This window comes from Chryseobacterium sp. Bi04 (genome assembly GCF_918698085.1).
Lineage (GTDB): Bacteria > Bacteroidota > Bacteroidia > Flavobacteriales > Weeksellaceae > Chryseobacterium.
This window is the reverse complement of record NZ_CAKKLP010000008.1, coordinates 57,672-222,324: the sequence shown is the minus strand read 5'-3', so window position 1 is coordinate 222,324 and position 164,653 is coordinate 57,672. Positions and strand designations below refer to the sequence as shown.

General features: G+C 36.0%; 145 protein-coding genes, 1 tRNA gene and 1 pseudogene (1 of these 147 running past the window's edge). 89 read left to right on the top strand and 58 right to left on the bottom strand.

What is annotated here, in order from left to right; translation table 11 throughout:
* The first annotated feature begins 491 nt into the window (after positions 1-491).
* Both LQV47_RS14355 and LQV47_RS14350 read left to right on the top strand, forming a co-directional pair.
* On the top strand, positions 492-932 hold the full coding sequence (locus tag LQV47_RS14355) for a nuclear transport factor 2 family protein (RefSeq protein ID WP_230037988.1): 441 nt from the start codon (positions 492-494) through the stop codon (positions 930-932).
* Between the two features lie 40 nt (positions 933-972).
* Entirely contained in the window at positions 973-1,350 is a 378-nt protein-coding gene (locus LQV47_RS14350) for a VOC family protein (RefSeq protein ID WP_230038000.1), read from the top strand.
* A 5-nt stretch (positions 1,351-1,355) separates the two neighbouring features.
* Here LQV47_RS14350 and LQV47_RS14345 read toward each other — a convergent pair whose 3' ends face one another.
* The gene (locus LQV47_RS14345; RefSeq protein ID WP_230037986.1) at positions 1,356-1,739 is read right to left on the bottom strand and encodes a DUF1634 domain-containing protein; all 384 of its coding nucleotides are present in this window, start codon (positions 1,737-1,739) and stop codon (positions 1,356-1,358) included.
* Positions 1,739-2,569, bottom strand: coding sequence for a sulfite exporter TauE/SafE family protein (locus LQV47_RS14340; RefSeq protein WP_230037984.1), 831 nt, complete (start codon positions 2,567-2,569; stop codon positions 1,739-1,741). Before LQV47_RS14340 ends, LQV47_RS14345 begins: the two co-directional genes overlap by 1 nt.
* 97 nt (positions 2,570-2,666) lie before the next feature.
* Between LQV47_RS14340 and LQV47_RS14335 the strand changes: the two genes are divergently transcribed.
* Together LQV47_RS14335 and LQV47_RS14330 are read left to right on the top strand one after the other, a co-directional pair.
* Positions 2,667-3,218: a DUF1543 domain-containing protein gene (locus tag LQV47_RS14335; protein ID WP_230037982.1), complete on the top strand. Its 552-nt coding sequence runs from the start codon at positions 2,667-2,669 to the stop codon at positions 3,216-3,218.
* Positions 3,219-3,242: 24 nt separating this feature from the next.
* Positions 3,243-4,355, top strand: coding sequence for a 5-(carboxyamino)imidazole ribonucleotide synthase (locus LQV47_RS14330; RefSeq protein ID WP_230037980.1), 1,113 nt, complete (start codon positions 3,243-3,245; stop codon positions 4,353-4,355).
* 219 nt (positions 4,356-4,574) lie between these two features.
* Here the strand turns inward: LQV47_RS14330 and LQV47_RS14325 are convergent, their stop codons facing one another.
* The 3 genes from LQV47_RS14325 to LQV47_RS14315 form a co-directional block, all read right to left on the bottom strand.
* Positions 4,575-6,698, bottom strand: coding sequence for a cation:proton antiporter (locus LQV47_RS14325; protein ID WP_230037978.1), 2,124 nt, complete (start codon positions 6,696-6,698; stop codon positions 4,575-4,577).
* A 6-nt stretch (positions 6,699-6,704) separates the two neighbouring features.
* On the bottom strand, positions 6,705-7,268 hold the full coding sequence (locus tag LQV47_RS14320) for a hypothetical protein (RefSeq protein WP_230037976.1): 564 nt from the start codon (positions 7,266-7,268) through the stop codon (positions 6,705-6,707).
* A gap of 190 nt (positions 7,269-7,458) precedes the next feature.
* Entirely contained in the window at positions 7,459-8,382 is a 924-nt protein-coding gene (locus LQV47_RS14315) for an EamA family transporter (RefSeq protein WP_230037974.1), read from the bottom strand.
* Positions 8,383-8,627: 245 nt separating this feature from the next.
* Here LQV47_RS14315 and purE point away from each other — a divergent pair, with 245 nt between their 5' ends.
* Positions 8,628-9,131, top strand: coding sequence for a 5-(carboxyamino)imidazole ribonucleotide mutase (gene purE, locus LQV47_RS14310; RefSeq protein WP_230037972.1), 504 nt, complete (start codon positions 8,628-8,630; stop codon positions 9,129-9,131).
* 54 nt (positions 9,132-9,185) lie between these two features.
* On the opposite strand, the gene yiaA is transcribed toward purE, so the two are convergent.
* The 3 genes from yiaA to ahcY form a co-directional block, all read right to left on the bottom strand.
* Entirely contained in the window at positions 9,186-9,578 is a 393-nt protein-coding gene (gene yiaA / locus LQV47_RS14305) for an inner membrane protein YiaA (protein WP_230037970.1), read from the bottom strand.
* Positions 9,579-9,834: 256 nt separating this feature from the next.
* Positions 9,835-10,635, bottom strand: a complete 801-nt coding sequence (locus LQV47_RS14300; RefSeq protein WP_230037968.1) for a hypothetical protein — start codon at positions 10,633-10,635, stop codon at positions 9,835-9,837.
* A gap of 103 nt (positions 10,636-10,738) precedes the next feature.
* Positions 10,739-12,052: an adenosylhomocysteinase gene (gene ahcY / locus LQV47_RS14295; RefSeq protein WP_230037966.1), complete on the bottom strand. Its 1,314-nt coding sequence runs from the start codon at positions 12,050-12,052 to the stop codon at positions 10,739-10,741.
* 165 nt (positions 12,053-12,217) lie between these two features.
* Here ahcY and LQV47_RS14290 point away from each other — a divergent pair, with 165 nt between their 5' ends.
* Entirely contained in the window at positions 12,218-12,748 is a 531-nt protein-coding gene (locus LQV47_RS14290) for a pyridoxamine 5'-phosphate oxidase family protein (protein ID WP_230037964.1), read from the top strand.
* Positions 12,749-12,954: 206 nt separating this feature from the next.
* Complete coding sequence (locus LQV47_RS14285; protein ID WP_230037962.1) at positions 12,955-13,569, top strand: 4'-phosphopantetheinyl transferase family protein; 615 nt, start codon at positions 12,955-12,957, stop codon at positions 13,567-13,569.
* On the opposite strand, the gene LQV47_RS14280 is transcribed toward LQV47_RS14285, so the two are convergent.
* The 3 genes from LQV47_RS14280 to porU form a co-directional block, all read right to left on the bottom strand.
* Entirely contained in the window at positions 13,550-15,814 is a 2,265-nt protein-coding gene (locus tag LQV47_RS14280; RefSeq protein ID WP_230037960.1) for an FUSC family membrane protein, read from the bottom strand. The two genes, LQV47_RS14285 and LQV47_RS14280, sit on opposite strands and share 20 nt — an antisense overlap.
* A 254-nt stretch (positions 15,815-16,068) precedes the next feature.
* Positions 16,069-17,232, bottom strand: a complete 1,164-nt coding sequence (gene porV, locus LQV47_RS14275) for a type IX secretion system outer membrane channel protein PorV (protein WP_230037958.1) — start codon at positions 17,230-17,232, stop codon at positions 16,069-16,071.
* Positions 17,233-17,291: 59 nt separating this feature from the next.
* Entirely contained in the window at positions 17,292-21,188 is a 3,897-nt protein-coding gene (porU, locus tag LQV47_RS14270; RefSeq protein WP_230037956.1) for a type IX secretion system sortase PorU, read from the bottom strand.
* 165 nt (positions 21,189-21,353) lie between these two features.
* On the opposite strand from porU, the gene gldJ reads away from it, so the two are divergent.
* Together gldJ and murF are read left to right on the top strand one after the other, a co-directional pair.
* Positions 21,354-22,955, top strand: a complete 1,602-nt coding sequence (gldJ, locus tag LQV47_RS14265) for a gliding motility lipoprotein GldJ (RefSeq protein ID WP_230037954.1) — start codon at positions 21,354-21,356, stop codon at positions 22,953-22,955.
* A gap of 146 nt (positions 22,956-23,101) precedes the next feature.
* Positions 23,102-24,373 carry a UDP-N-acetylmuramoyl-tripeptide--D-alanyl-D-alanine ligase gene (gene murF, locus LQV47_RS14260; protein WP_230037952.1) on the top strand — a complete coding sequence of 424 codons (1,272 nt, stop codon included), beginning with the start codon at positions 23,102-23,104 and terminating at the stop codon, positions 24,371-24,373.
* Between the two features lie 74 nt (positions 24,374-24,447).
* Here murF and LQV47_RS14255 read toward each other — a convergent pair whose 3' ends face one another.
* Positions 24,448-25,044 carry an NUDIX domain-containing protein gene (locus LQV47_RS14255; RefSeq protein WP_290368659.1) on the bottom strand — a complete coding sequence of 199 codons (597 nt, stop codon included), beginning with the start codon at positions 25,042-25,044 and terminating at the stop codon, positions 24,448-24,450.
* Positions 25,045-25,095: 51 nt separating this feature from the next.
* Here LQV47_RS14255 and LQV47_RS14250 point away from each other — a divergent pair, with 51 nt between their 5' ends.
* Positions 25,096-25,485: an SRPBCC family protein gene (locus tag LQV47_RS14250; RefSeq protein WP_230037950.1), complete on the top strand. Its 390-nt coding sequence runs from the start codon at positions 25,096-25,098 to the stop codon at positions 25,483-25,485.
* Positions 25,486-25,601: 116 nt separating this feature from the next.
* Here the strand turns inward: LQV47_RS14250 and LQV47_RS14245 are convergent, their stop codons facing one another.
* From LQV47_RS14245 to mdlD, 5 genes are all read right to left on the bottom strand, one after another.
* Entirely contained in the window at positions 25,602-26,666 is a 1,065-nt protein-coding gene (locus LQV47_RS14245) for a squalene/phytoene synthase family protein (RefSeq protein ID WP_230037948.1), read from the bottom strand.
* A 117-nt stretch (positions 26,667-26,783) separates the two neighbouring features.
* Complete coding sequence (locus tag LQV47_RS14240) at positions 26,784-27,827, bottom strand: anhydro-N-acetylmuramic acid kinase (RefSeq protein ID WP_230037946.1); 1,044 nt, start codon at positions 27,825-27,827, stop codon at positions 26,784-26,786.
* 11 nt (positions 27,828-27,838) lie between these two features.
* Entirely contained in the window at positions 27,839-28,429 is a 591-nt protein-coding gene (lptC, locus tag LQV47_RS14235; protein ID WP_230037944.1) for an LPS export ABC transporter periplasmic protein LptC, read from the bottom strand.
* Between the two features lies 1 nt (position 28,430).
* Positions 28,431-29,723: a hypothetical protein gene (locus LQV47_RS14230; RefSeq protein ID WP_230037942.1), complete on the bottom strand. Its 1,293-nt coding sequence runs from the start codon at positions 29,721-29,723 to the stop codon at positions 28,431-28,433.
* Positions 29,724-29,920: 197 nt separating this feature from the next.
* Positions 29,921-31,240: an NAD(P)-dependent benzaldehyde dehydrogenase MdlD gene (mdlD, locus tag LQV47_RS14225; RefSeq protein WP_230037941.1), complete on the bottom strand. Its 1,320-nt coding sequence runs from the start codon at positions 31,238-31,240 to the stop codon at positions 29,921-29,923.
* A 247-nt stretch (positions 31,241-31,487) separates the two neighbouring features.
* Between mdlD and LQV47_RS14220 the strand changes: the two genes are divergently transcribed.
* The 6 genes from LQV47_RS14220 to LQV47_RS14195 all read left to right on the top strand — a co-directional run bounded on the left by LQV47_RS14220 (position 31,488) and on the right by LQV47_RS14195 (position 38,684).
* The gene (locus LQV47_RS14220; protein WP_230037939.1) at positions 31,488-32,606 is read left to right on the top strand and encodes a DNA polymerase III subunit delta'; all 1,119 of its coding nucleotides are present in this window, start codon (positions 31,488-31,490) and stop codon (positions 32,604-32,606) included.
* 351 nt (positions 32,607-32,957) lie between these two features.
* Positions 32,958-33,584, top strand: coding sequence for a TetR family transcriptional regulator (locus LQV47_RS14215; RefSeq protein WP_230037937.1), 627 nt, complete (start codon positions 32,958-32,960; stop codon positions 33,582-33,584).
* A complete protein-coding gene (locus LQV47_RS14210; RefSeq protein ID WP_230037935.1) occupies positions 33,568-34,884 on the top strand; it encodes a TolC family protein in 1,317 nt (438 codons plus the stop codon). Before LQV47_RS14215 ends, LQV47_RS14210 begins: the two co-directional genes overlap by 17 nt.
* A 15-nt stretch (positions 34,885-34,899) precedes the next feature.
* Positions 34,900-36,003 carry an HlyD family secretion protein gene (locus LQV47_RS14205; RefSeq protein ID WP_230037933.1) on the top strand — a complete coding sequence of 368 codons (1,104 nt, stop codon included), beginning with the start codon at positions 34,900-34,902 and terminating at the stop codon, positions 36,001-36,003.
* Between the two features lie 97 nt (positions 36,004-36,100).
* The gene (locus tag LQV47_RS14200; RefSeq protein WP_230037932.1) at positions 36,101-37,678 is read left to right on the top strand and encodes a DHA2 family efflux MFS transporter permease subunit; all 1,578 of its coding nucleotides are present in this window, start codon (positions 36,101-36,103) and stop codon (positions 37,676-37,678) included.
* 403 nt (positions 37,679-38,081) lie between these two features.
* Positions 38,082-38,684 (top strand): hypothetical protein, encoded by a 603-nt coding sequence (locus tag LQV47_RS14195; protein ID WP_230037930.1) that lies wholly within the window; start codon positions 38,082-38,084, stop codon positions 38,682-38,684.
* A 395-nt stretch (positions 38,685-39,079) separates the two neighbouring features.
* On the opposite strand, the gene LQV47_RS14190 is transcribed toward LQV47_RS14195, so the two are convergent.
* Together LQV47_RS14190 and LQV47_RS14185 are read right to left on the bottom strand one after the other, a co-directional pair.
* Positions 39,080-40,093: a TQO small subunit DoxD gene (locus tag LQV47_RS14190; protein WP_230037928.1), complete on the bottom strand. Its 1,014-nt coding sequence runs from the start codon at positions 40,091-40,093 to the stop codon at positions 39,080-39,082.
* A 42-nt stretch (positions 40,094-40,135) separates the two neighbouring features.
* Positions 40,136-40,516 carry a hypothetical protein gene (locus LQV47_RS14185; RefSeq protein ID WP_230037926.1) on the bottom strand — a complete coding sequence of 127 codons (381 nt, stop codon included), beginning with the start codon at positions 40,514-40,516 and terminating at the stop codon, positions 40,136-40,138.
* Between the two features lie 269 nt (positions 40,517-40,785).
* Between LQV47_RS14185 and LQV47_RS14180 the strand changes: the two genes are divergently transcribed.
* Complete coding sequence (locus LQV47_RS14180) at positions 40,786-41,349, top strand: DNA-3-methyladenine glycosylase I (protein WP_230037924.1); 564 nt, start codon at positions 40,786-40,788, stop codon at positions 41,347-41,349.
* Between the two features lie 62 nt (positions 41,350-41,411).
* On the opposite strand, the pseudogene LQV47_RS14175 reads toward LQV47_RS14180, so the two are convergent.
* A pseudogene (locus LQV47_RS14175) lies at positions 41,412-41,771 on the bottom strand (helix-turn-helix domain-containing protein).
* A 91-nt stretch (positions 41,772-41,862) separates the two neighbouring features.
* Between LQV47_RS14175 and LQV47_RS14170 the strand changes: the two are divergent.
* A complete protein-coding gene (locus LQV47_RS14170; protein WP_230037922.1) occupies positions 41,863-42,393 on the top strand; it encodes an NAD(P)H-dependent oxidoreductase in 531 nt (176 codons plus the stop codon).
* Between the two features lie 85 nt (positions 42,394-42,478).
* Here the strand turns inward: LQV47_RS14170 and LQV47_RS14165 are convergent, their stop codons facing one another.
* The 3 genes from LQV47_RS14165 to LQV47_RS14155 form a co-directional block, all read right to left on the bottom strand.
* Entirely contained in the window at positions 42,479-42,931 is a 453-nt protein-coding gene (locus tag LQV47_RS14165) for a hypothetical protein (protein WP_230037920.1), read from the bottom strand.
* Between the two features lie 97 nt (positions 42,932-43,028).
* Positions 43,029-44,615, bottom strand: coding sequence for a patatin-like phospholipase family protein (locus LQV47_RS14160; protein ID WP_230037918.1), 1,587 nt, complete (start codon positions 44,613-44,615; stop codon positions 43,029-43,031).
* Between the two features lie 101 nt (positions 44,616-44,716).
* Positions 44,717-45,616: a CorA family divalent cation transporter gene (locus LQV47_RS14155; protein ID WP_230037916.1), complete on the bottom strand. Its 900-nt coding sequence runs from the start codon at positions 45,614-45,616 to the stop codon at positions 44,717-44,719.
* A gap of 73 nt (positions 45,617-45,689) precedes the next feature.
* Between LQV47_RS14155 and LQV47_RS14150 the strand changes: the two genes are divergently transcribed.
* Complete coding sequence (locus LQV47_RS14150) at positions 45,690-46,712, top strand: beta-ketoacyl-ACP synthase III (RefSeq protein ID WP_230037914.1); 1,023 nt, start codon at positions 45,690-45,692, stop codon at positions 46,710-46,712.
* A gap of 155 nt (positions 46,713-46,867) precedes the next feature.
* On the opposite strand, the gene LQV47_RS14145 is transcribed toward LQV47_RS14150, so the two are convergent.
* Positions 46,868-48,028: a thioredoxin family protein gene (locus tag LQV47_RS14145; RefSeq protein WP_230037912.1), complete on the bottom strand. Its 1,161-nt coding sequence runs from the start codon at positions 48,026-48,028 to the stop codon at positions 46,868-46,870.
* A 303-nt stretch (positions 48,029-48,331) separates the two neighbouring features.
* Here LQV47_RS14145 and LQV47_RS14140 point away from each other — a divergent pair, with 303 nt between their 5' ends.
* A complete protein-coding gene (locus LQV47_RS14140; RefSeq protein WP_230037910.1) occupies positions 48,332-49,957 on the top strand; it encodes a tetratricopeptide repeat protein in 1,626 nt (541 codons plus the stop codon).
* Between the two features lie 387 nt (positions 49,958-50,344).
* Here LQV47_RS14140 and LQV47_RS14135 read toward each other — a convergent pair whose 3' ends face one another.
* The 3 genes from LQV47_RS14135 to pruA form a co-directional block, all read right to left on the bottom strand.
* Positions 50,345-50,551, bottom strand: coding sequence for a hypothetical protein (locus LQV47_RS14135; RefSeq protein ID WP_230037908.1), 207 nt, complete (start codon positions 50,549-50,551; stop codon positions 50,345-50,347).
* Between the two features lie 176 nt (positions 50,552-50,727).
* On the bottom strand, positions 50,728-50,946 hold the full coding sequence (locus tag LQV47_RS14130) for a cytochrome C551 (protein ID WP_230037907.1): 219 nt from the start codon (positions 50,944-50,946) through the stop codon (positions 50,728-50,730).
* A gap of 396 nt (positions 50,947-51,342) precedes the next feature.
* Positions 51,343-52,968 (bottom strand): L-glutamate gamma-semialdehyde dehydrogenase, encoded by a 1,626-nt coding sequence (gene pruA / locus LQV47_RS14125; RefSeq protein WP_230037905.1) that lies wholly within the window; start codon positions 52,966-52,968, stop codon positions 51,343-51,345.
* 405 nt (positions 52,969-53,373) lie between these two features.
* Here pruA and LQV47_RS14120 point away from each other — a divergent pair, with 405 nt between their 5' ends.
* From LQV47_RS14120 to LQV47_RS14060, 13 genes are all read left to right on the top strand, one after another.
* Positions 53,374-53,739 (top strand): hypothetical protein, encoded by a 366-nt coding sequence (locus LQV47_RS14120; protein ID WP_230037903.1) that lies wholly within the window; start codon positions 53,374-53,376, stop codon positions 53,737-53,739.
* Between the two features lie 157 nt (positions 53,740-53,896).
* Complete coding sequence (gene ureA, locus LQV47_RS14115; protein ID WP_047487498.1) at positions 53,897-54,199, top strand: urease subunit gamma; 303 nt, start codon at positions 53,897-53,899, stop codon at positions 54,197-54,199.
* A gap of 13 nt (positions 54,200-54,212) precedes the next feature.
* Positions 54,213-54,581, top strand: coding sequence for an urease subunit beta (ureB, locus tag LQV47_RS14110; RefSeq protein WP_230037901.1), 369 nt, complete (start codon positions 54,213-54,215; stop codon positions 54,579-54,581).
* 1 nt (position 54,582) lies between these two features.
* The gene (gene ureC, locus LQV47_RS14105) at positions 54,583-56,304 is read left to right on the top strand and encodes an urease subunit alpha (RefSeq protein WP_230037899.1); all 1,722 of its coding nucleotides are present in this window, start codon (positions 54,583-54,585) and stop codon (positions 56,302-56,304) included.
* Between the two features lie 114 nt (positions 56,305-56,418).
* Positions 56,419-57,069: a hypothetical protein gene (locus tag LQV47_RS14100; protein ID WP_230037898.1), complete on the top strand. Its 651-nt coding sequence runs from the start codon at positions 56,419-56,421 to the stop codon at positions 57,067-57,069.
* Entirely contained in the window at positions 57,059-57,568 is a 510-nt protein-coding gene (ureE, locus tag LQV47_RS14095; RefSeq protein WP_230037896.1) for an urease accessory protein UreE, read from the top strand. The genes LQV47_RS14100 and ureE overlap by 11 nt, the downstream gene beginning before the upstream one ends.
* Position 57,569: 1 nt before the next feature.
* Positions 57,570-58,259, top strand: coding sequence for an urease accessory protein UreF (locus tag LQV47_RS14090; protein WP_230037996.1), 690 nt, complete (start codon positions 57,570-57,572; stop codon positions 58,257-58,259).
* A gap of 155 nt (positions 58,260-58,414) precedes the next feature.
* The gene (ureG, locus tag LQV47_RS14085; protein ID WP_230037894.1) at positions 58,415-59,053 is read left to right on the top strand and encodes an urease accessory protein UreG; all 639 of its coding nucleotides are present in this window, start codon (positions 58,415-58,417) and stop codon (positions 59,051-59,053) included.
* Positions 59,053-59,841, top strand: a complete 789-nt coding sequence (locus LQV47_RS14080) for an urease accessory protein UreD (RefSeq protein ID WP_230037892.1) — start codon at positions 59,053-59,055, stop codon at positions 59,839-59,841. The genes ureG and LQV47_RS14080 overlap by 1 nt, the downstream gene beginning before the upstream one ends.
* A 139-nt stretch (positions 59,842-59,980) precedes the next feature.
* A complete protein-coding gene (locus LQV47_RS14075) occupies positions 59,981-60,682 on the top strand; it encodes a hypothetical protein (RefSeq protein WP_230037890.1) in 702 nt (233 codons plus the stop codon).
* 157 nt (positions 60,683-60,839) lie between these two features.
* Positions 60,840-61,727, top strand: a complete 888-nt coding sequence (locus LQV47_RS14070; protein ID WP_230037889.1) for an urea transporter — start codon at positions 60,840-60,842, stop codon at positions 61,725-61,727.
* Positions 61,728-61,929: 202 nt separating this feature from the next.
* Positions 61,930-64,176, top strand: coding sequence for a TonB-dependent receptor plug domain-containing protein (locus LQV47_RS14065; protein WP_230037887.1), 2,247 nt, complete (start codon positions 61,930-61,932; stop codon positions 64,174-64,176).
* 141 nt (positions 64,177-64,317) lie between these two features.
* Complete coding sequence (locus LQV47_RS14060) at positions 64,318-65,205, top strand: helix-turn-helix domain-containing protein (RefSeq protein ID WP_230037885.1); 888 nt, start codon at positions 64,318-64,320, stop codon at positions 65,203-65,205.
* Positions 65,206-65,374: 169 nt separating this feature from the next.
* Here the strand turns inward: LQV47_RS14060 and LQV47_RS14055 are convergent, their stop codons facing one another.
* Positions 65,375-66,481 (bottom strand): DNA topoisomerase IB, encoded by a 1,107-nt coding sequence (locus LQV47_RS14055; protein WP_230037882.1) that lies wholly within the window; start codon positions 66,479-66,481, stop codon positions 65,375-65,377.
* Positions 66,482-66,676: 195 nt separating this feature from the next.
* A complete protein-coding gene (locus tag LQV47_RS14050) occupies positions 66,677-67,114 on the bottom strand; it encodes a DUF6526 family protein (protein ID WP_230037880.1) in 438 nt (145 codons plus the stop codon).
* 219 nt (positions 67,115-67,333) lie between these two features.
* Here LQV47_RS14050 and lipA point away from each other — a divergent pair, with 219 nt between their 5' ends.
* Positions 67,334-68,200, top strand: a complete 867-nt coding sequence (gene lipA, locus LQV47_RS14045) for a lipoyl synthase (RefSeq protein WP_027374985.1) — start codon at positions 67,334-67,336, stop codon at positions 68,198-68,200.
* 240 nt (positions 68,201-68,440) lie between these two features.
* On the opposite strand, the gene LQV47_RS14040 is transcribed toward lipA, so the two are convergent.
* A complete protein-coding gene (locus tag LQV47_RS14040; protein WP_230037879.1) occupies positions 68,441-69,340 on the bottom strand; it encodes an AraC family transcriptional regulator in 900 nt (299 codons plus the stop codon).
* Positions 69,341-69,519: 179 nt separating this feature from the next.
* On the opposite strand from LQV47_RS14040, the gene LQV47_RS14035 reads away from it, so the two are divergent.
* Complete coding sequence (locus tag LQV47_RS14035; protein ID WP_230037877.1) at positions 69,520-70,716, top strand: MFS transporter; 1,197 nt, start codon at positions 69,520-69,522, stop codon at positions 70,714-70,716.
* 70 nt (positions 70,717-70,786) lie between these two features.
* On the opposite strand, the gene LQV47_RS14030 is transcribed toward LQV47_RS14035, so the two are convergent.
* On the bottom strand, positions 70,787-71,167 hold the full coding sequence (locus LQV47_RS14030; protein ID WP_230037875.1) for an STAS/SEC14 domain-containing protein: 381 nt from the start codon (positions 71,165-71,167) through the stop codon (positions 70,787-70,789).
* A gap of 117 nt (positions 71,168-71,284) precedes the next feature.
* Here LQV47_RS14030 and LQV47_RS14025 point away from each other — a divergent pair, with 117 nt between their 5' ends.
* The gene (locus tag LQV47_RS14025; protein ID WP_230037873.1) at positions 71,285-72,490 is read left to right on the top strand and encodes an FAD-binding oxidoreductase; all 1,206 of its coding nucleotides are present in this window, start codon (positions 71,285-71,287) and stop codon (positions 72,488-72,490) included.
* A gap of 958 nt (positions 72,491-73,448) precedes the next feature.
* Here the strand turns inward: LQV47_RS14025 and LQV47_RS14020 are convergent.
* The 3 genes from LQV47_RS14020 to LQV47_RS14010 all read right to left on the bottom strand — a co-directional run bounded on the left by LQV47_RS14020 (position 73,449) and on the right by LQV47_RS14010 (position 77,843).
* Complete coding sequence (locus LQV47_RS14020; protein ID WP_230037871.1) at positions 73,449-75,050, bottom strand: DUF4139 domain-containing protein; 1,602 nt, start codon at positions 75,048-75,050, stop codon at positions 73,449-73,451.
* A 153-nt stretch (positions 75,051-75,203) separates the two neighbouring features.
* Positions 75,204-75,878 carry an SIMPL domain-containing protein gene (locus LQV47_RS14015; RefSeq protein ID WP_230037869.1) on the bottom strand — a complete coding sequence of 225 codons (675 nt, stop codon included), beginning with the start codon at positions 75,876-75,878 and terminating at the stop codon, positions 75,204-75,206.
* A gap of 213 nt (positions 75,879-76,091) precedes the next feature.
* The gene (locus LQV47_RS14010) at positions 76,092-77,843 is read right to left on the bottom strand and encodes an amidohydrolase family protein (RefSeq protein ID WP_230037867.1); all 1,752 of its coding nucleotides are present in this window, start codon (positions 77,841-77,843) and stop codon (positions 76,092-76,094) included.
* Between the two features lie 192 nt (positions 77,844-78,035).
* Between LQV47_RS14010 and LQV47_RS14005 the strand changes: the two genes are divergently transcribed.
* The 3 genes from LQV47_RS14005 to LQV47_RS13995 all read left to right on the top strand — a co-directional run bounded on the left by LQV47_RS14005 (position 78,036) and on the right by LQV47_RS13995 (position 81,338).
* Positions 78,036-79,820 carry a histidine kinase gene (locus LQV47_RS14005; RefSeq protein ID WP_230037865.1) on the top strand — a complete coding sequence of 595 codons (1,785 nt, stop codon included), beginning with the start codon at positions 78,036-78,038 and terminating at the stop codon, positions 79,818-79,820.
* Between the two features lie 167 nt (positions 79,821-79,987).
* Positions 79,988-80,722 carry a LytTR family DNA-binding domain-containing protein gene (locus LQV47_RS14000; protein WP_230037863.1) on the top strand — a complete coding sequence of 245 codons (735 nt, stop codon included), beginning with the start codon at positions 79,988-79,990 and terminating at the stop codon, positions 80,720-80,722.
* A gap of 73 nt (positions 80,723-80,795) precedes the next feature.
* Positions 80,796-81,338, top strand: coding sequence for a lipocalin family protein (locus LQV47_RS13995; RefSeq protein WP_230037861.1), 543 nt, complete (start codon positions 80,796-80,798; stop codon positions 81,336-81,338).
* 36 nt (positions 81,339-81,374) lie between these two features.
* Here the strand turns inward: LQV47_RS13995 and LQV47_RS13990 are convergent, their stop codons facing one another.
* A complete protein-coding gene (locus LQV47_RS13990; RefSeq protein WP_230037859.1) occupies positions 81,375-81,848 on the bottom strand; it encodes a hypothetical protein in 474 nt (157 codons plus the stop codon).
* 115 nt (positions 81,849-81,963) lie between these two features.
* Between LQV47_RS13990 and LQV47_RS13985 the strand changes: the two genes are divergently transcribed.
* The 5 genes from LQV47_RS13985 to LQV47_RS13965 all read left to right on the top strand — a co-directional run bounded on the left by LQV47_RS13985 (position 81,964) and on the right by LQV47_RS13965 (position 90,041).
* On the top strand, positions 81,964-83,214 hold the full coding sequence (locus tag LQV47_RS13985) for a CinA family nicotinamide mononucleotide deamidase-related protein (RefSeq protein ID WP_230037857.1): 1,251 nt from the start codon (positions 81,964-81,966) through the stop codon (positions 83,212-83,214).
* A gap of 92 nt (positions 83,215-83,306) precedes the next feature.
* On the top strand, positions 83,307-83,630 hold the full coding sequence (locus LQV47_RS13980) for a hypothetical protein (RefSeq protein ID WP_230037855.1): 324 nt from the start codon (positions 83,307-83,309) through the stop codon (positions 83,628-83,630).
* 77 nt (positions 83,631-83,707) lie between these two features.
* Positions 83,708-85,765, top strand: a complete 2,058-nt coding sequence (locus LQV47_RS13975) for a M13-type metalloendopeptidase (RefSeq protein WP_230037853.1) — start codon at positions 83,708-83,710, stop codon at positions 85,763-85,765.
* Between the two features lie 159 nt (positions 85,766-85,924).
* Entirely contained in the window at positions 85,925-87,490 is a 1,566-nt protein-coding gene (locus LQV47_RS13970; RefSeq protein ID WP_230037851.1) for a hypothetical protein, read from the top strand.
* Between the two features lie 454 nt (positions 87,491-87,944).
* The gene (locus LQV47_RS13965) at positions 87,945-90,041 is read left to right on the top strand and encodes a M13 family metallopeptidase (RefSeq protein ID WP_230037849.1); all 2,097 of its coding nucleotides are present in this window, start codon (positions 87,945-87,947) and stop codon (positions 90,039-90,041) included.
* Between the two features lie 63 nt (positions 90,042-90,104).
* Here LQV47_RS13965 and LQV47_RS13960 read toward each other — a convergent pair whose 3' ends face one another.
* The gene (locus LQV47_RS13960; protein ID WP_230037847.1) at positions 90,105-91,151 is read right to left on the bottom strand and encodes a hypothetical protein; all 1,047 of its coding nucleotides are present in this window, start codon (positions 91,149-91,151) and stop codon (positions 90,105-90,107) included.
* Between the two features lie 339 nt (positions 91,152-91,490).
* Here LQV47_RS13960 and LQV47_RS13955 point away from each other — a divergent pair, with 339 nt between their 5' ends.
* From LQV47_RS13955 to LQV47_RS13915, 9 genes are all read left to right on the top strand, one after another.
* Positions 91,491-91,937, top strand: coding sequence for a type VI secretion system contractile sheath small subunit (locus LQV47_RS13955; protein ID WP_047487911.1), 447 nt, complete (start codon positions 91,491-91,493; stop codon positions 91,935-91,937).
* A 20-nt stretch (positions 91,938-91,957) separates the two neighbouring features.
* Complete coding sequence (locus LQV47_RS13950) at positions 91,958-93,319, top strand: DUF5458 family protein (RefSeq protein WP_230037845.1); 1,362 nt, start codon at positions 91,958-91,960, stop codon at positions 93,317-93,319.
* 79 nt (positions 93,320-93,398) lie between these two features.
* Positions 93,399-93,857, top strand: a complete 459-nt coding sequence (locus tag LQV47_RS13945) for a hypothetical protein (protein ID WP_230037843.1) — start codon at positions 93,399-93,401, stop codon at positions 93,855-93,857.
* An 80-nt stretch (positions 93,858-93,937) separates the two neighbouring features.
* Entirely contained in the window at positions 93,938-94,972 is a 1,035-nt protein-coding gene (mutY, locus tag LQV47_RS13940; RefSeq protein ID WP_230037841.1) for an A/G-specific adenine glycosylase, read from the top strand.
* A 44-nt stretch (positions 94,973-95,016) separates the two neighbouring features.
* Positions 95,017-95,574, top strand: a complete 558-nt coding sequence (gene gldD, locus LQV47_RS13935) for a gliding motility lipoprotein GldD (protein ID WP_230037839.1) — start codon at positions 95,017-95,019, stop codon at positions 95,572-95,574.
* A 27-nt stretch (positions 95,575-95,601) separates the two neighbouring features.
* The gene (locus LQV47_RS13930; protein ID WP_230037837.1) at positions 95,602-96,525 is read left to right on the top strand and encodes a PfkB family carbohydrate kinase; all 924 of its coding nucleotides are present in this window, start codon (positions 95,602-95,604) and stop codon (positions 96,523-96,525) included.
* A gap of 87 nt (positions 96,526-96,612) precedes the next feature.
* Positions 96,613-97,980 (top strand): peptidylprolyl isomerase, encoded by a 1,368-nt coding sequence (locus LQV47_RS13925; RefSeq protein WP_230037835.1) that lies wholly within the window; start codon positions 96,613-96,615, stop codon positions 97,978-97,980.
* Between the two features lie 89 nt (positions 97,981-98,069).
* Positions 98,070-99,059 carry a nitronate monooxygenase gene (locus tag LQV47_RS13920; protein ID WP_230037833.1) on the top strand — a complete coding sequence of 330 codons (990 nt, stop codon included), beginning with the start codon at positions 98,070-98,072 and terminating at the stop codon, positions 99,057-99,059.
* Between the two features lie 2 nt (positions 99,060-99,061).
* Complete coding sequence (locus tag LQV47_RS13915; RefSeq protein ID WP_230037831.1) at positions 99,062-99,832, top strand: alpha/beta hydrolase; 771 nt, start codon at positions 99,062-99,064, stop codon at positions 99,830-99,832.
* Between the two features lie 9 nt (positions 99,833-99,841).
* Here LQV47_RS13915 and LQV47_RS13910 read toward each other — a convergent pair whose 3' ends face one another.
* The 3 genes from LQV47_RS13910 to LQV47_RS13900 form a co-directional block, all read right to left on the bottom strand.
* Positions 99,842-100,459: a hypothetical protein gene (locus LQV47_RS13910; RefSeq protein WP_230037829.1), complete on the bottom strand. Its 618-nt coding sequence runs from the start codon at positions 100,457-100,459 to the stop codon at positions 99,842-99,844.
* Between the two features lie 30 nt (positions 100,460-100,489).
* Positions 100,490-100,789 carry a rhodanese-like domain-containing protein gene (locus tag LQV47_RS13905; protein WP_230037827.1) on the bottom strand — a complete coding sequence of 100 codons (300 nt, stop codon included), beginning with the start codon at positions 100,787-100,789 and terminating at the stop codon, positions 100,490-100,492.
* A 74-nt stretch (positions 100,790-100,863) separates the two neighbouring features.
* Entirely contained in the window at positions 100,864-102,069 is a 1,206-nt protein-coding gene (locus LQV47_RS13900; protein ID WP_230037825.1) for a PorT family protein, read from the bottom strand.
* Positions 102,070-102,170: 101 nt separating this feature from the next.
* Here LQV47_RS13900 and queG point away from each other — a divergent pair, with 101 nt between their 5' ends.
* The 8 genes from queG (at position 102,171) to LQV47_RS13860 (ending at position 111,787) form a co-directional block, all read left to right on the top strand.
* Entirely contained in the window at positions 102,171-103,115 is a 945-nt protein-coding gene (queG, locus tag LQV47_RS13895; protein WP_230037823.1) for a tRNA epoxyqueuosine(34) reductase QueG, read from the top strand.
* 349 nt (positions 103,116-103,464) lie between these two features.
* Complete coding sequence (locus tag LQV47_RS13890; protein ID WP_230037821.1) at positions 103,465-104,148, top strand: TIGR02117 family protein; 684 nt, start codon at positions 103,465-103,467, stop codon at positions 104,146-104,148.
* 77 nt (positions 104,149-104,225) lie between these two features.
* Positions 104,226-104,798 carry a murein L,D-transpeptidase catalytic domain-containing protein gene (locus LQV47_RS13885; RefSeq protein WP_230037819.1) on the top strand — a complete coding sequence of 191 codons (573 nt, stop codon included), beginning with the start codon at positions 104,226-104,228 and terminating at the stop codon, positions 104,796-104,798.
* A 10-nt stretch (positions 104,799-104,808) separates the two neighbouring features.
* On the top strand, positions 104,809-105,261 hold the full coding sequence (locus LQV47_RS13880; RefSeq protein WP_230037817.1) for an SRPBCC family protein: 453 nt from the start codon (positions 104,809-104,811) through the stop codon (positions 105,259-105,261).
* A 465-nt stretch (positions 105,262-105,726) separates the two neighbouring features.
* Entirely contained in the window at positions 105,727-106,056 is a 330-nt protein-coding gene (locus tag LQV47_RS13875; RefSeq protein ID WP_230037816.1) for a hypothetical protein, read from the top strand.
* Between the two features lie 59 nt (positions 106,057-106,115).
* Positions 106,116-107,204, top strand: coding sequence for an efflux RND transporter periplasmic adaptor subunit (locus LQV47_RS13870; RefSeq protein ID WP_230037815.1), 1,089 nt, complete (start codon positions 106,116-106,118; stop codon positions 107,202-107,204).
* A 28-nt stretch (positions 107,205-107,232) separates the two neighbouring features.
* On the top strand, positions 107,233-110,355 hold the full coding sequence (locus LQV47_RS13865; RefSeq protein ID WP_230037814.1) for an efflux RND transporter permease subunit: 3,123 nt from the start codon (positions 107,233-107,235) through the stop codon (positions 110,353-110,355).
* Positions 110,336-111,787 carry a TolC family protein gene (locus LQV47_RS13860; RefSeq protein WP_230037813.1) on the top strand — a complete coding sequence of 484 codons (1,452 nt, stop codon included), beginning with the start codon at positions 110,336-110,338 and terminating at the stop codon, positions 111,785-111,787. The genes LQV47_RS13865 and LQV47_RS13860 overlap by 20 nt, the downstream gene beginning before the upstream one ends.
* 194 nt (positions 111,788-111,981) lie before the next feature.
* Here the strand turns inward: LQV47_RS13860 and LQV47_RS13855 are convergent, their stop codons facing one another.
* Complete coding sequence (locus tag LQV47_RS13855; protein ID WP_230037812.1) at positions 111,982-112,410, bottom strand: cold shock domain-containing protein; 429 nt, start codon at positions 112,408-112,410, stop codon at positions 111,982-111,984.
* Between the two features lie 707 nt (positions 112,411-113,117).
* Here LQV47_RS13855 and LQV47_RS13850 point away from each other — a divergent pair.
* Entirely contained in the window at positions 113,118-113,873 is a 756-nt protein-coding gene (locus tag LQV47_RS13850) for an SDR family oxidoreductase (protein ID WP_230037810.1), read from the top strand.
* A gap of 147 nt (positions 113,874-114,020) precedes the next feature.
* On the opposite strand, the gene LQV47_RS13845 is transcribed toward LQV47_RS13850, so the two are convergent.
* Positions 114,021-115,025 carry a LacI family DNA-binding transcriptional regulator gene (locus LQV47_RS13845; RefSeq protein ID WP_230037808.1) on the bottom strand — a complete coding sequence of 335 codons (1,005 nt, stop codon included), beginning with the start codon at positions 115,023-115,025 and terminating at the stop codon, positions 114,021-114,023.
* A gap of 163 nt (positions 115,026-115,188) precedes the next feature.
* On the opposite strand from LQV47_RS13845, the gene LQV47_RS13840 reads away from it, so the two are divergent.
* From LQV47_RS13840 to LQV47_RS13745, 20 genes are all read left to right on the top strand, one after another.
* Positions 115,189-116,625: a mannitol dehydrogenase family protein gene (locus LQV47_RS13840; protein WP_230037806.1), complete on the top strand. Its 1,437-nt coding sequence runs from the start codon at positions 115,189-115,191 to the stop codon at positions 116,623-116,625.
* A 6-nt stretch (positions 116,626-116,631) separates the two neighbouring features.
* Positions 116,632-117,978 carry an MFS transporter gene (locus LQV47_RS13835; RefSeq protein WP_230037804.1) on the top strand — a complete coding sequence of 449 codons (1,347 nt, stop codon included), beginning with the start codon at positions 116,632-116,634 and terminating at the stop codon, positions 117,976-117,978.
* 95 nt (positions 117,979-118,073) lie between these two features.
* Positions 118,074-118,805, top strand: coding sequence for a hypothetical protein (locus tag LQV47_RS13830; RefSeq protein WP_230037802.1), 732 nt, complete (start codon positions 118,074-118,076; stop codon positions 118,803-118,805).
* 55 nt (positions 118,806-118,860) lie between these two features.
* Positions 118,861-119,781, top strand: a complete 921-nt coding sequence (locus tag LQV47_RS13825) for a carbohydrate kinase (RefSeq protein ID WP_230037800.1) — start codon at positions 118,861-118,863, stop codon at positions 119,779-119,781.
* 87 nt (positions 119,782-119,868) lie between these two features.
* A complete protein-coding gene (locus LQV47_RS13820; RefSeq protein WP_230037798.1) occupies positions 119,869-120,564 on the top strand; it encodes a VIT family protein in 696 nt (231 codons plus the stop codon).
* Between the two features lie 211 nt (positions 120,565-120,775).
* Positions 120,776-121,183, top strand: coding sequence for a type VI secretion system tube protein TssD (tssD, locus tag LQV47_RS13815; protein WP_047487665.1), 408 nt, complete (start codon positions 120,776-120,778; stop codon positions 121,181-121,183).
* Between the two features lie 257 nt (positions 121,184-121,440).
* Positions 121,441-123,300 carry a phage baseplate assembly protein V gene (locus LQV47_RS13810; RefSeq protein ID WP_230037796.1) on the top strand — a complete coding sequence of 620 codons (1,860 nt, stop codon included), beginning with the start codon at positions 121,441-121,443 and terminating at the stop codon, positions 123,298-123,300.
* 360 nt (positions 123,301-123,660) lie between these two features.
* The gene (locus LQV47_RS13805) at positions 123,661-124,755 is read left to right on the top strand and encodes a DUF2931 family protein (RefSeq protein ID WP_230037794.1); all 1,095 of its coding nucleotides are present in this window, start codon (positions 123,661-123,663) and stop codon (positions 124,753-124,755) included.
* A 22-nt stretch (positions 124,756-124,777) separates the two neighbouring features.
* Positions 124,778-126,607 carry a DUF2235 domain-containing protein gene (locus tag LQV47_RS13800; RefSeq protein WP_230037792.1) on the top strand — a complete coding sequence of 610 codons (1,830 nt, stop codon included), beginning with the start codon at positions 124,778-124,780 and terminating at the stop codon, positions 126,605-126,607.
* Positions 126,607-127,308 (top strand): hypothetical protein, encoded by a 702-nt coding sequence (locus LQV47_RS13795; protein WP_230037790.1) that lies wholly within the window; start codon positions 126,607-126,609, stop codon positions 127,306-127,308. The genes LQV47_RS13800 and LQV47_RS13795 overlap by 1 nt, the downstream gene beginning before the upstream one ends.
* Complete coding sequence (locus tag LQV47_RS13790) at positions 127,296-129,680, top strand: hypothetical protein (RefSeq protein WP_230037788.1); 2,385 nt, start codon at positions 127,296-127,298, stop codon at positions 129,678-129,680. Before LQV47_RS13795 ends, LQV47_RS13790 begins: the two co-directional genes overlap by 13 nt.
* Before the next feature lie 5 nt (positions 129,681-129,685).
* Positions 129,686-130,240 (top strand): hypothetical protein, encoded by a 555-nt coding sequence (locus tag LQV47_RS13785; protein ID WP_230037786.1) that lies wholly within the window; start codon positions 129,686-129,688, stop codon positions 130,238-130,240.
* A gap of 155 nt (positions 130,241-130,395) precedes the next feature.
* On the top strand, positions 130,396-131,955 hold the full coding sequence (locus tag LQV47_RS13780; protein ID WP_230037784.1) for a hypothetical protein: 1,560 nt from the start codon (positions 130,396-130,398) through the stop codon (positions 131,953-131,955).
* Complete coding sequence (locus LQV47_RS13775; RefSeq protein ID WP_230037782.1) at positions 131,952-132,641, top strand: hypothetical protein; 690 nt, start codon at positions 131,952-131,954, stop codon at positions 132,639-132,641. Before LQV47_RS13780 ends, LQV47_RS13775 begins: the two co-directional genes overlap by 4 nt.
* Before the next feature lie 6 nt (positions 132,642-132,647).
* Positions 132,648-132,878, top strand: coding sequence for a hypothetical protein (locus LQV47_RS13770; RefSeq protein ID WP_230037780.1), 231 nt, complete (start codon positions 132,648-132,650; stop codon positions 132,876-132,878).
* A 229-nt stretch (positions 132,879-133,107) separates the two neighbouring features.
* Entirely contained in the window at positions 133,108-133,278 is a 171-nt protein-coding gene (locus LQV47_RS13765) for a hypothetical protein (RefSeq protein ID WP_230037778.1), read from the top strand.
* Positions 133,279-133,333: 55 nt separating this feature from the next.
* A complete protein-coding gene (locus tag LQV47_RS13760; RefSeq protein ID WP_230037776.1) occupies positions 133,334-134,098 on the top strand; it encodes a hypothetical protein in 765 nt (254 codons plus the stop codon).
* Between the two features lie 126 nt (positions 134,099-134,224).
* Entirely contained in the window at positions 134,225-134,797 is a 573-nt protein-coding gene (locus LQV47_RS13755) for a hypothetical protein (protein WP_230037774.1), read from the top strand.
* Between the two features lie 84 nt (positions 134,798-134,881).
* A complete protein-coding gene (locus LQV47_RS13750) occupies positions 134,882-135,349 on the top strand; it encodes a hypothetical protein (RefSeq protein WP_230037772.1) in 468 nt (155 codons plus the stop codon).
* Positions 135,350-135,591: 242 nt separating this feature from the next.
* A complete protein-coding gene (locus tag LQV47_RS13745) occupies positions 135,592-136,536 on the top strand; it encodes a hypothetical protein (protein ID WP_230037770.1) in 945 nt (314 codons plus the stop codon).
* Positions 136,537-137,159: 623 nt separating this feature from the next.
* Here LQV47_RS13745 and LQV47_RS13740 read toward each other — a convergent pair.
* Together LQV47_RS13740 and LQV47_RS13735 are read right to left on the bottom strand one after the other, a co-directional pair.
* Positions 137,160-137,241 (bottom strand) — tRNA-Leu (locus tag LQV47_RS13740).
* A gap of 67 nt (positions 137,242-137,308) precedes the next feature.
* On the bottom strand, positions 137,309-138,076 hold the full coding sequence (locus LQV47_RS13735; protein ID WP_230037768.1) for an MBL fold metallo-hydrolase: 768 nt from the start codon (positions 138,074-138,076) through the stop codon (positions 137,309-137,311).
* Between the two features lie 54 nt (positions 138,077-138,130).
* On the opposite strand from LQV47_RS13735, the gene LQV47_RS13730 reads away from it, so the two are divergent.
* On the top strand, positions 138,131-139,558 hold the full coding sequence (locus LQV47_RS13730) for a TonB-dependent receptor (RefSeq protein WP_230037765.1): 1,428 nt from the start codon (positions 138,131-138,133) through the stop codon (positions 139,556-139,558).
* An 11-nt stretch (positions 139,559-139,569) separates the two neighbouring features.
* Complete coding sequence (locus tag LQV47_RS13725) at positions 139,570-140,019, top strand: GAF domain-containing protein (RefSeq protein WP_230037763.1); 450 nt, start codon at positions 139,570-139,572, stop codon at positions 140,017-140,019.
* Positions 140,020-141,063: 1,044 nt separating this feature from the next.
* Here the strand turns inward: LQV47_RS13725 and LQV47_RS13720 are convergent.
* From LQV47_RS13720 to LQV47_RS13695, 6 genes are all read right to left on the bottom strand, one after another.
* Positions 141,064-141,801, bottom strand: coding sequence for a helical backbone metal receptor (locus LQV47_RS13720; protein ID WP_230037761.1), 738 nt, complete (start codon positions 141,799-141,801; stop codon positions 141,064-141,066).
* A 26-nt stretch (positions 141,802-141,827) separates the two neighbouring features.
* Positions 141,828-143,150: a magnesium transporter gene (mgtE, locus tag LQV47_RS13715; protein ID WP_230037759.1), complete on the bottom strand. Its 1,323-nt coding sequence runs from the start codon at positions 143,148-143,150 to the stop codon at positions 141,828-141,830.
* 321 nt (positions 143,151-143,471) lie between these two features.
* The gene (locus tag LQV47_RS13710; RefSeq protein WP_230037757.1) at positions 143,472-143,627 is read right to left on the bottom strand and encodes a hypothetical protein; all 156 of its coding nucleotides are present in this window, start codon (positions 143,625-143,627) and stop codon (positions 143,472-143,474) included.
* A 358-nt stretch (positions 143,628-143,985) separates the two neighbouring features.
* Positions 143,986-144,129, bottom strand: coding sequence for a hypothetical protein (locus LQV47_RS13705; protein WP_230037755.1), 144 nt, complete (start codon positions 144,127-144,129; stop codon positions 143,986-143,988).
* A gap of 27 nt (positions 144,130-144,156) precedes the next feature.
* Positions 144,157-144,300, bottom strand: a complete 144-nt coding sequence (locus LQV47_RS13700; RefSeq protein ID WP_230037753.1) for a hypothetical protein — start codon at positions 144,298-144,300, stop codon at positions 144,157-144,159.
* Positions 144,301-144,557: 257 nt separating this feature from the next.
* The gene (locus LQV47_RS13695; RefSeq protein ID WP_230037751.1) at positions 144,558-145,106 is read right to left on the bottom strand and encodes a pyruvate decarboxylase; all 549 of its coding nucleotides are present in this window, start codon (positions 145,104-145,106) and stop codon (positions 144,558-144,560) included.
* 173 nt (positions 145,107-145,279) lie between these two features.
* Between LQV47_RS13695 and rpsO the strand changes: the two genes are divergently transcribed.
* Positions 145,280-145,549: a 30S ribosomal protein S15 gene (gene rpsO / locus LQV47_RS13690; protein ID WP_034704056.1), complete on the top strand. Its 270-nt coding sequence runs from the start codon at positions 145,280-145,282 to the stop codon at positions 145,547-145,549.
* 1,081 nt (positions 145,550-146,630) lie between these two features.
* Here the strand turns inward: rpsO and LQV47_RS13685 are convergent.
* Entirely contained in the window at positions 146,631-148,052 is a 1,422-nt protein-coding gene (locus LQV47_RS13685) for a sugar MFS transporter (protein ID WP_230037749.1), read from the bottom strand.
* Positions 148,053-148,335: 283 nt separating this feature from the next.
* Positions 148,336-149,553 (bottom strand): hypothetical protein, encoded by a 1,218-nt coding sequence (locus LQV47_RS13680; RefSeq protein WP_230037747.1) that lies wholly within the window; start codon positions 149,551-149,553, stop codon positions 148,336-148,338.
* A 215-nt stretch (positions 149,554-149,768) separates the two neighbouring features.
* Here LQV47_RS13680 and LQV47_RS13675 point away from each other — a divergent pair, with 215 nt between their 5' ends.
* Entirely contained in the window at positions 149,769-152,030 is a 2,262-nt protein-coding gene (locus LQV47_RS13675) for a polyribonucleotide nucleotidyltransferase (protein WP_230037745.1), read from the top strand.
* Between the two features lie 733 nt (positions 152,031-152,763).
* Here the strand turns inward: LQV47_RS13675 and LQV47_RS13670 are convergent.
* From LQV47_RS13670 to LQV47_RS13655, 4 genes are all read right to left on the bottom strand, one after another.
* Positions 152,764-155,934, bottom strand: coding sequence for a M1 family aminopeptidase (locus LQV47_RS13670; RefSeq protein ID WP_230037743.1), 3,171 nt, complete (start codon positions 155,932-155,934; stop codon positions 152,764-152,766).
* A 2-nt stretch (positions 155,935-155,936) separates the two neighbouring features.
* The gene (locus LQV47_RS13665; protein ID WP_230037741.1) at positions 155,937-156,809 is read right to left on the bottom strand and encodes an ABC transporter ATP-binding protein; all 873 of its coding nucleotides are present in this window, start codon (positions 156,807-156,809) and stop codon (positions 155,937-155,939) included.
* A 254-nt stretch (positions 156,810-157,063) separates the two neighbouring features.
* Positions 157,064-157,267, bottom strand: a complete 204-nt coding sequence (locus LQV47_RS13660) for a helix-turn-helix transcriptional regulator (RefSeq protein WP_047487719.1) — start codon at positions 157,265-157,267, stop codon at positions 157,064-157,066.
* A 1-nt stretch (position 157,268) separates the two neighbouring features.
* The gene (locus tag LQV47_RS13655) at positions 157,269-157,784 is read right to left on the bottom strand and encodes a DUF2975 domain-containing protein (protein ID WP_230037739.1); all 516 of its coding nucleotides are present in this window, start codon (positions 157,782-157,784) and stop codon (positions 157,269-157,271) included.
* Positions 157,785-157,951: 167 nt separating this feature from the next.
* Between LQV47_RS13655 and LQV47_RS13650 the strand changes: the two genes are divergently transcribed.
* Positions 157,952-158,296, top strand: a complete 345-nt coding sequence (locus LQV47_RS13650) for a TfoX/Sxy family protein (RefSeq protein ID WP_230037737.1) — start codon at positions 157,952-157,954, stop codon at positions 158,294-158,296.
* A 159-nt stretch (positions 158,297-158,455) separates the two neighbouring features.
* Here the strand turns inward: LQV47_RS13650 and LQV47_RS13645 are convergent, their stop codons facing one another.
* The 3 genes from LQV47_RS13645 to LQV47_RS13635 form a co-directional block, all read right to left on the bottom strand.
* Positions 158,456-159,547 (bottom strand): nucleotidyltransferase domain-containing protein, encoded by a 1,092-nt coding sequence (locus LQV47_RS13645; RefSeq protein WP_230037735.1) that lies wholly within the window; start codon positions 159,545-159,547, stop codon positions 158,456-158,458.
* A 115-nt stretch (positions 159,548-159,662) separates the two neighbouring features.
* Complete coding sequence (locus LQV47_RS13640; RefSeq protein ID WP_230037733.1) at positions 159,663-161,984, bottom strand: glucosamine-6-phosphate isomerase; 2,322 nt, start codon at positions 161,982-161,984, stop codon at positions 159,663-159,665.
* 299 nt (positions 161,985-162,283) lie between these two features.
* Positions 162,284-163,030: a nucleotidyltransferase domain-containing protein gene (locus tag LQV47_RS13635; protein WP_230037731.1), complete on the bottom strand. Its 747-nt coding sequence runs from the start codon at positions 163,028-163,030 to the stop codon at positions 162,284-162,286.
* A gap of 281 nt (positions 163,031-163,311) precedes the next feature.
* On the opposite strand from LQV47_RS13635, the gene cobT reads away from it, so the two are divergent.
* A complete protein-coding gene (cobT, locus tag LQV47_RS13630) occupies positions 163,312-164,316 on the top strand; it encodes a nicotinate-nucleotide--dimethylbenzimidazole phosphoribosyltransferase (protein WP_230037729.1) in 1,005 nt (334 codons plus the stop codon).
* A protein-coding gene (locus LQV47_RS13625; protein WP_230037728.1) for an adenosylcobinamide-GDP ribazoletransferase crosses the window boundary here: on the top strand, positions 164,317-164,653 show its start. Its footprint extends 446 nt past the window's final position; the window shows 337 of its 783 coding nt (coding positions 1-337); its start codon is at positions 164,317-164,319; its stop codon lies beyond the right edge, outside the window. It abuts the gene before it with no gap.

The following is a 164,653-nucleotide window of genomic DNA, read 5'->3' as shown; positions in this document are numbered from 1 at the left end:
GTAAAAAGAGTAAAGGGATTAACATTCCGAACGGTCTTGAAGACTAATGACAAATTGTAACCTTATTCTTTACTCTCTTTTCCTTATTCATTCCTAAAATTAATATTTTACAAACATAGGATGACAAACTGAATGCTTTATTTTTATGTAATGATGAAAAAAATAAGTTTCAATCAGATTGTAATTATATATTTATCAGTGCTTTTGTCATTCCGTAGGAATCTAAACAATCTAAATAAACATCGCAGTTAATAAGATACTCTTTTTATACTTTAACATTAAGAATCTGGGATTCCTGCGGAATGACAAACTGAATGCTTTATTTTTATGTAAATGATTAAAAAATAAGTTTTTATCAAATGTTAATTACTGATATTTCTATCAGTGCTTTTGTCATTCCATAGAATCTAAACAATGGAAATAAAGGCAGCGAACAATTTATATTCTTGGATTTTTCTTACTTTTATTCATCCAATTAAATCCATTATCATATGAATAAAATAGTCTTAATTCTTTTGGTAATCAGTATTTTTTGTTTTGGTCAACAGAATCAGGATATTGAAAAACCTATCCGAAATTTGTTTCTTGGCATGAAGAATGCTGATCCGGAGCTGCTGAAATCTGCTTTTTCAGAAAATGCAGTTCTTCAGACTATAACAAAAGACGGAAGTGTAAAAAATGATAGTATTCAGGATTTCATAGCCTCTGTTTCTAAATTTTCAAAAGGAGACTTGGAAGAAAGGATTGTAGTAGATGCCGTGCATACGGATGGGAATCTGGCAAGCGTATTCACTCCTTATTCCTTCTATCTGAAGGGCAAATTCTCTCATTGCGGAGCCAATAGTTTTCAGTTGATAAAGCAAAATAATGACTGGAAAATCCAGTATATCATCGATACAAGAAGAAAAGACAATTGCAGGGAAATAAAATAGTAAAGCCTGGTATACAACGATTAAAAAAATATAAATGAAGATGAAGATCCATCATATTGCCATTATCTGTTCAGATTATGTGGTATCAAAGAAGTTTTATACGGAAATTTTAAACTTACATATAATCAGGGAAGTCTATCGTGAAGAAAGGCAGTCTTACAAACTTGATCTGGCGATTGGAGATCATTATGTTATTGAGCTGTTTTCTTTTCCTGACCCGCCTAAGCGACCTTCACGACCTGAAGCTTGTGGTCTGAGACATCTTGCCTTCTCTGTTGAAAATGTTACAGAAAAGCGTAATGAATTAGTACATAAAGGTTTGAATTGTGAAGAGGTCAGGATTGATGAATTTACAGGAAAAGAATTTTTCTTTACCCAGGATCCCGACCAGCTGCCACTGGAGTTTTATGAAATGTAAAAATATTAGTGTGCGTACCCCGCGAAAAAGCTTACAGCCATTATGGCCAAAACGATAGAGGAAATGACTACATATACGTAGTCTTTTTCTTTTAAGTAGCCTATTAAAGCGAAGACAATCCTCATTAAGGGAGTGAAGATCAGCAGAAGAATTCCCAGCTGAATAATAGCCATTCCTTCACCTTTACATAAAGAATTCCAGAAATGACTCCACACTTTTTCTGAAGAGTTGCCAATATCCAGTGAAGTGTATTTTTTGGGCATTTCAAAACCTTCGGTAAAAAGCTTGATGAAACCTATCATTGAGGTTATCACAGATAGAATAACGCCTAATCTCAAAAGATTTCCTACGGAACGGTTCAGGTCTATATCTGTAAAATTCTTTTTCATTATCTGAAGCTTTTATTGATACCGTTATACATCATATAAATGGAAAGGATCGTGATTACAATGGCAAAAAAGACTTTTAGTTTTTTAGTTTTTGAGACCATCAGTGTTTTTGAACCTATAAAACTTCCTATAACCACACCTATCAATACGGGTGCTACAATAACAGGGATGATTTCTCCTCTTTGAAAATAAATCAGGGCACTGGCTACTGCCGTTACTCCAATCATAAAATTACTGGTTGTTGTAGAAACCTTGAAAGGCAGTTTCATCATATTATCCATGGCCAATACTTTCAACGCTCCGGAACCTATTCCTAAAAGCCCGGACATTGCTCCTGCAAACATCATCATCAGAAATCCCGGAACTGTATTTCTTGCAGAATAGCTTTTTAATATTCCTTTATCAGGAAAAGTACCGTAAAGTTTCAGCTTGTCTTCGAGGCTTCCTTTTACGAGCGGTTCCTGATGGTCAGGTTTTCCTTTAAGATTTAAAACAACCGTCAGAAGTAGAATACTGGCGAAAATAATTCCGATGGTATTGGGGTTAAGCATGCCCGAAACTAAGGCTCCGATAATAGCGCCTGCTGTAGTGGCAATTTCGAGGAACATTCCGATTCTCATGTTGGTAAAACCTTCTTTTACAAAGGCTACTGCTGCACCGGAAGAAGTCCCGATCACCGAAATGAGGGAAGCGCCGATGGCATAATGCATTGGAACGCCAAAACCCAGCGTTAATAAAGGAATGATGATAACTCCCCCTCCTAAACCCGTAAGTGAACCTAAAAGACCAGCGGAAATTGCGCCAAGGAAGAGTATGATGATTTCTGACATACTACAATTAATGTTACAAATATAAAATTATTGTAGTAGTCTGCCAAACATTTGAAAAAGATAAATTTAACGTATTTTTGTATGCATGAAAAATGAAATGAAATTATTTTATGTCATCCTTGGGGCTACTCCTAAAGGAAGGAACATTGAACAGCACGATGTATTTTTCGGGATTGCCGAAAGCCTTAAAGATTTGGTTCCGGATATGAAAGACTTCTGGAAGGAAGCTGAAGGTAAGATACATATTGATTGTTATCAGGAGGTTAAATTTGCAGATGGATATGAAGTGGAGATTGTAGAGAAGGGAGAAAAGATATCTGAAGAACAGCTGTATTTTCTTAATTTGGGAGGATATAAGAGAGGTTTCTTTGAAGAATTTCATGAACAGCATCTTATGGTTGGCCAGTCTATGGGAGAGATTATAAAGAGAGCAAAAGCTACTGAATTTTATCAGACAATGGGATTTGAAGGAGCTGTAAGCCATGTAGATGATAAACACGGGGTAGATATCGATGATATTTTCACTGTGAATGATATTCTTCCTGTAAAAATGAAAGAAAAATATTCTATAGTCCTTAAAAAAACTGAAGCAGAGAATCAGGAAAACCCAATGGGACTTGGGTACTTAAAAATTGATAAACTTCAATAAGAATAAATCTAATAAAAATAAAAAATGAAAATAGGAATTCTGGGAGGCGGACAGCTGGGAAGAATGTTGATACAGAGTGCATTGAAATATGACGATGAGTTTTATACATTGGATCCTGCGTCCGATGCACCTTGTCATAATATCTCATATTTTACACAGGGAAACTTTAATGATTATGAAACAGTTCTGAACTTCGGAAAAGATAAAGATGTTGTTACTATTGAAATAGAGCATGTAAATGCTGATGCGTTGGCAGAGCTCGAAAAGCAGGGAGTAAAAGTAGTTCCTAATGCGAATATTATTAAAACCATCCAGCAAAAAATCCTTCAGAAAGAATTTTATAAAGCTCACGATATTCCAAGTCCTGAATTTCAGATTGTCTGGAACAGTGATGAAAAAATCATTATGCCGTTACCGTTTGTTCAGAAAATGAATACGGGAGGCTATGATGGAAAAGGGGTACAGGTGATTAAAACTGAAGATGATTACCAGCATCTATGGGAGGATGCCTCTGTGATCGAAAGCCTTGTGGATATTGATAAAGAATTATCTGTAATTGTAGCCAGAAATGAAAAAGGGGAAACCAATATTTTCCCTGTAACGGAAATGGTTGCCGATCCGAAGTTGAATCTGTTAGACTTTAATGTATGCCCGGTTCTTCTTACTGAAGATGTTCAGTCTCAGATTGATTCTATTACTGAGAAGTTTTTAAATGCTGTTAATTCTCCGGGATTGTTTGCTATTGAATTATTCTTGGATAAAGAAGGGAAAATATGGGTTAATGAAACGGCTCCAAGATTGCACAACTCAGGACACCAGAGTCAGGAAGGAAATACCAATTCACAGTTTGAGCAAATGTACCGTGTGGTAAAGAACTTACCATTAGCGGATACAGATGCTATTACCTATAGCGGTATGCTGAATTTGGTGGGAGCAGAAGGATATGCCGGAAAAGTAATTTATGAAGGAATGGAAGACGTGCTTCAACTGCCTGAAACTTATATTCATTTATATGGAAAAACAGAAACCAAGCCGGGAAGGAAAATGGGTCATATCAATGTGTTGGCAGATTCCAGAGAAGAGCTGATGGAAAAGCTTGTCATGGTGAAGGGAATGGTGAGAGTGATTGCAGAATAATTAAGCCTTCAAAAATATAAAAAGGAAGCTGTTTCTATCTTTGAAATAGCTTCCTTTTTTTAGTGCTTTATATTTTTCTTGCACAACCTGAGAAATTACCATGTTGTTGTTTGATACATTCAATAGGAGTGGGTTTTAGCAAGGCGGCTGTTAAAAGTAATATTTTCTTTGTTTTCAATGTTGTTTTAAAGGTTAAAATCTTGGCTGAAATAACCGGTATTACTTAAAAATATTCTGAATCACATTTCCGATTTCCACAAAGTCACCATGGTTTCCTACGGAGCGTATTTCCGGACTGTTTTTATCATATTCAGAGAATGGGAAAATCAAAAGATAATTATTGTCACTCAGATTCCTGTTTAAAAGTTCAGGGATTAATCTCATTCTTGGAATATAGGACTTCATGCCCCGTTTTGCCATCAAAATAATCAAAGCTTCATCATCTTTCAGCTGAGCAGCTGTTTTTTCGCCGTCCTGCCATGTACTCATAATAATAAATTCTGCTTCTATGCTGGCTTTCTTCATGATTTTCTGAAGGATATCAATGATATTTTCAGGGGCATAAAAAACCATTGTTGCCCCGGAATTTCGGGCAATATTCCAGACTCTTAAAAGGGCATGGAAAAAACCTGCATCTTTATGGGCATTTTCAGGAATCATTACTGCATATCTTTTGATTGTAGAGAGAGGCTGTGCTGCATGGTATACCAATACATTCACATCATCATTCTGAAGGTAACCATTGTATAGATTATAAACAAAAGACGGGGAGAATCCCTTCTCATCCTCCAATCCGATAATAAGGTCGGTAATTTTCTGCTCTTTAATGACGTTGTTGACCCCATTGATAACATCATTGTCGTATCTTTTCAAAGCCTGTAATTTTACATCTGCTGCGGCAGCTGCATCGGTAGCCTGATGAAGAAGTTTTTCTGCATTTTTTACAGAAGATTCATTCTTATCTTCATTAATTACATTTAAAGCAAACAGGTCTTCCGTATTGGAGTGGGCTTTTATGAGGATTCCAAGATTAACCATCCTTTCAACAGTTTCTTCATGGTTGATGGCTAATAGAATATTTTCATCTTCATGGCTGTTTCCCGAAACGGTATCCTCATTATCAGACTCTGCAATTTTCTGGGCACTTGCCATAGAAATAAAAGAGGAAATGGTACAGGAAATAAGAATCAGTAAAATACTTCCGTTCAGTACATGTTCATTCAGTAATCTTACAGGTTCTCCTGTTTCGGTTTCAGAGAGGATAATGTTATAACCTACCATCACTGATGCCAGTGTGGCGGCCGCTGAAGCAGAACTTAGTCCGAAGATCAGTTTTCCTTCTTCTTTTGTCAGTCTGAAAGTCTTTTGAGTGGCTACAGCAGAAAGGTATTTTCCTCCAATGGAAGCTGCAAGCATAATTCCGGCTACCTCCAGTGTTTCCCAGCTTTTAAAGAAAACCTTAAAGTCGATCAGCATACCAACACTGATCAGGAAGAACGGAATGAAGATCGCATTTCCTACAAATTCCACTCTGTTCATTAAAGAAGATGTATGGGGAATAAGTCTGTTTAACGCCAATCCGGCAAAAAATGCACCGATAATAGCTTCTACACCGGCCAGCTCAGCAAGCATCGCAGCCAGGTAAATCATGACCAGTACAAAAATATATTGCGAGATTTTATCATCCACTCTTTTGAAAAACCACCGTCCGATAATAGGGAATACAATTAATACGATAAGGGCAAAAACTACAAAAGAAACCGATAGTTTTACCCAAAATTCAGTCCCTACATCTCCCTGAGACATTCCAACGATTACCGCAAGAACCAATAAAGCCAGAATATCGGTGATCATTGTTCCTCCAACTGTAATATTGACGGCCTTATTTTTTGCAATTCCCAGTTTACTTACCAATGGGTAGGCGATAAGGGTATGAGAGGAAAAAAGGCTGGCAAATAATATAGAAGTCAGCATCGAGAAATGAAGGAGGTAATATCCGCCTAAATATCCCAGGACAAAAGGAACAGTAAAGGTATAGATCCCAAAAGTGAGGCTTTTCCACTTATTTTTTTTAAAATCACCCATATCGATCTCCAGCCCGGCCAGAAACATGATATAGAGGAGGCCGGTGGTTCCCGTAACGACAATGCTGCTGTCTCTGGACAGTACATTGAAACCATTAGGTCCTATGATGGCCCCCGCAATGATAAGTCCCAACAGATGTGGAACCTTAATTTTATTCAATAATAATGGAGCTGCAAGAATAATGACCAGCACCAACAGGAACTTCAGTACCGGATCTTCTATGGGAAGACTCAGGTTATGTATACTCAGTAACATCATAGGTGTTTATTTTGTGGAACGTACTAACTCAACAGAGAACTTGGCACTGCAGCCATCAGATGTAATGGTTCTGGTTCCCTTGATTTTGTTATCAGAAATATCGTTAAGAAGGACACTCATTTCCACATTCTTTTTGGCCGTAGAATCTGTCTTAAAAGACAATTTAATCTCGTTATTTTCAAACTTACCGGAATAAAGCCTTACCAGGTTATTATTGTTGATGATTTTGGTGATCGGCTGGGTAGAATCATTATCAAATTCCCAGATATCTGTACGCTGATCGCCTACTGCATATTCGCTGCAGCTGGATTCTGTGCATATTACTTTTCCGTTCCATGCTCCCGAAATTTCTGCCGGCCATACTGCTATTTTTACTGAATCTTTTTTTGCAAAAACACTGTCTCTCATTTTAAGAAGTGACTGATATTCGGATTCTTTTGTGGCAAATATTTTCTCTTTTTCGAGTAGCTGTTTTTCTCTGTCTGTCAGGTTTTTTTCTTTTTCTTTAAAGTCACAGCTTATTAAAAGTAAAGAGGCTGCCAGAAGGACAAAAAATGTGTTTTTTAGCATATTGTGTAGGTTGAGTATAACAATATAAGGAAAAAATGAAAAAGAGGCAAATTATCAACAGGTAAACCTTTTGTTCTGGTGTTGAGTGGTCAGAGATAATCCTGTACCAAATCAAAGATGTTCAAGAACTTAAGTATATTTGTAGAATTAAAAATAACTTTATAAAATCTAACCGCTTTTGTGGTAAATATTAAGCCTGTTTTTCCATGATCTCAGACTTTTTCCTTTTAAACATTTCAGGCCTGTAATTGATAATAAATACGCCACAAATAATCAAGGCTGTTGCAATAATAAATTTAAAAGAGATCTTTTCATCCATAATCAGCCATCCTAAGAAAATAGCAATGATTGTATTGATATAGGCAATAATGGAAACCTGTACCGGGGAGATCTTTGTTAATGCATAATGGAATGCAAAAAAGGCAGCTACAGAGCCAAAAATAGAAAGGTATAACATCGCGGAGATACTCTTTAAGGTCCAGTTTTCAAAGTTGTAGTTTTCTGAAAAAATGAAGGCGAAGATAATCTGAACAACGCCAGCGAACAGAAACTGATAAAATAGGTTCAGGGTTATATTTCCGCTTTGGATATTCATTTTTTTAGTAAAGATTGTTCCCGAAGCCCATCCTGAAATAGCACAGAAAAGGAAAATCATTCCTGTTCGGTATTGAGGGTCGGCAAGATCCTTAAGCCCGTCCCAGAACACAAAAAGAATACCGCTGAAACATATCAAAACACCAGCCATAGCCCGGAAGCTGAACTTTTGCAGGCCAATGGCGAGACTTCCCAGAAATACCAGAATAGGAGCACAGGCACTGATCAGAGAAGCCAGACTGCTTGTTACGCTTTCTTCAGCTACTGTAACCATTCCATTGGCTATAATCAGCATTAGGGAAGCAAAAATAATCTGATAACCCAGGTTTTTCCAGCCAATCCACTTAAATTCTTTTCTTGAAAGGAGGATGACAAGCATAATAATAGAAGCAAAAAGCTGACGGATTCCTGCAACAAACCATGCGGGAATAGTTTCTACTGCAACACGAATGGCTAAAAATGTGGTTCCCCAAACAATAGCAACAGTAAAAATGGCAAAAATGAGTTTATAATCTTTCAAGGTAAATGAAGTGTAATCGGCAAATTTACCGGTTTTCAAATAAACGGCATGGACTCAGTTAATGTAATTTTTACTGACACAGATCTGTGTTTAATGAATTTTTGCCTTTATTTTAAATGTTAAATATGGTGATTAGGGAGTGATTAATTCTTTTTGGTTTACATTTTTTTAGTTTTAAGCTTTTTGACTTAAATTTTAACATGAGGTTTTAATTTTTTATCTTTGGGCCTCTAATAAAATTGAAGATGGTAGGAATTATTATGGGCAGTCAGAGCGACCTGCCAATCATGGAACAAGCTGCAAATTTTCTGAAAAGCCTGGATATTCCATACGAGCTGACCGTTGTTTCAGCACACAGAACACCGGAAAGGATGTTTGATTATGCCAAAACAGCCAAAGAAAGAGGCCTGAAAGTAATTGTTGCCGGAGCAGGAGGCGCCGCCCATCTTCCGGGAATGGTGGCAAGCTGTACTACACTTCCGGTAATTGGAGTTCCGATCTTGTCCAGTAATTCTATAGATGGTTGGGATTCTGTACTGTCTATCCTTCAGATGCCTGGCGGAATTCCGGTAGCAACCGTAGCTTTAAACGGAGCCTTAAATGCAGGGATTTTAGCAGCAAAGATTTTAGGAAGTGCGGATGCTCAGGTAGCTGAAAATCTTCAGAAATATCAGGATTCTTTGAAAGATAAAGTATTGGGAACTGTGGATGATATTAAAGCTCAGCATCCTAATCATTTTGATCAATAGTTTTCACTCACTTACAATATGTAAAAGCCTCACTTTTCAGCGAGGCTTTTTATATTATTCCTGAACCATATTGTCTCTTGTATTTTTCTGGACGGAGATAGCTCCAAAAAGCGCCAGTAGAAATGAAAAAGCATAGAAGCCTTTTTCACTCGGAAGTATGGTGGCATTCCAAAGTCCTACAGCTAGTAATACAATAGATGATAGTGTTGCAAACCAACAGATCCCATAATAAATATCTGTTACCTGGATATTCTCTAACCTGTCGCGGACTGCTTTCTGCAGAGAAACAACCGCAAATAGGCCATAGAGTAGGATTGTAAAATAATATCCTTTTTCGTTCAACAGCATTTCAGCTCTTGCAAGGCCTACAATATAACCAACCATTCCTGCTCCCAATGCTACCCATGATGCAGCGATAAATGCATTCGAGACTTTTTGTTTTTTCATAGATTAATGTTTTATTTAATGGGCTAAGATATTCATTTTTTATAAATAGAGCTCTGGCAGAGGGAAAATATGGGCAAAATACGGTGAAATATATTTATCGGTTTATGTTTTGGATAAAGCCAGTTGATTTTATTCTATTGTGAAAACGACTAAAGCCTGTTCCTGTTGAATATTTATAAGGACTATATAACCCCGGATACCACATTCCATAACTCATACCTTATAAAAAAACTCCCCAAATTGGAGAGCTCTTATCTTATTGAGTGATATATTCGTAATTGTACTGAGCGGAAAGACTTCCGTTAGCTTCTTTTGAGATCACCTGAACAGGTAGACCGGCGTTGTTGTATTGTATAGTAGAAGTTCTGGATTGATTTTGTATCCAGGCACCATTACTTTTGTAGCTTATTTTTTCTGTCAGATAATTGTTTTTGCTTACAACATAAGCTCCTCCCATCGTAATTTTGAGATATTTGTTGGTGTTTGTGTATGGGTTCGGTTTATCATCATAAGAGTAAACAACTTTAGTACCGTAACTTGATCCCCCGCCCTCTGAAGTTTCTGATGAAATATTGTCTCCATTATAAACATAAGTATTTATAATCGGATTGGAGCAGTTCGGTGACTGGCAAAGTGAGGAAGAGATCACCTGTCCGTTCGTATTATAATGATAGGTAATCGTTCTGTTGTAATCCGGATGAGTGTAGATTGCTTTAACATTTACCAACTGATCACCATTGTAAGTGTAGGCCGAATAATAGTCTACCGTGCCATCTGGGTTATAATAAGTGGTTTTTGTAGGTTTTCCATTACTGTATTCGAACCTGGAAGTTCCTGATGCTGATAATGTTTTTATAAGTTCACCCTGATTATTGTATTCCAGGGTTTGTATACTGGTCTGTGGCTGAGCCGGATTGTCATAGTAAACTATAGTAATTTTACTCAATAATACCTTTGGTTCAGAAGGTATATTGGTTCCATCATTATCATCATTATTGCTGCAGCTGCTAAAGAATACAACTGAACCTATCAGTCCCAGAAATAAGTAGTTTTTCATGTTATTTTTTTAGTTCGCAAAAATAAGGAATGCTGAGTAGGTATAAATAAAAAAATCCCACTATTTGGAAATAGTGGGATCATATCATATTTTGATGTAAGTCTTAGTATCTGTAGTACTCAGGTTTGAACGGTCCTTTTACGTCCACACCGATGTACTCAGCTTGTTCTGTAGAAAGAGTTTCAAGCTCTACGCTTAATTTTTTAAGGTGTAAAGCAGCTACTTTCTCATCTAAGTGTTTAGGAAGCATGTATACTTCATTGTTGTAAGCCGCAGAGTTAGTCCAAAGCTCAATCTGAGCCAGCGTCTGGTTAGAGAAAGAGTTAGACATTACAAAACTTGGGTGCCCTGTTGCACATCCCAGGTTTACCAGTCTTCCTTCTGCTAAGATAATAACTTCTTTTCCTTCGATAGTATAGATATCAACCTGAGGCTTCACTTCAGATTTAGTCTGACCATAGTTTTTGTTTAACCACGCCATATCGATCTCGTTATCGAAGTGTCCGATGTTACAAACGATAGCTTTATCTTTCATTTTAAGGAAGTGCTCTCCTCTTACAATGTTAAAGTTACCCGTTGTAGTAATGATGATATCTGCGTTATCTACTACAGTATCTAATCTTTTTACTTCATAGCCGTCCATAGCAGCCTGAAGTGCACAGATAGGATCAATTTCAGTAACGGTAACAATAGAGCCGGCTCCTCTGAAAGAAGCAGCAGTACCTTTACCTACATCTCCGTATCCACAAACTACCACTCTTTTTCCAGCTAACATTACATCAGTAGCTCTTCTTACAGCATCTACTGCAGATTCTTTACATCCGTATTTGTTGTCGAATTTAGATTTAGTTACAGAATCGTTTACGTTGATAGCAGGCATTACTAAAGTTCCGTTCTTCATTCTTTCGTACAATCTGTGTACTCCTGTAGTGGTTTCTTCAGAAAGCCCTTTGATATCTTTTGTGAATTCCGGGTATTTATCAAAAACCATATTGGTTAAATCTCCACCATCATCCAGAATCATATTTAACGGTTTTCTGTCTTCTCCAAAGAATAAAGTCTGCTCAATACACCAGTCAAATTCCTCTTCATTTAATCCTTTCCAAGCATATACCGGAATTCCTGCAGCAGCAATAGCCGCAGCAGCGTGATCCTGAGTAGAGAAAATATTACAAGAAGACCAGGTAACTTCAGCTCCTAAAGCTACTAATGTCTCGATAAGCACAGCTGTTTGGATCGTCATGTGAAGACATCCTGCAATTCTTGCTCCTTTAAGCGGCTGAGACGGTCCGTATTCTTCACGGATAGACATCAGGCCCGGCATTTCTGCTTCTGCAAGAGTAATTTCTTTTCTTCCCCATTCTGCTAGGGAAATGTCCTTAACTTTATAAGGAACGTATTGTGTTGTAGTACTCATATGTAATGAATAGTTTTTAAATTCAATTGATAACGAAATGCAAAATTACAATTAATAATTAAGATAAAAAAACGGCAGCCTGAGTTCAGTTTATGAGATTAAACATTGCTTAAAATTATTTAGTCTTAATATAAATAACTATTTTTATCTCATAAATAATACATTATGGATCATACCAATACCCAAGACGAATCTCAAAGAAAAGCAAAACCCGTTGCTCCAAAAGTAAAAGAGCTAATAGAAAGAAGCAAAAGTGTAGTTCTGGCAACTGTAGATGGAGAAGGAAGCCCTAATTCCAGCTATGCCCCTTTTGTACAGGATGGTCATACATTCTATATTCTGGTATCTTTTATGGCGAGACATACCAAAAATCTTGCAGAAGGAAGAAAAGCCTCAGTGATGTTTATTGAAGATGAATCTGCTACCAAACAAATATATGCCAGAGAACGTCTGACTATTGAGGCGGTACCATCTCAGATAGAAAGAGACTCCGAAAAATGGATTCAGGTGATTGCTAACCTTAAAGAAGCTCATGGGAAAGTAGTGGATGTCATTTCCGATATGGGAGATTTTATTTTAATTGCCTTGCAGCCGGTAAAAGGAGCTTATGTTAACGGATTTGGAAGTGCTTATTTTGTGAGCGAAAATCTGGAGATCATAGAGCATAGAAATGATGTGAACCATCAGTCTAAATAAAATTGAAGCAGGAAGAGGGAAGGAGGAGGTTTACAGAGGATAAGTAAACATTAGATCCGTTTTGTATGGATAAGTTCTTTGTCATCTATATTTTGCAGATTACTTTTTGAACAAATTTTAACTTTCATCTTCCTGCTTTCCATTTTCAGTCTTTCATTCATTTTCTCTTTCCACATCTTTTTATTACTTTTATCGAATAAAAAACGATGCCCCTTTACCGAGATTTTTCAGATGATAATGCCACAATCCTTGTTTGGAAGTATGACGAGAGCGAAGAACTTGATATCCGCGAGCTTCTGGAGCCTGAAAATGCCGAAAAAGTAAAGGATTACCACCCCAAAAAACTATTGGAGGTTCTGATGGTACGCAAACTCTTGAAAGGGCTAAAGCCATCTTCCAAAATTTTATATAGAGAAAGAGAGCCTTTTCTTTCCCCTCACGATGCGGAAATTTCCATCACCCATTCTTTCCCTTTTGCAGCTATTGCCATTTCTAAAAATAAAATAGGAATTGACGTTGAGAAATTCAATCCTAAAATTTTAAGGGTGATTGATAAATTCACGTATGAAAATGAAAGAGGATTTATTCCTGAAGATAAAGCAGATACTTTCTATACTATTATATGGAGTGTAAAAGAAAGTATGTATAAAATCCATCATTCAAAATATTGGTCCCTGAAGAAAAACTACGAAGTGAAACCTTTTGAGCTTAAGCATCTTCATAAGATTAGCTGCCGTGTATATGACGAACAGTTTTCAGATGAGTTTAAAGCAAGGGTAGAATTTTTTGACGATTACTGCTTTACGATTGTGGAGGAGTAGCGTGCTTTTCAATTTTGTATTTTTCAATAACCTTTCTTTGTTCCTTGGCTACATCATAGATCAGTTCCAGGATGTCATGGATGTTTTTAAGTTCCGTTAAATGTGAAATTTTATCGGGATCTCTTCTGTCGATAATCTCATTTTCTTCGATTTCCGTTTTCCTTTTCATGAGCAGGTCTTCAATGGAAGAATCTTCCGGCTCAAGACGGCTTTCCATTTTAAGAGCTTCGCTGATATCATCACCGTTGAGCAGGGCAGAGGTCTGCTGCATCTCAGCTTCAATTTTTCTGCTCCAGCTTTCAGCATCTATTTCAGGATACTGCTCATTGCTTTTGGAGTACTGAGAAAGAGAAGCGGTATAGGCTGTAACAAGGTGTGAGGTAGCCACAAACTGATGCACTACTTCCAGTTTTTTCTGTTGGTTTTTAGGATCAGAAATCATTCGCTGGAAATTATCTGAAAGATTAGCCAGCGAAATAATTGCATTTTTTCGCTTTACCTTATAATCTTCAAGATCAAAATTTCCTTCAAGGAATTTAGAAATCACACTCTGGAAATAGATGAGGTTATCTGCAGCAGATTTTTTCATCAGATCCAGGTTCTGGGTATGTTCCCAAACAGGCAATACAATATAAGACACTGCAAAAGCAATAATTCCGGCAATAGCTGTATCCACCACTCTGTCTTTGAAAATAACGTCTACTTTTCCGGGGTTTAAGAAATTAAAACTGAGGAAAACATAGATCGTCATGAATAATACGGCCCAAAAGTACCGTCCTTTCAAAAAGCTGAAACACATGATCATACTTATAAGGAGTATGGCAAATAAAACGCCGTTGATGTGTATAAAGTGCAGAATGATATATGCTATGGTAGCACCGGTAACCGTTCCATAAAGACGGAGAAGGTTTCTTTGCTTTGTAATGGAATAAGCCGGTTTTAAGATTGCTGTAATGGTAATTAATATCCAGTAGGTATGTCCCAGTCCCAGAAAATCAAACATAGAGAAAAGATATCCCACCAGCAAAGCGGTGGTAATTCTTATGGCATGGCGAAAATGCGAGGATGATAATGAAATGTTATTCCTTAAAACTTTGGCATTAAGCTTAGGCTCATTCGGCATAAACTTTTTCAGGTCCAGTCCGGTAGATAAACTTTTCGCCAGTTTCACATCCTGGGAAAATACTTTATAAATCTCGTTGATCTCTTTGGTAATTTCGTTGATACGCATCAGAATCTGACGCAGGATCATGAAATTTTCCAGATTTTCAGAGCTTAATTGTTTATTTCTGAGTTCAAAATAATTGTAATTAAGGTTTTTTAATTCAAGTTCCAGATTAAATATAGATTTTGCCCGTGTTCCACTTTGGAGGGCAATTCCGATATTGGTGATTTCTTCGGCCAAAAGATTAAGATAATCATGAATGTTAACCAGGATCATACTGTCCTCGAAACTCTGCTGCAATTTTTGATAGTCACTCTCGGAAGTCATCAGTTTTTCATGAAGGTCCATAGAGTTCAGGAACATCAACATCAGTAAACGACTGGTCGTTGTAGATTCATTAACAATGGTTCTTGTTTTAAAAACAGTTTCCCGGGTGTCCTCTTGAAGGTTTTTTATTTCAATCTGTTTAGCAATGACCTGAGTAGTCAGTTTATCAAAATCAGGATTTTTCTGGTAATAATTAGCTTTAATCTTTAAAAACTCTGCCAGCTGAAGATAGTTTTCTCCAATCATCTGGCCAGCCAGTTTATAAGGCCGGATGGTAGTTACAACAAGAAAGATGAGTAAAAACCATATACAGCCACAGGCAAAGATCAGTAAGCTTTTTAAGATATTACTTCCTGTAAGATGCCCGTCAATAAAGATGGCGAGTACAACCAGCGATAAAGAACCTACAGCAGCTAATCTCTGACCGTAAACTCCGATCAGGGAGAAAAACATTCCAAATACAATGATTTCGAGGAGCACTAATAGTTTAAGGTCCATCACCATGCTTGCAATAAGTGCCACAAAGACAAAACAGCAAATGGCAAAAGTTAAAGCATTTCTTCTTCGGATAAAAGGTCCTGGCTGGTCTGTAAGAGCTACAAAGCTGGTTCCGAGAGGGAAGAGGAAGTATTCTTTTAATATTCCAAAATGGGCAAGGACTAAACAAGGCAGAACAGTAGCTAATGTAATTCTGATTGCAGAATATACATATTGACTGGTTACAAATTTTTTTAGCTCCGCCGAATAGTTCATACTACAAAAATAGCTATTGAATTTAAGAAAATAGTTATAATGATAAGACTTTTGTAAACTTAAATGTTATATTTCTTTAATAGTAGGCGAGAAGTGTTGCCGATAGTTAATTTTTGCTTCGCCAAGTGAATAGTGAATGGGGTCTGAAGAAATTGACGAGCGAAGCGGATTGACGACTGACAATCAGCCTTTCTCCTGCTTCCAACAAAAAAGCCTCATATTGATGAGGCTTTTGTATGATATTGATGCTGTTGTTAACGGTCGTTATTAGATGTTTCATCTCCAATGTTCCAGGTAAGACCGAAACGAAGAGTGTTATCTAAGGCACTGTTAATTTTAGACATGTTAATCAGATAAGAAAGATCAAGCCCGAAAGAACGGTAATTCAACCCGATACCTGCTGTAGCAAATTGTCTGGCACCCTGTTCTTCACTTTCATGAAAATAACCTCCTCTTACAGAAAAAGCATTGTCATATGAATATTCTACAGCACCACTGTACATGATACTGTTTTTATTTTTGAAAGATTTTCCAATACCGGCCATTGGACCTACATTGGGAATTTCATATCTCGGTTGTCTTGTATTGGGATCAATTCCTACATATTCAGATCCCGGAACCAGAAGTTTTGAACCTTCTACACTAATTCCTACTCTGTTCATATCATCCAGGTACATGTCATATCCAATCCCTAATCTTGCCATAGTAGGAAGATAAGATCTCGATTCTTCATTTCCTGTATAATCCAGTTTGGGACCTAGGTTCTGAACCGCAAAACCGGCATTGATTTTACCGTCATTTCCTCCTAAACCTGTAAATTTTGGAGAACTGTAGTATCCTGAAATATCTACTGCAAAGGAATTAGCAGCCTTAAGTGTTGTATCTGTATTGAATCCACCGGCTAAGTCTGAACGGATAAATCTACCTGTTACAGCCATTGAGTAAGAATCGGATAGTTTCAAAGCATAGGCAACGTCCAGAGAGAATTCATTTGGTTTTGATGTACCCATGGAAGCAATTTCAGTACCTACCAATTGAGTAAGGTCTACCTGACCCATATTGAAATAATAAATACTCGCGGAAATAGTAGATCTTTCATCCTGTCCCAAAAACTTATGGAAAGCTCCGTATAGTAAGAATACATCATTGGTAAGTTTTCCCATATACGGTGTATAGTTAAGACCGATGGAAGAACTTGTTCTGCTAAAAGGATATTTTGCAGCATTCCAGAATTGTGAAAATGCATCCGGAGAGGTTACAACCCCTTGGTCTCCCATACCTCCTGATCTGGCATCTGGTGCAATTCTTAGGAAAGGTGCTCCGGTTAATACAGGACCTACTTTACCTAGATCTTGTGAATATCCTAGAAAACCAGCACTTAACCCAAATCCTAAAAGCAGTTTAGTAGTTAAATTCATATGTTGTCTTTTATATATTATCAGTTTTTTATTAATATTATTATCTATGTATTATTTAATTATTTCAAAAGTACCATTTTTTCTACAGCTGTAGCACTTCCTTTGCATTTTTCCTGATTCTGGCTTTTTGCAAATATCTTAAAAATATACGTACCTTTTGCAACTGTAGCCCCAAAATCATCTCTTCCGTCCCATTCTATTGCCTGGCGAGGTGTTCTAAAGCCCTGTAGGAACGGTTCTGCAACCACCGGCTGAGATAAAGTTCTTACCAATCTTCCTGTTATCGTATAAATCTGCACATTCACATCCAGAATATCGGAACAGTTATGTTCAAACTGAACATACGTCTTATTGGTAAAAGGATTAGGCCAGTTTAATGGGCGGTTGATTACCAAATGCTGGTCAGACTCATCTTTAACCTCAAAATTTAACGTGGCAGTTGTAGAATTATTGTTTATGTCCCAAACTTTAAATAATAATTGATGCTGGCCTATGGCTAAATTCCTGAAAGGATAAGTTACATTTCCTTTTTGGTATTCTGCAAGGCTGGGATTTAAACATCCGTTTCCTTCTCCTGCGGCATAAAAATCATTTAAAATGATAGTGTTGATAATTTGTCCGTCCAGATATACGGTGATATCGTGGCCAACCCCTGAACCTGTAGAGTTGATTCCCGTATCATCAGTAAGGCAAGCAAGAAGGGTAGGGTTTTGATTGGTAATACCGCCATCAGCAAAGTTGGTGTTATTCATATACAGTTTTACTTTCGGAGGCTGGTTATCATTAATTCCGTTAGGATTAATATCTCCCACCTGTACAGCCTGGTTGTTGAAGACATCCATTACCTTATTGTCAGCATAACTTAATATTCTTCCCTGGCCTACAGTATAATTAATATCTTTAGGAACATAGAACTCAGCGGTGAAAACTCCGTTTACGGCTATCCCCGAAGCTTTTACAATAGGGCTTCCTTCTTCTGTATATTCTAATACAGGACTAAGGTGTCCGTCATTATTTAATGTTTTTTTATTGATTCTCTTATCAAAAATATTAATAGTAACCCTTCCGTTAAAGGTATTGTTTAATGTTCCGTTAGAATTATTGATATGTCCTTTTATCTTTACAAAATCCAATCCTCTGATCAGACCGGGAACAGGCGTTTCAATATTATCAATCACCAAAAGTCTTTGAGGTCTGCTCAGTTTCATGGCAGGATCACCCAAAAGATTTACCTTTAAATGGTTAAGGTCAGCTCCTCTTTGTTTCTTCGCCGTTAAATGAGCATTTCCTAATGTTTCGAAATCATCATTAGTCAATTTAAAGATGTTTTTAGTGTAGGTATCTGTAAACTGACGTCCGTAGATTACCCCAATAGCCCGGCTGGAAGTAATCATAGCTGCAGCACCACCTTGTTTTAGTTTAATGAACTGTTCTCCCGCAGAATTAGTGGCAGGTTCATCCCATAATGTAAATTCACAGGTAATGGTAGAAACAAACGGGAACCTGCTGTACACATTGGAGAAGTTATTGGAATTTTGGATTTCTGTACTGGTTAACACTCTTTCCTGTGCCCAACCGTTGATTCCTCCATGTCCGAAATAGAACAGATACATGCTGTTTCCAATAGCATTGGAAATAGCCTGATTGACCTGCGGATATCTTTGTCCTGCTGCTGTACTCTGGGCCGTGAAAGAATCCAGGTATAATTTCTTAACATTATATTCTTTCAGTTCCTGCTGTGCCGGCTGTTCAAATACATTCACCAGCGTAGTGTTCATCACATTGTGGAAAGGTGGCCCATCGTCATTGTCATCATCTACCACAAAATCTAACCTCATACGCCATTCTCCAAACGGACTGGATTGCCCCGGTAGTGCATTATAATAAGCAAGCGTTTTGCTGATCATATCTCCGGCTTCAGAAGCATTGGATGCAGGAATTCTTCCTACAGGTATATCCGGTAGATTGTTTTCAATGATGTTGGCGGTTTGTGGTTTCGTCATTACAATATAATCATCCGTAACAAAGGAGCCTACATAATCTGAAGACTGTTCACTTTGATAGCTGGAAACTACATTGGAATTATTTGAAACTTTATTTTTATAATCATAGGATGTATCCCCCAGAATAAATACATATTTAAGTTTTCCCTGGGTGGTGTTCAGTCTTGTCACGAAATCTCTTATAGCAGTAAGGTCCCTGCTTCCACTTCCAAATTCCTGATATACCTTATTAACATCTACAATTTCTACATTATAATTGTTTTTTGTCTGGTGGTAGCTGGCAAGTCTTTGTGCCTGGCCCATCATTTGAGGAACCGTTAAGATCAGGTAATCTATATTTTGTAAGGCAGAAAGATTTTGATTACCGATTCTCTCCACAAACTGTGGCGAAAAAGCAGCATCCGCTCTAAAAGCTACAAACTCATTATTGAAGTTCTGATCAGCAGCCATATAAGCAAAATTGAAACTTCCGGCACCTGCCTTATTTACTCTTCTGTTGGCATTGGTAATATCCGTAACATCCCATACCTGTTCTATATTGGAAGCATTGGAAATGCTGAAACCATAGTTGGTATTGCTGCCGCTTACCAGAGAGAAATCCCTGAAATTCATTTGTGAACCATTGAAAACAAGATTCTCTTTATATTGTACTTCAGCATAATCTATATAGAATGATCCGTTAGGATTGATAGAAATATTGGGATTATACTTAAAGGTAATCTGATTTCCACTCAGGTTGCTTACTGTTCCGTTATATGGAAGCAGGAAATAAAGATTATACTGGAAGTTGGAGGTATCTTCAGGCACTGACCCTGATGAAGGGTTTACATCATTGATCTTATACTCAATTGTATTTTTTTGTGCCCTGTAGCCAGCCACTCTGGTTCTGTATCTTATAACATCTGATGGCTGTATGGGTGATTTGGTGGTAAAGGTTACTGTTTTTTCGGTAGTGAAAGGGGCATCTTCTAACCAAACCCGGCCTACTTTCATAAGGTTTTTCTGGTCATTGTTGATTACCTGATAGTCATCATATCTTGTGATCAGCTGACTAGGAAGATCTCCATCGATGGTCTGAACCCTTTTACCCGGTCCTTTATCAAAGGTAATATAGTAATATGAAAAGTCTTCATATATATTCTTGACATTATCACTTCTGTCATAGCGGGTATCTGTTCTTTTAAAACCGTTACCGTTACCCCTGTTATAAAGATTATATCCATCCGGTCCCTGAGCATAGAAAAGAGCAAAATCATTGTCGTTCCATACACCGTCATCTTCACCTACCACCTGAACGGCATTTTCCTGCAGTGCACTGTATCTTGGATCCTGGTTAAATTCCGGGAGCATAAGCCCTCCGTTTCCATATATTCTGAAATTCTTAGGATTCACAGATGCCGGATTGATTCCATTATCTTTTAAAAATTGAGCGGTAATTTTAAATATCCCCGATTTATCTACTTTTATCTTATAAAAGCTTCCATTTGAAAGAGGGTTTGCTGTAGATCCTATTCTGTTTACATTATTTGTAGTGTTCAAAGCTGAGGCTTCAGAAACATTAAATGAAGATAACCTCTGAACCCGTCCTTTTACATTTTTAAATAAAGCAACATTAATACTGGCATAGCTTTCTCCCTCTAAGGTATAATATGAAACATCTGCAATATCATAATCGGGTAGGCTGCCTTTGTCTAATTCAAATAAATCCTTGTTGGAAACATTTTCCCAAATAAGGTCAGAAACTCTGAGCTGTTTTTCCCCTATTTTTTGTTTAGTTATGATAAAAACATTATTTTGGCTAAACGAAAAACCATCATTTTTGAAATTTGGAAGAATTAATTTTGTATCACCAAAGTCCTGAATTTTTGAACCCTCCCATTCTATGGTGTTTCTTTGGGCCCAAAGTACTGATACAAAAGAGAATAGAAATAAAATAGTGATTTTTTGTCTCATGTTTATTATTGAAATTGCTAAATTACAAAATAAATGAAAATTTTATAATTAAATTGCGATACAATAAAATTAATTTGTTAACGTTTTTCAAAAAAATCAAATCTTTACTTGATTTATTGAATAATTTATTTTTTCTTTGTACTCTTGAAAATATTTATATCGACTATGAAAAAACTAAAGTTGTTTTCATTAATAGCATTAAGTTCTACACTTGCATTAACCAGTTGTGGCGGGTCAGGAACCAGCAAAGGTGGTGGTACCAAAAAATTTGTCAGTAAAACAGGTTGGAAGCCAAACGAAAAACAGGGTTGGTTTTTTGCAGGAAAGCAACAGAAGCAGAAGGGGTGGCCTGGAATGGTATATGTAGAAGGTGGAACTTTTACAATGGGATTAGTGAAAGATGATGTTATGCACGATTGGAATAATACGCCTCGCAGAATGCAGGTAAGTTCATTCTTTATCGGAGAAACTGAGATTACAAACTATGAATACCGCGAATACCTTACATGGTTGAAGTATGTATTCCCGCCAAGTGACCCTAGTTTTAAGGAAATCTATAACGGTGCTCTACCGGATACCTTATTATGGGACAACAAACTATCTAGAAACGATTATAATGAAACGTATCTGCGTTCTCCGGAATTCGACTACTATCCTGTAGTAGGAGTTTCCTGGACCCAGGCAAACAGATATTGTGAATGGCTGACAGACAGAGCTAATGAAAAAGCTTTGATGAGCGCTGGTATTATTGCTAAAGATTTGTATATCAACGAATCTAATAACCAGGGAGGAACAGCCTTCAATATGGATAAATTCAAAGCAAATGATCCTGAAATGCAAGGATACATCAATGAGCAGAGAATGCAGCAGAAGACCGGTCTTAAAACTACAAACCAAAGACTTCTTTCTGCCAACAGAGCTCCAAATTCTGCTATGGTACAGAAGTTCAGACTTCCTACCGAGGTAGAATGGGAATATGCTGCTCTTGGTATGGCTAAGAATAGAGAATATAACCAATACTTAGGTAAAAAACCTGAAATCGAAAGATTAAGAGGTACCAAAGGAAAAGATAGAGGAATGTTCCTTGAAAATTTCAAAATGGGTAAAGGTGACTATTCCGGTATTGCAGGATGGAAAAACGACGGATCTGCACAAACTTCAGACGTAAGACAATATCCATCCAATGATCTAGGTGTTTATGGTATGTACGGTAACGTTGCTGAATGGACAGCTGATGTTTACAGACCTATTATAGATGAAGACTACAACGACTTCAATTATTACAGAGGTAATATGCCTCAGGCTATTGTAAGAAACGGTGACGGAACTTATAAAATGATTGACGAAGGAACTATCAAATATGATACTTTATCTGATGGTAGACTGGTTTATAAAGGACTTCCCGGACAGTTTGAAAGACAGACCATTGCTGACTACAGAAACTATAGAGACGGTGACAGACAATCTTCTTTAGAATACAGAAGAGAATCAGACTCAGCTTCATCATTCGATATGTATAATGCACCTCGTCAGAGTTTCATTGTAGATGCGGGAGGTAAAGTGAAAATGGTGAAAGACACTAAAGACAGAACTTCAGGGATCTCTAATGACGTAAGAGTTGTAAAAGGAGGATCTTGGCAGGATACTGCATATTGGCTGGACCCGGGTCAGAGAAGATATAAAAATCAGGGCAGGGCTTATGGTTGGATTGGATTCCGTGTTGCACAGGATGCCAGAACAAACGATAAGAATAGAACTAGAAGATAATATAGTTATCAAAAAATACTTAAAAAAAACCTTCCGGATTTCCGGAAGGTTTTTTTATTTTTGAATCATGAAATCGCTTTGGCTAAAAAATCTAAAAGTACTTGTATACATTTGGCGATTGCATGTGACTTCTTAAAAAAAAATAGATGAATATAGAACAATTTTATCCTTTAGTTTTACAGGCAGGTAAAGTAACGATAGATAGTAGAAAAATAGCAGAAAATGATATTTTCTTTGCCTTTTCCGGTGAAAATTTCAATGCCGCAACTTTAGCCGAAAAAGCTATAGATAATGGTGCTTTAGCGGTAATTGTAGAGCTGCCGGAATTCGAAAACAGGGATAAGAATATTTTCTATGTTCCATCTACCCTTGAGTTTTTACAGCAATTAGCAATATACCACAGAAATAAGCTTAGCATCCCTTTTATAGGACTTACAGGAAGCAATGGGAAGACCACCACAAAAGAACTGATCCATGCAGTGCTGTCAGAGAAGTTCAGTGTTCAGTATACCTATGGAAACCTGAATAACCACATTGGTGTTCCCCTGACCATTCTTTCCATCAAACCGGAACATGAAATAGCGGTTATAGAAATGGGAGCTAACCATCAAAAAGAAATAGAACTTCTATGTACGATCGCCCAGCCGGATTTCGGGTATATTACCAATTTTGGAAAGGCCCACCTGGAAGGGTTTGGAGGCTTTGAGGGCGTGATCAAAGGAAAGTCCGAACTTTACGATTATCTTAAAACGAACCAACGGACCATTATCGTTAATGAAAATGATCCTATCCAGATAGAAAAAACTCAAAACTATCCGTCTACCATTACTTTTGGAAATGAAGGATCAGATTATAACTTTGAATCTTTCTCAGAGGAACACTTTGTAGGCTTGTCTTATCAGAATGTAAAAGCGCTTTCAAAGCTCACCGGAGATTATAACTTCACCAATCTCTGTGTAGCAGCAAGCCTTGGGCTTCATTTCGGAATTAGCTTTGAAAAAATAAAACATGCTGTTGAGCAGTATACCCCAACGAACATGCGTTCCCAGGTGGTAAAAAAAGAAAATAAAACATTGGTACTGGATACCTATAATGCTAATCCAAGTTCTATGGCAGTTTCACTGAAAAATTTTATCAGTTTTGAAGGGCGCAAAACCATTGTTATCGGAGATATGCTGGAATTAGGTACCGAAAGTGAAAAGGAACATCAGAACATCTTAAAACTGGCTCAGGATTTGAATTTTGATGAAATCATCACCGTAGGAAAACACTTTAAAGCAGTGAATTCTTCAAACCTTGCTTTTGAAGATACATCCTCATTAATTGATTACCTGAAGCAGACTCCGATTCAGTCTGAAAATATTCTTTTAAAAGGATCCAGAGGAATAGCTTTGGAAAAGGTGATCGACTTTATTTAGGCTAAAAAAAACAGGAAAATATAAAAGGCAGAAAGTTTAAGTTTAATAACTTCCTGCCTTTTTTTATTTCGGACCTACAGGTTTTTTGAGTTCCAGAAATCTTTTATAATCAGTTTAATATTTTTGAAAGTGCTCGGAAACACTTCGTTTTCTATTTGCTGTCTTTTTTTCCATGCCACTTCAGTAATTCCTTCTTCTGCCTGTGGCTTGAATGTAGCTTCTCCATTAAAATTCATCTCAAACCAATGAGTGCATTTTAATATTTTTTCACCGTTTCTTTCCACATAAATATGGTAAGTAGTATTAATGAATTGTACGAGTTCTACATCTTTAAGGCCTGTCTCTTCTTCAATTTCTCTTACTGCAGATTCCTCCTGAGATTCACCCTTCTCCATTTTACCTTTGGGAAGATCCCATTTACCCAGCCTTTTGATGAAAAGAATCTCACCTTCAGGATTGCTCACTATTCCTCCCGCTGCCTCAATGATCCTGAACAGCTTCTGAAATTCCCTCCAGATCTCATCAATATTCTCACCGAAAACATTGAGTTCTTTTACAGAAGTATTCTCTAAAATATCTAATGCAATCTCTAAAGTTGTGAAACTTTCGTACCCAATACTTTTTTCAAGTTCCTCGGGATGCTTAGATACTAATAATTTTTTTTCGTTCACAAAAACTTTATACATTTGTAAGAATTAAGAATTTAAATACAAAAATAAAAAATGAATTTAGAAGGACGAAAGATTATTGTTAATAAATCATCTAAAGAGCTGTCAGAATTACTGAAGTCTCCAGAAAATTATAAAGAATTTATGCCGGATGGTCTTCAGAAATTTGAAACAAGAGACAACGGTTTTAAATTCGGATTACAGGGAATGCCGGAAATTGCATTGAAAATAGATGAAGTTAATGATCAGAAAGCAATCTTGAAATCAGCAAGTTCAAGTTTAGACTTTACATTAACAGCAACTTTAAACCCTATTAATGAAAATCAGACAGAAGTACAGATGCTTTTTGAAGGGAAGTTTAATCCATTCATCAAAATGATGGTAGAAAAGCCGTTACAAAATTTCATTAATACGCTTACAGATAAGATCGAGGCTTATAAATAACAGAGGTTGACGGCTCGTTCAGGATCATAAGTAAAAATACAACCCCTATTTCTCAGAAGTATAAGGGAACTTTATAGAAGAAAAAGCCGTTTTCATGATTTGTAAGACGGTTTTTATTATTTTTTGTCTAAGGGATGATGGAGTAAAGGAAGTTTATGGGAATTTAAATTAAAAATTCCTGTTAAGACTTTATCTTTTACACCAAAGGTTCGGGTTATCATAATCATAGCTAAAACCCAGTTACGAGGTATTTTTATTTCTGCATTTGCAGTAAAATTTGGTCTGTTATGTATTCTGTGGAGAGCAAATACTGAAAGACTGATTGTCCAGTAACAGAAACGGCGTATTCCTGCTTCTGAATCGGGGATTAATAATGTGTACTGCAATGCTTCGCGCAGGTTTTTGTGGGTAATACTTATTAGTTCTTTTTGAGCATTCTTATAACCTTCATTATAATTTTCAGGTTTCAGATCTTTGAGCTCACTTCCATATATATCGCGAGGTAACCAACAGATACCATCTTTACGGTCTTCCCAATGATCGTATAAAATATTTACCGTTTGCAATCCTCTTCCAAATGATATAGCCAGTTTTTTCATGGCGGCATTATGCTTTGCTATCTCATCTGAATAATCACAAAAAAGGTCTGTTAACATTTCTCCTACAACACCTGCGGCATGATAGCAATAATCATTCATTTCATCCAATGTTTCAAGCCCGTTTAAGCTTCTTCGTTTCAGGAATTTTTGCATACCATCCCACATAATACGAATGCACCGTTCTATTGCTTGCTGCTGTACATCATTGAAAGTTTGCTTTATTCCTATCACTAGTGCCAAATTATGCATAAGCTCCCGTTCTGCTTCATGAGTGTGAAGGGATAGCAGCGGCGTTAATTCCATAGCAAACTCTTCTGCATTTTCATTAGTACTAACAATTTCAACAAATCTTTTTCCAAAATCAAATTTTTGTTCCAAGGTTAGAGCGTCGTCGTCTTCAATTGTATCCAATGCACGGGCTAAAAGATAAGCATTCATCACAACACCGCGTAACGGCACAGGAAGTTCAGGAACAGTTAAGGCAAAAGTACGTGAAACACGAGGAAATAAAGCTTTTAAATATGTTTCAGCTTGATCAAATGAAAAATTCTCGTGGGTTTCTGATATGTTTTTTCTTTCCATAATAGTTAATGTAAAATTATCTATTTTTTATGATAATTAATATTAAAAATTCATTATTAATGTATTTATTTAATTTATAATGAATTTTTTTTGAAAAGAATGGTAATGTGTGGTTTGTTATAGAATAATTCCCGAAGAATGATCTTCACGGCTTCCTGTTGCAGAAGCCAAAACATTGATTTCATTTTTAAACCTTAAAACTCCCATAAATGCGAAGATTAAAGCTTCTTTATAGTCTATGATTTCTCTTTCAGGAATAACAATTTCCGCGGTGGTTTTTTCTTTAATTTTTTCAATTAAATAATGATTATAAGTTCCACCACCGGTAAAAAGTACATTTTTTAATTTATTTTTATTAAATATATCTGAAATCTGTTGAGCAGTATGTTCTGTAAAAGTAGCTAAAGCATCAAGAGCTTCAACATTTTTAAATAGCGGGAAAATATTTTCATTACACCATTCGATTCCAAGAGATTTGGGATGCGATTGACGATAAAAGCTTAAGGAATTTAATTTTAATAATAAATTCTCATCAATTTTTCCTGTTCTGGCTAAATCCCCGTTTTCGTCAAAATTTTTCCTGAACTGCTGAACCAGTGTATTCAAAACAATATTCACAGGAGCGATATCAAAGGCAATTCTTTGACCATTAATTTGTAAGGAAATATTGGAAAACCCACCCAAATTAAGACAGGCATCATATTGAGAAAATAGCAATTCGTCACCAATTGGGACCAGAGGAGCTCCATTTCCGCCCATCAAAACATCCTGAGTCCGGAAATCGTAGATGACGGGTAAATTTATTTCTATTTTAACAGCTCTTCCGTCGCCTATTTGCAGGGTAAATCTTTTTTGAGGCTGATGAAAAACAGTGTGGCCATGAGAAGCAACCAGATCAATATGCTGCAATTGATGTTTTTCAATGAAGTTTTTAACTGATTTTCCTAAATAAAAGCCGTATTCCGAATGTAATTCTAATAACTTTTCTGCAGAAATATGAATTGAATTTCTAAGCTTTTCTTCCCATTCTTTAGAATAGGGAATGGTTTCTGCTTTCAGAATCTTAAAGGTCCATTGGTCTTGCTTTTCAAATTCAGCAAAGCAAATATCCAAACCGTCAAGGCTTGTTCCGGACATAAGGCCAATAGCAAGAGTTTTCATGATGATAAGACTTATTTTTTGTTTTCAGAAATCCTTTTAGAACTAAAGTCTCCCGAGTTGTTATAAAAAGTATATTCAGAAAAATCATCTTTAGCAGTCATTCCATTAGCGCCTACTAATGTGGATCCGTCTTCCATAGTTACATATACCGTATCTTTGGTATAAATTCTTTTTTTTCTCTGATCCCAATAAATACTCTGCATGGCAAACCTTTGGCCTTCATTGGTTGTAATCCTCACATCACCTTTTGCCTCGTAGAATTTTTTGTATTCAAAAATACGGGCATATTTAGCGGTGATCTTTCCGGGGATTTTCGGTTTCTTTTTATCGAAGAACTCTATATTGATCCCTTTTTTTGCTACAACATACGGGCTGTCTATCAGTTCATATTTTTCAATGATAGGCGCTTTGGCTTTTAAAGTGACAAAACCGGAATCACGCTGTACAATATTGGCATTATTGATGATCTGTGAAGGGAAGTTTTTACTCTGGTTGCCTTTATTTTTGGTAAGGTCCTCTTCACATGATGTCAATATAAAAAATATAGCACAACTAAAAAGGCATGCTATATTTTTATATGATATTTTTTTTGAAAAATTCATTCTAGTTATAAAGAGTCTTTCTAAACCATTTATCAGCAAAATTAAAGCCGATTCTAAGATTAATGAAGTTCTGATTGATCAGGTTGTCATTAAGGGTTCCTCTCTTACCAACTTCTACTCCTATTTCAAGTCCGCTCATTCTTGTGATACTGCTGGTCTTGAATGGAAGCATTACTCCGGCAGAAATACCAAATTTATTAATGCTGTTACCTTCTAGTTTAAGGTTTCCTCTTTCATAGAAAGCTCCATATCTGTAGATTACTCTTGAGAAATAATTTCTAAAGTTATTGTAGTTAGGCAAGTACCATCCACCGGCAGAAATTCTATAAGTATCCTGGAAATCAAAAGTTTTTCCGAAATAAGAGATGTCTTCACCTTTCTTATAGTCCACCTGTCCTGAGAAGAACCAATGGTTTTCACTTCCATATCCAACCCCTACAGAGGCCTGTAAAGGAAGAAGGTTCTTGGAACGTATACTTTTTTGCTCTATGATTTTTTCATCAGTTTTAGTTCCTGCTGCATCTGCAAACCTGTAAGTACTGTTGATGTACTCAGTAGTCATATTACTGGTATTCCCAAAAGTAGCAGTAGCTCCGATCGTGAATTTTTTATCAGTACGTGTATTTAAAGTCTGATAGCTGGTACCCAGTGTAAAATTAAAGTTTCTTACTTTGTTTTTAGTTTCATACCCATTCACGAAGCCATTGATAGCATTATTGTATGAAGTGCTAAATTCATTCAGATCATACAAATCACCAAAATAAAGATTGGCCCTTGCTCCAACAGAAAACTCCTGGTTTATTTTGTAAGATACAGCCACCTGTGCTGTATTTAAAGTTCCGTTTCCTTTAAATTTATTAATGTAAGTATCTCCGTTTTCTAATTTTTGCTCATTTAAAATATCATAGCTTTTAGAGCTATACGGCTGATAAGAAAGTCCCATCTTTACCTTGGAAGATAAAGGAAATGCCAAAGCAATATTGGAGAGATACGTAGAATGCTTTGTAGATTTCATATCGTTATAATTCGATTTGAAATAATTGTTTTCATTGGTAGCCTCCAGTCTGATACTTGTAAGTTCGAAATTGGTGTTGTTTGCAGGGTTTGCAAAGTTGAAACTACTGGTGAAATCACTTATAAAAGCAGTTGATATACCTCCCATTGAAGCAGTTTCGATCGTATTATCATATTTTACATCTCCAATTCCATACGTTGCATAGGGCGAATTACCTATACTCTGTGCATTCAGGAAGTATCCAGCTGATATGAATGATACTACAAAGATTTTTTTCATTCTTTATTTTTAAAACAATGCGCAAATATCTTAAATATTAATGAATTGTAAAAATTATATGTGGTTAAAGTTTGTTAAGGGCCTTCCTTTAAAAGAAAACTATAAATTTTTATTCGTAAAACTGGTCATTCTATTATACAAAAAAGACTGTTTATAATAGTATAACAGTCTTTTTTTTAGTAAGATAGCCGGTAGAGTTATTTTACCCGAAGCACCGACCGGCTGTGACTAAAACTTTCAAAACTGAATTTTCCGTGGTATTTTCCCATTCCGGAAGTTCCTACACCGCCAAAAGGCAGATAATGGGAACCAACGTGAATAATGGTACTGTTGATTTCTGCATCACCACTTGTTGTACAATTTAGAACATGATCTGAAAATTCTTGGTCTTCCGAAAAAACATATAAGGCCAGTGGTTTAGGGCGGTTATTTATTTCTTCCAGCGCTTCATTAATGTCATGGTAAGTCATAATAGGTAGGATAGGACCGAAAATTTCCTGCTGCATTACCTGATCATCCCAGGTTATATGATCCATTAAAGTAGCCTCAAAATGACGGCTCTCAAGGTCATACTTGCCTCCGTAGATTACTTTTTCAGGAGCGGCTTCCAGATATCCGGCAAGATGTTTAATCTGATTCTGGCTTACAATCTTTCCTATTTCCCCTAAAGATTTGTCGTTATAGGTTGTGTTTAAATGAGCTTTAAATTTTTCAATAAACGCATCCTTTACAGACTCATGAATATAAATATAGTCGGGGGCCACGCAGGTTTGCCCGCAGTTGATCCATTTTCCGTAAGATATTCTTGCCACTGCCTTATCAAGATCTGCATCTTTGTGAACTATGGTAGGAGATTTTCCTCCAAGCTCCAATGCTAAAGGAATTAACTGCTCTGCCGCAGCTTTCATCACAATTTTTCCAACATTTGGACTTCCTGTAAAGAAAATATAATCAAAAGGCAGGCTTAATAATAAGGTGTTTTCTTCAATAGCCCCCTGAAATACGGCTACATAAGATTCATCAAAAGATTTCTTTACGATATCTTCAAGAACTTTAGCAACATGGGGTGTATTTTCTGATGGCTTCAAAATGGCAGTGTTTCCTGCTACCAAAGCTCCGATAAGGGGACTGAATGTCAGTTGAACAGGGTAGTTGAAAGGCCCGATAATATAAGTTACTCCATACGGCTCATACATTATTTTACTTATGACTTCGGCTCCCGTTGGATGTGGTTTGGAGGGAACGGGAGTTGGCTTTGCCCATTCATCAATATTTTCCAGAAAATAATCAAGTTCACTGATGACAATCTGAATTTCTACATATTCAGCTTCCTTCCGGCTTTTCCCCAAATCTGTATGTAAAGCATCGCAAAGAGCATCCGTATGCTGTAAAAATACTTCGCGGAATTTTCTCAGTTGTGCTTTTCTGAATTCAATATCTTTTGTCTGATTGGTTTTGAAAAAAGCTTTCTGCTGTTGAAAGACATTTCTTATTTTCTGTTCTGATTCTTTGTTCATTGTGTATCGATTTTTAAGAATTCAATAAGCTGAAATTCTAATAGTAAATTAAGTTAAATTAGTAATGCAAATATATTGTTGAAAATTATATTGCGCACAATTTAATTTAAAATTAATTCTAATTGAATTATTGATGTTTCCTATAATTACTAGATTTTTGTTTTTAATTAAATATATAGAAAGGTTTTACTGCAGATTAAGCAGACTTAATTTTATAAATTGAGATAAGATTTTTTATCTTTGGAACATGAATTGGGAGAACATAGCCGGTCAGGAAAACCTGAAAAAACTTCTTAGAGAAAGTATTGCTGAAAACAGAGTTAGCCATGCCCAGCTTTTTGTAGGGAAAGAAGGATATGGAACATTACCTATGGTCCTGGCATATGCCCGAGAGATACTGAGTCGGGAAAATGAGCATGCTGCCGTAAAGGTGGAGCATCTGAATCATTTGGATCTGCATTTTAGCTTCCCTGTTTTTACAGATAATAAAAATTCTTTAAGTAAAAATAAGTTTGAAGAATTCCGGGAGATGATCATGGCTTCTCCCTATGCCAGCTATGATGACTGGACTGCCTTTTTAGAATCCGAAAACAAACAGCTTTTTATCTCTGCAGATGAAGTAGATGACCAGAATCAGAAATTTTCCCTGAAAAGTTTTGAAGGAGGAACTAAGATCCTTATTGTCTGGAGGGCTGATAAAATGAATATTGCAGCTTCAAACAAATTTTTAAAATTCCTGGAAGAACCGCCGGCCAAAACTATTATCCTCCTTACCACAGAAAGTACAAATGATATACTTCCTACCATTCTTTCCAGAACCCAGATTGTGGAAATTCCGAGAATTAATGATGAAGATATTAAACACTATCTGGAAAAGAATTTTTCTGTTTCTGAAGAAAAGATCAGAGAGGTTCTCCATGAAGCTCAGGGAGATTTAAACAATGCCATAAAACTTTTAAACTCCGGTGATAAGACTAACGAGTTTGAAAAATTATTTGTACAATGGGTACGGGATGCATTTATGGTAAAAAAGAAACCCGCTTATCTTAAAAGTATTATTTTCTGGGCAAGAGAAATAGCCGGATGGAACAGGGAAAAGCAGAAGAATTTTTTAAACTACTGTTCTGAAATTTTCAGGCTGGCACTCCTTCAAAATTATCAGTCTGAGGATCTTGTTTATAAAAAAATCAATGCTGATGGATTCAACTGGCCTGGATTTTCAAAATTTATCAGTGGTGCCAATATTGAAAATATATTAGAAGAAATCAATACTGCAGATCTCCACCTGACAAGAAACGGGAATCCTAAAATTGTATGGACAGACCTTGGGATAAAGCTATCAAGATATATTCATAAAAACTCATGAAATAAAATTCCGGTCAACAGGCCGGAATTCCTGTTTTAAAATTTTTGTTCTGTTCTTTTCTGCACAAACATCCACCGTTGAACTTTCCCGGAATATCTCTATTACAACAACCAATATCTTTGCTGATTTTAAAGTGTATAAGTAAATGCAGATTTTTCAACAGACTGTTGATTTTTAAGGAGTTTGCAGTAAATATTGCATTAGTCTTTTTTTATTATAGTTTTTTATACTTATTCTTTTAATAGAAGCAATCTTATGTTGCTGATAAATTAAATCTATATTAAAAAATCAATCAATCGTTTGATTTTGTGAAAAACTTATGTAAATTTGCGCCCTGAAAATGGAAGTGATATGATTTCAAAAGAAGAAAATATATTATTTGCTGCTGAAAAACTTTTTGCAGAAAAAGGTTTTGAAGGAACTTCTACCAGGGAAATTTCCAAGGCTGCAAATGTAAACATCTCTATGATCTCTTACTATTTTGGCTCTAAAGAAAAGCTTTATGAAAAACTGGTTGAATACAGAATGAACGAAGGGCAGTTTTTCTCAAAAGATATTGTAGAAAGAACGGACCTTAATGAATGGCAGAAGATAGAAAAGATAATAGACCAGTTTTCCAATAGGATAAGAACGCAAAAGTGTTTTTACAGGATTATGCAAAGGGAACAGCTTCATACTGATAATCCACAGATTGTAGAGTTTCTAAAACAAACTAAAATGGGATTTCTCTCCATGTATTCTCAGATATTGGAACGTGGACTTGAGAAGGGAATTTTCACGAAAAATCCTCCAATTTATCTGTTTCATTCAACCATCAGCGGAACTTTATTTTATGCATTCAATGCTAAAGATATGTATAAAGAATTCCTTAATGATACAGAGGAAGAGAGTGTTTTTGATGAAAAATACTATACTGAACTTAATAAACATATAAAACATTTACTAAAAGACCTTTTAGGTTATGAAGAGAATAAATAACTCAGTGATTGCATTATCACTATTCTTAGGAGTAGCAAATGCAAATGCTCAGGAGAAAAAAACACTTTCTCTTGACGAAGCTGTGCAGCTGGGAATCCAGAACAGCAAGAATCTCAAGATCGATGCAGCCAAGATCGAGGAGGCTACAGCTGACCTTTTGGAAGCTAAAAACAGGCAGCTTCCTGAATTGAAAGTTTCCGGAAGCTATATGTACCTTCCGATAAAACCGAATGTTGATATCAAACTTCCGGGTCTTTCCGGAGGTGCAGGAGGGCCGGAAATACATCAGGTTCTTTACGGTTCGGCTAATCTTAGCGTTCCTATTTACAACGGAGGAAGGATCAAGTACGGGATTCAGTCTGCAAAATATCTGGTGGAAGCCTCTAAATTAAGCACTGAAAACGATAAAATTGCAATTGCTTACAACGTTGCCCAGGCCTACAATAATCTGTTTAAGGCCAACCAGTCTATCAAAGTTTTTGAAGAAAATCTTGCTGCTTCTCAAAAAAGAGATGAAACATTCCTGAAAATGGAAAACAATGGATTGATTGCCAGAAACGACAGATTGAAAGCCAACCTTCAGACTTCAAATATTGAACTTCAGCTATTGGAAGCTAAGAATAATTACAATATTGCCAATATCAATATGGATTTGTTGTTGGGGCTTCCTGAAACTACAGAACTTGAAGTGGATCCAAATTATATAGATGAAGGATCAGAGGTAAAACCTGTTGTTTTTTATGTAAATGAAGCCCGGGAAAACCGTAAAGATTTACAGGCTTTAGCTCAGCAAAGAAAAGCTGCTGAACTAGGATCAAAAGCCGCTAAAGCAGAAAATCTTCCATCATTAGCATTTACCGGAGGTTATGTAGCAGCAGATATTCCCAAATTTCTTACTGTATACAATGCCGTGAATGTAGGAATCGGAATTTCTTACAATTTATCAAACATCTGGAAAGAGAATTCATCTTTAAAGCAGTCACAGGCAAGAGAAAAGCAGTTGGCGGCCACTGATGAGCTATTAAATGACAATATTAAGCTTGATGTCAACAGAGAGTACCAGAACACAGATTATTCAAAAAAGAGAATCGCTGTTTTTGAAAAATCAGCTGAACAGGCTAATGAAAATTATAGAATCACAAAAAACAAATATGACAACGGGCTTGCAACCATGACCGAATTACTGGATGCAGATGCCGCTCAGATTGCCGCAAATGTGGGCGTAATCAATGCAAAAGCAGACGCCGCATTAGCATATAGAAAACTATTACAGACAACAGGAACTTTAACAATTAAATAATCAGATCGAACCCACATGGAAAATAATAATACACAGGCAGTTGAACCTAAAAAGAAAAAAAGTTTAGTCTTTCCTCTCATTTTAGCAGCTGTAGTAATCGGAGGAGGAATCTATGGTTACAGAGCATTTACTTACGGACAGTATCATGAAGAAACGGATGATGCTCAGATTGCTTCTAATATGACTCCGGTGATTTCCAAAATTTCAGGATATATCACTGAAGTGAAAGTAAAAGATAATCAGTTTGTAAAAAAAGGAGATACGCTGGTTATTTTAGATAACAGAGACCAGAAAATGGCCCTTGAGCAAGCTCAGGCTGCTTTATCTACGGCTAAAAGCAATATTTCAAATGCCGAAGCTACTACAACAGCCACTTCAAAAAATATCAGTTCTTCTGAAGCAGCAGTAGTTACTGCCAATGCACAGATAGAAGCAGCAAAAGTAAATGTGTGGAAAACTTCTCAGGATTTAAAGAGATATGCTAATCTTGTAAAAGACCATTCTATTACAGAGCAGCAATATGAGCAGGCTTTGGCAGCAAAACAGTCTGCAGACAGACAGTTACAGGTTTTAGTGGATCAGAGGAATCAGATTGCTCAGCAAACAAATATCGCATCCTCTCAAACGGCTGCCAGCTCTCAGCAAATCAGTGTTGCAGGTTCTGTAGCAAAACAAAGAGAAGTAGATGTTGAAAATGCAAAATTAAACTTGTCATATACCGTAATTCTTGCTGCAGAAGATGGCTATGTAGGAAAAGTACCTACTCAGGCTGGTCAGTATCTTCAGGCAGGAGCACAGCTGTTTGCTTTGGTAAAGAATGATCAGAAATGGGTAGTGGCCAACTTCAAAGAAACGCAGGTAGATAAAATGGTGGAAGGACAAAAAGTGAAAATTGAAATTGATGCTTTTCCTGACAAAGAATTTGAAGGAGTAGTAAGCTCATTTTCTCCGGCAACAGGTGCTACGTTCTCCATTTTGCCTCCGGATAACGCGAGTGGTAACTTCGTGAAAGTAGTTCAGAGACTTCCTGTAAAAATTGATTTTGTAAACCTTGATAAAAATATTGCAAAAAGATTAAGAACAGGAATGAACGTGAAAGCAGAGGTTTCTTTGAAATAATTTATACAATGTACAATATAAGATGTACAAAGTATATTAATGTAGCTTAAAAAGACATTTTACATTGTACTTTTTACATTGTACTTATTAAAAATATATGCAAGATTCATTAGTAGAATATGGAGCCCGAAGAGTAATCATCACGATTACAGCAATTCTTTGTGCTCTGCTTGAAATTGTGGACTCCACGATTGTAAATGTTGCCTTGAATGAGATGAAGGGTAACCTTGGAGCCACACTTTCTGAAGTAGGTTGGGTAATTACGGCTTATGCAATAGGTAACGTAATTGTCGTACCGATGACGAGCTGGCTTTCACAGCAATTTGGACGTAGAAACTATTTTGCGGCTTCCATCATCATATTTACCATATTTTCATTCTTATGTGGAAACGCCACGAATATTTGGGAATTGGTATTTTTCAGATTGATGCAGGGAATTGGTGGGGGAGCGCTATTGGTAACTTCACAAACGATCATCACGGAATCTTATCCGATTGAGAAAAGAAGTATGGCTCAGGCCATTTATGGGCTGGGGGTAATTATAGGCCCTACCTTAGGTCCGCCGTTAGGAGGATATATTGTGGATAATTTCAGCTGGCCTTATATTTTCTATATCAATATTCCTATTGGAATTGCGGCCACTTTGATGACACTTCAGTTTGTAAGAAGCCCGAAATATGCTGAAAAACGTAAGGTATCCGATGTAGACTGGATTGGTATTGGATTACTGGCAGTGACGGTAGGTTCATTACAGTTCATTTTAGAGAGAGGTCATGAAGAGGATTGGTTTGAAAGCGGAATGATTGTAGCATTTACCATAGCTGCTGTTCTAGGATTTATATTGTTTTTATGGCGGGAGCTTACCTTTAAATATCCGATAGTTGAACTTAGAGTGCTTAAAAATAGTAATTTGAGAATCGGAACAATGATGTCATTTGTGTTGGGATTCGGATTATATGGGTCTACATTTATTGTTCCTCTTTATACGCAAAGTATTTTGGGATGGACGGCATTGCAGTCAGGAGCATTGATGATTCCGGCAGCATTAACCACTGCTTTCATGATGCCTATTATCGGTAGGTTATTGGCAAAAGGAGCAAAACAGCAGATCTTAGTGTCTTTGGGACTGTTCATCTTCTTTGTCTATAGTTTCTGGGGATATAAAATTCTGACACCGGATACCAGTAAAGACGCCTTTTTCTGGATGCTTATTGTAAGAGGAGCCGGGCTCGGATTATTATTTATCCCGATCACCTCCTTATCATTAAGTACCCTGAAAGGTCAGGAAATTGGACAAGGAGCTGCCTTTACCGGGATGATGAGACAGCTTGGAGGGTCTTTCGGTATTGCAGCCATTACTACTTTTATTGCCAATGCAGGCCAGAAGTACAGAAATAACCTGATTTCTCACCTTGACGAAAACAGTTTTGATGTCCAGCAAAGACTGGCTGCTCTTAAAGCAAATTTTGTTGCGAAAGGAATGACCCCTGATGCAGCAATGAATGCCGCCTATAAAATGCTCGACATGTCAGTAACCAAGCAAGCAACGGTATTGTCTTACATGGATGTATTTCTTTACCTCGGAATCGTATTCTTGATATGTATTCCGTTTATCTTACTTGTAAAAGAAAGAAAGAGCAAAGAAAAAATAGATTTGAGTGAAGCCATGCACTAAATTTACACAACAAACCTCCGGAAATTTTCCGGAGGTTTGTTTATAGGCTATTTTAAATAAAACCAATCATTGATAGTATTGTATTACGGATGTAAATATTGTATAACTAAATAATTAGTGTATTTAATAAAACAATATCACCTATTGGAGAATTTGTTTATTTTCTTTAACTTTACTGTACAAAATGAAAAAATATGAATAAGTTCCCCTCATCAATATTTTCCCTTTTCAATAGGGGAATTCCGGAGTATTACAAAATACATCTGCCCGAAGAATTGCTGCCGGCAATATCTTAAAACCTCCATTGTGTGGTATTCCTGTGTTTATTTTCATTGAAATAAAAACGCTGTTGCCGTTTTATAAACCAGGTATATAATTATCAGGATATTAAAAACTTTTCACCATGAATAATAACGTACAACTGCCGGAAACATTTGTGGCATTATCCGATTTCAGAAAAAATGATATTTATCTCCCTGAAATGGATATGGAGCAGATTATTTCGGATTATTTTCCAGGAACCTTTACAGAGCTGGTGCAGCGACTTTCAGATATTACAGGATCTTTTTACGGAGGAATGCTTAGGCAAACAGGAAAGCTTTTTGGTGCTGAAGCAGTTGAACTCCTTTCCAGCAGCTTTATGTATGATCTGGGATCGAAAATGGCTTTGAAAAACCTTGCCGTCAAACCCGGTTTGAAACCCGGAATTCCGGCTGTAGCAAAAATACTTATAGGAGCAGTTTTTACATCCAGTCCCGAATATAGTTTTGAATTTAAAGAATTGAATGACCATAAAATTGAAATGTTGATACAAGGAGTGGATCGCTACCATAGAATAACACAAGAGTTTGAAATTGCCCATCTATTAAAATGGCCGGTGATCAAACCTTTCGTACAGGGAGTATGCGATGCCATGGGGCTGGATGTTTTACTTGAAATGAAAGTACTGGAACTGAATCCGGACAGTTCATGTGTGTATAAGGTTTGTATAATGTATAATGTATAATGTATAATGTATAATGTATAATGTATAATGTATAATGTATAATGTATAATGTATAATGTATAATGTATAATGTATAATGTATAATGTATAATGTGATCATTAAACACCTTCTGCATCAATAGAAACGGGCTTTAGCCCGTTTTCTTGAAAGGACCATCCAATTTGGCTTTAGCCAAAACCTAAAAACGGTCTCTCATACTCGCATAATAATGCTGCGCTGATCCATTCATAATCAGGCCTTTTTTATTAATAACATAGTTTTTTAAAAGAAGTCAGATATTGGTAAACGCAATAGTCAAAAAATGGTTCATCACTTGATTTTAAAATAAAATAAACTCAATTGAAAAATATTATACCATTACGTTTACCAAAAATGACAAATTGTAATTAAAAACTTATCGGATTTTTCCTATCCATTCAATGCCACTGATATCAACAAGTTTTAAGCTATACATGTTATCTTTCAGAAGAATATCTCTGATGTCAATCATAATATCAGCTTTTGCTCCCAATGGAAGCACCAGGCTGTGTTTTCCGGGTTTTACTTTAGCTACATAATGGTTGTGAATGTTTTCTTTGGAAAATTTTGAAAGCTCCTGATGATTCAGTTCTTTTAATATATTTCCATTTTTATCCAGAATGTGGATCCCTATGAGGAAAGAGCCATATACATCGGCACCTTCAGTTCTATAGACTTCAAATTTTAAATCTGAATTATTGTGTGAGATATTGGAAATTTCAACCTTTGGTTTTACCGATTTATTGTGTAATGTTCCCCAGACGCCACCATGAAAATATTGGTTGGTGTAAAGGGTAAGTCCAAAAATAATCAAAGAACCTGTCAATACAATAATCTTAGGTTTTGAAATGGGTAAATTGCCGGATCCCAGCCATTTAAACCATTTTTTTTGAGTAAAAGCTCTGTTTTTCTTCATAAAATAGTAGTCCAGAGAATAAGGACCGCTTCCCGTGAGAAAAAGAACAAATCCGCCTGCAATTCCCAAAACGCCGATCTGCCATTCATCAAGGCATGTTGTTCCCAGCCAGCCTGAACCCAGAAGAATTCCTAAGGCAAGACCAAAGATTCCGATACTCATGAACCGGGTGAATAATCCCAGAATGATACATAAACCTACTATAGCTTCAATAATGGTAAAAATCATCATAGACTGCTGTAGGGCATCTGGATGGGTAACTAGATATTCAATAATGGGTTTTATTCCTAAGGCATTCGGTAGAAAGTGATTGAATTTTTCTCCGATATATCCGTTTTCATCGGGGGTAAGTTTGTTTTCCAGGATAAGCCTGCGCCAAAAAGCTGAAAAATAAGTCCATCCGATAACCATTCGGAGAGATAAAGTGTATAAGCCTGCCAAATCTGAAGACTGGCTTTTTATGGTATGTTTCATTAAAGTTTATTTTATGTAAAAGACTGATTGAGTTTGATGTTTTTAAACCTGTATCAAACTTAATTTTAATCTTTTAAACAAAATATACTTTGGAGGACTGTTGCCTGTGGTATGCCCGGAATATTTGTTGAAAGAGAATCTTTCATTTTCCGTTTTTTGTACGGAGAAATTCAGATAAAAGAAACCTTTACCGATTAATTTAATATTGCTTTTTGAAACTGAAAACCTGGATGCTGTAGAAGATACATCACAGCTGGAAGGGTAGGAGGAAGTTGTTTTTACCTTATTTAAGCCATTGATATACTGGATGTCAAAAATGTCAAGAACATCTCTTTTTACAGAACATGGTGATAATGAAAATGCCAGAATAAGCATCGTTATGATGGCTTTATAGGTCTTTATATGGATTCCTGTGTCTGACATTTTTACAAAACTACACTTTATTTTAAATGTAGGCTCAATAAATTCTAAGAATTCATCTATACATAAGCAGGGGAGGAAGGCTGTCTGGCAGCTTAAAAATAATTTAATTTATAATCTGTTTAAAAAATGAGGCTAAAAAAATAAAATGTAAACCTCTCCTGACTAACAGTTGTCATACCCCTGCCTTATCTTTATCATTTCTTACTGACAAAGGGTTTGTGGAAAAAATACTATATTTCAAATTTTAACAAAACAGAAAATATACTTACATGAGTTATTGTTTAGCCATAGAGGGGATGCAGCCTGAAAGCAGAAAAGAGCTGCACAAAAATTATCATGATAATTATTATGGATTTCCTATTCATGATGATAATGAGCTGTTCGGAAGATTACTTCTGGAAATAAATCAGGCCGGCCTTAGCTGGGAAACGGTTTTAAAAAAGGAAGAAAGCTTCAGAAAAGCATACAGCAATTTTGATATTCAGAAAGTGGCAGCCTATACTGAAGAAGACCGTGAAAGGCTCCTGAATGACAGTGGAATCATCCGAAATAGATTAAAAGTGAATGCTGCGATTGAAAATGCCAAAACCATTGTGGAACTTCAGAAAAACTTTGGTTCTTTTGAAAAATGGCTGGAGCACTATCATCCTAAAACATTACAGGAATGGATGAAGCTTTTCAAAAAAACATTCAAATTCACAGGAGGAGAGATTGTAAATGAATTTTTGATGAGTACGGGATATCTGAAAGGATGTCATACAGAAAGCTGTCCCGTTTATGATAAAGTTTTGGAACAAAATCCGCTATGGAAACAAGCTGAAGATAACTTATAAAATCAATATTAATTTGTGCCGGCTGATATTCTGTCGGCACAAGTTTATGCTATCTTAAGTTTCTACTTCATAAGCTGTTTATGTTCATTCCCCCATTTTTCAAACTCCAGAATAATAGGTTTCAGTTTATACCCAATTTCTGTAAGTTCATATTCTACCCGTGGTGGAACTTCAGCAAAAACAGTTCTTGTAATAATTTGGTCTTCCTCAAGTCTCCGAAGCTGTAAGGTAAGCATACGCTCAGTAATATTCTGAAGCTTTTTTTTAAGTTCTCCAAACCTCATTTTGCCGTTGATCAGATAACAGCAGATAGCCAAAGACCACTACCCTCCAATAAGGTTGGAAGCATAGATTTCCGGACATTCATCAGCAAGAGCTTTTTTATTGGCAAAATTAGTGGAGGTTTCTTTTATTTTAGTCATCACTTACATTTTTTATAGTACCATACAATAGGTTGCTAATGTACAAAATGTAAGTTACGTATCGTATTTTTGGCATAGAAATTTAAATTGAATGAAAACCTTAATTATTGTCACTCATCCTGATATTGAAAAGTCTGTAATCAATAAAAGATGGATTGAAGAACTCAAGAAATTTCCTGAAAAATATACTGTTCATCAGCTGTATAAAGCATACCCTGATGGAAAGATTAATGTAGCTAAAGAGCAGGAACTGATGGAATTATATGATAAAATTGTATTTCAGTTTCCTTTTTACTGGTTTAGCAGTCCGCCGCTGTTAAAACAATGGCTGGATGAGGTTGTTTTGTATGGCTGGGCCTATGGAAGCAGCAGCGGTTATAAGCTTGGAGGAAAGAAAATGTCTCTGGCTGTTACTGCAGGAATTGATGAAGATGGGTATAGTGCATCCGGAGAATATAAATATACAATGAATGAACTTTTCCAGCCTTATGAATTGACCTTTGACTATATAAAAGCAGAGTATAAGGACCCTTTTGTATATTACGGAATAGAACGTAATTCTTCTGATGAATGGATTGAAAGAAGTGTTCCGATGTATCTGGAGTTTTTGGATAAATTATAATGCAATAAAAGTAAATTGACTTATTCGGATTTCCTATTGTAAGTTCAACTTACTTTTTCCCCGAATTTGCTATACTCATTGAAGATTATTCCTGATTGTATTCAAAGGGTTCAATATTTCCGTCCTGCACATACTTTTTTATGGTATTGCTGTCTATTTTAAATGGAACATCCTCATACTTCCAACCATCAACAGGGATTTTTAAATCAATAAGATAATTTTCAATAGAGTAGATACCAAGGACCTTTGCATTTTTAGGTTTTAGAGAGTCAAAAATGATAAGAAACTGATCCCCTTTTTGGTAAGAACAATTTGTAGTTGCGAAATATATTTTGTCTTTAACCCGATATTTATAATCTGTTCCTACACCATTGTTATTCTTCTGATGCCAGTCTGTAGTAGCCTCCGCAACTGTATATCTGGGTTTTTTGAGCATCTGTTTTATCCAGAAACTCTCATGAACAAAACTCAACACAATCAATATTATAGTTAAAACTGGAAGAATAATAGAGAATTTTTGTACAATACTTTTTTTCATTCCTGGAAATATTTTATTTACTCAGCATTTTTCTCCGTGGCATTCACAGATATATTTCATAGTCTATTTTATTTTTAACGAAAATATTTAAAAATCCTTATCCCACCGTAGGGGTATCCTCTTCTTTTAGGATTTTTTTCTCTTTCATAGAGAGCATCATTCTTTCATACTTGTATTTTTCCCAGTCAAACTGGTTGAGAAAATCAAGTGCTGCCTGAAAGCCTCTGTTGAAAAGCTCTTCCTTTTCCTCTTTTTTCATGAAGAAGTTAAGCCAGCTGCTGGTTCCGCAATTGACGGTTTGTATACTAAACAGATGATAAAAAGTATGTTTGGTAAGAAAGGTTTTGTCATTAAAACCTTTTAAAGTACTGATGATATTTCCGGCATAGGTGAAGGGTGTTTTAAGAATTTCCTCGCTTGTTTTTCCTTTTTCAGAAAGAATATCGGAATCATTGGTCAATTGTACTCCAAAAAGGGGCATTCTTGGGTAGAAAACTTCATCCGCATGGAAAATATCGATCGGGAAATTGGAGATACTGCCACCATCAATGAATATACCTATAGGATTAATATCCTGCGGTTTGGTATTCATCCAGAATTTCCAGGCATATTTCACAGAATCATCATCCTTATTGATCCTTTTCTGAAAAGGTTCAAAAAAGAAAGGCACAGACATGGAAGCTCTCACAAATTCTGCAGGGCTGATGCGTTTGAGCTCTTCTTCAGACCAATACAAATTGGCCATGGTGGGAAGTTCTACTTTTATTTTGGCATTAATATCTGTGGTGATTACAATATATTCTGACCGTAGCTGATAAAACGGATTGTTTTTGTAATAATCATTATTCACGGCACTTTCGTAGAAAATTCTGTACCGGGTCTGGTCAATATGTTCCAGGTTTTTAGTTTTAATTTTTTCTATACTCTGCAAAGCCCGTGTATAATATTCCTCGCCGTTTCCATAACGGTAATTGAGGTTAAGATTATGTTCTTTGCGGATAAATTTTTCATTGAGGTTGGCAACCGTTTTTATTCCAAAACTATCGAGGGCATTTCTCATGGTATCTGTGAAAACATTTCCGGGGTTAAGTCCGCTGTTTTCTTTTCTGAAATTGTTGTATAGCTTTTTGATACAGAAAAAGAGAATAACTGCCGGAATCAGAGGGATCAGAAACATAAGCTTGGCATTCAGTATTGTTTCTGATGGAACTGCAAAAGGAATACTGATCAGAATAATGAACAGTACTATGGCAATAATGAGATTAATGGTAAAGAAGTTCTTATTGTTCAGCATGGAATGGAGGGTTGTTTTTACATATGTTTTACCATCCATAAAATCAGCAAAATTCCAGCTGAAAAGAATATCTTTAATAAGCTCACTTTTGGCTTCCTCTTTAGTTTTACAGGCTGCAATCAGCATAGTATTAATGGCTCCGGCACTGGTTCCCGCCACCTTTAAAAAACGGACTCCAAAGATCTCCAACCCATAAAGATAGCCTACCAGGGCACTTCCCCAGACTCCGCCTCCTTCCTGTACAAACTCTACATACTGATTTCCATGCTGATCCAGTAGATCAGAGAATTCTTTGGATGAAATATTTTCATGCAGGGCAGCAAGCTTTTCTTTTGATGCTGATGAAAGCGAATTATCTTTCAGAATTTTTTTAAGATCCTCAGTTTTCATAGTTTTTTGTTTTTTGTGGTTGGAAAAGACAGAGGCAGTCTCTCAATGAACTGATGCCACTGCTCTGCTTCATTCTTTGCTGGCTGCTTATTGACTTCAGATTACCATTGTTTGCGCCTTACATAGATAAATGTACTGATCACTACAGTAGCCATGATCCCCATCGTTATAAAATAGCCATATTTATGATGAAGCTCAGGCATATTATCAAAGTTCATCCCATACACACCGGCAATAAAGGTGATTGGTAAAAAATAAACCGAATAGATAGCCAACACTTTCATGACCTGATTGGCTTTTTGATCAGAAAGTGCAAGAAACATAGAAATAAGGTTGGTGATCTGTATATTTAAATGGTCGAAATCGGCAACTACATCCTTATGCTTGTCTTTTAAATCGACAATTTCAGAATCCTGAAGATCCAATAATTTAAATTTGTCTATAGCATCGGTAGAAATAACCAACACCCGTGAATTCAATCCGGACTTCCGTTTCAGTTTATAAAGTCTTCGGATCTGACTGGTATGATTGGTGTTCTTGAGGAAAATCTCATTCTCAATATTGTCCATAGTTTCAAATAAGCTCAGGGATTCATCATCAAAGCTTTTCATGATCAATATAGCAATCATTAAAAGAACTTTCTGAGGAGTAACGTCTTCCTGAATTACCGATATCTGTTTCTTGGTCTCAGAAATACTTCGGGTCTTCATCCTGTGGATTGTGATAATGGTATTATCCAGTAAAAAAACTCCGATCTTGGTACTGATATCGCTGATAGTATTCAGATTTTTTCTTTCCAGCTCTGTGCTCTCACGAAGGAGAAAGAATTTTACATTACCGTCCTCTTCATATTTGGGAAGGTGGTTTGGGTCCATGGTATCTTCCAGAAGAAGGTTGTTAATTTCATATCTTTCATGAAGAAACTTAAGGTCTTCTGCTGTAGGAGCCTCTACATCTACCCATTCACACTGGGAGCTTCTGTATATTATATCAATTGGCATAAAGTAAAAATACTAATATTTTGAAATACTATGTTTTAAATAAGTTTTATCTTTACCAAAATTAAAAAACTATATGATTAAAAGTACCATAAAAGGAGTAGGATTTTATGTTCCGGATAATGTTGTTACCAATGATGATCTGTCGCAGTTAATGACCACCAATGATGAGTGGATTACAGAAAGGACGGGGATCAAAGAAAGAAGACACCGTAAGAATAGAAATGATTCTCAGGAAACTACTGCTTATTTAGCATTTAAAGCCTCAGAAAAAGCACTTGCAAATGCAGGTCTTACAGCTAAAGATATTGATTACATCGTTTTCGCTACCCTTTCACCGGATTATTACTTTCCAGGCTGTGGGGTGTTGCTTCAGGATATGCTGGGATGTGATACTATTGGAGCGCTGGATGTGAGAAACCAATGTTCCGGATTTGTTTATTCTATGAGTGTGGCCAATGCCTTTATTAAATCCGGTACTTATAAAAATATCCTTGTGGTGGGGGCCGAAGTTCATTCTTTCGGATTGGATTTTTCTGATGAAGGAAGAGGAGTTTCTGTTATTTTCGGAGACGGAGCAGGAGCAGTGGTGCTTTGTGCTACAGAAGATGAAACTTCAGGAGATATTTTAGCGGTAAATATGCATTCTGAAGGTAAATATGCAGATGAACTCTGTACACAGTTTCCAGGTTCTAAATTCGGATGGAGCGATAGAATGAGAAAAGAACCGGAAAATGTAACCAATAAAGAAGTTTATCCGATTATGAACGGTAATTTTGTATTCAAGCATGCCGTAACAAGATTTCCGGAAACGATGTTGGAAGCTTTAAATAAAGCTGGAAAAACAGTTGAAGAGCTTGATATGTTCATTCCTCATCAGGCGAACCTTAGAATTGCCCAGTTTGTTCAGCAGAAATTCGGATTGCCGGATGAGAAGATCCATAATAATATTCAGAAATATGGAAATACAACGGCAGCTTCCATTCCAATTGCTTTAAGTGAAGCCATTGAAGAAGGTAAAATAAAAAGGGGAGACTTAGTCCTTCTTTCTGCATTTGGAAGCGGGTTTACGTGGGGAAGTGTTTTGTTTGAATATTAAGATAGAGCTACCATTTTATTTAATCTTCGGATACACCCTTAAAGGAATGATTTCCTTCCGTGAATAGTGGCAGAATCATAGATTCGACAAAAGATTGTTACATAAAAACCCGGCAGATTTTATCTGCCGGGTTTGTTTTTTTTATGCTTTATCTGTTAAAGACTTTTTAGTAACTTTTCTGTATCTGCTGAATCTTCTCCGGAAGTTTTTGCCAGTTCAATAGACTTTTCAGCCCATATTTTTGCATTTTTCTTATCACCTACTTTATTATAGAGGTTAGCTAAAGTATCTGTATTGGCAAAACTTTGATCTTTTTTTACAGATTCCTGTGCCCAGGTGATAGCTTTTTCTAAAGATGCTTTGTTATTTACATTTTCAAAGAAATTCCAGGCAAGAGAGTTTAATTCTCCGGAGCTTGCCGTAGAATAGTCCTGATACAGCTCAAGGATTAATTTTTCATAAACAGGAATATCTTTGTTTTTTAAAGCTCTGTTGGCTTTCATTCTCTTTAATACCTTTTCAGCTTCCTCTTTGCTTAGGAAAGTCTGGGTTCCTGTCATAAAATAATTGTCATTCCATGTTTTTGTATCTGCATTATAAGCCTTTTGCGCTACGGTATTTACTTTGATGTTTTTCTCAAATTTTTCATATTTATCTGCTGGATAAAATTTGATGATTTCAGCTTTCTTTTCCTGGAATATTTTATACAAAGGACTCTCTGTACTTTGTGTTCCTGAAAGAAGAATCTGAACATCTTCCTGATCCAGGGCAGTTTTCTGCTGGAAATAACGGGTCAGTACTTTACCGGCAAATTCAGTATCATTGTAAAGGGTAAGCCCGGCAAGATTTTTTAAAAATTCAGGATCTTTTTCTCCATTTTCAAACTTTTGCTTTAATGCGGTTAGTTTCTTGTTAGGATCCTCAGCATCTTTTGCAAATTGGATGAAGTCTTTTTCTTCTACATAGCCTATCGTTCTGTGTACAGTTTCACCGTTTGGATCAATAAATAGATAAGTAGGAAATACTTTTACATTGTATTTTTTAGCCAATTCAACACCTTCTCCTTTTTCCATATCAATCTTAGCATTGATGAAGTGAGAATTATAATAATCACCTACATTTTTTAAAGGGAAAATATTTTTTACCATCAGTTTGCAGGGACCACACCAGGAAGCATAGGCATCAATGAATATGAGTTTGTTCTCTTTTTTTGCTTTGGCAAGGACAGACGCAAAGTTGCCGTCTTCAAATTTTATACCCTGTGCAAATGCAAAAATCCCTATAAATAAAGCTGAAATTATAGCTAATCTTTTCATGAAATTAATTTTGTTCCATACAAATGTAATAAATATGATGACAATTAAGTCAATCATTTTGGAAATAATTACACATAAATCTTGATTTTAGTATAGGCATAGTTTTGATATGAAAGATGATCATTTATTATTTTGTTCTTATTATTAAAATTAATGTAAATTGACGATTTGGTTTAAATGATTAAATTACAGGAGAATATTTTAATAAAAAGTAAAATATTAGTAGTTTTGTAAAAAACAAAAAGACACCCCGTTGAAAAGATGATGAGTTATTATAAAACAAGAATAATAATTTGTTTTTTTATGCCTAAAAATGTACTCCAGCTTTTGTTTTTTCTTGCAACAGCAATCCCGATATCTGCTCAGGAAAAGAATAGTTTTGACCAGATCTGTGAAAAGACAACTGTTGTCACTTCTCATAAAAATTTGGCGGCAGCTTTTAAAACTGCGGACTCTCTCTATATAGCTGCACAGACACCACAGGAAAAGATAAAAAGCCTTATTCTTTCTTCGGAACTTTATCACTATTCAGGGAATTTTAAAAAAGCTATTGGTTATAGTGAGACTGCACACTCTTTAATTAGCCGGACCAATGATCCGGAACAGATGATTTATATCTGCAGACTGCTGGCCAAACAATACAGACAGGTTGGGCTTTATGAAAGGTCAAAAAAATATATTGTAAAAGGTCTTGAATTTTCTAAGCTGATGACCGATTTTCAGAAAAGTAATGAAACAGCAGGCCTGATGAACCAGGAAATGGCTTTTTATGAAATGGAATTAGGTAATTATTCGAATGCTATAAAGGATATTGAATCTTCCCTTACATTTTTTGAAAAAGCAAAAATTTCCAATGAAAGCAGAACAATCGCTGTTTCTTATCAGGTTTTGGGAGATGTATATTTTAAGCTTAATGATTACCTCGTTTCCGAAAATTATTATAGAAAAGCGGAAGCACTACTTAAGAAAGGAAGCTGTACGTTAGGGTTGATTTATAATGGTCTCGGAGGAATCCGCCTAAAACAAAAAAACTGGAAAGAGGCAGAGATGTATCTTAAAAAAGCGGAAAAAATTGCAGATACCTCCCGAAGCCTTAAACTCCGAAAGGCTGTATATTCTAATATTAATGATTATTATGAGGATATTGGTGATACATTTAAGGCATCTTTGTATGCTGTGAAATATGTAAGAGCTTATGACAGTATTACGGTCCGCAATCAGGAGTTTATCACTAAAAACCCAGAAAATACCATCAATAAAACCGCTAAAAACGGAGAACTGAATATTGTAAAGAATGTTGCCATCATTATATTATTCATATCCATTATTGGATTGATTATATTCTTCAGAACAAAAGAGAAAAAGCAGCGCTCAAAACTGAGAAGTATGATAAGGACCCGCCAGCAATTGGCTTATGGTTCAAAAGAAAGAGTGGAGCAACCCCCTAATGAAACTGAATTTTCAAATATTTCTGTTGAAGAAATAGAAGAAAAAGACAGTGATGCCGGTAAAAAGAGAAATGAATCTCTGATGACTTCTGAAACTGAGGCGAAACTGTTGGAACTGCTGGAAGATTTTGAAAGAGGAAAACTTTATAACAGTAAAAGTATGTCATTATCTTTTCTTTCGGGTGAACTTAATACCAATACAAAATATCTGTCCTATGTGATTAATCAGCACAAAAGTGCTGACTTTAAATCTTATATTAATCGATTAAGGATCAATTATATCGTGGATAAAATTATCAATGACGAGAAATACAGACAGTACAAAATAAGTATTTTAGCTGATGAATGTGGCTTTTCTTCACACAGTAAGTTTGCTGCGGTATTCAAAGCCGTAACTGATTTCTCTCCATCAGCATATATTAAGCATCTGGATTCTGAAAATCAACCAGATAAAGATGTTCGTTTTCAGGAAAATGATTAAAAATCACTGTTTTTTTTAATTCACTGTTGCTATTTTCACGAAAATGAACAACCTATTGTTTTATATCATAGGATTGCTATCCTATCTTTGCTTCAGCTTAACGGGAATGATCACTATTATACTACAGTTAATCTCTATTGTATTTACAGAATATGTTTTCTTTTACAATAGAGAAACTACTTAATTTTAATCAAACCAAAAATTTTAATCCGGAATTCGTGCCTATTTCTTCACCATGAAATAATCACGGTTCCTTGTTTTGTCTTCGTAGGAAATATACCTAATCGAAAAGTTAGGGAATACAATATAATCGGGGTTGATTGCCCGGTTTTTTTCAGTCAAGTTTTTTTAAGTGCAAATCCACAGATATTCTGTGGATTTGTGATTTTATTTAGCCCTTGTACTGTCTGTTTTTGTTGTAGTGTCGGAAGTTACCGGTGCCTGCTCAGAATTGGCGACAGCAGAATCTCCCATTTTGTTTCTTAAAGAGTCTTTATTGTGAGCATCCTTGAATTCTTCTCTTTTTTCTTTGTTTTGAGCACAGCTCCCCAGAAAGAAAAGCCCTAAAATAGCTCCTATCCAGAATTTTTTCATAATGATATTTTTTTTGATTGATCTTATCAAATATAGTGATTTAATTAAAAAGATTAAAAGAACTTTGCTAAATATCAGCCATCAGCCATCAGCCATCAGCCATCAGATAAATGTAAAAAAAATCTGCAGCACTTTCAGCTGCAGATTTTCCATTTTAAATTAAACGTTATAATAACTTATTTGACAGGAGTTGTTACCATTGAATCTTTTTTCATCTTGATACTGTCAGGATTCGCCACTTTCGTACGCATTGTATCAGTAGTAGAGGGTACCGTTTTTTGGGTATTGTCTACTGCTGTTGAATCAGTATTACTCGTTGACATAGTTGATTCCTTGGTTCCACAGCTCACTGCAAATAATCCTACTCCAATGGCTGCTAACAAAAACTTTTTCATACAATTTTATTTAGGGGTGTATTAGTGAAAAATCAACAATTATTCCTAAGTGGTAGTAAGAAATTGTAAAATATAGGTAAAGTTTGTTAAAAAATGTTAGAAAGCAACGGATGGTAGGTAGTTTTAGGGTATTAGAATAAGTATTAGAGTATTAGAGTATTAGAGTGTTAGAGTATTAGAGTGTTAGAGTATTAGAGTGTTAGAGTGTTAGAGTGTTAGAATGGGGAGAATAAAATACTGTTATGATAAAAGAAACCGCGTATCCGATAACATTATACCTTACGCATCCCGAATCTCGTATCCCACACCCAACCACAAAAAAGCCCCGAAACCGAAATTCCGAGGCTGTATGGAAAGAATAGATAACAATAGCTCATTACCTATACTCATTACTTATTATCCTAGGTATGGATATTTGTAGTCTTTTGGAGAAACAAATGTCTCTTTTACGCTTCTTACAGAGGTCCATCTTAGAAGATTCATCTTGGAACCTGCTTTATCGTTGGTTCCTGAAGCTCTACCACCACCGAAAGGCTGTTGTCCTACTACAGCACCTGTAGGTTTGTCATTGATGTAGAAGTTTCCTGATGCATTTTCCAGGGCTTTGTAAGCCTCGTTGATTGCATAACGGTCTTGAGAGAATACAGAACCTGTCAATGAATAAGGAGAAGAAGAATCAACTACTTTTAGCGTTTCTTTCCAGTCCTGATCTTCATATACAAATACAGATAAGATAGGCCCGAAGATTTCTTCCACCATACTTTCGTATTGAGGGTTTGTTGTTTCAATCACTGTAGGGTGCACGAACCATCCTTTAGAATCATCACATGTACCACCAATAGCTACTGTAGCTTCACCTGAAGCATTAGCTCTGTCGATGTATCCTTTACATTTTTCGAAAGAATTTTTGTCGATTACCGCATTCACAAAGTTAGAAGGGTCTACCGGAGAACCAATTTTAATACTACTCATCTGAGCCTCCATTACTTTTTTCACATCAGCCCAAAGAGATTTTGGAACATAAGCTCTGGATGCGGCAGAACATTTCTGTCCCTGGTATTCGAAAGCTCCTCTTACCAAAGCAGTAGCTACCGCTTCTACATTAGCAGAAGGATGAGCAATTACAAAATCCTTACCTCCTGTTTCTCCAACAATTCTTGGATAGGTTCTGTAATTATGGATATTGTCACCAATCATTTTCCACATTCCCTGGAATACTTTTGTAGAACCTGTGAAGTGAAGACCTGCAAAATCACGGTGTGCCAATACTTTTTCAGCTGTTTCTTTACCATCTGTAAAGATCATGTTGATAACCCCTGCAGGAAGACCCGCTTCGATCAATACATCCATGATTACTTTTGCAGAATAAACCTGCTTATCGGAAGGCTTCCATACCACTACGTTTCCTAACATAGCCATACAAGTAGGAAGGTTTCCGGAAATAGCTGTAAAGTTGAAAGGAGTTACTGCGAAACAAAATCCTTCCAACGGTCTGTACTCTACACGGTTCCAGATTCCGTTGTCAGAAACTGGCTGCTCAGAATACATTTCTGTCATGAATTCTACGTTGAATCTCAAGAAATCAATGAACTCACAAGCTGCGTCAATCTCAGCCTGGTGTACATTTTTAGACTGTCCGATCATGGTGGCTGCATTAATCACATCTCTGTAAGGCCCAGCCAAAAGATCAGCTGCCTTTAAGAAAATGGCTGCACGCTGCTCCCATCCCAGTTCATTCCATTCTTTTTTAGCTGCCAATGCCGCGTTGATGGCGTCATCTACATGCTGCATATCACCCTGGTAGTAAAATCCGAAGTCATGAGCATGATCCTGTGGAGACTGAAGCTGTACTTTTTTATCAGTTTTTACTTCTTTTCCGTTGATGATCATGGGAACTTCTACCTTCTCTGCCCACATTTTTTTATAAGTGTCGATAAGGCTTTTAACTTCTGGAGATCCCGGTACATAAGAATTTACCGGCTCATTTACCGCCAATGGTACTTGCGAAATTGCTTTTGACATATTACGTTGTATTATTTTTTAATTAAATAAGTATGTTGGTATACAAATTTACGACAATTATAAGGAAAGAAAAAAATACAGCAAATTTTTATAGAATAAACCTTTTTATTGCGGGATGCCAGGAATATATCTTTTTTAATAATGAAAAAATGATGATTTGTAATGATTTTATTTGATATTTTAAATAGAATAAAACAGAGCTGAATTCTGATTCTGATATGAATTAGAACTATAAAAAGTTTGTCATAGTTGATGAAATGCTTTTAAGTATTGTAAACTAGGTGGTTATCTGTGAATGTGAATTTTATATAAAATTGTATTTGTCGCGATTTTGAACATTTTAAATAATCTTTTTGATAGCCCGGTTTTTAAGATTACTCTAATTTTACACCATTATTAAAAGGTATGAAAAAAAGAGTTGTCTTTTTCTCTTTTCTGTTGTTTTTCGCGGTTTTATGTGCAGGTCTTTTTGCACATAAGGGGAGAACTCAGGCGTACTCTGATGTGCTTTCAAAAATTCATCTTCTTCAGCAAAAATCGGATCAGCAGACGCAGCCTGAAATTTATAGTTTTTCAGACGTACAGGATGTTCAGGATTCCAATGATTGGGAAAAGGTAAAATTTGATTATTCAATACTTGCACAGCAGTGGTTGCACTATTTCTTTGCAGAATATACCTATAATAGTCAGGTTGCGGCCGTTCAAAACCGTATTTATATTACAGCACCAAGGTACATTCTGTACCATTCTCTGCAGATAGCAGGCTGCTAATTCCTTTGTAATTTTAATGGTCCATTGACAGGATTTGCATTGTAAAAGATGCATGTCCGGAGGATTCATTCTTCATGTTAACATTTCTGAGTATTTCTATTTGCCTTTTCTGAAAGGCAGACCAGATACTGTATATCCAATTTTAAAATAAAAAACAATGCACTTAACACCGAGAGAAACGGAGAAGCTTATGCTATTTCTGGCAGGCGAACTTGCTCTAAAAAGAAAGGCAAGAGGCCTTAAATTAAACTATCCAGAATCCATAGCATTAATCAGTCATTTCCTGCTTGAAGGAGCCAGAGATGGGAAAAGAGTGGCAGAACTGATGCAGGAAGGTGGAAACCTTCTTACAAAAGAAGATGTAATGCCGGGCGTTGCGGAGATGATCCACGATGTTCAGATTGAAGCTACTTTCCCTGATGGAACTAAGCTGGTAACCGTACACAACCCAATCCGTTAATACCAATTTCATCATGATACCAGGAGAAATTTTTGTAAAAGAAGGCACAATTGTCTGCAATGAAGGCAGAGAAACTGTGAAAATAAAAGTAACCAATACAGGAGACCGCCCTATTCAGGTAGGTTCCCATTTCCACTTTTTTGAAGTGAACAAAGCCATGAGTTTTGACCGTGAAAAAGCTTTCGGAAAAAGACTCAATATTGTAGCAAGTACTGCAGTTCGTTTTGAGCCGGGAGAAGAAAAAGAAGTGGAGCTGGTAGAAATAGGAGGAACCAAAAAAGCAATGGGCTTCAATAATCTTGTTGACGGACAGGTAGATTCTGAAGAACAGAAAAAAGCAAGCCTTGCAAAAGTTGAAGACTTAAACTTTAAAAATCATTAAGATGAGCTTACACGTAGACAGAAAACAATACGCCAATATATTAGGTCCTACAGCCGGAGACAAAATCAGACTGGGAGACACTGAAATTATCATTGAAATTGAAAAAGACTTCACCCATTACGGAGATGAGGCTGTTTTCGGAGGAGGAAAAACCGTACGCGACGGAATGGGGCAGAATGTTACTGCAAAAAGAGACGAAGGTGTTTTAGACCTTTGTATTACCGGTGCAGTAATTATCGATCACTGGGGAATTGTAAAAGGTGATATCGGAATTAAAGACGGTAAGATTGTAGGGATAGGAAAAGCAGGAAACCCTGATACCATGGATGGCGTATCTCCCAATATGATCATCGGAGCTTCTACAGAAGTTCATGGGGGAAAAGGATATATTGTAACAGCAGGAGGAATTGACACCCATATTCACTATATCTGTCCACAACAGATCGAAACATCTTTGTACAGCGGAATCACCACAATGATTGGTGGTGGGACGGGTCCTAATGACGGAACGAACGCTACTACAGTAACTCCTGGGAAATTCAATATGCAGAAAATGCTTGAAGCGGCTGAAGAGTATCCTATGAACCTTGGATTTTTCGGAAAAGGAAACTGTTCTGCAGAAGAACCTATCGAAGAGCAGGTAGAAGCAGGCGCTTTAGGAGTAAAGATTCATGAAGACTGGGGAGCAACTCCGGCAACAATTGATGCAGCGCTAAAAGTAGCAGATAAATATGATGTTCAGGTAGCTATCCATACGGATACCTTAAATGAAGGAGGTTTCCTTGAAGATACCATGAGAGCAATCAATGGAAGAGTAATCCACACATTCCATACAGAAGGAGCTGGTGGAGGGCATGCACCGGATATCATTAAAGCAGCAATGTACCATAATGTACTTCCCGCTTCTACAAACCCAACCCGTCCTTACACTATTAATACGATCGATGAACATTTAGATATGTTGATGGTATGCCATCACCTGAGCAAGAATATACCTGAAGATGTGGCATTTGCAGATTCACGTATCCGTCCTGAAACCATTGCAGCAGAAGATATCCTTCACGATATGGGAGTTTTCAGTATCATGAGTTCTGACTCTCAGGCGATGGGAAGACCGGGTGAAGTAATTACCAGAACCTGGCAGACCGCCAGTAAAATGAAGGAACAGAGAGGAGATCTGGAAGAAGATAAAGAGACCGGAAATGATAACTACCGTGCCAAAAGATATGTGGCTAAATATACCATTAACCCTGCTATTGCACACGGTATTTCAGAATATGTGGGATCTCTTGAAAAAGGAAAATTGGCAGATTTAGTGATTTGGAAGCCGGCATTATTTGGTGTGAAACCTGAAATGATTGTCAAAGGAGGATTTGTAATTGCCGCTAAGATGGGAGATCCTAATGCTTCTATTCCGACGCCTCAGCCCATTATCTACAGAAATATGTTTGGAGCTCATGGGAAAGCTAAGTTTGGTATTTGTGCCAACTTTGTTTCTCAAATCTCCATAGATAACGGAACCATTGCATCCTATAAACTGGAAAAAATGATCCTTCCGGTGAAAAACTGTAGAAATATTTCCAAAAAAGACCTTATCCATAATGATAAGACTCCACTTATTGAAGTGAATCCTGAGAACTATAAAGTAACAGTAGATGGAGAGTACATCACTTGTGAGCCGGCAGAAAAACTTCCTTTAACACAGTTGTATTACTTGTTCTAAGATAAACATACCAACCACTACAAACCTTATAGGTTTCTAAAACCTATAAGGTTTACTTAAAAATTGAAAAGTTTATCCAATAGAATTTAAAATAATTATAGAACTAAGTTTAGAATGAAATACGTAAATAAAACAGTTTGCTCCCTTGCTGTAGCCGGAATGACAATGCTTTCAGGAAATATAAGCGCTCAGTTTCTGGGGGGACACAGGCTTACAAGTGATGAAGAGGGACCAAAAGGACAATTTATGATGTATGGTTCATTGGATTACTCTAAAGTTACTACACCATCCACCAGCAGCAGTACGGTTTCAAGTGCTCCGCTTGGCGTAGGATACTTTATCAATAATAATGACCTTATCGGAGTGAATTATGCATACTCACAAAACTCTGTTGACCATCATGTAATGTATAAACAAAATGAAGCGGGAATTTGGTACAGTCCGTCATTAATGCTTGGGAAATATTTTGTACTGATCGGGCAGGTTGATGCTCACTATGTCTGGGGACAGCAATTGTCCGGAGCTGCAGATTCTATGCAGAACTTTAATGGATTCCGTCTTCGTGCTTATCCTTTGATCGGGATATTGTTAGGCGGGGGTTGGGCTTTAAAGTTCAAGTTTGCTGAGCTTTCAATGCTTCAGACCAAAACAAAACAGGAAGGCTGGACAAAAAGCTATGTAGCAGGAATCAGTGGTTCAACATTCGGGGTAGGCATTTCCAAAAACTTTGACTTCAGAAAAAAATCCGCTAAAGATGATAATTAATCAAACCATAGGCAATCTAACCGAAAATCCTACAGCAAAAACCATAGATTATCTCGATCTGGAATGGTTTGAAACTACAAAAAGGATCCAGCGTAAAAAGACCAGACAGGGAACCGATGTTGCCATTAAATTTCTTAAGGAAGGTCAACGTTTGCGTGAAGGAGATATTCTCTTTGAAGATGCAGAAAAAGTAATAGCTGTCAATGTGCTGGAAACAGAAGCTATTGTAATGGTACCAGGCTCTTTATTGGAAATGGGAACGGTATGCTATGAAATAGGAAATAAACATATTCCTCTTTTTATCCAGGAAGATAAAGTATTGCTGCCTTTTGAAATGCCCATGTTCAGATGGCTGGAGGCAAGCGGTTTCAACCCGGAAAAGCAATCCGTAAAACTGCTGAATCTCCTTAAATCCAATGTTGAACCTCACGGACATGGAAGTCTGGGCTCAACAATTTTTACCAAAATCTTAAAAATGGCAGCTCCCAAAGATGAATAATATAAATATAAACTTCTTGTCAGGACTGCTTCATCTTGCAGATCCTACACTTCCTATCGGTGGTTATACCCATTCCAACGGGCTTGAAACCTATGTGCAGGAAAGAATAGTACATGATTTACAAACGGCAAAAGAGTTTATACAGAATATGCTTCAGTACAATCTTAAATTCAATGATGGAGCTTTTGTAAAACTGGCATATAAAGCAGCAGAGAATGGGGATTTACAATTGTTGTTACAACTTGATAATGAATGTAATGCCATAAAATGTCCAAAGGAAATCCGTCAGGCCAGTCAAAAATTGGGATTGAGACTGATTAAAATCTTCAAAAGAAGAGAAAATTTTCCTTTCATGGAGGAATTTGAAAAAGCAATTAAAAATAAAGAGGCCAATTCTCACTACTGTATTGTATTTGGAGTATATGCCTGTTTAATGAAAATTCCTTTATACGAAGCCTTATTAGGATTCTATTACACTTCAGTCGCCGGGATGATCACCAATGCTGTGAAGCTGGTACCTCTGGGGCAGCTTGATGGCCAGGATATTCTTTTTTCCTTATATCCGGTTATGGAAAAAACAGTCTGGGAAACCATGGAGCTGGATAGAGATATGGTGGGACTGTGTAATACGGCTTTTGATATCAGATGCATGCAGCATGAGAGACTGTATTCAAGGCTTTATATGTCATAATAAGCTGAAAAGGTAAAGGTAAAAGGTAAAAGATTGGAATGCAGATATTCTTTGCTTAGTGCAGCGCCTCTGCGAACTTAAAATATTCAATCAAAAAAAGCTTGGCGCCCTTAGCGTTAAAAAGTCAGAACAAACAAAGTGAAATTTAGAAAAAAATGGAAAATAGAAAATATATAAAAGTAGGAGTGGCAGGGCCTGTAGGATCAGGAAAAACTGCATTATTGGAACGTTTAAGCAGAAAATTATTCGGGAAATATGATCTTGGAGTCATTACTAATGATATTTATACCAAAGAAGATGCTGAATTTATGGCTAAAAACAGTCTTCTTCCCCATGAAAGAATTATCGGAGTAGAAACAGGAGGATGTCCTCACACTGCCATTCGTGAAGATGCAAGTATGAACCTTGAAGCTGTAGATGAGCTGGCCGCCCGTTTTCCGGATATCGAACTGGTACTTATTGAAAGTGGAGGTGATAACCTTTCCGCTACCTTCAGCCCCGATCTTGCAGATGTTACGATCTTCATTATTGATGTGGCAGAAGGGGAAAAAATTCCCAGAAAAGGAGGCCCCGGTATTACAAGATCAGACTTATTGATCATTAATAAAATTGACCTTGCGCCACATGTAGGAGCAAGCCTCGAAGTCATGGAAAATGATGCCAGAAGAATGAGAAAAGGAAATCCTTTTGTATTCACGAATCTAAAAACGGACGAAGGACTGGATAAAGTAATCGGCTGGATTAAAAAATATGCCCTTTTAGAAGAAATTGAAGAACCGGATTTGGTAAGATAATGGATAGTCGTTTACATATTATTGCAGGATTCAAGGGAGAAGAATCCTATGTGAAGGATCTTTATGTCTCACTTCCTTTCAGAGTGGTTTCTGTAGGGCAGCGAAAAAGTGACAAAAAGCTCTATCAGATGGTGATGAGCTCCTCTCCGGGAATTCTGGATGGTGACCATTACCATTTGGATGTAGCCCTGGAAAAAGGAGCTTCACTTCAACTGCAGTCGCAGTCGTATCAGAGACTTTTCAATATGAAAGATAAGGCTGTTCAGGAGCTTAATGTTACCATGGAGGATGAAACTTCCTTTGCCTATGTTCCTCATCCTATCGTTCCCCATGAAGATTCCAACTTTAAAAGTAAAGCCAATATTCAGATCGGAAAAAATAGCCAGATCATCATCAGTGAGATAATTACCTGTGGGAGAAAGCATTATGGAGAAGTCTTCAAGCTGAAACGTTTTCAAAACCTTATGGAAATCTATCATGACAATAAGCTGGTAGTGAAGGACAATGTTGTCATTCAGCCTGATATGATCCCCATCAGCAGTATCGGAAATCTGGAACAGTATACGCATCAGGGAACTCTGATCTTTTACAGCACAAAGGAGAATGTAGACAAAAACGGTCTTATTGAAGAGATTGTTGAGGCCGCAGAACAGCACCGTGAAGAAATGGAAGCAGGTGTTTCTGCTATGGAGGATAATGGTTTTGTAGTAAGAGTTTTGGGACATGGCGGAGAATTGATATACAATTTTTTCCTTCATATTCAGGAAATTCTCTGGTCACTGGAATAAAAATTAAAATGATTCTTATTGAAGTAGGTAGGCTGATTTTATCGATATAAGTGGGCTTTAGCCCACGCTAATAAAAGAATATTTTTCAACTGGCTTTAGCCAAAACTTAATAAAAAGAACAAACAATAGATAAACAAAAATGGATAGTACAGTTTGGGCACTTCTTTTAAGTGCTGTTTCAATAAGCTTTATACATACAGCCTCAGGACCGGATCATTATCTGCCTTTTATTGTCCTCTCAAAATCTAAAAAATGGAGCGGGATGAAAACAGCAGTACTCACAGTAGTCTGCGGATTGGGACATGTATTAAGCTCCTTGATTTTAGGGTTTATAGGAGTATTTCTGGGTTGGCAGCTGAATAAAATCTCATGGTTCCAGGACCTGAGAGGAAATTTCTCCGGATGGGCACTGTTGATCTTTGGAGGTGTTTACTTAATATATGGATTGATCCAGGCTGTCAGGAACAAGCCTCACAAGCATTTTGATGTGATGGGGGACGATGTGTATGTGTATGAACACAATCACAGTGAAGTGGTCATGCCCCAAACAAGAATAAAAGTAACTCCACTTGTCCTTTTTATGATTTTTGTAATGGGGCCAAGTGAACCGTTGATTCCTTTATTATTCTATTCAGGAGTAAAACATTCCATATCAGAAATTGCTGTTTTGGTGACTTCATTCACTATTACTACGGTATTAACAATGCTTGGAATGGTGCTGCTGGGACGTTATGGCTACTCAACATTGTTCAATACAGATAAGCTGGAAAGATATATGGGAGTTGTGAGCGGTGCGGTGGTAACAGTTTGTGGCATCGGAATGGTCTTTCTTGGATGGTAGAACTTCTAAGGTACATGATTCGAGGTAAACCCATGTTTTTGAATGATCAATCTTCTTGATTTCTCTTCTCAAAGTCTCGTGTCTCCTATCTCCATATCTCGTGTCTCTAATCTGAAATCCATCATCTATTAAAAAAATACATTATACAGAAAAAACTATGGACGAACTTTTCAAAAAACTACCCTTTATAGACTATGTTTTAAAAGGAATCGGGCAGATTATGCTTCAGGAAAACAGATGGACCGGACTTCTGTTTCTTATAGGTATCTTTATGGGAAGCTGGCAGGGAGGTATTGCTGTATTGCTTTCAACAGCAGCTGCCACTTTCACTGCGATGAAGCTTAATTATGACCAATCTGAAATTAATGCCGGATTGTACGGCTTCAGTGCAGCACTTGTAGGAGTAGCATTGTCTTTTGTGTTTCAGACGACAGTACTCATCTGGATGCTTATTATACTGGGAGGAGCTTTGGCAGCCGTTATTCAGCATTTCTTTATCCAAAAGAAAATCCCCGTATTTACTTTTCCTTTTATTATCATTACATGGGTATGCATTTTTGCTTTACACCATTTTACCCAGATTCCTCCTTCAGCAGCCATTTCAGCAACTGCAGGCCCCGTGGATTATGATGATTTCCTTACATGTACCAATGCTTTTGGAGAAGTGATTTTCCAGGGCGGAGTATTTTCAGGTATTATTTTCTTTATTGCTGTTTTTATCAGCTCTCCGGCGGCAGCTTTATATGGATTTGTAGGAGCGGTGTTGGGTTCTTACGTATCTCATATGCATGGGGAACCTATCGACAAAATTCATATGGGGCTTTTTGGGTTCAATGCAGTGCTTTCTGCAATTGTTTTTTCAGGGTTCAAAAAGACAGACGGAATTTGGGTTTTTATTGCTGTCGTTTTAACCGTACTTATCGACGATTATCTTGTAGACAACAATACTCTGGGAGCAGTAGGTGGAGTGCTTACTTTTCCTTTTGTAACAGGAACATGGATTACACTTTTAATTCAGAAGATATTTCTTAAAGCCAAAACATAGTGTTTAGGTTTGAGAGTGGGAGAGTAAAAGCGTTTTAGCGCTAAAGTTCAAAATTGTTATCCCTTCACTGATGATTAACAATTCACCTGAGAGGCAGAATTCACTATTGATAAAGGTTTCACGTCTCTTATCTCTATGTCTCACGTCTCAACTCCCAGCCATTAATATTATACAACATACTTTTTATCAAAAAAAATAAAAAATGAAAATAACTAAAATAGCAGCAGCATTTCTGATCATGGCTTTCACTGGAAAAATGACGGCTCAGGAAGCAGAAAAGCAGTTGCTGATCAAAGATGCTGATGACAAATTTCCCATTGCGGACGTACTTATAAAATATGACCACGGAAACAGCCATACCCATACAGGAACAGACGGTACTTTTGCTATTCCTGTTCCATCTCTTCCAGATACACTGGTGATCAGCCGTCAGGGATATGATGAGGTAAAATGGATGGTTACCAACGATGAAGATAAAAACAAAGTTATTTTTTTACAGCATAAACCTTTTCAGATCTCTGAAGTGGCCATTAATCACAGCTCATTTTTATCGGCGATTACCAAAGTTGATTTGAATAAGTTTCCGGTGAATTCAGCACAGGACCTGCTGAGAAAAGTCCCGGGATTGTTTATAGCACAGCATGCAGGAGGAGGAAAAGCTGAGCAGCTTTTTTTAAGAGGTTTTGATGCCGATCATGGTACCGATGTAAGCGTAAATGTAGACGGAATGCCTGTGAATATTGTATCGCATGCCCATGGGCAGGGATATTCTGATCTTCATTTTGTGATTCCTGAAACGGTTAATAATATTGATTTCGGAAAAGGAGCCTATTATATGGATCGCGGAGATTTCAATACAGCAGGGTATGTTGATTTTCAAACTTATAATGGATTGAAAAACAGCATGATCAAACTGGAAGGAGGTTCGTTTAATTCAAAAAGAGTGTTGGGGATGTTCAATATCCTGCATGATGATCTGGGGCGAAAAAATGCGTATGTAGCAGCAGAATATAACTATACAGACGGTCCTTTTGATGTAAAACAAAACTTTAACAGAGTCAATATTTTCGGAAAATATAACCAATGGCTTACAGATAATGATTATTTCAATATCCAGTTTTCAACATTCAATTCCTCATGGAATGCTTCCGGGCAGATTCCGGAACGGGCTGTAGATGAAGGAATCATTGGAAGATGGGGCAGCATAGACCCTACTGAAGGAGGAAAAACATCCAGAACAAATCTTCAGATGAATTTTAAGCATATTATTTCCCCTTCTGAGCAGATTGATGCCATGGCTTTTTATTCCAGGTATAATTTTAATCTCTATTCTGATTTTACCTTTTATTTGAAAGATAAAGACCATGGTGACGAAATTCAGCAGACAGACGGAAGAAATATATATGGAGCAGAAGTAAAATATACCAAAACCTTTTCTCTTGCCAACAGCTCATTAAACTGGATTTCAGGAATAGGGGTAAGAAACGATGATATTAATACTCTTCAGCTTAATCATGTGTATCACAGAGATTTGTTATTGAACAGAATGTCGGATGTAACGGGTACGGAAACCAACCTTCATGCCTATTCAGGATTACTATGGAAAACAGGAAAGTGGACCATCAATCCGGCTTTGAGAGTAGATCACTTTATCTTCAATATGCATAATCTGCTGGATGCCGGACAATTGCCATCCGGACAGTCAAAAGAAGCCACAAGGCTGAGCCCGAAACTAAATTTCTCCTATGCTCAAAATGATAACATCATGTGGTTCCTGAAAATGGGTATGGGATTCCATTCCAATGATCTGAGAGTTGTTGTTCCGACTAACGGTCAAAAAACACTGCCATATTCAATTGGTGGAGATTTCGGACTTAGATTGCATCCTTTTAAGTCGCTTATCATTACACCGGCTATTTGGTTTATGGATCTGCAGCAGGAATTTGTTTACGTAGGTGATGATGCTGTCGTAGAACCTTCCGGAAAATCAAGACGTTTCGGGGCAGATCTTGGAATCCGTTTTCAGCCATTGGAAAATTTTTACCTGAATGCCGACATCAACTATTCTCATGCCAGGTTTATTGAAGAAGAAAAAGGACAGGATTACATTCCGTTAGCACCTGTGGTTACCAGTACCGGATCTGTAAACTGGGATTTCCTGAACGGCTTTTCTTTGGGACTTCAATATCGTTATCTTGGAGCAAGACCGGCTGTAGAAGACAACAGCATCAGAACAAAAGCCTATTTTGTAAATGATCTGGTATTGGCTTACAACCGCCAGAAATGGGGGGCTAACCTTCAGGTCAGCAATCTTTTCAATGTACAATGGAATGAAGCTCAGTTCGCAACAGAAACCCAGTTAAAAGGAGAAGCAGAACCAATTACAGACCTTACTTATACACCGGGAAGCCCTTTTGGGATAAGAGTGGGAGTGTATTATAAGTTTTAGAGTAGAGCGTTTGAGGGTGAGAGTATTTGAGGATGGTAAAGAATAGTATTATTCATTTTCAAATTAACTCATTCTCAAATTTTCAAATTCTCTGATTCTAACTAATAAATTTTGTATAATTTTAAATAATCATTACATCGGATGGAAGTATTATCCAATTTTCAATACAAAAAGCTCTTTTTACCCCAGATAACGGATAAGATACTGGCTAATAATGCTGATATACAGCTATATAGGATAGAAAATTATCTTAAAGGGATTTTGATGCCGGTGATTCCATACCGTACCACCTTTAATTTCATTATTTTCATTACCAACGGGCATATTAAACAGTATCTTGAAAATAAAGAATACCATGCTGAAAAAGGAGGTGTTATCTTTATCAAGCAGGGAACAATTACGGCTACCGTAGAATTGTCTGACGATATTGAAGGTTTTTTTCTCGCCTATGAAAATAATATTCTTTCTGAACAGGAATTACCCAAACATAAAAGCAGCATTTTCTTTATGACTCCTTTTCTGAATCTGGACAGCCTCACCTACGGTACTATTACACAGCTCCTTCCGATTATGGAACAGGAATTATGGCTGAATAATCTTAATGTAAATGATGTGGTGGTGACTATGCTTCACCTTATCCTGATCAAAATGCTGAGTACAGATTCTGATACCCATCATAAATCAGCCACCCGTCCTATGGAGTTGTCTCTTCAGTTCAGAGATTTACTGTTTAAGTATCATGTCGTAGAAAAAAGAGTGGCTTTCTACGCTGATAAACTGTCGGTGACAGAAAGTTATCTGAACAAATGCGTGAAAGGAGTTACCCAGAAATCTCCGAAACAATGGATTAATGAAATAGATATCAATTACAGCAAGGCACTGCTGCATTCAAGTAAAGACATTGCAGAGATAGCCTATGAGCTGAATTTTCATACAGCATCACATTTTACGCAGCTTTTTAAAAAGATTGCAGGAATTACCCCGAAAGAATACAGGATACAGTTTTTAAATAGCAGAGTTCCTGTTTGATAAGTGAGATTAATTATATACAATAATGTCAATGGTCAATTTTGCTGCGCAATTCAATGAGTGAAGGCAATAAATTCTTCATATCAACGCAAATCCGGAAACTGCAATAATGATAAACAGGAGTTAATTCATCGCGGGGCAAATTCACTATTCACCAGTGATATTTCCTTTACATCTTTTCATTTTCCAGAATTTTAAGAACAAGCTTTTCTTCCTGGGTAAGGCCGGCTTTGCCATCATTCTCTTCAATGACATCTAACTCGTCAAGGTATTTTTTTATGGTATTATTTTCGTAGAGATTAATCACCAGAGGATGTACATAATATTTTCTGCAGACAGCAATGGTGTTCCCCAAATGTTTGGCAACGATATCCAGTGCTTCTTTTACCATCTTCTTATACTGAGTATCATTTTCAGCATACCCTATTTCCTTAAAAGCGATCAGGGCACTTACCGTTCCGGACCATGTTCTGAAGTCTTTTGCTGTAAAATCTTCACCACTTATTTCTTTGATATATTCATTTACCATTCCGGAATCTATAGAGTGGCGCGTGCCTTCACCATCAAAATATTGAAAAAGCTCTTTCCCCGGAATATCTTTACATTTTTGAACAAGTCTTGCCAGTTTTTTGCTCCTAAGGTCAATATGATGCTGAATGCCTTTTTTTCCTTTAAATGAAAAACTGATTTTTTGCCCTTTTACTTCAACATGTTTATCCTTCAGTGTGGTAAGCCCGAAAGATCCATATAGTTTTTCATACACATTATTGCCGATACGGATATTGGTTCTCTGCATCAAGCTGACAATTAACGCCAATACCTTCCGTTTTTCAAAATTCCTTAAAGCCAGATCCTGTTCCAGCTGCAGACGGATATTGGGTAATGCATATCCAAACTGAAGCATCCTGTAAAATTTCGTGTGATTTCTTAAAGCACTCCAAAGAGGGTGGTAGCGGTATTGTTTTCTTCTCTTTACATCAAAACCTGTGGCCTGAAGATGGCCATTGTCCAGCGCACAGATCCAAACGTTTTCCCAGGCCGGCGGAATGACCAGTTTATTAATTCTGGTAATTTCCTCTTTATCCTTAATTTTTTCGCCGTCCTTATAATAGGAATATTTCTTTCCTGTTTTTTTACGCGTAATTCCGGCAGTTTCTGCATCGGTGGTATATATAAGATGTACCGCCTTTGCAGATGCTTCCGGATCCTTCATGATTTTAACAATTTTTGAAGGCTTAAGGTGAGAAATGATTTCTAAATCTGCATTCTTCTCCATAAGACATGGTTAAGAGTTTTTACCCTTCGAAAAAATCAGTAAAAGAATCACTACTATTGCGCCGACTAAGATAATTCCCCACCACATTCCTGCCTTAAAAATTGTTTCTACTGCTTCACAACTTGTGAGTGTTAGCAAACTTAATATCGCTATGCTGTAAATGCTCCATTTTTTCATAAGAATATATTTTAGGTGTTAAACTCTGAGAAGATCAGCCCTCCAGTTTTTTATAGATCTTTTGATTTCATCACCGGAAATATTCTGATCAAGTGCTTTATATAAAAGTTCTTTAAATTCATCATCATAAGTGAATCTCAGGGCAGCAATTTGGTCGAACTTTAATTTTTCAACAATCTCGTCAGACCTTTTATTGAAAATTTCAAAATACCGCTGCTTAAATTCCAGAATAACCATGCGGTTCTGAAGTCCCAAAGCATAATGCTGCCTGGTCATAAATGCAAGGTAAAAAAGCAGAAAAATCACAATTGAAAACAAAACCCAGATCAGTTGGTTTCCCGGATCATCTGTGATTTTATAAATTCCTAAAATTTCCAATACAATTAATATGGGAAGATATATGAAATGATGAGGGGTATAAAATTTCCTGTGATTCCTGTAGCTTTGTTCTTTCATAGGTGGAATACAGCAATAATCTTTCCAAAAAATTATATTATTAATAATAAATATTGTTTTGTGGTATGAAAATAATACTATAAAGAATTTATAATAAATGTTTTAATGTATGATTCCTGTTGAAAATTAGAACTTTATTGTTGAATTATCAGTTTCATCAATTTTTCCGGTAGATGGTTTCCATTAAAAAATCCTTAACTTTGAACTTCAATTTTAGAAATGGAAAATTCAGTTCAAGACACTACCGTTCAAAAACCAAAATGGATCCGCGTAAAACTTCCTACCGGAAAGAACTACCGGGAACTTAGAACTTTGGTTGATAAATATAAACTAAACACAATTTGCCAAAGTGGAAGCTGCCCCAATATGGGAGAATGCTGGGGAGAGGGTACCGCCACTTTCATGATTTTGGGAAATATCTGCACCAGAAGCTGTGGATTTTGTGGAGTAAAAACAGGAAAACCGCTTGATGTAAACTGGGATGAACCTGAAAAAGTTGCCCGTTCCATCAAATTAATGAAAATCAAACATGCCGTTCTTACCTCTGTAGACCGCGACGATTTGAAAGATATGGGATCTATCCTTTGGGGTGAAACGGTAAATGCTGTAAGAAGAATTTCTCCGGGAACCACAATGGAAACATTGATTCCGGACTTCCAGGGAATTACCAAACACCTTGACAGATTAGTGGAAGTTGCTCCTGAAGTAATCTCTCATAATATGGAAACCGTAAAACGGTTAACCAGAGAAGTGAGAATTCAGGCAAAATATGAAAGAAGCCTTGAGGTTTTAAGATATCTGAAAGAAGCAGGACAAAGAAGAACCAAAACCGGTGTAATGCTTGGTCTGGGAGAAACCAGAGATGAGGTTTTTCAAACGATTGAAGACATCAGAAATGCAAATGTAGATGTCATTACTCTTGGGCAATATCTTCAGCCTACTAAGAAACACCTTCCTGTAAAAAAATTCATTACTCCGGAAGAGTTTGATGAGTTTGGAGATTTTGCAAGAAGCTTAGGATTCAGACATGTTGAGAGCTCACCTCTTGTAAGAAGTTCTTACCACGCAGAAAAACATATTCACTAGAAAATATACAGCCGTTCAGAAATGAACGGCTTTTTATATATGAGTAGGTGACGGATAATAGGGTATAGGTTAGGCTACCGGGTGGATAGGATGGACTTTTTTAATAGAATAAAGAATAAAGAATAAAGAATAAAGAATATAAATATTTTACTATTAAAATTCAATAGGAATGGGCTTTAGCCCATTTTATATATAGATCCAATCAATGTGGCTTTAGCCGAAACCTAAAAATCTTCGGGATTATTTATTACATGAAGATTCCTTGGTAATAATTCCGATCCTTCCATTGATCTCAATAGGTTTAAATTGTTTTTTCTTAAACTCAGACGGTGTTTCTCCGGTGTGCTGTTTAAATAATTTATTAAAATAGGACAGGCTTTCAAATCCCACCTGAAAGCAGACTTCCGTTACAGAACAATCTTTCAGCAGAAATATTTTGGCCTGGTTAATTCTGTAATTATTCACAAAATCTGTAAAAGTCATATTCGTTTGCTTTTTAAAATAACGGCAGAAAGCAGGAGTACTCAGGCTGACTATCTTTGCAATTTCATTTACATTAGGTTTCCGGTCATAATTTTCATGGATATAGTCATAGATGGTTCCCATTCTGATCTTGTCATTCAAAAACCATTTTATTCTGGTGTCTTCTTTATTGAGTTCTTTTACATCTGTAGAATTTGCAAGGATCTGCAGAATTTCCATCAGTCCGATGAGGGATGCAAAAGAATTTTTTTCTTTCATAGACTGAAGCCTTTCTACAATTATTTTTTTTGTTTCTCCGGAGAAGGATAATCCAAGATAAGATCTTTCCAACAGATTTTTGATCTCTTCATACTCCGGAACAGGCAGAATAATATCCTGAAGGAAATTTTCATGCATTTGCAATACAAGCTGTTTACATTCTGTCTGAATACCGTAATCAAAATTCAGATGAGGTACATTGGAACCTATCAACAGCAAATCGCTTTCTGTAAAGCCGGAAATATCTTTTCCTACATGTCGGATTCCATTGGTGGCTTCTACATAAACAAGCTCTATTTCAGGATGATAATGCCAGAAAAAACAATTTTTCAAAGAAGGTGAGAAAAGTTTGAAAGATTTCCCTTTATCAAACATTATAATTTCTTTCTGGATTTTCATTTTGTTCTGATTTGATTGTTTCTGAATTTAAAATTAAACAAAAAGGTTAATATGGAGCAAATTTTTATCATTTCAAGAGCAGTGAAATTCAATATTTCTTTCGATTTTTGCACTTTCATAAGTAAAGGTGATTATCATTTTTAATTTATAAAAAATAAAATCAGAAAAAAGAACATATAATGAAGATTGATAAAAGGATAATCCCGCTGGCCATAGGTGGATTAGGAATAGGAACTACAGAGTTTACGGTGATGGGATTGCTGCCGGATATTGCAAAGACATTGGAGATTACGATTCCTCAAACAGGACATTTAATTTCTGCTTATGCAATGGGTGTGGTAATTGGTGCACCTATTCTTATCGGATACTCGGTGAAATTTCCTCCAAAAAAGGTACTGATGGCTTTTATGATCCTGTTTACTTTATTTAACGGGCTTTCTGCTATTGCTCCAAACTATACCTCTATGCTGATCATAAGATTCATGTCCGGACTTCCTCATGGGGCATTCTTCGGAGTGGGAACAGTAGTGGCAGCTAAAATGGCAGGAAAGGGCAAAGAAGCATTTTATATATCCATGATGTTTACAGGGCTTACCGTTGCAAACCTCGTCATGGTTCCTCTGGTGACGTATATTGGGCATACATTCCATTGGAGGCTGTATTTTGCAATTGTAGCCGTGATTGGGCTTTTTGCTATATTGTTTTTAAAACTGTGGCTTCCTGCGATGGAATCCAATCAGAATACCCATTTCCTGGAAGAACTGAAATTCCTGAAGAATAAACAGGCGTGGCTGGTGCTTACCATTACAGCAATTGGATTTGGAGGCCTTTTTACATGGCTTAGTTACATTACTCCTTTAATGACAGTAGTTTCGGGGATCCAAAGCAGTCAGATGGCCTATGTAATGGTTCTTGCCGGAGCCGGAATGGTAGTGGGCAACCTTGTGGGCGGTGTGGTTTCAGATAAGCTTGGTCCGGAGAAAACCTGCGCATTACTGATTTTTCTGATGATGATCTCTCTTACAGGAGTATTTTTCCTTTCTGAACATCAGAATATTGCTCTTATACTTACGTTCATGTGTGGAGCACTGTCAATGTCTATTGCTTCACCTATCAATATCATGATGATGAAAGCAGCACCCAATAGCGAAATGATGGCTGCCGCTTTTATGCAGGCCGGCTTTAATATTGCCAATGCTATGGGAGCTTTTTTTGGAGGAATTCCATTAGAATATGGGCTGCCTTTCAATTATCCAGCTCTGGTAGGGGTCGGAATGACCTTTATAGGTGTTGTGGTAAGCGTAAGATATATGTATTTGTACGGTAAACCATCTACTGAAGAAACTGTTACAGAATGTGTTTCATGTGACAAATAAAAAGAAAAGATTTTATTCTCTATACAAAAAGCTGCTTCCATAGGGAAACAGCTTTTTTTTGTAAATAGGTTTATACCTCTACCTCATTTCCGTTTTTACACCAGTAGAGCGCATTGTATAAGTTTTCTTTTGGGAAAGATTTAAACTCTCCCGGCATAACGACACTGAAAATGTCTGTAAAATTCTGTACACCTTCCTTGTCTGTGACAATAGCTGTACGGTTCCATTTGGTAAGGTTTTTTAATCCTAAAAGAGCATCTTCAAGCCATGCACCTATGGTAAATTTATCCAGATCAGTATCCAGGTACAGTAAATAATTAAGCTCGCCAAATTGATCTACTTTTTCTTTTACATGCGGAATTACCAGTCTTTCAAAATCCTCTCTCGTTACTTCTCCCGTTGCATTGAATGCAGCAACATTTTCCGGAGCTTCTGGAATAATTGTTATCATAGTAAAATATTTTATGGTGGTTTGATTTTAAAGGCAACTACAATAATTAAACCATAAGTTGCCAATAAGTTGTTAAAATTCCTGTAAATATTGTTATTTTTAATGTAAAATATAAATATGGATCTCAAATCTAACGAACCTTTTTGGCTTTTAAAGAATGGACTTGTCGCCTCTTATCTCTCTCTGAAATCAGATGAAAAATGTGATGTACTTATCATTGGTGGCGGAATTACAGGAAGCCTTATTGCCCATCAGATGGTAAGAGATGGATATGATACAATTCTTATTGATAAAAGGGAACTGTGTAACGGAAGTACCTCAGCTACTACCTCCATGCTGCAGTACGAAATAGATATTCCTCTTTTTGAATTACAGGAAAAGATAGGAGAAAAGGCTGCGGTTTTAAGTTACAAAGCCTGCTCTGATGCTATTGATACCATTGAGATGCTTTCAGCATTAATAAAATCTGATGCAGGATTCAAACGGAAAAAATCACTGTATTTTGCGTCCAGAAAAAAAGATACCGAATGGCTTAAAAAAGAGTGTAAAGCCAGAAAGAATGCAGGTTTTGAAGTGAAATGGCTGGACGGAGAACAGGTGTTGAACCAATTTGGATTTGAAAATACTTATGGCGGAATTATATCCAGACAGGGTGCCAGTATCGATGCTTTTCGATTTGCTCATGAATTATTCAGACATAATATAAAGAAAGGATTGAAAATTTTCGATAAGACCGGGATGACAAAAGTAGACTATCATAAAGGGTTTAACCTGGTGACTGTCGATAGTGGATTTCAGATCAAAGCAAAGAAAATTATCTACTGTATTGGTTATGAAAGTAAAAACCTGTTAAAAGAAAATTTTGTAAACCTGAAAAGTACCTACGCTGTTGTTTCAGAAATTGATACAGATAAATTTAAAAATATCAGCAATACACTAGTTTGGAATACTGATAACCCTTATCTGTATATGAGAACTACCGATGATGGAAGGCTCTTAATAGGAGGAGGAGATGAAGACTTTTATAATGCAGAGAAAAGAGATGCCCTATTAGATAAAAAGGAAAAAGAAATACTGAAAACCCTAAAGAAAATAAAGCCGGATTATCATTTTTATCCCGATTTCGTTTGGGCGGGAACTTTTGGGGAAACTAAAGACGGACTTCCTTATATAGGAGAACATAAAAAATTTAAAAATTCATATTTTGTTCTGGGTTTTGGTGGAAATGGAATTACCTTTTCCGTAACAGGAATGGAAATGGCTTCGTTGTTTATGAAAAATAAGAAACATGTCCTATCGCGTTATTTTAAATTTGGAAGGTAATGAGGAGGTAAGTTGTTGTAAGACCACGCCGTCAAAAATTCTTTGAATTTTCGCCACCTTCCGGAAGAGAGGAATATCACGTCTTCCATTATAATATTCATCATGATATCCATGAAAATCACAGATTTTCAAAAACTTAAGTGCACTTCTATACGCAAAGCCTGTCACTTAAAATAAATCTTAAGTGTTCAAAATCTTTTGTGACTTTTAACTACGTTGAATCTTCTATTGTGACTAGAGTGTAATCTTTGTCATTCAGAAGGAATCTAGATGATGTAAAGCAAATACGTTGTGGAGATTCCTGCGGAATGACAAACAGACTGTTTAATAACTCTTTAAATTAATTTTGTGAGTGTAATTTTAACCAGGCCGTCAAAAATTCTTTGAATTTTCGCCACCCTCCGGAGCAGGGAATATCACGTCTCCTATTATTGTAATATTCATCATGATATCCATGAAAATCACAGATTTTCAAAACTTAAGTGCACTTCTATACGCAAAGCTTGTCACTTAAAATAATCTTAAGTGTTTAAAAGCTTTTGTGCCTTTTAACTAAGTTGAATCTTCTATTGTGGCTAGAGTGTAATCTTTGTCATTCAGAAGGAATCTAGATGATGTAAAGCAAATACGTTGTGGAGATTCCTGCGGAATGACAAACAGACTGTTTAATAACTCTTTAAATTAATTTTGTGAGTGTAGTTTTAACCAGGCCGTCAAAAATTCTTTGAATTTTGGTCATCCTTCCGGAAGAGAGGAATATCACGTCTTCCATTATAATATTCATTATGATATCCATGAAAATCACAGATTTTCAAAAACTTAAGTGCACTTCTACACGCAAAGCTTGTCATTTAAAATAAACTTAAGTGTTTAAAAGCTTTTGTGCCTTTTGTGGTTATAGTAAAGTAAACTGTTTATAAAAAAACCGATGACTAAAATTGAGCCATCGGTTTTAAAGTTATCTGCTGTAATATTGGATATGCATATCTTTCGGATACTTTACTTCATACGAGAAGTTGATTTTTTCCGAACCTCCCGAGCTGATGTTTTTGTTCCAGAGAATACTTCCTGTTTTTTCATCAAGACTTCCGCCTCCGGTATCTATTGCCTTAACAGAAATTTTAGAATTCTCACTGATCGGCAGTTGATCGAGAATTTCCAGTTCAATACTTTCTTTGGTGTTGTTTCGGATGCTGATCTGATAAGATTCTGTTTCCCATTTATTAGAATTCATTGCTTTTTGGGATGTTTTATCTTCCAGTTTACTCCTTTTTACCATAATTCTTTCATCTACACCCAGAGAAATTGGGAATTCATCTTTTACATAATTGCTGGTGATGGTTGTTTTTCCAATATAATTATCGTCAAAATAGATGTTTGCCTCTCCCGTAATAAGGTTGAGCTGCTGCCAGTTTTTCACAAAAGCCATCAGGAATACCTGGTTGTTTACTTTCGGAACCGTATGGTATTTGTAAGTGGCATCAATCTGCTTTTTATCAAGGATAACATACTGTTCTTTTTCCTGACTTACAATAGTCTGATTGTAATTAAGTTCATAAATCACATTCATTTGGCTGTCAGAAACAGAAGCTATAGGAACCTGGCTTGGTGTTATCGCTTTATCTGCTCTCATCTGGTAGGCATTTACTGCAGCAGCCTCTTGTTTAATTTGATAACCTGCTACTTCTATCTGAGGATTGTAAGGCGTATATTCAGCAACATACAATGGAGATAAAATAGGTCTGTTTTGGTTATAGGACGGTCTATAGGTGGAGACAAACAGCTTGATGTTTTTCCAGTCCTGGCCGGTCTTCTGATAAATTTTTCCTTTATAGATCATTTCAAGAGGCTTTTTTACAGATTCTGCACGCAGATCATAAGAAGGGATCCAGCCGGCATCTGAAACAATATAGCTTACCCCTAAATTCAGACTGGTGTCATAATCAGCAAGAATTTCAAGCAGAAGCTCTTTTCTGTTGGTATTTTTGTGTGTTTGCTCTTCAGCAGACTGTTTATTAAGCTTGGCAGTACTTTCGTCGAGAACTTCTTTCTGCTCATTCAGTAAAAAGACCTGGTTGTCAATTTCCAGCATTCGCTTTCTGTAAAACTCAGTGAGCTTAACAAGCTGTTCCTGAGGAGTAGATTTATCATTAGCTGATACTTTTAAGTTATCATTGATGATATTCTGTTCTCCCGTCAGATTTTTCACCTGAATATTCAAAAGGTTCACCTGTCGCTGAAGTTTTTTTCTGTCATCTTCCAGCTTCTTTTCACCATCAGACAGCTCATCATCTTTCAAAAAATTATTTTGGGGCGTAATGGAAAGAAGTGTTGTATTTTTTTCAAGATTGATTTTATACGTATTCTCATCCAGATTATTGGGAAGATTGATAATTCTTACCTTATTGATTCCTTTTTGAAGGCTCACATTAGTATTTCCAAAGACTTTTGCCCCTTGTAGAAATACGGTAGCCTGCTTTACATCAATTTCTTTCTTTATTTCCTGTGCTTTTAAAAAGGCAACTGAAAATGTCATTAATAGTAAAAAATAACGTTTCATCGTTTATTATTTTGAATTTCTAGAGTAAAATTATCGCTATTTAAGGCTGAAATTCGGGAGACTTGGTGAAATGCAGGTTTCACTTGGTAAATCTGATAAAGCATAAAAAAGAAAAACAGCCCTTTTGAGGCTGCTTTCTTACATCTGTTATTTTTAAAGGATTTCGTATCTTGTTTTGATACTGTATTTCAGTTTGATGTTTTCAATATTATCAAAAGAATAATCTACCGCAGCATCTGCCATCTCCATTTGTACACTGTTCATTCTCCCTTTATAGGCAACAGGCATTATAGTATCACTGGTATAATCTTCTATTTCTATAATTTCAATAGCATTTCCTGTTTTTTTACCCATACTTTCCAACAGGTAATCTGCCTTTTCTTTGGCTGCTTTTAAGGCATTGATTTTTACTGTTTTTCTGAAATCTGCAATCTTGGTATTCTTTACCTCTGCAATATTCAGGCTGCTTACCCATTTCTGATTGAGGTCTTCAAAAATCTTACTGATGTTTGATTTTGTATTGGCTTTAAACTGATAGCTTTTAGTGAACTTGGCCGTTTTAGAGTATATATTCTGATACATCGATTTAAATTTGATGTCTTCATTCTTTACTCCGGCATTCTTTAAGGTTTCAAACAATTTCTTTTCATTGTCTGCCAGTTCATTTTTGTTGTCTGCCTTTATTCCGATACTGAAAATGATTTCATCGGGTTCTATCTCCATTTCGGCAACACCGGTTACTTCAATTGCGTTTTTCTTTACTTCCTGAGCGTTTACAAAGCTCCCCAAAGTTAAAATTCCGATTAATAAAAAATGTTTCAATTTCATAATTTCCTGTTTTTTAAATTGTAAATAATTTTAAATTCTGAAGTAAAATTAGGGAGATCTGAAACTGAAAACCGGAAGACTTGGTGAAAAGGAACTTTCACTTGGTGAACGGGTACAAAAAAGCAATCTCTACATAAGACTGCTTTAAAAAGACTAAGCTGCTAAATTATTATTTTAGCTCATAATAAGCTTCCTTATTAGAATGAAATTAAATTAATACAGAAAATAAACCTTTGCTATTTTATTATTTTTGATCTCGTAAATAGCGGTAGCTTCTATCTTTTTATTCGGTTTTACCCCGGAAACACTTTCTCTATCAATAATGGTATTTAGGTTGGTGATTCTCTGTCTGACTTCACAATGAAGGTCAGGATGATTGGCAAATAATTTCTCATAGCTCTTTCTCATCGCTTCTTTTCCCTTGCTTAATAGTTTGGAAGGAAATGAATACAGCTCCACATCTTCTGCATAAGGTTCCAGAAAGGCATCTATATTTCTGGCATTATAGCCATTTACCTGTTGCTGAACCAATGTTTCATTTGTTGTTTCCGGTATTGTATTGGGATTCAGGGGCTGTCCGTTTTTGATAACAGTATCAATCTGGGTAAGGTTTTCCAGGTTTTCAATAGGGTTGGCATTCAACAGAATAAGATCTGCAACTTTTCCTTCTTCTATACTGCCATATTGAGCTTCTTTATTAAGAATTTTAGCCGGATTGATGGTTGCCGACTGTAGAAGCTGCCAGCTGTTCATACCACTTTCCTTCATAGCTTTAAGTTCGTTGATAAAAGAAGTGCCATGCTGGGTTCCAATATTTCCGGCATCTGTACCGGCAGCAATCGTTACTCCGCCATCGGTCAGTTTCTTCAGATTAATTCTCCTGATAGAATCTGTTTTTGAAACATAAGCCTTTATCTGAGGAGAATTGAATCTTAGTTTATATTTCTTTATCATTGCAGAATCTGAGGTATCTTTCAGATGCTTTAAATCATACATAGAACCAATACTTTTCGGATTGGAATGCTCAAGTTCATAGGTATTATAATTTTTCTTCTGTGCATAGGTGTCGTAATAATTGTCCATTACGGTGAGGGTAGGGCATAGGATCACTTTTTTAGACTGTAAAAGTTTTACAAAATCATCCGAAACCACTTCATCTTCTATATTATGAACAAGATAATTAGCACCGTTCATCACTGCTGTTTCTGCTGTAAAACGTTCTGTAGCATGTACTGCTACTTTAAGATTGTTTTTGTGGGCTTCTTCAATAGTAGCCTTTATTACAGGTTCCAGTTTTTGGGCTTCCTCTTTCTTTTTTTTGGCATCTCCCAAAACAATATACCATATCTTGATAAAGTCCGGTTTATAAGGAAGCTGTTCCTGTACCCATTTTCTGGCTTCTTCCGCCGTGAGAGCCAGTTTGAAAGGTTCATCTTTACTGAGGTTTTTAAAAACTTCAGGCTCATAGGTGGTAATAAGAGGTCCGGACATATAGACCGTGGGTAATCTTTTATTCTTTTGTAAAGAATCCCTGAGAAGAAGAAAATTGTAGGTAGCCCCGGGATCAATCACAGAAGTTATCCCGGCTTTAAGATAATACTGAAGAAGGTTTTCCATATTATCATGTCCCCAGCTGATCTCTTCCTCATACGGAACATGTTTTCTCAAATCAAGTGCATCAGGTCTTGTATATAAACTTCCGCTTTGAAAAAAATGGATATGGGCATCTGTCATTCCCGGAATCAGATATTTACCTTCACCATTGATGACGTGTGAATTCTGGGGTATTTTAATCTGTTTGCTTGGTTTTATTTTGGTAATCTTTCCATTATTCATAATGATCGTCTGAGCGGGAATCATTTTCTTATGAATTACATCTGCGACGGTTACATTTTGAATATAGATCTGAGCCCGGATACTGTTGAAACACAGAATAACAGCTAATGCTATTTGAAATTTTTTCATGATATTATACAGTGAGGTGAGGATACAAATATAATAAAGCCTTATTGATTTGAAATATAATGTTTTGTGTTTTTTATGAAGATTGAAGTCCTGGAGGTATTGATTTTTCTTAGAGGACTCAACTTGGTGAACGGGCAGCTTCGCTTGGTGAATAGTTTTTGAGCAGACTATATATATGTATATCTTTGTTTTATGAAAATACTTAGACTTTTTACGATCCTTTTACTAATGATTTTGGGAAATAGCACCTATTCTCAAAGCAGTACTAAGGCTGTGGAAGAAGTTCAGGTAGAAACCAGGAAGCTGAAAAAAGCTATTGATACCCAAAATGAACCTGCTCAGGCTGATTCTTACTATAATATTGGGGAAACATTTTTCAATGACGGAAACTTTCCGAAAAGCGAAGAATACTATACAAAAGCTAAAAAGATCTATGAAAAGGTTAACGATAAACCCAATATTGAAAAAGTAACCCGAAGATTAGCCCAGTCTCAGGAAAAGCAGAATAAAATATCACCCGCTATCAGCAATTACAGTATGGCAGCACAAGTGGGGTATTCTGAAAAAAGCAGAGCCGTTAATTCCAATGATGTGGCCAGACTTTCTTCTCCTACACCTGAGCAAAAGACTGAAGCTATCCAGAGTAATATCAATCTCATCAGAAAAGAAAAAGAGCAGACCGGTTTAGCAGAAGGATATAGCCAGTTAGCAGATGTCAATATACAACGGAATGAGGTCTCTAAAGCTGAAGATAACCTGAATGCTGCTTATAAGATTTCAAAAAAAGAGGCTCCACAACAGGCATTGGAAATTAATCAGAAGCTGGCGAATCTGTATGTTGAAAATAAAAATTTTGATAAAGCGATAGCGGCCAAAAAGAAGGTGATGAAAGAAGACTTCGTAAAAGATGATTCTCAGGAGAAAGTTAATCAGATTCAGGAACTGGCAGATATTTATATAAAAAAGAACGATACAGAGGAGGCTGTTGCCTTATTGAAAAATGCCTATGGTATTGCTTTAGATAAAGGACATACACTGGAAGCACAAAAAAGTGTGAAAAAACTGGACAGCCTTTACAATATAGCAGGAAATACAGATGCTTCAGTGTCGTTGTACAGAGACTTTTTAGGAAAACTTCCTGATCTGGTTTCCAAAGACAGAAGTCTGGTAGACAATAAAATTCTGGAAGATACAGAACAGCGGATTTCTCAGCTCGAAAAAGAAAGAGAACTGAAAGATGAGCTGATCCGCAAGAAAAATGTTTTCAATTATGGTCTGATTGGAGCTTTGATCCTGTTGACAGGCCTGATCATTTTTATTTTCAGGACCCTGAAAAAAGTTCAGACCAAAAATAAGAAGATTGCCCTTCAGTCGCTAAGAAGAGAAATGAATCCTCATTTTATTTTTAATAGCCTGAACAGCGTTAATCATTTTATAGCCACCAATAACGAACTGGAAGCCAACCAGTATCTGACAAAATTCTCTAAGCTGATGCGGGGGGTAATGGAAAACTCTACAGAAGATTTTATCCCGTTCCAACAGGAGCTGGATCTTCTTCAGAACTATCTTGCCCTGGAAAAAACACGGTTTGCAGACAAATTTGATTATGAAGTTGATATAGATGAGAATCTGAATGTACAAAGCCAGCTGGTACCCGGAATGCTTGTACAGCCATTTCTTGAAAATGCGATCTGGCACGGATTGCGCTACAGAACTGAAAAAGGATTTTTAAAACTGAATTTTGAAAAAGTAGAGCAATATGTAAAGGTGACTATTGAAGATAATGGAATAGGAATTGAAGAAAGTAAAAAACAGAAAACCGAGCATCAAAAAACAAGAGAAGGCAGAGGAATGAAAAACACACTGGAAAGAATACAGCTGCTGAATGACCTGTATAAAAAAAATATAACCTGTAGTGTAAAAGACAAAGAGAATAGCAGTGGAGTGCTGGTGACTATAAAAATTAACCTCATGTAAATGCATTGACATGAAGTATTTATTAACATTGTTTTCTCTATGCTCCGGAACTGTACAAAAACTACATACTAAACATTAAAATTTAAAAACGAATAAACAATTCCGGTTGTGATCTTCAAATTATTACCTGCCACCTACTAGCTGTTGCCTATTAAAAAACCTATCCTATGAAAATAAAAGCCGTAATCGTAGACGATGAACTCATAGCCAGAGAAGTGCTGAGAAATTATATTACTAAGTATTGTCCGCAGGTGGAAATTCTTGGCGAAGCAGAAAATATAAAACAAGCGGTTCCCCTGATTGCGGAAAAACAACCACAATTGGTGTTTTTAGACGTAGAGATGCCTTTTGGAAATGCTTTCGATGTTCTGGAAGCAACTAAAGAATTTTCCTATGAAACCATTTTCATTACAGCATTCTCACAGTATTCATTACAGGCTTTAAATAAATCGGCAAGTTATTATATTTTAAAACCTATTGATATCCAGGAGCTCATTCTGGCAGTCAACAAAGTTGTGGAGAGCCTTGAGAAAAAAGATGAGCTCAACAGGAATAAAATTCTGCTTGAAAACTTAAAGCTGAAACCCGAAAAACAGCAGCTTATACTTCCCACCTTACAAGGCTTTGATGTGGTGAAAACGGAGGATATTGTCCGGCTTCAGGCAGATGGTAATTTTACTCAGGTATATCTTACTGATGGTTCCAAAAAAATGGTTTGCCGTTTTTTAAAACATTTTGATGATTTGCTGGAAAACCCTTTTGTAAGAGTGCACCGCTCCCATATTATCAATACAGATTTTGTAAAATCTTATCATAAAAGTGGAACAGTAATGCTTTCTGATGATACGGAGATTGAAGTTTCCGGTAGTTTTAAAGATGGTTTTCTGAAAGTTTTTTCATAGAATTTACCAATCTTTAACAGCGTAAAGGCATTATTTTTGAAGTTTTTATAAGAACCACGCAAAATTTTCTGTTATGAAAACTCTTCACAAAATTATACTTCCCGTTTCACTGGGAGCACTCGGATTGATCATTTTTAATTCCTATTCGGTGGGAGTTCCCACAGGAGCTAAAGTGGTAAAGAATTTTGATATCAAAAAATATCTCGGAAGATGGTATGAAATAGCCCGTTTTGATTACCGTTTCGAAAGGGATATGGATAATGTCACCGCAGAATATTCAGAAAATCTGGATGGAACAGTAAGGGTAAACAATAAGGGCTATAATTACGTGAAAAAAGAATGGAAAGAAGCCATTGGTGAAGCCAGATTTGTAAAAGATAAAACAGAGGCCAGGCTGAAAGTGGCATTCTTTAAGCCGTTTTGGGCCGGCTATAATGTGATTGATATTGATGAAGAATATCAGTATGCCCTGGTGGCAGGAAGCAGTTTAAAATACCTCTGGATTTTATCCAGAACGCCTAACATTCCTGAAAGTATGCGCCAAAGATTCATAGAAAAAGCAAAGAAATTAGGATATAATACAGACGAACTTATCTGGGTGAAACATAATCAATAAATAATAAGGACCAATCATCTGACTGGCCCTTTTCTCTTATTTTTTAGAATACTCTTTCCACTCTTCAAAACGATGATCAATAACCAGCCTCATCAGATCGTAGTTTTCGTAAGTATCTTCAATATGATAAAACGTTTCATATTCATAATCATTCTCTTCAGCCTTCGCATCAAAAATATTAACATAGTCATCGGCAAATGAGCTGAATCTGTTCCCAAAATCAGTATCATCTGCATAGTAATCTTTTGCAAAACTATTTCCCAATTCATTCAGGTCATACTCAGAAAATTTACCTTCACAGGAATCCATAATAAACTCAGCACCTGTAATTTCTCTTCGTTTTAGTTTTTCAATTTCTTCTTTACCATCTTCTTTTAAATCATCAGAAATAAGATCATTGTTAATACACCAGTTCAGGAACATTCCCGTATGGGTAGCTCCATTTTTTTCAGGAAGCTCCTCAGGAAAATCACCGCCATAATGCCATGAGGCGTCATCGTATTTAGACATAATTTTAATTATAGTTTTAAATAATCGACATCAAAAATAGAAAAAATCATTTTATGTTGCCGCAGCCATAGATTTTTCCGTCATTTGCAGGAGAATTTTTTCAACAAACTGATCTATGGAAAAAGCTGTTCTGATTACTATTGGGGATGAAATCCTTTCCGGAAATACAATAGATACCAATTCTAATTTTATTGCCTCTGAACTTAAAAATATAGGTATTAAAGTTTCTCAGATATTTACAATTTCGGACGAAATTGAAACCATTAAAAATACACTTGCAATCGCCTTGGAGCTTGGAGACTTAATCATTACAACCGGCGGACTGGGACCCACCAGAGATGATAAAACCAAAAAAGCACTGGCTGAATTTTTTAATGATGAAATTGCCCTGGATGAGGTTACTTTTAACCATCTGAAAGAATATATGGAAAGAAGAGGAAGACAGGATATCCTTGAAAGGAATAAAGAGCAGGCTTTTGTTCCCACAAAATCTGTTGTATTTCAAAATCATTATGGGACAGCACCCTGCATGATGATGGAACAGAACGGAAAACTATGCTACAGCCTTCCGGGGGTTCCTTATGAAGTGAAACCACTCATCAAAGACCAGATTATCCCTTATTTACAGGAAAAATTTAACCTTAATTATATCCATAGCCGCATTGTTTCCGTGGTCGGAATCCCTGAAAGTATCCTGGCTGATACCATTGAAAACTGGGAACTTGCTCTTCCTGAAAATATAGCCCTGTCTTATCTTCCGGTGGGAACACGGGTTAAACTTAGGCTTACAGCATCCGGTGATAACGAAGATTTTCTGAAACAGCAGACTGAAGAGGAAATCCAGAAGCTGCTTCCACTGATAAAAGATCATGTTATTGCAACATCTGAAGATAAAATTGAAAATATCCTGGCGGAAATGCTTACTGATAGAAAACTGACGATTTCTACTGCAGAAAGCTGCACAGGAGGCGGGCTTGCTAAAATGATTACTTCCGTCTCCGGAAGTTCAAAATACTTTCTTGGTGGGGTAGTAGCCTATGCCACAGAGAAAAAAGTGAAGATTTTAAATGTTTCTCAGGAAACGATAGACCAATTTACGGTAGTCAGTGAACAGGTAGCACAGGAAATGGCAGAAGGTGTTCAGAAATTATTTGACAGCCATATCTCTCTTTCTACAACCGGTGTTGCAGGTCCGGGAAAAGGTGAAGACGGTAAAGAAGTAGGAACCGTTTTCTATACCATCAGGATTAATGATCAGGAGGTAACTTCTAAATTATATATGCCACATCTGGAGAGAGTGGATTTTATGGATTTCGTTTCTCAAAAGGTTATCCAGGATTTGGTAAGTCTTTTAGTAAATTCTTAATAGATCGCCTCTTTTTTTACAGCATAAAATATAAGGGTTCAGAAGATTATTTCTGAGCAGAAACAGACCTTTCTTAACCCTAAAATAAAGGATTGGGGCTTTGGGCGATGCCTAATATCTTCTTATTCCAATATATTATCCCGTTTTTTCTCACTGCTGGCTGGCGTCATTGTTTTTTTGGAATTTTATCCGGAAATGGAAGCAAAATATTAGCTATTACTGATATTCCTTTTCCCTTTATGATGCAGCGTGAAAGATTAACGAATCTGCCGTATGTTATTCCGCAGAGATTTGGATACCGATGGCTGATGTATATCGTACTGTTTAAAAGTTTAAGAAAAGCTCTGAAAGGCGAAATACAGGCCTGGAGATTCCTGAAAAGAACAGGAAATGTAAAAGAGATAGCAACTTCTTAATATTTGTTTAAATTTGTTTTTATAAAAAAGTAACAAATAGTAAATAAATCATACATATTGTATAAATTGTTATCATAATGAAAAAACTAACGCTTTCTTTGTTTTTATTAGCAGGAATATGTTCACAAAATACAGTGAATGCCCAGGCTAAAGTAACTAAAACAGTTGTAAACAGCACAGATACAGGCTTGGATATTAGCCTTATGGATACTTCTGTACGTCCGCAGGATGATTTTTATAACTACGTGAGTGGAACCTGGATGAAAACTGCCAAAATTCCTTCTGATAAGCCAACTTGGGGAAGTTTCAACAAATTAGCTGAAGATACGGATAACAACTCTATGACGATCCTGAACTCGCTTTTGAAAGATAAATTTGCTGACGGAAGTGAGGGTAAAAAAATCCAGGACCTGTATGCTACATATATGAACATGCAGAAGAGAAATGCAGACGGAATCAAGCCTATTCAGGGAAACCTGACTAAAATTGATGCCATCAAAAATGTTGCCGATCTTCAGAATTATCTTGCTTCTGTAACTAAAGAAGGCGAGAATAATTTCTACGGATGGGGAGTATATGCAGATTTAAAAGACTCTAAAATGAACGCTGTTTACTTGGGTGAAGCATCTCTTGGTTTAGGAAGAGACTACTATCAGAAAGTAAACGAAAAAAATACAGAAGCTATTGCTGAATATCAGAAATATGTAGCTTCTATGCTTAAAGAATTAGGGTACAAAAATGCTGATGAAGCAGCAAAAGGTATCGTTGATTATGAGAAAAGCATCGCTAAAACTTATCTTACAAACGAGCAGAGCCGTGATAATACCCTTCAGTATAACCCTCAGACAATGGCTGAGCTTTCCACTTTGGTAAAAGGAGTTGACCTTCCTGCTTACCTTAAAAAAGTAGGGGTGAATTCTGATAAAGTAATTATCGGAGAATTAGGGTATTATAAAAACTTTGATCAATTAGTGAATGCTAAAAACCTTCCTATCATCAAAGACTATTTAAAATTTCACCTGATCAACGGAAGTGCTTCTTACTTAAGTGAGAACCTTGGAAATATGAGATTTGCTTTCTATGGTAAATATCTTAGAGGTCAGCAGGAGCAGAGAGCTTTAAACAAAAGAGGATTTGAGCTGATTAATGGTTCTCTGGGAGAAGCTTTCGGTAAATTGTATGTTGAAAAATATTTCCCTGCAGAAGCTAAAGCTCAAATGGTAGAACTGATCGACTATTTAAAGAAAAGCTTTGCTGTTCACATCAATAACTTAGCGTGGATGTCTGCTACTACAAAAGCAAAAGCAATGACGAAACTGAACAAATTTACAGTGAAAGTTGCTTATCCGGACAAATGGAAGGATTATTCAAAATTAGAAATTACTCCTGAATCTAAAGAAGGAACATTATACAAAAATCTTCAGAATATTGCTGAATGGCAGTACAATAAAGATCTAGCTAAAATTGGCAAGCCGGTTGATAAATCAGAATGGGGAATGACTCCACAAACGGTAAATGCTTACTATAACCCGGTAAACAACGAAATCGTGTTCCCTGCTGCAATCCTTCAGCCGCCATTCTTCAACCCTAAAGCTGATGCTGCTGTAAACTTCGGTGGAATTGGTGCCGTTATCGGTCACGAAATGAGCCACGGATTTGATGATTCAGGTGCTCAGTTTGATGCAGACGGTAACTTAGTAGACTGGTGGACTCCGGAAGATAAAGCCAACTTCGAAAAAGCTACAAAAGCTCTTGCTTCTCAATATGATAAATATGAACCCGTAAAAGGAACTTTTGTAAACGGTACTTTCACAAATGGTGAAAATATCGCTGACTTAGGAGGTGTAAATATTGCATATGACGCTCTTCAGATGTACTTAAAAGATAAAGGAAACCCAGGGAAAATCAGTGGATTCTCTCAGGATCAGAGATTCTTCTTAAGCTGGGCAACCGTTTGGAGAACGTTATCAAGTGAGAAATACATGATCAATCAGGTGAAGACGGATCCGCACTCTCCGGGGTACTTCAGAAGTTTCGGCCCGCTGATCAATGTTGATTCATTCTACAAAGCATTCGACGTGAAAAAAGGAGACAAGCTATACAAAGCTCCTGAAGAAAGAATTAAAATCTGGTAATACCTATTATTAACATAAAAAATCACCTAAATTTTAGGTGATTTTTTGTTTTTAAAATTATAACACGACGGGTTTTGTCGCTACCCATAAATATCTTTGATTTCAGAAGTAAATCTTGCAAGATGTATTATTTCGCTACCAAATAATAAAAATAATAAGATGAATACAATTGAAATTAATGATCCGTATATCGGAGAATGGGTAACTTTTATAGAGACAGATAAAACATATGACAATATTCCAATTATTGATAGCTACTGTGATGATATTCTTTTCAAAAAAGTTGGAAATGTTTACTACAGAAGAGTACTGGAAGACAGTCGTGTAGATATCAGGTGGTTTGGTGCATCACCACAGGGTATCATTGATAGTACAGCTGCTATTCAGCAAGCTTTTATTATTGCAGATCAATTTAAATTATCGGTTACTGCGGGTAAAGGAACCTATGTTATTTCTGACACTATTTTAATTCCGCAGCATCCTGATTTTGCCTTTTTATCTAAAACGTACGATTTTAATGAATCTATATTTTTAATAAAAGCTGATGTCACTGTGTTTAAGTCTGGGTATTATAAGAATGGTCAATTAATCAGCTCAATAGAAACAGATAAGGATGATAGCATGTCTCAGGGAATTAAATTTGGAAACTTTTCCCTTCAGACCACTTTTTATGATGTTACCAATCCTGCTTTGATTATTAAAAACTGGCATCAGGGTTGTAAATTATTTAACATTTCTTCAGCCAATTTTTCAACTCTACTGAAGTCAATTAATAATTATTATACAGTTTTTGATGATTTAAGAACCACCCATCAGCATGATACAAGAATAGGTGAGCGTTTTATTTTTTCAGGTGAAATGAATCTGAATATTTTCCGTTCATTGATAGCTGCCAATTCTTTAGTGGGATATAAATTTGATGGTCCTTTAACGGCTTGTCATTTTGATGCTGTATCCATTGAAGGAGTCACAACAGGAATTCAATTTAACTCTTCTGTATATAACTGCTCAATTGTCAATTCATACCTTGAAGGCTTCGACAGAGCTTTTGAATTTAATGATTATATTAATAATTTTACAATAGATAATAATTATATCAGATTTGTACAACCCCAGCACAAACTTATAAAATATAAAGGATTGCCATTGAATAATGTACATCTGTTACCTAATAATACGTTTATTGGAATGACAGACTATCAACAGCTATTTGAAAATATTGAAAATGATTATGGTTACGGAATGGAAATGAGTTTTGATACGATTCATGGAAATTCTATTAATGATCTTTTAATAGACAATTTTGGAGCTAATTTTAATATCAATGCTAAAACAAAGTTCCCTTCTTACTTAGCCAATATCCGAAATGGAAAAGGTATGATTCCAGGAAATTATTCAGGACAATATACACGAGGATATGATGGTCCGTCAGGATTTGAGTTGGACTCTTCACAGCCTGGCTTTTTACATCTTAAAACGAAGATAAAGAATACATGGACGCAGATTATTTACGTGAATCTTGAAGTAAATGTTCAGTCAGGAATCAGATATTATAAAGGTTTTTTTGTAGGAAATATCTTTTATGAATTTAATGCTTCCGGAGTGTCAGCCACAGGAGTTTTGGAATCTCATATTAACAATAATGATGGTACCATCAATATTAAAAGACCGGTGTCTGAAGGCTCAGATATTATAAAAATAACAGGAGAGGTACGTCTAATTTAATTTTTAGAATCCGGAATTAAAATCTGGTAATCATACAAACCGTTCAGCAATGAACGGTTTTTGTTTTTGTAGGGATTAAAGGAGAAGTTAGAAGTTAGAAGTTAGAAGTTAGAAGTTCGGGTGCTTTACCCATATCTGTAAATGAAAGACCTCCATCATTCCCTCCTCCGGAGGGGTGTCAAATCTTTGATTTGACGGGTGGTCTATAACGAATGCAGATACCATCCACATATCACCCATCAATAGAAGCGGACTTTAGTCCGCTTTCTTCATAAACACCCATACATTAGGCTTTAGCCAAAACCTAAAATAAACCCAATCTCCACATTATACCCGAGTCTCATGTCCCAAATCCCTCAACTAATTATACTCCATCATTTTTTAATTATCCCTCAACTATTATCAGTAAAGTTTGTATATTTGATAAGTTTGTGTAAAATCAAAAATATCTTTAATGAAAAAGCTAAATATTGGAATACTTGCCCTTTCAGGTCTTGTATTTCTTAATTCTTGTGGTACAACGAAGACTGCAGGGACAGATACAAAAACTGAAGCTACGGCAGTAATTGCTGAGACGGTGAAAGAAGAAGTAAAAGATGAGGGAATCAATGTATCATATATGGATACCAATGTGCGTCCACAGGATGACTTTTTTAGCTATGTGAACGGAAATTGGGTGAAAAACACTCAGATTCCTTCTGATAAAGCAAATTGGGGATCTTTCAATGCATTGAGGGAAAATGTGGATGATGCTTCACTGGATATCTTAAACAAAATTTTATCCGAAAAATATGCTGAAGGAACTGAAGGGCAGAAAATTCAGAATCTGTATGCTTCTTTTATGGATACCAGCAAAAGAAATGCAGATGGTTTATCACCTATAAAAAGTGATTTAACAAAAATTGATGCCATTAAAAACCTTAATGATCTTCAGAAGTACCTTCTGGAAGCAACAAAATTAGGAGATAATTCTTTCTATGGCTGGCGGGTAAGCGCAGATATGAAGAATTCTAAAATGAATGCTGTATATCTTGGAGGTCCGGATCTTGGTTTGGGAAGAGATTATTATCAGAAAGTAAACGAAGCAAATACTAAAACTTTAGCAGAATATCAGGCATATGTCGGAAAATTATTCGGGGTTTTAGGATATAAAAATTCAGCTCAGGCAGGGCAGAATGTGGTTGATTTCGAGAAACAACTTGCCAATTATTTATTGACTCTTGAGCAGAACAGAGATGCTAACCTGAGATACAATCCTAAAAATGTATCTGAGCTTTCGGGGCTTGTGAAAAATATAGACCTTGCAAAATATTTAAAAGATGCAGGGGTAAATACAGACAGGGTAATCATCGGAGAACTGAAATATTATCAGAATATGGATCAGTTTGTAACGCCAAAAAACCTTCCTCTCTTAAAAGATTATCTGAAGTATCACCTTATTAACGGTAATGCAAGTAATTTAGATGAAAGTTTAGAACAAATCAGATTTGATTTCTATGCAAAATATCTGCAGGGACAGAAAGAGCAGCGTCCAATGAACAAGAGAGGCCTTACAATGGTTAACGGTGTTCTTGGGGAAGCGTTCGGTAAATTATATGTTGAAAAATATTTTACTCCGGAAGCAAAACAGCAGATGGAAACGTATATCGATTACCTTTTAAAATCATTTAAAACGCATATCGCCAATATAGACTGGATGTCTCCTGAAACAAAAGTAAAAGCTCAGGAAAAACTTTCCAAATTTACAGTAAAGATTGCTTATCCTGATAAATGGAAAGATTATTCCCAGTTGAAAGTGGAAGCTACCAATAAGGGAGCAACATTATATTCCAACCTTCAGAATGTAGCGGCATGGCAGTATCAGAGAAGCTTAGACAAAGTAGGAAAACCTGTTGATAAAACAGAATGGGGAATGTCTCCACAAACTGTCAATGCATACTACAGCGGATCAAATAATGAAATTGTATTCCCTGCAGCAATCCTTCAGCCTCCTTTCTATAACCCTAAAGCAGATGCAGCGGTGAATTTCGGTGGTATTGGAGCCGTTATCGGACATGAGATCTCTCACGGATTTGATGACAGTGGTTCCCGTTTTGATGGTGACGGAAATCTTAATAACTGGTGGACAGATGCTGACCGTAAGAACTTTGATGCAAAAGTAGGGCAGCTTGCTGCACAATATAATGCGTATGAACCTGTAAAAGGAAGTTTTGTAAACGGTAAATTTACAAGCGGAGAAAATATCGGTGACCTAGGAGGTGTATCTGTAGCTTATGATGCCCTTCAAATGTATTTAAAAGATAAAGGAAATCCAGGTAAGATCAGTGGATTCACTCAGGATCAGAGATTTTTCTTAAGCTGGGCTACCGTCTGGAGAACAAAAGCTACAGATCAGTATATGATCAATCAGGTAAAAACAGATCCTCACTCTCCGGGAGTGTACAGGGCATTTGGACCATTAGTTAATCAGGATGCATTTATCAAAGCATTTGATATCAAACCTGGTGATAAAATGTATAAAGCTCCTCAGGACAGAATAAAAATCTGGTAGTAATACCAAAAATTGTTAGAAAAGAAAGGATCCGTCTCAATTCAATGTGAGACGGATTCTCTTTTAATACGCTTTCTTATAATTCCTGAGAACAAACTTTATCCCTGTTTCTATAATATCTCCCATCGTTTTACAATACTTGAAATTGATGTCGTACGTGAGTTTTTGCAAAGCTGTTTTTAGCTCTGTAACATTAGCTTCCGGCGCAATATTTTCTTTTTTCATAATAGAAATGAGTTCATCGAATCTGTTTTTGCTGCTGGTCACTCTTTTTACAATTTGTGAACGTACTTCTTTACGGTACTGTTCTATAGAATTAGGCTTCAATTTTTCCAGTACCATATTAACCATCACGTTATTTTCTTTGAAATACTGAGGAAGATAAACTTTTAAATTCCCTTCATAACTTTGCTGGTCAAAATCGATGGGACGAATTCTGTAGATAACCTGATCAAAATCATGTATAGGAATGATAACGTAATTATAAGAGCGCATGTCACCAAGAAGTCCAATAAGGCAGCGTTCATTGAATTTTACAAATTCTTTGGAGATTTGCGCCTTTTCCGGTTCTGTACAATTGTGTAAATGCTTCTGAATAAAAACATCCCCGGGAATTCCTAGGATATGCTCTTCTATTAAAGTGTTTTTATAAATCAGAAAGTTAATCCGGTTGGGAGAAAGAAGGTCTTCAATTTCCAGCCCGTATATGCGTGAAGCATCGGCTTGTTTAATATAAAAATTGGTATAATTGTCGTTCAGGATATTTCTCACCCGAATTCGGAAAGGTTTAGAGTTTCCGAAAGTGCAAAAATCGATCGTATCCACTTTCAGATAGGGTAAAGTAGCCTCATCTCCATCAGAATGAAGGAGGGTATAAATCTTATTTAAATTAGCCTCTATTTCTCTGAACTCATATTCAGAATATAATACACCAAGCCATAAAGTATCTTTGCCATCCTTATCCAGAATATTCACACTGTCACTGAATCTTAGTAGATCTTCATATAAAAACTGGATCTTGGTTGTCCTGTTATGTTTTTCCAAATACTGCTCTAATGCCTCTGAAACAGGATATATTGGTTTTCTAAAAGCAATCTTTACATCTTTCATTATTCTGTTTACTTTATTTAAATATAAAGAATATTTTTTCCTCACGTGGGAGGAATTCTGATTTTAACAAATGTTTGATCAAAGTACATCAAATTTTATTTTATCTTTCTATGGTTTATTTTTATTTATTTTTCATAGCTTAGTGATATCGTAAGATGGTGATTGTATGTTAAGTAATTATAGCTAAATTTAAATAAATCAAGAAAAATCTTGACAAAATTTTGTATGTTACAGTTTTTTTTTAAATTTAAACATTGGATTGGTAATTTATTTGATACGTCCGTAAATTACTCAAACACAGATCCAAACCAAAATAGTAAATCTCAAAATAATAATAATATGGCAATGTTTAATTATGGTGTTGGCGGAAACGAGGTAAAAGTAGACGCTAATGAAGCTATTCAGGAAATACAGGAAAATAAATCACTGATAGTAAGCCAGCTTACAACAGAAGAATCTTATACCCCTGAAATTGTAACAGGATTAAAAACCGTAGAAGATGTTTTCAGACATTTTCAGCCTTCTGTAGCTGTACAGCATGAAACAGAAGATGGAAGCGTAGTAGAAGAAGAATTCCGTTTTCAAAATCTTGGCGACTTTACACCCAAAAGCCTTACTCAGAAATCAGATTATCTGCAGCAGCTGAGCATGGAGCAGGAGCAGTACAACAAGATTGTACGTCAGCTGAAAACAAATAAAATTCTACGAAATATGCTGGAGAACGATCAGACAAGGGCTGCGTTCATCGAAGTACTGAAAGACGTAGCACAGGAACTTGAAAAATAATTAAAGACTTACATTAAATCATGGATAGCAAATTACAGGCGCAGGAAAGCCAGCAGCAAGGGCAGCAGCAACACTCAGGGCAGCCGAAAGGCAACCCACTTGCAGAGCTCAATAAAATGGGAGGTTTTGGCTTTGTTGAATCCGTTGTAGACGGAGTCGCCAATATGAACCCTACAAGAAAGGCAAGAAAAGAAATTTTCCTTACCGACAGCAATAAAGCAGATGAAAGAAAAGAACTTCTTCAGAAAATCAACCTTTGGGTGAGCCTGTTGGAAGGAAATGAATCTGCTGATAAAATGGCTGAAACGTGCAAAAGTAAAGCACAGCAGGCCGATCAGAATTTAAAAACCAACTTAAAAAATACACTTGATGCTGTTCGTCTGTTGGAAACCAACTATAGAACAGTAGCGCAATTCTATAAAAATACAGAATTGGATAAAGTGGATAATGTAAGCATTGTCAATGCCAGTATCGATCAGGTTTCGGATTTAGATAATCCTCTATTTATTGATGCAATTTCTGAAGAATTCAAAAACTATTATGACCGTTTAGACCTTAGAGATAACTATTCAATCCTTGCAATACCAGGGTATTTAGGATCTAATAAAGTCATTGAAAAATGGGCGAAAATCTGTAACGAGAATAAAGTAATGATGGTTACAGACTTTGCAAACCTTGATAAACCGGATGATGTAGTAGATTTATTCCACTCTGCAAACCTTACAGGAGGAGAACTTCACAGAAGTAATGTAATTATGACCTGTAACTGGTTGGTAGGGCGTGGAAAAGCCGAAGAAGTAGGAGAAGAAGATAACGTAGAACTTCCTCCTTCCACTTCATTAGCAGGAAAAATCCACAAAACTTTAATGTCTCAGGTAGCTGCCGGTAAAAAACACGGTAATATCAACGAAGTAGACGCTGTAAAATTCGAATTGAAGAAAAGTGAAATTTCTCAGCTGGAAAAAATGGGTCTTGTACCGATGGTAAACGAATATGGAAAAATCATGGCATTCTCTGCAAAAACATTGTTTACAGGAGATAACATCGGTCTTCAGACCTATTCCGTAGTTCGTGTATTCGACTATGTGACTAAAGTATTACTTGACTTCCTGAACAGAAGAGCTTTCGAAAACTGGAATGCTAAGAATGAAGATGACTTGAGAAGACAGATCGTAACATTCTTAGACAATATCAAAGGACCGGATAAATTAATTGAAAAATTCAAGATTGTTCGTTTCGAGCAAGACAGAGTGAACAAAGACAGAGTATGGCTTGATATCCGTATGACCCCTTATTTCCCAACAAAAAGTTTCGTTATTAAATTAGACGGACACAAAGGAGATGATGGTAACGAATGGGATGCAGAATATACTCAGGAATAAAAAACTTATTTTTAAATAATAAAGAACCGATGCAATTTTTTTCATCGGTTTTTTTCTACCAACACCAATAAATAGTAAGATGAATAAAAAATTGAACCTGGTACTGCCTGTATTATTAATGGCAGTTTTGGTAAGCTGTGAAAAAAAATACCAGAGCCCGGGCAATTACGAGAATGATTTATTTGCAGATGAGCATCAGGAAGGTAAAGCTTATATCATGAACGAAGACGAATGCTTTGATGGTAGTGAGCTGGTAATTGCAAGCTCGGAAGTAAAGCTGGCAGACAGTTCAAAAGACCGTGGAAAACCATTCTTTATCTATAAGGTAAGATCCGGAACAGTATTGAAAACGGTAAGAGATTCTGTCATGAAATATCCGTTTCAGTTCCTATCACCACAAAGGCTCAAGCTGAAGAATAATGATTCTATGTACGTTTATCTGAAAAGCCTTCAGGGATACCGGTTTATTGCAAAAGACAGAAATCTTAAATATCAGTGGCTGAAAGCAGCTCCGGTATATTCTGTGAAGAAAAAATAAAATAAACCTATCTTTGCAGCTTCAAATAATGTTCATCAGGAGAGCTTTTATCTCTTCCGCGATATAAATAGTTAAGATTTTTGGAAAATAGTAGAACAGGCTCAGATTTTCTTCATATAGGAAACAGGCTTTTGGAGTGGTATAAAAATAATGCAAGGGATCTGCCTTTCAGACAGACAAAAGACCCTTATAAGATCTGGATATGTGAAATTGTATTTCAGCAGACAAGGATCAATCAGGGATTAAATCACTACAATAATTTTATCAAAAGATTTCCCGATGTAAAAACATTGGCAGAAGCTGATGAAGATGAGGTCTTATTATACTGGAAAGGATTAGGCTATTACTCCAGGGCTATTAATATTCATAAAGCGGCCAGGCAGATTATGGAGGAGTATCAGGGGGTATTTCCAACTCAGTATCAAAATATTTTAACATTAAAAGGAATTGGTAAATATACTGCAGCTGCGGTGTCAAGTATCTGTTTCGGAGGAAAGATGCCTGCCGTAGACGGAAACTTTTATAGAGTGCTAAGCCGTCTTTTTGCTGATGATTTTGACATTTCAAACTCCAGAGCTTTTACCTATTTTTCGGAATTGGCTGCTTTGGTGATGCCTGACAATGTAGGCGATTTCAATCAAGCGATGATGGATCTGGGTTCAGAGATCTGCAAACCGAAAAATCCTCTTTGCGGAGAATGTCCAATTAATAAAGATTGTCTTGCATTTTCTTTGCAAAAAACAGCCAATTATCCTGTGAAAACAAAGAAAGTAAAGACTGAAGATCTTGCTTTAACCTATTATTTCGTTCAAAGAAATGGGCATTTTCTGATCCGCCAGAGAAAAGATGACTTTATCTGGAAAAAATTATTTGAGTTTCCAACAGCTATTCCTGTGGAAATGGAAACTTTTATTACCCATTCGAAAACCATTACCCATAAGCTGACTCACAAGAATTTAAGTATTGAAATATATAATGTGGAAGTGCCTTCAGAGAAGATATGGAATACTTTTATAGCTGAAAATCAATACCTCATTACAGATATTCAGGGCTCTCATGAAAAATCCTTTCCCAAACCTTTGGAAAATTACATTCAAAACTCTCTGAAAGACTGAAATTTGTCTTCCGAAATCTGAAATCTAATTTGTACTTTTGCAAAATGATTAAAAAAGTCATTTTTATTTTTGTATCACTGCTTTTACTTTCATGTGGAAAAGACACTGCTCCGAAGCCTTATGGAGAATTGCGTCTGGAATATCCAACTCCGAAATATCAAAAGTTTGAAAACAATTGTGCCTATACTTTTGAATATTCTGATTTTGCTTCCATTACGGCAGGAAAGAAACCTTGCTGGTACTATCTTAATTATCCAAAAATGAAAGCCAAAGTTTTTGTTACGTATTATCCGATACAGAATGACTTTGCTGAACATATCAAGGAAGCCGAAAAAATGGTTTATGAACACACCATTAAAGCCAGTTCTATAGACACGAAGTCTTTTGAATACCCTGAAAAAAAGGTCTATGGAAACTTTTATGAGCTGAAAGGTCAGAGTGCCTCCAATCTTCAATTTTACATTACAGACAGTACAAAACATTTTGTAACTGCTTACTTATACTTTAATACGAGACCAAAACCGGACTCTCTGGCTCCTGCTGTGAACTATATCAAAAACGATATGAAGCACCTGCTGGACTCTTTTGAATGGAAAAAATAATTACTTTTAATATACATTGAAAAATATATGAAACTTTTAGTTGTAGGAAGTGTTGCATTTGATGCAATCGAAACACCATTTGGTAAAACGGACAAAATTTTAGGCGGTGCAGCCACTTATATTGGAATCACTTCATCTATTTTAGGCGTTAAATCGGGTATCGTTTCTGTAGTAGGAGGAGATTTTCCACAAGAACACCTTGATATGTTTACAGACAGAGACATAAACATTGAAGGAATTGAAATTGTAAAAGAAGGGAAAACTTTCTTCTGGTCAGGAAAATATCATAATGATTTAAATACCAGAGACACTTTAGCTACAGAAGTGAATGTGTTGGAAAATTTTGATCCTAAAATTCCGGATTCTATGCAGGATTCAGAAATTTTATTACTTGGAAACCTACACCCTGGAGTTCAGTTGTCAGTACTTGAAAAAATGAATAAGCGTCCTAAACTTGTTATCCTGGATACCATGAATTTCTGGATGGACAGTGCTTGGGATATTCTAATGGATATGATTGCTAAAACAGATGTAATCACGATCAATGATGAAGAAGCAAGACAGCTTTCAGGAGAATATTCTTTAGTAAAAGCAGCTAAGAAAATTCATACAATGGGTCCTGAATATGTAATCATCAAAAAAGGAGAGCACGGAGCTTTACTTTTCCACGATAATAAAGTATTTGCTATTCCTGCACTTCCGTTAGAGGATGTTTTCGACCCAACAGGGGCAGGAGATACTTTTGCAGGAGGTTTTGCAGCTTATCTTGCTAAAAAAGGGAAGCTTGATTTCGAAACAATGAAGTCTGCTTTAATTGTAGGCTCTGCAATGGCTTCATTTACCGTAGAAAAATTCGGAACAGAAAGAATTCAGGAAGTTGGAGAAGCTGATATGTTCGAGAGATTGAGACAATTTAAAGAATTAACAACATTTGATGTTGAACTGCAGTAAATAAGTCTTTTTAAGAAATATTTATAATAAAAAATTGAGTGAAATTCGTTAAGAATTCTAAATTTGCAACTTGTTTAAAATAGTAAAATGACAAATAGACTAAAAATCACTTTTCTCCTTGGGATTTTCATAATGATATTCTCTTCAAATATGATGAATGCCCAGCTAAAACAAGGAGATTTAGTGGATGGTATTGCTGCTGTTATCGGTGATGAGATTGTTTTGGAATCTGATGTAGCTGAGCAAATGAATTATGGAAAGCAGCAGGGAGCTTCTAATACAGATAAATGTGAGTTCCTGGAAAACCTTATCAGCAATAAGCTTCTTGTATACGAGGCAAAAAAAGATACATTGATTGAAAACCGTTCTGCAGCGATCAAGGAGCAGGCTAATGGAAAATACCGTCAGTTGCTTTCTCAATTTCCAGATGAAAAAACGATGCTTGCTGCTTATAAGTTCAGAAATGCTTATGAGATGAAGAATGCTATCGAAAAAATTGATACAGACCAGTATTATGGGCAGGCAAAATACCAGAGAGTTACCGAAAAAGCCGATGTAACACCTAATGAGGTTACCGATTTTTATAACCTGTACAAGATGCAGCTGCCACAGATAAAAGATGAAGTAACTTTAGCTCAGATTATGATTTATCCGGCGTTGACGGAAGCTCATAAACAAGATCTGATCAACAGACTGAAAAAAGTTAAGCAGGATATCTTAGGTGGAGAAACTTTTGAAAGCCAGGCCAGAATTTATTCTGAAGATGAAGGATCTGCTTCCAACGGAGGATTATACAAGAATATCAATAAAGGTCAGATGGTAAAGCAGTTTGAAGCTACAGCATTAAACCTTCAGGAAAATGAAATCTCAGATCCTATTGAGTCCGAATTTGGATACCACATTATTCAGTTGATAAAAAAATCCGGAAAAGTATATGATGCAAGACATATTCTTTTAAAAGCTACTCCTACAGATGAAGAATTAAAAACGGCAAAAGCAAAACTAGACAGTATCAGAGGTCTTATTATAGAAGGTAAGATGACGTTTAAAGATGCTGCATTTAAATTTTCCGATGATAAAAGAACCAAATTTAATGCTGGAATCATTCCGGGAGGAGACGGTTCTGATAAAATTGAAAGAGAAAGTATCCCGGGAACAATCAGCTATGAGTTGGCAGGATTAAACAAAGGTGATATTACTACTGCTTTTGAAGATGAAGAAAATAAAAGAAAAGCGGTTAAGATCATTAAATTGGAAGATGCTATACCTGCACACCAGATTACACTGGAAACAGACTTTAGCAGGATAAAACAAATGGCGCTGAATAAGAAGAAGAATGAAATGGTTGAGAAGTTTGTTAGTTCGAAATTACCAAACATCTTTATCTCCATCAACGGACGTTACGATAACTGTAATTTTAAATCCAACTGGAAAAAAGGAACAGTTAAAAAATAAAACAAAGACCTTCAGAATTTCTGAAGGTTTTTTTATGCTAAAAAATGGAGTGGTATTTTTTGTAAACCTTTGTTTTTGTATTTTTACGCATGAGCAATTTTATAGATTTCAATTCTGCAAAAAAAATTCATGAAATGCAGGCTAACCAAAATAGAATTACAGAGCTTTTTAATATAAAATATCCAATTATTCAGGCTGGCATGATCTGGCATTCGGGATGGAGACTGGCTTCTGCCGTTTCCAATTGTGGAGGATTGGGATTAATAGGGGCAGGAAGTATGTATCCTGATATTTTAAGAGAAAATATCAGGAAATGTAAAGAGGCAACCGACAGGCCTTTCGGAGTGAATGTTCCTATGCTATATCCTAATATTGAAGAGATCATTCAGATTATCCTTGAAGAAGGGGTGAAAATTGTTTTTACATCGGCAGGAAATCCAAAAACGTATACGGAAACACTTCAAAAAGAAGGATTAAAGGTTGCTCATGTAGTTTCTTCTACCAAATTTGCCGTAAAATGTGAAGAGGCTGGAGTAGACGCTGTTGTTGCGGAAGGTTTTGAAGCTGGAGGACATAACGGAAGAGATGAAACGACAACGTTCTGCCTGATTCCTAATGTGAAGAAGCATATCTCTAAGCCATTAATTGCTGCCGGAGGAATCGCTTTAGGATCACAAATGAAAGCGGCAATGATTTTGGGAGCAGACGGAGTACAGATAGGATCCCGTTTTGCTGCTACTGCTGAAGCCAGTGCACATGAAAACTGGAAAAAGAAAATTACTGAGTTGCAGGAAGGAGATACACATCTTACTTTAAAAGAACTGGCCCCCGTAAGAATGGTTAAAAATAAATTCTTCGGTGAACTGGAAACTATTTACCAAAGCGGAAGAGATAAGGAAGCTTTAATTGCTTCATTAGGAAGAGCCAGGGCAAAAAAAGGAATGTTTGAAGGAGATATGGAAGATGGAGAATTAGAAATAGGGCAGGTTTCTGCATTAATAAATGATATACTGCCGGTAGAAACTGTTTTCAACCATCTTTTAAAAGAGTTTGAAGAAACAAAAATGCCGGTTTTTTAAGAATGGAAAGAAGGATAATTGATGTAAAAGGACAAAAATTATATACCGAATACCATAATTCAAACAAAAAAAGACCAACCATTGTTTTTTTACATGACTCATTGGGATCAGTAGAGCTTTGGCGAGATTTACCCGCTAAATTATCTGAAGCTACTCAATCTAATGTCCTGGTGTATGACCGTCTGGGTTATGGTAAGTCATATCCGATGCTTAGTCACGAAAGAGCGGTTAATTATATGGAACAGGAAGCAGACCTGCTTAATGAGGTGTTGACGCAGCTCAATATTGATAAAGTGATCCTGTTCGGACATAGTGATGGTGGAACAATTGCTTTAATTACTGCTGCAAAATATCACGAAAGAGTAGAAGCGGTAATTTGTGAAGCAGGACATATTTTTGTAGAAGATGTAACCTTAAAAGGAGTCTATGATGCCTGGGAAGCCTATAAAACCACAAATCTTTCGGAACGTTTGAAGAAATACCATGGCGATAAAGTAGAAATGCTTTTTAAAGCATGGACAGAAACCTGGACCCGTGATGATTACAGAAGCTGGAATATTGAATATCTCTTAAAAGATATAATTTGTCCACTATTATTTATCCAGGGAGAATACGATGAATATGGTACACTGAATCAGGTAGAAAAAACAGTTTCCCAGGTAAGCGGCAGTAGTGAAAAATACATTATTTCCGGTGTTGGACATACTCCACATAAAGAATCTCCTGAGCTGGTTTTTGAAAAATCTGTTGAATTTATCAGTAAGCTTTTTTAATTGTTAAAATTACAATAGCTGAATTTCTGCAGCGATATTATTTTTGGCCTGTATTTCGTACCGGTCTTTAAAATACTCCGTTTTAAAGATGCTTTCAAGCTCCAGGAAATGTTGAAGAACCTTCTTTCGTCCGGGCTTATAAAGGAAATCCGGATAGATAGAATATTCTTTTCGGATCATGTTGGTATATACCAGATAGGTTTCAAGATCTTTTCCAAGGATAGAAAGATCAGCATCCAAAAGATAATTGGTGTCTTCATCTTCAGATCTTTGGTGGGATTTCGTTGCCAGGATCTGCTTTGAAATGGTCAGAATTGTATCATAAGGTAAACCGATTTCTTTAAGCCTTTTTTCAGCTGCAGCAGCACTTTTTTCCTCATTGGAGTTGGAGGTTGCCTCATACATAAAATCGTGATAGAAGACAGAAAAAGAAATTGCGCTAAAGTCAGAGATATTGCTTTTAACCCTTTCAAGTTCCTGAAACATATTTTCAAGATGAGAAAGATTGTGATAATATCTGCCTTTTTCAGAGTGCTTTTTTTCAATTTCTTTCCATAGGCTTTGGATTAAAGCCTGATTATTGGTAAAAAGAAAGCAAAGCTGTAGAAATCGGTCTTGCAGAGTCATGATCAATAAAAGGTATAAAAAAAGGAACTTTTAAAAAGTTCCCTGATTTGCTTCAAGAACAGCTTTAAGCTCTGCCCAGCCTCCGCCGTTATAGCCATCCTTTAATCCTTGAGTGTTAAGATATTCTAGTGCTTTTCCACTTCTGTTTCCACTTCTGCAGAATATAATCACCGGCTTTTCGATAGATAAAATCTCATCCTGTCTATCTTCTACTTCACCCAGGGGAATATTTTTAGCACCTTCTATATTTCCGTCCATTTCAAGCTCCATAGGCTCGCGAACGTCTATTAATTCATAATTTCCGGATTGTATTACTTCTATTAAAGACATAGTTGTTGTTTTAAACATTAAATTATAAACGAAAATACGTAATTTTTTGAAAATACTCACTTCCGGGATTACTTTTAAAACAGAGTATACCCCAAAATTAAAGAAGCAGTTTTATAATCTGAATCTAAATTTTGATAATCACGAAGCAGATTTCTTGACGTTCCCACTCTGAATTCCGCGCTGAATTTGTTGTTATACTTATATCCGGCTCCAATTACAAAATTACTTCCGGATCCTATTTCTATTTCTGAAAATAGTAATTTCATCGAAGATTTCATATTGATATCTGCTACATAAGCTGCATTCACAAATATTTTTGATTGATCATTTAAAAAGAAATAGTGCCTTACCCCGATTGGAATTTCTATGGACTTATAATCAACAGTAGCATTATACTTATGTTCATAATAATATCCCTCATAGCCAATAGACTCTACATTTTTTTTATAATACTGATAAGTAGGTTCAACAAAAAAAGCCCATTTGTTTTTATTGAAAGGGAGAACATATTCAAATTCCAATCCAATTCTAAAAGAAGTCTGACTTCCAAAATCTGCTTTTACGTCTTCATAAACATATTGAGATTTAAGACTGGAAAAATTAATTCCAGGTCTAATGCTTAGATGGAAAAGACCCTTCTTTACGTCAAGCTTTCCATAATCCACTACATGAGCTCCAGAACATTCATTATATTGGGTAAATATGTTGGCAAGATCTTTCTTTGTATAATTGATATTTCGCAATTGTTCATTTTCAATACCACATTTCAGATATTCAGCAATTTGTTTTTTATAATCTTCATTATATGCTATACTATCATCATTTATATAATAAGGCTTATAAATAAGCTGCTGCGGGTTTGATTTTTCTGATGAATAAAAGAATCTTCTTATATTGTCTTCTTCATAATAGAGAAGTGTAGCTTTTCCTTCTATAATATATTTAAGAAATATTGTTTTTTCTTTAAAATTAGGTGCTTTTTTGTCAGACATTAAATCCAGGTTTCCAGAAGAAAGGTCAAGCATTACAGTGGCTCGTATGTATTTTCCACTTCCATCAATACTAAATTCCTGAACATTATTAATGTTTTCTTTCTTAGTATCTGAAGAAATATCTGATTTGTATTCAAAATCTACAGGGTTTTCTTTCCAATCTACATTTCTGATCAAGACTTCCTTTTTATTTCCAAGATTATCAATAAAGTAGCCCTTTTCAAATTTGATTTGTGCGTAATATATAGCTGTAGACAGAAGACATGCTAAAAGATTTATTTTTTTCATAGTTATTTTATTAGTTGTTTTCTAAATTTTAGGTTTATTAAGATCGATATTTTTAAAGACAGCAAATCTATAAAATAATCTTAATTTTGCAAGGTGATAATATGAATACAGCAGCAGAAAAATATTCCCAACTTATAAAAACTAAGGCCAAAAGTTTTGGGTTTCAGAGTTGTGGTATTTCTAAAGCCGATTTTTTGGAGGAAGATGCAGTACATCTTGAGAAATGGCTTAAGAATAACTTCAATGGCGAGATGAAGTATATGGAAAATCATTTTGACAAGAGATTAGATCCGAGACTTTTAGTGGAAGGCTCTAAATCTGTAATTTCACTTTCGTACAATTATTTTCCTGAAGAAAAAATTTCGGTACTGGAGAATTATAAGATTTCAAAATATGCTTATGCAGAAGATTATCATGAAGTCATCAAAGAAATTCTTCGTGAGATGGTGGCAGAATTGCAGGAAGAGATCGGTGAATTCGGATTCAGGGTCTTTGTAGATTCAGCGCCGGTTATGGAAAGAAGCTGGGCGAGGAAATCGGGAATAGGCTGGGTAGGTAAAAATGCTAATCTGATCACCCGGCAAAACGGCTCTTTCTATTTTCTTGCAGAAATTATCTGCGACCTGGAGCTTATTTCCGACCATGAAACAACTGATCATTGCGGAACCTGTCGGAAATGTATTGATGCATGTCCTACAGATGCTATTGTTTCCGAAAAGATCATTGACGGAAGCCGCTGTATTTCCTATGCTACCATAGAGCTGAAAAATGAAATTCCGGACTACTTTCAGGATAAAATGGAAAACTGGATGTTCGGTTGTGATATCTGCCAGGATGTATGCCCATGGAACCGGTTCTCAGCACCCAATAAACAAAGTAGATTTACCCCTAATGAAGCCCTGAAAAATTTTAAAAAAGGAGAGTGGAAAGAACTGACCCAGGAAATTTTCTCTGAGATCTTTAAAAAATCACCGGTGAAAAGAACCAAATTTGCTGGGTTAAAGAGAAATATTGAGTTTTTGGAGAAGTCTTCAGAACCATTTTAGCCGAAACTTTTGGTGACAATTCCTTATTTGGAATTTTTTGAAGTCCAAACTAAAGCTGATAGTCGACCATTCCTTAAAATTTATGCTTTAAGGAGGTTAAGATGTAGTAGAATAAGTTTCTTAAAAACCTTTCCTAAAAAGAAAAATTGACTCTCAGGAGATTAAATCTCACCGAAAATCAACGCTTTTTTTGTACTCTTTTTGGAGCTGTTTTTACTCTTACTTTAAATCTTTTTTGTGACTTGGTATTTTTACGCATATTTGTGAATATTTCGTAACTAAATATAGTCATTTTTCCGATTAAAACAAATACTTTTACCAAAAATTACAGATTAAATTTTATTAAAACATGACTGTGAAAATTGTATTATTATATCTCTTAAAAGTGTTAGGAATAATTTTGGGAATCGTGATCATCTATGTTCTTTTAGGATTATTGATACCATTCATCCCGGTTTCAGCAAAAGATGATGGTGAAAAGAAAGATATTTCAATTTATATTTATACCAACGGAGTGCATACAGATATTGTAATGCCCGTAAAAAACAATCTTCAGGATTGGAGTCTGAAAATTCCTTTTGCCAATCTGAAATCCAAGAAAACAGACTATAATTATATCGGAATAGGATGGGGCGATAAAGGGTTTTACCTGGATACACCTACCTGGGCTGACCTGAAGTTTTCTACCGCTGTGAAAGCAGCATTCTGGTTAAGCGATTCAGCAATGCACTGTACTTATTATACCACAATGAAAGAAGGGGACGACTGTAAAATGATCATGATCAGCAGAAGTCAATATGAAAAGTTGGTGAGATTTGTAGAAGATAAATTCGACAGGAATCAGAACGGAAACTTTATCTTGATTCCCACTAATGCTGTTTATGGAGATAATGATGCTTTCTATGATGCCAAAGGTACATACAGCTTCCTGTATACCTGCAATACCTGGACTAATGATGCTTTAAAGGTTGCAGGACAAAAAGCTGCCCTTTGGACTCCTTCTGATTTTGGAATTTTTCAGCATTATAAATAATCGTGAAAGCGCTTTATCTTTTCTTTTTATTATTTCTGCTTTCTTCTTGTGTCAAAGAGAAGAAAATAAGCTCTTATATGGCAAAAAATGCTGTGGTAACAAGTGAAAAAAGACCAGAAGCTGATCTTTCTAAAATAAAAACAAAAGCTGAGGAAGCTTTACAGTTTTGTGTCTCAGGAAATCTCAGTACAGATTTTTGTATCCTTATAGATATGAGCCTTCATTCAGGAATTAAACGTTTCTTTGTCTGGGACTTTAAAAACAAAACTATTGCAGAGAAATATCTTGTTGGGCATGGTTGTGGCACAAATTCATGGAGTAAAGATGATTCCAAAAACCATCCGGAATTCAGTAATGAAGACGGAAGCCATCTTTCATCTTTAGGAAAATACAAATTAGAGGGAAGAGGATACAGTGAGTGGGGAATTAATATAAAATATCTGATGCACGGCCTCGAGGATACCAATACTAATGTATTGAAGAGGTTTATTGTTTTTCATTCCTGGAATCTGATGAGTGATGACGAAGTCTTTCCCAAAGGATCACCGGAAGGATGGGGCTGTCCCACTATTTCAAATAATGCCATGAGAAAAATTGATCCCATGATTCAGAACTCTGAGAAACCTGTTCTGATGTGGATTTATAATTAAAAGAAGTAAGATGAAGCATAGACTTTTCCGAGAACAACAATTAAGCTGTGATATAGAAACGGCCTGGAAATTCTTTTCCTCCGCCAATAACCTTTCCGAAATCACTCCAAAAGATATGGGATTTATTGTCCTGTCAGAACTGGAAGATGATGAAATTTATGAAGGAATGCTCATAGATTACTACGTTTCTCCATTATTTGGAATTAAAATGAAATGGCAGACAGAGATTATTCGTGTTGATTTTCAAAAAAGCTTCATTGATTTTCAGAAAAAAGGACCTTATAAATTATGGAATCACCATCATGAGTTTATCCCGAATGATGAGGGCGTTTTAATGAAAGATACTATAGATTATGAGCTCCCAATGGGATTTCTTGGCGAAATAGCTCACAATCTTTTTGTCAGAAAGAAGTTGGAATATATTTTCGATTACCGCTTTCGGGTACTGAGCAGGATGTTTTAGTATAAAATCCGTATGATCTTGGTTGGGTATCTGAAAATGGTTTTGTGTCTTCAATTCTAATATCCACAAAAAATCAGAAATTTTCAAAAAATGTAAATGTACTTCACATTGAGTTGTTACTTCAAAATCTTAATACTGTTATGATTTTATAACAGTAATTAAGATTCCTTCGGAATGATGACAAGTAGAAATGTCCGGGATTTATACATACCCTTTGTCATCCGAAGGGATTATTCAATTAGAGTAACAGTATTTCATCCGAAGGGATCCCAACATAGCAGTTAAAAAATCTTAGATCTGAATCATTTAGTCCTCGCTTTTTACTTTAAAATTTTTGCAGCTAAAACTCCTATTTTTTCTTAATAGTTTAAGTTTTTTTAACATTTAAACGGGCTGAAATCCATCTAAAATTCGTACTTTTGCACCACTATCGTTTTTACTAAAAAACAAAGCATTCTCCTTGACATGGCAGGATTGAAGTCATTTTTCATTTTTTATATTATGCTGGTTTTTGCCCTTTTCAATTCGAATTGGGTGGAAAATTCATTGGAAAATATTCCTCATGTAAATGTAAGTAATATCCATCTGCTGGATGTTTTTGAGGATGCTGATATGAATACCCATGCATTAGCTGCTGCCTCGAAAGTTATAAAACATTCAGCACCTAAAAATGACTGCGCAGCAGGGGACTTTTCAGCGATCCTGAAAGTAAGCCCTAAAATTACACTTCCTAACATTGCAGTTTCAATTATCTGCGGGGTTAAGTCTTTTCTCCATCTTCTTCAGTTGTACTAGTTTACGTTATTGAATTCAGTCTATTTTATCGAAAATTTTTATAACTAAAACATTTTAAAATGTATTTTAAAAACGTAATAATTTGCACTTTTGCAACATTATTCGCTGTGTCATGCAGTAAAGACAAGAAAAAAAACAACCAAAACGAAAAAGAAGTTCCTGTTCTTGAAATCAAAGAAAAAGATACTTTGGTAAACAATCAGTTTGTGACCGATATCCAGGCTAAGAAGAATGTAGAAATGCGTTCCAGGATTGGAGGGATCATACAGCACATTTATGTCAATGAAGGGCAGTTTGTGCATCAGGGACAGGCTTTATTTAAAATCAATGATGCGGAACTTCAGATGGAGCTTTTAAAGGCGAATGCAACCTTAAAACAGACCGAAGCCGATGTTCGTATTGCCGAAGTGGAACTGAAACAGATCCAGAGTCTTTATGCCAAGAAATTTGTGGCCAGCAACGAATTGGAGATGGTAAAAGCAAAACTATCTTCTGCTAAAGCCAAGCATGCCTTTGCTGACGCTGAAAAAAGAGCTGTTCTGCAAAAAATAAGCTTTACAAAAATTACAGCACCTTTTGACGGAGTAATTGATGTTATTCCTCTTAAAGATGGAAGTCTGGTAGAAAACGGAACTTTATTGACCACTTTATCCCAGCTTAATGAAGTCTATGCTTACTTCTCAATTCCGGAGAACCTTTACTTTGAGCTTTTAGCCAATGATAAGATAGGAAGCCATCAGAAAATTGAACTGACACTGCCCAATGGCGTTAATTACCAGTTTAACGGAGCTCTAAAAACAGCTGAAGGAGAAATAGACAGAACGACAGGTTCTATCCGGTATAAAGTGTTATTTCCTAACCCTGACCATCTGATCAAACATGGTACTTCCGGAAAGCTGATTATTTCCGAACATCAGGGAAATGCCGTTTTGATTCCTCAAAAATCCACATTCTCCATTCAGGATAAGATGTATGTTTTTGTGGTGGATAAACAAAATAAAGTAAAGATGACCAATATTAAGATCGGAACTACCCTGAGAGATTCTTATTTGGTAGAAAGTGGTCTTAAAAAGGGTGATTTAATTATTTATGAGGGTACACAGTCTTTGAAAGACGGTGATATAATCAAAATTAAAAAGAAATATTAACCTTTCGTAATTTTTAAATCAACTAACAATGGTAGAAATGTTTATAAGACGAAAGGTTCTTTCGTTGGTTATTTCCATATTATTTGTCCTCCTGGGGATTATGGCCCTGATGAAAATGCCTATTACCCAGTTTCCGGATATTGTACCCCCTTCTGTTACCGTAACCGCTAAATATACCGGGGCTAATGCTGAGGTGTCTGCCAATGCTGTTGCTCTTCCCCTGGAACGTGCCATCAACGGAGTTCCGGGAATGACGTATATGTCTACAGTGACATCCAATGACGGTCTTACCCTGATTCAGGTGTTCTTTGAAGTGGGAACAGATCCCGATGTGGCTGCAGTGAATGTTCAGAACAGGGTAACGACAATCCTCGATGAGCTTCCTGAAGAAGTGATCAGAGCTGGTGTAACGACTGAAAAAGAAGTGAACAGTATGCTGATGTACCTCAACATTACAAGTACAGATCCAAGTCAGGACGAGCAGTTTATCTACAACTTTACAGATATCAATGTTCTTCAGGAGTTGAAGCGTATTGATGGAGTAGGGCGTGCAGAGATCATGGGACAGAAAGAATACTCGATGAGAGTATGGCTGGACCCACAAAAGATGGCAGCCTACAGTATTTCGGCAGATGAAGTGATTGGTTCATTACAGAAGCAGAATATTTCTGCAGCTCCCGGAAAAGTGGGGGAAACTTCAGGGAAAACGTCCAGCCAGCTTCAGTATGTCATTAAATATAAAGGTAAGTTTTTTGAGCCCAAGCAATACGAAGAAGTTCCCATCAGATCTGACGTAGACGGAACTATTTTAAAGCTTAAAGATATTGCTAAAGTAGAATTCGGGGCCATGAATTACGGAATGGTTTCCAAAACAGATGGAAGACCTTCCGCTTCTATTATGATGAAGCAGCGTCCCGGTTCCAATGCCTCTGAAGTTATTGAGAGTGTAAAAACCAAAATGGAAGAATTGAAAGTTTCTTCTTTCCCTCCCGGAATGGAATATAATATGGCATATGATGTTTCCAGATTCCTGGATGCTTCTATTAGCGCGGTATTGACAACCCTTATTGAAGCTTTTATTCTGGTAGGAATTGTTGTATTTATTTTCCTTCAGGACTGGCGTTCGACCCTGATTCCGGTATTAGCTGTTCCTGTAGCACTTGTAGGAACTTTTGCTTTCATGAATATGCTGGATTTCTCGGTAAACCTGCTGACTTTATTTGCGTTGGTTCTTGCGATTGGTATTGTGGTGGATAATGCAATCGTCGTCGTAGAAGCCGTCCATGTTAAAATGGAGGAGGGAATGAATGCCATGGATGCCACGGTAAGTGCTACAAAAGAAATTGCAGGAGCAGTAGTAGCCATTACAATTGTGATGTCTGCTGTATTTATTCCTGTTGCATTTCTCGATGGCCCGGTTGGCGTATTCTATCGTCAGTTTTCATTAACACTGGCTATCAGTATTGTTATTTCAGGGGTGAATGCATTAACGCTTACTCCGGCACTTTGTGCTATTATTTTGAAACCGCATGACCATAATAAGAAAAAGACTGTGATGGACAGGTTTTTCCAAAGTTTCAATACAGGTTTTGACCGGTTGACAAACGGTTATGTAGGCATTTTATCAAAATTTGCAACAAGAACTACAGTGACCTTTGGATTGCTGTTCCTGTTCATCGGGCTTACCTTTGTAACCAGTAAGTTTCTTCCCACCGGATTTATCCCTATGGAAGACCAGGGAATGGTGTATGTGAGTGTTACCACCCCCCAGGGTGCAACAGTAGAAAGAACGGAAAAAGTATTGGATGAAGTAACGGTTATTGCAAAGAAAATAAAAGGGGTAGAAAACGTAACAACGCTTGCTGGATACAGTATTGTAACAGAAATTGCAGGTTCATCCTACGGAATGGCGATGATTAACCTTAAAGACTGGAAAGAAAGAGATATTTCAGTGAATGATCTTATCACGGAGCTTTCTGAAAAAACAAAGTCTATTGCAGACGCACAGATTGAAATTTTTGCGCCGCCTACGGTGCCCGGATTCGGGAATACAAGCGGCTTTGAATTGCGGTTACTGGACAGAACCGGCGGAACTATCGAGAATACAGATAAAATTACCAAAGATTTTGTCAAAAAGCTGAACACTGCTCCGGAACTACAAAATAGCTTTACCAGTTTTGATGCTACTTTCCCGCAATATATGATTAATGTAGATTATGATATGGCTGCTAAAAAAGGAATTTCTGTAGATAATGCCATGTCTACTTTACAGACGATGCTTGGCTCTTATTATGCCACCAACTTTATCCGCTTTAGCCAGATGTATAAAGTGATGGTTCAGGCAAGCCCGGAACATAGGGATACTCCTGAAAGTATCCTGAATCTCTATCTGAAGAATGACAAGGGCGAAATGGTTCCTTTTTCAACATTTATTACCATGGAAAAAGTATATGGTCCCGAAGTGTTGACAAGGTATAATATGTATATGTCTGCGATGATTAACGGGGAACCTGCAGATGGCTACAGCTCAGGAGATGCCATTGCAGCAGTAGAAAGGGTGGCTAAAGAAAGCCTTCCAAGAGGGTTTGATATAGAGTGGTCGGGGATGACAAGGGAAGAAATCCTGTCGGGAAACCAAACCGTGTATATCTTCCTGATCTGTCTGTTGTTTGTATATCTTCTGTTGGCCGCGCAATATGAAAGTTTCCTTCTTCCGATGCCGGTGCTGTTAAGCTTGCCTACAGGGATTTTTGGATCCTATTTCGCATTGGTACTGGCTGGGCTGGATAATAATATTTATGCACAGGTAGCCTTGGTCATGCTGATCGGGCTTTTAGCTAAAAATGCAATTCTTATCGTAGAATTTGCGGTAGCAAGAAATAAACAGGGCTTTGATATTATTCCGGCTGCTATTGAAGGAGCAAGACAGCGTTTGAGGCCCATTCTGATGACTTCCTTTGCGTTTGTAGCAGGGCTTATTCCGCTTTGTATTGCTTCCGGAGCGGGGGCAATAGGAAATCGTTCCATTGGTACAGCTGCGGCAGGAGGAATGCTGATAGGAACTGTTTTCGGATTGGTAGTCATTCCGGGACTGTATATATTCTTTGCAAAACTTGAAAATAAGAAGAAAGATGAAAAGATTAAACCATAGAAATATATTTTACGGAATTGCTGTATTGAGTATGGCTTCATGTGCTGTTCCGAAAGTCACCACGTTGAAAAAGGCAAAGACACTGCCTGAAGAAGTGATTAAGACAGAGAAAAAAGGAAATTCGGATGAATTTCAGCAGATTAACCTGAAAGCTTACTTTTCAGATCCTCTGTTGTTGGAACTTTTTGATAAAGTGGTCCAGGCTAATCCGGATTTTCAGATTGCCCAGCAAAGGATAGAAATTGCGAACAGTTTTCTGCAGCGGTCCAAAATGGATCTTTTACCTTCTCTTGATGTAGGTGTTGAAGCTTCCGGGAACCGCTATGGAAAATATACAATGGAAGGAGTAGGAAATTACGATACCAATCTTTCTCCTAATGTTACTGAAGAACAGAAAATTAATAGAAATTTTACTCCTAATTATTGGTTGGGGGCAAGAAGCAGCTGGGAAATTGATGCCTGGGGAAAGCTGAAAAACAGGAAAATTGCCGCCCAAAAGAAATATCTGGCTTCTACAGAAGGGCTTAGGCTGCTGCAGGTAGAGCTTTTTACAGATATTGCCAATCTGTATTATCAGCTGGTGGCTTTAGACAATCGTTTGGCTATCTATCAGAAGAACTATAAGCTTCAGCAAAGGGCCTTTGAAATTGTTTTGGCACAAAGGGAAGTGGGAAAAGCTACGGAACTTGCAGTACAGCAATTTAAAGCCCAGAATAACAACTGGCTGGCAGAAATAGAACATATAAGAGTAGAGATTGTAACTGTTGAACAGGCGATTACGACGCTGACAGGGAGCTATGGAGGCGATGTAAAGCGGGGGAAAATATTGATGCCTACCAATATGGATATTTTAAATAAAACCATTAATGTGGAAGGAGTGGTGCATTCCAGACCGGATGTAGCAGCTAATTATTATGTACTGGAAGCTTCTCAGGCAGATGCCAAGGCGGCAAGAGCTGCTTTTTATCCTAAAATTGATCTCGGAGCAGGTTTCGGACTGAATTCTTTTTCTGTAGAAACCTTATTTAAACCAAGTTCATTAGCCGGGCAATTGTTGGGAGGATTAATGGTTCCTGTTTTTAATAAAGGCCAGCTGAAATATGAATTTAAAATAGCAAATACAGAGCAGGAAATAGCCTTTCTTAACTATCAGAAGAGTATTACCACTGCATTTAACGAACTTCAGTCTATTTTGAAGCAGACAAAAATCTATGAAAGGGTTTTGAAGCTGAAATCAGAAGAAGTCGGATTTCTGGACCGAGGGGTAGAAGTCTCCAATGATCTGTATTTAACAGGATATGCAAACTATTTTGAACTGATCAATTCTCAGAAAAGCAAACTGACGGCAGAGCTCGATCTGCTGCAGTTTCAGCATCAGAATACCAGGAATAATGTATTGCTGTTCAAAGCATTGGGAGGAAAGCTAGACTAGCTTTAATATAACCATTAAGAAGCTATAAGCTGTTTTAACTGTAAGATTTTAATTTTTTAGCAGCTTCTGTTTCTTAGTGGTTTTAAAACAAAAATAATTTTTTGCCGGTCTGAAAAACTGGCCCATTTTTATTTTTTACGAAGAAGAAAGCCACCTTTTTGAGGTGGCTTTTATTTTTATAAGATCGTTTGTAATTACTTGATCACTTGGATATTGACTGCAGAAAAACCTTTTGGAGATTTTTCTTTCTCAAAAGATACCTTGTTTCCTTTCTTTACAAGCTCTGTACAGTTGTTGTTGTGGAAGAAAACATTTTCTTTTGAATTGTCTTCAGTAATGAAGCCATATCCTTTTTCACTGTGGAATGTGATGATTCCTGTTTTACGGATATCTTCTTCAATAATTGGAGCTGCCCCTAACTGAATTTCTTCAAGGTTTACCTCCTGTCTTTCTTCAGGTGGAGTGGAAGTTAATCTTCCGAATTCATCTACATACATGAATACATCCTCCATATCCTTTCCTTTGTTGTTGTTCGTTTTACGCTCTTCACGTCTTAACGCTTTTTCTTTTTGCTTTTGAATTTTTTTCTTGAAATTTTCCTTTTTAGAAAAAGAATCTGCCATAAATTATTTTTAGTATTTAGTTTCTAATATATTGTTAATGATTCAGTGTGTCAGCTTTATATTTTATAGAGCCCACTGATGCTTCCTGTCTTGGATTTCCCCTATCATATAGAGCTTTAAAATTCCGATAAGTTGTTCTTAGTAGAAGAATTAAAGTTAAAAATATGGCTGCTTTACAAGCAAAGGCTTAATAAAATGATATCCAGCCGTGGTAAAAAACAAGTAGTAATCTAGCTATTAATGTGCAAATATACAACAATAAAATGAATAATACGGTTTTAAATAATTGATTATCAGAAATAGATTCTGTGGAAACAGTAATGAACATGGTGAAAAAGACATCTTTCAAGCTTTTCAAGGAACATAATAATAAATCCCCAGCAAGCTGAGGATTGTGAAACTCTATTATAGAAATGAAGTGGTGATAATATGGATGGTTGAATATCAAATGCTATGCCTAAAACTCATTGTGGAAGGGGATCTACAGTGATTGATGAGGTTGGAAACAGAGAGTATAGCTGTATCTGCCTGAGAAATAATAAAGTATTCGTGAAAATATTTTTTTTGACATCATTAATTTTTTTCAGCTCAACATCAGAAGCTATGTGCAATTGATAGGATGAAACATAAATACCGAAAAATTCACCATACTGAGATGAATTTTATTTTTCACCTTTGTTTTATTAACATTTAAATAATTAAGAATAATGTCAGCACAAGATGTAAAAGGAAAAGTAGTTTTAATTGCCGGAGGAGGAAAAAACCTTGGTGGATTATTAAGCAAAGGTTTTGCCGCCAAAGGAGCGAAATTAGCGATACATTACAATAGTGAAAGTTCTAAAGCTGAAAGTGAAAAAACACTTGCTGAAGTTCAAGCTTTAGGAGCAGAAGCATTTTTGTTTCAGGCTGATCTTACTAAAGTGGAAAATGTAACTAAGTTTTTTGACGAAACCATTTCAAAATTCGGAGGTATTGATATTGCAATCAATACGGTAGGAATGGTACTGAAAAAACCATTTGCAGAAACTACAGAAGAAGAATATGATAAAATGTTCAATGTGAATTCAAAATCCGCTTATTTCTTCCTTCAGGAAGCAGGAAAAAAAATTAATGACAACGGAAAAATCTGTACTATTGTCACTTCATTACTTGCTGCCTATACAGGATTGTATTCTACATATGCAGGAGCAAAAGCACCGGTAGAACATTTTACAAGAGCGGCTTCTAAAGAATTCGGTGGAAGAGGAATCTCTGTAACTGCTGTAGCTCCGGGTCCTATGGATACCCCTTTCTTCTATGGGCAGGAAACAGATGATGCGGTGGCTTATCATAAATCGGCTGCTGCTTTAGGAGGGCTTACCGATATCAAAGACATTGCTCCGCTGGTAGAGTTTTTAGTAACAGAAGGTTGGTGGATCACCGGGCAGACTATTTTTGCTAACGGAGGATATACCACGAGATAACCTAAGAAATCTGTTTTACAATAACAAAACCACTGAACTTATTTTCAGTGGTTTTGTTATTTATTTTAAAGCAACTGGGAGAATTAAGACATTTAATTTTGTCCCATCTTTAAGCTCATTCAATACTTTTCTTTGCTCATGATTTTATTAAGTAGAAGCTCGGTATACCAATTCTGCATCCATTAAAACTGACCGGCTTGGAGCTGAATGATCTTTGATTTTTTCCAGTGCCAGTTCTGCCGCCTTTTCACCCATTTCCTCCAGAGGTTGTTGTACACTGGTTAATTGGGGATATACCATTGATGATAATTCGGTTCCGGAAAAGCTTGCCACGGATACATCTTCAGGTATTCTTATCTTTTGTTCAAGAAGATAATTCATGACACCCATTGCCAAGGTATCACTAAATGCAAAAATACTGTCAAATTCTATATTCTTATTTAACAGTTCCTGGATGATATCTCTTCCATGCTGAACAGTCATCCCATTGGCCTGTATAATAAGGTTTTCATCAAAGATGTTGTATTTCATAAGAATACGTTTATAGCCATTCATTCTTTCCGTAACATTCCGGATAGTTGTAGGCCCCATGATATAGACAATTCTTTTTCTCCCTGTTTTAATTAAATATTCTACCATTAATGATGCTTTAATATAATCATTAACAATTACTTTGGAAACATCTAAGGACTCATGAGGGAGCCTGTCAAAGAATATTAAAGGAGTTCCCTGCCTCATAATGTGCTGATATATATCGTTATTGTAGGTTTCATGACAAAGGTTGATAATAATAGCATCTACATTAAACTCTTCGAGTAGCTGTAGATTTTTTCTTTCTATAAGAGGATCTTCATCACACTGAGTGATGATAATCCGGTATCCAAGTGGGTACATTATATTCTGAATTCCTTTAAGAACTTTTGCTGAAAAAGGAGTGATCATTTCAGGTACAACAAACCCTATGGTCTTGGATTGTCCGGATTGCAGATTTAAAGCAGTAAGGTTGGGTTTATAGCCCATTTTATTTGCTGCATCCAATACCCGTTTTCTTGTTTCATCATTTACATTTTTATCATGAAGGAGTGCTCTGGAGATGGTAGAGGTGGATAATGACAAAAATTTAGACAGATCTTTAATCGTAATACGCTTCATTATACCATGCTTTTCGTCAAAAATAACAAAAAAATAGACAATTGGGAACGTTCCCTAAAATTTGGGAACGTTCCCAATTTAAATTTTTAAAAAAAACTAATGAATTAACTATTTGTTAATATAGTTTTAGCGGATTGATTAATCTGTTAATAATTTATTACTTATGGATAAGATTTATTGTAATTATGGTTTGCTTGAGGTTCGTGCCGGGATTTTACATATTGGTGTAGGAAATTTCCACAGGGCTCATCAGCAATTTTATACCAATATGCTGTTACATGATAAAGATCAGCAGAGCTGGGGGATTTGTGGAGTTTGTTTATTGCCTTCAGATGAGAAGATCGTAAACAATTTACGGGCTCAGGATCTTAAGTACTCACTAACAGTTTGCGGAAGAAACGGAACAAATGAAGTGTATAAAATATATTCATTATGTGAATTGATCTGGGGAATTGAAGATCCGGATGCAGTGGTCAGAAAAATTGCCGACCCCTCAATTAAAATAATCACTTTAACCATTACAGAAGGAGGATATAATCTGGATAAGGAAACCGGAGAATTTATTCTGAATGATGAAAAAATAAAGTATGATCTGGAAAACCCTGCCAGTCCTACTACCGTTTTTGGCTTTGTTGCAGAAGGATTACGCAGTAGAAAAGTAAAAAATGCGGGAGGGATTACAATACTTTCGTGTGATAATCTTCAGCATAACGGTGATACAGCGAAAAGAGCTTTTACAGCATTTATAGAAGCACAGGATAAAGACCTTGCAGCATGGGTAAAAGACAATGTGGCTTTCCCCAATAGTATGGTAGACCGTATTACTCCTGCCACCACTCCTGAAGATATTGAAAGACTGAACAAGCTGAATGGTACGAATGACAAAGCTCCTGTTTACTGTGAAGATTTTGCACAATGGGTAATAGAAGATTACTTTATGGCTGGAAGACCTGCCTGGGAAAAAGTAGGAGTAGAATTCACAGATGATGTCAGTTCATTTGAAAATATGAAACTGAGCCTGTTGAATGCTTCACACACACTGTTATCTTATCCGTCTTTCCTGATGGGGTATCGAAAAGTTGACCAGGCGATGGAAAATAAAGATCTGGTACAATTTATCCGAAACTTTATGGATATTGATATTACACCATTAGTTCCTGTCCCTAAAAATACAGATTTAGAAAATTACAAAGACACACTTATTGAAAGATTTGCCAATCATAGTGTCAGTGATCAGGTAAGCCGTTTGTGCTCTGACGGGGTTTCAAAATTTCCGGTATATATCATTCCTAATCTTGATAAAATGAAAAAAGAGGGGAAAGACCTTACAAGACTTGCTTTTCTTATTGCTTCCTATAGACATTATCTGAAATATAAAACAGATGACCATGGAGATACTTTTGAAGTGTCTGAACTCTGGCTGACTACCAGTGACGACTTACTTATTGATAGTGAAAACCCACTTGATTTTTTAGAATTATCAGCTTTTAAAGGAGTTCATCTGAAAGATTCTGAACAGTTCACAAATCTGTATACCCGGTTTGTACAAGATATTAAAGACTCGGGAACCGATTGGGTTTTAAAATCAATTATAAAATAGAAGGTCATGCAAATAAATTCAAATATAAGCCCTTCAGAAAATAAGACAAACAATGCCATACTGCCATTTGCCATTATCACCTTTATTTATTTTATTGTAGGTTTTCTGACAACCGTGAATGAGCAGCTGCAGGCGCCTCTGAAATTCACTTTTCTAAGCCATGCCGGCAGTTTGAAAAATACATTTACCACCTTAATTTCCTTTTTCTTCTTTCTTGGCTATCTTTTGAACGGAACACTGGGAAGTAAATGGGTAAATGCATTTGGATATAAAAATACAATCCTGCGTGGTCTTTTTTTTATGATTTCAGGTCTTTTTATGTATTTATGCTCATCCTGGTTTGGTGATCAGTATCCGGATTTACAGTTCAGTATTAAGGATGCGGTTATTCCTTTCGGATTTACCATTTTCGTTATAGGATCTTATTTAATGGGTACTTCTGCCGCCATCATTCAGGTGGTTGTAAATCCTTATGCCGCATCATATGAATTGAAAGGAACCCAGCCGGTACAGCGGTTGAATATTCTGACAGCCATTAATTCAATAGGGACTACTTCTGCACCATTTTTTGTTACCGTGGTCATGTTCAGTGGGATTTCCATAGAAAATATAGAAATCAGGCAGTTGCTGCTCCCTCTGTTAGCACTTATCATATGCATATTAATGGTAATGGTGATTACCAAAAAGCTTCACCTTCCTGATATTGCCCATACGAGAATAGTAGGAGAAGAAAAGCTGGAAAGAAGCATCTGGTCATTCAGGCATTTTGTATTGGGGGTTCTGGCTATCTTTTTTTATGTTGGAACTGAGGTTGCTATCGGAGCCAATATTAATCTGTATGCCTTTGAATTGATGGATTCGGGACATCCAATCACCTTTTTCGGAAAAACAGATATTATTGTCGGTGGGATAGATTTAGGCATTCATGCATTACTGTCTACATTATATTGGGGTGGATTTCTTGTAGGGAGAGCAATATCAAGTTTCTTGAGTAAAATTTCTGCAAGAACACAATTAATAATCACAACAGTTCTTGCGACGATTCTTGCCCTAACATCTATGATTACACAAAACCTTTGGTTTCTGGTGGCAATCGGTCTTCTGCATTCGTCTATGTGGAGCTGCATCTACACCCTTTCTATAAAAGGATTGAATAAGTATACCTCAAAAGCATCAGGTATTTTTATTTCTGCAGTATTTGGCGGGGCTGTGTTTACCCTTATCCAAGGCGGTTTGGCAGATGTTTTAGGCTCGTGGAGATGGACATGGTGGCTTACCGTAATCTGCGAATTGCTGATGCTGACCTATGCTTTGTTCGGATCGAGGATAAGAGAAAAAGATCTTATTCATTAGTTCACTATCATATATTTTCTTATAGCTATTTTATTATCCTGTAAATAATTACCGGATAGAGGATGCTTAGTGTTTATATTAAAAATACTTATGTCATGTTAAAATGTATTATATTGTTTTTTTCCGCGGTTATAGGAAGTGTATTTTTGAATGCACAGGAGGTACATTCTGCTTTACAATTTCGAAATAGTCATTTATGGCGTGGTATTGAAGTTTCTACAGGCTTGGTTTATACAGGAGATGTACATTTGGATTATAAGAACTTCTATGCAGGATTTTGGGCTGGTGGTAATGTGAATGGCTCCTATAAAGAATTTAATAATTATGTAGGATACAGAAATAAACATCTTACTTTAGAATTAGGGGATATTTATAATTTTTCACCGGATGCCTCGTATAATAACAAAGAATTTTTTAATTATTCAGCAAGGGAAACCGGGCGCTTTTGGGACCTGAGATCTTATTATACCATAAGTGAAAAGTTTCCGTTAGTTCTCAGTTGGAACACTGTGGTTTTCGGGAGAGACAGGAACAGTGATAATACAAAGAACAAATATTCATCATTTGTATCGGGAGAATATCCTGTCTATAAGAAAGAAAATCTGGAAGTAAGAGGAAGACTGGGATATGGCTTTGCACTAAACAACAGCAACGGCGAAAAGAATAATTTTTTTGCTAAAGAAGCAGGATTTAATGAGGTGAGTCTTATTATTTCAAAAAACTTTACCATTGAAGGATATAAAATACCCATCGGAATATGGGGAATGTGGAATCCTGTAAACAATAATGCATTTCTGCAGTTTTCCGTACAGGCCTATTCATTCTGAAAAACAGAGATGAATTTGAGAAGTCTATTAAAAATATATTTATTATTTTAAAATAATGGAAGATAAAAAAAATAAAGCAGTCTGCTTTGGAGAAGTTCTGTGGGATATTTTTCCGGGAGAACAGAAAAGAATGGGGGGAGCCCCTTTTAATGTAGCATATCATCTTTCAAGGATGGGTGTTGGTGTCAATATGATCAGTAGTGTTGGAGATGACCAGCTTGGGCACGATCTGTTACAGAAAATGAAAAACTGGAAAATTCCGACTGAGCACATTCAGATAAGCACAGAATATCCTACCAGTACTGTTGTTGCTTCAATGGATGAGAATAATGATGCGCATTATGATATCGTAGAAAATGTAGCCTGGGATTTTATTGATATGACCCAAGCAGATCAGGAAATCCTTAATGAAGCAGATGCTTTAGTGTTTGGAACACTGGCAGCCCGAAGTGAGAAATCCAAAAACACATTATTCCAGTTACTGGAGATCGGTTCTTACAATGTTTTTGATATTAACCTTAGAGAACCATATTATGAGGTTAGCATGATTAAGGACCTGTTACACAAAGCACATCTTGCAAAATTTAACAAAGCAGAATTACGTATGATGCTGGACTTTTTAGGAAAAACATATACCAATGAAGAAGACAGCATACATTATTTACAGGATCAATTTGACCTCCCGGAAATTATTGTTTCCAAAGGAAGTAAAGGAGCTCTGTATGCTTATAAGGATGATTTCTATCTCTATCCTACCATCCCGGTTACCATAAAAGACACCGTTGGAAGTGGTGACTCTTTTTTAGCAGGGTTTTTATCAAAAAAGCTGGAAAAAGGAAGTTCTGTACATGAAACAATGTTACAGGCCGTTTCACTAGGAGCTTTTATTACATCACAGGAAGGAGCATGCCCTGAATATACCCTTGAGGATTTTAACAGATTTAAAAGTGAACACCCTGTCTCTGTTTTGAGCTGAACCAACAAACTGCATATTAATTTAAAATGATTCTTGAAGAAACATTTTATACCTTTAATGGAAGGATCAACACTGAAATATTGTATTATGCAGCATCAGCTAGAAAAACATTATGTAAACAGGGTAGGCTGGCTTCGGGCAGCTGTTTTGGGAGCTAACGACGGGTTGCTGTCCACCACGAGTATTGTTATTGGGGTTGCCGCAGCAGAACCCGACCGTCATATCATCATTCTGGCTGCTTTAGCGGGAATGATTGCGGGGGCAATGTCTATGGCTGCCGGTGAATATGTGTCTGTAAGTTCACAGGAGGATACAGAAAAAGCAGATTTAATCCGTGAAAAACGTGAGCTTGAAGAAATGCCTGAAATAGAACTTAGAGAATTAGCTAAAGTCTATGAAAGAAGAGGTTGTTCCAAAGAAACAGCAATGCAGGTTGCTACTGAGCTCACAGCACATGATGCATTGGGAGCCCATGCCCGGGATGAATTGGGAATCAATGAAATCACACAGGCAAAACCTCTGCAGGCAGCTATTGCTTCATTTGGATCCTTTGCATTAGGCGCTTTATTACCTTTTATGGTCTCTTTACTGGCTCCTATTAAGCAGATGATCTATTTTCAATATGGTTTTTCCATCATATTCCTCATGCTGCTAGGAGCAATTTCAGCCAAAACAGGTGGTTCCGATATTAAAATTGCCATGCTCAGAATCTGTTTCTGGGGGACGGTAGCAATGGGGATTACAGCTTTGGTAGGAAGTTTTTTCGGAGTAAGTGTAGCATAGTACTTTGTACTTTGGAAGTCGTGTTTTAATACTTTTTGAAAGGTAATCTTTTGATTTACAAACAATAAAAAACCTAACAAGTGTTAGTCGTAGAAATACTACACTTTTTCAGATTTAAGCTTAAATATTCTTTCAGTCTGGTAAATACTTCTAATTTTGGTGATATAACCAACCACAAATCACAAAATATTAACGATTAAAATTTACGATCATGGCAGAAAGAAATTCAAGAGGAATTCTAAAATTCAACAACGGTGAAGGACAAAAGTTATTAAAACTGAATTATACGGTAGCCCGTGCTACAGACGTGTCCGGTAGAGTAGCATCTGATCCTTCCAATGCTCTTATTAAAATTACAGTAGAAGCTACAGAGAAATCTGACATCCTGGAAAGCCTACTTAATGGAAAATACAAGCCTACAGTAGGTGAAGTAACTTTCAACAAATCTCACGAAGAAGGAACATTAACAACATTAAAATGGACTAACGGGTATGTCATCCAGCACGAAGTAGATTTCGATGCCGTAGATGAAAACAGTATGTACATCAGTTTTGTTGTAAGTGCAGAACAAATTGATCTTGGTAATTCGGCTTATAACGGGGCTTGGCCTACAGCATAAGAATCCGATCTCTTACAATTTAACTCAACATAAAACAGAATGGTGCTACAAAGATGCTGTTCTGTTTTTTTGTCTGTAATTATTTCCATCGGGACATCATAAATGGACAAGCAGCTTTAGCTTTTTAAAAACCATAATTTCAAACATAAAGCTGATAATGTGAATTTTATATTGTAAAAAATTCATAACTTTATGAAAAGGTCATTTGTTTTTTAATTTTTTTATTAAATAAATTCCCCGAAAACACTTTACATAATATGAATAAAAATACCTCGAATTCAGATAAGATTTCCGAGAATCATATTCCCGGAATCAACCGTGTGGTTAAACTGGATATTGTGATAGAAGGCAAAATCATCAAGCACTTTAAGCATTTTCGTTTGCAGCAAAGTGTAAAAAAACATCATGATTTTGAACTGACATTGGCTCATGATACCCTGGACGGAAGACAAAACCATGATCTGGAAGAAGCTCAACAGTTTTTAGGAAAACGTTTAACAGTGGTTTTTAAATACAAAGATGTAGAAGGAAGTCCGGAAAGAACCTTTGTAGGAGTGATCACAAGAGTGGGCTTCAGCCAGGAAAATCATAACCTTGGAAATATTGTTTTGAAAGGGCATAGCCCTACCATTCTGTTGGATGCTGCTCCCCACACCCAAAGTTTTGGTGGAGATCAGCCTGTTAATATGGGAATCATTGCAGAGGATGTTATCAAACAAGGGATAGAAAGTACCAAGTTTGATGTAAAAGTAAATGCCAAAGCTTCGTCCCAGATCCTCTACAGCGCCCAATATAACGAAACCCATTATAATTATCTCTGCAGAATGGCTGAAGCCTATGGTGAACAGTTCTACTATGATGGTGAAGTGCTGCACTTCGGAAATATGCCACCTCAGAATAAAGCATTGGAACTGGTATATGGAAGCAATGTTTCTGATGTGAATGTTGAATTGAAAGCGGTGCACATCAAACCCAGTTTCTATGGATATAACAGCAGCTCAAATGCTAAGCTCTCTTCAGGAGAAACCCCTATAAAACATGTAGGAAATTTGGCAAAAACAGCTTACCAAAATAATGACGGTATATTCAAAACTCCGGCATTACAGGTAGCTCCCATAAAAGCGGCAACCGATATGGATGTTGTTATTTCCCAAACCAGTACAGCCGGAAGTAAAGCGGTAGAAGTATTTACGGTTTCCGGTGGGACAACTATTCCCTTTTTATATCCGGGATGTGTTGCCGATATCAATATGCGAAAAACAGATACTAATCAAACCTCATATTTTACAAAGCTGATGATGACGGAGGTGATTCATGAGGTGGATGCTTTGGGCCGTTATACAGGAAGATTTGAAGCGATAGCCTCAGATACAGGATTTATTCCGAAACCGGATTTTATTGTACCTATTGCGCAGCCTCAGATTGCTACTGTAATATCCAATACAGACCCGCTGGAACAAGGAAGGGTAACTGTAAGATTTGACTGGCAGCTTCACGATACGACCAATTTTATCCGGATGATGGCTCCTGATGCAGGAGGAACAGATCAGATCACCCAAAACAGAGGCTATGTGGCTGTACCTGAAGTAGGAGATCAGGTGATGGTTGGTTTTGTACATAATCACCCTGACCGTCCTTTCGTGATGGGAGGAATGTTTCATGGGGGAACAGCTATGGGTGGCGGTGTTAATAATCATTTAAAATCTATACAAACCAGAAGCGGTATTAGAATTTTGATGAATGATGCAGAAGGAAGTGTCAATATTATCGATCCTAGCGGGAATAATTATTTTATGGATGGAAAAGGTAATATTGTGGTAACTGCTCCTAAAAATATGACATTCAATGCAGGGGAAAATCTTAATATTAATGTAGGAAAAGATATGAAGACCAGTGTTGGAAATGATCATACTACTACTATTACTAATGATCACAGATTCACCTCAAAAAACTATAAACAGACGGTGAACGAAAATAAAACCATTAATGTAACGGGTGATTTAAAAGAAACAACATCTACCACCACCCATAAAGCAAAAAATGGCGATATCTTGTTACAGAGCTCAGGAGTGGCGAAAATGCTGGGTAAAATAGATGCTAAGGTGAATAAAGGATAGAAAATGTTGAAAAAAGTACTGATCTCCTTCTTTTCATCGGTCTTATCGGTAGTGGCTCTTGTCATTATTGAATTAGGTTTTATGGATTTGACAACACAGTATAGCCATGGAGATTATGGATGGGTCGCCCTTTGGTTGATCTTCGCTTTTTTTCCGGTATTATTTGCTCTGCCGTTTGTAATGGCTTCTAAACGTAAACAAAACGAAATAAATGATTTTCTTTTATTTTGTTTTTACTCTTTTTGTATATGTTTTCTTGTGATATCGTTAATTTTAGTGATTATCCTTCCGTTGATGTCATAAGAATCATTAAGTAACAACAATTAAGAGTAAATTATTAAAAAAATGTAAGGTGTAATAATGAATAAAGTAATAAAATATCTATTAAGCTTTTTATTTTTTACCCAGATCTCGTGTCAGGAAAAAAAAGACCATAAAAAAACTGAAACTATGACAAAATATGAATGGACTGAAGGAACCTCTGCCCCTTTAGGATATCCGATGGAAGTATACAAAGGAGGAATGGAATGCGAAGGGGGAGAATGGGTAGGATTAAGCTTTGGTATCGTTCCCGGGAGCCATTCCTGGGGATCGATTAATCATGGGATGGGGAATGGCTTTAAAAGTCTTCCTTCGCGTTTGGATTTTATCTGGATGTCTTATCTCGAAAATCAGTTTTACCAGATAGATACGGCAATTGATACCGAAATGGTAAGAAAATATTTTAGCCAGGGGTTTGAAATAAAAGGAGCAAGTGGAAAAGCACAACATTTAAACTACGATGTTATTTCTGTAGGTATGGCACCTGGAGGTGTGGTCGTTGTTTGGGTGGCAGGAATTGGCTGGCAAAAAGAAATAGGGAGATATCAGGGTAAAAAAGTAACCATTCCAGAATCAGAAATTGCTAAGCTCGACAGTCATGAAAACCGATTTTGGCGCAAAGATTATTTGGAAATGGTACATACAAGAGAACAGATTATTCCAAAGAAAATACAGGAAGAAAACAAAGGAAAGCCTATACCATTTGGTTTATGGGATGTTTATAGAACAAGGTTTACTTGGAAAGCTGTTTTTGAACTCCCGGAAAATGCAAAATTAAATCCGCTAAGAGATGTTGGGGTTGATATGATAAATGGTGAAAAAGAACAATTTGATGCTGCAAAAAATCCTTTATCAGATTATGATTTTAGAACAATTCCTAGTTCAATTTCAATGTCAGTATTAGATAAAGATAATAATAGATACGGAGCAGCATGTAATTTGGACGAAAAATCCAGCTTTGACGCTTTTAATAGTGTTTTTGGAGATAATCCCAAAAGTACCAAAGCAGAATTAGTCATAAAAGTGAATGAGGCGTTTAGCTTTTTTACAGTAAAGCTAAAAGGGGAAAATGGGAAAGAAGCTTTTATTAAGACAGATAAATTAGAAATATTTAAGTCGAAAAAGAAAAATTAAAAGAAGCCTCAAATTTAGGATTATGGGAAAAACATTTGTGTACAATACTGGAAATTATGCACCTCCTGTTGACGAACTGCATTTGGAGGTAGGTGTTTTCTTTGACGGAACTTTGAATAATCTTAAAAATACTGAGCTCCGCCAAAAATATAAGGATGGCAAAAACAAAATTGAAAGCACGGATTCTGAAGAGGAAATTTTACGAAAAGAAAAAGCGATAGAAGATACGACTGAAAAACAGGAAGATGAATATGATGATTTAGATGATAAAAAAAAGCCAGATGCCGGTTCCGAATATGACCAGTATCTTAAAGCGATTCACAGGAGCCGCTTAGATAAAATGGGGGTTGATAATAGTTTTAGCAACGATTTTACCAATGTTGCCAGATTGTATAAGTGTTGTGAACAGACTAATTATGCTATTTATATAGAAGGTATTGGGACGCTGGATAACCGCAGAGATGTAGATGATGGCTTCCAATATGGATCTGGTATTACAGGGGTAAGAGGGAAAGTGAGAAAAGGATGTGAAAAACTGGCGGATAGAATTAAAGTAATAATCAGAGATAGTTTAAATGCAGATAAACAATTTACAAAAATATATATAGATACTTTCGGATTCAGCCGTGGGGCTGCAGCCGCAAGGAATTTTGCTTACGAAATCAATGGTAAAAAAAGAACAGCAGATGTTGAGATAAAAAAATCCCGAAAGATAGTAGGATATACTCAAATGGATTCTTCCGAAGGGCCAATTACGATTCCCCAATATGGAGATATGTGGATAGATAAGGATAAAATAGAGGTAGATCCTAATTATCTTGTTGATGGAAAGCTTCCGAAATTTGGATTTCTGGGATATTATCTTTTAAGTAAAGATGTACTGACCAAAGAAGAATTGGAAGATTTAGAATTGGATGTTCGTTTTATCGGGGCCTATGATACTGTTTCTTCTTATGAGGAATTTGGTGATATGGGTGGCATGAGACGTGTCGGATGGGAAGGGATGAAGCATTCTACGCTAGGATCTGCATACAATTTCGGAGATGATGTAGAACAGCTGCAGTTATTGAATCCAGGATCTTATTTCAAAGCCGTTCATTTTACGGCAGGCAATGAGCATCGGGAAAACTTTTCATTAACCAGATTTCCAGGTAGTATCGAAAAAGAATTTCCGGGAGTTCATTGTGATATAGGCGGTGCTTATGAAAACGGAATGGAAAAAGTGGATGAAATAGAAACTTCTAACCATAAACCCGTATGGTTCTTAAATAAGCGCAGACAGCAACTGATTGATGAACATTGGTATGATGAAGAACAGATTGAAATCAATAATAGCTTTCTGAATTTTATTACAGCGGGAAGTGTATACCGTAAAATAACCGGAACCCGTTTTCTGAGAAAAGAATACAGCTATATTCCGCTACATTTTATGGAAGAGCACGGTAAAAACCTGTACGACCATCAATTGGTGATGAAAACAGAAACTTCCTATTCTATAGAACATGATCAGTATCTGCCTCATGCAAAGGATCTTTTACATGGTTATGTATTTGAAAATGGTGGAAAGTGGAATTTCAAAACGGATGAACAGGTTGAAAAAGAAAAGCAGGAAAGAGCATTGCAAAGGCTGTTAGACCCGGAACCGGTACAGGAACAATCACCTGCTGAGATGGTAGATGAAAACGGGAATAAAATTAAAACCAAGACCTTGGAAGGGGTGACTGTTACTGCCTATCATCCGCAGACCTTATTAAGAATTATACGCAATAAATACCTTCATTGGTCAGCGAACAGGGACTGGATGGGAATGGATCCCAATAACGATTATCAAAGAAGAATATATCCGGAATAATGAATAGTATACTGCAAAACCTTCATCAGAAAATATACCGCCTGGAAACGATTGTTACAGAGCAGAAAAACGAATTTTATTCCACAGAAAAACGATATGCCAGACAGGTGGAGGTCTGTTACCTTGGAAAAGAGAAAGAAGAACATCAGTTCCAGATTCTAGTCGTTGATTTTGACTTCTCAGATAAAGATGATGCAATGGGGCAATTTTTTAAAAAGGTCAGCTATCTGTTTGATGAGATAGAATGCAGGGTAGATGAAGAGGGAAATATTACAGCGGTAGATAATCTGTTTTTTCTCCAGATGAGGTGGGTGAAAATTCAAACTGAATTATCACAGACCCATAAAGGAGAAGCGGTAGACAGCTATTTCAGCCGGGTGAGCCACTTGCTGGAAAATGAAAATGAACTGATTGAATTTTTAGGAAGTTACCATATGTTTGGGCTGCTTTTTAATGGCTTATTGCAGTCATTTGATAGCAAAAGAAAAAGAATATCTTCTGAAGGATATACGGAAATTATGACTCCTGTAATGGATGGTGAAAAAATGATGCTGACCATTTCTTCTGAAAACTTAGAAAAAACTGAAACCAGCTATTTCAGAGGTCTCTTTGTTTTCAAGGGCGATCTTTATGAGGAAGGTTTTACAGAAGTTAAAAAACACAATGCCCATTTAAAACATTCATTATTATGGATAGGTTAAATAACGATGGCAAAAATGCCGTCCCGGAAACTCAAAATCAGGCTCCAGAACAGACTCCCGATCAGATGAAAGCTGCCAACAGCCAGAAAATGGCAGGAAAGCGTGCCGAAAATGAGGAGAAAGATAAAAAGCAGGAAGATTTATTGCTGGCTATAGACGGAGCAAAAATAAAATTCAATGCTCATTTGGGAACATTTAAAGTGTTAAATGATGTGCCAACCACACAAGATAAGCTTACCGGAACTATTGTAGAAAAACAGACACCCAATTTTATCTTTGATGATGGTTTCATTTTGACGAAATCTATAGAGTGGCAAAATTTTGGAAATGCTAAAGTACAGGACAATGAAGTGCTGTTGAAGAAATCGTTTTTACCCGGAGTAGGAGCTGTACCCGGAACACCTCCGGAAACGGGGAAAGTTGAATTTGTAGATTCCGGACAGGTGAATATACCTGAAAGCATTGATCCAAAGGGTGCACCGGTTCTGCGAAATACTATTGTGGAACAAACCTTTGTAGCCTGTATAGATTTCTATCGTTCGCAATTAAATGCAGATGGAAAATTTGGAAGAGAAGATACTCAATACAATGGAGAATTTGGCTTTGACCGATTTGATAAACAAGTTTGTGCTGAAGGATTAGCTTCTAAATATGAAAAATTATCCAATATTATTACTAAAGAGAAAACCTATGCTGGTAAAAAAGAATATCTATGTCCATACTTAAGTGTTTGGGGGCCAAATACTGAAAGTAATACCGATAATAAAAAAAGTAAAATTTTTATATATGTAAGGGCCAATGAGGCCTTTGTGAAACGTGAAATAAATGAAGCTGATATTGAATTAATAAGTTCAGATGATAAAATCAAAATATCTCCTAATATTGTAAGATTAAGTATAAAAGGTGCTGCTCAAAAAATTAGTATTGAATGTACAGGAGCATTTAGTAAGGATGTTACCATTATTGCAAAAGCAAAAGAGCAACCTCAGGAATTAGGAAAACTTATTGTAAAAGCTAATACTATTTATAAAACCATTATACAGCCAGTAAAAGTGACCTTTGGAACTACAGCAAGTACCGAATCCAAAGATATTCCTCATGTAAATTTAATGAAGGATATAGTGAAATTATTTAATGAAAACTCTTTTAACCAAGCCTATATTTTTGGAGAATTAGCTGCTACTACAAAGCATGTCACTTTTTTGGAAAGCGAATTTAAAAGTTTTTTCAATGATATTGACGGAAAACGATATTTAGAATATTCTGCCTCAAATAAGCAGAAAGCATTTAAATATGATGAATTAATGGGACGTCGATTTGAAGCAAATAATTCTGGTAAGGCTGATCAGCAAAGAAGAGAAGAATTACTCAATAAAAAGATTGAAAATCTACTGAAGGAAATTGATAAAATGTATGGTTATAAAAGTGATGACTTGAAAAAAGCTAAAAAGATGCATGAAGAGCATAAAGTAACTAATATATGGAATGATCAAAAAATAAAAGCTTTGTATGATGATTTTGTAAAGGAAAAAGCCGAATATAATCAATTATACCCAAATTCATTTAAGCTAGACCAGAATGGAAAAATTTATTTCTTTTATACTGAAGATATACATGGCGCAGGGTCTCCTGAAAAAGAAATACAGGCTTTTTCATTAATAAATTCTGGGACTGCACAAATTTTCAATTCTGCTCTTACTGATAAAGATGCAGCTTCTTTAATAATACATGAATTAGGGCATGCTTTCGGATTAAGACATCCTTTTGAGGCAGAAGTGATGGGGAGGTATCAGATAAAAGAAAATGGACAAAAATATAAACAAGATTATGAAGATGAAATCAAAAATTTAACAGTTGAGATAGATAGCGTAATAAATTCGAATATTGATAATTTAGAAAAATTAGAGGGTATCTCTAAAAGAGATAATATTCCAATAAGTGATTTACAAGGCTTGACTCTGCTTAATGAAAGATATAAATCTTTAGAAGCTCTGGTTACGGACAAATATTCTTTTACAAATTTTGAGGCAAATTTTGTAGATTTTGTAAAAAATGATGTGATCGGTTTAGAGGGAAAAGCACTTTCTCAAATAAGTTCTAATGCTGTAAATCTATTACAGGAAAAAGAAAACTTAAAAATGAAGAAAGAAGAATTAGAGAGATTGAAAAAAGAACGTAAAAAAGCAAAGTCTTATGAAGAATTTCCCAACTCTAAAGCTAATAGTGAGACTCTTGAGAATTATCTGGACTACAGACAAAAAACAGATGGTACTTTCAATAGTAATTTTCAATACAAATCTTTTTATCAATGGCAGTGGAAAAATATGATTAACCTTGGGAAAACAAGAAAATATTTAATTGAAATAAAATAAAAGAGATGAAGAAACTAATCTTTATATTTTCATTATTAACAATAATATCATGTAGTTCTGTAAAATATTATGAATATTATCACAATGATAATATAACTGAAATGAATTCTAAATATGCATACTGCACTTTAGAGGTGCATAAGGATAAAGTTATTTATAGAGCTTTCAATAATAGCTATGTATATAAAGAAAAAGAGCCTATATCTTTTCTCTATATTGAAACCGGAAAAATGAGTGATCTGGACTATATTCCACTGTGGAAAGCCTCAAAATTTTATTATTATATAGATGAAAATCAAAAAAAGGTAATTGACTGTACTCTTTTATCAGATGCAGATATTAAATTATTAGGGGGGTATTTTAAGGAGAATAATTTATACAAAAGAGAAAGCAAACAACCAGAAGATTATCACTTTAATAATTATAATTTAAATCGAATTGCCATATGGTTTCCATCAGAACTGAAAAGAGTACAAAAAATAAATTACTCTAAATTTCCAAAAGAAATACAGAAAATTAATCTTGTAAATCCAGATTCTGAAAAAGGTAACATAAAATAAAAGATAAAAGGATTGCTCTATAGTGCCTCATGTATTATTGTTGACATTGTCAAAAGAAAAAATGGTTACTGAATTATAGACAGGTGTTGTGTGGCAACTAGAACAATCAAAAATAGATGGAATAATGATAGAATACAATTAAAACATTCATTATTATGGATAGGTTAAATAACGATGGCAAAAATGCCGTCCCGGAAACTCAAAATCAGGCTCCAGAACAGACTCCCGATCAGATGAAAGCTGCCAACAGCCAGAAAATGGCAGGAAAGCGTGCCGAAAATGAGGAGAAAGATAAAAAGCAAGAAGATTTATTGCTGGCTATAGACGGAGCAAAAATAAAATTCAATGCTCATTTGGGAACATTTAAAGTGTTGAATGATGTACCCACCACACAAGATAAGCTTACCGGAACCATCGTTGAAAAACAGATTCCAAACTTTATCTTTGATGATGGGTTTCAGATGATTTCTCTCACAGAGTGGCAGGATTTTGGAACTGTGAAAGTTCAGGAGAATTATGTGCTGCTAAAAAAGTCCACTTTACCGGGAACAGGAAAAATGCCGGGAAGTGTTCCCCCTGAAACAGGGAAAGTAGAATTTGTAACCTCCGGACAAGTAAATGTTCCGGAAAGTATTGATGCAAAAGGAGCACCGGTGCCGGAAAATAAAGATGGTAAGTGTCCAAATTGTTCAAAAGAAATAACCGCTGAGTTAATAAGAGAAACAATCGGTGTAAAAAGCTTAAGTGAAAAACAACAACAAATTATAAATTCAATATTACCTTACTTAAATAAATATAGAAAAGATTTTGGTTTAGATACATGCTTAAGAAAAGCTCACTTTGTTGCACAAATTGCTCTTGAGTCAGCTTCGTTTACAACATTTGAAGAAGGAGAAGAATATTCTTCCAGTATAAGTTTAGGAGTTTTTAGTTCTTCTGTAATTCCAATCAATACAACTATTGTTGAATCTTTGAAAGACCATCTAACATCAATTTTTACAATAATTGATGCTAAAGGAAACAAAATTTCAAAAACAAATGATGAACTTAAAACAATATTATTGAATGATAAACCATCTATTATAGACGGGGAATTATATGGGAAATATATAGGAGGGAAAGATCCGAAAAATCCTAAAAAAAGAATAGGAAAAGTACTTAAAGAGGTTTTAAAATCAGATAAGTCATTAGATTATAAAATAGTATTGCAACCTCATACTTATTTTGGGATTCCTTTAATGTCTAGAGCTTATGCCCCTTATCCAGGTGATACAAGAGGACTAGGAAATGGAGATGAGCTAACGAGAGATGGGTGGAAATTTAAAGGGAGAGGTTTAAAGCAGGTGACAGGTAGGGCAAATTATGGAAGTTTTTCAAAATATAGGAATAAAAATCCTTTTACTGATGATACAACGGGATCCATAGATTTTGCAGAAGAAAAGCAAGGAGTTCCTTTAAAAGGAAAGTATTTAAAATTATCCGAAGATCCAATGTATGCAACTCAATCTGCATTATGGTTTTGGAATGAAGGAACGAAATATAATAAAAAAACAGCAAAGCAGCATGCTGACAACGATGATGTTGATTCTGTTTCAAAAGCTATTAATAGATACGATACAAAAGCACTCCCTAAAAGGGCGAAAAATTATGAAAGAGCAAAAATTGCTTTTGAAATTAAAGAACATTATGAATCTATAAAAAAAGAGAAAAAATGATAAAATACCCGCCCAAGATATTATTTGTTTTTTTGTTTAGCATATTTTCATATGCTCAAAATGTTTCTGTTTTAAAAGATTCGGTATGTATTTCCAATGAATGTTTTGAGTTACAGGAATTAAAAATAGAAACTAAGAATACAGTCATTTACAAGAAAATTCAAAAAAGCTATGATCTTTTTAATGGTGTTTTTTTTGATAACTCAGAAAAAAGATTGAATGCAAAAAAAGATACTTTAAAAAACTTAATTTCAACAAATTCTTTACGTGACAACCAATTTGGATTTGAAAAATATAAAATATTTCTCAATAAGAACGGCTTACTAAATGTATCTGTACATATTCAGTCTTATGGCTCTCCATGGGAGTATACGATCTATTATTTCTTTGATGAAATGAATGATACAGAAGTTGGAGAAAAATTATTCACGAACAAAAAAATGCTCCTACAGATATGTAGTAAAAAATTAAAGACAGATAACAACGTATTTGTTCCAATAAAGAATCTCAATCAATACAAAATAGATACAAGTATAGAGGGGAAAATTATAGGTATAAATCTCATTTTTTATGATGAGAAAAGTAGAACAAATAGTGGTTATCCGGAACACTCTGTTTATTTTACATGGAAAGAAATTGAAAAATTTATAGCACCACAGTATAGAAGGCGATTGACACAATATTAAAACATAATGTTTATTAAAAAAATTAAGATAACCTATCCAATGATTTTTATACTAATGGGTTTTGTAGCCCAAGCTCAGGAAATAAAGATTTGGAATAAAGTTTTAAATGCCAATATCATACTTCAACAGAAAGTAAGTGACGATAGTGTTTGTTTATCAATAGATAAAAAAGAAAATAAATGGCTGAATAGAAGTGTAAATATAAAAACTGTTATTATTGGAATAATGCTAAAATAGAGATTACCGCTGGTTGTTGTAAGAAAAATTTATTGATTATTAAACGAACTTTTTTAGGGAATAATATTGTTGGAGACAAACTTTATTTTAAGAAAAATAATGATAAATATTATTTAAAGCCCTTAAAGAATTTGAACAAAAAACAGAGAAGAATTTTGAATGATGTAAATTAATAATTTCCTATATTATAATTAGTTATGATATTTTATCATTAAAAACATTCATTAATATGGATACTTTAAATATTGGATTAAAGAAGGCTCATATATTAGCTAAAAAAGGAGCAACTCATGAAGTTGTGAATTCAATAACAGCAAAAGTAAATTATGCAACAAAATCATATAGTAACAGAAGAGAAGCTTTTGAGAGAACCGTTAAAATATTTAAAGGTGATCAATAAAATTCCTTTACTATTTTTATTTTTAGGTTTGAGCTGTCATTCTCAAACTTCTCAAGTGGAAGCATTGTTAAAATCGAATGAAATTGTAGCTCAGCTGCATAATGATTTTAATAATGATGGAACACGTGATGATTTATATATTATAACAACAGATAATAAAAAACAGATAGAAGACCTTACTAAAAGAAAGCTTATCATCGTTTTCAAGAATAAAAATAATAAAGAGCTTTTAACCTATGAAAATGACAACATTTTCCCTTGCAAAGAATGCAGTGGTAAATCTGATGCTAATATTGATCATTTAAAGTTTGAAAATAACCTGCTTTCATACACAACATCTATCGCACCTCTAGCTTCTGATAAGTATTCTGTTGTAGACTTTACATTACAGTTTTCAAATAATAATTTTATTCTTTATCAATACAGAGAAAGCTACTTTGCTACAGAATCTGATGATAATGCATCAGTTTTGTTAGATACAAGTGATCTTCCCAAGATGAAGTTTAATTATTATGACTGGGTAGCAAACAAAAGCTGGTTGGATTATCTCAGTATTTCCTCCAATAATATTACTAAAATAAATGATTTAGCTTTTAAACTCGAAAATATTAACCCGACAGTATCGATTAATGTGCTTCAGAAAATAATTCAAAAATATCCCGATCGGGTAGTAGCTTATCTCAATATTGCAAATAGCTATTGGAATACCGGACAAAAAGGAAAAGCCATAGAAAATTATAAAATATATCTTTCTTTAATGAAGTCTCAAAAGAAGGATTTGAAGAAAGTTCCAAGGTATGTACTGGACAGAACAAAATGATGAAAAATTTAATACATACATTACTTATTCTGGTGACGTTTCATATAAACGATTTTGCGCAAACACCAAAATCCTATACCGTTACTCATATTGTTAATAAAACTATTGATAAAGGAGAATACGTTGATGATAAAAGAATTGACAAATTATTTTTTAAGTATGATGAACTATGTGTTTCTAAAAAAAAGTAAAATAATTGCTATTATATTGGTGCCTTTATTTACTAGCGCACAATATCAGATTATTGCTAAAAAAGATCTGAATTTAGATAACATCCAGGATGTTACTTATAAAGATTCAGTTACCAATAAACTAATTTTTGAATATGTGAATTCAATTGAGAACAGGAAAAATGATTCAATATTTTTTTTCTCGAATTATAATTCAGAAGCAGGAAGTTTAAATGTCAAAGTAATAAAAAGTATTGTCAGCGTTAAATTCACTTATGCACCTAAATATCTTGATTTTGACTTATTAAACTTTAGCTATGATAAACTAAAAAAAGATTGGATTTTGATAGATATTTTAAGCTCAAGAACTAATCCTTTAAGTGAAAGGTTAATGACTGAAAAGTGTCAGTATAAAATACCAAGAAAAATGAATTTCTCTTTGACAAAAAATAACTTTGATAATGTTCAGGAAAAGCTATTAGATAATAAGAAATATTTAGTGAAGTGTTCTAAAAATAGCCTTGAATGAAAGGGATGAAAAGTAACATGAAATAGGCAGAGTTAAAAATATCAAGTAAGGGTACAAATAATAAAGCTAAAATTAATAAACAGGATGATTAGATCATTTATATTTTTAATTTTTTTCATTTCCCACTTTGCCTATTCTCAAAATATTATTGGTGTGTATTCATCAGTAGAGGCTAAGTGTAAGCTCAATCTAAAAATAGCCATTGATAACAGTTTTATTTTTAATATAGGAAAAATAAAAAAGTATAAAGGAACTGTCAAAGTCTCTAAAGAAGATCGTGTAACCTATCTTGATTTTAGTGATGATATAGCAGCTATGTATTCAAATGACACAATCTCTATTCAAAACTCTGGCAATTCAATGAACCAGTATACACATTTTAAAGAATGCGATGAAGTGTATATCCATTTGGTCAAAAAAAGTTACTTTGAAAGCTTATATTCATTATTATCTTATGAAAAAAAGCTTTCAGGTTTTATAGTTTCTTCTACTTTGTCTGATATTGAGAACATGCTTCGTGAAGTACCATTACAAAATGATAATATTGATTAATATAATAATCTTGCTTATTATTTAGCTCAAACTAAAAACGGAAATCAATTTGCGATCACTATATTAAATGAAATAATTAAAAAATGTCCTCATAGAACAGTGGCATATCTAAATTTAGCTGATAGTTATTGGATAGCAGGTGAAAAAGAAAGTATTAATTATCAGGAATACCTTTCTTTAATGAAGTCTCAAAAGAAGGACTTGAAAAAAGTGCCAGCGTATGTACTGGACAGGACAAAATAATGAAAAATTTAATACATACATTACTTATTCTGGTGGCGTTTCATATAACCGCTCTTGCGCAGACACCAAAATCCTATACCGTTACTCATATTGTTAATAAAACTATTGATAAGGGAGAATACGTAGATGATAAAAGAATTGACAAAAAGGATAAAATAAGTACTGATAACCTTATTTATATCTCCAGCCCTAAAAATGATAGTATTGCTTTCTATGATTTTAATGATTCTTCGGTATCAGAAAAGAAAGTACCCAATATATGTGCTTTGGCAAAAAATCAGAATAGTCTTTTGTTGACTTATAAAAACGGAAGCTACAGTACAAAACTTAAGATTACATTCAATAATAATGAAAAGACAGTTTTAATCGGAGATAAGGATGTCTTTTACTTGAATGATTCTTACTATAAATATGTACAGAAAAGTGTTGGCGATAATTTAAACATCCCCGATCTGATTGACTTCCTGGAAGATTTTTTAGCAGGGTATGCACTGGAAGATTTAAAATATATTTCATCATATGAAAAATACAAGCATAAGGATTTCAAAATAACAAAAGCTTATATGGAATCTTTCAGAACCCAGGCAAGTGATTATCTGGATAAATGGAATGTAAAGTTCTCGTATTGTAATGCAGGAGTACCAAGCTATGTTTTAAAAGAATCTGTAGAAGGAGATCGGGAAATAGAAAAAAAACTGATTTCTTCTAATAAAGGAATTTTTAAATATACAAAACATACCAATTCGGAGAGCAGATTGATTACTGATACTGACATTCGAATGGACGTCAATAATCATAGATACGACGAAAAAGTAACTTCACTTCAGGTAGGATTGGGAAAAGAAACCCGATATGAAATTAAGCAGATTTCCTATAAAAAATTTCATTTCAAAGAACTGATGCTTACCTCTGGCAATATTTCCAACATCATATCATCAAAATAGAAAAGAGAGGACAGGTGTAATCCTTCTGGCACAAAAACGCATTACAATTCATGAGGATGTGACATAAAAGTTGTATAACTGGTTTATAAATGGTTATTTTTGTTTTGGTTTGAAAAAATAACCATCATATGAATAAAAAGCTAATTATTTTAACGGCCGCAATAACAACGGATCAGGTTTATAAACTTGGGGACTAAGCAAATTGGGTTAAATCTAAAACCTCTTGTTTGGATGACATTCAGAAATCTAGGCATAAAATATGTGATTTTTATATTTGACTTGAAAATAGGATGGAAATAACCTTTTATTTCACGCAAAGGAATGATAATTGGGATGTTCTATTTTTAAGAAAGCAAAGAAAGGCGACTTTGTCGCTGAATAAGCGATATAAAAAAGTTAGCTTCATCAAAATCGATTTCTAATCGATTTATTCTTGGCTCACTTAAAATCAAGCATAATAAAAATAGAACTTTGCGTCAAAGAGAAGTTGTATTGATGTAAGTTTATGCTATCCCTCAACTTTTGCACCTGATCCGTAATATCAGTATTGTTGCCGTTTTTACGCTTTGATAAAAACTTATAAAATTAAAACCTCTGAAAATCAAATGATTTCAGAGGTTTTGTACCCAGTACCAGAATCGAACTGGTACATCTTTCGATACTAGAGTTTGAGTCTAGCGCGTCTACCAATTCCGCCAACTGGGCTTGTTTTAAATCGGTGTGCAAATATAAAAACTTTTTTTAATGTTCAAAAGCTTTTTGGAATATTTTTTTAAAAATTAATCTCCAAACCATCGTAGGCAAGGTGGATTCCGGGTGGAAGCTGCTTATCTTCAACATCATGCAGTCCCAGGTGGTGACTGATGTGAGTAAGAAATAATTTTTTAGGTTTGAGCTCTTCAAACAGCCTGATAACATCCGGAAGGATAAAGTGAGCAGGATGAGGATCAAATTTTCTGATACAGTTTAAAATCAAAACATCTAAGTTCTTCAGTTTTTCCTTTTCCGTGTCTGAAATAAAACCGGCATCCGTAATGTACGCAAGGTTTTTAAACTTATACCCAAATACGGTAATTTTATAATGAATGACCTCAACAGGCGTAATTTCCGTATCCAGCACCCGGAACGGCTTATTTTCAATCTCATGAAGCTCAAAAGCAGGAGCACCCGGATACCTTACATCACTGAAGGCATAAGGAAAACGGTTTCTTATTTCATGAGCCACCCTCTGATAGCAATAAAGGGGAACATCTTTTCCACTTTTAAAAATCAACGGACGCATATCATCAAGCCCGATGACATGATCATTATGTTCATGGGTAATCAGTGCTATATCTACGTTATGCTCATGATTAATAAGCATTTGCTGCCTGAAATCCGGGCCGCAATCGATCAGTATTTTTTTATTTTCCTCCGTAGTAACCATTACTGAAGAGCGAAAACGTTGGTCTTTGGGATTTTTGGAAGTACACACTTCACATGTACATCCTATAACGGGCACACCTTGGGAAGTACCGGTTCCTAAAAATTTCAACTTCATTTTGTTTTGAGGTTGGTTTAATTTTGGTAAATTTACAAAAAATTTCACGTCCTAATGTATCAGAAACTAACTCCTAAACAAAAAGCATTAACAATTAATCTAGATCCTACTATTTATGGTACTTTCGCAGAAATTGGAGCAGGGCAGGAGACTGTTCGGCACTTTTTTAGAGCAGGAGGAGCTTCCGGTACGATTGCTAAGGCAATGTCCGCTTATGACAAAGAATTTAGTGATGCGATCTATGGTAAAGAGGTAAAAAACAGGTACGTTACCCAAAACAGACTTCGAAAAATGCTTCGATATGAAGTAGCATTAATTGAAGAAAGAATTTCACGTGATAATAATCCTGATAGAAAATTTTTCTCTTACGCGAATACCGTAACCACCATTAATTTTGACAAAACAGTAAAAGGCCATGGCTGGGTCGGAATTCGTTTTCAAACCAAAGAAAATGAGGATTATAATGAAATTGTTATTCACGTAAAATTTAACGAAAATGATGCTACCTTACAGCAGGAAACTTTAGGGAATCTTGGGGTAAACCTTATTTTCGGGGCTTTTAATTACTTTGACAATCCAAGAACATTGGTAGAGTCTCTATACGACGATGTAGCAAAAGATAACCTGGAAATCGATATGATTGACTTCAGTGGGCCGGCTTTTGCCTATGTAGACAATAGGCTTATGTCATTACAGTTAGTGAAAAACGGAATGACTGATGCTGTAATCTTCAATTCTCAGGGAAACAATATGCTTCCGGCAGATGTATTATACAAGAAAAATATTTTTGCAGTAAGAGGAAGTTTCAGACCGGTTACCAAAGTGAATATAGATATGCTTCAGAATGGGATGGATATGTTTTTCAAAGACGCCATCTGTACCCATGAAGAAACCGAAGTACTTATCGAGATTACCATTTCAAACCTTAGGGCAGACGGAGATATTGATGAAAGGGATTTTCTGGATAGAGTAGATATTCTTGGTAAATTAGGATATACTGTTATCATCTCAAACTTCTCTGAATATTACAGACTTATTGATTATTTTGCATCCTATACGAGTGGAGATATTGGTGTAGCAATGGGAGTAAATAACTTATTAATGGTGTTTGATGAGAAATACTATAAAAATCTTTCAGGAGGAATTCTTGAAGCGTTCGGGAAGTTCTTCCGAAACGGAATGAGAGTGTACCTGTATCCATATAAAGACCCTGAAACCCATCAGCTGCTGGATTCTTCCAACCTTAAAGTTGAAGAAAACCTTAAAGAACTCTATAAATATTTCAAACATAACAACCGTATTGTAGATATTACCAACTATAATCCTGAGTTTTTGGAAATCTATTCGAGAGAAATATTAAGAAAAATAGCATGCTGTGTTAAAGGTTGGGAAACTCAGGTTCCGGAGGGCGTAGCAGAAATGATTAAAGAACGTGGAATGTTTGGTTATAAAGAAGAACTTTCCTTAAAACAATTCTCTTAAAAATAAATAAAATGTCAGAACTAAAGAAAAGACTTTCCTCAATTCTTGAAAGTCCTAAACATAATACAGAAGAAAAGCTTCAGAAAGTTTGTCACCTGTTGGATCAGGAGATCTCTTATTTTAACTGGACAGGGTTCTATTTTAAAAATGGAGATAAAGACGAGCTTATTTTAGGCCCTTATGTGGGAGCTCCTACAGATCATACCATTATTCCTTATGGAAAAGGAATTTGCGGTCAGGTAGCACTTTCCAATGAAACATTTGTAGTTCCTGATGTTCAGGAAGAAAGCAATTATTTAAGCTGTTCAATCGATACCAAAGCAGAAATTGTTGTTCCTATATTTAAAGACGGAAAAAACGTTGGTCAGATTGATATTGATTCCCATACAATTGATCCTTTCACTGCTGAAGACCGCGAATTATTAGAGTGGCTTTGTCATGAAGTTTCCAAGATTTTGTAATTGAAAATCAATTCATACTAAAATACAGACTCCAGCTTTTTATAGTTGGAGTTTTTTTGTGACAGAATGAATTAATTTTAAGGGTTTATAGTGGGAGGACTCACGGAATGACAGACAGGATGTTGAATAACTCTTTTAATTAATTTTATGATTGTAGTTTTAACCACCCCGTCAAAAATTCTTTGAATTTTCGCCACCCTTCCCGGGAAGGGAATGTTATCTCTTCTATTGTAATATACAACGTGATATCGATGAAAATCGCAGATTTTGAAAAACTTAAGTGTACTTATTGTACATAACGATTGTCACTTAAAATAAGCTTAAGTGTTTAAAGCTTTTGTGGTTGAGGCGTAATCTTTGTCATTCCGCAGGAATCTAAATGATGTAAAGAAAAATACGATGTAGAGATTCCTACGGACAAACATGTTGCTGAATAACTTTAGAATACATTTTGATACTTCAATTTCTGATATAAAAATTATAGACTTTGAAAAGCTTAAGTGTACTTCTTGTACATAACGCTTGTCACTTAAAATAAGCTTAAGTGTTTAAAGCTTTTGTGGTTAAGGCGTAATCTTTGTCATTCCGCAGGAATCTAAATGATGTAAAGAAAAATACGATGTAGAGATTCCTACGGACAAACATGCTGCTGAATAACTTTAGGATACATTTTGATACTTCAATTTCTGATATAAAAATTATAGATTTTGAAAAACTTAAGTGTACTTCTTGTACATAACGCTTGTCACTTAAAATAAGCTTAAGTGTTTAAAGCTTTTGTGGTTAAGGCGTAATCTTTGTCATTCCGCAGGAATCTAAATGATGTAAAGAAAAATACGATGTAGAGATTCCTACGGAATGACAAACATGCTGCTGAATAACTTTAGAATACATTTTGATACTTCAATTTCTGATATAAAAATTATAGACTTTGAAAAGCTTAAGTGTACTTCTTGTACATAACGCTTGTCACTTAAAATAAGCTTAAGTGTTTAAAAATTTTGTGCCTTTTGGCGACGAATCTTCGATTTGTGGTAAAAAAAATCAGATTTGCATCAGGTGTATCTCTGCCAGAAGCTCTTTAAAGTAATTTTCGCACTTTGCAATATGAGTACCATACCATGAAAATGCTTCACCATCAACAATCATTATCTTTTTATCCGGATAAATTATTTTTAATTCCTCAATATGCTTTTCTTTAAACGGAAATGGCTCGGAAGAAAGCATGATGACATCAGCTTCAGCAAGATCTTCGGCTGTAATCTCAGGATACCGGGTTTTATCTTTGAAAATATTTTCAAAACCTATTTCTGATAGAATTTTATGAATAAAAGTATCAGAACCAACGGTCATATAAGGATTTTTCCAGATGAGATAAGCTGCTTTTACAGTATTTTCAAGCTTTGACTGATTGAGGATTTCATAGATCTTAAGATTAAAAAGCTGCGCTCTTTCTTCTTTATTCAGGATTTTTCCAAGATTTTTCAGGAGGTAGTAATTGTCTTCAATAGTTTCAACATGGGTTACGATTACTTTGAAATCATTCATTAAAGCTTCCACCTGTTCTTTGATGTTTTCCTCTTTGTTGGCAAGGATAAGATCCGGCTGCAAAGCTTTTATTTTATCAATATTGATGTTTTTGGTGCCACCAATTATCGATACGTTTTTTACTTTATCCTGAGGATGAATGCAGAATTTTGTCCTTCCGATAATTTCATTTTCAGTGAGTCCTAAGTCAAATAAAGCCTCCGTAATAGAGGGTACGAGAGAAACAATTTTCATATGGGCATGTTAGATGATGCCTAAAATTACAAAAGTTTTCCGGTTAAGAAAAGCCCTGCTACAGTAAAATAAATGATAAGCCCCGTAACATCTACCAATGTTGCTACAAAAGGAGCGGAGGAAGTTGCAGGGTCCAGGTTTAACTTTTTTAAGACAAATGGAATCATAGAACCGGATAAAGTTCCCCATAATACAATGGCGATTAGAGAAACAGATACACTTAATCCTACATAGGCCCAATATTCACCATAGTTGAAAAGCCCAAGTTTCTGCCAAAGCATAATCCTTACAAAACCGATACCCCCCAGAATCAGCCCCAGGCAAATCCCGGAAATAATTTCCTTTTTCATGACATACCACCAGTCTTTCAACCCAATTTCCTGAAGTGCCATAGCACGGATAATCAGGGTAGCAGCCTGAGATCCGGAGTTTCCACCACTGGAGATAATCAACGGAACAAATAAGGCAAGAACAACAGCCTTTTCAATTTCTTTATCAAAATATCCCATTGCTGAAGCTGTTAACATTTCTGAAACGAAAAGAATAATCAGCCATGTAGCTCTTTTCTTGATCATTTCTGTCCATGAAGTCTGGATGTAGGGAAGATCTAATGCATCCAATCCCCCAAATTTCTGGATATCCTCTGTATTTTGCTGCTCAATTTGGTCAAGAATATCATCAATCGTTACAATACCAACCAATACGCCGGCTTCCGTAATGATGGGAAGAGTGTCACGGTCATATTTCTCGAAGTAAGTGACTGCGTCTTCCTTCGAAATAGTTGTCATTATGGCTACAAAATGATTATCTGTAATATCAGAAACCAAAGTATCTTCTTCTGCAAGAAGGAGGGTTCCGATAGCAAGGTCATCTATCAGGCGGTTTCTTTCATCCACTACATACAGGTAGTTCATGGTTTCTACCTTTTTTCCCACTTTTTTGATCTGCTGAAGACATCGCTTTACGGTCCATTCCTTACGGATTTGAATGTAGTAAGGGGTCATCAGACGGGCGATAGAATCAGAATTATAACCCAGAAGCTTCAATGCAATTCTCCTTTCCTGCGGATTAAGGTGATTGATAGAATACTTGATAAGCTCATCCGGAAAGTCCTCAAAAAGGGCAGTCCTGTCATCAGGAGTCATCGCATTCAGGATTTCTGAAACTTCATCACTTCCAATACTTCTGATGGTTTCCTCTTGAAAATTAGGGTCTAGATGGGAGAATACCTCTGCTTTGTACTCCTTTGGAACCTTCAAAAACGCGAGTAACCTCTCGTCAGCTGGAAGTTCGCTGAGAGTTTCGGCTATATCGGCGGGATTGAAAATAAGTTGGTATCTAGAGTTCAAAACGTGAATTTTTTTGGATATGCAAAAATAATTCAAATTTTTAAAACTGAGCCATAAACTGGGAAAATTAAGGATTTATTAAAATTTAAGCCATAAGAAAGAACAAAAAGAACATGACAGGAGATATACTTTTACAATAGTTTTTTCGTATCTCGTTTATTATTATTCTAACTGTTCCTGAAATAGTTATCATCAAGATTATTTATTTAAAATAGAGGTGTTGGAATCTTGTTAAAATAGAGCTTTCATAAAAAAACACCTGCCGGGGCAGATGTTCAGAAAATTAAATTTTAAATTCCAATATTGTTGAATCAAATTGGTTCACATTCCGGAGTAGGTGAAAAACAGGCAAATGCCACCCATACAACATTGAAACGGATCACATTGTGAACTCTCGCTGCATTTTTTGATGATTCCACTGCCACTGATCTCTTTTTGTTCCTGTCTGTTTAGTTTTTTGAAAATTGAAGTTTTCATGGTTACTAATTTTAATAATAAGGTGAAAGGTGTTTTTTTAATCTTCAAAACATATATGTTCCATACAAACTCCTTTGCAACACATCCCAAAAATGCATTGTGAGTGTTCTGTACATTTTTTTAGACCTCCACCTTTGATTTGCTTTGTAGCTTCTCTACTGAGTTTCTTTAAATTTTTCATATGATTTAGTTTAATGTATAACTAAAATAATATTTTTTTTCTAATTATTCATTGTTTAGTGAAAATATTTTACTGAAAATCAGCATTTTGTTTTATATTTTACATTTGTAAATAAAAAGGCACCCGTAAACAGGTGCCGAAAAACAGTTTCATTGAATGGGGATTCAAATGATGTTTTTAAAACTCTATACAGATGTGTGGTGAGCAGATACCGTTACAACATGATCCTACAGAACATGGATTGTGTTCGCTGCATCTTTCAATGGATCCGCCGTTAATCTTCTTGGCGGCTTCTCTGCTAATTTTTTTTAGATTTTTCATGCAGGTTAGATTTTAATGTGCTGAATATTATTCGATAGGACACATAATGGGAGTACAAACACCGTCACAACACCATCCCACAGTACAAGGTACCGTATTGCTGCATCTTCTGATAGCTCCGCCGTTAATCTGCTTAGCGGCTTCTCTACTAAGTTTTTTTAAATTTTTCATATGATTTTAGATTTAATGTCAGACTAAAATAGTAAATATTTTTAGATTATTCATTATATGGTGAAAATATTTTACTAAAAACTAATGTATTGCTGGATTTTTTTTATTTTTATGTGAAAAAGATAACTGTAAAATTAGGTGTAAAGATATAGTGTTGCAGTCTCCTTCTGATCTGATAAAGGGAAAATTTTGAGGAGTAAAAATATGGGATGAGTAATAAATGATGGACTTACGGGAACTTTTGTCCTGCTGCTGCACTAAAGTTCTGCTTCATTCGGTTTCAGCTTTCTCAGTTTCTTAAGAATATCTCTTATAGCACCTTCCGTTCCTATTTTTACAGAATTTACACTAGATCCCAACAGACGCATGTTTTTCCGGTAGGTATCATAATCACTCTCCGTTACCAGATTTCCATCAGATGCAAAAAGTTTCATGCTTACCACAACCTGATTAGAGAAAACATATTTTCCAATGCCTACTTTGAAATACCTTACCTTAGAAACAATGGCAAAATCTGCATCATTATTGACGCAATAATCCATGATCGTCTGCCTATCAATACTGTCGAAAGGAACCTGGACCTCTGCTCTGAGCATTTTATTTCTTCTTCCGCTGAAACTGTCAGAAACAACATCGAAAAATGCATTATTGGTAGGCTCTTTTATTTCATCAATATCAGGCTCTACCTCAGGATTGAAGTAAAGAACTTTCTTTATTTTATCATCAGCATTTTTCTGTGCCTGTACTGAAGTAATGCCGATTAATAAGAAAGTAGTAACCGTTGTAAAAAGTATAATTTTTCTCATTTGTAATTCGAATGCAAAATTACTGCCTTTTCGTTGGATTCCATATAATTTATTAAGAAATTTTTAACATTTTTTTCTATCAATTTTGATTTATGAAATCAATAATGTTTGCAGAATCAAAAAATAGTCGTAATTTTGCACCCGTTACATAATAATCATTAAACAATATTGGAATGTACTTAACAACAGAAAAAAAAGCAGAAATTTTCGCAAAACATGGAAAATCTGCACAAGACACAGGAAGCGCTGAAGGACAGGTAGCTCTTTTTACATTCAGAATTAACCACTTATCTCAACATTTGAAGGCTAATCGTCATGACTTCAATACGGAAAGATCTTTGGTGAAATTGGTAGGTAAAAGAAAAAGCTTATTGGATTATCTTAAGAAAAAAGATATTACAAGATACAGAGCTATCATTGCTGAACTAGGTTTAAGAAAGTAATCTGTAAAGATTTACAAATAAAAGCAATCTCGAAAGGGGTTGCTTTTTTGTTGTTTTTATCTCAGAATTACCACAAAAGACACAAAATCTTTTTGAACACTTAGTTTAATTATAATGAAAACTGTTGTTAAGTACACTTAAAATTTTGAAAATCCTTTATTTTTGTAGTAAATATCCTAAAGCGGTTCAGCAGTCTGTTTGTCATTCCGGAGGAATCTTCACAACTTATTTTTTTAGCGTTATTTAGATTCCTCCGGAATGACAAACGTTAAATTATTATTTTGCTAAACTTTTAACCACAAAAGACACAAAATTTTTTTGAACACTTTAGTTTAAGTTATAATGAAAACTGTTGTTAAGTACACTTAAAATTTTGAAAATCCTTTATTTTTGTAGTAAATATCCTAAAGCGGTTCAGCAGTCTGTTTGTCATTCCGGATGAATCTTCACAACTTATTTTTTTTAGAGTTATTTAGATTCCTCCGGATGACAAACGTTAAATTATTATTTTGCTAAACTTTTAACCACACAAAAGTTTTTGAACACTTTAGTTTATTTTAAGTGACAAGCTTTATGTACAGGAGTACACTTAAGTTTTTGAAAATCTGTGATTTTCATGGATATCATGATGAATAGTATAATGGGGGGAGGTGATATTCCCCTTCGGAGGGGCGGCGAAAATTCAAAGAATTTTTGGGGTGGTTAAACTACACTCACAAACTTAATTTAAAGAGTTATCAAAAGCTTGTTTGTCATTCCGCAGGAATCTCCACAACGTATTTTTCTTACTTCATTTAGATTCTTACAGGATGAGCAAAGATTATGTTAATTATTTTGCTAAACTTTAACCACAAAAGACCTAGAAATAATCCTATAAACACCATGAATATTCTGTTCGGGTAAAGCAAGTATTCCTAATACTAAAAATGCCATATTTTCTAGCTTTAACTGTATTTTCATGGAAATAAAATATATAAGGTAGGTGTCCTTTTTCTGAAGAACGTTACATGTTGAAATTAAGCCAAAAATAAAGCGAAATACCCTGAGATATTTCGCTTTTATAGTTGAAAACAATTATTTCTTAGTGACCGGATTTAGCTTCAGCTGTTTCTACATGTCCTAAAAATTTAGTACAATAAGCACCAAAAATGAGGATTACCAGATAACAGAATACAGGAATAATAAATGAATGCTGCACCCCAAACTGATCTGCAAGATATCCCTGGAAAATAGGAACAATAGCACCTCCTAAGATGGCCATTACAACAAGAGATGAACCCTGACTGGTATATTTTCCTAATCCGGAAATAGCCAGTGTATAGATATTGGAGAACATAATTGAGTTGAAAATACCAATTCCTAAGATACTGTACATAGCCATTTCACCATGATTTACCATGGCGGAAATAAGCAATATTACGTTGATGGCCGCAAAAATAGACAGTGTTCTTGCCGGAGCTGATTTACCAATAAAGAAAGCTATAAAATTAAGTACGATAAATACAAGGAAAAAGCTGATCTGAGAAAAACTAAGATCTACAATGCTGAAAATAACAAGGAAAACAGCTCCTGCTGCCCCCAGCATATAAATTGCTTTTTTCCCCTGGCTTAAGGATTGGTTTAAAGAAATAGCTCCAAGAAAACGGCCAATCATGGCACCTCCCCAATAAAGAGAGAGATAATTTTTACTGATGATCTCATTAAAGCCCATAATCTGAGGCTGCTCCAAAAAGCTGATGATAAAACTTCCTACAGCCACTTCACCTCCTACATAGCAGAACATGGCAAAAACTCCAAATTTCAAATGGTTAAACTGAAGAGCCCCCAGTCCTTTTTCAATCTCTTCCTCCTGGGTCTGGAAAGAAGGTAATTTCACTCTAGAAATAAGTAAAGCAACAAGTAAAAGAATACCTGCAAAGATCAGATAAGGAATTCTGGTTGCCACTGCACTGAACGAACCATCCGCTGCAGAGAAAAATTCAAATATCAGGTGTCCTCCCAAAACCGGAGCAATTGTTGTCCCGAAGGCATTGAATGCCTGGGTCATATTCAGACGGCTGGATGCCGACTCTTCACTACCCAGTAAAGAAACATACGCATTGGCCGTGATCTGTAATACCGTAAATCCTAATCCCAGGATGAATAAAGCCCCCAAAAACAAAGGATAATAAGAAAAAGTAGCCGCCGGATAAAATAATATACACCCGAAAGCTGCAAGGAAAATACCGAATAGAATTCCTTTTTTATATCCTGCTTTATTAATGGGATCTCCTTTGTAGATAGAAATCAGAAAATAAATCAGAGATCCGATAAAGTAAGCTCCGAAGAAACAGAACTGTACCAGCATGGATTCGAAAAAGGTAAGTTTGAAAAGTTGTTTCAGATAGGGGATCAGGATGTCATTCATACAGGTAATGAATCCCCACATAAAAAACAGCAGGGTGATGGTAACCAACGGAACCGTATAATTCCTGCTTTGTAGTTGTACTTCTTTATTATTCATAAACATTTATTTAATATAGAAAGAGCTTTGAAGCTCTGTCATTTCGGAAAGGATTGCTCCTTGTTTTTGCCTACAGCATTTTAATTTTTGTGAAGTAGGGCAAATATAGGGATCAGCCTATGTTTCTGCAATGATTTTACTATTTTTTATAATCAGATGTATACTTTTGGAACGATAAAAATACTATTTTCTTTTTTTGGGACAATAAAAAATTAAAAAATACTAAATAAAATAAAAAAACAGCCCCAAAAGAGGCTGTTTACTATGATTGATAAAGGATCAATTAGCTTTCTAAACTTGACTGATGCATATCGTTATTCAGTAAATGGAACTTTGACGGATCTCCCATATATAAAATGTTTTTGGAAGATGCAGATGGAACATAGGTGGCGGAATGACCGAAAGAATTACTTAATGAGCTCATGTGTACCTGGTCATTAGATAAATTATTTACGACCACATCACTTGCTCTACCTATGATGCTTTTATTAAACGTATTGGAAATTAATGATAAAGCGGTCATTGAAGAAGTCTCAAAATAGATATCGTGGTTGGCGTTGCCTTCAAAGTAATTATTAATCAAACTTAGGGCTTCCCGACCATTATAACCAGCAAATGTAAATTGGAGACCTACTCCGAAATTACTTTCAAAACTACAGGAATCAAATTTTACAGCATGTCCAGCAATAATGACAGCTCCAAACTTATTATTAATTAAAAAATTACAATTACGAAAATTAAGCAGGTTAGGATAAGTGAATCCCTCAGGATTTTTCGTTCTCTCATTGTACATACCATAATTACAAAATTTAGAAACTAAAAAAGAAATCTGGGCATTGCAGACATTAACTAATTGAAAACCGATATCAAACAATGAAATTTCAATATTATTAACCTCTGCCCCAATGAATTCCTGAATCAGTAATCCAACTCCAGAGAGAGAAAGCCCTTTTGGTTTAGTGATGGTAAGGTCACTGACAGAAAAATAAGGTGGATCGGAAGGATCGGAAGGCCCTTTGATGAATAATGCAACAGAGGTAGGTCCGTAATTTTTAATAACCGAATTTCCTAATCCTTTCCCAATAATCTGGATGCGGTTCTTAACTGTTCCCTGCCATGAAAAATCTAAAAGAAGCCCCTGTGTTGTTTTCATGATTCCGGCAGGAAGTAGAATATTAAGTCCCAATTTGCACGCCATATTGAAGGCTGCCTGTAATGCAGAGGTATCATCGTTGATATCATCAGCTTTAACTCCAAATATTCTTACATCCAGATCTCCTGCTGTTACATCGGTTCTTACATAATAAAAAGGACTTCCTCCACCATCCATTTTCTTTCTATAGATGATATGGTCTACTTTGGTGTCATCCATTGCAGTCCCATCTATCCATGAGGTGATGCGTTTGAAATTAACATCTTCATTGGTATGGCTGTCCACTAACCTTACTAAGTTGGCAGTATTAGAATCACTTGCCGAGAAAAATTCATCAGTAAAAATCATAATTTTGTTTTTAAAGTTAATATAAATAGACCAAGATTCCCGAAGGAATTTTAAGTCTGAAGCAAATGTAATGAGTCACAACGTCAAGACTTGACGTGTTATTTATTCATTTGAAAATTTAATATTTCATTATTATATAGTACCTTTGCAGACGAAAATTTAAAGAGTTTAAATATTAATTCATACTCAATACGGAGTATTAAGAAGACAAATTTATGAGTATACCTCAAGCGTTTACAGAGCTGATTACTCTTGCTGACGGCAGAGAAATCACTATTGAAACAGGGAAATTAGCTAAGCAGGCTGATGGATCTGTGGTAGTAAAAATGGGCGGAACAATGCTTTTAGCAACTGTTGTAGCCAATAAAGAAGCAAATCCTGGTGTAGATTTTTTACCATTAACAGTAGATTATAGAGAAAAATTCTATGCAGGTGGAAGAATTCCTGGAAATTTCTTCCGTAGAGAAGCAAGACCTTCAGATCAGGAAATTTTAACAATGCGTTTGGTAGACAGAGTGCTACGTCCGCTTTTTCCTGAAGATTTCCATGCTGAAGTTCAGGTAATGATTTCCTTAATTTCTTATGATGGAAAAACTATTCCTGATGATTTAGCTGGTTTAGCAGCTTCTGCAGCTATTGCTATTACTGATATTCCTTTCAACGGGCCTATGTCTGAAGTAAGAGTGGTAAGATTCGACGGAAAACTTTCTATCAACCCAAGTTATGAAGAACTGAAGAGTTCTGAGCTGGATATCATGGTTGGAGCTACTAAAGATTCAATCGTAATGGTAGAAGGGGAGATGAAGGAAATTTCTGAGCAGGAAATGTTAGAAGCTATTAATTTTGGTCATGCTGAAATTAAAAAGCAAATTGAAGCTCAGGAAAGATTAGCAGAAAAAGTAGGAAAAGCTTTTCCAAAAAGAGAATATTCTCACGAAAATCACGATGAAGAAATTCGTGAAAAAGTTTGGAAAGAAACTTACGATAAAGTATATGAGGTGGCTAGAACGCCATCTGGAAAAGAAGAAAGAGGAGAAAAATTCAAAGCGGTTCGTGAAGAATTCCTTGCTCAATATGCAGAGGATGCAGAAGAATTAGAAAGAGTAACTCCTTTCGTAAAAGTATATTACCATGACGTAGAGAAAGAAGCAATGCGTCAGATGATCCTTGAAGACAATATCCGTCTTGACGGTCGTGATCCTCAGACGATCCGTCCGATATGGTCAGAAATTGACTACCTTCCGGGGGCTCACGGTTCTGCAGTGTTTACAAGAGGTGAAACTCAGTCTTTAACAGCAGTAACGTTAGGTTCTGTAAAAGATGCAAACATGGTAGACAGCGTAATCTCGCAACACGACGAAAAATTCTTTTTACATTATAACTTCCCTCCATTCTCTACAGGTGAAGCAAGACCTTTAAGAGGAACTTCAAGAAGAGAGGTAGGACACGGTAACCTTGCTCAAAGAGCATTACAGGCAGTTATTCCTGAAGAAAATCCATATACCATCAGAATTGTTTCTGATATCTTAGAATCAAACGGTTCGTCTTCAATGGCAACAGTTTGTGCAGGAACATTGGCATTAATGGATGCAGGGGTAAAGATTACAAAACCTGTTTCCGGTATCGCAATGGGATTGATCACAGATGCAAAATCAGGTAAATTTACTGTACTTTCTGATATCTTAGGAGATGAAGATCACCTGGGAGATATGGACTTCAAAGTAACAGGTACTGCAGACGGTATCACTGCTTGTCAGATGGATATCAAAATTCAGGGTCTTTCTATGGATATCATGGAAAAAGCTTTGATGCAGGCTAAAGACGGAAGATTACATATCTTAAATAAAATCACTGAAACTATTTCTGAGCCAAGAGCAGATGTGAAACCTCACGCTCCGAAAATGGTGGTAATGGAGATCTCTAAAGACTTCATTGGTGCTGTAATCGGGCCTGGAGGAAAAATCATTCAGCAGATGCAGAAAGATACCGATACTGTTATCGCTATTGAAGAAGTAGGAGAAATCGGACGTATCGAGATTGCAGGAACAGACAGAGAGAAAATCAATGCTGCTGTGGCTAAGATCAACGAAATTACTTTCGTACCGGTTGTAGGTGAAGTATACAACGGTAAAGTAGTAAAAGTAATGGACTTCGGTGCTTTCGTGGCTATTGCTAAAGGTACAGAAGGTCTTCTTCACATTTCTGAAATCGAATGGGCTCGTTTAGATAAAGTTCCATATGCAGAAGGAGATGAAGTGGAAGTGAAATTTATGGGTTATGATGACCGTAAGAAAATGAAACTTTCCCGTAAAGTTCTTTTACCAAGACCTCCAAGACCAGAGGGTAAACCAAGACCGGAAGGACAAGGTAGACCTGAGGGGCAAGGAAGACCGGAAGGAAGACCAAGACCAGAAGGACAAGGAAGACCACAAGGTGATGCACCTGCAGAAAACCAGGCTCCTTCAACAGAAGCTTAAGATATTATTCTTAGATATAAAAAGATTCCTCAATTTGAGGGATCTTTTGTTTTGTATAAGCATTGTTATACTTGTTATGTTTACTGAAATTATGCAAATAATGTATGCTGCAAATTTTTAAGGCGGAAGAACATCAAGGATTACTGCAAATATGCTGTATTGAATGCACAAATAAATAATTTGTAACGGTATTCAATTTTATCGAAGATAAAATCCTTGCGCCTTAAACAGTCTATTATCCTCTACTCCTTGCGTCTTTACGTATCGCAACCCAACCATTAGATTCCTACTCTCTGTTTCAGAGCATCACCAGGGACAAGTTAAAATACATTATAAAAGAAAATTTTGAATACACAAATAATAATTTGTAACGATATTCAATTTTATCAGAGATAAAATCCTTGCGCCTTAAAACAGCCTATTATCCTCTACTCCTTGCGTCTTTACGTATCGCAACCCAACCATTAGATTCCTGTTCTTTGTTTCAGAGCATCACCAGGGACAAGTTAAAATACATTATAAAAGAAATTTTGAATGCACAAATAATAATTTGTAACGATATTCAATTTTATCGGAGATAAAATACTTGCGTCTTAAAACAGTCTATTCTCCTATACTCCTTGCGTCTTTGCGTGTCCCAACCTAACCACTAGATTCCTGTTCTCTGTTTCAGAGCATCACCAGGGACGGGTAAAATATATTATGAAAGAAAATTTAGCGTACTGTTTTTCTTTTATATAGCTTTAAATAATGTATCAATCTGTTTTTTAGAATGTTCATTAGGGGCAACTTTATAAAACTCATTGATAAGATCCAGTGAAGTAGGCTTTTTAGGATAACTGTTATTTTTTAAAAAGTTTCGCAGGGCTGTATTTACTTTTTCTTCACCTATCAGATCACTTAGTTTTACCATGGCAACAGCTCCTTTAGAATAGGAAACATGAGTTGCATCTCCGGTGGCTTTATAGATGGGGATATTCTCAGACAGTCCTTTTTCATTATCATAGATCTGCTGATGGACCTCTATTCTTTTCATCATCTCTGCTTTGCCATGCATTTTTTTGTAGAGCATCATTTCAGTGTACATGGCAAGGGTTTCAGTGAGCATTATAGCACCTTTTCTGTCATCAGGATTAATCTGGCTGTTTCCCCACCATAAATGGGAAAGCTCGTGTCCTGCAAGTTCATTGATGACATCCTGATTCTGATCAGCATGAATATTGGCGTGGAAAACCATATCTTCAGGCATAAAAACAACAGATGGATAGGCTGTAGCAGCAAAACCTCTGGTAAAAGAAGAAATTTCCGCAAAATTGATAGTTTTAAAAGGATATTTTCCAAAATTCTGCTGACAGTAATCCAAAGTGATTTTAGTATTTTCCAGCAGGTGATCTACATTTTCAACATGCTTCGGATGATAAAAAATATTGATTGTAATTCCTTTGCAATGAATACTTTTCACCTTGTATTCTGCAGAAGAAACAGCAAATCTGAAAGGTATATTTTCTGCTTTATACTGAAAATAATGACGGCCTGATTTTGTCCATTTCTTTACCAGATCACCGGTTCCTATAGCGATTTGATGTTTATCAGTAGAAACAGTCATGTCAAGATTGATAAAATCTTTTTTGGAGACTCCGGGAGCTTCAGGATTTTTTAGTGAGGCCAGTTTTCCAAGCTGGTTATCCTGCCGTATTTTCGGATCTTCAATTTCTTTATCTTTCTGATAGCCCACCGACGGGAAATACCTGCTGACCCTCATAAATGAACCGTTTTCTATGATAGCATTAAAGGACTGGTGACCGTTGACTGGAACCCAATGGTAAGATAATTTAAAATCAAGAACCGCCGTTTCATTAGGCTGCATGGGCTGTCTTAATTGTATTTCCGTAGTGTTTTCAGTGATCTTCATGGCTTCAGAGCCTGATTTTAAAACTGCATTTTCCAGTTTTAAATCATGATTAAAATTAATCAAAACTTTGCTGACAGGCTGGTCAGTTTGGTTTTTAAGCTTATACTTCCCAATGATCTGATATGAATTTTCTGAAGGATAGAGCTGGATTTCCGTAGTAATATCTGTAATGTCAGGTTGTGGGAGATTTTCGTATTTCCTGAAACTTTTTTCATACTGTACCGAGTTTGAAATTTCTTTCTCCTCCTCTTTGGGAATATAACCCTTCATAAAAAAAGTCCCGGCATATATTCCCGAGAACAGTACAATAGAAGTGAAAACTGCCTGGCTGAGTATTATTTTTTTCAATGTAATCCACTGATTGAGCATCCACACTGTAACCATCACACCCATTCCGAATAAAAGCCTTTGTGCAAAAGCTAATTGATAAATTCCATAGCCATTGAAATCACTGTAAGTACCTTTAAAGTCTGAAAATATTCTGAAAAGAGGGTAAGACAGTATTTTTCCGGAAACAGGACCTGCCAATATAAAAACCGCAAGAACAGATACTCCCAGCGCTATAAATCTATTCCTGATGCTGTCATTGATCAACAGGATAAGAACGGAAAAAAGAATCAAGGGAACCGTATTGAAAAGAAAGACCGGCAGATAAGCATTCCAGTCGATATGGAAATACTGATAGGCAGCCTGGAAAATGATTCCCTGAATGATCAAAATTCCTGTAAAGAAAACTAACAGTAAACTGATGGAAAGAAAATGCCCCAGCAGCTTATTTTTGGAGTAAAAAGTAGTGTTTTCAATCAAAAAGAACCATGAGGAGCGGCTTCTCCAGTAAAGATCATTAATAAAATAGGCAGAAATAAGCAACCCGAACAGCGGAAAGTTTTCTGAAATGGTAGTGGCCATAAGCCCGGAACCGGCATATTTTTGGGGAAGACGGATCCCTTTCTCTATTTCGGCATACATTTCCATCCCGACAAAAAATAATAAAAGGATGGATACAGCCGGAACGGTGATACTTTTGAACAGATAAATAAGATCAATCCGGGCAAAGAAGAGGGTGGCTTTAATAGAAGCTGTTTTCCCAAAAGTGGGCAGAACGGCAGAATATTGTAAGGCTAATGTCTTATGGGAAGAATCCACTTCTTTGACCGCCTTCTTTGTCTTGTGCTTAAAAATTTTTGAAAAAGAAAATACCCTGAGGCTAAGAAATAGAAAACCGATGGATATGATAAGAAATAAAAGCCTGTTGACGAGTAAATATCCTGTAAAAAATACTACCTGCGTATTTTTCTGATGAACAGTAAAGGTTCGGGCTTCCAGAAAGTAAGAGGAGAGCCCAAACGGATCCAGCCATGCAGAAATCTGCTGCGCTTCCAAAGACTGAGGAATGCTTCCGGCCATAAATGGTGAATTGGAAAACAGCAAAACAATCATATAAAATACGTAGAGAAACAGTCCGCCAATGACAACGATCAATTTTTTCCGGAGGGTAAGAGATATCAAAAACAGAAAACTGCAAACCAGAAGACTGTTGATAAATCCAAAGATAAATAATGGATATAGATAGTAACCTATATTGAACTCGTTGTGCATTTCACTTCCCGTACGCATCATCTGGCCTGCAAGGAAACCGATCATCAAGAAGCAGAAACTTAAAAAAGTCTGTAAAAAGTAGGTTAGAAATTTACCCTTAAGGTAGGTGGATTTTGATATAGGAAAAGAAAAGAGGAGAAGGTCGAATTGGGTATCCCAATCTTTAAAAATCAGCTGTAATGCATAAACAGTAGCAAAGAAAATAATAGAAAGACTGAGCATTCCGGACATGAATCCAATCGTATAAGGCGAATTGAGATAAATACCTTCTCCTACTGAAAGATTAAACCGATTGCCACAGAAAATACCTATAAAGACCAGGATTAAGGCAATAAGGTAGGTAAGCCAGTGCTTGATATTGCGCTTGGCTTCAAATAAAAAAAGGCTGTTCATGACTAAGGTTTTTGGGTTAGCGTATGGAAGTAAACATGCTCAAGTAAAGGAGTTACAGGACTGAAATCTTTGGGTGACTCTTCAGAAAAAACAGTGATCTGAAGTTCTCTTTCTATCAGTTGCCTGCTGATGATCTCATAGCTGGAATCATAAGTTTCAAGATCATTTTTATCAATGGGTTTTGACCAGATTCTGTTTTCCAGTGCTGCCATTAATTTTCCGGGATTTCCTTTTCGCAGGATCTGTCCATGGTTCATCACGGCCATCTCCGAACAGAGATTTCTGACATCTTCCACCAGATGGGTCGACAGAATAACGATGACCTCCTGGCTGATGTCGTTTAGTAAAGCATTGAAACGGTTACGTTCTTCAGGATCTAAACCGGCAGTGGGTTCATCCACGATAATAATTTTAGGATCACCCAATAGAGCCTGAGCAACTCCAAAACGCTGCTTCATCCCTCCGGAAAAGGTATGAACCTCTTTGTTCCTGAAATTTGAAAGATTCACTTTTTCAAGCAGATTTAGAATTTGGTTTTTACGTTTCGTTTTGTCTGTAATACCTTTGAGTACTGCGATATGCTCCAGGAGATCATAAGCGGAGACTTTAGGGTATACTCCAAAATCCTGTGGAAGAAATCCCAGGTTCTGTTTTATATAGGCAGGGTTTTCAGCAATATTCACATCATTAAAAAACAGGGTGCCAGAACTGGGTTTCTGCAATCCTACAATGGTTTTCATTAAGGACGATTTTCCGGCTCCGTTTGGACCCAGTAAACCGAACATCCCGTTTTCGATTTCCAATGAAATGTCTTTAATGGCCTGGAAACCATTCTTGTAGGTGAGGCTAAGGTTGTTGATAGATAAGGTGTTCATAGTGTTGTGTTTGGGTAATAGAATGACAGGCAGTCTTTTTTCAGGCTGCTTTTAATAATGGTAAATAATGATGATTTGTAAACTGTGACTTAAGAGTAATGATAGATTTTGAGACTTGGAGAAGTAGGGACAGGAGACATAGAGACAAGAGACGCGTAGAGATTATCTTATGCTTTGGGCTAGCAGCTCAATAATAGAAGCTCTCACTCTCAAACTCTACCACCCTCAAACCCTCAAACTCTTTCACTCAAAACCTAATCCTTATATTCCAGTATATCTCCAGGCTGGCATTCCAGAATTTTACAGATGGCTTCCAGGGTATCGAAACGCACGCCTTTGGCTTTTCCTGTTTTTAGGATAGAAAGGTTTACGGGAGTGATTCCCAGTTTTTCTGCCAATTCTTTACTCTGCATTTTTCGTTTGGCTAGCATGACATCTAAGTTGACTATAATTGGCATGTTAAATAAATAGGTCTTGTTCGTTTTGCAAATGTAGTCCTTGCTTGAAGATATTCGCAAGAAACAGACAGAAAATTCCAAGCATAAAGTGAATAAACACCAGTCCCCAGATGATACTTTCTACTTCCACAAAGAAACAGGCAACAATAACCAGTGGGAGTGGGATAAAAATATTATACAGGTAAAATCTCTTAAGCTGTTGTATATGATCTTTTGTAAACAGTTTTGGCTGGAAAAAAACTTTGAAAACTTTTGCGGAAAGCCAGAAAAAGATTCCATAAGAAAGTAAAACAGCTAGAAAAGAAAAGATGATATACGGAGAATTGTTTTCAATATTCAGAAACGGTTTTTCGGTGAACGGATAATTGATATGAAGATATTGTCCATCTTTATAAGGCGTAACAGAGAATCCTGTTGCCAGACATAGAACGGAATACACAAAAGTAATTAAATATCCGGCAGAAAGCAGAGCGCAGATATAAAATAAAATTCTTGAAATAATTTTGGTCTGGTTCATGACACGATCATTAATTAGTGTTACAAATATATAATTAATTATCGTAAAACAATAATTAATTTAAATAAAATTTTATTTTATAAAACCTCTACAATGAAATAATAGTGAAAAAAGCTGTGTTGAATACTGTTTTTATGTAATTTTAAATAGTGAAAAAATAAAAGATCATGGCTTACAATATTGAATTGGCAGATAGGGTTCGTGAACGGCTTTCCAAAGTTCATGATATTGAAGTTGAGGAAAAGAAAATGTTCAGCGGATTATCATTTCTTGTCAACGGGAAGATGTGCATCAATATCAGCCATGACAACCTGATGTGCCGCTATAACCCCGAATTGGAAGATGAGGTTTCGGAAAAAAACGGTTTTCTTCCGATGATCATGAGAGGAAAACAGCTCAAAGACTATTGCTATGTAGAGCCCATTGGTTTTCAAAAACCCGATGATTTTGAGTATTGGATAAAAATCTGTCTTGATTATAATACAATCGCTAAAGCCTCGAAGAAGAAGTGAGGTTTCCGGAGGTTAGAGGGTTGGAGGGTGGTAGAGTTTGAGAGTGAGAGACCCTAGAAGTGATGAATTATTGAGTTCAAAACCTAAAGGGTAAATAGTCTCACGTCTCTAAGTCTCCAATTTCTAAATCTCTTGTCTCTACCCTCCGGGCTTTCCATATTATTGATATAGCTTCTCCCTGATCATTATTAAAATTTTTGTTGTTTCTTCCAGATCAGGAGACTCAGGCAAATTGGATGTTGTATGATGGAAATCAATTGATTCTAGCAAATCTTCAGCTTTTTGTATTAATGAATCATAAGGCATGTTTCCGGCTTTGATATTCAGTAATTCATCACGGTTTTCTACACGGGTATGCAAAGAATTGGTTTTAAAAATATGCTCACACGACTGCAAGAGACGGATGGTATGCATCATATTTTTGCTGTCATAATTCTGTCCATGATTTTGATTAACATTATAACGGTCTTCATTACGTTCAGAAATCCATTTCCAATATTCCCTGTAGTCTTTACAGTACGTAGAATAGGCATCCAGATTGCAGAAGAGATAAGCGGTTGGCTTTTCATCCTTCGGCACAGATGATACAGAAACCTGATTGGCTTCTTCATTCTGAATAATACCCTTATACCCTAATGTTCCTGATTCATCATAAAATAAGGCAAACATTCCTTTAGTATGGTCGATGCTCACTAATCCACACCTTTCCTGTAAAAGACCATCCCGTCCTTCGGGCTTGTCTCCAGATGAGGGGAATTCATGCAGCCATTTCTTCAAAGGAACAGAGCCTTGTCCATCAAGGATACAACAGAAATCCATAACAGATTTTCTTTCTTTATCTATAGGATTTAATATCTTTTTGTTGAGACCTTTCGCTTTTTTAATCTGTGAAACGGCATATCCTGCAAAACTCTCTTTGCATAGTTTGGATAGAAAGTCTTCTGTTTTCAGAAGATCAATCAGCGGATCTTTATGAAGGATACAGTCCTCCGGGCTTGCCAGAATTTCCAGGATATTGGGATTGTTTTTCTGCAGCAATTCTACAAATCTCCCGATTTCATAATAGGTGATATCATTGGTCTCATTGGAAATCTGTGGAATATAGTTCAGCCCAAAGAAATCTTCTTTCGGTACATAATATACTCCACGGATATCCGTATCTGAGGTTTCCGTAGCCAGGCCGAAAGCACGGCTTCCGGAGATGGCTTCAAAGAGGATGAGGTTATTGGTTTTTAGATCTTGTATGGTCATTGATTATCTTTTGATACAAGGACTAGCCCTGCGTCATTCGTATTTCTTTTTTTATTAAGTTTTGTTTTCTCTGTATTTCTTTCAAAGAGTGGGAAGTTACTTATAAAAACGGCTACTAAAACACCCCTTCTGTAGATTGTTCCAGCTCACGGGCAGATTGCAGAAATTCTTCCACATTCATTTCTTTAAAGAAAAGAAGGCCATGGGTTGCCCGGAGACGTGGACTTTCGTTATCATAAAAATAAGGTTTTCCCAATATCAACTGAGCAGCCTGAAGCTGTTCTACCCAGGTTTGTATAGAAAGATGACTGAATTTTCCGTTGTATCTGTAACTTGGGAAGGAGGCGTTTACCTGGCTTAGATAGCTGTTGGTAAAACTTTCATCCATTGTACTCATTCCATTAAGGGATACCGGGAAAATATGAGTGACATCGGCTGCATTGAACTGATACCAAACATTTCTATAGCCCCATATTTTAAGTTGGGACAGATCTTTTTCTTTGCTCCATTCCCTTACGGCAGCGGCAATTGCCTGTAAGACTTTATAATGGGTATCAGGACCACTTCCTTCAGGATCGAACGCTAAACTTATAACGGTAGGATTAATGGTTTTCAGCTGTTGCAATATAGGATATACATCCCTTTCTCTTTTGGGTTTCTCCGTAAAAATAGCTCCCGTATAAAATCCAAGTCTTAAATGATGAACGTTCTTTGTTCTTACACCGAAGTGTGCCCATACTAATTCTTCTTCATATTCCCGGATCATTCCTTTCAGTGTCTGGATCTTTTGCTCCGGATTTTGGCCATCATAGCTGGAATTGATGATAGCAATCACTTCTGTTATTTTCTCTTCCAGTTCTTGTTTTGTTTTTAAACCCCAAAGTTCAACGATATTTCTTACCATTCTGTGAGATACCGCTCTTGACCTTTCGTCAGCATTTTCGGAAGCTATATTGATAAGGTAATGATAGACGTCTTTATCCCTCTTATTTTTATATCCAACCTCAAAAAAGTCCGGATAATTAAGCATTTCGATTTCTCCTTTTTCGGTAAAAAGAAGGGTAGCCCGGAGAATATCTGTCAGAAACTTATTGGTCACCGCAGTAAAGCCGGATGTAAGGACAGAATAGTGAGATTCATTGGTCTCATTTCGGGACTGGTAATGGATATAAGGCAAAAGTCCTAATGAAATATCATCATGATGAGGACCTGTATGATAAAAAACTTCATGGGTAAGTGCTTCTGTTCCTTTTTTTATTTTGTTTTCAATGGAAGTAATCACTGACTGAACAGTGTCTTCATTAAGATCCGGAATTAACTGGGTATACGGATCAGACTGAAGGTCTTCCAGGGTAAGATGTTCAGCATATTTATTCAGTTTTTGGGTCAGCATCATAACTGATTTATCGGTTTTTTCCTGTGACCAGTTTCCGGATTGGTAATAATCGGCAATGAAGTCATTCAGTGTGCTTGCAGCTCCTAGTGTAATATAAAATCTGCCATTCGGGAGATTGGAAAGTACAGAAGCCGGATATAAATTGGAAGGAGGAAGTTCCAGTGCGTTTTTTATCATAGGCGCTTTTGCTTCTCCTGCTGCGAAAATAATGGCTACAGCATCTTTATTATAAGTGATCGTCTCCAGACCGATAGTGATCACAAGGCGTTCCCTGGAAATTTCAATTCCTCCAAGATCTCCGGCTGCAACCGCCTGTGTTTCGAAGTTGGTGGAAGTCAATCGGGTTGTTGAATAAGGGTCAGAACCTTTAATGTTAAAGGCAATATGCCCATCAGGACCTATTCCTCCCAGAAAAAATCCAATACCCCCTAACTTACGGATCTGCTGTTCATATTCCGAACACCAGTTGTCTATAAGGAAAATAGATTCTTTTTGCAGTTTCTCCAAAGGATTTTGCGGTTCACGGTATCTCAGTTCCAGGTCTACTTTATGACTGGGAAAAACCTCCTCAAAGCTTTTGCCATACGCTAAAGGAATTTCATCACAATTGATTAGAAGAGCATTTTCCCTTTTTAATCCCAGCCCTTCAATATAATATTTATTCACGTAATGATAAAAGCTGTTTGCCTGGGATGATTTTATAGGGTAAAATTCATCAATCTGAACAAAATGGAGCTCTGCCAGTGATGGTTTCTGGACGGATAAATGATGTTTTTTTCTAAGCTCAATAATATTTTCCTTTTCCCAGTTTTCAAGAATATGTTTAGTCCAGTAAATAAAATATTCCGGTGTTTTTCCGGTGGGAAGACTGATAACACCGTTGGGATTTCCAGCTGCCCATTCCAGAAATCGTAAGGCTGTAAGCATTCCTAAATTAGGAAAATTGTCAACAGCAATATAAGGTATATTGGTTTTACTGTTTTTTGAAAGATCATTTAAGAAAGATTCCTCTACGGGAGTGAAGTTCCTTTTGTTTTCCATTTTTGTGATTTTTATTATGTTTTCAAATACTTTATACTGTGAGATGATGTAGAACTTAAAGATAACTACAAAACAATCCCTAAATTTATCAATAAATTGTTGATTTACAATAGAAAACTGCGGTTATGGTTTATTATTGATAATATTATCATAAGTTTATTATAATAATGGCTTTCTGTAGTTGTTTTTAAAGGGAAAGGCTGAATATTGGGAAAATTATAGTTGCAGCATCTTAAAGTTTATTGTAATAAAATTTTAATAGTCCATTTTTATCCTGTCTCTTCAGTTTCCAATACCATTTAATTTAGTATCTCTCTGAAAACCCTTTCCATCTCAGTCTTATCCACTTTTCCATTGATTAAACTCTTTGATCTTTCCTCATTTTCAGCGATCATATTTTCTAAAAACCTAAACAATTCCCAATCATTAGGATGATGATAAGCTTCCCCTTTTGTAGCTTTTAAAGCAACAAGATTCTCTATCTTCCGTTTTGTGTAATCATCAACCAAAATCAACAGATCACTGAACAATACAGGAGGAACGGTTCCTTTTTCTATAATCCATTTTCCGGTTAAAGTGGTTCTCAGGCAATAGAAATAACTTTTCAGTTTTACTTCTTCGTTTCTGCAAGCATCCAGATATTTTTTGCTCATACTCAAGTAGTGGTAAGAAACTGCTATCGGAGAAAAACAAGCATCTGCCAGAGGACTGAACAGATCTACAAATCTCTTGTTCTCTTTATATACGATAGGAGAGTAGAACCAGCTCAGTAAAGCGGCATTTGACTTCAGTAAAAGATGAAAGGTTTTCCGCAAATCCCATCCGCAACCATCCAGGTCATCCTCCGTCATAAACTCTATGGTTTCATCCTTATCCCAGGGGGAGAGATACCACTCAGCATCATGTCGGTATATAAAACGGATGTCGTAATCGCTGTCCGGAGAGGCAAAACCCCAAGCCCTGCTTCCGGATTCTACAGCCAAAAGGACTTCTATGCCCTTTTCGGCTTCTATTTCTTTTATTTTTTCAAGTATTTTTGGTGTCATTGTCTTTTATTTATATTGCAAAGTAAATAGGGTTGTGCGTAATCTAATTGCGTAGTTTTGAGTTTGAGTGTTTTGAGTTTGAGAGCGTAAGAATTTAGGTATAAAATTAATCCTGTCTTTACTCTTTATTCTTTATTCTTGACTCTTGATTCTTGACTCTTGACTCTTGTTTCCCTTATCATAAATACATTCTACATAAATACACTGTACAAATATTATAAAAATACTCCCCATTTCACTAATATTGCACTTCTTCTACTTCATATAATTAATTTACATTCATGTTATCAAACGAATTACAGCATAAAATTGATTTTAAAACAAAACCTTTAGGTGCCTTAGGCGATCTTGAACAATTAGCCTATAAAATTGGGATGGCTCAAAAGACAATTTCTCCCCGGTTATCAAATCCTCATATGGTGGTATTTGCTGCCGATCATGGGATTGCTACAGAAGGAGTGAGTGCTTATCCACAGGAGGTCACCTATCAGATGGTGATGAACTTTTTGGGCGGCGGTGCAGCGATCAATGTGTTTTGCAGGCAAAATGGTATTAAAATAAAGATTGTTGATGGCGGAGTAAATTTTGATTTTCCTCCAGATCTGAATTTGATTGATAAAAAAGTCAGAAAATCCAGCCGTAATATACTGGAAGAGCCTGCCATGACTGCTGAAGAATATCGGCAAGCTTTGAAAAACGGAAGTTCCGTAGTTGACGAGATTGCCCTGACAGGTTGTAATATTATTGGTTTTGGAGAAATGGGAATCGGGAATACTTCAGCTTCTTCGCTGATGATGAGTAAGCTTTTTAACCTGCCGATTGTAAATTGTATCGGACGCGGAACGGGTTTAAATGATGATCAGTTACAGAATAAGATCCATATTTTATCAACCGCTATAGAAATGCATGCTGATACTAAGACAGCAGATGACATAGCACAGACTTTCGGAGGGCTTGAAATAGCACAAATGATTGGTGCAATGGAAGAAGCTTTCCGTCAGAATATGCTGATTATGGTGGATGGGTTTATTGCAACCGTAGCAGTTGCTACTGCATGGAAAAAGAACCCGGATATCCTGAATAACTGTATTTTCTGTCATGTAAGTGACGAAAATGCCCATCTTCAGCTTCTGGATCTGCTGGGACAAAAGGCATTGTTGAATTTTAATCTTCGTTTGGGAGAAGGAACGGGATGTGCACTGGCTTATCCTGTGATTCAGAATGCCGTGAATTTTCTGAATGAGATGTCAAGCTTTGAAGATGCCCATGTTTCAAATAGAGAATAGATGAAAATATTAAAAAATGAACTGATCTATCTGGCAACGGCGCTGATGTTTTTCACCAGGATTCCGGTTCCGTTTACCATTCCGTATTCCAGTGAGATCATGAATAAATCTCAGAAATATTTTGCATGGATCGGGCTGTTGGTAGGACTTATCAATGCTGTGATTCTGTATTTTTCTGCTCAGCTTTTTAACCTGGAAATAGGTATTGTTTTGATGATGATCACCAGTGTTTTACTCACCGGAGCTTTTCATGAAGATGGTTTCACGGATATGTGTGACAGTTTTGGAGGTGGATATGGGAAAGAAAAAATCCTTACCATCATGAAAGACAGCAGGG

What these genes read in the sequence shown, in the direction of transcription:
- LQV47_RS14355 (WP_230037988.1), top strand. Translation starts at nt 492, where the DNA reads ATGAATAAAATAGTCTTAATTCTTTTGGTAATCAGTATTTTTTGTTTT.
- LQV47_RS14350 (WP_230038000.1), top strand. Translation starts at nt 973, where the DNA reads ATGAAGATCCATCATATTGCCATTATCTGTTCAGATTATGTGGTATCA.
- LQV47_RS14345 (WP_230037986.1), bottom strand. Translation starts at nt 1,739, where the DNA reads ATGAAAAAGAATTTTACAGATATAGACCTGAACCGTTCCGTAGGAAAT.
- LQV47_RS14340 (WP_230037984.1), bottom strand. Translation starts at nt 2,569, where the DNA reads ATGTCAGAAATCATCATACTCTTCCTTGGCGCAATTTCCGCTGGTCTT.
- LQV47_RS14335 (WP_230037982.1), top strand. Translation starts at nt 2,667, where the DNA reads ATGAAATTATTTTATGTCATCCTTGGGGCTACTCCTAAAGGAAGGAAC.
- LQV47_RS14330 (WP_230037980.1), top strand. Translation starts at nt 3,243, where the DNA reads ATGAAAATAGGAATTCTGGGAGGCGGACAGCTGGGAAGAATGTTGATA.
- LQV47_RS14325 (WP_230037978.1), bottom strand. Translation starts at nt 6,698, where the DNA reads ATGATGTTACTGAGTATACATAACCTGAGTCTTCCCATAGAAGATCCG.
- LQV47_RS14320 (WP_230037976.1), bottom strand. Translation starts at nt 7,268, where the DNA reads ATGCTAAAAAACACATTTTTTGTCCTTCTGGCAGCCTCTTTACTTTTA.
- purE (WP_230037972.1), top strand. Translation starts at nt 8,628, where the DNA reads ATGGTAGGAATTATTATGGGCAGTCAGAGCGACCTGCCAATCATGGAA.
- yiaA (WP_230037970.1), bottom strand. Translation starts at nt 9,578, where the DNA reads ATGAAAAAACAAAAAGTCTCGAATGCATTTATCGCTGCATCATGGGTA.
- LQV47_RS14300 (WP_230037968.1), bottom strand. Translation starts at nt 10,635, where the DNA reads ATGAAAAACTACTTATTTCTGGGACTGATAGGTTCAGTTGTATTCTTT.
- ahcY (WP_230037966.1), bottom strand. Translation starts at nt 12,052, where the DNA reads ATGAGTACTACAACACAATACGTTCCTTATAAAGTTAAGGACATTTCC.
- LQV47_RS14290 (WP_230037964.1), top strand. Translation starts at nt 12,218, where the DNA reads ATGGATCATACCAATACCCAAGACGAATCTCAAAGAAAAGCAAAACCC.
- LQV47_RS14285 (WP_230037962.1), top strand. Translation starts at nt 12,955, where the DNA reads ATGCCCCTTTACCGAGATTTTTCAGATGATAATGCCACAATCCTTGTT.
- LQV47_RS14280 (WP_230037960.1), bottom strand. Translation starts at nt 15,814, where the DNA reads ATGAACTATTCGGCGGAGCTAAAAAAATTTGTAACCAGTCAATATGTA.
- porV (WP_230037958.1), bottom strand. Translation starts at nt 17,232, where the DNA reads ATGAATTTAACTACTAAACTGCTTTTAGGATTTGGGTTAAGTGCTGGT.
- porU (WP_230037956.1), bottom strand. Translation starts at nt 21,188, where the DNA reads ATGAGACAAAAAATCACTATTTTATTTCTATTCTCTTTTGTATCAGTA.
- gldJ (WP_230037954.1), top strand. Translation starts at nt 21,354, where the DNA reads ATGAAAAAACTAAAGTTGTTTTCATTAATAGCATTAAGTTCTACACTT.
- murF (WP_230037952.1), top strand. Translation starts at nt 23,102, where the DNA reads ATGAATATAGAACAATTTTATCCTTTAGTTTTACAGGCAGGTAAAGTA.
- LQV47_RS14250 (WP_230037950.1), top strand. Translation starts at nt 25,096, where the DNA reads ATGAATTTAGAAGGACGAAAGATTATTGTTAATAAATCATCTAAAGAG.
- LQV47_RS14245 (WP_230037948.1), bottom strand. Translation starts at nt 26,666, where the DNA reads ATGGAAAGAAAAAACATATCAGAAACCCACGAGAATTTTTCATTTGAT.
- LQV47_RS14240 (WP_230037946.1), bottom strand. Translation starts at nt 27,827, where the DNA reads ATGAAAACTCTTGCTATTGGCCTTATGTCCGGAACAAGCCTTGACGGT.
- lptC (WP_230037944.1), bottom strand. Translation starts at nt 28,429, where the DNA reads ATGAATTTTTCAAAAAAAATATCATATAAAAATATAGCATGCCTTTTT.
- LQV47_RS14230 (WP_230037942.1), bottom strand. Translation starts at nt 29,723, where the DNA reads ATGAAAAAAATCTTTGTAGTATCATTCATATCAGCTGGATACTTCCTG.
- mdlD (WP_230037941.1), bottom strand. Translation starts at nt 31,240, where the DNA reads ATGAACAAAGAATCAGAACAGAAAATAAGAAATGTCTTTCAACAGCAG.
- LQV47_RS14220 (WP_230037939.1), top strand. Translation starts at nt 31,488, where the DNA reads ATGAATTGGGAGAACATAGCCGGTCAGGAAAACCTGAAAAAACTTCTT.
- LQV47_RS14215 (WP_230037937.1), top strand. Translation starts at nt 32,958, where the DNA reads ATGATTTCAAAAGAAGAAAATATATTATTTGCTGCTGAAAAACTTTTT.
- LQV47_RS14210 (WP_230037935.1), top strand. Translation starts at nt 33,568, where the DNA reads ATGAAGAGAATAAATAACTCAGTGATTGCATTATCACTATTCTTAGGA.
- LQV47_RS14205 (WP_230037933.1), top strand. Translation starts at nt 34,900, where the DNA reads ATGGAAAATAATAATACACAGGCAGTTGAACCTAAAAAGAAAAAAAGT.
- LQV47_RS14200 (WP_230037932.1), top strand. Translation starts at nt 36,101, where the DNA reads ATGCAAGATTCATTAGTAGAATATGGAGCCCGAAGAGTAATCATCACG.
- LQV47_RS14195 (WP_230037930.1), top strand. Translation starts at nt 38,082, where the DNA reads ATGAATAATAACGTACAACTGCCGGAAACATTTGTGGCATTATCCGAT.
- LQV47_RS14190 (WP_230037928.1), bottom strand. Translation starts at nt 40,093, where the DNA reads ATGAAACATACCATAAAAAGCCAGTCTTCAGATTTGGCAGGCTTATAC.
- LQV47_RS14185 (WP_230037926.1), bottom strand. Translation starts at nt 40,516, where the DNA reads ATGTCAGACACAGGAATCCATATAAAGACCTATAAAGCCATCATAACG.
- LQV47_RS14180 (WP_230037924.1), top strand. Translation starts at nt 40,786, where the DNA reads ATGAGTTATTGTTTAGCCATAGAGGGGATGCAGCCTGAAAGCAGAAAA.
- LQV47_RS14170 (WP_230037922.1), top strand. Translation starts at nt 41,863, where the DNA reads ATGAAAACCTTAATTATTGTCACTCATCCTGATATTGAAAAGTCTGTA.
- LQV47_RS14165 (WP_230037920.1), bottom strand. Translation starts at nt 42,931, where the DNA reads ATGAAAAAAAGTATTGTACAAAAATTCTCTATTATTCTTCCAGTTTTA.
- LQV47_RS14160 (WP_230037918.1), bottom strand. Translation starts at nt 44,615, where the DNA reads ATGAAAACTGAGGATCTTAAAAAAATTCTGAAAGATAATTCGCTTTCA.
- LQV47_RS14155 (WP_230037916.1), bottom strand. Translation starts at nt 45,616, where the DNA reads ATGCCAATTGATATAATATACAGAAGCTCCCAGTGTGAATGGGTAGAT.
- LQV47_RS14150 (WP_230037914.1), top strand. Translation starts at nt 45,690, where the DNA reads ATGATTAAAAGTACCATAAAAGGAGTAGGATTTTATGTTCCGGATAAT.
- LQV47_RS14145 (WP_230037912.1), bottom strand. Translation starts at nt 48,028, where the DNA reads ATGAAAAGATTAGCTATAATTTCAGCTTTATTTATAGGGATTTTTGCA.
- LQV47_RS14140 (WP_230037910.1), top strand. Translation starts at nt 48,332, where the DNA reads ATGCCTAAAAATGTACTCCAGCTTTTGTTTTTTCTTGCAACAGCAATC.
- LQV47_RS14135 (WP_230037908.1), bottom strand. Translation starts at nt 50,551, where the DNA reads ATGAAAAAATTCTGGATAGGAGCTATTTTAGGGCTTTTCTTTCTGGGG.
- LQV47_RS14130 (WP_230037907.1), bottom strand. Translation starts at nt 50,946, where the DNA reads ATGAAAAAGTTTTTGTTAGCAGCCATTGGAGTAGGATTATTTGCAGTG.
- pruA (WP_230037905.1), bottom strand. Translation starts at nt 52,968, where the DNA reads ATGTCAAAAGCAATTTCGCAAGTACCATTGGCGGTAAATGAGCCGGTA.
- LQV47_RS14120 (WP_230037903.1), top strand. Translation starts at nt 53,374, where the DNA reads ATGAAAAAAAGAGTTGTCTTTTTCTCTTTTCTGTTGTTTTTCGCGGTT.
- ureA (WP_047487498.1), top strand. Translation starts at nt 53,897, where the DNA reads ATGCACTTAACACCGAGAGAAACGGAGAAGCTTATGCTATTTCTGGCA.
- ureB (WP_230037901.1), top strand. Translation starts at nt 54,213, where the DNA reads ATGATACCAGGAGAAATTTTTGTAAAAGAAGGCACAATTGTCTGCAAT.
- ureC (WP_230037899.1), top strand. Translation starts at nt 54,583, where the DNA reads ATGAGCTTACACGTAGACAGAAAACAATACGCCAATATATTAGGTCCT.
- LQV47_RS14100 (WP_230037898.1), top strand. Translation starts at nt 56,419, where the DNA reads ATGAAATACGTAAATAAAACAGTTTGCTCCCTTGCTGTAGCCGGAATG.
- ureE (WP_230037896.1), top strand. Translation starts at nt 57,059, where the DNA reads ATGATAATTAATCAAACCATAGGCAATCTAACCGAAAATCCTACAGCA.
- ureG (WP_230037894.1), top strand. Translation starts at nt 58,415, where the DNA reads ATGGAAAATAGAAAATATATAAAAGTAGGAGTGGCAGGGCCTGTAGGA.
- LQV47_RS14080 (WP_230037892.1), top strand. Translation starts at nt 59,053, where the DNA reads ATGGATAGTCGTTTACATATTATTGCAGGATTCAAGGGAGAAGAATCC.
- LQV47_RS14075 (WP_230037890.1), top strand. Translation starts at nt 59,981, where the DNA reads ATGGATAGTACAGTTTGGGCACTTCTTTTAAGTGCTGTTTCAATAAGC.
- LQV47_RS14070 (WP_230037889.1), top strand. Translation starts at nt 60,840, where the DNA reads ATGGACGAACTTTTCAAAAAACTACCCTTTATAGACTATGTTTTAAAA.
- LQV47_RS14065 (WP_230037887.1), top strand. Translation starts at nt 61,930, where the DNA reads ATGAAAATAACTAAAATAGCAGCAGCATTTCTGATCATGGCTTTCACT.
- LQV47_RS14060 (WP_230037885.1), top strand. Translation starts at nt 64,318, where the DNA reads ATGGAAGTATTATCCAATTTTCAATACAAAAAGCTCTTTTTACCCCAG.
- LQV47_RS14055 (WP_230037882.1), bottom strand. Translation starts at nt 66,481, where the DNA reads ATGGAGAAGAATGCAGATTTAGAAATCATTTCTCACCTTAAGCCTTCA.
- LQV47_RS14050 (WP_230037880.1), bottom strand. Translation starts at nt 67,114, where the DNA reads ATGAAAGAACAAAGCTACAGGAATCACAGGAAATTTTATACCCCTCAT.
- lipA (WP_027374985.1), top strand. Translation starts at nt 67,334, where the DNA reads ATGGAAAATTCAGTTCAAGACACTACCGTTCAAAAACCAAAATGGATC.
- LQV47_RS14040 (WP_230037879.1), bottom strand. Translation starts at nt 69,340, where the DNA reads ATGAAAATCCAGAAAGAAATTATAATGTTTGATAAAGGGAAATCTTTC.
- LQV47_RS14035 (WP_230037877.1), top strand. Translation starts at nt 69,520, where the DNA reads ATGAAGATTGATAAAAGGATAATCCCGCTGGCCATAGGTGGATTAGGA.
- LQV47_RS14030 (WP_230037875.1), bottom strand. Translation starts at nt 71,167, where the DNA reads ATGATAACAATTATTCCAGAAGCTCCGGAAAATGTTGCTGCATTCAAT.
- LQV47_RS14025 (WP_230037873.1), top strand. Translation starts at nt 71,285, where the DNA reads ATGGATCTCAAATCTAACGAACCTTTTTGGCTTTTAAAGAATGGACTT.
- LQV47_RS14020 (WP_230037871.1), bottom strand. Translation starts at nt 75,050, where the DNA reads ATGAAACGTTATTTTTTACTATTAATGACATTTTCAGTTGCCTTTTTA.
- LQV47_RS14015 (WP_230037869.1), bottom strand. Translation starts at nt 75,878, where the DNA reads ATGAAATTGAAACATTTTTTATTAATCGGAATTTTAACTTTGGGGAGC.
- LQV47_RS14010 (WP_230037867.1), bottom strand. Translation starts at nt 77,843, where the DNA reads ATGAAAAAATTTCAAATAGCATTAGCTGTTATTCTGTGTTTCAACAGT.
- LQV47_RS14005 (WP_230037865.1), top strand. Translation starts at nt 78,036, where the DNA reads ATGAAAATACTTAGACTTTTTACGATCCTTTTACTAATGATTTTGGGA.
- LQV47_RS14000 (WP_230037863.1), top strand. Translation starts at nt 79,988, where the DNA reads ATGAAAATAAAAGCCGTAATCGTAGACGATGAACTCATAGCCAGAGAA.
- LQV47_RS13995 (WP_230037861.1), top strand. Translation starts at nt 80,796, where the DNA reads ATGAAAACTCTTCACAAAATTATACTTCCCGTTTCACTGGGAGCACTC.
- LQV47_RS13990 (WP_230037859.1), bottom strand. Translation starts at nt 81,848, where the DNA reads ATGTCTAAATACGATGACGCCTCATGGCATTATGGCGGTGATTTTCCT.
- LQV47_RS13985 (WP_230037857.1), top strand. Translation starts at nt 81,964, where the DNA reads ATGGAAAAAGCTGTTCTGATTACTATTGGGGATGAAATCCTTTCCGGA.
- LQV47_RS13975 (WP_230037853.1), top strand. Translation starts at nt 83,708, where the DNA reads ATGAAAAAACTAACGCTTTCTTTGTTTTTATTAGCAGGAATATGTTCA.
- LQV47_RS13970 (WP_230037851.1), top strand. Translation starts at nt 85,925, where the DNA reads ATGAATACAATTGAAATTAATGATCCGTATATCGGAGAATGGGTAACT.
- LQV47_RS13965 (WP_230037849.1), top strand. Translation starts at nt 87,945, where the DNA reads ATGAAAAAGCTAAATATTGGAATACTTGCCCTTTCAGGTCTTGTATTT.
- LQV47_RS13960 (WP_230037847.1), bottom strand. Translation starts at nt 91,151, where the DNA reads ATGAAAGATGTAAAGATTGCTTTTAGAAAACCAATATATCCTGTTTCA.
- LQV47_RS13955 (WP_047487911.1), top strand. Translation starts at nt 91,491, where the DNA reads ATGGCAATGTTTAATTATGGTGTTGGCGGAAACGAGGTAAAAGTAGAC.
- LQV47_RS13950 (WP_230037845.1), top strand. Translation starts at nt 91,958, where the DNA reads ATGGATAGCAAATTACAGGCGCAGGAAAGCCAGCAGCAAGGGCAGCAG.
- LQV47_RS13945 (WP_230037843.1), top strand. Translation starts at nt 93,399, where the DNA reads ATGAATAAAAAATTGAACCTGGTACTGCCTGTATTATTAATGGCAGTT.
- gldD (WP_230037839.1), top strand. Translation starts at nt 95,017, where the DNA reads ATGATTAAAAAAGTCATTTTTATTTTTGTATCACTGCTTTTACTTTCA.
- LQV47_RS13930 (WP_230037837.1), top strand. Translation starts at nt 95,602, where the DNA reads ATGAAACTTTTAGTTGTAGGAAGTGTTGCATTTGATGCAATCGAAACA.
- LQV47_RS13925 (WP_230037835.1), top strand. Translation starts at nt 96,613, where the DNA reads ATGACAAATAGACTAAAAATCACTTTTCTCCTTGGGATTTTCATAATG.
- LQV47_RS13920 (WP_230037833.1), top strand. Translation starts at nt 98,070, where the DNA reads ATGAGCAATTTTATAGATTTCAATTCTGCAAAAAAAATTCATGAAATG.
- LQV47_RS13915 (WP_230037831.1), top strand. Translation starts at nt 99,062, where the DNA reads ATGGAAAGAAGGATAATTGATGTAAAAGGACAAAAATTATATACCGAA.
- LQV47_RS13910 (WP_230037829.1), bottom strand. Translation starts at nt 100,459, where the DNA reads ATGACTCTGCAAGACCGATTTCTACAGCTTTGCTTTCTTTTTACCAAT.
- LQV47_RS13905 (WP_230037827.1), bottom strand. Translation starts at nt 100,789, where the DNA reads ATGTCTTTAATAGAAGTAATACAATCCGGAAATTATGAATTAATAGAC.
- LQV47_RS13900 (WP_230037825.1), bottom strand. Translation starts at nt 102,069, where the DNA reads ATGAAAAAAATAAATCTTTTAGCATGTCTTCTGTCTACAGCTATATAT.
- queG (WP_230037823.1), top strand. Translation starts at nt 102,171, where the DNA reads ATGAATACAGCAGCAGAAAAATATTCCCAACTTATAAAAACTAAGGCC.
- LQV47_RS13890 (WP_230037821.1), top strand. Translation starts at nt 103,465, where the DNA reads ATGACTGTGAAAATTGTATTATTATATCTCTTAAAAGTGTTAGGAATA.
- LQV47_RS13885 (WP_230037819.1), top strand. Translation starts at nt 104,226, where the DNA reads ATGGCAAAAAATGCTGTGGTAACAAGTGAAAAAAGACCAGAAGCTGAT.
- LQV47_RS13880 (WP_230037817.1), top strand. Translation starts at nt 104,809, where the DNA reads ATGAAGCATAGACTTTTCCGAGAACAACAATTAAGCTGTGATATAGAA.
- LQV47_RS13875 (WP_230037816.1), top strand. Translation starts at nt 105,727, where the DNA reads ATGGCAGGATTGAAGTCATTTTTCATTTTTTATATTATGCTGGTTTTT.
- LQV47_RS13870 (WP_230037815.1), top strand. Translation starts at nt 106,116, where the DNA reads ATGTATTTTAAAAACGTAATAATTTGCACTTTTGCAACATTATTCGCT.
- LQV47_RS13865 (WP_230037814.1), top strand. Translation starts at nt 107,233, where the DNA reads ATGGTAGAAATGTTTATAAGACGAAAGGTTCTTTCGTTGGTTATTTCC.
- LQV47_RS13860 (WP_230037813.1), top strand. Translation starts at nt 110,336, where the DNA reads ATGAAAAGATTAAACCATAGAAATATATTTTACGGAATTGCTGTATTG.
- LQV47_RS13855 (WP_230037812.1), bottom strand. Translation starts at nt 112,410, where the DNA reads ATGGCAGATTCTTTTTCTAAAAAGGAAAATTTCAAGAAAAAAATTCAA.
- LQV47_RS13850 (WP_230037810.1), top strand. Translation starts at nt 113,118, where the DNA reads ATGTCAGCACAAGATGTAAAAGGAAAAGTAGTTTTAATTGCCGGAGGA.
- LQV47_RS13845 (WP_230037808.1), bottom strand. Translation starts at nt 115,025, where the DNA reads ATGAAGCGTATTACGATTAAAGATCTGTCTAAATTTTTGTCATTATCC.
- LQV47_RS13840 (WP_230037806.1), top strand. Translation starts at nt 115,189, where the DNA reads ATGGATAAGATTTATTGTAATTATGGTTTGCTTGAGGTTCGTGCCGGG.
- LQV47_RS13835 (WP_230037804.1), top strand. Translation starts at nt 116,632, where the DNA reads ATGCAAATAAATTCAAATATAAGCCCTTCAGAAAATAAGACAAACAAT.
- LQV47_RS13830 (WP_230037802.1), top strand. Translation starts at nt 118,074, where the DNA reads ATGTTAAAATGTATTATATTGTTTTTTTCCGCGGTTATAGGAAGTGTA.
- LQV47_RS13825 (WP_230037800.1), top strand. Translation starts at nt 118,861, where the DNA reads ATGGAAGATAAAAAAAATAAAGCAGTCTGCTTTGGAGAAGTTCTGTGG.
- LQV47_RS13820 (WP_230037798.1), top strand. Translation starts at nt 119,869, where the DNA reads ATGCAGCATCAGCTAGAAAAACATTATGTAAACAGGGTAGGCTGGCTT.
- tssD (WP_047487665.1), top strand. Translation starts at nt 120,776, where the DNA reads ATGGCAGAAAGAAATTCAAGAGGAATTCTAAAATTCAACAACGGTGAA.
- LQV47_RS13810 (WP_230037796.1), top strand. Translation starts at nt 121,441, where the DNA reads ATGAATAAAAATACCTCGAATTCAGATAAGATTTCCGAGAATCATATT.
- LQV47_RS13805 (WP_230037794.1), top strand. Translation starts at nt 123,661, where the DNA reads ATGAATAAAGTAATAAAATATCTATTAAGCTTTTTATTTTTTACCCAG.
- LQV47_RS13800 (WP_230037792.1), top strand. Translation starts at nt 124,778, where the DNA reads ATGGGAAAAACATTTGTGTACAATACTGGAAATTATGCACCTCCTGTT.
- LQV47_RS13795 (WP_230037790.1), top strand. Translation starts at nt 126,607, where the DNA reads ATGAATAGTATACTGCAAAACCTTCATCAGAAAATATACCGCCTGGAA.
- LQV47_RS13790 (WP_230037788.1), top strand. Translation starts at nt 127,296, where the DNA reads ATGGATAGGTTAAATAACGATGGCAAAAATGCCGTCCCGGAAACTCAA.
- LQV47_RS13785 (WP_230037786.1), top strand. Translation starts at nt 129,686, where the DNA reads ATGAAGAAACTAATCTTTATATTTTCATTATTAACAATAATATCATGT.
- LQV47_RS13780 (WP_230037784.1), top strand. Translation starts at nt 130,396, where the DNA reads ATGGATAGGTTAAATAACGATGGCAAAAATGCCGTCCCGGAAACTCAA.
- LQV47_RS13775 (WP_230037782.1), top strand. Translation starts at nt 131,952, where the DNA reads ATGATAAAATACCCGCCCAAGATATTATTTGTTTTTTTGTTTAGCATA.
- LQV47_RS13770 (WP_230037780.1), top strand. Translation starts at nt 132,648, where the DNA reads ATGTTTATTAAAAAAATTAAGATAACCTATCCAATGATTTTTATACTA.
- LQV47_RS13765 (WP_230037778.1), top strand. Translation starts at nt 133,108, where the DNA reads ATGGATACTTTAAATATTGGATTAAAGAAGGCTCATATATTAGCTAAA.
- LQV47_RS13755 (WP_230037774.1), top strand. Translation starts at nt 134,225, where the DNA reads ATGATAAAAGAATTGACAAATTATTTTTTAAGTATGATGAACTATGTG.
- LQV47_RS13750 (WP_230037772.1), top strand. Translation starts at nt 134,882, where the DNA reads ATGATTAGATCATTTATATTTTTAATTTTTTTCATTTCCCACTTTGCC.
- LQV47_RS13745 (WP_230037770.1), top strand. Translation starts at nt 135,592, where the DNA reads ATGAAAAATTTAATACATACATTACTTATTCTGGTGGCGTTTCATATA.
- LQV47_RS13735 (WP_230037768.1), bottom strand. Translation starts at nt 138,076, where the DNA reads ATGAAGTTGAAATTTTTAGGAACCGGTACTTCCCAAGGTGTGCCCGTT.
- LQV47_RS13730 (WP_230037765.1), top strand. Translation starts at nt 138,131, where the DNA reads ATGTATCAGAAACTAACTCCTAAACAAAAAGCATTAACAATTAATCTA.
- LQV47_RS13725 (WP_230037763.1), top strand. Translation starts at nt 139,570, where the DNA reads ATGTCAGAACTAAAGAAAAGACTTTCCTCAATTCTTGAAAGTCCTAAA.
- LQV47_RS13720 (WP_230037761.1), bottom strand. Translation starts at nt 141,801, where the DNA reads ATGAAAATTGTTTCTCTCGTACCCTCTATTACGGAGGCTTTATTTGAC.
- LQV47_RS13710 (WP_230037757.1), bottom strand. Translation starts at nt 143,627, where the DNA reads ATGAAAACTTCAATTTTCAAAAAACTAAACAGACAGGAACAAAAAGAG.
- LQV47_RS13705 (WP_230037755.1), bottom strand. Translation starts at nt 144,129, where the DNA reads ATGAAAAATCTAAAAAAAATTAGCAGAGAAGCCGCCAAGAAGATTAAC.
- LQV47_RS13700 (WP_230037753.1), bottom strand. Translation starts at nt 144,300, where the DNA reads ATGAAAAATTTAAAAAAACTTAGTAGAGAAGCCGCTAAGCAGATTAAC.
- LQV47_RS13695 (WP_230037751.1), bottom strand. Translation starts at nt 145,106, where the DNA reads ATGAGAAAAATTATACTTTTTACAACGGTTACTACTTTCTTATTAATC.
- rpsO (WP_034704056.1), top strand. Translation starts at nt 145,280, where the DNA reads ATGTACTTAACAACAGAAAAAAAAGCAGAAATTTTCGCAAAACATGGA.
- LQV47_RS13685 (WP_230037749.1), bottom strand. Translation starts at nt 148,052, where the DNA reads ATGAATAATAAAGAAGTACAACTACAAAGCAGGAATTATACGGTTCCG.
- LQV47_RS13680 (WP_230037747.1), bottom strand. Translation starts at nt 149,553, where the DNA reads ATGATTTTTACTGATGAATTTTTCTCGGCAAGTGATTCTAATACTGCC.
- LQV47_RS13675 (WP_230037745.1), top strand. Translation starts at nt 149,769, where the DNA reads ATGAGTATACCTCAAGCGTTTACAGAGCTGATTACTCTTGCTGACGGC.
- LQV47_RS13670 (WP_230037743.1), bottom strand. Translation starts at nt 155,934, where the DNA reads ATGAACAGCCTTTTTTTATTTGAAGCCAAGCGCAATATCAAGCACTGG.
- LQV47_RS13665 (WP_230037741.1), bottom strand. Translation starts at nt 156,809, where the DNA reads ATGAACACCTTATCTATCAACAACCTTAGCCTCACCTACAAGAATGGT.
- LQV47_RS13660 (WP_047487719.1), bottom strand. Translation starts at nt 157,267, where the DNA reads ATGCCAATTATAGTCAACTTAGATGTCATGCTAGCCAAACGAAAAATG.
- LQV47_RS13655 (WP_230037739.1), bottom strand. Translation starts at nt 157,784, where the DNA reads ATGAACCAGACCAAAATTATTTCAAGAATTTTATTTTATATCTGCGCT.
- LQV47_RS13650 (WP_230037737.1), top strand. Translation starts at nt 157,952, where the DNA reads ATGGCTTACAATATTGAATTGGCAGATAGGGTTCGTGAACGGCTTTCC.
- LQV47_RS13645 (WP_230037735.1), bottom strand. Translation starts at nt 159,547, where the DNA reads ATGACCATACAAGATCTAAAAACCAATAACCTCATCCTCTTTGAAGCC.
- LQV47_RS13640 (WP_230037733.1), bottom strand. Translation starts at nt 161,984, where the DNA reads ATGGAAAACAAAAGGAACTTCACTCCCGTAGAGGAATCTTTCTTAAAT.
- LQV47_RS13635 (WP_230037731.1), bottom strand. Translation starts at nt 163,030, where the DNA reads ATGACACCAAAAATACTTGAAAAAATAAAAGAAATAGAAGCCGAAAAG.
- cobT (WP_230037729.1), top strand. Translation starts at nt 163,312, where the DNA reads ATGTTATCAAACGAATTACAGCATAAAATTGATTTTAAAACAAAACCT.